Source organism: Pseudarthrobacter sp. W1I19 (assembly GCF_030817835.1).
Taxonomy (GTDB): Bacteria; Actinomycetota; Actinomycetes; order Actinomycetales; family Micrococcaceae; genus Arthrobacter.
Window position 1 is genome coordinate 1,716,040 of sequence record NZ_JAUSZR010000001.1, and the last position, 227,119, is coordinate 1,943,158.

Annotated in this window: 223 protein-coding genes, 5 tRNA genes, 1 pseudogene and 2 riboswitches (1 of these 231 cut by a window edge); of the genes and pseudogenes, 167 read left to right on the forward strand and 62 right to left on the reverse strand. The window is 64.6% G+C overall.

Features of this window, described 5'->3' with window-relative positions:
• The 4 genes from QF038_RS08005 to QF038_RS08020 all read left to right on the forward strand — a co-directional run.
• Positions 1–417: the 3' end of an ROK family protein gene (locus QF038_RS08005; RefSeq protein ID WP_307609654.1), read on the forward strand. 813 nt of this gene lie to the left of the window's left edge; 417 of the gene's 1,230 nt are visible here — the last part of the coding sequence; its start codon lies beyond the left edge, outside the window; the stop codon is at positions 415–417.
• 92 nt (positions 418–509) lie between these two features.
• On the forward strand, positions 510–632 hold the full coding sequence (locus tag QF038_RS08010; RefSeq protein WP_307609655.1) for a hypothetical protein: 123 nt from the start codon (positions 510–512) through the stop codon (positions 630–632).
• Positions 633–1,063: 431 nt separating this feature from the next.
• Positions 1,064–1,306: a type II toxin-antitoxin system HicA family toxin gene (locus QF038_RS08015; RefSeq protein WP_307609656.1), complete on the forward strand. Its 243-nt coding sequence runs from the start codon at positions 1,064–1,066 to the stop codon at positions 1,304–1,306.
• Positions 1,275–1,874 (forward strand): hypothetical protein, encoded by a 600-nt coding sequence (locus QF038_RS08020; protein WP_307609657.1) that lies wholly within the window; start codon positions 1,275–1,277, stop codon positions 1,872–1,874. Before QF038_RS08015 ends, QF038_RS08020 begins: the two co-directional genes overlap by 32 nt.
• 36 nt (positions 1,875–1,910) lie before the next feature.
• Here QF038_RS08020 and QF038_RS08025 read toward each other — a convergent pair whose 3' ends face one another.
• Together QF038_RS08025 and QF038_RS08030 are read right to left on the reverse strand one after the other, a co-directional pair.
• Positions 1,911–2,387, reverse strand: coding sequence for a DUF2617 family protein (locus QF038_RS08025; RefSeq protein WP_307609658.1), 477 nt, complete (start codon positions 2,385–2,387; stop codon positions 1,911–1,913).
• A 6-nt stretch (positions 2,388–2,393) separates the two neighbouring features.
• Complete coding sequence (locus QF038_RS08030; protein ID WP_307609659.1) at positions 2,394–3,410, reverse strand: hypothetical protein; 1,017 nt, start codon at positions 3,408–3,410, stop codon at positions 2,394–2,396.
• A 75-nt stretch (positions 3,411–3,485) separates the two neighbouring features.
• On the opposite strand from QF038_RS08030, the gene QF038_RS08035 reads away from it, so the two are divergent.
• Positions 3,486–4,190 carry a hypothetical protein gene (locus QF038_RS08035; protein WP_307609660.1) on the forward strand — a complete coding sequence of 235 codons (705 nt, stop codon included), beginning with the start codon at positions 3,486–3,488 and terminating at the stop codon, positions 4,188–4,190.
• Between the two features lie 172 nt (positions 4,191–4,362).
• Here QF038_RS08035 and QF038_RS08040 read toward each other — a convergent pair whose 3' ends face one another.
• Positions 4,363–4,578, reverse strand: coding sequence for a helix-turn-helix domain-containing protein (locus tag QF038_RS08040; protein ID WP_307609661.1), 216 nt, complete (start codon positions 4,576–4,578; stop codon positions 4,363–4,365).
• A 100-nt stretch (positions 4,579–4,678) separates the two neighbouring features.
• Between QF038_RS08040 and QF038_RS08045 the strand changes: the two genes are divergently transcribed.
• From QF038_RS08045 to QF038_RS08055, 3 genes are all read left to right on the forward strand, one after another.
• Positions 4,679–5,230 (forward strand): hypothetical protein, encoded by a 552-nt coding sequence (locus QF038_RS08045; RefSeq protein ID WP_307609662.1) that lies wholly within the window; start codon positions 4,679–4,681, stop codon positions 5,228–5,230.
• Positions 5,231–5,301: 71 nt separating this feature from the next.
• A complete protein-coding gene (locus tag QF038_RS08050) occupies positions 5,302–5,580 on the forward strand; it encodes a hypothetical protein (protein WP_307609663.1) in 279 nt (92 codons plus the stop codon).
• A 60-nt stretch (positions 5,581–5,640) separates the two neighbouring features.
• Complete coding sequence (locus QF038_RS08055) at positions 5,641–6,036, forward strand: hypothetical protein (RefSeq protein WP_307609664.1); 396 nt, start codon at positions 5,641–5,643, stop codon at positions 6,034–6,036.
• A 157-nt stretch (positions 6,037–6,193) separates the two neighbouring features.
• Here QF038_RS08055 and QF038_RS08060 read toward each other — a convergent pair whose 3' ends face one another.
• From QF038_RS08060 to QF038_RS08085, 6 genes are all read right to left on the reverse strand, one after another.
• Positions 6,194–7,063 (reverse strand): trypsin-like serine protease, encoded by an 870-nt coding sequence (locus QF038_RS08060; RefSeq protein WP_307609665.1) that lies wholly within the window; start codon positions 7,061–7,063, stop codon positions 6,194–6,196.
• 340 nt (positions 7,064–7,403) lie between these two features.
• Positions 7,404–7,976, reverse strand: coding sequence for a hypothetical protein (locus QF038_RS08065; RefSeq protein WP_307609666.1), 573 nt, complete (start codon positions 7,974–7,976; stop codon positions 7,404–7,406).
• Positions 7,977–8,061: 85 nt separating this feature from the next.
• Positions 8,062–8,781 (reverse strand): hypothetical protein, encoded by a 720-nt coding sequence (locus QF038_RS08070; protein WP_307609667.1) that lies wholly within the window; start codon positions 8,779–8,781, stop codon positions 8,062–8,064.
• The gene (locus QF038_RS08075; RefSeq protein ID WP_307609668.1) at positions 8,768–9,076 is read right to left on the reverse strand and encodes a hypothetical protein; all 309 of its coding nucleotides are present in this window, start codon (positions 9,074–9,076) and stop codon (positions 8,768–8,770) included. Before QF038_RS08075 ends, QF038_RS08070 begins: the two co-directional genes overlap by 14 nt.
• Positions 9,073–9,750, reverse strand: a complete 678-nt coding sequence (locus QF038_RS08080) for a hypothetical protein (protein ID WP_307609669.1) — start codon at positions 9,748–9,750, stop codon at positions 9,073–9,075. The genes QF038_RS08075 and QF038_RS08080 overlap by 4 nt, the downstream gene beginning before the upstream one ends.
• Positions 9,751–9,778: 28 nt before the next feature.
• Positions 9,779–10,366 carry a hypothetical protein gene (locus tag QF038_RS08085; protein ID WP_307609670.1) on the reverse strand — a complete coding sequence of 196 codons (588 nt, stop codon included), beginning with the start codon at positions 10,364–10,366 and terminating at the stop codon, positions 9,779–9,781.
• 349 nt (positions 10,367–10,715) lie between these two features.
• Here QF038_RS08085 and QF038_RS08090 point away from each other — a divergent pair, with 349 nt between their 5' ends.
• Together QF038_RS08090 and QF038_RS08095 are read left to right on the forward strand one after the other, a co-directional pair.
• Entirely contained in the window at positions 10,716–11,003 is a 288-nt protein-coding gene (locus QF038_RS08090) for a tyrosine-type recombinase/integrase (protein WP_307609671.1), read from the forward strand.
• On the forward strand, positions 11,000–11,434 hold the full coding sequence (locus tag QF038_RS08095) for a hypothetical protein (protein WP_307609672.1): 435 nt from the start codon (positions 11,000–11,002) through the stop codon (positions 11,432–11,434). Before QF038_RS08090 ends, QF038_RS08095 begins: the two co-directional genes overlap by 4 nt.
• Before the next feature lie 80 nt (positions 11,435–11,514).
• On the opposite strand, the gene QF038_RS08100 is transcribed toward QF038_RS08095, so the two are convergent.
• Positions 11,515–11,587, reverse strand: a tRNA-Arg gene (locus QF038_RS08100).
• Positions 11,588–11,798: 211 nt separating this feature from the next.
• On the opposite strand from QF038_RS08100, the gene QF038_RS08105 reads away from it, so the two are divergent.
• The 3 genes from QF038_RS08105 to ettA all read left to right on the forward strand — a co-directional run bounded on the left by QF038_RS08105 (position 11,799) and on the right by ettA (position 14,903).
• Complete coding sequence (locus tag QF038_RS08105) at positions 11,799–12,356, forward strand: single-stranded DNA-binding protein (protein WP_307609673.1); 558 nt, start codon at positions 11,799–11,801, stop codon at positions 12,354–12,356.
• Between the two features lie 326 nt (positions 12,357–12,682).
• Positions 12,683–13,168, forward strand: a complete 486-nt coding sequence (locus tag QF038_RS08110; RefSeq protein WP_307609674.1) for a hypothetical protein — start codon at positions 12,683–12,685, stop codon at positions 13,166–13,168.
• Positions 13,169–13,220: 52 nt separating this feature from the next.
• Positions 13,221–14,903 carry an energy-dependent translational throttle protein EttA gene (gene ettA / locus QF038_RS08115; RefSeq protein WP_142064344.1) on the forward strand — a complete coding sequence of 561 codons (1,683 nt, stop codon included), beginning with the start codon at positions 13,221–13,223 and terminating at the stop codon, positions 14,901–14,903.
• A gap of 84 nt (positions 14,904–14,987) precedes the next feature.
• Here ettA and QF038_RS08120 read toward each other — a convergent pair whose 3' ends face one another.
• A complete protein-coding gene (locus QF038_RS08120; RefSeq protein WP_307609675.1) occupies positions 14,988–15,968 on the reverse strand; it encodes an acyl-CoA thioesterase II in 981 nt (326 codons plus the stop codon).
• Between the two features lie 63 nt (positions 15,969–16,031).
• On the opposite strand from QF038_RS08120, the gene QF038_RS08125 reads away from it, so the two are divergent.
• Complete coding sequence (locus QF038_RS08125; RefSeq protein WP_307609676.1) at positions 16,032–16,691, forward strand: hypothetical protein; 660 nt, start codon at positions 16,032–16,034, stop codon at positions 16,689–16,691.
• A 51-nt stretch (positions 16,692–16,742) separates the two neighbouring features.
• On the opposite strand, the gene QF038_RS08130 is transcribed toward QF038_RS08125, so the two are convergent.
• Together QF038_RS08130 and QF038_RS08135 are read right to left on the reverse strand one after the other, a co-directional pair.
• Positions 16,743–17,195: a globin gene (locus QF038_RS08130; protein WP_307609677.1), complete on the reverse strand. Its 453-nt coding sequence runs from the start codon at positions 17,193–17,195 to the stop codon at positions 16,743–16,745.
• 2 nt (positions 17,196–17,197) lie between these two features.
• A complete protein-coding gene (locus tag QF038_RS08135) occupies positions 17,198–17,887 on the reverse strand; it encodes a mechanosensitive ion channel family protein (protein WP_050054786.1) in 690 nt (229 codons plus the stop codon).
• A gap of 119 nt (positions 17,888–18,006) precedes the next feature.
• Here QF038_RS08135 and QF038_RS08140 point away from each other — a divergent pair, with 119 nt between their 5' ends.
• Positions 18,007–18,999 (forward strand): epimerase, encoded by a 993-nt coding sequence (locus QF038_RS08140; RefSeq protein ID WP_307609678.1) that lies wholly within the window; start codon positions 18,007–18,009, stop codon positions 18,997–18,999.
• 33 nt (positions 19,000–19,032) lie between these two features.
• Here QF038_RS08140 and QF038_RS08145 read toward each other — a convergent pair whose 3' ends face one another.
• Entirely contained in the window at positions 19,033–19,506 is a 474-nt protein-coding gene (locus QF038_RS08145; protein ID WP_307609679.1) for an OsmC family protein, read from the reverse strand.
• Positions 19,503–22,091, reverse strand: a complete 2,589-nt coding sequence (pepN, locus tag QF038_RS08150; RefSeq protein ID WP_307609680.1) for an aminopeptidase N — start codon at positions 22,089–22,091, stop codon at positions 19,503–19,505. The genes QF038_RS08145 and pepN overlap by 4 nt, the downstream gene beginning before the upstream one ends.
• 156 nt (positions 22,092–22,247) lie before the next feature.
• Here pepN and QF038_RS08155 point away from each other — a divergent pair, with 156 nt between their 5' ends.
• The 3 genes and pseudogenes from QF038_RS08155 to QF038_RS08165 all read left to right on the forward strand — a co-directional run bounded on the left by QF038_RS08155 (position 22,248) and on the right by QF038_RS08165 (position 24,810).
• Positions 22,248–23,261, forward strand: a complete 1,014-nt coding sequence (locus QF038_RS08155) for a hypothetical protein (protein WP_307609681.1) — start codon at positions 22,248–22,250, stop codon at positions 23,259–23,261.
• Between the two features lie 78 nt (positions 23,262–23,339).
• Positions 23,340–23,834: a ribose-5-phosphate isomerase gene (locus tag QF038_RS08160; RefSeq protein WP_307609682.1), complete on the forward strand. Its 495-nt coding sequence runs from the start codon at positions 23,340–23,342 to the stop codon at positions 23,832–23,834.
• Positions 23,834–24,810: pseudogene (locus QF038_RS08165) on the forward strand (Fpg/Nei family DNA glycosylase). The gene QF038_RS08160 and the pseudogene QF038_RS08165 overlap by 1 nt, the downstream one beginning before the upstream one ends.
• A gap of 65 nt (positions 24,811–24,875) precedes the next feature.
• On the opposite strand, the gene QF038_RS08170 reads toward QF038_RS08165, so the two are convergent.
• Positions 24,876–24,949, reverse strand: a tRNA-Gly gene (locus tag QF038_RS08170).
• Between the two features lie 155 nt (positions 24,950–25,104).
• On the opposite strand from QF038_RS08170, the gene QF038_RS08175 reads away from it, so the two are divergent.
• The 6 genes from QF038_RS08175 to QF038_RS08200 all read left to right on the forward strand — a co-directional run bounded on the left by QF038_RS08175 (position 25,105) and on the right by QF038_RS08200 (position 30,401).
• Positions 25,105–25,179, forward strand: a tRNA-Pro gene (locus tag QF038_RS08175).
• A gap of 81 nt (positions 25,180–25,260) precedes the next feature.
• The gene (tig, locus tag QF038_RS08180) at positions 25,261–26,664 is read left to right on the forward strand and encodes a trigger factor (protein WP_307609683.1); all 1,404 of its coding nucleotides are present in this window, start codon (positions 25,261–25,263) and stop codon (positions 26,662–26,664) included.
• Positions 26,665–26,934: 270 nt separating this feature from the next.
• Positions 26,935–27,564: an ATP-dependent Clp protease proteolytic subunit gene (locus QF038_RS08185; protein ID WP_307613432.1), complete on the forward strand. Its 630-nt coding sequence runs from the start codon at positions 26,935–26,937 to the stop codon at positions 27,562–27,564.
• A gap of 35 nt (positions 27,565–27,599) precedes the next feature.
• Positions 27,600–28,259: an ATP-dependent Clp protease proteolytic subunit gene (locus tag QF038_RS08190; RefSeq protein WP_013601337.1), complete on the forward strand. Its 660-nt coding sequence runs from the start codon at positions 27,600–27,602 to the stop codon at positions 28,257–28,259.
• Between the two features lie 175 nt (positions 28,260–28,434).
• Positions 28,435–29,715: an ATP-dependent Clp protease ATP-binding subunit ClpX gene (gene clpX / locus QF038_RS08195; protein WP_307609684.1), complete on the forward strand. Its 1,281-nt coding sequence runs from the start codon at positions 28,435–28,437 to the stop codon at positions 29,713–29,715.
• Positions 29,716–29,786: 71 nt separating this feature from the next.
• On the forward strand, positions 29,787–30,401 hold the full coding sequence (locus tag QF038_RS08200; RefSeq protein WP_307609685.1) for a DsbA family protein: 615 nt from the start codon (positions 29,787–29,789) through the stop codon (positions 30,399–30,401).
• Positions 30,402–30,790: 389 nt separating this feature from the next.
• On the opposite strand, the gene valS is transcribed toward QF038_RS08200, so the two are convergent.
• The gene (gene valS, locus QF038_RS08205) at positions 30,791–33,412 is read right to left on the reverse strand and encodes a valine--tRNA ligase (protein ID WP_307609686.1); all 2,622 of its coding nucleotides are present in this window, start codon (positions 33,410–33,412) and stop codon (positions 30,791–30,793) included.
• 117 nt (positions 33,413–33,529) lie between these two features.
• Here valS and QF038_RS08210 point away from each other — a divergent pair, with 117 nt between their 5' ends.
• Complete coding sequence (locus tag QF038_RS08210) at positions 33,530–34,288, forward strand: SDR family oxidoreductase (protein WP_307609687.1); 759 nt, start codon at positions 33,530–33,532, stop codon at positions 34,286–34,288.
• A gap of 1 nt (position 34,289) precedes the next feature.
• Here QF038_RS08210 and QF038_RS08215 read toward each other — a convergent pair whose 3' ends face one another.
• On the reverse strand, positions 34,290–35,375 hold the full coding sequence (locus tag QF038_RS08215) for an endonuclease/exonuclease/phosphatase family protein (protein WP_307609688.1): 1,086 nt from the start codon (positions 35,373–35,375) through the stop codon (positions 34,290–34,292).
• Positions 35,376–35,700: 325 nt separating this feature from the next.
• Here QF038_RS08215 and ileS point away from each other — a divergent pair, with 325 nt between their 5' ends.
• The 4 genes from ileS to ndk are packed head-to-tail and all read left to right on the forward strand — an operon-like array spanning position 35,701 to position 41,337.
• Complete coding sequence (ileS, locus tag QF038_RS08220; protein WP_307609689.1) at positions 35,701–39,030, forward strand: isoleucine--tRNA ligase; 3,330 nt, start codon at positions 35,701–35,703, stop codon at positions 39,028–39,030.
• Between the two features lie 3 nt (positions 39,031–39,033).
• A complete protein-coding gene (locus QF038_RS08225) occupies positions 39,034–40,392 on the forward strand; it encodes a folylpolyglutamate synthase/dihydrofolate synthase family protein (RefSeq protein WP_307609690.1) in 1,359 nt (452 codons plus the stop codon).
• 3 nt (positions 40,393–40,395) lie between these two features.
• The gene (locus QF038_RS08230; protein WP_307609691.1) at positions 40,396–40,863 is read left to right on the forward strand and encodes a DUF4233 domain-containing protein; all 468 of its coding nucleotides are present in this window, start codon (positions 40,396–40,398) and stop codon (positions 40,861–40,863) included.
• 54 nt (positions 40,864–40,917) lie between these two features.
• Entirely contained in the window at positions 40,918–41,337 is a 420-nt protein-coding gene (ndk, locus tag QF038_RS08235) for a nucleoside-diphosphate kinase (RefSeq protein ID WP_307609692.1), read from the forward strand.
• 72 nt (positions 41,338–41,409) lie between these two features.
• On the opposite strand, the gene QF038_RS08240 is transcribed toward ndk, so the two are convergent.
• Positions 41,410–42,093, reverse strand: a complete 684-nt coding sequence (locus QF038_RS08240; RefSeq protein ID WP_307609693.1) for a vitamin K epoxide reductase family protein — start codon at positions 42,091–42,093, stop codon at positions 41,410–41,412.
• Between the two features lie 451 nt (positions 42,094–42,544).
• On the opposite strand from QF038_RS08240, the gene QF038_RS08245 reads away from it, so the two are divergent.
• The 13 genes from QF038_RS08245 (at position 42,545) to QF038_RS08305 (ending at position 56,235) form a co-directional block, all read left to right on the forward strand.
• Positions 42,545–45,961 carry an Rne/Rng family ribonuclease gene (locus tag QF038_RS08245; protein ID WP_307609694.1) on the forward strand — a complete coding sequence of 1,139 codons (3,417 nt, stop codon included), beginning with the start codon at positions 42,545–42,547 and terminating at the stop codon, positions 45,959–45,961.
• A gap of 171 nt (positions 45,962–46,132) precedes the next feature.
• Positions 46,133–46,230, forward strand: a riboswitch (TPP riboswitch).
• Positions 46,231–46,237: 7 nt separating this feature from the next.
• Entirely contained in the window at positions 46,238–47,770 is a 1,533-nt protein-coding gene (locus tag QF038_RS08250) for a bifunctional hydroxymethylpyrimidine kinase/phosphomethylpyrimidine kinase (RefSeq protein WP_307609695.1), read from the forward strand.
• A gap of 263 nt (positions 47,771–48,033) precedes the next feature.
• Positions 48,034–48,342, forward strand: a complete 309-nt coding sequence (gene rplU / locus QF038_RS08255; protein WP_091422877.1) for a 50S ribosomal protein L21 — start codon at positions 48,034–48,036, stop codon at positions 48,340–48,342.
• Positions 48,343–48,401: 59 nt separating this feature from the next.
• Complete coding sequence (rpmA, locus tag QF038_RS08260) at positions 48,402–48,665, forward strand: 50S ribosomal protein L27 (RefSeq protein WP_009372867.1); 264 nt, start codon at positions 48,402–48,404, stop codon at positions 48,663–48,665.
• Between the two features lie 116 nt (positions 48,666–48,781).
• Positions 48,782–50,371, forward strand: a complete 1,590-nt coding sequence (obgE, locus tag QF038_RS08265; protein WP_091422879.1) for a GTPase ObgE — start codon at positions 48,782–48,784, stop codon at positions 50,369–50,371.
• Positions 50,361–51,512, forward strand: coding sequence for a glutamate 5-kinase (gene proB / locus QF038_RS08270; protein ID WP_307609696.1), 1,152 nt, complete (start codon positions 50,361–50,363; stop codon positions 51,510–51,512). Before obgE ends, proB begins: the two co-directional genes overlap by 11 nt.
• Positions 51,513–51,538: 26 nt before the next feature.
• Positions 51,539–52,921 carry a glutamate-5-semialdehyde dehydrogenase gene (locus tag QF038_RS08275; protein WP_307609697.1) on the forward strand — a complete coding sequence of 461 codons (1,383 nt, stop codon included), beginning with the start codon at positions 51,539–51,541 and terminating at the stop codon, positions 52,919–52,921.
• A 78-nt stretch (positions 52,922–52,999) separates the two neighbouring features.
• Positions 53,000–53,233 carry a hypothetical protein gene (locus QF038_RS08280; protein ID WP_307609698.1) on the forward strand — a complete coding sequence of 78 codons (234 nt, stop codon included), beginning with the start codon at positions 53,000–53,002 and terminating at the stop codon, positions 53,231–53,233.
• Positions 53,234–53,273: 40 nt separating this feature from the next.
• Positions 53,274–53,900 (forward strand): nicotinate-nucleotide adenylyltransferase, encoded by a 627-nt coding sequence (nadD, locus tag QF038_RS08285; protein WP_285250723.1) that lies wholly within the window; start codon positions 53,274–53,276, stop codon positions 53,898–53,900.
• A gap of 7 nt (positions 53,901–53,907) precedes the next feature.
• Positions 53,908–55,341, forward strand: a complete 1,434-nt coding sequence (locus QF038_RS08290) for a hypothetical protein (protein WP_307609699.1) — start codon at positions 53,908–53,910, stop codon at positions 55,339–55,341.
• A 46-nt stretch (positions 55,342–55,387) separates the two neighbouring features.
• Positions 55,388–55,789 (forward strand): ribosome silencing factor, encoded by a 402-nt coding sequence (gene rsfS, locus QF038_RS08295; protein WP_050054813.1) that lies wholly within the window; start codon positions 55,388–55,390, stop codon positions 55,787–55,789.
• A gap of 117 nt (positions 55,790–55,906) precedes the next feature.
• Positions 55,907–55,982 (forward strand) — tRNA-Ala (locus tag QF038_RS08300).
• Between the two features lie 180 nt (positions 55,983–56,162).
• A tRNA-Ala gene (locus QF038_RS08305) sits at positions 56,163–56,235 on the forward strand.
• A 166-nt stretch (positions 56,236–56,401) separates the two neighbouring features.
• On the opposite strand, the gene QF038_RS08310 is transcribed toward QF038_RS08305, so the two are convergent.
• Positions 56,402–57,730, reverse strand: a complete 1,329-nt coding sequence (locus tag QF038_RS08310) for a class I SAM-dependent methyltransferase (protein ID WP_307609700.1) — start codon at positions 57,728–57,730, stop codon at positions 56,402–56,404.
• Positions 57,731–57,798: 68 nt separating this feature from the next.
• On the opposite strand from QF038_RS08310, the gene QF038_RS08315 reads away from it, so the two are divergent.
• From QF038_RS08315 to QF038_RS08340, 6 genes are all read left to right on the forward strand, one after another.
• Entirely contained in the window at positions 57,799–58,881 is a 1,083-nt protein-coding gene (locus QF038_RS08315; RefSeq protein WP_307609701.1) for an FAD-dependent oxidoreductase, read from the forward strand.
• Positions 58,882–58,933: 52 nt separating this feature from the next.
• Positions 58,934–60,124, forward strand: coding sequence for a methyltransferase (locus QF038_RS08320; RefSeq protein ID WP_307609702.1), 1,191 nt, complete (start codon positions 58,934–58,936; stop codon positions 60,122–60,124).
• 167 nt (positions 60,125–60,291) lie between these two features.
• Positions 60,292–61,494, forward strand: coding sequence for an ROK family transcriptional regulator (locus QF038_RS08325; protein ID WP_307613433.1), 1,203 nt, complete (start codon positions 60,292–60,294; stop codon positions 61,492–61,494).
• A 110-nt stretch (positions 61,495–61,604) separates the two neighbouring features.
• The gene (locus QF038_RS08330; protein WP_373461631.1) at positions 61,605–62,957 is read left to right on the forward strand and encodes an extracellular solute-binding protein; all 1,353 of its coding nucleotides are present in this window, start codon (positions 61,605–61,607) and stop codon (positions 62,955–62,957) included.
• Positions 62,958–62,960: 3 nt separating this feature from the next.
• The gene (locus QF038_RS08335; protein ID WP_307609704.1) at positions 62,961–63,842 is read left to right on the forward strand and encodes a carbohydrate ABC transporter permease; all 882 of its coding nucleotides are present in this window, start codon (positions 62,961–62,963) and stop codon (positions 63,840–63,842) included.
• Positions 63,839–64,720: a carbohydrate ABC transporter permease gene (locus tag QF038_RS08340; protein WP_373461539.1), complete on the forward strand. Its 882-nt coding sequence runs from the start codon at positions 63,839–63,841 to the stop codon at positions 64,718–64,720. The genes QF038_RS08335 and QF038_RS08340 overlap by 4 nt, the downstream gene beginning before the upstream one ends.
• Positions 64,721–64,727: 7 nt before the next feature.
• On the opposite strand, the gene QF038_RS08345 is transcribed toward QF038_RS08340, so the two are convergent.
• Positions 64,728–64,931, reverse strand: coding sequence for a hypothetical protein (locus tag QF038_RS08345; protein WP_307609705.1), 204 nt, complete (start codon positions 64,929–64,931; stop codon positions 64,728–64,730).
• Between the two features lie 141 nt (positions 64,932–65,072).
• Between QF038_RS08345 and QF038_RS08350 the strand changes: the two genes are divergently transcribed.
• The 8 genes from QF038_RS08350 to metE all read left to right on the forward strand — a co-directional run bounded on the left by QF038_RS08350 (position 65,073) and on the right by metE (position 73,929).
• Positions 65,073–66,080 (forward strand): MoxR family ATPase, encoded by a 1,008-nt coding sequence (locus QF038_RS08350; RefSeq protein WP_307609706.1) that lies wholly within the window; start codon positions 65,073–65,075, stop codon positions 66,078–66,080.
• A 7-nt stretch (positions 66,081–66,087) separates the two neighbouring features.
• The gene (locus QF038_RS08355) at positions 66,088–66,960 is read left to right on the forward strand and encodes a DUF58 domain-containing protein (protein ID WP_307609707.1); all 873 of its coding nucleotides are present in this window, start codon (positions 66,088–66,090) and stop codon (positions 66,958–66,960) included.
• Complete coding sequence (locus QF038_RS08360; protein ID WP_307609708.1) at positions 66,950–67,417, forward strand: hypothetical protein; 468 nt, start codon at positions 66,950–66,952, stop codon at positions 67,415–67,417. Before QF038_RS08355 ends, QF038_RS08360 begins: the two co-directional genes overlap by 11 nt.
• Positions 67,408–68,454, forward strand: coding sequence for a hypothetical protein (locus QF038_RS08365; protein ID WP_373461540.1), 1,047 nt, complete (start codon positions 67,408–67,410; stop codon positions 68,452–68,454). The genes QF038_RS08360 and QF038_RS08365 overlap by 10 nt, the downstream gene beginning before the upstream one ends.
• Positions 68,451–69,497 (forward strand): vWA domain-containing protein, encoded by a 1,047-nt coding sequence (locus QF038_RS08370; RefSeq protein ID WP_307609709.1) that lies wholly within the window; start codon positions 68,451–68,453, stop codon positions 69,495–69,497. Before QF038_RS08365 ends, QF038_RS08370 begins: the two co-directional genes overlap by 4 nt.
• Complete coding sequence (locus QF038_RS08375) at positions 69,494–70,198, forward strand: hypothetical protein (RefSeq protein ID WP_307609710.1); 705 nt, start codon at positions 69,494–69,496, stop codon at positions 70,196–70,198. Before QF038_RS08370 ends, QF038_RS08375 begins: the two co-directional genes overlap by 4 nt.
• Before the next feature lie 352 nt (positions 70,199–70,550).
• Entirely contained in the window at positions 70,551–71,516 is a 966-nt protein-coding gene (locus QF038_RS08380; RefSeq protein ID WP_307609711.1) for a methylenetetrahydrofolate reductase, read from the forward strand.
• 82 nt (positions 71,517–71,598) lie between these two features.
• On the forward strand, positions 71,599–73,929 hold the full coding sequence (metE, locus tag QF038_RS08385) for a 5-methyltetrahydropteroyltriglutamate--homocysteine S-methyltransferase (protein WP_307609712.1): 2,331 nt from the start codon (positions 71,599–71,601) through the stop codon (positions 73,927–73,929).
• Positions 73,930–74,026: 97 nt separating this feature from the next.
• On the opposite strand, the gene QF038_RS08390 is transcribed toward metE, so the two are convergent.
• Positions 74,027–74,533, reverse strand: a complete 507-nt coding sequence (locus QF038_RS08390) for a DUF2004 domain-containing protein (protein ID WP_307609713.1) — start codon at positions 74,531–74,533, stop codon at positions 74,027–74,029.
• A 45-nt stretch (positions 74,534–74,578) separates the two neighbouring features.
• Complete coding sequence (locus tag QF038_RS08395; protein WP_307609714.1) at positions 74,579–75,496, reverse strand: LysR family transcriptional regulator; 918 nt, start codon at positions 75,494–75,496, stop codon at positions 74,579–74,581.
• A gap of 125 nt (positions 75,497–75,621) precedes the next feature.
• Between QF038_RS08395 and QF038_RS08400 the strand changes: the two genes are divergently transcribed.
• From QF038_RS08400 to nrdF, 7 genes are all read left to right on the forward strand, one after another.
• Positions 75,622–77,022 (forward strand): NAD(P)/FAD-dependent oxidoreductase, encoded by a 1,401-nt coding sequence (locus QF038_RS08400; protein WP_307609715.1) that lies wholly within the window; start codon positions 75,622–75,624, stop codon positions 77,020–77,022.
• On the forward strand, positions 77,019–77,744 hold the full coding sequence (locus tag QF038_RS08405) for a DUF1365 domain-containing protein (protein ID WP_307609716.1): 726 nt from the start codon (positions 77,019–77,021) through the stop codon (positions 77,742–77,744). Before QF038_RS08400 ends, QF038_RS08405 begins: the two co-directional genes overlap by 4 nt.
• Positions 77,741–79,153 (forward strand): class I SAM-dependent methyltransferase, encoded by a 1,413-nt coding sequence (locus QF038_RS08410; protein ID WP_307609717.1) that lies wholly within the window; start codon positions 77,741–77,743, stop codon positions 79,151–79,153. The genes QF038_RS08405 and QF038_RS08410 overlap by 4 nt, the downstream gene beginning before the upstream one ends.
• A 399-nt stretch (positions 79,154–79,552) precedes the next feature.
• Positions 79,553–79,798 (forward strand): glutaredoxin-like protein NrdH, encoded by a 246-nt coding sequence (gene nrdH, locus QF038_RS08415; protein WP_050054847.1) that lies wholly within the window; start codon positions 79,553–79,555, stop codon positions 79,796–79,798.
• Between the two features lie 51 nt (positions 79,799–79,849).
• Positions 79,850–80,398 (forward strand): class Ib ribonucleoside-diphosphate reductase assembly flavoprotein NrdI, encoded by a 549-nt coding sequence (nrdI, locus tag QF038_RS08420; protein ID WP_307609718.1) that lies wholly within the window; start codon positions 79,850–79,852, stop codon positions 80,396–80,398.
• A gap of 20 nt (positions 80,399–80,418) precedes the next feature.
• Positions 80,419–82,539, forward strand: a complete 2,121-nt coding sequence (gene nrdE / locus QF038_RS08425) for a class 1b ribonucleoside-diphosphate reductase subunit alpha (protein WP_307609719.1) — start codon at positions 80,419–80,421, stop codon at positions 82,537–82,539.
• A 108-nt stretch (positions 82,540–82,647) separates the two neighbouring features.
• Positions 82,648–83,622, forward strand: a complete 975-nt coding sequence (gene nrdF / locus QF038_RS08430; RefSeq protein WP_050054849.1) for a class 1b ribonucleoside-diphosphate reductase subunit beta — start codon at positions 82,648–82,650, stop codon at positions 83,620–83,622.
• A gap of 2,350 nt (positions 83,623–85,972) precedes the next feature.
• Here nrdF and QF038_RS08435 read toward each other — a convergent pair.
• From QF038_RS08435 to QF038_RS08450, 4 genes are all read right to left on the reverse strand, one after another.
• Positions 85,973–86,740, reverse strand: a complete 768-nt coding sequence (locus QF038_RS08435) for an SCO1664 family protein (protein ID WP_307609720.1) — start codon at positions 86,738–86,740, stop codon at positions 85,973–85,975.
• Complete coding sequence (locus QF038_RS08440) at positions 86,740–87,297, reverse strand: DUF3090 domain-containing protein (RefSeq protein ID WP_307609721.1); 558 nt, start codon at positions 87,295–87,297, stop codon at positions 86,740–86,742. The genes QF038_RS08435 and QF038_RS08440 overlap by 1 nt, the downstream gene beginning before the upstream one ends.
• Before the next feature lie 24 nt (positions 87,298–87,321).
• Positions 87,322–88,014, reverse strand: a complete 693-nt coding sequence (locus QF038_RS08445; RefSeq protein ID WP_307609722.1) for an MSMEG_4193 family putative phosphomutase — start codon at positions 88,012–88,014, stop codon at positions 87,322–87,324.
• Positions 88,015–88,080: 66 nt separating this feature from the next.
• Positions 88,081–88,461: a UBP-type zinc finger domain-containing protein gene (locus QF038_RS08450; RefSeq protein WP_307609723.1), complete on the reverse strand. Its 381-nt coding sequence runs from the start codon at positions 88,459–88,461 to the stop codon at positions 88,081–88,083.
• A 227-nt stretch (positions 88,462–88,688) separates the two neighbouring features.
• Here QF038_RS08450 and QF038_RS08455 point away from each other — a divergent pair, with 227 nt between their 5' ends.
• The 3 genes from QF038_RS08455 (at position 88,689) to QF038_RS08465 (ending at position 92,270) form a co-directional block, all read left to right on the forward strand.
• Entirely contained in the window at positions 88,689–90,455 is a 1,767-nt protein-coding gene (locus QF038_RS08455) for an FAD-dependent oxidoreductase (protein ID WP_307609724.1), read from the forward strand.
• Entirely contained in the window at positions 90,439–91,311 is an 873-nt protein-coding gene (locus QF038_RS08460) for a hypothetical protein (protein WP_307609725.1), read from the forward strand. The genes QF038_RS08455 and QF038_RS08460 overlap by 17 nt, the downstream gene beginning before the upstream one ends.
• A 137-nt stretch (positions 91,312–91,448) precedes the next feature.
• Positions 91,449–92,270 (forward strand): nuclease-related domain-containing protein, encoded by an 822-nt coding sequence (locus QF038_RS08465; protein ID WP_307609726.1) that lies wholly within the window; start codon positions 91,449–91,451, stop codon positions 92,268–92,270.
• 63 nt (positions 92,271–92,333) lie between these two features.
• On the opposite strand, the gene QF038_RS08470 is transcribed toward QF038_RS08465, so the two are convergent.
• Positions 92,334–93,854: an HNH endonuclease signature motif containing protein gene (locus tag QF038_RS08470; RefSeq protein WP_307609727.1), complete on the reverse strand. Its 1,521-nt coding sequence runs from the start codon at positions 93,852–93,854 to the stop codon at positions 92,334–92,336.
• Between the two features lie 190 nt (positions 93,855–94,044).
• On the opposite strand from QF038_RS08470, the gene QF038_RS08475 reads away from it, so the two are divergent.
• Positions 94,045–95,310 carry a hypothetical protein gene (locus QF038_RS08475; protein ID WP_307609728.1) on the forward strand — a complete coding sequence of 422 codons (1,266 nt, stop codon included), beginning with the start codon at positions 94,045–94,047 and terminating at the stop codon, positions 95,308–95,310.
• On the opposite strand, the gene QF038_RS08480 is transcribed toward QF038_RS08475, so the two are convergent.
• Complete coding sequence (locus QF038_RS08480; protein WP_307609729.1) at positions 95,307–97,178, reverse strand: substrate-binding domain-containing protein; 1,872 nt, start codon at positions 97,176–97,178, stop codon at positions 95,307–95,309. The two genes, QF038_RS08475 and QF038_RS08480, sit on opposite strands and share 4 nt — an antisense overlap.
• Positions 97,179–97,474: 296 nt before the next feature.
• Between QF038_RS08480 and QF038_RS08485 the strand changes: the two genes are divergently transcribed.
• Positions 97,475–97,747 (forward strand): hypothetical protein, encoded by a 273-nt coding sequence (locus QF038_RS08485; protein ID WP_091419761.1) that lies wholly within the window; start codon positions 97,475–97,477, stop codon positions 97,745–97,747.
• 111 nt (positions 97,748–97,858) lie between these two features.
• Positions 97,859–98,617 carry a PKD domain-containing protein gene (locus QF038_RS08490; RefSeq protein ID WP_307609730.1) on the forward strand — a complete coding sequence of 253 codons (759 nt, stop codon included), beginning with the start codon at positions 97,859–97,861 and terminating at the stop codon, positions 98,615–98,617.
• Positions 98,618–98,683: 66 nt separating this feature from the next.
• On the opposite strand, the gene QF038_RS08495 is transcribed toward QF038_RS08490, so the two are convergent.
• From QF038_RS08495 to QF038_RS08530, 8 genes are all read right to left on the reverse strand, one after another.
• On the reverse strand, positions 98,684–100,231 hold the full coding sequence (locus QF038_RS08495) for a glycoside hydrolase family 32 protein (protein ID WP_307609731.1): 1,548 nt from the start codon (positions 100,229–100,231) through the stop codon (positions 98,684–98,686).
• Between the two features lie 2 nt (positions 100,232–100,233).
• Entirely contained in the window at positions 100,234–101,112 is an 879-nt protein-coding gene (locus QF038_RS08500) for a carbohydrate ABC transporter permease (protein ID WP_307609732.1), read from the reverse strand.
• Between the two features lies 1 nt (position 101,113).
• The gene (locus QF038_RS08505) at positions 101,114–102,082 is read right to left on the reverse strand and encodes a carbohydrate ABC transporter permease (protein ID WP_307609733.1); all 969 of its coding nucleotides are present in this window, start codon (positions 102,080–102,082) and stop codon (positions 101,114–101,116) included.
• A 75-nt stretch (positions 102,083–102,157) separates the two neighbouring features.
• Complete coding sequence (locus QF038_RS08510; protein ID WP_307609734.1) at positions 102,158–103,453, reverse strand: extracellular solute-binding protein; 1,296 nt, start codon at positions 103,451–103,453, stop codon at positions 102,158–102,160.
• 125 nt (positions 103,454–103,578) lie between these two features.
• Positions 103,579–104,601: a LacI family DNA-binding transcriptional regulator gene (locus tag QF038_RS08515; RefSeq protein ID WP_307609735.1), complete on the reverse strand. Its 1,023-nt coding sequence runs from the start codon at positions 104,599–104,601 to the stop codon at positions 103,579–103,581.
• Positions 104,602–104,705: 104 nt separating this feature from the next.
• A complete protein-coding gene (locus QF038_RS08520) occupies positions 104,706–105,254 on the reverse strand; it encodes a DUF2087 domain-containing protein (protein ID WP_307609736.1) in 549 nt (182 codons plus the stop codon).
• 10 nt (positions 105,255–105,264) lie between these two features.
• Complete coding sequence (locus QF038_RS08525) at positions 105,265–106,149, reverse strand: HNH endonuclease (RefSeq protein ID WP_307609737.1); 885 nt, start codon at positions 106,147–106,149, stop codon at positions 105,265–105,267.
• Positions 106,150–106,229: 80 nt separating this feature from the next.
• Positions 106,230–107,093, reverse strand: a complete 864-nt coding sequence (locus tag QF038_RS08530) for a universal stress protein (protein ID WP_307609738.1) — start codon at positions 107,091–107,093, stop codon at positions 106,230–106,232.
• Between the two features lie 254 nt (positions 107,094–107,347).
• On the opposite strand from QF038_RS08530, the gene QF038_RS08535 reads away from it, so the two are divergent.
• The 5 genes from QF038_RS08535 to QF038_RS08555 all read left to right on the forward strand — a co-directional run bounded on the left by QF038_RS08535 (position 107,348) and on the right by QF038_RS08555 (position 110,981).
• A complete protein-coding gene (locus QF038_RS08535; protein ID WP_307609739.1) occupies positions 107,348–107,566 on the forward strand; it encodes a hypothetical protein in 219 nt (72 codons plus the stop codon).
• A gap of 91 nt (positions 107,567–107,657) precedes the next feature.
• A complete protein-coding gene (locus QF038_RS08540) occupies positions 107,658–108,089 on the forward strand; it encodes a hypothetical protein (RefSeq protein ID WP_307609740.1) in 432 nt (143 codons plus the stop codon).
• A gap of 129 nt (positions 108,090–108,218) precedes the next feature.
• Positions 108,219–108,401 carry a hypothetical protein gene (locus QF038_RS08545; protein ID WP_307609741.1) on the forward strand — a complete coding sequence of 61 codons (183 nt, stop codon included), beginning with the start codon at positions 108,219–108,221 and terminating at the stop codon, positions 108,399–108,401.
• A gap of 82 nt (positions 108,402–108,483) precedes the next feature.
• Positions 108,484–109,434: a ribonuclease Z gene (locus QF038_RS08550; RefSeq protein ID WP_307609742.1), complete on the forward strand. Its 951-nt coding sequence runs from the start codon at positions 108,484–108,486 to the stop codon at positions 109,432–109,434.
• Between the two features lie 71 nt (positions 109,435–109,505).
• Positions 109,506–110,981, forward strand: a complete 1,476-nt coding sequence (locus QF038_RS08555) for a YdiU family protein (protein WP_307609743.1) — start codon at positions 109,506–109,508, stop codon at positions 110,979–110,981.
• Positions 110,982–111,061: 80 nt separating this feature from the next.
• Here QF038_RS08555 and QF038_RS08560 read toward each other — a convergent pair whose 3' ends face one another.
• Positions 111,062–111,898, reverse strand: coding sequence for a LysM peptidoglycan-binding domain-containing protein (locus tag QF038_RS08560; protein WP_307609744.1), 837 nt, complete (start codon positions 111,896–111,898; stop codon positions 111,062–111,064).
• A 3-nt stretch (positions 111,899–111,901) separates the two neighbouring features.
• A riboswitch (cyclic di-AMP (ydaO/yuaA leader) is annotated at positions 111,902–112,106 on the reverse strand.
• 480 nt (positions 112,107–112,586) lie between these two features.
• Between QF038_RS08560 and QF038_RS08565 the strand changes: the two genes are divergently transcribed.
• From QF038_RS08565 to QF038_RS08580, 4 genes are read left to right on the forward strand one after another with little or no spacing between them, the layout of a single operon-like run.
• Positions 112,587–113,948 carry a lytic transglycosylase domain-containing protein gene (locus tag QF038_RS08565; protein ID WP_307609745.1) on the forward strand — a complete coding sequence of 454 codons (1,362 nt, stop codon included), beginning with the start codon at positions 112,587–112,589 and terminating at the stop codon, positions 113,946–113,948.
• Positions 113,949–113,969: 21 nt separating this feature from the next.
• Positions 113,970–114,329, forward strand: coding sequence for a TraR/DksA C4-type zinc finger protein (locus QF038_RS08570; RefSeq protein ID WP_307609746.1), 360 nt, complete (start codon positions 113,970–113,972; stop codon positions 114,327–114,329).
• A complete protein-coding gene (locus QF038_RS08575; RefSeq protein WP_307609747.1) occupies positions 114,326–114,892 on the forward strand; it encodes a DNA alkylation repair protein in 567 nt (188 codons plus the stop codon). The genes QF038_RS08570 and QF038_RS08575 overlap by 4 nt, the downstream gene beginning before the upstream one ends.
• Positions 114,876–115,319: a DUF1810 domain-containing protein gene (locus QF038_RS08580; protein ID WP_307609748.1), complete on the forward strand. Its 444-nt coding sequence runs from the start codon at positions 114,876–114,878 to the stop codon at positions 115,317–115,319. The genes QF038_RS08575 and QF038_RS08580 overlap by 17 nt, the downstream gene beginning before the upstream one ends.
• A gap of 66 nt (positions 115,320–115,385) precedes the next feature.
• Here QF038_RS08580 and QF038_RS08585 read toward each other — a convergent pair whose 3' ends face one another.
• Together QF038_RS08585 and QF038_RS08590 are read right to left on the reverse strand one after the other, a co-directional pair.
• On the reverse strand, positions 115,386–116,279 hold the full coding sequence (locus QF038_RS08585; RefSeq protein ID WP_307609749.1) for a glucose 1-dehydrogenase: 894 nt from the start codon (positions 116,277–116,279) through the stop codon (positions 115,386–115,388).
• Between the two features lie 101 nt (positions 116,280–116,380).
• Complete coding sequence (locus QF038_RS08590) at positions 116,381–116,893, reverse strand: metallophosphoesterase (protein WP_307609750.1); 513 nt, start codon at positions 116,891–116,893, stop codon at positions 116,381–116,383.
• Positions 116,894–116,976: 83 nt separating this feature from the next.
• Between QF038_RS08590 and QF038_RS08595 the strand changes: the two genes are divergently transcribed.
• Complete coding sequence (locus tag QF038_RS08595) at positions 116,977–117,168, forward strand: DUF1918 domain-containing protein (protein ID WP_091419798.1); 192 nt, start codon at positions 116,977–116,979, stop codon at positions 117,166–117,168.
• A 50-nt stretch (positions 117,169–117,218) separates the two neighbouring features.
• Positions 117,219–117,728: an NUDIX domain-containing protein gene (locus QF038_RS08600; RefSeq protein ID WP_307609751.1), complete on the forward strand. Its 510-nt coding sequence runs from the start codon at positions 117,219–117,221 to the stop codon at positions 117,726–117,728.
• Positions 117,729–117,778: 50 nt separating this feature from the next.
• Here QF038_RS08600 and QF038_RS08605 read toward each other — a convergent pair whose 3' ends face one another.
• On the reverse strand, positions 117,779–118,456 hold the full coding sequence (locus QF038_RS08605) for an endonuclease/exonuclease/phosphatase family protein (protein WP_307609752.1): 678 nt from the start codon (positions 118,454–118,456) through the stop codon (positions 117,779–117,781).
• Positions 118,457–118,623: 167 nt separating this feature from the next.
• On the opposite strand from QF038_RS08605, the gene QF038_RS08610 reads away from it, so the two are divergent.
• From QF038_RS08610 to QF038_RS08625, 4 genes are all read left to right on the forward strand, one after another.
• Positions 118,624–119,427, forward strand: a complete 804-nt coding sequence (locus QF038_RS08610; protein WP_307609753.1) for a thioesterase family protein — start codon at positions 118,624–118,626, stop codon at positions 119,425–119,427.
• A 71-nt stretch (positions 119,428–119,498) separates the two neighbouring features.
• On the forward strand, positions 119,499–120,035 hold the full coding sequence (locus QF038_RS08615; protein WP_307609754.1) for a PadR family transcriptional regulator: 537 nt from the start codon (positions 119,499–119,501) through the stop codon (positions 120,033–120,035).
• A 5-nt stretch (positions 120,036–120,040) separates the two neighbouring features.
• Positions 120,041–121,753 (forward strand): AarF/ABC1/UbiB kinase family protein, encoded by a 1,713-nt coding sequence (locus QF038_RS08620; RefSeq protein WP_307609755.1) that lies wholly within the window; start codon positions 120,041–120,043, stop codon positions 121,751–121,753.
• 199 nt (positions 121,754–121,952) lie between these two features.
• Positions 121,953–122,699: a lipoate--protein ligase family protein gene (locus QF038_RS08625; protein ID WP_307613436.1), complete on the forward strand. Its 747-nt coding sequence runs from the start codon at positions 121,953–121,955 to the stop codon at positions 122,697–122,699.
• A gap of 96 nt (positions 122,700–122,795) precedes the next feature.
• Here the strand turns inward: QF038_RS08625 and QF038_RS08630 are convergent, their stop codons facing one another.
• The gene (locus tag QF038_RS08630; protein ID WP_307609756.1) at positions 122,796–123,053 is read right to left on the reverse strand and encodes a mycoredoxin; all 258 of its coding nucleotides are present in this window, start codon (positions 123,051–123,053) and stop codon (positions 122,796–122,798) included.
• 137 nt (positions 123,054–123,190) lie between these two features.
• Here QF038_RS08630 and QF038_RS08635 point away from each other — a divergent pair, with 137 nt between their 5' ends.
• Positions 123,191–123,934: an SOS response-associated peptidase gene (locus QF038_RS08635; RefSeq protein ID WP_307609757.1), complete on the forward strand. Its 744-nt coding sequence runs from the start codon at positions 123,191–123,193 to the stop codon at positions 123,932–123,934.
• A gap of 26 nt (positions 123,935–123,960) precedes the next feature.
• Here QF038_RS08635 and QF038_RS08640 read toward each other — a convergent pair whose 3' ends face one another.
• Entirely contained in the window at positions 123,961–124,383 is a 423-nt protein-coding gene (locus QF038_RS08640; RefSeq protein ID WP_307609758.1) for a VOC family protein, read from the reverse strand.
• A 19-nt stretch (positions 124,384–124,402) separates the two neighbouring features.
• Here QF038_RS08640 and QF038_RS08645 point away from each other — a divergent pair, with 19 nt between their 5' ends.
• Entirely contained in the window at positions 124,403–124,723 is a 321-nt protein-coding gene (locus tag QF038_RS08645; protein WP_091419810.1) for a chorismate mutase, read from the forward strand.
• 17 nt (positions 124,724–124,740) lie between these two features.
• Here QF038_RS08645 and QF038_RS08650 read toward each other — a convergent pair whose 3' ends face one another.
• Positions 124,741–125,130: a hypothetical protein gene (locus QF038_RS08650; protein WP_307609759.1), complete on the reverse strand. Its 390-nt coding sequence runs from the start codon at positions 125,128–125,130 to the stop codon at positions 124,741–124,743.
• Positions 125,131–125,339: 209 nt separating this feature from the next.
• Between QF038_RS08650 and QF038_RS08655 the strand changes: the two genes are divergently transcribed.
• The 6 genes from QF038_RS08655 (at position 125,340) to pdxS (ending at position 133,577) form a co-directional block, all read left to right on the forward strand.
• Positions 125,340–125,675, forward strand: coding sequence for a DUF6504 family protein (locus QF038_RS08655; RefSeq protein ID WP_307609760.1), 336 nt, complete (start codon positions 125,340–125,342; stop codon positions 125,673–125,675).
• Positions 125,672–129,160, forward strand: a complete 3,489-nt coding sequence (locus QF038_RS08660) for a DNA polymerase III subunit alpha (protein WP_307609761.1) — start codon at positions 125,672–125,674, stop codon at positions 129,158–129,160. Before QF038_RS08655 ends, QF038_RS08660 begins: the two co-directional genes overlap by 4 nt.
• Positions 129,161–129,276: 116 nt before the next feature.
• Positions 129,277–131,286: a threonine--tRNA ligase gene (thrS, locus tag QF038_RS08665; RefSeq protein ID WP_307609762.1), complete on the forward strand. Its 2,010-nt coding sequence runs from the start codon at positions 129,277–129,279 to the stop codon at positions 131,284–131,286.
• A gap of 17 nt (positions 131,287–131,303) precedes the next feature.
• Positions 131,304–131,891 (forward strand): HIT domain-containing protein, encoded by a 588-nt coding sequence (locus tag QF038_RS08670; protein ID WP_091419818.1) that lies wholly within the window; start codon positions 131,304–131,306, stop codon positions 131,889–131,891.
• Complete coding sequence (gene pgsA, locus QF038_RS08675; protein WP_307609763.1) at positions 131,881–132,504, forward strand: phosphatidylinositol phosphate synthase; 624 nt, start codon at positions 131,881–131,883, stop codon at positions 132,502–132,504. Before QF038_RS08670 ends, pgsA begins: the two co-directional genes overlap by 11 nt.
• A 146-nt stretch (positions 132,505–132,650) precedes the next feature.
• Complete coding sequence (gene pdxS, locus QF038_RS08680) at positions 132,651–133,577, forward strand: pyridoxal 5'-phosphate synthase lyase subunit PdxS (RefSeq protein WP_307609764.1); 927 nt, start codon at positions 132,651–132,653, stop codon at positions 133,575–133,577.
• 240 nt (positions 133,578–133,817) lie between these two features.
• On the opposite strand, the gene QF038_RS08685 is transcribed toward pdxS, so the two are convergent.
• Complete coding sequence (locus QF038_RS08685) at positions 133,818–135,830, reverse strand: M3 family metallopeptidase (RefSeq protein WP_307609765.1); 2,013 nt, start codon at positions 135,828–135,830, stop codon at positions 133,818–133,820.
• A gap of 85 nt (positions 135,831–135,915) precedes the next feature.
• Between QF038_RS08685 and QF038_RS08690 the strand changes: the two genes are divergently transcribed.
• On the forward strand, positions 135,916–137,181 hold the full coding sequence (locus QF038_RS08690) for a CapA family protein (RefSeq protein ID WP_373461542.1): 1,266 nt from the start codon (positions 135,916–135,918) through the stop codon (positions 137,179–137,181).
• A 49-nt stretch (positions 137,182–137,230) separates the two neighbouring features.
• Here QF038_RS08690 and QF038_RS08695 read toward each other — a convergent pair whose 3' ends face one another.
• On the reverse strand, positions 137,231–137,983 hold the full coding sequence (locus QF038_RS08695; protein ID WP_307609767.1) for a type 1 glutamine amidotransferase: 753 nt from the start codon (positions 137,981–137,983) through the stop codon (positions 137,231–137,233).
• Complete coding sequence (locus tag QF038_RS08700) at positions 137,980–139,272, reverse strand: Mur ligase family protein (RefSeq protein WP_307609768.1); 1,293 nt, start codon at positions 139,270–139,272, stop codon at positions 137,980–137,982. The genes QF038_RS08695 and QF038_RS08700 overlap by 4 nt, the downstream gene beginning before the upstream one ends.
• Positions 139,273–139,362: 90 nt before the next feature.
• Here QF038_RS08700 and pdxT point away from each other — a divergent pair, with 90 nt between their 5' ends.
• The 9 genes from pdxT (at position 139,363) to QF038_RS08745 (ending at position 149,291) form a co-directional block, all read left to right on the forward strand.
• The gene (gene pdxT, locus QF038_RS08705; protein WP_307609769.1) at positions 139,363–140,073 is read left to right on the forward strand and encodes a pyridoxal 5'-phosphate synthase glutaminase subunit PdxT; all 711 of its coding nucleotides are present in this window, start codon (positions 139,363–139,365) and stop codon (positions 140,071–140,073) included.
• A gap of 3 nt (positions 140,074–140,076) precedes the next feature.
• A complete protein-coding gene (locus QF038_RS08710; protein WP_307609770.1) occupies positions 140,077–140,832 on the forward strand; it encodes a YebC/PmpR family DNA-binding transcriptional regulator in 756 nt (251 codons plus the stop codon).
• Positions 140,833–140,864: 32 nt separating this feature from the next.
• Entirely contained in the window at positions 140,865–141,443 is a 579-nt protein-coding gene (gene ruvC, locus QF038_RS08715) for a crossover junction endodeoxyribonuclease RuvC (protein ID WP_091419831.1), read from the forward strand.
• Positions 141,444–141,543: 100 nt separating this feature from the next.
• Positions 141,544–142,188 (forward strand): Holliday junction branch migration protein RuvA, encoded by a 645-nt coding sequence (ruvA, locus tag QF038_RS08720; protein WP_307609771.1) that lies wholly within the window; start codon positions 141,544–141,546, stop codon positions 142,186–142,188.
• A complete protein-coding gene (gene ruvB, locus QF038_RS08725) occupies positions 142,181–143,269 on the forward strand; it encodes a Holliday junction branch migration DNA helicase RuvB (protein ID WP_307609772.1) in 1,089 nt (362 codons plus the stop codon). Before ruvA ends, ruvB begins: the two co-directional genes overlap by 8 nt.
• A gap of 209 nt (positions 143,270–143,478) precedes the next feature.
• Positions 143,479–143,889 (forward strand): preprotein translocase subunit YajC, encoded by a 411-nt coding sequence (yajC, locus tag QF038_RS08730; protein WP_091419836.1) that lies wholly within the window; start codon positions 143,479–143,481, stop codon positions 143,887–143,889.
• A gap of 103 nt (positions 143,890–143,992) precedes the next feature.
• Positions 143,993–145,753, forward strand: a complete 1,761-nt coding sequence (secD, locus tag QF038_RS08735) for a protein translocase subunit SecD (RefSeq protein WP_307609773.1) — start codon at positions 143,993–143,995, stop codon at positions 145,751–145,753.
• The gene (secF, locus tag QF038_RS08740) at positions 145,753–146,769 is read left to right on the forward strand and encodes a protein translocase subunit SecF (RefSeq protein WP_307609774.1); all 1,017 of its coding nucleotides are present in this window, start codon (positions 145,753–145,755) and stop codon (positions 146,767–146,769) included. Before secD ends, secF begins: the two co-directional genes overlap by 1 nt.
• A gap of 131 nt (positions 146,770–146,900) precedes the next feature.
• The gene (locus QF038_RS08745; RefSeq protein ID WP_307609775.1) at positions 146,901–149,291 is read left to right on the forward strand and encodes a bifunctional (p)ppGpp synthetase/guanosine-3',5'-bis(diphosphate) 3'-pyrophosphohydrolase; all 2,391 of its coding nucleotides are present in this window, start codon (positions 146,901–146,903) and stop codon (positions 149,289–149,291) included.
• Here the strand turns inward: QF038_RS08745 and QF038_RS08750 are convergent.
• The 3 genes from QF038_RS08750 to QF038_RS08760 form a co-directional block, all read right to left on the reverse strand.
• Positions 149,172–149,909, reverse strand: coding sequence for a type IV toxin-antitoxin system AbiEi family antitoxin (locus QF038_RS08750; protein ID WP_307609776.1), 738 nt, complete (start codon positions 149,907–149,909; stop codon positions 149,172–149,174). The two genes, QF038_RS08745 and QF038_RS08750, sit on opposite strands and share 120 nt — an antisense overlap.
• A gap of 103 nt (positions 149,910–150,012) precedes the next feature.
• Positions 150,013–151,554 (reverse strand): DUF349 domain-containing protein, encoded by a 1,542-nt coding sequence (locus QF038_RS08755; protein ID WP_307609777.1) that lies wholly within the window; start codon positions 151,552–151,554, stop codon positions 150,013–150,015.
• A gap of 67 nt (positions 151,555–151,621) precedes the next feature.
• Positions 151,622–152,428, reverse strand: coding sequence for a peptidylprolyl isomerase (locus tag QF038_RS08760; protein WP_307609778.1), 807 nt, complete (start codon positions 152,426–152,428; stop codon positions 151,622–151,624).
• A 225-nt stretch (positions 152,429–152,653) separates the two neighbouring features.
• Here QF038_RS08760 and hisS point away from each other — a divergent pair, with 225 nt between their 5' ends.
• Entirely contained in the window at positions 152,654–154,024 is a 1,371-nt protein-coding gene (gene hisS, locus QF038_RS08765) for a histidine--tRNA ligase (RefSeq protein WP_307609779.1), read from the forward strand.
• A 27-nt stretch (positions 154,025–154,051) separates the two neighbouring features.
• Here the strand turns inward: hisS and QF038_RS08770 are convergent, their stop codons facing one another.
• Positions 154,052–155,545 carry an HNH endonuclease signature motif containing protein gene (locus tag QF038_RS08770; RefSeq protein WP_307609780.1) on the reverse strand — a complete coding sequence of 498 codons (1,494 nt, stop codon included), beginning with the start codon at positions 155,543–155,545 and terminating at the stop codon, positions 154,052–154,054.
• Positions 155,546–155,795: 250 nt separating this feature from the next.
• Positions 155,796–157,037 carry an APC family permease gene (locus QF038_RS08775; protein ID WP_307609781.1) on the reverse strand — a complete coding sequence of 414 codons (1,242 nt, stop codon included), beginning with the start codon at positions 157,035–157,037 and terminating at the stop codon, positions 155,796–155,798.
• A gap of 109 nt (positions 157,038–157,146) precedes the next feature.
• On the opposite strand from QF038_RS08775, the gene aspS reads away from it, so the two are divergent.
• Together aspS and QF038_RS08785 are read left to right on the forward strand one after the other, a co-directional pair.
• A complete protein-coding gene (gene aspS, locus QF038_RS08780) occupies positions 157,147–158,925 on the forward strand; it encodes an aspartate--tRNA ligase (RefSeq protein ID WP_307609782.1) in 1,779 nt (592 codons plus the stop codon).
• A gap of 71 nt (positions 158,926–158,996) precedes the next feature.
• Complete coding sequence (locus tag QF038_RS08785) at positions 158,997–159,782, forward strand: GNAT family N-acetyltransferase (protein WP_307609783.1); 786 nt, start codon at positions 158,997–158,999, stop codon at positions 159,780–159,782.
• 9 nt (positions 159,783–159,791) lie between these two features.
• Here the strand turns inward: QF038_RS08785 and QF038_RS08790 are convergent, their stop codons facing one another.
• Positions 159,792–160,469, reverse strand: a complete 678-nt coding sequence (locus QF038_RS08790) for an acVLRF1 family peptidyl-tRNA hydrolase (RefSeq protein WP_307609784.1) — start codon at positions 160,467–160,469, stop codon at positions 159,792–159,794.
• Between the two features lie 66 nt (positions 160,470–160,535).
• Between QF038_RS08790 and QF038_RS08795 the strand changes: the two genes are divergently transcribed.
• The 23 genes from QF038_RS08795 to QF038_RS08905 all read left to right on the forward strand — a co-directional run bounded on the left by QF038_RS08795 (position 160,536) and on the right by QF038_RS08905 (position 182,611).
• On the forward strand, positions 160,536–161,957 hold the full coding sequence (locus QF038_RS08795) for a replication-associated recombination protein A (protein ID WP_307609785.1): 1,422 nt from the start codon (positions 160,536–160,538) through the stop codon (positions 161,955–161,957).
• Positions 161,958–162,127: 170 nt separating this feature from the next.
• The gene (gene rpsD / locus QF038_RS08800) at positions 162,128–162,754 is read left to right on the forward strand and encodes a 30S ribosomal protein S4 (protein ID WP_015937210.1); all 627 of its coding nucleotides are present in this window, start codon (positions 162,128–162,130) and stop codon (positions 162,752–162,754) included.
• A 146-nt stretch (positions 162,755–162,900) separates the two neighbouring features.
• Complete coding sequence (locus QF038_RS08805; protein ID WP_307609786.1) at positions 162,901–163,275, forward strand: DUF948 domain-containing protein; 375 nt, start codon at positions 162,901–162,903, stop codon at positions 163,273–163,275.
• A gap of 18 nt (positions 163,276–163,293) precedes the next feature.
• Entirely contained in the window at positions 163,294–163,536 is a 243-nt protein-coding gene (locus tag QF038_RS08810; protein ID WP_307609787.1) for a hypothetical protein, read from the forward strand.
• Positions 163,537–163,672: 136 nt separating this feature from the next.
• The gene (alaS, locus tag QF038_RS08815; protein WP_307609788.1) at positions 163,673–166,351 is read left to right on the forward strand and encodes an alanine--tRNA ligase; all 2,679 of its coding nucleotides are present in this window, start codon (positions 163,673–163,675) and stop codon (positions 166,349–166,351) included.
• Positions 166,352–166,359: 8 nt separating this feature from the next.
• A complete protein-coding gene (ruvX, locus tag QF038_RS08820) occupies positions 166,360–166,959 on the forward strand; it encodes a Holliday junction resolvase RuvX (protein WP_307609789.1) in 600 nt (199 codons plus the stop codon).
• Complete coding sequence (mltG, locus tag QF038_RS08825) at positions 166,956–168,671, forward strand: endolytic transglycosylase MltG (RefSeq protein ID WP_307609790.1); 1,716 nt, start codon at positions 166,956–166,958, stop codon at positions 168,669–168,671. Before ruvX ends, mltG begins: the two co-directional genes overlap by 4 nt.
• Positions 168,668–169,528 (forward strand): shikimate dehydrogenase, encoded by an 861-nt coding sequence (locus QF038_RS08830; protein ID WP_307609791.1) that lies wholly within the window; start codon positions 168,668–168,670, stop codon positions 169,526–169,528. The genes mltG and QF038_RS08830 overlap by 4 nt, the downstream gene beginning before the upstream one ends.
• 26 nt (positions 169,529–169,554) lie before the next feature.
• Positions 169,555–170,754 carry a chorismate synthase gene (gene aroC, locus QF038_RS08835; RefSeq protein WP_307609792.1) on the forward strand — a complete coding sequence of 400 codons (1,200 nt, stop codon included), beginning with the start codon at positions 169,555–169,557 and terminating at the stop codon, positions 170,752–170,754.
• Between the two features lie 57 nt (positions 170,755–170,811).
• Positions 170,812–171,321 (forward strand): shikimate kinase, encoded by a 510-nt coding sequence (locus QF038_RS08840; RefSeq protein WP_373461632.1) that lies wholly within the window; start codon positions 170,812–170,814, stop codon positions 171,319–171,321.
• Positions 171,318–172,409: a 3-dehydroquinate synthase gene (gene aroB, locus QF038_RS08845; RefSeq protein WP_307609794.1), complete on the forward strand. Its 1,092-nt coding sequence runs from the start codon at positions 171,318–171,320 to the stop codon at positions 172,407–172,409. The genes QF038_RS08840 and aroB overlap by 4 nt, the downstream gene beginning before the upstream one ends.
• A complete protein-coding gene (locus QF038_RS08850) occupies positions 172,409–172,927 on the forward strand; it encodes a tetratricopeptide repeat protein (RefSeq protein ID WP_307609795.1) in 519 nt (172 codons plus the stop codon). Before aroB ends, QF038_RS08850 begins: the two co-directional genes overlap by 1 nt.
• Before the next feature lie 182 nt (positions 172,928–173,109).
• Complete coding sequence (gene efp, locus QF038_RS08855; RefSeq protein WP_050054941.1) at positions 173,110–173,673, forward strand: elongation factor P; 564 nt, start codon at positions 173,110–173,112, stop codon at positions 173,671–173,673.
• Entirely contained in the window at positions 173,673–174,083 is a 411-nt protein-coding gene (nusB, locus tag QF038_RS08860) for a transcription antitermination factor NusB (protein WP_050054942.1), read from the forward strand. The genes efp and nusB overlap by 1 nt, the downstream gene beginning before the upstream one ends.
• Positions 174,084–174,199: 116 nt before the next feature.
• A complete protein-coding gene (locus tag QF038_RS08865; RefSeq protein WP_307609796.1) occupies positions 174,200–174,916 on the forward strand; it encodes a GntR family transcriptional regulator in 717 nt (238 codons plus the stop codon).
• Positions 174,917–175,052: 136 nt separating this feature from the next.
• Entirely contained in the window at positions 175,053–176,057 is a 1,005-nt protein-coding gene (locus tag QF038_RS08870) for a sugar phosphate isomerase/epimerase (RefSeq protein ID WP_307609797.1), read from the forward strand.
• A gap of 57 nt (positions 176,058–176,114) precedes the next feature.
• On the forward strand, positions 176,115–177,881 hold the full coding sequence (locus QF038_RS08875; RefSeq protein ID WP_307609798.1) for a dihydroxyacetone kinase family protein: 1,767 nt from the start codon (positions 176,115–176,117) through the stop codon (positions 177,879–177,881).
• Positions 177,878–178,372, forward strand: a complete 495-nt coding sequence (locus QF038_RS08880) for a ribose-5-phosphate isomerase (RefSeq protein WP_307609799.1) — start codon at positions 177,878–177,880, stop codon at positions 178,370–178,372. Before QF038_RS08875 ends, QF038_RS08880 begins: the two co-directional genes overlap by 4 nt.
• Positions 178,373–178,374: 2 nt before the next feature.
• Positions 178,375–179,385 carry a 3-hydroxyacyl-CoA dehydrogenase family protein gene (locus QF038_RS08885; protein ID WP_307609800.1) on the forward strand — a complete coding sequence of 337 codons (1,011 nt, stop codon included), beginning with the start codon at positions 178,375–178,377 and terminating at the stop codon, positions 179,383–179,385.
• A 27-nt stretch (positions 179,386–179,412) separates the two neighbouring features.
• The gene (locus QF038_RS08890) at positions 179,413–180,180 is read left to right on the forward strand and encodes an SDR family NAD(P)-dependent oxidoreductase (protein ID WP_307609801.1); all 768 of its coding nucleotides are present in this window, start codon (positions 179,413–179,415) and stop codon (positions 180,178–180,180) included.
• 12 nt (positions 180,181–180,192) lie between these two features.
• Entirely contained in the window at positions 180,193–180,348 is a 156-nt protein-coding gene (locus QF038_RS08895; RefSeq protein ID WP_307609802.1) for a hypothetical protein, read from the forward strand.
• Between the two features lie 40 nt (positions 180,349–180,388).
• A complete protein-coding gene (locus tag QF038_RS08900; protein ID WP_307609803.1) occupies positions 180,389–181,741 on the forward strand; it encodes an MFS transporter in 1,353 nt (450 codons plus the stop codon).
• A gap of 9 nt (positions 181,742–181,750) precedes the next feature.
• Complete coding sequence (locus tag QF038_RS08905) at positions 181,751–182,611, forward strand: triose-phosphate isomerase family protein (RefSeq protein ID WP_307609804.1); 861 nt, start codon at positions 181,751–181,753, stop codon at positions 182,609–182,611.
• On the opposite strand, the gene QF038_RS08910 is transcribed toward QF038_RS08905, so the two are convergent.
• Complete coding sequence (locus QF038_RS08910) at positions 182,608–183,879, reverse strand: PrsW family intramembrane metalloprotease (RefSeq protein WP_373461545.1); 1,272 nt, start codon at positions 183,877–183,879, stop codon at positions 182,608–182,610. The two genes, QF038_RS08905 and QF038_RS08910, sit on opposite strands and share 4 nt — an antisense overlap.
• 179 nt (positions 183,880–184,058) lie before the next feature.
• On the opposite strand from QF038_RS08910, the gene pyrR reads away from it, so the two are divergent.
• The 13 genes from pyrR to QF038_RS08975 all read left to right on the forward strand — a co-directional run bounded on the left by pyrR (position 184,059) and on the right by QF038_RS08975 (position 199,178).
• Positions 184,059–184,646, forward strand: a complete 588-nt coding sequence (gene pyrR, locus QF038_RS08915; protein ID WP_307609805.1) for a bifunctional pyr operon transcriptional regulator/uracil phosphoribosyltransferase PyrR — start codon at positions 184,059–184,061, stop codon at positions 184,644–184,646.
• Positions 184,643–185,665 (forward strand): aspartate carbamoyltransferase catalytic subunit, encoded by a 1,023-nt coding sequence (locus QF038_RS08920; protein ID WP_307609806.1) that lies wholly within the window; start codon positions 184,643–184,645, stop codon positions 185,663–185,665. The genes pyrR and QF038_RS08920 overlap by 4 nt, the downstream gene beginning before the upstream one ends.
• Positions 185,665–186,999: a dihydroorotase gene (locus QF038_RS08925; RefSeq protein WP_307609807.1), complete on the forward strand. Its 1,335-nt coding sequence runs from the start codon at positions 185,665–185,667 to the stop codon at positions 186,997–186,999. The genes QF038_RS08920 and QF038_RS08925 overlap by 1 nt, the downstream gene beginning before the upstream one ends.
• Positions 186,999–187,520: a hypothetical protein gene (locus QF038_RS08930; RefSeq protein ID WP_307609808.1), complete on the forward strand. Its 522-nt coding sequence runs from the start codon at positions 186,999–187,001 to the stop codon at positions 187,518–187,520. The genes QF038_RS08925 and QF038_RS08930 overlap by 1 nt, the downstream gene beginning before the upstream one ends.
• On the forward strand, positions 187,501–188,805 hold the full coding sequence (carA, locus tag QF038_RS08935; protein ID WP_307609809.1) for a glutamine-hydrolyzing carbamoyl-phosphate synthase small subunit: 1,305 nt from the start codon (positions 187,501–187,503) through the stop codon (positions 188,803–188,805). Before QF038_RS08930 ends, carA begins: the two co-directional genes overlap by 20 nt.
• Positions 188,805–192,119, forward strand: coding sequence for a carbamoyl-phosphate synthase large subunit (carB, locus tag QF038_RS08940; RefSeq protein WP_307609810.1), 3,315 nt, complete (start codon positions 188,805–188,807; stop codon positions 192,117–192,119). The genes carA and carB overlap by 1 nt, the downstream gene beginning before the upstream one ends.
• Positions 192,112–192,975: an orotidine-5'-phosphate decarboxylase gene (gene pyrF, locus QF038_RS08945; RefSeq protein WP_307609811.1), complete on the forward strand. Its 864-nt coding sequence runs from the start codon at positions 192,112–192,114 to the stop codon at positions 192,973–192,975. Before carB ends, pyrF begins: the two co-directional genes overlap by 8 nt.
• Positions 192,976–193,088: 113 nt before the next feature.
• A complete protein-coding gene (mihF, locus tag QF038_RS08950) occupies positions 193,089–193,406 on the forward strand; it encodes an integration host factor, actinobacterial type (protein ID WP_307609812.1) in 318 nt (105 codons plus the stop codon).
• A 45-nt stretch (positions 193,407–193,451) separates the two neighbouring features.
• Positions 193,452–194,048, forward strand: coding sequence for a guanylate kinase (gene gmk, locus QF038_RS08955; protein WP_050054959.1), 597 nt, complete (start codon positions 193,452–193,454; stop codon positions 194,046–194,048).
• 15 nt (positions 194,049–194,063) lie between these two features.
• Positions 194,064–194,324, forward strand: a complete 261-nt coding sequence (gene rpoZ, locus QF038_RS08960) for a DNA-directed RNA polymerase subunit omega (protein WP_003800778.1) — start codon at positions 194,064–194,066, stop codon at positions 194,322–194,324.
• Positions 194,325–194,358: 34 nt separating this feature from the next.
• Entirely contained in the window at positions 194,359–195,600 is a 1,242-nt protein-coding gene (coaBC, locus tag QF038_RS08965; RefSeq protein WP_307609813.1) for a bifunctional phosphopantothenoylcysteine decarboxylase/phosphopantothenate--cysteine ligase CoaBC, read from the forward strand.
• Positions 195,601–195,687: 87 nt separating this feature from the next.
• Positions 195,688–196,923: a methionine adenosyltransferase gene (gene metK / locus QF038_RS08970; RefSeq protein ID WP_050054961.1), complete on the forward strand. Its 1,236-nt coding sequence runs from the start codon at positions 195,688–195,690 to the stop codon at positions 196,921–196,923.
• A gap of 107 nt (positions 196,924–197,030) precedes the next feature.
• Positions 197,031–199,178: a primosomal protein N' gene (locus QF038_RS08975; RefSeq protein ID WP_307609814.1), complete on the forward strand. Its 2,148-nt coding sequence runs from the start codon at positions 197,031–197,033 to the stop codon at positions 199,176–199,178.
• 11 nt (positions 199,179–199,189) lie between these two features.
• Here the strand turns inward: QF038_RS08975 and QF038_RS08980 are convergent, their stop codons facing one another.
• From QF038_RS08980 to QF038_RS08995, 4 genes are read right to left on the reverse strand one after another with little or no spacing between them, the layout of a single operon-like run.
• Positions 199,190–200,293, reverse strand: a complete 1,104-nt coding sequence (locus QF038_RS08980) for a glycosyltransferase family 1 protein (protein WP_307609815.1) — start codon at positions 200,291–200,293, stop codon at positions 199,190–199,192.
• Entirely contained in the window at positions 200,290–201,219 is a 930-nt protein-coding gene (locus QF038_RS08985; RefSeq protein WP_307609816.1) for an alpha/beta fold hydrolase, read from the reverse strand. Before QF038_RS08985 ends, QF038_RS08980 begins: the two co-directional genes overlap by 4 nt.
• 7 nt (positions 201,220–201,226) lie before the next feature.
• Positions 201,227–202,096 carry an aldo/keto reductase gene (locus QF038_RS08990; RefSeq protein ID WP_307609817.1) on the reverse strand — a complete coding sequence of 290 codons (870 nt, stop codon included), beginning with the start codon at positions 202,094–202,096 and terminating at the stop codon, positions 201,227–201,229.
• 10 nt (positions 202,097–202,106) lie between these two features.
• Positions 202,107–203,039 (reverse strand): sugar-binding transcriptional regulator, encoded by a 933-nt coding sequence (locus QF038_RS08995; RefSeq protein ID WP_373461634.1) that lies wholly within the window; start codon positions 203,037–203,039, stop codon positions 202,107–202,109.
• Positions 203,040–203,207: 168 nt separating this feature from the next.
• Between QF038_RS08995 and QF038_RS09000 the strand changes: the two genes are divergently transcribed.
• Both QF038_RS09000 and glpK read left to right on the forward strand, forming a co-directional pair.
• Positions 203,208–205,025 carry a glycerol-3-phosphate dehydrogenase/oxidase gene (locus QF038_RS09000; protein ID WP_307609819.1) on the forward strand — a complete coding sequence of 606 codons (1,818 nt, stop codon included), beginning with the start codon at positions 203,208–203,210 and terminating at the stop codon, positions 205,023–205,025.
• Between the two features lie 97 nt (positions 205,026–205,122).
• Positions 205,123–206,637 carry a glycerol kinase GlpK gene (glpK, locus tag QF038_RS09005; protein WP_307613438.1) on the forward strand — a complete coding sequence of 505 codons (1,515 nt, stop codon included), beginning with the start codon at positions 205,123–205,125 and terminating at the stop codon, positions 206,635–206,637.
• A 28-nt stretch (positions 206,638–206,665) separates the two neighbouring features.
• Here the strand turns inward: glpK and QF038_RS09010 are convergent, their stop codons facing one another.
• The gene (locus QF038_RS09010; protein ID WP_307609820.1) at positions 206,666–208,360 is read right to left on the reverse strand and encodes a PEP-utilizing enzyme; all 1,695 of its coding nucleotides are present in this window, start codon (positions 208,358–208,360) and stop codon (positions 206,666–206,668) included.
• 29 nt (positions 208,361–208,389) lie between these two features.
• A complete protein-coding gene (locus QF038_RS09015) occupies positions 208,390–208,959 on the reverse strand; it encodes a PEP/pyruvate-binding domain-containing protein (protein ID WP_307609821.1) in 570 nt (189 codons plus the stop codon).
• Positions 208,960–209,252: 293 nt separating this feature from the next.
• On the opposite strand from QF038_RS09015, the gene leuS reads away from it, so the two are divergent.
• The 14 genes from leuS (at position 209,253) to QF038_RS09085 (ending at position 219,978) form a co-directional block, all read left to right on the forward strand.
• Complete coding sequence (gene leuS / locus QF038_RS09020; protein WP_307609822.1) at positions 209,253–211,781, forward strand: leucine--tRNA ligase; 2,529 nt, start codon at positions 209,253–209,255, stop codon at positions 211,779–211,781.
• Between the two features lie 55 nt (positions 211,782–211,836).
• Positions 211,837–212,832 (forward strand): DegV family protein, encoded by a 996-nt coding sequence (locus QF038_RS09025; RefSeq protein ID WP_307609823.1) that lies wholly within the window; start codon positions 211,837–211,839, stop codon positions 212,830–212,832.
• 80 nt (positions 212,833–212,912) lie between these two features.
• Positions 212,913–213,755 (forward strand): SLBB domain-containing protein, encoded by an 843-nt coding sequence (locus QF038_RS09030; protein ID WP_307609824.1) that lies wholly within the window; start codon positions 212,913–212,915, stop codon positions 213,753–213,755.
• Positions 213,756–213,995: 240 nt separating this feature from the next.
• Entirely contained in the window at positions 213,996–214,433 is a 438-nt protein-coding gene (locus QF038_RS09035; protein WP_307609825.1) for a hypothetical protein, read from the forward strand.
• A 194-nt stretch (positions 214,434–214,627) separates the two neighbouring features.
• Positions 214,628–214,936 carry a hypothetical protein gene (locus QF038_RS09040; protein WP_307609826.1) on the forward strand — a complete coding sequence of 103 codons (309 nt, stop codon included), beginning with the start codon at positions 214,628–214,630 and terminating at the stop codon, positions 214,934–214,936.
• Positions 214,933–215,118: a hypothetical protein gene (locus tag QF038_RS09045; RefSeq protein ID WP_307609827.1), complete on the forward strand. Its 186-nt coding sequence runs from the start codon at positions 214,933–214,935 to the stop codon at positions 215,116–215,118. The genes QF038_RS09040 and QF038_RS09045 overlap by 4 nt, the downstream gene beginning before the upstream one ends.
• A gap of 91 nt (positions 215,119–215,209) precedes the next feature.
• A complete protein-coding gene (locus QF038_RS09050) occupies positions 215,210–215,611 on the forward strand; it encodes a hypothetical protein (protein ID WP_307609828.1) in 402 nt (133 codons plus the stop codon).
• Positions 215,608–215,775 carry a hypothetical protein gene (locus QF038_RS09055; protein ID WP_307609829.1) on the forward strand — a complete coding sequence of 56 codons (168 nt, stop codon included), beginning with the start codon at positions 215,608–215,610 and terminating at the stop codon, positions 215,773–215,775. Before QF038_RS09050 ends, QF038_RS09055 begins: the two co-directional genes overlap by 4 nt.
• A 289-nt stretch (positions 215,776–216,064) precedes the next feature.
• Positions 216,065–218,239 (forward strand): type IV secretory system conjugative DNA transfer family protein, encoded by a 2,175-nt coding sequence (locus QF038_RS09060; protein ID WP_307609830.1) that lies wholly within the window; start codon positions 216,065–216,067, stop codon positions 218,237–218,239.
• A gap of 393 nt (positions 218,240–218,632) precedes the next feature.
• A complete protein-coding gene (locus tag QF038_RS09065) occupies positions 218,633–219,052 on the forward strand; it encodes a replication-relaxation family protein (RefSeq protein ID WP_307609831.1) in 420 nt (139 codons plus the stop codon).
• Positions 219,036–219,230, forward strand: coding sequence for a hypothetical protein (locus QF038_RS09070; protein WP_307609832.1), 195 nt, complete (start codon positions 219,036–219,038; stop codon positions 219,228–219,230). Before QF038_RS09065 ends, QF038_RS09070 begins: the two co-directional genes overlap by 17 nt.
• Positions 219,227–219,493: a hypothetical protein gene (locus tag QF038_RS09075; protein ID WP_307609833.1), complete on the forward strand. Its 267-nt coding sequence runs from the start codon at positions 219,227–219,229 to the stop codon at positions 219,491–219,493. The genes QF038_RS09070 and QF038_RS09075 overlap by 4 nt, the downstream gene beginning before the upstream one ends.
• A 2-nt stretch (positions 219,494–219,495) precedes the next feature.
• The gene (locus tag QF038_RS09080) at positions 219,496–219,702 is read left to right on the forward strand and encodes a hypothetical protein (protein WP_307609834.1); all 207 of its coding nucleotides are present in this window, start codon (positions 219,496–219,498) and stop codon (positions 219,700–219,702) included.
• 87 nt (positions 219,703–219,789) lie between these two features.
• Positions 219,790–219,978: a hypothetical protein gene (locus QF038_RS09085; RefSeq protein WP_307609835.1), complete on the forward strand. Its 189-nt coding sequence runs from the start codon at positions 219,790–219,792 to the stop codon at positions 219,976–219,978.
• 483 nt (positions 219,979–220,461) lie between these two features.
• On the opposite strand, the gene QF038_RS09090 is transcribed toward QF038_RS09085, so the two are convergent.
• A complete protein-coding gene (locus QF038_RS09090; RefSeq protein ID WP_307609836.1) occupies positions 220,462–220,935 on the reverse strand; it encodes a hypothetical protein in 474 nt (157 codons plus the stop codon).
• Positions 220,936–221,337: 402 nt separating this feature from the next.
• Between QF038_RS09090 and QF038_RS09095 the strand changes: the two genes are divergently transcribed.
• The 9 genes from QF038_RS09095 to QF038_RS09135 all read left to right on the forward strand — a co-directional run bounded on the left by QF038_RS09095 (position 221,338) and on the right by QF038_RS09135 (position 224,921).
• Positions 221,338–221,565 (forward strand): hypothetical protein, encoded by a 228-nt coding sequence (locus QF038_RS09095; protein WP_307609837.1) that lies wholly within the window; start codon positions 221,338–221,340, stop codon positions 221,563–221,565.
• On the forward strand, positions 221,562–222,242 hold the full coding sequence (locus tag QF038_RS09100) for a hypothetical protein (protein WP_307609838.1): 681 nt from the start codon (positions 221,562–221,564) through the stop codon (positions 222,240–222,242). Before QF038_RS09095 ends, QF038_RS09100 begins: the two co-directional genes overlap by 4 nt.
• Positions 222,243–222,247: 5 nt before the next feature.
• Complete coding sequence (locus tag QF038_RS09105) at positions 222,248–222,751, forward strand: hypothetical protein (protein WP_307609839.1); 504 nt, start codon at positions 222,248–222,250, stop codon at positions 222,749–222,751.
• A gap of 79 nt (positions 222,752–222,830) precedes the next feature.
• Positions 222,831–223,025, forward strand: coding sequence for a hypothetical protein (locus tag QF038_RS09110; RefSeq protein WP_307609840.1), 195 nt, complete (start codon positions 222,831–222,833; stop codon positions 223,023–223,025).
• Between the two features lie 92 nt (positions 223,026–223,117).
• On the forward strand, positions 223,118–223,657 hold the full coding sequence (locus tag QF038_RS09115; protein ID WP_307609841.1) for a hypothetical protein: 540 nt from the start codon (positions 223,118–223,120) through the stop codon (positions 223,655–223,657).
• Between the two features lie 8 nt (positions 223,658–223,665).
• On the forward strand, positions 223,666–223,878 hold the full coding sequence (locus QF038_RS09120; protein WP_307609842.1) for a hypothetical protein: 213 nt from the start codon (positions 223,666–223,668) through the stop codon (positions 223,876–223,878).
• Between the two features lie 134 nt (positions 223,879–224,012).
• Positions 224,013–224,249 (forward strand): general stress protein, encoded by a 237-nt coding sequence (locus QF038_RS09125; protein ID WP_307609843.1) that lies wholly within the window; start codon positions 224,013–224,015, stop codon positions 224,247–224,249.
• Entirely contained in the window at positions 224,246–224,557 is a 312-nt protein-coding gene (locus QF038_RS09130; protein WP_307609844.1) for a hypothetical protein, read from the forward strand. Before QF038_RS09125 ends, QF038_RS09130 begins: the two co-directional genes overlap by 4 nt.
• Positions 224,550–224,921: a hypothetical protein gene (locus QF038_RS09135; RefSeq protein WP_307609845.1), complete on the forward strand. Its 372-nt coding sequence runs from the start codon at positions 224,550–224,552 to the stop codon at positions 224,919–224,921. The genes QF038_RS09130 and QF038_RS09135 overlap by 8 nt, the downstream gene beginning before the upstream one ends.
• On the opposite strand, the gene QF038_RS09140 is transcribed toward QF038_RS09135, so the two are convergent.
• Positions 224,918–225,979, reverse strand: coding sequence for a DUF4062 domain-containing protein (locus tag QF038_RS09140; protein WP_307609846.1), 1,062 nt, complete (start codon positions 225,977–225,979; stop codon positions 224,918–224,920). The genes QF038_RS09135 and QF038_RS09140 overlap by 4 nt on opposite strands.
• Before the next feature lie 803 nt (positions 225,980–226,782).
• On the opposite strand from QF038_RS09140, the gene QF038_RS09145 reads away from it, so the two are divergent.
• Positions 226,783–227,037 carry a transglycosylase SLT domain-containing protein gene (locus QF038_RS09145; RefSeq protein ID WP_307609847.1) on the forward strand — a complete coding sequence of 85 codons (255 nt, stop codon included), beginning with the start codon at positions 226,783–226,785 and terminating at the stop codon, positions 227,035–227,037.
• The last annotated feature ends 82 nt before the right edge of the window (positions 227,038–227,119 follow it).

A 227,119-nucleotide genomic window follows, 5' to 3' on the forward strand; every position in this document is an offset into this window, starting at 1 on the left:
GGGGGCACGGGCTGCCTGGAGACCGTTGCGGGGCAGGACGCCATCTTCTCGGCTGCGGGTATCGCCGGCAAAGGGAAGTCGAGGTCGGAGAGCATGTCCGCCCTGGTGGCCGCGCTCGCGGAGGATCAGCCGGGCGCACTGCGGGCCGTTGAACGTGCCGGGACGTCACTGGGGGTGGCGGTGGCATCCACAGCCCGTGTGCTGAACATCGGGGCGGTGGTGCTCGGCGGGCACTTCGCTGTCCTGGAACGGTGGCTGCGCCCTTCCCTGGCCGCAAGCCTGGCACGGTACGCGCCCGGCAAGGTTTTTCCGGAACACATCACCATTGCAGCGGTGGAGGAGGGCGGAGCGCTGCTGGGTGCCGCCGGCAGTGTGGTCCGTTCCCTGGTAGAAGCGCCGCACCGACTGCAGTCGTAGAGCCCGCAACCCGCGGTTGCGCCATCATTTGGGGCTGCTGTGCCGCCGCTTGAAGATCTTGGCTTGTGTCCCTGGCCTTTAGACTTGGCGCCATGTCTGCTGATGACGAGAAGGATCCGCCTGTTCCCGCCGACGTTGAGGGCAAGATCCCGAGAAAGGTCCACGACGACCCAGGCGACGAAGATGAGGACGAACCTGCCACTCAACAGGATTGAGTCCGCCGCCGCATCCGGACATAATTCCGGCGGTACATGGTGAACCGGCTGGGCCGAATGCAAAACAAAGACGGCCCTGATCAGCTTTTAGGCTGGTCAGGGCCGCTCTTCTGTGTGCCCCAGGAGGGAATCGAACCCCCGACCGGCGGATTAGCGGATGTTGGTTATGGACATCTTTGTACGTTCATGATTGTCCGCATGATCTGGCGGTTTCGGGGGACTGCCGAGTGGCATTCTCAGGAACGTTCATGGTTGATAATTGTTGTTTCCGGTGGGTAAGCGGTGGGCGACCTACCATCACATGCACTGCTGAAGTGTCTTGATCCCAACATGTGCCTGATCCGCCGCCTATGATTGTTCTCGTGCCCAGGAGCATGAGGTGAGATCGTGACAGGGGGAAGCGTGGCGTGGGAAGCAGTGACTATCCGTCTATGGACGTAAAAAAGCTTCGGCGCCTCCTTGAGAAGCTTGGTTACTCCGCCACTGGTAACGGCAAGGGCAGCCATGAGACACTGGAACATGAAAAGTACCCGCCCCTGACGTTCTCCGGACATACGTCCAAGGAGATTTCCGGGGGACTGGTGAAGAAAATTCTGCGCAAAGATGTAGGGTTGAGCGACGAGCAGGCAAAGGAGGTTCTCCGTGGCAAATTCCGCCCAGATGATCATCACTAGGTGGGGCGAAGCACAATCTGTTTCTTTGTCGAGTCCTGACTTGCCCGGCATAGTGGCCGCCTTCGATCGGGATCCCAGCCCGTCTGAAATTATGCAAATAGCCATTGCGGCAGGTCTTTCAGAAGACGGTGAATTCCAGGTCCATATTGAGGAGACGCTCACCGTGGAGGACGTGCAGTACTTTGTCCGAGCGCGTCACGACTTCCGGGCTGATTCTCGCCTAGCAGTGGTTGACCGCGTCCTTCATGAAATCAGCACCAATAAAGAATTCCGAGATCATGCCACCAAGGACAACTTGGACGATGTGATCATCATCGCGGCCCTCCCCGCTGACACGATTGCCGCGACTATCCAGAGCGCTAGCCCCAGGCAGCCGGTAAACGTCGCGTCGGTCAGCCCGGTAACAGAACACCTTTCCTGCGTAGCTATCGTCCGAGATGCAGCGGAAGTATCAGGGCCTTCCCTTGATGAACTTGGGCTTGGCCCCGATTCCCCAGTTGAAAAGCTTTTGCAGATGGAGCACGAGATCCGTCTGTCCCACGATCATGAACTGATCCAATACTGCTAGTCACCACTGTTTCAGCTTTCCGGTCTAAACAGCTATTCACCTTTGTATTAGAGCCTGGTCAACCCAGCTCCTAGTGGTGACGATCTGCCCATGCTGGGGGTAGACGTGCCAGGTCATCCACTCCAGGCGGGCTGCTGTCGCTGCAGCAGTCATTGCCGTGAGGGCCAGGTCATCGCCCTTGAACGCCACTGCAAGGCCGTTGGGGTCGTCCTCGACGCGAGCCTTGAGGTCCTGCACGCCGGCCGCGAGCTCGTGCTTCTCATAGGTGTGGACGCTTGAGGCGAACGTGTAGCCGGGCCCGGCGATGGTCGCTGGCAGGTGGCCGGGGCGGCCGGGCAGGCAGGCAACTGTCTCGCTCCAGTCACCTACCCGCACCTGGTGCGACGCGCCCAAGACGTGGAGCTCCATGTCACCAACTTGAAGCGATGCCAGGGCCGGAATCTTGTCTAGCCCGAGCCTGTGCGTCAGGTCTGCGGCGGATGTATCTATGAAAGGCGCGTCAGTGGCGAACAAGATTCCTTACCGGCCAGCCACGCCAACTGCGGCAGCTATGAGGACGACTTCGCCCACGCGCTCGATCGGGAAGGTTATCTGGCCTACCAAGTGCCCTGCCTCCAGAAATATCCAGCCGTGCTTCCTAAGTAGCTCCATAAAGCGCCGTTCCGCATCGTTTTCCACCTTGAACCTGACGACTGCGTTTCGACGCTTGACGGCCTCAGCGCAGGACACGGCCCGTGGGTTCTGTAGTGCATCTTGCAGCACGGTCGGGATCTGGTGCGGCGCCAGCCGTTCAATGGCATCACGGAGGTCCTGGCACGATTCGGTTGTCCGGATGCCGTTTTCCGCCATGATGGACAGCGCTTTGTGCAGAGCCTTGTCGACGGATACCTCGTGGCCGTCCGCCGTGATCAGCATGGCCTGTTCATGGACAGTCCCGTGGTTCTCGCATACGGGGCAGGAGCAGGACGGGCCGATCCCGAAGTTCTGCAGCACGCTCGTCAAGGTCGCCAGGAGTGAGTCAGCGCCTCCCGCCCCCAGCCGCCACGCCTCGGACGTCACATCCACTCTTTCTGCGGGGTCCAGGACGTCGTCCAGGTCGGGGTTGGCCGGGACCGTCAGGGTAGGCCGCGCCTCGCCGCGAAGCCTCCTGATGGTGTACCGGAATGGGGCGAGTTGCAGGCCGGCAGGACGCGCCACAATGTACTCGCGCCAGGAGGGGTCCTCCATGGCGGTCTTCACCTCGTTGTGGATCATCGCTGTAATGCCGGCGCATTCCCGCGGCCTATCCAGGATTACCGGCTTCTGCAGGCCCATCTGCTCGCTGCGGGAGTCGTAGCCCGTGTTCTCTTCGCTGTCGAACATGTGGCATGGCAGCAGCCTGGATTCACGGGTGATGCCTGCCCATATGCGTTCGAAGTTGTCCTTGTCGTACCAGCCTTGCGGCGCTTCGGTGTCTGCGTTCGACTTCCGGAAGGGGCATTCCTTGCACGGTTGCTTAGCGGAGGGTGCGAGGTCTACACGTTGTGTGTTGGTCATGGCAACAGTCTGTTGCCTCGGCGAATTCCGCCCCTTCCTCGTTTCCGCGTCCGGAAATGACCGTAGGATGCAGGGATGTTCTGGGGACTTTCTGAAACTTGGTGGATGCAGTTATGGAGCGGCGTCGTGGGTGCTTCCATCGCGGCCGGCGTTAGCATCTATGTCGCCTTGATCGTCGTCCAGCGCACTAACGCTCACCAGTCTGTGCTGTCAGGCAGGGCTCTGGCGGAGCAGCGCAAACGCGACGCTGAGGCGCTGGAGGAGCAGCGGGCCAGAGATGCTACTGCTTTGGAAGTTCAGCGTGCCGCGCTGAAGGAACAACTGGACGAGCAGCGGGAAGAAACAGCAAGGCTCCGGATGATGGACATCCGCGCCGATGTTGTCGCGGATGCAAACCATATCCTCGACATGGCCTTGCAGAACATGGAAGCAGTGGAGCGGGCAATCCCGCCGCTTTCGCGATCGATCACGCGCTGGCGCATAGAGAGCACTGACAAGGATCTCGTAGATGAACTGATGAACTGGCCGCCGTTTGTAGGCTGGCTGGCACGAGACTACCGAACAAAGACGGACCGGAAAAGCGTGCCACTGACGGAGCAGAACGCTGCCTTCCATCGGCTAAACAACGCCGTAAGCCTCCTAGGTGTCGTGGGAATCCACACGCCGACTGAGGACAACCACCTGATTGCGGGGCTGGATGTGGTCCTGCGGAAGATGCGGGTTGCCATAAATAATGGCGGCACTGGTGATCCCATGCCGAGCTCTGGCGACGAGGACTAAATAGCCCGGGAGACGTCGAGCATCTTGACGATCTCAGGGACGGCAACGCCCTTGGCCGCACGACGGCGGTGTCTGTTTTGCGGGGGTGGCCGGCCGTGGCGGCTGTTCTGCGCGGCGACGGCCAGGCGGGCCTCACTGACCTCTACGAATCTGAGTGGACGGACGTAGAGGGTCAGTTGGCAACCCTCGGCTGCAGCGCCCGGTACCGGTCCACGTCCGCCCACGGGATGCGCAACGGGCTGTTGGTGCGGGCTCGGCCGGTTTTGTAGGCGTTCGGGAAGTCCCCGGATCTCGCCATAATTCGAACGGTTTCCGGGTGCAGGCTCAAGTACTCCGCTACCTGCTGCACTGTGGCATCTCCTACAGGCGTGGCTCGGCTATTAGTCATGGTCAGAACCTATGGCCAGAGACGGCGCCGGAGCACCATTCCCTAACCTTGGCCGTGTCTCAGCAGGTTTCCCCAGCCATGGTTGAATCATTGGATGCCATTGGACGTAATACAGGTCGAGCTAGTCGGAACTGACTGGTGGGAGAAAGCACTCCCAATTCTGGCCATCCTGATTTCAATAGGGACTCTCGCATGGACAATGGTGGCCCGCCAGCGTGACCAGGCGAGGCTCAAGGTAATCGCGACTTCCTTTACCCTCATCGGGGAAGGTCCTTGGGGACCACGGCAGGGCGCCGACGAATGGCACGTGGCCGTCGATGTCACCAACGTTGGAAGGACGGGTTCAACCGTTGTGAGCAGCGTGAAGTTCAAACTGCCCAGCGGCGTACATCTCCAGAGCTTTGAGAGCTACCGATACCCCCAGCCTCTCCCCAAGACCCTCGCGCCGGGGGAGAGCCTGATGTATGTGTTCAACGTCGACGCCATGGCGGAGGAGCTCTCCAAGCACAGCTACAGGCCGGAGCAGCTTGTTCCGCTCGTTGTCTCTGGACATGGGCCGGCGACGGGGAAATGGGCCAAAGCCGGTCTGGACATCCTCAAGCGGCGAGTGGAAGCCAAGAGCGCTGCGGCGTCGGCACACACGTCCCGCTAACAGGACACGTCCTATAGCGTGGGTGACGCCGGTCATCGTCCGGCGCGAGACAAACTACTGGGGAGTGCAACATGAGCAATGACTATTCGACCGCGTGGAACGCCCTGACTGAGGCAATCGGCGCAGCCAGGGGGCAAAGCGCGGGCAGCATCACGGATCAGGAGCATCTGACGGTGGACCAGCGACTCAAGGTTGCAGAAGTCGCCGCTCTCCTGTCCATCGCTCAGGAGCTGTCCGCCCTTAACCCGCAAAACACAAGCTCCCGGGATGACGACGGCAACACCGTCAACGGCTGGGGCGTCGTCACAAAGAAGGCCAAGCCAAAGCCAGGAAAACTCTCGGTGTCGTAACACCCAGGGCGCCCCATGTCCGGGAAGATGGGGCGCCCTGCTCCAACTAGGATCGTAATCGTGACCAGGATGACCAAGCCCCAGAAATTGCTGCTCCTCGCTAACGGCTTCCTAGCCGGCCTGGCTGACCTGGGCGTTCAGGACCTTCCCTCGTCGAATATGGCGTTTGAACTCCCATTCATGCAGGCTTGGCGCCGGTGGTACCACAGCACAAATGCGGTTATGCCGCCCGTGGGGTACGGAACTACCTGCCAACCGCGGGACATCCTCCACCGAGTCAGGCGTTCCACATCTCCGTTCAAGGACTTTGTCAACGAGGGGATCACGGACAGTCCATATGGTCTGACACCGCGGGAGTTCCTCGAGATCCACTGTGACGAGTTACCGGCCGACGCCTGGGTTGATCTGGCCAGCCTCTTCCTAAACGCTCTTAAAGGTGAGGCGCGGATACCGTAAAACAGTGTTGCCTTTGTCGGCCAGAGAGCTGACGAGGGCAACACATGTTGGGGGACTTAACCGAGTCTTTTGTTGCTCGGGGGCGTGATCACAGCAGAAGACCCCGTGTGCGTTGCTGGCACGCGGGGTCTTCCTTAGCGTTCAGGAATTGGAGTGGTTACAGGTATTCGTCTAGCCAGTCCTGCACCACGGGGATGTCCACGCGCTGGTATCCGCCTAGGTAGCGGCAATTCGGCGTAAGGGTGTAGCTCGTGACAGCGACTAGGTATCCGTTGAGGAAGACGGGGCCGCCGGAGTCTCCGAAGCAGGTTCCGCCACCTCCTCGGTTATCGTTGGGGTTGCCTTGAAGCTGCAGGATCTGCGGGGTGAGCTTCTGGCCTGGCGCTGTTGTGTATCGGCGGAAGTTTGGGTAAAGCATGGGTTGCGGCTTCTGAGGTCCGCTTTCCGGCTTGCGCACTACGGTGCCATACCCGACGAGTTCAAAAATGGTGTGATTTAGCACTGACGGCTCGAATTGGTCGAGGTAATTCTCAGGAGCGAGCGTCGCAGGGGTAATGTCGGTGACCGGCTCGTTGAGGACAATAATTCCCACGTCGTTCCAGTTGTCGATGTCGGTGAAGTTGGAGTAGTCCGGGTGGGCTAACGGCGTTCCCCACAGGAAGCCGGCAGCTTCGAGCTCTTCGGGGGTGTAGCCGATGTCGGGATCAGTAGCGTCGGGAATGATGTCGTTGGCGTGATTCTCTGCGATGAAGGATTCAAAGGTGACAAGTACTGCTCCAGTTGTTCCTGTGGCGCAATGCGCCGCCGTGAGCAGAATTGTTGGTGAGATCAGCGTCGCCGAGCAGGAAGCCAGCCCGCCTCCCAATGGGTCGTCGGGCGAAAAGTAGAACGCGATCATGCCGACGTTGGGGTGGCGGTTGCCATCGGGTTCCCCGCCCGTTATCGCTGTGGCTGGCAAGGCGCCGGTGATGGTGAGAGCGAGCATTGCGGCTAGCAGGAGAGCCAGCCTCCGAAGTGGACGTTTCACTGACCATGCCCCTTTCAATCGGTGGTTCGTGCCCGCAACTTTAGTCCTCGCGGTTCCCCTCGCCTCTACCTAATCTTGAGTAGGGTAGGGGCGAGGGGAAAGCCTCCCGCACGGCCTGATTCAGCCTCAGCAGGCATCGCATAACCGGTCGATCTTTCCGTGGGCGCTCGGGCAGCAAGAGACCCCCGCGTCCGTTGACTCGATCCGCAGGGGTCTCTCTATGGCTGCTCCGCACATGGGGGACGTGCATGGTCGCTGCAGCAAAAGTAGTGCACGAGATGCCATATTTCCAAAATCGTTACCGACTACAGTTGGGGAACTCGACCGGTCTTGTGTAGCCCTAAAGCGTCATGCGTCCCAGGGCCTCTTGCATGGTCACGACTTCACAGCCGGACGCTGCGATGGCATCGAGAACCGCGGTTAGCACTGTTGGGGTGATCGCGTTTGCGTCACCACCTGAGGGGACGATGGCGTGAAGCATGACAAAGAGGACGCCCTTGTCGTTGTGGGCTTTCGTGGCCGCTGCTCCGATAGCCGTTGCGCCTTGGGTGATGTTTTCTGCGAGCAGGGAGTACCGGCGGGCGGGGGTGGTTGTCTCATTGAATCCGTGCGAGGACGCCAGGCGGGACGCGCTCCAGTACTTGGCTACGTCCGCTTCGGTGGCCACGTCATGTGTTCCGAGCGGGTAGGCGTGCGAGGGGGAACTAAACCCTAGCGCCTTCTGCCAGGCCTTGACCGCTTCAAATTCCGCGATCCGCTGCTCCGGCGTGAGGTCAGGTAGTCCCTTGGCGTGCGAGGATGCGTCGTAGCAGTGAGCCCCTACTTCCCAGCCGTAGGTGTCGTGCAGTTCGATCACCTGCGCGTCCGTCAGGAAGATATTGGAGTCCGTACCGTGGGCGCCCGGTATCGGCATCAGTGTTGCCCTCCAGCCACGCGCAGACAGTGCTGGGCGGAGCGCGGTGTACTGAGTGACTGGGAATCGTCGGCAGTGATAACCACTAGGCCGTTCGGGTTTTTCCCAAAGGTGTCCCTCTTGACGAAATCCAAGCTGTGCAGTCGGATCTCCGTTGGGTTTCCGGTGGTGTTAGAGATTCCGATGCGGACGAACTGGAGGGCGGACCACGGCGCGTTGCCGCGAACTTGGATTGCGGGATGTCCAGGACGATCCAGCGGTCTTTCTGGAGGGCGTATGACGCTGCTGAGGCGCCGCCTGCGGTGAAGCCGATGGTGGCGGATGATGTCAGGGTTGCGGAGCTGTTGCCTACCACCACCTGGATGGCGGTGAAGTCGTAGTCGGTCACCTTGATAGTGATCCGGACGTTGCAGTCGGTCGCGTCGAATGTGGTGTCCATTGTTCGGGTTGCGTAGACGTGAGCGGCTGTGCCGGTGGTGATAAGCCGGAGGCACCTGTCGCCGAAGTATGCATCGGCGGTGTAGTCGGGGGTGCTTGCCGCGTCCTTGTTCGCTTGGGCCGGGATCGTCCATCCACTGGATGCCCTGTTCGCTGGTGCACGGCGCAGTACGCGGGCCGCTGATTCGCTGCGGGGGATGTAGGTTGTTGCGGCTTCGGACTTGTCGAGCTTCGGTGCAGCCGCCCCCTTGGATTCATAAGTGGCATTTAGTGCCCCTCGAGTCGCGCTGGCGGGGTCCGCGATTTTGTCGGCCGCAGCAGAGTCCAGGCCGTGCAGGGTGAGTGGTTTCGGATCAAGAAAGCCCATTGTGGTTCTCCAAAATATCGGCGGTTACGTGGTCTGCTAAGCCGGTGTTCTGAGGCCGTCCGTCATCGGTCCTTTGGATCTGCGCGGCTTCAGGTGCATCTGCCGGGTCCGCGTCGGTGCTATCCACCGGATACCCACCGCTTTCCGCTGTCTTCTGCCGCAGCAGGGCGTTCTTTGCACCCATCAGGAATGCCCGCTGCTCCGGGGTGGCGTGCAGCTCGCCGGCGTCCATCTTCCGGATGTCTTCCTCGAGGACCAGGCCCGCGGCATGAAGCCCTTCCGCCGTCCCGGTCACTTCCTTGCCCCTGCGAAGTTGAGGCCGGCGTCTCGGGCCGCGTACAGGGACTTGGAGATGTAATCGCCCTGGACCCAGCTCGTCCCGGCGTCGGCGTTGAGTTTGGTGCCCAGCTCGTTGTCGATCAAGGAGAAGTCGTGAGGGATGGTGCCGGTGGCGAGGAAGTAACGGATGGTGGCGGCCCGCGTTTCGTGCCGGTGCGCCTTATGGTCGAGCTGCCATGCTTTGCCTACCTGCTGCCCGGAGGGGCGCCCCGTCAAAACGTCGATACCGGCAGCCCGGTCCCAGCCGCATTCGTCCAGGTCCTCGAGCTGGCACTTCAGGTCAGCTACTTTTCCTGCATGCGAGGTGGATTCCTTGCGGGCGCTCGCCGCCAGCTTGTCCTCTTCCCGGGCCTCCATCTCCAGCGCTTCCCGCTGTGCGTCATGGAGCTTTTTCCGGGCCTCGGCTGCGGCCTGGTCATAGGCGCGGGCTCGGCGCTCGTGCGCCTGAATGTTGAGGGTGATGCGCTCTGCTGCTGATTCGTCCAAGAGGATCGCGGCACCTGACTCTGCGTCGAGGCGGGCGGCTTCTTCGCGGGCGGCAGAGGCTTTGCCTTTCCATTCGGTGACTACGGATTCGGCCTTGGTGACCGCGGCCTGAGCCTGTTCAAGGCCCTTGCTGAAAATTCCCATGCTGGTGTGCTCCTAATGCCGGGGTGGCTTAGCTGTAAGAGATGATGGTGTGGTTGCTATTGGTGGCGCTGCGGCTTTCCCTCTTCTTGAGGGGTTTACCGGAGGGGGCCTGCTGCTCGGCTGCGGCAGCCCGCGGCGCTTTGGATTCTGGGGTGAGGGTGCGGGCGAGTTTTTCTGCCAGCTTGGTTAGGAAGCGTGAGACGGATTCCTGGCGCTTGTCCTCGTAAGGAGTGGTCTTGGCGGCTTCGGTATACGCCTCGACGGCGATCTGGTGGGCTTCCGATTCGGCGAGGTAGATACCCTTGGATCCGTCGGTGCGCATGATCGCTTCAGCGAGTGCCTTGGTTGCGGCATCTGCTGATTCCCGGGCCGCCCAAATGGCTACCGCTTCGAGACCGTCGCCACGACGCTGCAGCGGAACTTCTCCCTCGGTAGCGGCTCGCTGTGGTTCGCGTCCGAAGGCCTTGGCTATCGCGTCCTGATTGGCGCGTTCCTGGGCTGAGGGGCGGCCGTTGAGGGCGTCTGAAACCTCGCGTGCGGACCTGCCCGCCTGTTCGGTAGAACGGCCCTTGAGCGCCGCCAGGATGTCCTGGTCCGTGATGTTCTTGCCTGCCATGTTGGCTCCTCGTACTGAGATTCTGTGTGGTCCGGTGGCGCCCCGATCCGCCTTCCACGAGCGGTCCGGGGCGTTTCCACTAACCCGGCGAGGTTCCCGGAGGAACTTCCAACATCAGTCTCTGTCGGAGTGCGATTTCAGGGCTTCCGCGCTTCCGGAGACGGAAACGCGGGGGAGTAAATGGTGGGTAAGCGGTGGATCGAGCACGCCATGAATGCAGAAAGGCGGGCTGTCCGCCTGCGCTCACGGGATAGTCCTCCTTCGGAACCTGCGATCGGACTGTTAGCGGACCGGCTAAGCGGCGACGTCCTTGGCCAGAACATAGTCCTCCCGCCAGGTGCAGCAGCTCGTGGCTAACCCTTGGGACGTGGTCTTCCCGTCCTCCACCGGCACGCTGCGGGATCCGGGGAACTTTCGGAAGCAGTGGCGCTCCGCCCGGGATGACATCGGCTTCCAGTGGGTCACTCTGCATACGTTCCGGAAGTCCGTGGGGACGCTTCTGGCCAAGTCTGAGGGCATGGCCTCGGCCTCCGCCCAGTTGGGTCACTCCAGCGAGCAGATCACCAGCCGGCACTACGTCCAGAAAACTCACGAGGCTCCGGACATGACTAGCCTGCTGCAGGCGTTCGGGGCATGAACGGTGGGCGCGAGGCGCGGGTGCGTGAGCTGGTGGAAAGATTTCGTGCGGCTGCTCTACACCCAGACATGAGGCGACATGCGGGCTTCTATTCCTTCCCGTGGGGGTCGTGCACGTGGGCCTCGTTCGCGCTGGGTCACCTGCTTGCTGAGGTGGAGCCGGAAGTGGATTGGCACATGGTGAATGCGGCGGGACCGTCAGCAATCCAAGGTCATGACTGGCTGGAGGGCGAGGGGCTGGTAGTGGATGTGACAGCCGACCAGTTCCCTGGCTTCACTGCCTACGTTGGACCTGGTCCCGTTCCGCTTCCGCCGGCATACCAGCGCAAGCAGCGCATCGAACTGACGGAATGGGATCCTCCACATGCCGAGGCTCTGACGACGCTTCGCCAACTCATGGCAGAACTTGGGGAAAAGCAAAGCGGTGGGTAAGCGGTGGATTGTCTGAATCTCAAACGAAAAATGAAGCGGCTCTGATCTACGTTTCCTCAGGTCAGAGCCGCTTTTCGGTGTGCCCCAGGAGGGAATCGAACCCCCGACCGGCGGATTAGAAGGCCGCTGCTCTATCCCCTGAGCTACTGAGGCAGTTCCGGAGGTGAATTCCGGCGCCTCAAAAAGTTTACATTGCCCGCCGTCCCGGCGCCGTCATTGTTGTGCGTGGCAGCACTGCTCCTCCACAGGCAGCCTCCTAGTCGGGGTTTTGCACATAGGCGGGCTCCTGCCTCCCTGGCAGCTTGCGCCTGGCCCATGCTGGTTTTGCCTGCTAGGGCAGAACCAATGGAGACAGGACGTAGAGATGAACGACACCATAACCATCAAGGGCTTCGTTGCCACCGACATCACCAGCGGCACAACACCGGGGGGAGTGGCCACCGCCGAATTCCGGATCGCTTCCAACTCGCGTCGGCGTGATAAGGACGGCCAGTGGGTGGATGGCCACACCAACTGGTTCACGGTCCAGGGTTACCGCCATCTGGCCGGCAACATGGGCTGCAGCATCCGGAAGGGCCAGCCCGTCATCGTGGTGGGCACGCTAAGGATCCGCAGCTGGGAGAGGGACGGCAGGGTTTATTACTCGCACACCATCGATGCTGACGCCGTTGGGCATGACCTCACGTTGGGGACGGCCAACTTCACCCGGTCCTCCAAGAAACCGCTCCTCTCGCTGGTGGAACCGGAGCCACCCCTTGACACCAGCAGCCAGGCCGGGCCGGGAGGCCCTTTCGACGAACCCGAAGACAACGATGACCCCGGTGACGGCGGAGATCCGGCTGCCGCCTATGTCGAGGACGCCAACGGCGACCTGCTGGCCCTCGACCTGGAAACGGGGGAGCTCGCCGACTCCCCAGTTTGAGGATGCCCTTGTCAACGCCTCTCGGCCCTCTTGGTTCCTTGGCGGGCAGGGTCGCAGCACCCCCGGCTGCACCCCTGTCCGCCAAGGTCATGAAGCCCAGGGCGGAAAGCTGGCTCTCGGAGGCGTGGCAGAATGGCACCATGCGGCTTACCCCTGACCACCGGCAGAACACCACAGCCGGTGCAGTATCGGCCGCCCCCGCAGCTTCAGTCCAGGCAGCTTCAGTCCAGGCAGCTCCAGCACCGGCAGCTCCAGCCTACGCAGTTGTCGCACGTACAGCTATCGCTCCCACAGCTGTTTGGCCCCCCGCCGCACGCTGCTTGGTCGTGGCAACCGCCGCCGCCGCGCTGGTGGCGGGTTTATCCGGCTGTGTTGGCGGAACGCCGCAAGTCCAGCCCGGTGCATCGGAGCAGGCTGCCGCGGCAACATCAGCCGGTTCGGCGCGTGCAGCAACGGAAACAGCGGCCCCCGAACCGCTGGCCGGGACCTCCGGGGCGCCGTCGGCCACCGCAGCGGACGCCGTTGCCACCGCAACGGTGACACAGACCGTCACGGATGCGCTGGGACGCCTGGCGGCGGGATCCCCGAAACCGGCCACCGCCCAGGTAACAGATGCACTGACCGGGGCGGGAATCGCGCCGGAAGCATTGCAGGTATCGCAAAGCCGTACCCCCACCGGCCTTGAAGCGGATGCCATCGAAGCGGCAGTGCTGCAAGGAAAGGACTGCGTCATCGGCCAGGTCCGGGACGGTGCAGTCACGGTAACGGTCCTGCCCGTGCTGGCCAGCGGCAAGTGCTTTGTAGGCTCCTGACCTTGCCGTACCGAATGTGAGATATGCCCGCCGACCCATTAGATTTGGAACCATGGCGGAATTTATCTACACAATGACCAAGGCCCGAAAAGCCGTTGGCGAAAAACTCATTCTTGACGACGTAAGCATGTCCTTCTTTCCCGGCGCCAAGATCGGTGTTGTGGGCCCGAACGGTGCCGGTAAGTCCACCATCCTGAAGATCATGGCCGGACTGGACACCCCCTCCAACGGTGAGGCCCGGCTCAGCCCCGGCTACACCGTGGGCATCCTGCTCCAGGAACCACCCCTGAACGAAGAAAAAACTGTCCTGGGCAACGTCCAGGAAGGCGTCGGCGAGATCTACGGCAAGATCCAGCGCTTCAACGAAATCTCGGAGGAGATGGCCAGCCCCGATGCTGACTACGACACCCTCCTTGAGGAGATGGGGCATCTGCAGGAAGCCATCGACGCTGCAGACGCCTGGGACCTGGACTCACAGCTGGAACAGGCCATGGACGCCCTCCGCTGCCCGCCGGCGGACGCCGACGTCACCAACCTCTCCGGAGGTGAGCGCCGCCGCGTAGCCCTGTGCAAGCTGCTCCTGCAGAAGCCGGACCTGCTGCTTCTCGACGAGCCCACCAACCACCTGGACGCTGAAAGCGTGCTGTGGCTCGAACAGCACCTCTCCTCCTACGCCGGCGCCGTCCTGGCCGTCACCCACGACCGGTACTTCCTGGACCACGTGGCTGAATGGATCGCCGAAGTGGACCGCGGCCACCTCTACCCGTACGAGGGCAACTACTCCACGTACCTCGAAAAGAAGCGCGCCCGCCTGGAGATCCAGGGCAAGAAGGACGCCAAGCAGGCCAAGCGTCTTTCCGAGGAACTTGAGTGGGTGCGGTCCAACGCGAAGGGCCGCCAGACCAAGTCAAAGGCCCGCCTGGCCCGCTACGAGGAGATGGCTGCCGAAGCAGACCGGACCCGCAAGCTGGACTTCGAAGAAATCCAGATCCCGCCGGGACCACGTCTGGGCGGCCTGGTCCTCGAAGCCAAGAACCTGCAGAAGGGCTTCGAAGACCGGACCCTGATCGACGGCCTGTCCTTCAGCCTGCCCCGCAACGGCATCGTAGGCGTCATCGGCCCCAACGGTGTCGGCAAGACCACGCTTTTCAAGACCATCGTGGGACTGGAACCGCTCGACGGCGGGGACCTGAAGATCGGCGATTCGGTCAAGATCTCGTACGCTGACCAGAGCCGCGGCGGCATCGACCCCAACAAGACGCTGTGGGAAGTTGTCTCGGACGGCCTGGACTTCATCCAGGTGGGCCACGTCGAAATGCCCTCGCGCGCTTATGTTGCCGCCTTCGGCTTCAAGGGCCCGGACCAGCAGAAGAAGGCCGGCGTGCTCTCCGGCGGTGAGCGCAACCGCCTGAACCTCGCCCTCACCCTTAAGCAGGGCGGAAACCTGCTGCTCCTGGATGAGCCCACCAACGACCTCGACGTCGAAACCCTCAGCAGCCTCGAAAACGCCCTGCTGGAATTCCCGGGCTGCGCCGTGGTGGTCTCGCACGACCGCTGGTTCCTGGACCGGGTGGCCACCCACATCCTCGCGTACGAAGGTGACGAGGAGAACCCCTCCAAGTGGTACTGGTTCGAGGGCAATTTCGAATCCTACGAGGAGAACAAGGTGGAGCGGCTCGGCCCGGATGCGGCCAAACCGCACCGCGTCACGCACCGCCGCCTCACCCGCGACTGATAAGCGGGGCAAAAGCGAAAAACAACAGGCCGGCCCCTCAAGGGTGCCGGCCTGTTGGCGTTTCCGGGTGCGTTGAACCTGCAGCTAGTCCTTGGCTGCCTTGCGGATCTGGTGCTCCATGACTTTGGACTGGAAGGCGCCCACCACTTTGTTCTTCAGGTCGGTGGGCACGCGGACCATCCCTTCCTGGGCCACCGACGCCACGTGCTGGCCCGCCCGGTTGAAGATCTTGCCGGTGGCGAGTCCGCGGGCACCCTGCGCGCTGGGGGATTCCTGCACATAAAGCAGCCATTCGTCCACCCGTGCCGGGCGGTGCCACCACATGGCGTGGTCGAGGCTGGCGACGTTCATCCCCGGGGTGATCCAGCTCAGGCCGTGCCGCCGCAGGATGGACTCCAGCAGGGTGTAGTCGCTCGCGTAGGCCAGTGCCGCACGGTGCAGGTTCGGGTTGTCCGGCATGGGGCCGAAGGTCTTCATCCACACGGCGTTGCGTGCTTCCCGCTCGCCCTTCGCCGACACATACAGCGGCGGATCAACGTGCCGGATGTCGAAGGGCCGTTCATAGGCCCAGTGCCGCGCCACCGGGTGATCAAACTTGCCCAGCAGGTCAGCTGTGCTGGGCAGCGACTCGGGATCGGGAATCCCGCTGGGCATCACGGATTCGTGCTCGATGCCTTCGTCCTCGCCCTGGAAGGAAGCAATCATCGACAGGATGGGCACGCCCTCCTGGTAGGCGTGGACGCGGCGGGCCGAAAAGGACCTGCCGTCCCTGAGGCGCTGCACGCCGAACGTGATCGGCTTGTTCGCATCCCCCGGGCGCAGGAAGTAGCCGTGCATCGAATGCACAAAACGGTCCGGGGCCACGGTCCTGAAGGAAGCGATGAGCGACTGTGCCAGTACCTGACCGCCAAACACCCGATGGTGGGGCTGCTGCTGCGACGGGCCAAGGAAGATGTCCTCATCTGTCCGGGCCCCCTCGAGCTCACCAAGGTCCAGAAGATTGATGAGCGATAAGGTGGGATCTTCGCTGGGGAGCGCCAGGAGTCCGGCGTCGGCTTCAGTCATAGTTTGACTCTAGACGGCACCAAGGCACTGCTCAACAAAGGTCGACCCGGTAGTGTTCTTGGTGTGTCTGATCTCCTCACCTCGTCCTTCCGTTTCGCCGATCCCCGCGACCTCGCTGATTTGAAGACCTTCGCCACGCGGGCAAAAGCAATCGACGACGGCGCCATCCGGCTTCAGGCGGCAGGTTCCGTTCTCGCCGCGTACGTGTGCGTGCTGCGCCCGCGTGTGCTCGGTGAATCGACTCCCACCATCCTGGGTCTGCGCACCATGGCGTTGGCCGAGCCGTCCGGAACGGACGTCACCGTTCCCCTGGCCGCAGTGCTGGACCGCCTTGCCAGGGCGGGGGAGGACGACGTCGAGCTGCCGGTTCCGCCGTCCACCGTCACCGAGTCCTGGACCGGGGTGGGCGCTCCCAGGAGCGGATGGGAGCTGATGGGCCCGCGCAGCGACGCTGCCCTTCGCGAGGCCGCTGAAGCGGGCATTGCGGAAGTGGCAGGCATTGTGCCGGACAAACCGGGCGCGCTGATCGTCAACAACGCCAGGGCCGCCGTCTGGGGCAGGGAACTCGATGAAACCGGACTGCCGGCAGGGGCCGCCTTCGCCGCCCTGGCCCTTGGTTTCCTGGGTGACGGCGACCAGAAGCTCTACCGTACGGGGCGCTGGTTCCGGTTGACTGGACCGCGCGGGCACGTCCTGGCACGCACGGGTAGCGGGCTGCTCTAGGCGCAAGAACCCTGCTCTAAACGCAAAAACCCTGTTTGAGCAGCCGCCGCTTCACTGCCCGGCCGGGCTGTTCACCATCGACAGGGCGGCGCGCTCCATGTAATCCCACAGGGTGCCCTCGTACAGCGGCGGCAGCTCCAGCGCATCCACGGCCTTGCGCATGTGGAACAGCCAGCGGTCCTTGGCTTCCGGCGTCACCTGGAACGGCATGTGGCGCATGCGTAGCCGGGGATGGCCGCGTTCCTCGCCGTATGTGGTGGGACCGCCCCAATACTGTTCCAGGAACATCAGGAACCGGCGCTTGGCCGGTGCCAGGTCCTCTTCCGGGTACATGGGCCGCAGCAGCGGATCCGCGGCCACGCCGTCGTAAAAGACATCGATCAGCTTCACGAACGCTTCGTGGCCGCCCACAGCGTCGTAGAAGTTATCGGTGTAGCCGGGCTGGCTGAAGGGATCGTTCTGCATCAGCTGGCGTGGCCGCTGCGGTTCGATGGGGATGGTCATCGCTAGTCTCCGGCTTTCTGGTCAGTCTTTTTTGTCTCGACGGCGCCGTGGTCGCTGCCTTGGTCCGTGGTCCCGTCCGGTGACTCGTGCAGGGGCACGTAGTTGCCCTGGGACCGGTTGCCGACGCGGAGGATCTCACCGTTGCGGAGGTACCAGATGGCGCCATCGTCCGAGCGTACCCGGGTGATGCGCAGGCCCATGGACTCCACCACACCTACAACCTCACTGGTCTCGATCACGTCGCCGATGCCGTACTGGTCTTCAATGGTAATAAAAATTCCGGCGAGGAAGTCCCGGATCAGCTGCTGGGCACCGAAGCCGATGGCCACACCCAGGATGCCGACGCTGGTGAGCAGCGGGGCGATGTTGATGTCCAGGTTCTGCAGCACGTACATGCCGGTGATGATCACTACCAGCACGCCCACCACGCTGTTCAGCAGCGAGCCGATGGTTTCAGCGCGCTGTACGCGCCGTTCGTGGTCCAAAGCCCGTAGTGCCGGAGCTACCCATTTGAAGGTGGGCTTCTTGAAAAGGCTGCTGCCGGAAGCCACCTGCCGGGTGATGCGGGAAATGACGAAGGTGGCAACCAGCCACACCGTGACGCCCACGCCGAGGCTAATCACGATGCCTGTGATGTTGATACCGTCCGGATCACTGGCGGCGGGGGGAAGGATCGACAACGTGCTGACCATTTGGGGGAAGTACTCCTGGGGGTTCCCCGGCTGCAGCCGGGATGCGGACGCCGTGCACCGGTTAAGCCCGGCGCGGAAGGCTCTGTTCTCCTTCAACCCTAGCGCCGTAGCGTGGCCGCATGCGCATTCTTGTCCTTGGCGGAACCGCCTTCCTGTCCGCAGAAATCGCCCGCCAGGCAGTGGCCACCGGGCATCGCGTCACGTGCCTGGCCCGAGGCTCCGCAGCAGAACCGCCTCAGGGAGCGGCATGGTTGAAAGCCGACCGTTCAGCGGGCGGTCAGGCTTATGCCGGAGCCACAGGCGACTGGGACGCCGTGATCGAGGTCGCCCGGGACCCGGTGCCGGCATCGGAAGCGTTGCGCGTCCTCGCGCACCGGGCAGCGCATTGGACGTTCGTCTCCAGTTGCTCGGTGTACGCCGACGCTTCGATTCCCGGTGCCGGGGAGGATGCCGCCCTGCTTCCTGCGCTTGACCCGGGTACGCCGTCGACGCCGGAAAACTACGGCGAGTCGAAAGTTGCCATCGAGGAGGCAACGCTTCAGGCCGTGGGCGGCAAAGCCCATCTGTGCCGTGCCGGCCTGATCGGCGGTCCGGGGGACGGCTCGGACCGGTATGGCTACTGGCCCGCCCGCTTTGCCCGGGACACAAGGCCCGTTCTGGCGCCGACGATCGACGACGCCCCCACGCAGGTGATCGACGTCCGGGACCTGGCCGCATGGATCCTGCTGGCCGCGGAGCGGGGCATCACCGGCGCAATGAACGCACTGGGAGACCAAGTCCGGTTCGGTAACTACCTCGACGCAGCCGGGAGGGCGGCGGGTCACAGCGGCGCGGTGGTGCCTGCGGCGGAGACCTGGCTTGCGGAGCAGGGTGTGGGCTACTGGGCCGGCCAGGATTCCCTGCCACTCTGGCTCCCGCCCGCGCATGAGGGTTTTATGGCCCGGAGCAACCAGGCGGCGGTCGACGCCGGCCTGCGGCTCCGGCCCTGGCAGGAGACACTGGCGGACGCGTTGGCCGACGAACGCCAACGGGGGCTGGACCGCGCCAGGAAGGCCGGGCTGTCACAGGAAACAGAGGGGCGCCTGCTCGCCGCCCTGCAGGAGACTGCCTAAGCGAGGAGACCGCCTAGCCACCGGACCGTACGGTCAGCCAACCACCGTCTCGGGCTCGTGGTCCACCGGAAAGTTCACGCTCCGGGCGATGAAGCAGACCTGGTTCGCCTCGTGGTGCAGCCGGGCCGCAAGGTCCGCCTGGCCCGCGTCCGCAACCGTCACGCGCGGGTGCAGGGTGACGCTTTCGAACTGGCCGCTGCCGTCCCGGTTCAGGCGCATCAGCCCGCTGGCGTCGTCGCGGTAGCCGGTCACCACCACACCGTGTTTCACCGCTACGTGGAGGTAGGAGAGCATATGGCACTGGGCCAGGGCGGCCAGGAGCAGCTGCTCGGGGTTGTAGCGCTCCCGGTCTCCATGGAAGGTGGGATCCGCCGAGCCCTTAATGACCGGCAGGCCCGGGATGAGCACGTCGTGGTCGCGCGAGTAGCCGCGGTAGGACGACGTCCCCTCGCCCAGGTTGCCGGTCCACTGGACAGTCAGCGCATAGCTGTGTTCGTGCAGGCTCATACCGCGGGAACTGCTTCGCCGGGAAGGACGTCAGCCGCGCGGGCGCGCAAGGCCCGCGCCACGCCGTCGCGGTTTTCCAGCATGAGCCGGCGCAGCGCGGCGCTTTCGGGGGGAAGCGACGCCAGGAAGCCATCCGTCCGGTCCACGATGGCCTGGGTGGTCAGCAGGGAGGGGTAGAGCCCGACGACGATCTGCTGGGCAAGTGCGTGCGTCCGGGTCTCCATGATCCCCGGCACCGCCTCGAAATACTTCTCGGCGTACGGTTCCAGCAGTGACCGGTCCAGGACCCGCATGAAGCCGTTGACCGCCGAGCCCTGAAGGGCGTTGGACAGCTCGCCCTTGACCACGATCGATTCCCAGGCCGCGGCTTTGGCCTCCGGCGCGGGGATGGCGGCCTTGGCCTGGGCCGCGGCATTTTGTCCGCTCGAGGTGTTGTCTCGCTCCAGCTCGGCGTCGATGCCGTCCTGGCCCAGTCGGCCGCCTGCCACGAGGGACGTGACCAGCTCCCACCGCAGGTCATGGTCAACAGCAAGTCCGTCGAGGACGAGCGATCCGTCGAGAAGCCCCGCAACCCGGTCCAGCTGGCTTTCACTGCCTGCCAGCAGGGCAAAGGACTTCACGAACTGCAGCTGGGCGTCCGAGCCGCCCGGCACCTCGGACGCCAGCTCCCACAGCTTGTCCGCGGCCGCCACGGCCGTCGCCTGCCGGTGCTCTTCGGCCACATAGAAGTTCAGCGTGGTGGCCAGCTGGCGGAGCTGGACCAGGATCACCGAGGAATCTGTCTCGGCAGCCACGTTGGCCAGGATCAGTTCCACATAGCGCCGCGCCGGGGTCTCACCGTCGCGCGCAGCGTCCCAGGCAGAATTCCACACGAGTGTCCGCGGCAGGCTTTGAGTGAAGTCCTTCAGGTGCGCGGTGGCGGTGGCCAGGGACTTTTCATCCAGCCGCACTTTGGCGTAGGCGAGGTCATCATCATTAACGAGGATGAGGTCAGGCTGGACCAGGCCGGCCAGCGCGGGCACTTCGGTACGTTCGCCGTCGACGTCCAGCTCCTCGCGGTGAACCCGCTCCAGCTTGCCGGCGTCATTGAGGTTGTAGAACCCCACCGCGAGCCGGTGTGGACGGATGGTGGGCCACTCTTCGACGGCCGACTGCACAATGGCGAACGATGTGAGCTTGCCGTCGCCGTCCACCTCCACCTCGGGCTTGAGGGTGTTGACGCCGGCCGTTTCAAGCCATTGCCGTCCCCACACATCGAGGTCGCGGCCGCTGGCCTTCTCCAGTTCCACCAGGAGGTCCCGCAGCTCCGTGTTCTGCCAGGAATGCTTGGCAAAGTACTCCCGCACGCCGGCCATAAACTGCTCCGGTCCCACCCACGCCACCAGCTGGCGGAGGACGGACGCGCCCTTCGCGTAGGTGATGCCGTCGAAGTTCACCTCGACATCCTGGAGGTCGTTGATCTCGGCGAAGATCGGATGCGTGGTGGGCAGCTGGTCCTGGCGGTAGGCCCAGGACTTCTCCACCGAGGCGAAGGTGGTCCAGGCACTGGTGAACGAGGTGGCCTCAACAGCTGCAAGGTGGGACATGTACTCGGCGAAGGACTCGTTCAGCCACAGGTCGTTCCACCAGCGCATGGTCACGAGGTCGCCGAACCACATGTGGGCGAGCTCGTGGAGCACGGTGATGGCGCGGCGTTCAATCTGGGCGCCGGTGACCTTGCTGCGGAAAACGTAGCCTTCGAGGATGGTCACCGCGCCGGCGTTCTCCATGGCGCCTGCGTTGAACTCCGGCACGAACAGCTGGTCATACTTCTCGAACGGGTAGGGGCAGCCGAACTGCGCCTCAAAAAAGGCGAAGCCCTGCCGGGTCAGCTTAAAAATATTCTCTGCATCCAGGTACTGCATCAGCGACTTCCGGGCAAAAACCCCCAGCGGGATCACCCGCCCGTCCGAGCTGGTGACCTCGCTGCGCACCGACTGGTACGGGCCGGCGATCAGCGCCGTGACATACGAGGACAACCGCGGGGTGGGGGAGAAGGACCAGACGGACCGGGCGCCGCCGTCCTCGCCGGGCGTGGTCTCCACCGGGGCGGGGGTGGGGGAGTTGGAGATGACGTCCCAGTGCGAGGGGGCAGTGACAGTGAAAGTGAAGGTGGCCTTCAGGTCCGGCTGCTCGAACACGGCGAACATCCGCCGTGAGTCCGGAACTTCGAACTGCGTGTACAGGTAGACCTCGTTGTCCACCGGGTCCACGAAACGGTGCAGGCCTTCGCCGGTGTTCATGTACGGCGCGTCCGCCACAACGGTGAGCTCGTTGTGTTCCGCGAGCTCCGGCAACTGGATGCGCACGCCGTCGGACACTGTGGCCGGGTCAAGGCTGCGGCCGTTCAGGGTAACGCTGTGCACGGCCGAGGTAACCGCATCAATAAAGCTGGCTGACCCGGACTTGGCGCTGAATTTCACCGTGGTGGTGCTGCCGAAAACCTTCCCGCCCCGGGTCAGGTCCAGGCTGACGTCGTAGGACTCGACAGAGATCAGTTCGGCACGCCCGCTGGCTTCAGCGCGCGTCAGGTTCAAACCAGGCAAAGTGGGGCCTTTCGAAGGGTGGCGACTGCCCGCTGGCGGTGCCCAGCGGGGCGTTCGTTCATTCTTGCATTCCTTTGCGACGACAAGTAGCACGGCTCACAGTGGGTAGGAGTCAGGTGGGAGGCCAGTTGCCGGCGGCGGGAGTAGCGTTAAATCATGGGCAAGTTCATGGAGTCGGTGGACACCAGAGCCTTGCGATTCGTCGCAGGGTTCCCGGTGATGGTTGCGGCCGCCTTCGTGGTGACCGCCTTCCTGATTCGGGCGGACCTTCCGGAGCCGCTCGCCGTCCGGTGGACGGCCGACGGCGGTGCCTCCTTCGCGCCCTTCGCCGCCTATGTGACGGCTGGCGCCCTGATGATCGTGGCTGCGGGCTGGCTGGTCCTGTCCCAGGCGCTGCCGGTCCGCAGGCCCGTGCTGATGCGGCGGATCATGATGGGAGCAGGACTGTTCCTGACGCTTTTCGTCACCAGCGCCCTTGCGGCGGGGCTGATTGGCCAGGCCGGACTGGCGGATGCCCGGGAATCCCGGGTGGACATGACCGTGCTCGCGCTGGGAAGCGGGGCGGCCGTGTCTTTGGGCGTGACGATCGCCATGGTCTACAAGGCGGACCAGCAATGGTCGCCCGATGACGACCGGGCCCTGCAGTTGGCCATTGCCAGGGAACTGGATCCGGACCTGTCACGGGACAGCATCAGGCTCTGGGTCCATGCCCGCAGCTCGGTCTTTGTGATGATCGGCATTGCCTCGGTGTTTCCTGCCATGCTGATTGCCATCGCCTTGCCCTGGCTCGGGGCTCTGCTCGTGATCCTGGCAGTTATTGGCGCGGCGTTCCTGTGTGCGCGCGTCAAAGCGGACCGGCGCGGCCTCAAAGTGCTGCTGGCCGGAGTTGTGCCGGTCATGGATGTGCCGGCAGGGGCCATTTCGGCGGCCAGTGCGGCAGAGGTCCGCGCCGCCGACTTTGGCGGGTGGGGCTACCGGCACCACAGCGGAACCGCCGCGATGCTCGTCAGCAGCGGACCCGCCGTCGTGGTTAATAAGACCGACGGGCAGCGGCTTGCGGTCAGCGGCGGGAGCCAGGACTCGGCCGCACGGCTGGCCGAGGTCCTGACGAGGGTCGCGGCCAGGGCGCGGGGCGGCGGGGATGCCGCGGCAGGCCAGGCTGACTCCTAGTATCCTTGTCCGTGTTGTCCTGACCCCGGCCTGCACCGTCCGTGCCGGCCGCCAGCGCCCACCGAACGGATTCTGCTCGTGACTTCTTCCCCTGCCTTCCCGCGGGTCCACATCGCCACCGACCATGCAGGCATGGAACTCAGCGCCCACCTCGTCACCCACCTGACGGCCAAGGGGTACGACGTGGTGGACCACGGCCCCAAGGTCTACGACGCCCAGGATGACTACCCGTCGTTTTGCATCAACGCGGCCCTCGCCGTGGTCGCGGACCAGCAGGCCGGCATCCACGCCCTGGGCATCGTGCTGGGCGGGTCCGGCAACGGTGAACAGATTGCCGCCAACAAAGTGAAGGGTGTGCGCGCGGCCCTGGCCTGGAACCACTCCACCGCCACCCTGGCCCGTGAGCACAATGACGCCAACGTTGTGGCCGTGGGCGGCCGCCAGCACACCGTGGAGGAAGCGACGGAGCTGATCGAGGCATTCCTGACTGAACCGTTCAGCAACGATGAGCGGCACGTGCGCCGCATCGGCAAGATCGCCGCCTATGAAACAACCGGCGAGGTCATCGAGTAGTGCCGGAAGGGCATACACTCCGGCGCCTGGCGCGGCAGTTCTCGGACGTTTTCGGCGGCCAGCGGCTGGCAGTCTCCAGCCCGCAGGGCCGGTTTACCGGGGGAGCGGCCCTGCTGGACGGGCATGTCCTGGTTGCGGCGGATGCCCACGGGAAGCACCTGTTCCTGCACTTTGACCACGCTTTGGTGCTGCACGTCCACCTGGGCCTCTACGGAGCATGGAGCTTCGGCGGGGACAGCACCTTCGCGGGGTCCTCCAGCATTGGCGCGCCGCGCCGGGTGGGGGAGCAGGAGAGCTTCGACGACGGCGACGGCGGGCGCCCCTACGCAGGCCCCCCGGAGCCCGTGGGAGCAGTGCGCGTCCGGCTGGTGGGCCCCAACGGGTGGGCGGACCTGCGCGGGGCAACCACCTGCGAAACCATTAGCGCCTCCGAGGCAGAAGCCGTGCTGGACCGGCTCGGCCCTGACCCGCTGCGGAACCGGCGGGGAGACGCCGGCCGGTTTACCACCAACCTGCAAAGCCGCACGGCGCCGCTGGCCGCATTGCTGATGGACCAGAAAATCATCGCCGGCGGGGAAATGTGTACCGCGCCGAAGTCTTGTTCCGGCGGCGGCTGGACCCCTGGCTGCCTGGCACAGACGTTCCGGATACCGAGGCACGCAAGCTGTGGCGCGACGTCGTCTCCGTAATGAACGACGGCGTGGCGGACGGTCGAATCATCACCACCACGCCGCGGTACTGGACTGGCAACGGAAAAGGCGGGAACGGGAAAGCCGCCGCGAGTACCCCGGTGGTCAGCCCGGCTTCGGTGAGTGCCGCCGTTGTCAGGACCGAAACGTACCCGGCCCGCGAGGACGCCCATTTCGTCTACAAACGTCACGGGCTGCCCTGCCGTGTCTGCCGGACCACCGTACTGATGGCAGAACTGGTGGGTCGGAAGCTCTACTGGTGCCCGAACTGCCAGCAGTCAGCCTGAGCCAAACGCCGCCGGCTCCTGTCGCTTAACGCAGGAAGGCCCCTCCGGAGAGGGGCCTTCTGTTGTGGAGGGGACGACGGGAATCGAACCCGCGTAATCAGTTTGGAAGACTGAGGCTTTACCATTAAGCTACGTCCCCGAAGGAAGATCCATCTGTAAGCCTAGTACTGCAGGCCTTCCTGATGGGAACTTCGGGCTGGCTGTTCAAGCCGGATATAACTAAACCTAATCCATGGGCTACGTGTCAAATGTGCAAAGACGGCGCGTATCACCGTAGACTTGCCTGTGCACTTACGGGGTGTAGCTCAGCTTGGCTAGAGCGCCTGCTTTGGGAGCAGGAAGTCGCAGGTTCAAATCCTGTCACCCCGACTCTGCGGCCCGGACCTCTCGGCCTGGACAAAACATTGCGTTTGCAGAAACCCATCCCACAATCCCAGGAGTACTTAGACCGTGAAGAGCGCTGTCGAGAACCTCACCCCCACGCGGGTCAAGCTCAATGTTGAGGTCCCCTTTGAGGAATTGAAGCCCAGCATCGACTCGGCCTACAAGACCGTTGCTTCGCAGATCCAGGTCCCTGGCTTCCGTAAGGGCAAGGTCCCCGCAAAGCTCATCGACCAGCGCGTCGGCCGCGGCTACGTCCTGGAGACGGCCATCAACGAGGGCCTCAACGGCTGGTACCAGGCTGCTGTCCAGGAATCCGGCATCCGCCCGCTGAGCCGTCCCGAGGTTGAGATCACCGAGGTTCCGGACCCCTCCGCCACCGACGGCGGGCTGAAGTTCGCTGCCGAGGTTGACGTCCGCCCCGAGATCGAGCTCCCGGACTACGCCGGCATCCAGGTTGAGGTTGCCGCAGCCCAGTCCTCCGACGAAGACGTGGACAAGGCCCTGGACGAACTGCGCGGCCGCTTCGGCACGCTGAAGCCCGTTGACCGTCCCGCTGCCGATGGTGACTTCCTCACCATCGACATCACGGCCAGCATCGACGGCGAAGAGGTTGACTCCGCTGCCGGCCTGTCCTACCAGGTTGGCGCCGGCACCATGCTCGAAGGCCTCGACGAGGCCGTCACCGGCCTGAGCGCCGACGAAGACGCCATCTTCAACACCACCCTGGTGGGTGGCGACCACGCCGGTGAAGCAGCCCAGGTCAAGGTGGTTGTGAAGGCCGTCAAGGAGCGCGAACTCCCCGAGGCCGACGACGACTTCGCCCAGCTCGCTTCCGAATTCGACACCCTTGCCGAGCTCCGTGAGGACCTCGCCAAGCAGGCCGCCGATTCCAAGGTTGTTGAGCAGGGCGTCGAAGCCCGCGATAAGGTCCTGGACAAGCTCGTTGAACTCGTTGAGGTTCCGGTTCCGGACTCCGTCGTCGAAGAGCAGCTCGAAGCCCACTTCAAGGAGGGCAACGGCCACGGCGAAGGCGAGCACGACACCGAGGAGCACCGCGAAGAGGTGCGCGCCAACACCGCCCGCGCGTTCCAGAACGAAATCATCCTTGACGCCATCGCGGAAAAGGAAGAAGTCAACGTCAGCCAGAACGAGCTGATCGACTACATCGTCAGCACGGCCAGCCAGTACGGCATGGACCCCAACCAGTTCGCCCAGATCATCGATCAGAGCGGACAGGTCCCCATGATGGTGTCCGAGGTACGCCGCCGCAAGGCCCTGGCTGTTGTCCTGGGACAGGCCACGGTGACCGACAGCGAGGGCAACACCGTTGACCTCAGCGACTTCGTCCGCCCCGGCGGCGAAGAGGAAGCTCCCGCCGCAGAGGAAGCTCCCGCCGTGGAGGCCGAAGAAGCAGCAGCTGAAGCACCCGAGGCTGCGGGCGAGGAAGACAAGGCAGAGGCCAAGGCCTAGCCCACGCTGTAAGGCAGGATTGAACGGCCCCCGGATCCCAGGATCCGGGGGCCGTTTGCTTTGCACCGGCAGGCCCAACCGCATGTCCGGACGCAGGCCCAACTGCATCTCCCTGCGGGGCCGGGCGATCGTGCGCCGTCAGCGAACAGCCCACGGCGCGCGAACAAAACGTCAGTGAAACCGGTTAGTGTCCAAGTAGAGATTTTCAGTGATGTCACCGTCACCAGTGAGAGGTAAGTACACATGTCACAGCACGCAGAGGCCCCCCGGATGGCGACTGTCGATCCTGCAGCCCAGGACAACTACATCTACAACCGCCTCCTCAAGGAGCGGATCATCTGGCTGGGCTCAGAGGTGCGTGACGAGAACGCCAACGCCATCTGCTCGCAGCTGCTGCTCCTGTCCGCCGAGAACCCGGAAAAGGACATCTACCTTTACATCAACTCCCCGGGCGGCTCGGTCACCGCAGGCATGGCCATCTATGACACCATGCAGTTCATCCCGAACGATGTGGTCACCGTCGCCACCGGCCTCGCCGCCTCGATGGGGCAGTTCCTGCTCTCCTCCGGCACCAAGGGCAAGCGCTATGCCACCCCCAACGCACGCGTCCTGATGCACCAGCCCTCCGGCGGCATCGGCGGCACAGCCTCGGACATCAAGATCCAGGCCGAGCTCATCCTGCACATGAAGAAGGTTATGGCGGAGCTGACGGCCGAGCAGACCGGCCAGACCGTGGACACCATCCTCAAGGACAACGATCGCGACAAGTGGTTCACGGCCACCGAAGCCCTTGACTACGGGTTCTTCGACAAGATCGCCGCCCACGCCGGCTCGGTTGCCGGCGGCGGCGGAACCTCGAACAGCAACGGCGCCACGGGCGAGACCCCCTCCGCGAACTAACCGGCACAAGAACACTCAGATCAGGAGCAATAAAAATGAACTACAACTTCGGGTGGTCCGCCGGTAATCTTCCGTCCAGCCGCTACGTCCTGCCCCAGTTCGAGGAGCGCACGCCCTACGGCTTCAAGCGCCAGGACCCGTACACCAAGCTCTTCGAGGACCGCATCATCTTCCTCGGCGTCCAGGTGGACGACGCTTCCGCGGACGACATCATGGCGCAGCTGCTGGTGCTGGAATCCACTGACCCGGACCGCGACATCACCCTGTACATCAACTCGCCGGGTGGTTCGTTCACGGCCATGACGGCGATCTACGACACGATGCAGTACATCCGCCCTGAGATCCAGACCGTCTGCCTCGGGCAGGCAGCCAGCGCCGCCGCCGTCCTTTTGGCGGCCGGAACGCCCGGCAAGCGTCTGGCACTGCCGAACGCACGTGTCCTGATCCACCAGCCCGCGCTCTCCGGCGGGCAGGGCGGACAGGCCTCCGACCTGGAGATCCAGGCCGCCGAGGTCATGCGCATGCGGTCCTGGCTCGAGGACACCCTGGCACACCACTCAGGACGGACGTCCGAGCAGGTCAACAACGATATCGAGCGCGACAAGATCCTGACCGCGGAAGAAGCCCAGGTGTACGGCCTGATCGACCAGGTCCTGGATTCGCGCAAGATCAAACCGCAGGCAATTACCAGGTAACGGTAAAGTAAAGCGCCGGTGGCGCCAATCATTTGGCTCCACCGGCCTTTTCCTTCCACCCTGGGAAGCGAATGTGACCTAGAGTGGATGTTGTCACAACCGGCCCACGCAGGCTGGTGGAGATTCCAGCAACGGTGCAAGGCTGCCTGGCAGCAGGATACTAAGGGGTTCACATATGGCTCGGATTGGCGAGAGCACGGATCTGCTGAAGTGCTCTTTCTGCGGAAAGAGCCAGAAGCAGGTGCGCAAGCTCATTGCCGGGCCCGGTGTCTACATCTGTGATGAGTGCATTGAGCTTTGCAACGAAATCATCGAAGAGGAACTCGCCGAAGTTGCCGATCTTGGCAGCTTCGAACTGCCCAAGCCTCGGGAGATCTTCGACTTCCTGCAGGAATACGTCATTGGCCAGGAGCCGGCCAAGCGCTCCCTCGCCGTCGCCGTCTACAACCATTACAAACGGATCCAGGCAGGCCACGCGCCCAAGTCGGGAAGCCTGGCCGAGGGCGGCCACCACGACGACGTCGAAATCGCCAAGTCCAATATCCTCCTGATCGGTCCCACCGGCTGCGGAAAGACCTACCTGGCCCAGACGCTCGCGCGCCGCCTGAATGTTCCGTTCGCGGTGGCCGACGCAACCGCACTGACCGAGGCCGGCTACGTGGGTGAGGATGTGGAGAACATCCTCCTCAAGCTCATCCAGGCCGCGGACTACGACGTCAAAAAAGCCGAGCAGGGCATCATCTACATCGATGAGATCGACAAGATTTCCCGCAAGAGCGAAAACCCCTCCATCACCCGGGACGTCTCAGGCGAAGGCGTCCAGCAGGCGCTCCTGAAAATCCTCGAAGGCACTGTTGCTTCCGTTCCTCCCCAGGGCGGCCGGAAGCACCCGCACCAGGAATTCATCCAGATCGACACCACCAACGTCCTGTTCATCGTGGCCGGTGCGTTCGCCGGACTCGAGGAGATCATCGGTTCCAGGTCCGGCCGGAAGGGGATTGGCTTCGGCGCACCCCTCAACGAGGCCAGCAAAAAGATCGATTCCTATGGCGAAGTAATGCCGGAGGACCTCCTGAAATTCGGTCTGATTCCGGAATTCATTGGCCGGCTCCCCGTGATCACTACGGTGTCCAACCTGGACCGGGACGCCCTGATCCAGATCCTCTCAACACCCAAGAACGCCCTGGTGAAGCAGTACCAGAAGATGTTCCAGATTGACGGCGTAGAGCTCGTGTTTGACGACACCGCCCTGGACGCCATCGCTGAGCAGGCGCTGGAGCGCGGCACGGGTGCCCGCGGCCTGCGGGCCATCATGGAGGAAGTGCTCCTCCCGGTGATGTTCGATCTCCCCAGCCGTGAGGATGTGGCCAGTGTGGTAATCACCGAGGACGTGGTCCTCCGGGGCGCGGAACCCACCATGATCCCGCACGTCACCAAGCGGCGTAAGACTGCCTGAAAACCTTCCGCTAGACACCGTCAGATGCGGCTGCCCCTTGCGCAGCCGCCTGCACCTGAAGGAGTACACCCATGACTGACACTGCACGAAACAAAGCCGATTTCTGGTTTGACCCGCTGTGCCCGTTCGCGTGGATCACCTCGCGCTGGATCGGTGAAGTGGAGGACGTCCGCGACATCGAAACGGTGTGGCACGTGATGAGTCTTGCTGTCCTCAACGAGGGCCGCGACCTGGAGCCCGCCTACCGCGAGTCGATGGACAACGCCTGGGGCATGGTCCGCGTGATCATCGCGGCCCAGCAGGAGCACGGCCAGGAAACGGTCAAGGCCCTTTATGACGCCATGGGCACCCTGATCCATGAGCGCGGCGAGAAGGACAGGGCCCTGGTCATCACCAAGGCCCTCGCTGAATGCGGCCTGCCCGCCTCGCTGGCTGAAGCAGCCACCACAGAAGCCTTCGACGAAAAGCTGCGGGCCAGCCACGAGGAAGGCATCTCGCTTGTAGGCCAGGATGTTGGCACGCCCGTGGTGGCCTTCAATGGAACCGCATTCTTCGGCCCCGTCCTGACCCGGATTCCGCGTGGTGAAGAGGCCGGCAAGCTGTGGGACGCCACCACGGCCCTGGCCTCCTACCCGCACTTCTTCGAGCTGAAGCGCAGCCGCACAGAACGCCCTGAATTCAGCTGAACCAGATCCCGCCGGCCATCGACGGGGACGCAGCAGAGCTCCGGTAGAACTACTCGCTTGTAGTTCTGCCGGGGCTCTTGCGCATCCGGACCGGCAGGACAATGATGGTTCTTACCCTCTTCGAAAGAAGAGAGACGCAGGAACCGAAGATTCAGTGATATGTATTTGACGCAGCCATCGGCAAAGCCGGATACAAGCTACCAGTGACGAGGTAGGAAGACCTGAAATTTCCTAGGATCTTGCCAGACCATCAAAGACGTCACCAGATGGCCGAAAAGTCGAAGCCCCACCAACGGCAAAACGCTGATGGGGCTTCCCCTTTGCCCTGAAACAGGTTGCCCCGAGACGGGTCGCCCTGAACCAGTTTCCCTGGACCAGGGCGCCGTCCGTCAGGCCTGGGCGGGCTCCTCGGTGGCGGCCAGGGCCACGTCACTCACGGTCAGTTCGCCGTCGCCCACCACCAGGGTGATCTCGCGGGCGTTCGACGCAGCCTTCAGGTCGGCAAGCCCAGCCTTCAGTTGCGTGGTCAGGGCCTCGGAGGCCGTGATGGTGGCGGACAGGACCTCTGTGCGCTGCTTCACCTTGGCCTCGGACTTGGCTTTGCGGACGCCGCTGAGCGCAACACCCACGGTGGCCAGCATGGTGGTGTCCCCGCCCGGCACGTCCAGCGGGGCAGGCCACTGGGCGCGGTGGACCGAACCGTTCCGCCACCATCCCCAAACCTCTTCGGTGGCGAAAGGCAGGAAGGGCGCGAACAGGCGCAGCAGGGTGTCCAGGCTGGTGGCCAGGGCCGCGAGGACGGAGGCCTGTTCGGCTTCGCCGGCAGCGCCGTAGGCCCGGTCCTTGATGAGCTCCACGTAGTCGTCCGTGAACTGCCAGAAGAAGCTTTCGGTGATCTGCAGTGCGCGCGCGTAGTCGTAGTTCTCGAACGCTTTCGTGGACTGCGCCACAACATCTGCAAGCTGGGCGAGGACGGCCCGGTCCAGGGGGTTGGACAGCACCGAGAGGTCAGCGGAAAGCACTGATGCTTCGGTGGCGCCGAGGTTCAGCACGAACTTCGAGGCGTTCAGCAGCTTGATGGCCAGGCGCCGGCCGATCTTCATCTGGGCAATCTCGTAGGCGGTATCCGCGCCGAGCTTAGCGGAGGCGGCCCAGTAACGGACAGCATCGGAGCCGTATTCCTCCAGCACATCGGTGGGGACCACCACGTTGCCCTTGGACTTGGACATCTTCTTGCGGTCCGGGTCCAGGATCCAGCCCGAGATGGCGGCGTGCTTCCACGGCGCACTGTTCTCCAGGGCGTCGGCGCGGACCACCGAGGAGAAGAGCCAGGTCCGGATGATGTCGTGGCCCTGCGGGCGGACGTCAAACGGGAATACCTTGGCGAACAGTTCCGCGTCGCGCTTCCAGCCGCCCACAATGTTCGGCGTCAGGGAGGAGGTGGCCCACGTGTCCAGGATGTCGGCGTCGCCGGTGAAACCGTTGGGAACATCGCGCTGTGCCTCGTCGAAGCCCGGGGCGGCATCCGCTGCCGGGTCAACCGGCAGCTGCTCGTCGGACGGAACGATGGGGGAGTCGTAGTCCGGGTTGCCGTCGGCATCCAGCGGGTACCAGACGGGGATGGGCACACCAAAGAAGCGCTGCCGCGATACCAGCCAGTCGCCGTTCAGGCCGGAAATCCAGTTCTCGTAGCGGGAGCGCATAAAGGCGGGGTGGAAGTCGATTTCCTGCCCCCGCGCGATGAGTCGTTCACGGCGGTCCTCGTCCCGTCCACCGTTGCGGATGTACCACTGGCGGGAGGTGACAACCTCAAGGGGCTTGTCGCCCTTTTCGTAGAAGTTCACGGGGTGCATGATCTTCTTCGGCTCGCCGTCCAGCAGTTCGGCGGCGGTGAGGAGCTTCACCACCTCCTCTTTGGCGCTGAACACGGTCTTGCCGGCGATGGCGGCAAAGGCTTCACGGCCGATGTCGGTGGTGATCCACTCAGGGGCCTCGCTGACGATCCGGCCGTCCCTGCCCACGATGGCCCGTGTCGGCAACTGCAGTTCGCGCCACCAGGTGACGTCCGTCAGGTCGCCGAAGGTACACACCATCGCGATGCCTGAGCCTTTGTCCGCCTTGGCCAGCGGGTGGGCCTTCACTTCGACCTCGACGCCGAACACCGGGGACGTGACCTTCTTGCCGAACAGCGGCTGGTACCGTTCGTCGTCGGGATTTGCCACCAGGGCCGCACAGGCGGCCAGCAGTTCGGGACGGGTGGTCTCGATGTAGATCCGCTCGCCGTCCTCAGTGAAGAAGGGGTACCGGTAGTAGGCGCCCGGCACTTCGCGGTCCTCGAGCTCGGCCTGGGCCACGGCAGTGCGGAAGGTGACATCCCAGAGGGTGGGCGCCTCGGCCATGTAGGCGTCGCCGGCCGCAAGGTTGGCCAGGAACGCGCGCTGCGAAACCGCCCTGGAGTTGTCGTCGATGGTGCGGTAGGTCAGTTCCCAGTCCACGGACAGGCCAAGCGTCTGGAAGAGGTTTTCGAAGACCTTCTCGTCCTCAACGGCCAGCTCTTCACACAGCTCGATGAAGTTCCGGCGGGAGACCACGTCAAAATCCCGCTGGTTCTTGGCAGGCTGGGTCGGAGGACGGTAGTCCGCGTTGTACGGGATGGCCGGGTCGCACCGCACCCCGTAGTAGTTCTGCACCCGGCGTTCGGTGGGCAGGCCGTTGTCATCCCAGCCCATCGGGTAGAAGACGTTCTTGCCGATCATTCGCTGGTAGCGGGCCAGCACATCGGTCTGCGTGTAGGAGAACATGTGTCCCACGTGCAGCGATCCGGAAGCGGTGGGCGGGGGAGTATCGATCGAGTAGACCTGCTCCCGGGTGGTGTCCGGGTTGAACTTGTAGGTCCCCTCCGCAAGCCAGCGCTGCGTCAGGGCAGCTTCGAGGCCCTCGAGGGCCGGCTTGTCCGGAACGTTGATGGGGGCGGTGTTGGGCGTGTCTGTACCCTGTTTGTCTTCAGCCATCTGCCAATTGTTTCATGGCCGCGCACGTCCCCCTGCCCGGCGGCGGGCTGCAGGCGCGCGTTCATCCGGGGAAATACGCCGGGGCGGTCTCCGGGCAGGGAAGGTTAGGGTGGTGCCATGACTTCGGACTTCCAGAAAAAAGCAGCTTTGGTGACCGGCGCGAGCAGCGGAATCGGTGAGGCAACCGTCCGCGCCCTGGCGGCGGCAGGCTGGACAGTCTTCGCTGTGGCGCGCCGCGCGGAGCGGCTCGCCGCGCTGGAAGCCGAGACCGGCGCCGTCGGCATTCCTGCCGATATTTCCGCGGACGACGACGTGTCCCGGCTTCTTGCCCTGGTCACCGAAGCGGGAGGCATTGACACGCTGGTCAACATCGCCGGCGGCGCCCGGGGTGCCGACACCGTGGGCCAGGCGAGCACCGAGGACTGGGAATGGATGTACCGGGTCAACGTGCTGGGCACCATGAAGCTCACCCGGGCGTTCCTGCCGATGCTCCGCGCACACGGCGAGGGAACCGTGCTGAACCTGACCTCCACTGCCGCGCTTGCTCCGTACGAAGGCGGAGGCGGCTACAACGCCGCGAAGTCTGCCCAGCAGGCCATGACCGGGGCGCTGCGGCTGGAGGAAGCGGAAAACAACGTCCGCGTCATCGAAGTGGCGCCGGGGCTGGTGTACACGGAGGAGTTCGCACTGAACCGGCTGGGTGACCGGCAGGCCGCCCAAAAGGTATACCAGGGCGTGGAGAAGCCGCTCACCGCCGCCGACGTGGCGGATGTGGTCAGGTATGCCGTCAGTGCCCCGCACCATGTGAACCTGGACCAGATCGTGATCCGGCCGGTGGCGCAGGCCGCCAACCACAAACTGATCCGCAAGGGCTGACTTACGGCAGAGCCTGTTTTTGCTGCAGTACCAGGCGGGCCACCACCGCGGCATGATCGGTTCCGGGCAGGGTGACGACCTCGACCTCCGCGATACCTATTCCCGGGCTGACCAGCACATGATCCAGGGCCGCGAAGGCCGGTACCGGTGAGTTCACCGGCCACGTTGGTACCAGGCCCTTGCCGGCAGTCCGGGCCGCATCAGTGAGTCCTAGGGCCAGGAGGTCACGGAATTCCCGGTGGTCCGCGGTGGCGTTGAAGTCGCCCAGCAGGATGGTGGGCTCCCCTTCCGGTGCGGCCCGCCACAGTTCCCCCAACTGCCGCAGTTCCGCCCGCCACGTGCGCGTATGCCCGGGGAGCGGGGAATCGATGTGGACAGCTGTCAGGTGGACCGGCGCCGCTACGCCGGGGACTACGGCCACTGCCTGGCTTTGGTAGAACACCGAGCCCGGTACCCGTTCAGCCTGCTCCAGCGGAAACCGTGCAAAGAGGGCGTTCCCAGTGCCGGCCCAATCAACGTCCGGCGCCCGGCCGGGCAGCACGGTTGCCAGGCCTGCGATGTCCAGCTCTTCCAGTCCCTGCGGGGCGAGTTCGGGCAGGGCCAACACGTCGACGTTCCGGCTTTTCACCTCCGCCAGCAGGGCCGCGGCGTCGATGCCCCTGGAGCCCACATTCACCGCCATCACCGTGAGCGTCTGTTTACGGGGGAGTGCTTTCGCGGCCGGTTGGCCCGCGGGGAGGGCAGCGGACTGCAGGTTGTCTTCTCCGGCAGCAGGCACGATCCGGCCCAGCACCAGGCTGAACTGGGCCACGAGCACCCCCGCTGCCAGCGCGGCCACCAGTGACCGGGCGGCGCCGGGACGGATACACAGTGCGACGACGGCGGCAGCCAGCCCCGCCGCCGTCGTGATGAGCGCCGCGGGAAAGAAGGACAACAGCTGGATCCACGGGGTCCCGATGTCCCAGGGAACCAGGCGAAGCGCCAGCAGTACGGCACCCGGCGCGGCCAGGACGGCGGCGGACACCGACCACCAGGACACCCTGCGGGGACGCGGTCCCTGACGCAGTCCGGCCCCGTTCTTCTGCATACGCTCCATTATTGGTGGCCCGGCCGTGGAAATAGTAGACTCGGAAGCGGCTACGACCCGGCTATCACCGGCGAGCTTCCGGAAGAACGCACCAACCGCGATACCTGCGGACGGCGTCAGTAGAACCGGACGGGTAAGCCCGTCACAGCAGTCAATGAGCGGCCGGAGCAGGACGGTTCCCCAGGGAGCCGGCAGCGCCGGTAAGTGAGGTGGTACCGCGGTGGGCGTGGAGTCCGGAAGGACAACACGGCAGCCGTCCTCGCATCCTGAACGGAACGAAAGGCGCAAGCCGGCAGTTCGCCAAGCTCAACCCAGGATGTCGAGAATGACGTATTACCCCAAGGCCTCAGCCTCCGCCAATGGCACCTCTTCCAGCCGCAACGCTGGCGTGTCCGCTTCCGTGAAGTTCCCGGAAATCGAAGAGCGCATCCTCAAGTACTGGGACCAGGACGGCACCTTTCAGGCCAGCATCGACCAGCGCAGCGCGGACGCCCCCGGCGGCGAGCCCGGCAGCAACGAATTCGTTTTCTACGACGGCCCGCCGTTCGCCAACGGCCTGCCGCACTATGGCCACCTGCTCACCGGGTACGCCAAGGACCTCGTGGGCCGCTACCAGACCCAGCGCGGCAAGCGCGTGGAGCGCCGCTTCGGCTGGGATACCCATGGCCTGCCGGCAGAGCTCGAAGCCATGAAGCAGCTGGGCATGACGGACAAGACCCAGATCGAAGCCATGGGCATCGACAAGTTCAACGACGCCTGCCGCGCCTCCGTGATGAAGTACGCCGACGAATGGCGCAGTTACGTCACCCGCCAGGCGCGCTGGGTGGACTTCGATAACGACTACAAGACCCTCAACGTCGAGTACATGGAGTCGGTCCTCTGGGCCTTCAAGCAGCTGCACGAAAAGGGATTGACCTACAACGGCTACCGCGTGCTGCCTTACTGCTGGAAGGACGAAACCCCGCTGTCCAACCATGAGCTGCGCATGGACGACGACGTCTACAAGAACCGCCAGGACCAGACCGTCACGGTGACCTTCCCCCTGCTTGCCGGGGAGTCGGAACTGTCCCGGCGGCTCGCCGGTGTCCAGGCCCTCGCCTGGACCACCACCCCCTGGACACTGCCGACGAACGCCGCGCTCGCCGTCGGACCTTCCATCACTTACGCCGTGCTGCCTGCCGGCCCCAACGGCATCAAGGCCGCCTCCGCGGATGCTCCGGTTACCGGCAGCTTCCTGCTGGCCGCCGACCTGCTGGCCAGCTACGCGAAGGACCTCGGATACGAGGACTTCGAGGCAGCGCAGGCCGCCGTTGTCTCCACGCACACGGGTGCTGAGCTGGAAGGCCTCGCCTACCAGCCGCTGTGGCAGGACTTTGCCGACAACGAAAAATACGGCATGGAGAACGCCTGGCGGATCCTGGTGGCCGACTACGTCACCACCACCGACGGCACCGGCATCGTCCACCAGGCTCCCGCCTACGGTGAAGACGACCAGAAGGTCTGCGAGGAAGCCGGCATCCCGGTGATCCTCTCGGTGGACGAGGGCGCGAAATTCCTGCCGCTGTTCAAGCACGGCGACCTCCACGACATCGTGGGCCTGCAGGTCTTCGAGGCCAACAAGCCCATCACCCAGGTGCTGCGCGCCCAGGGCCGCCTGGTCCGCCAGGCCAGCTACGAGCACAGCTACCCGCACTGCTGGCGCTGCCGCAACCCGCTGATCTACCGCGCCGTGTCCTCCTGGTATGTGGAGGTCACCAAGTTCAAGGACCGGATGTCCGAGCTGAACCAGGAAATCAACTGGATCCCGGGCAACGTCAAGGACGGCCAGTTCGGCAAGTGGCTGGAAAACGCCCGTGACTGGTCCATCAGCCGCAACCGCTACTGGGGCAGCCCCATCCCCGTCTGGCAGTCCAGCGACCCCGAATACCCGCGCACGGATGTGTACGGCTCGCTCGCCGAGATCGAGGCGGACTTCGGCAGGCTGCCGCTGAACAAGGACGGCCAGGTGGACCTGCACCGCCCGTTCATCGACGAACTGACCAGGCCCAACCCGGACGATCCCCGTACCCCCGGAGAGGGCCAGTCGGTGATGCGCCGCGTGGAGGACGTCCTGGATGTCTGGTTCGACTCCGGCTCCATGCCGTACGGCCAGGTGCACTACCCGTTCCAGAACGAGGCCTGGTTCGATACCCACAACCCCGCCGACTTCATCGTGGAGTACATCGGCCAGACCCGCGGCTGGTTCTACATGCTGCACATCCTGTCCACGGCGCTGTTCGACCGGCCGGCGTTCCGCAACGTCATCAGCCACGGCATTGTGCTGGGCTCGGACGGGCAGAAAATGTCCAAGAGCCTGCGGAACTACCCGGATGTCTCCGAGGTCCTGGACCGCGACGGCTCGGACGCCATGCGCTGGTTCCTGATGTCCAGCCCCATCCTCCGAGGCGGCAACCTGGTGGTCACCGAACAGGGAATCCGCGACGGCGTCCGGCAAGTCATCCTGCCTCTGTGGAACGTGTACAGCTTCTTCACGCTCTACACCAACGCCGCCAACGGCGGTTCAGGCTATGACGCGAAGCTGCGCTACGACGGCTATGCCGACACGCTGGACCAGTACCTGCTGGCCAACACCGGTGACTTGGTCCGGAACATGACGGAGCAGCTGGACACCTACGACATCTCCGGCGCCTGCGACGAACTGCGCAGCTACCTGGACATGCTCACCAACTGGTACGTCCGCCGGAGCCGGCAGCGCTTCTTCGACGAAGACCAGGACGCGTTCGACGCTCTGTTCACCGCCCTGGAGACGGTCACCCGCGTGGCGGCTTCGCTCCTGCCGCTGGTCTCCGAGGAAATCTGGCGCGGACTCACCGGCGGCCGCTCGGTGCACCTGGCCGACTGGCCGGACGCCAACCTGTTCCCGGCCAACCCGGACCTGGTGCAGGCCATGGACAAAGTCCAGCAGATCTGCTCCACCGGTTCCTCACTCCGGAAGGCAGCAAACCTGCGCGTACGCCTGCCGCTGCAGGAACTGACTGTTGTGGCACCGGGCGCGGATGCGCTGGACGGCTTCGCCGCCGTCGTCGCGGACGAACTCAACCTCCGCTCTGTCCGCCTCCTGGATGCCGCCACGGCCTCCCCGGAGGAATTCGGGATCCAGCAGAAGCTCGTGGTCAACGCACGCGCCGCAGGTCCGCGGCTGGGCAAGAACGTCCAGGCCGCCATCAAGGGCGCCAAGTCCGGCGACTGGTCCGTTTCCGATGCCGGCGTTGTCACGGCCGGGGGCCTGGAACTGGAACCGCAGGAATATACGCTCGAAACCGTAGTGGCAGACAGCGGGTCCGCGGCTGCGTCTTCGGCTGTAGCCGTCCTTCCCGGTGGCGGCTTCGTAGTCCTCAACACCGAGGTGACCCCGGAGCTGGAGGCCGAAGGCCTGGCCCGGGACATGGTCAGGTCCATCCAGCAGGCACGCAAGGACGCCGGACTCAACGTCAGCGACCGGATCCGGACCTCCGTGACTGCCCGGCAGAACGTCGTCGACGCCCTGCTGGCCAACGCTGAACTGGTAAAGGGCGAGACCCTCACCGTGGACCTCACGGCAGAACCATCGGACGCCGCCGAACCGGTAGTCGCCGTCGAAAAAGTAAAGGCCTGATCCATGACTGACGAATTTTCCGTAGAGAGCGTCTACGCCGAGCTGCTGGGCCGGGCGCCGGAAAACAAGATGGAGCCGCGGCTTGCCCCGCTGTTCAGGGCCATGGATGTGCTGGGCGAGCCCAACAAGGCGTACCCGATCATCCACGTGACCGGGACCAACGGCAAGACCTCCACGGCCCGCATGATCGAATCGGTGTTGCGGGCCCACGGCCTGAGCACCGGGCGTTACACCAGCCCGCACCTGTCCAAGGTCACCGAACGGATCAGCATCGACGGCCACCCGGTTTCGGATGAGACCTTCGTCCGGATCTGGGACGAGATCCGGCCCTACCTGCAGATCGTGGACTCGGAACTGGAGGCTGAAGGGCAGCCCCGGCTGACGTATTTCGAATGCCTCACGATCCTCGGCTTCGCCATCTTCGCCGACCAGCCCGTCAACGTGGCGGTCATCGAAGTGGGACTCGGCGGCATCACGGATGCCACCAACGTGGGAGACGGGCAGGTTTCCGTGGTCACGCCCATCTCCCTGGACCACACGGACCTGCTGGGTGAGACCACCGAAGACATCGCCCATGAAAAGGCCGGGATCATCAAGCCCGGCGGCTACCTCATCAGCGCCGCCCAACCCCTGGACGCGGCGCAGGTCCTCCTCGAAAAAGCCAAGGACGTGGGCGTTCCCTTCAAGTTCGAAGGCGTGGAGTTCGGCGTCGAATCCCGGACCGTGGCCGTGGGCGGCCAGATGGTCACCATCCAGGGCATCGCGGGCCGTTACCCCGACCTGCTGGTGCCGCTGCACGGAGCCCACCAGGCACAGAACGCCGCCGTAGCGGTGGCAGCCCTGGAGGCCTTCTTCGGCGGTGAGAAGGAACTCGGCTTCGACGTGCTGCAGGAAGGGTTCGCCGCGGCCACCTCTCCGGGCCGGCTCGAAGTGGTCCGGACGGCGCCCACCATCGTGGTGGACGCCGCCCACAACCCGGATGGCATCAAGGCATCCGCCGCAGCCCTGCAGGAGGCTTTTACGTTCACCCGCCTGGTTCCGGTGGTGGGGGTCCTGAGGGAAAAGGACGCGGAGGAAGTACTCCGCCAGCTTAAGGAATCCCTGGGCGGCCTGGCGGAGGAGTACTGCTTCACCCAGTCGAACTCGCCGCGCGCCGTCCCGGCTGCCGAACTGGCCGAGCTGGCCATAGACCTTGGCTTTGGCGAGGACAACGTCCACATCGCCGAGAAGCTCGACGACGCCCTGGAATGGGCTGTGGAACGCGCCGAAGCCAATGATGACCTTTCCGGCGCAGTGCTGGTGACCGGTTCCATCACGCTGGTGGCCGAAGCCCGGATCCTGCTCGGGAAGACGGAGGCGTAGGGCATGGCCAAACTGACCAAGGCCCAGCGCGAGTGGCGGCCGGGCATGCCCAAGAAGCGGCGTTCCACCAAGGTGATGTTCGCCTCCACCGTTCTGCTCCTGGAAGCATTTGTGATGTTTTTCGCCACCCTGGCGGTGTTTGGCCTGCGCCGGGCGGAATTCCCGCCGGCGCTGATCCTGGGCGTGGGCATCGGACTGAGCGTGGTGATGATCGTGGCATGCGCCTTCCTCAGCAAGGCGTGGGGCGTTGGACTGGGCTGGATCCTGCAGCTCATCCTGATCCTCACCGGCATCTTCGAGCCGGCCATGTTCCTGGTGGGAGCACTCTTCGCCCTTGCCTGGTGGTATGGAATCCGCACGGGCATCCGGCTGGACCGGGAAGCCGGCCAGCGTGCCCGGGAACAGGCTGAGTGGGAAGCAGCCCGTCCGGACCAGGCTGCCGGGCCGGACCAGCAGCCCCAGGCCACCTGACGCCAGTCCCCGTAGACTTGTCCCCGAAACCCATACCAACGCATTGGAGCAGTTGTGACTATTGAGCGCACCCTCGTCCTGATCAAGCCCGACGGCGTCGCCCGCAACCTTACGGGCGCCATCCTGGCCCGGATCGAAGCCAAGGGCTACACCCTGGCTGAACTGAAAAAGGTGGACGCCACCCGCGACCTGCTCGAACAGCACTACGAGGAGCACGTGGGCAAGCCTTTCTACGAGCCCCTGGTGGAATTTATGCTCAGCGGCCCTGTTGTGGCGGCCATCTTCGAAGGCCACCGCGTCATTGAGGGCTTCCGCTCCCTGGCCGGCACCACGGACCCCACCACCGCCGCTCCGGGCACCATCCGCGGCGACTTTGGCCGTGACTGGGGCCTGAAGGTCCAGCAGAACCTGGTGCATGGCTCGGATTCCACCGACTCCGCCGAGCGCGAAATCAAGATCTGGTTCCAGGGCTGACCCCACCGAGATGACAGATAAGGCCAATGTTCTTCGCGAACATTGGCCTTAGCTGTCATCTCGCGGGGTGGTTTAGAATCCGGAGGTTCCTGCGAAGACCTGGATGAACGCGAAGAAGATGGTGGCGATAACGGCAACGTAGAGCAGTACGGTGATGATCCAGCCGGAGTCGCCGATGATGCGGGCTGCGTTCGCAGGCACCGGGATCACACCGGCGGCGATGTTGCGGACCGTGGTCCAGACGAACAATGGAATCATCGCGGCCCACACGATCATGCAGAACGGGCAAAGGACGTGGATGTCGTACAGGGCCTGGGACCACAGCCACACCACGAACGCGAAGCCCAGAGTGACACCTGCCTGCAGCCCCAGCCAGTACCAGCGGGCGAACGCTGCCCCGGCCAGGAGGGCCATGCCTACCGTGATGATGATGGCGAACGCAACGATGCCGATGAACATATTGGGGAAGCCAAAGAGGGAACTCTGCCACGTCTTCATCACCTCGCCGCAGGAGATCCACGGGTTTACATCGCACACGGTGACGTGGTTGGGGTCCTTGAGGACCTCGAGCTTTTCCAGGACCAGGGTCCCGGAGGCGAGCCAGCCGATGGCCCCCGTGATCACCAGCAGCCAGCCGAAGGGCCGGTTCCGCGTCATGGGTGGAACGGCTCCTGCTGTCCGGGCAGCCGGGTCCCTGTCCTGGTTCAGGCTCCGTCCCGGGGCAGGGGAACCGCTGACGGGGGAGATACTGGGCATGGGTATGGCGTCCTTTTCATCCGGTGCTCCTTGCCCTGATTGTAACGCCGGAGGCTGGACGGAACGTCCAGACGCCGGGCTCGGGCCAACGGCGCATGCCCACCTTCCGCGGCGATTTACCCCGGGTATGAGAGAATGAACGTGGCTGGAAGCCGAACCACATTCGGACTCCGGTCCGGTGGCTTGTTCCCAAGACCGCCAATGATGAGCAGGGCAGGCATCGGTTCCACCGGCGCGCTCCCGCGACTCCATTGGGCGGCACCTGGTTGTGGCACGTAGAACAACGGGTTTTTAGAACATCCCGCCGGCCTCCACGGGCTGCCGCACCCCACTGCCGGTGCGAACCTGGAGGTATCCACTTGACTTCTGTCAACGCCTGCGGGTTTTGACAATATGTGCCCCAATGGGTGCCGGATGTGGCGGTACGTCAGGGGCAGGAGTGTTGCCACATATGGATAATGAACAAGCTTCAGCCGTTAACGAAGACGCACCGGCCACGGAGACCGTAGCCGCAGATGCCGACGCCGCACCGAAGAAAGCCACCAGGACCCGGCGGAAAGCGGCCCCCACAGCCGATGACCCCCTGATTCCTGCCCCCGGTGCCGGGGAAGCGGCCGCTCCCGAGGCCAAAGCTCCCGTCCGGCGCTCGCGTTCCCGCAAGAAGGAGGACGTCGCTGAGCCGCTTCCTGCCTTTGCCGGGGAAGCAGCCACTGAGACCGCCCAACTCCCGGCCGATGCCCCGGCCGCGGATGCCGCACAGGCAGCAGCGGGAGCTCCCGAGTTGCCGGAATCTGCAGGGGAAACAACCCCGGAAACCGCGGTGGAGGTTGAGCCCGAGGCCAAGCCTGTCCGGCGCCGCCGCGTGGCCACCCGTAAGACCTCCGCACCGGTTGCCGCAGAAGCTGCCCCCGCCGCCGCAACCGAATCTGCCGCAGAACCCGCAGCAGCGGAAACTGCTGCCGGGCCAGCCGCCGCCGTACCGCCTGCCGATGAGACCGGCAAGGCTGCAGTGGAAGAAGCACCCGCGGAAGAGCCCGCAGAAGAGACTCCCGCCGCGCAGCCGCCTGCACAGGCGTCGGCAGGGGCTTCCACCGAAACAGCCGCTAAGGAGCAGGCATCCGCCGCTCCAGCCAGCCCCTTCGGCTCCCTGTTCCTGGAACCCGCTTCCCCCACCTCTGTGCTGTTCCAGGCCCCGGACCTGAGCACCGTCGTGCGTCCGGCACCTGCCGCCGCCGCGGAAGCCGGCGAGGACGAAGCCGAGGACACTGACACCGATGACGCCAACGGCCGCCGCAGGCGCCGGGGTCGGGGCCGCCGTAACCGCGGCCGTCCGGGCGAGGGTGAAGACGCTGATCTCGAAGGCAGCGAAGAGGCCGACGCCGATGCCTCCGACGACGCCGACGAGGAGTCTGCAGGGCAGGTGGAGGACGGTGTCACCTCCCGCCGTCGTCGCCGCCGCCGCCGCGGTGACCAGGACCTTGAGCTGACGGGCGGCGGGGAAGACGACCCGCCCAACACCGTCACCCGTGTGCGCGCACCGCGCCCCGTCACCGAGGCGCCGGTCAGCAACCGGGTCACCAGTGTCAAGGGTTCCACCCGCCTGGAGGCGAAGAAGCAGCGCCGGCGCGAATCCCGCGATACCGGCCGCCGCCGCACCGTTATCACCGAAGCCGAGTTCCTGGCCCGCCGCGAATCCGTGGACCGGCAAATGATCGTCCGCCAGCGCGACGACAGAATCCAGATCGCCGTCCTCGAAGACGGTGTCCTGGCCGAGCATTTTGTGTCCAAGACGCAGCAGGACTCCCTGATCGGCAACGTCTACCTGGGCAAGGTCCAGAACGTGCTGCCGTCCATGGAAGCTGCCTTCGTGGACATCGGACGTGGCCGCAACGCCGTCCTGTACGCCGGTGAAGTCAACTGGGAAGCCGTTAACCTCGAGGGCAAGCAGCGCCGCATCGAAAACGCCCTGAAGTCCGGCGACACAGTCCTGGTCCAGGTGACCAAGGACCCCGTGGGCCACAAGGGCGCCCGCCTGACCAGCCAGATCTCGCTGCCCGGCCGCTACCTGGTATACGTGCCCGGCGGTTCCATGACCGGCATCTCCCGCAAGCTGCCCGACGTCGAACGAAATCGCCTCAAGCGCATCCTGAAGGATCGCCTTCCCGAGCAGGCCGGCGTCATTGTCCGCACCGCTGCAGAGGGCGCGTCCGAGGAAGAGCTGACGCACGACATCAACCGGCTGCGCGCCCAGTGGGAGGGCATCGAGAGCCAGTCGAAGTCCACCAAGATCCTTGCCCCGGAGCTGCTCTACGGCGAACCGGACCTCACCATCAAGGTGGTCCGCGACGTCTTCAACGAGGACTTCTCCAAGCTCATCGTCTCCGGTGAGGAAGCCTGGGACACCATCGAGGCCTACGTCACGTACGTGGCTCCGGACCTGGTGGGCCGCCTGGAGAAATGGACCAAGGACCAGGACATCTTCGCCGCCTGGCGCATCGACGAGCAGATCCACAAGGCGCTGGAGCGGAAGGTCTTCCTGCCCTCCGGCGGTTCGCTGGTGATCGACCGCACCGAAGCCATGACCGTGGTGGACGTCAACACCGGCAAGTTCACCGGCAGCGGCGGAAACCTCGAAGAGACGGTGACCAAAAACAACCTTGAGGCTGCCGAGGAAGTGGTCCGCCAGCTCCGGCTGCGCGATATCGGCGGCATCATCGTCATCGACTTCATCGACATGGTCCTCGAATCGAACCGCGACCTTGTGCTGCGCCGGCTCGTCGAATGCCTGGGACGCGACCGCACCAAGCACCAGGTGGCTGAGGTCACCTCGCTGGGCCTGGTCCAGATGACCCGCAAGCGGATGGGCACCGGGCTGCTCGAAGTGTTCGGCGAGCAGTGTGAAGCGTGCGCAGGCCGCGGCGTGGTTACCCACGACGACCCCGTGGAGCACCGGCGCGCCAACATCGTGGCCGCCGAGCACCACGTCCAGCGTGCGGACAGCCGACCGGAAGCTCGCAACGAAGGTCACCGCCCTGACAGCCTGCGCCCGGACAACAACCAGCCCGGTGCCCGCCCGGACCGTAAGCGGCGCCGGGGCCGCGGCGGCCAGCAGCCCGAAGCAGCACCGGCTGCTGCCGTGCAGATCCACACCGTGCACCCCGACCCCTCGGACGCCGAACGGCACGCCAAGGCTGAAGCCACCAGGCTGGCCCTGGCCAACATCGCCGCCGCTGCCCACGCAGCGCACCTGCACGACGACGAGGTGGCGGCAGCCAAGCAGGCGGCCGGGGAGCAGCCCGCTCCCGCGCCGGCAGCTGAAAAGCGCGACGCCGATACCCGTCCGGCTGCCGTGCTGACCTTCGGCGGCGAGAAGGTCGTGCTGCCGTTTGTGGAGCACGCGGAGGAACAGCAGCCTCGGCCGGCACTGACCCTGGACCGGCTTGCCGAAGCGTTCGCCCACCTTGGCCAGCCGGCCACGGAACCGGAAGCGCAGCCGGACACGGAAGCGCGGCAGGAGCAGGCCGAACCGGAGCAGGCGCAGGAGCAGAACCCGCGGGCGGAGCAGGCGGCGCCGGCGCAGCAGTCCCAGCCCGCTCCCCAGCGCGCCGAGGCGCCGGAGAAGGACTACAGCGACCACACGCTCGAGCAGACGCGGCAGCGTCGGCCCCGGCGCCACCGGAGCGCCAGCCGTGCCCAGGGTGCTGCGAACGAAACCACCGTGGAGCAGCATGAGAACGTGGCTGCGGGCGGCACAGGCCATTCCCATGAGGCGAAGGCCCCCCAGCCGGCGGGCACCGAAAAGCCGGCCACCAAGGCAGCCGAAGCGCCCATCATCCTCGGCGTAGGGGTTCCGGCCTCGGAGCTCTAAGGAGCAAGCAACGCTGACGATCAGCAGGCAATGCCCGGCCAGCCACACCAGTGGCCGGCCGGGCATTCCTGTGTCTGCGCCCGGACGGTTCCAAGGCCCAGGGCGTAAGGGCCGCGGTGCGGGTCGCAATGTGTCACCTTCTGTCTTCACCGGTCAAAAAAGCTAGGCTGGGGAACCGACACGGGGTGCCGCGCAGAGAGCCGGCTGAGATCCACACCCGTTGAACCTGTCCGGCTAGCACCGGCGAAGGGATGTCTCTTGTCTGCGACTCTTGCAATGCCCACTGCCACCCCATCAACCGCATCGTCAACGTTCCCCGCCCTCACCCCGCCCGGCCGTCCCGTGCCCCGGGTGCTGTCCATTGCCGGTTCTGATCCGTCCGGCGGTGCCGGCATTCAGGCCGACCTCAAAAGCATTGCGGCATTCGGCGGCTACGGAATGGCCGCCATCACGGCCCTTACCGCCCAAAACACCCATGGCGTCCGGGCTGTCCACGTGCCGCCGGCCGATTTCCTGGCCGCGCAGCTGGACGCCGTCAGCGACGACATCGGCATTGATGCGGTCAAGATCGGAATGCTCGGCAGCGCCGAGGTGATCGAAGCGGTGGGGGACTGGCTGCGCAGGGTCCGTCCCGCCGTCGTGGTCCTGGACCCCGTGATGATGGCAACCAGCGGCGACCGGCTCCTGAAGGAGTCCGCCGAAGCCGCGCTGCGCGGACTCCTGCCGCTGGCCCACCTCATCACCCCCAACCTCATTGAGCTCGCCATGCTGGTAGGCGGCGACGTACAGGAGGACTGGGCCGGAGCCCTGGAACAGGGACGCGCCCTCTCCGCAGCTACCGGGGCCACCGTGCTGGTCAAGGGCGGCCACCTGGACGGCAACGAGTGCCCGGATGCCCTGGTCAACACCGCGGGCCTGCTGTCCGGCGAAGTGGTGGTGTTGCCCGGGGAACGGGTGGCAACGCGGAACAGCCACGGCACCGGCTGTTCGCTGTCCTCCGCGATGGCCACTGTCCAGGCGCGGGTGGGGGACTGGGAAGCGTCGCTCCGTGAAGTCAAGCCCTGGCTGGCAGGCGCCCTCGAGGCCTCCGGAACGTTGGAGGTGGGAACCGGCAACGGCCCGGTGCACCACTTCCACCACCTGCCGCCCATTCCCTCCGAGGGCAGCTTCGCTGCCCGGCTCTGGAGCGAGGCCCAGCCGGACCTGGAGGATATCTACGCCCTGGACTTCATCCGCGGCCTGGTCTCCGGCAGCCTTCAGGAGCAGGAGTTCGCGTACTACCTTGCGCAGGACGCCATCTACCTGAACGGCTATTCACGGGTGCTTGCCCGGGCGAGTGCCTTGGCGCCCACCGAGGCCGAACAGCTCTTTTGGGCCGGGTCTGCCAGTCAGTGCCTGGAGGTCGAGTCGGAGCTGCACCGCTCCTGGCTGAGCACCCGCGCCGTCCGGCCGCAACTTGGCCCGGTGACGAAGTCTTACGTTGACCACCTGACGGCCGCGTCGGCGTCGGGCAGTTATGCAGTGCTGGCCGCAGCGGTCCTGCCCTGCTTCTGGCTGTACGCAGAGGTGGGTGCAACCCTGCACGCCCAGTTCCTCGCCGCCGGCGAACCTGCCGGGCACCCGTACGCTGCCTGGCTGCGCACCTACGCTGACGAGGGCTTCGCCGCCGCCACCCGCCAGGCCATTGCCATCGTGGATGAGGCAGGGCGTACGGCCTCGGCGGCGGACAGGGACGCGATGATCACGGCGTTCAAGCAGTCCTGCCGGCTGGAAGTGGACTTCTTTGACGCGCCGCGGCTGCACGCCTGAACAACCGCCGGCGTGCGGGCCGGTACTATGGTGGGGCAGGGTGCGGACGCCGGACCTGGACTGTGGTACCTATCACAGCAACCCGCCGGGAACCAGCCTCATTTGCGGCCGAAGACAAAATTAGCGTAATCTAGATCTTCGGTGCTTACGCCAACACTTGGGTTACGACCCCACGGCGTTGAGGCACAGCGAGAAACCAGGCTTTTGATAGTCGGTTCCGCACGCAAATTTAGTTATAAACGTCGAGAGAAGTGAGTTCCCAAGTGGTGTACGCGATTGTCCGCGCAGGCGGCCGCCAAGAGAAGGTTTCCGTTGGAGACTTCGTTACCCTGAACCGCGTCGCCGGTGGGGCTGGCAGCACCATTCAGCTGCCCGCGCTGCTCCTGGTTGATGGTGACAAGATCACCACTGCCGCTGCTGACCTGGCCAAGGTAACTGTTACAGCTGAGATCCTGAACGACCTCCGTGGTCCGAAGATTGTGATCCAGAAGTTCAAGAACAAGACCGGTTACAAGAAGCGCCAGGGTCACCGCCAGGAACTGACCAAGGTCAAGATCACTGGTATCCAGTAACCTTCGTTACTGTTCAGGTTTTTCAGCAGATCCCCAGAATTTAGAGGCAGGCATTTCAAATGGCACATAAAAAGGGCGCGAGCTCCACTCGCAACGGTCGTGATTCCAACGCTCAGTACCTCGGCGTAAAGCGCTTCGGCGGCCAGGTTGTTTCCGCCGGCGAGATCATCGTCCGCCAGCGCGGCACCCACTTCCACCCGGGCGCCGGCGTTGGCCGTGGCGGCGACGACACCCTGTTCGCCCTGACCCCGGGCGCCGTTGAATTCGGCACCCGCCGCGGTCGTCGCGTCGTCAACATCGTTGCTGCTGCAGCTGCAGAGTAACAACCAGTTCTGAAGCGGTGGAGCGGGCCTGAGGGTCCGCTCCACTGTTCTTTTAACCGCATTACAATCTTCTTGGCGCCCCGCGGCGTCCAGGAAACAGCACTGAGGAGATCCACGTGGCCAGCTTTGTAGACCGGGTAGTACTGCACGTATCCGGCGGTAACGGCGGCAACGGGTGCGTCTCCGTGCACCGCGAGAAGTTCAAGCCGCTCGGCGGTCCCGACGGCGGCGACGGCGGCAACGGCGGCGACGTCATCCTGCGCGTGGACCACCAGACCACCACCCTCCTCGACTACCACCACGCACCGCACCGGCACGCCAGCAACGGCGGACCGGGCATGGGCGACTGGCGCGGCGGAAAGAACGGCGAGACGCTCATCCTCCCCGTCCCGGACGGCACGGTGGTCAAGTCCAAGGACGGCACCGTACTGGCGGACCTCGTGGGCGAAGGTGCCGAGTTTGTGGCGGCAGCAGGCGGCATCGGCGGCCTGGGCAATGCTGCCCTCTCCTCGCAGAAGCGCCGGGCGCCCGGATTCGCGTTGCTCGGCATCGAAGGCGATTCCAGGGACGTTGTCCTTGAGCTGAAGTCCATCGCCGACATCGCCTTGGTGGGCTTCCCGTCCGCAGGAAAGTCCAGCCTGATCGCTGCCATGTCTGCCGCCCGCCCCAAGATCGCTGACTACCCCTTCACCACACTTGTCCCCAACCTGGGCGTTGTGCAGGCCGGTGAAGTCCGTTTCACCATCGCCGACGTTCCCGGCCTGATCGAAGGCGCCAGCGAGGGCAGGGGACTGGGCCACCACTTCCTGCGCCACGTGGAGCGCTGCGCGGCGCTGGTCCACGTCCTGGACTGCGGCACCCTCGAATCGGACCGCGACCCCCTCTCCGACTTGGCCATCATCGAGGCCGAACTGGAAAAGTACGCCGTGGACATGAGCTACGCCGGGCAGGACGGAGAGGTTGTCCCGCTCAACCACCGCCCGCGCCTGGTGGCACTGAACAAGGTGGACCTGCCGGACGGCAAGGACATGGCCGACTTTGTGCGCCCCGAACTTGAATCCCGCGGCTACCAGGTGTTTGAGGTATCGGCCACCAGCCACGAGGGGCTGCGCCAGCTCGGCTTCGCCATGGCCGGGATCGTCAAGGCCGCACGCGATGCTGTGGCTGCTGCTCCGCCCAAGGTCCAGCCCGCCGTGCTGAGGCCGCGCGCTGTCAACGAATCCGGGTTCAAGATCCGCCGCGAGGAAAAAGGCCTCGAGCCGCTGTTCCGCGTCATGGGGGAGAAGCCCGTGCGCTGGGTCAAGCAGACGGACTTCACCAACGAGGAAGCCATCGGCTACCTTGCGGACCGCCTGGCCAAGCTCGGTGTGGAGACGGAACTGTTCAAACAGGGTGCCAAACCGGGCGACACGGTGGTCATCGGCGAGGACGACGGCGTCGTCTTCGACTGGGAGCCCACCATGATGGCGGGTGCAGAGCTCCTCGCGTCGCCACGCGGCACGGACGTCCGGTTTGCGGACATCGGCGACCGACCCACCCGCAGCCAGAAGCGCGATGAGCAGCAGGAGCGCAAGGACGCCAAGGCAGCCGCCCGTGCCGAGCTGGAAGCGGAGCGCAAGGCCGGCATCTGGACCGAGTCTGTCAGCAGCCGCCGGGTTGCCAAGCCCCTCAAGGAGAGTGGACTGGACGCGGACGATGAGTTCTAGGGCGGCAGCCGCGGATCCGCTCACCCGGTCTGTGGACAGGAGCGTGCTCGCGAACGCGGGCAGGATCGTGGTCAAGGTGGGTTCATCCTCCCTGACCAGCATCAAGGGCGGCATCTCCGAGGAGTCGCTGACGGCCCTCGCTGATGCATTGGCCGCCAAGCGCAACACCGGCACGGAGATCATCCTGGTCTCCTCGGGCGCCATTGCCGCCGGCCTGGCCCCGCTGGGCCTGGCCAAGCGCCCGCGCGATCTCGCCACCCAGCAGGCTGCGGCCAGTGTGGGCCAGGGGCTGCTGATGGCCCGCTACACCCAGGCCTTCGGCGCGCACGGCGTGACCGTCAGCCAGGTGCTGCTCACCGCCGAGGACCTGATGCGCCGGAGCCAGCACACCAACGCCTTCCGCGCCCTGGACCGCCTGCTTAACCTCGGCGTGGTCCCGGTGGTCAACGAAAACGACACCGTGGCCACCCATGAAATCCGTTTCGGCGACAACGACCGCCTGGCCGCACTGGTGGCACACCTGGTCCGGGCGGATGCACTGGTGCTGCTGTCCGACGTCGACTCCCTGTATGACGGACCGCCGTCGCTCGGTGCCAAAAGGATCCCCCTCGTTGAGGGCCCGCACGACCTCGAGGGCGTGTCGATCGGTAAAACCGGCAAAGCCGGCGTGGGCACCGGCGGCATGCAGACCAAGGTCGAGGCAGCCACCATGGCCGCCGGCTCCGGCATCCACGCACTGGTCACCTCAACGCCCAACGCGGCCGCCGCCCTGAACGGCGAGGACGTGGGCACCTGGTTCACCGTCAACGGCGCCCGAAAGCCTGTCCGGCTGCTCTGGCTGGCGCATGTGGCGTCGGTTCAGGGCCGCCTTGTCCTGGACGACGGCGCCGTGAAGGCCGTGCGGCATCACCGCACCTCACTGCTGCCGGCCGGCATCTCCGCCGTGCACGGCGACTTTGAAGCGGGCGACGCCGTTGAGATCGCCAGTGCCGACGGCACGGTGGTGGCGCGGGGGCTCGTCAATTACTCGTCAGCTGAATTGCCGCAGATGCTGGGCCGTTCCACCCGGGACCTTGGCGAGGCCCTCGGCAGCGGCTACGACCGTGAAGTTGTTCACGTAGACGACCTGGTGCTGGTCTGAGCCCCAGGCTCGCCTAAACTTGGAACATGACTGAGGCCCTGATCCACACCACTGCTGAAAACTCCGGAGACACCGCTGCCGCTTCCACGGCGCAGCCGGCAGACTCATCGGCAGTAAAGGTCCCGGTGGAGCCTGCACTGTCCGGCAGTGTTGATGTTGAAGCAGCGGTCCACGCCATCGCGGACCGCTCCCGTCATGCCGCACGGCGTCTGGCCATGGCCAACCGTGCTTGGAAAGACCGCGCCCTTCGTGCGGTGGGGGCTGCACTGCGGGAAAACACTGAGGCCATCCTCGCCGCCAACAGCAAGGATGTCGCTGCAGGCAAGGCTAACGGCACCTCCGCAGCCATGCTGGACCGGCTCACGCTGACTGATGCCCGGATCGGCGGGCTGGTCGCTGCCCTGGAAAACCTGGCAAACCTCCCTGACCCCGTGGGCAACGTGGTCCGCGGCCAGACCCTTCCCAACGGGCTGCGCCTGCGGCAGGTCAACGTACCCATGGGTGTGGTGGCCGCCATTTACGAGGCACGGCCCAACGTCACAGTGGACATCGCAGGGCTCGCCCTCAAGAGCGGCAACGCCGTGATCCTGCGCGGCGGAAGCGCAGCACAGGCAACCAACGAAGTCCTGGTCCGCCTACTGCGCGAGGCATTGGAGTCCGTGGGCCTGCCCGCCGATGGCGTGCAGACTGTTGACCAGTACGGGCGCGCCGGTGCCAACGTCCTCATGCGCGCACGCGGCCGGGTGGATGTACTGATTCCCCGCGGCGGGCGCGACCTCATCCAGACAGTGGTCACTAATTCCGCCGTCCCCGTCATCGAGACGGGAGAGGGGAACGTGCACATCTTCATTGACGAGTCCGCCAGCGAGGACATGGCAGTGGAGATCCTCCTGAACGCCAAGACCCAGCGTCCCAGCGTCTGCAACACTGTGGAGACCCTCCTGGTCCACTCCGGCTCCACGGTGCTGCCCGCCGTCGCCACGGCCCTGAGCAAGGCAGGTGTCCGGCTGCACGCTGACGCACGCATCCGGGCTGCCCTTCCCGCTTCAATCGAGTCCGAACCGGCCACCGACGAGGACTGGGGCACCGAATACATGGACCTCGATCTCGCCGTTGCCATGGTGGACAGCCTGGACGAGGCCGTGCAGCACATCCGGACCTGGACCACGGGGCACACCGAGGCGATCCTCACCAACAACCTGGCCAATGCCGAGCGTTTCATCGCCGAGGTGGATTCAGCTGCAGTAATCGTCAACGCCTCCACCCGGTTCACGGACGGCGGGGAGCTGGGCCTGGGTGCCGAGGTGGGCATCTCCACGCAGAAGCTGCACGCGCGCGGTCCCATGGGCCTGACCGAGCTCACCACCACCAAGTGGATCGTGCAGGGCGAGGGCCAGGTCCGCGGGTAGCTACGCGGTAACATAGACCAGAAGTCAGAATCGGCGGAGCTTTCCGCTGCCACAATCCTTTGAGCATTAGGGGAGAACATGCTGTTCCAGCAAATTGCCGCCACCGTCGCCGAGGGCGGAGAACATGAAGAGCTCGCGCCGTTATGGGCTGAGCCGTGGGTCTTCGGCGTCAGCATTTTCGGCATCCTCGTGGTCATGATGTTCATCACCCTCTCGTACACCAACCTGGGCAACCGCCACGCCGCCACGGAGGAGCACGCGGATCCGCACCGCCAGCACCCGAACAAGCACGATCACGGGCAGGGCCACTAACATTTCCCGCGCTCTGCACCGTAACGGTGCCAATGGCAGGCTGCGGCTGGGCGTGATGGGCGGGACGTTTGATCCCATCCATCACGGCCACCTTGTGGCGGCCAGTGAAGTTGCTGCCGAGTTCGACCTGGACGAGGTGGTCTTTGTCCCCACCGGGCAGCCGTGGCAAAAGTCCCACAAACAGGTCAGTGAACCGGAACACCGTTACCTCATGACAGTGATCGCCACAGCCTCCAACCCGCGGTTTACTGTCAGCAGGGTGGACGTTGACCGACCCGGTCCGACGTATACCATCGACACCCTGCGCGACCTCAGGGCCCAGCGACCGGAGGCCGATCTGTTCTTCATCACTGGAGCAGACGCCCTCGCTCAGATCCTGTCCTGGAAGGACATCGACGAGCTGTGGTCGCTGGCGCATTTCGTCGGCGTCACCAGGCCCGGACACGTCCTGGACGGCATGGGCCGCAAGGACGTCAGCCTGCTGGAGGTGCCGGCCATGGCCATTTCCTCCACGGACTGCCGTTCCCGCGTAGCAGCGAACAACCCTGTGTGGTACCTCGTTCCGGACGGGGTGGTCCAGTACATCGCCAAGTACGGCCTTTACCTTGACGCGCCGGCAGGCGTGAATGCCACTTCCGAAGCAAGCGAACCAGCCAGCACTGAATGAGTTCTCAATGAGTCAGGAACAGCCCCCCATCCGCAGCCGCCGGGAACTCCGGAAGGCCAGGGATGCACAACAGGCATCCGTGTCCACAGGCACGGATCAGGTTTCCCCTGCCACAAAACGGCCTCCGGCAGGCCGGCCTGCCCCCAGTGGTGCGGGTACCAGTGCTGCGGGTTCCCCTGCCCCGGGTTCGGCCCTGGCTTCGGGCACGCCAAATAGCCCTGCCCCGGGAGCACCTTCCCAGGCTGCTGAACAGACGCACACCCAGCGTTCCTCCCAAATCCGTGCCCGTGATCGGGCCGCACTGCGCACTATCAAGGAACTGGAAGAAAAAGAGGGCCAGCTGGCCGCCGGCGGTCCGCCCACGCGGCGCCAACTCCGCCTGCAGCAGCTGAAGGAGCAGGCGCTCACCGCTGCCACCCCTATCGTGGCCCCCTCCGGTCCGGCCGCTCCGGGTGCCAATCGGCCCGGAAGCCCAGCCAGCCAGGTACAAGCCGATGCGGCCCAGGACCCCAAGGTTGCCACCACCCCGGCTCCCAAATCACGGTCATCCACGGCTCCCCAGGGGATGACCGTCGAACAGGCGCTGGCGGCAAGGGCACTGCTCGCCGAGCAGGCCAAGAACCAGATCGCCAAGATGGAGCACATTGCCTCCCTTGATCCGGAAGCAGTGGATCCGGAAATCCTGGCGGAGCAGATTGCGCTGGCCGAACGTGCCGCCGTGATCAACCGGCGCGCCATGGCCCGGCAGAAGCTGGCCGAACAGGCGGGCGTTCCGGTAGGTCAAGAGGCCCTACCCGGCCAGGAACCGGAACCTACCCCGGAATCCGCTCCAGGCAAGAAGCCTGTACCCGGCCAGAAACCTGTACCGGGCAGGAAACCCGCGCCGGGCCAGCAGAAGTCGCCGCAGCAGGGATTAAAGGCGCAGCCTGCTGCAGATCAGCGTCCAGCCCCCTCGGCCGCCAGCAACCTGGCCATGGTCACGCCGCTGGAATTCGTCCAGGTGCCCGGAGTGGACCGGCCGGTAATGAAGCCGCCGGCGACATCCCATGTTCCGGTCACTACCCGCCCCGGCACCAAGGTTCCTCCAGCGGCCGGCACCAAGAAGCGTCGCCCGGCAGGGGGCGGGCGGCCAACTCCCTCCGACAGCGTCACCGGCCGGTCGCAGGTTATCGCCCGTGCAGAAGCCGCTGCCAGGGCGGCCTCCCGCCCAAGGCCCCCAGTGGCGCCGCAGGCGGCGGCCAACACCGGCGTCGAAGACGCCTTCGAAGACCTGCCACGCATCCCGGCCCGGTCCGCCCATGGACTCGATCCCCTCGATGCCGCCACAGCAGGCCTCGCCCGCGCCAACCGCAACCGGATACTCCAGTTCTGCGTCCTGGCGTTCGGGATCCTGGCACTCATCGCGGGCATTGTCCTGATCATCAGCGGCATGTCCCACTGACCGGCCCCGGCCGGCACCCACGCTTTTTAAATCAACAAGGAGTCCCGTGACTGCATCAGAATCATCCATCATCACAGCCCGCGCCGCCGCCAAAGCGGCCGCGGACAAGATTGCACAGGACATCGTGGCCCTGGACGTGAGCGAGCGCCTTGCCCTGGCCGACGTTTTCCTCATTGCTTCAGCGCCCAGCGAGCGGCAGGTCAACGCCATCGTTGACGGCATCGAGGAAGAACTCGCCAAGCAGGACCTGCGTCCAGTACGGCGCGAAGGCCGTTCCGGCGGCCGCTGGGTCCTGCTCGATTACTCGGACATCGTCATCCACGTCCAGCACGAGGAAGACCGCGTCTTCTATGCCCTGGAGCGCCTGTGGAAGGACTGCCCGGTAGTCGACCTGCAGCTGGGCGACGACACCTCTGCGAAGGCCGCCGCTGCCTCTGACGCGGAGTAACAACCCGGGAACCACCCGGAATATGCCCGATTTGGAATTTTCGGAATTGCTGTTCTAAGATATTTGAGTTGCTTCGGGGGAACCCGGGAGAAAAAGCTCGTAGAGCAGCAATAATTCGGGGCTGTGGCGCAGCTGGTAGCGCACCTGCATGGCATGCAGGGGGTCAGGGGTTCGAGTCCCCTCAGCTCCACCAACAATCCGCCGGAATCAAAATGATTCCGGCGGATTTTTTGGTTTTCCCCGTTCCAACCGCGACTCCAAGGCAGCAGGGCGATGCTGGAGACGCGCAGAACTGCACCGATTGGCGCGGCGGCCGAAAGTGCATTAAGCTGATCAGGTTGCTTCGGCGGGACACCGCAAAGCAGCAAAGTCCGGGGCTGTGGCGCAGCTGGTAGCGCACCTGCATGGCATGCAGGGGGTCAGGGGTTCGAGTCCCCTCAGCTCCACCGGTAAAAGGAACCATCCCGGCGGATGGTTCCTTTTTCGTTAACCCGGGAAGTCCCTTCCCTCAGGCCGTCCCGGGCTTGTTCGCAAATCCATGCCTCGAAGGTTCGGATCCGCGAACAAGCCTATGAACGCAGGCTGGGGGGTCGGGACGTAGTCCAGCGGTTGTTACAGCCACTGGGTGCGGCGCAGCGGCGGCGGGTTTCCCCCCGGCCGCTGTACAAGGATCTGGTTCACTCCCGTCAGCCCGTTTTCAAAACCCAGCGCACTGGACGCCATGTACAGCCGCCACACCCGCGCGCGGCCCAGGCTGGTCAGCTCCACCGCCTCGTCCCAGTGTTCCTCCAGCCTGCTGACCCATGCCCGGAGGGTAAGAGCGTAGTGCTGGCGCAGCGCCTCAACGTCCAGGATCTCGAACCCGGCAGATTCCAGGGCCAGGGACGTCTCGCCGAGGCTGATCATCTCGCCGTCGGGGAAAACGTAGCGGGGGATAAAGGAATCCGGGTCGGGATCCGTGGGACCGGCATTCCATGAGATGGCGTGGTTCAGCAACCGGCCGCCCGGGCGCAGGAGCTTGAACAATGCCGCCGTGTACCGGGGCATCTCCGCACGGCCCACGTGCTCGGACATGCCGATGGAACTGATCGCGTCGAAGGGCCCGTCATCAACATCCCGGTAATCCTGCACACGGATATCTACGCTTCCCGTGAGGCCGGCGTCCGCTGCGCGCTTGCGTGCCAGGATGGCCTGCTCATTGGACAGCGTCACACCCACTACAGTGGCGCCATACTTGCCGGCCGCATGCAGGGCGAAACTGCCCCAGCCACAGCCAACGTCCAGCACCCGCATGCCTGCTGTCAGCCCGAGTTTGCGGCACACCAAGTCCAGTTTGGCTTCCTGGGCGGCATCCAAACCGTCGGCAAAGCTCGAACCGGCGGATTCCTGTCCTCCCACAGGCAGCGGCGTGGCATCAGGCCAGACAGCGCACGAGTACACCATGGAAGGGCCCAGCACCAGGGAATAGAAGTCGTTGCCCACGTCATAGTGGTGGGAGATGGCGGCTGAATCACGCCGTCGCGAGTGGATCCGCCCCTTCCTTGCCACCCGCGCCTCTTCGGCCGGGGGAGCAGGGTTGGGGCCAAGCGCACCCAGCCTCACCGCTGTACGGAACAGCGTCCACAGTTCACCCGGGGTGAGCGGCTTGAACGGCCCAGGCTCGGCAAACTTGCCCGCCGAACTCAGCGCCGTGAAGGCGGCGAAGATGTCCCCGGGGGAATCAATGTCACCTGACACGTAGGCGCGGCTGAGGCCCAGTTGGTCCGGGGACCACAGGATGCGCCGCAAAGCCCGGCGGGAGCGGAATTCCAGGACCGGCGCCCCTTCCGGTCCAGCCTCCGAGCCGTCCCAAGCGCGGAGCCGGAGCGGAATTTCCCCGGTGCCCAGCACGATGGCCAGGGCTTTAGCGATCCGGTCTGCATTCCCTCTTCTGGTGGTCATGGCTGTCCTCCCTGTGTCGTTGGGCCAACACTAAAGGAGGGACAGCCCGCGCGACTATCATTGGGTGGGTGAATTCTCCCCGCGCCGACGTTGTTGTGATTGGCGCGGGCCAGGCCGGGCTTTCCGCCGCGTTCCATCTCCAGCGCCGGGGGCTGGACTTTGCAGTCCTCGACGCCGAGGAGGGTCCGGGCGGTGCGTGGCGGCATCGTTGGAAGAGCCTGCGGATGGCAACTGTCAACGGCATCAGTGATCTGCCGGGCATCGCCAAGCCGGCAGTCGACCCCCGGGAACCAAGCTCGGAATTCCTTACGCGCTACTTCCGCGACTATGAGCAGGAGCTGGGACTTCAGGTCCAGCGTCCGGTCAAGGTCAGCTCCGTCAGCCGTGAGGACGACGACCCTGCCGGGAGGCTGCTGGTCAGCACATCCCGCGGGGACTGGAGCGCAGCAGCGCTGATCAACGCCACCGGTACCTGGACCCGGCCCTTCTGGCCTATCTATCCCGGGCAGTCAACGTTCCGGGGCAGGCAACTGCACGTGGCTGATTATGTTTCAGCCGAAGAATTCGTGGGCCAGCACGTCATCGTGGTGGGCGGCGGGATTTCCGCCGTCGGCCTCCTGGACGAGATCTCCCTCGTGACCACCACCAGCTGGTTTACTCGGCGAGAGCCCGTGTGGCGGGACGCTGAGTTCGATGCGAAGGCCGGGCATGACGCCGTCGCCCTGGTGGAGGACCGCGTGCGCCAAGGACTGCCGCCGCAAAGCGTGGTGTCAGTGACAGGCCTGATCTGGACGCCGTCCCTTCGGGCGGCTGCCGCACGGGGCGCGCTCAACCGGCAGCCCATGTTCACCTCTATTGAGCCCGACGGCGTCCGGCTGGCGGATGGGGGCTACGTGGCAGCAGACGTGATTTTGTGGGCCACCGGTTTCCGGGCGGAACTTGAACACCTCGCCCCGCTGCACCTCCGCGGGCCAGGCGGCGGGATCGTTATGGACGGGACCCAGGTGGCGGGAGAGCCGCGCGTCCATCTGGTGGGCTACGGCCCGTCGTCGTCCACCATCGGTGCCAACCGGGCCGGACGCGCCGCAGTATCCGCGATCCTGAAGCTGCCGGGGATCCGCCCCCGGGCAGAGACGGTAAATTGGGGCTGACCGTCTGGAAGCCCGGACGGGTATGGCATACAGGAAAGACGGCAGGAACCCGGTGGCAGCAAAGAGTCTTGACGACGTCCTTCCGAAGCTCCGCCGCAGGCCGGACGTGGAAGCACCCAACCTGCAGGCCTGGGATGCGACCGACCGCCTGCTGCTTGACACGGCAGCCGGGCGGATGCGGCCGGGAACCAGCATGGCGGTGATCGGCGACCGCTACGGCGCCCTGACCCTGGGAGCGCTGGCGGTGCTTGATCCCGGAACCGTGAGCGTGCACCAGGACCTCATCACCAGCGAACAGGCGCTGCGCCTGAACGCTGCCAAGGTGTTCGGTGATGCAGAAGCCGGCTTCACCCAGCGGCCTCTTGGCCCCGAACTGCTTCATGGTGCCGGCATTGTCCTGCTGCAGCTGCCCAAGACCCTTGCCGAGCTGGACCAGATCGCCGAGGCAGTGGCACGCTACGCCGCGCCGGACGTAGTGCTCCTGGCCGGCGGCCGGGTGAAGCACATGTCGCTGGGGATGAATTCGGTCCTGGAACGCCACTTCAGTTCTGTCACGCCGCAACTGGCACGGCAGAAATCGCGCGTCATCCTGGCCAGCGGTCCACAGAGGACGGGGGAGCCGGAGCGCTTCCCGGTCGTCGAACACCTCGCCGAAATAGACCTCGACGTCGCCGCCCACGGCGCAGTCTTCGCCGGCCCAAAGCTGGACATCGGCACCAGGTTCCTGCTGACGTTCCTGCCCTCCATGCGGCCCGCGCGGCACGCCATCGACCTTGGCTGCGGCACCGGCATCCTTGCCGCGATGTATGCCCGGCAGCACCCGGGCTCAATCGTGACCGCCACGGACCAGTCAGCCGCAGCCGTGGCGTCCGCGCTGGCCACGGCCAGCGCGAACGGCCTGGCGGAGCAGGTCCGGGTCCTGCAGGATGATGCGATGGCCACACTGGCCGACGCCAGCGCGGATCTGATCATCCTGAATCCGCCGTTCCACGTCGGTGCCGGCGTCCATGCCGGAGCGGGCCTGAAGCTCATCGAAGCAGCTGGCCGTGTACTGGCCCCGGGCGGTGAGCTCTGGACCGTCTACAACCGCCACTTGGCCTACGTTCCCGCACTCGAGCGCCACATCGGACCCACAGTGGTAAAGGGCCGGAACCCCAAATTCACAGTGGCCCTGAGCACCCGTCGGGGCCCCAGCGACCCTGCCGGAGCCATTGCCGCGGCAGCGGAGCGCCCCGCCCCATAGCCGCTGCGCTTTCCCACACAATGTGCCGCGCCGTCGGCCGTTCCTGTGGGTCTGTGCCGGTGCGTAACGTACGATTCAGACATCACTAACTTTGTGCCGAAGACGAAGGGGACGCCGTGACTGAGATCCGCCAATCCTCACCAAGGCGCGGCACGAACCTGCCCCGGATGGGCGACTTCAACCTCACGGTGATCCTTGACGCCATCCGGAGGTCCTCAGGCGGGCTGAGCAGGGTGGAACTCGCCCAGATCGTGGGACTCTCGCCGCAGACCATCTCGAACATCTCCCGCCGCCTCCTGGACCAGAACCTCATTGTCGAAGCCGGCAAGGAAGGCAGCGGCCCCGGAAAACCCCGCACCATCCTCCGCCTCAACCCCCGCGGGATGTACGCTGTGGGCGTTCACCTGGATCCCGCCGTGACCACCTTCGTGGTCCTGGACCTGGTGGGTGCGGTGGTGCAGCACTCCCGCATCAAGACACCCGGCGGCAACGATCCCTCGGCTGTCATTTCGACCATCGCCGCCGAGATCGCCCAGCTGGTGGAAGACTCCGGCGTGGACCAGGAGAGGATCGCAGGCCTCGGCGTGGCGGCACCGGGCCCCATCGACCTGGACAACGGCACAGTGGTCGACCCGCCGCTCCTTCCCGGCTGGGACCGGGTGGAACTGCGCAACGCCCTGTCCCAGGCCACCGGATACTCCGTCCTGATGGACAAGGACGTCACCAGCGCGGCCGTGGCCGAAACCTGGGCCGGCGGCCCCAGCGGAGCGGGCAGCTTCATTTTTATGTACATGGGCACCGGTATCGGCTGTGGAATCGTGCTCAACGACGAGGTGGTGCGGGGCACGTCCGGCAACGCCGGCGAAATCGGCCATATCGTGGTGGACCCGGACGGCCCGCCGTGCGACTGCGGCCTGCGGGGCTGCGTCAAGTCCTCCTGCATCCCGCAGGTCCTGGTGGCCGAGGCCGAGGCCGCCGGCATCCTGGACGGCTCCCGCTCGGGCAACAGCGGCGCCGAAATCCAGCAGAGCTTCTCTGCGCTGTGCGACCTGGCCGACGAGGGAAATGAACAGGCCATCGCCATCATCGACAAGTCCGCCGTGCTGGTGGCACGGGCAGCCTCCGTGGTGACCAACACGCTGGACGTGGAGCGGGTGGTGTTTGGCGGACCATTCTGGAGCCGCCTGGCCGAACGCTACCTTGAGAAGATACCGGCCCTGCTGGATGCCAACAGTGACACCCGGCTGATCCATCCCATCGAGGTGGTGGGCACCGGGGTGGGCGAAGACGTGGGCGCAATCGGTGCGGCCTCCCTGGTTCTGGAACATACACTGGCGCCGAGGGCCCAAAGACTGCTCCTGGAGAGCTGAGGGGGCTGCCCGCCCTTGTCCCGGGCAGGACTCCCATCTAGCATTTGCGTATTGCCGCGGCTGGGGCCCGCTGACAAAGGGGTCCGCAGCCTTCGATCGAATGGAGCATGATGCGTCGCCCGGCCCTGAAGACCCTGTCCCTCATCGCTTCCGCACTGTTCCTCCTCACCGCGTGTACGCCGGCGGCTCCCGACGACGGCTCCAAGACCCTGAAGGTGGTCTACCAGAAAACCGACTCCTTCACCGCACTGGAGACAATGTTCCAGGCCGCCAAGAAGGAGTTCGAGGCGGCCAACCAGGGAGTCACCGTTGAGCTGCAGCCCATCCAGGGCAACGACGACGATTACGGCACCAAGCTGGCCCTTGCCTTGAGATCGCCGTCCACCGCACCGGACGTCTTCTACGAGGACACGTTCAAGGTCCGCTCCGACGTCGACGCCGGCTACCTCCTGAAGCTGGACAGCCACCTTGATGGCTGGGCGGACTGGGAAAAGTTCGACGACGGCGCCAAGGCAGCAGGGCGCGCGGACGACGGCGGTACGTACGCAGTGCCCCTGGGCACCGATACCCGGGCCATCTGGTACAACAAAAAGGTCTTCGAAGCCGCCGGCATCAGCCTTCCGTGGCAGCCGCGCAACTGGCAGGACATCCTGGATACGGCACGGAAGATCAAAGCGGATGACCCCTCGGTGGTCCCGTTCAACATGTACGCCGGGAAAGGCACCGGCGAAGGCACCGTCATGCAGGGGTTTTATGAACTGCTCTACGGCACCGGCTCCACCCTCTACGACGAGGAGTCCAAAAAATGGGTGGTGGGATCCGCCGGCTTCAAGGATTCGCTGGGCTTCCTCAAGACCCTCTATGACGAAGGGCTCGCAGTGACGCCGGCCGAAGCCCTCGACGCGAACGTCTGGAAAAAGGTGTTCGGCGAATGGTTCCCGGACGGAAAACTGGGCGCCACTGTGGAAGGCTCCTACGCGCCGTCGTTCTGGCAGGACGGCGGCAGCTACGAATGGCCCGGCTACGCACAGGACATGGCGGTTGCCCCGTTCCCCACACAGGACGGCCGCGAGCCGGGTGCCGTGAGCATGTCCGGGGGTTGGACGCTGGCCATCGGAGCAGGGACCAAAGAAGCCGACCTCGCCTTCAAATTCCTGAGCACGGCACTCAACCGGGACAACTCCCTGAAATTCACCCTGGACAGTTCCCAGATCGCGGTCAGGAGCGACGTTGCGGAGGACTCCGGCTACCAGGGGGCCAATCCGTTCGTGAAGGATGTGTCCGGGCTCGTCTCGGTCACCCGCTACCGCCCGGCCACGTCCGACTACCCCCGCATCTCCGCGGCGGTCCAGGAGGCAACGGAGGTTGTGATCACCGGAGCCAAGTCGCCCGACCAGGCGGCGGCAGAGTACGACGCGGCCGTGGCGGACATCGTGGGCGGCGACAAGACCGTCTGGAAGTAGCCGGTGCCGGCCCGAATCGGGGGACGCGGGCTGCTGCGCTACCTGCCCGTCCTGCCTGCCCTGCTGCTTTTGCTGGTGTTCCTGGCCGGTCCGGTGTTCTGGGCTTTCCAGGCGTCCTTTACCAATACCGGGCTGACGGGCAGGAATGCGCGGAACCCCGGCTGGGTGGGGCTGGAGAACTACCAGCGGCTGCTGCTGGACCCCGTGTTTCCCCTCTCGCTGTGGCTGACAGTCCTGTTCGTCGGGGCTTCTGCTGTCCTGGGCCAGAACCTGCTGGGGCTGGCCCTCGCGGTGCTGATGCGGCATGCACGCCGGGCCGTGTCCGCAGCCGTGGGCACTGCGGTAGTAGCTGCGTGGGTGCTGCCCGAGATCGTGGCGGCCTTCGCCGCCTACGCCTACTTCAGCCGGGACGGCACATTGAACCAGTTGCTGGGCGGACTGGGGATGGGACAGCCGGACTGGCTCTATTCATGGCCGATGGCGGCCGTGGTGCTGGCGAATATCTGGCGTGGCACGGCCTTTTCCATGCTGGTGTACCGGGCGGCCCTGAACGACATTCCCACGGAAGTGGCCGAGGCCGCCCAGATGGACGGCGCCGGCGGCTGGAAGCGGCTGGCTTTCATCACGCTGCCCATGATCCGGGGCAGTATCGCCACCAACCTGATGCTGGTCACCTTGCAGACGCTTGCCGTGTTCACCCTGATCTGGGTGATGACCGCCGGTGGGCCGGCCAACGCCAGCACCACCCTCCCGGTCCTGGCCTACCAGGAAGCCTTCAAGTTCGGTGACATCGGGTACGGGACTGCCGTGGCTTCGGTGCTGCTTCTTATCGGTGCGGTGTTCGGTGTCGGCTATATCCGGCTGCTGAGGGAGGGGAAGCGTTGACCGCACCGGCACGGGCGTCCGGAACTGCCCTCGTCGAAAAGGCCCCCCGCCCGCGCAGGCCCGGGAACAGCCGTGTCAGTCCCGCAGATGTGGCCCTGCTGGTCCTCGGCGCCTGTTTTGTGCTGCCGCTGCTGTGGCTGGTCCTGGCTTCCTTCGACGCGGACGCAGGCCACGAGACAAGAGTACCTGCCGCCCTCACCCTGGAGAATTTCGCCGCGGTGATAACGCCGGGGCTGCTGTTGCAGCCGTTGTGGAACAGCCTGCTCCTTTCCGCCGGGACGGCCACGGCCACGCTGGCGGCCGCCGTACTGGCCGCGTATCCACTGTCCCGCTATCGGTCCCGGTTCAACACGCCGTTCATGTACGCGGTGCTGCTCGGGACCTGCCTTCCCATCACGGCCATCATGGTGCCGGTCTACGGACTTTTCGTCCAGCTGGAGCTGCTGGATTCAATGCCGGCCACCATGCTGTTTATGGCCGCCACCGCCCTGCCGATGGCCATCTGGATGACCCGGAACTTCATGGACGCCGTGCCGGTGTCCCTCGAGGAGGCGGCATGGGTGGACGGCGCATCCAGGATGACGGCGCTGCGCACCATTGTCCTGCCGCTGATGCGGCAAGGACTCGCCGTGGTGTTCATTTTTGTGTTCATCCAGGCCTGGGGAAACTTCTTCGTCCCGTTTGTGCTGCTCCTGTCCGAGGCGAAGCAGCCCGCGGCGGTATCCATCTTCAGCTTCTTCGGACAGCACGGGGCAGTTGCCTACGGCCAGCTCGCCGCCTTCTCCATCCTGTACTCGCTGCCGGTGCTGGCCTTGTACGTCGTTGTGGCCAGGGGTGCCGGGAGCTCATTTGCCTTGTCCGGCGCGGTGCGGGGTTAGCCGCCTGCTAGTCGATGTCCTCGACAACCACGCCAAAGGGGATGCTGTCGTCAAGGTGTGCCTGATGGCCGGTTGAGCCTGGGTTGTAGACAACCCGGACTCCGTGGAGCTTGTCCGCGGCTGACTGCTGCAGGACAGGCTTGACAGTGTTGATGAACATCTCGCTTTTGTCGGCGAGAAACTCCTTGTAACTGGCTGGAAGCTCGCTCATGTCAAAAGAATAGACCTGGGGAGCTCCGGTGGGGAGGGGTCCCCATTGCCCGAACCCGCGGATGCGTCTTGGATAGGATGGCGGCGGAGTGCGGTCAGGCCGTGCCGCACGCCCAACACACAGCCATCAGGGGGAATCGCAGTGCTTCAAACCAGCTCTTCGGCAAGAATCGAACCGGCAGAGCTGGCACGGGCGCAACAGGTTGCAGCCAGCATTTCCAGGAGCTTCGACGCCAAGATGGTGGGGCAGTCCCGGCTGCGGGAATCGCTGCTGGTGGGCCTGCTCACCGGCGGCCACATCCTGCTGGAAAGCGTTCCGGGCCTGGCCAAAACCACCGCTGCCCAGACCGTCGCCGAAGCCATCAGCGCGGAGTTCCGGCGGATCCAGTGCACCCCGGACCTGCTGCCCAGTGACATTGTGGGGACCCAGATCTACGACGCCGCCAAGGGCACCTTCGTTACGCAGCTGGGCCCGGTCCACGCCAACATCGTGCTGCTGGACGAGATCAACCGCTCCAGCGCCAAGACCCAAAGCGCCATGCTGGAGGCCATGCAGGAACGCCAGACGTCCATCGGCGGCCAAGAGTACCGGCTGCCGTCCCCGTTCCTGGTCCTGGCCACCCAGAACCCGATAGAGCAGGAAGGCACCTACCAGCTTCCGGAAGCCCAGATGGACCGCTTTATGCTCAAGGACGTCCTGGACTATCCCTCACCGGCGGAGGAAACAGAGATCATCCGCCGCCTCGACGCCGGAGTGTTTACCGATGAGCAGAAGCCGGCGGCCGCGGCGTCCCTTGAGGCAGTGGCGCGGGTCCAGGACGTGGTGAAAAAGATCTATGTTGATCCTGCAGTTGTCAACTACATCGTGGGGTTGGTCTACGTCACCCGGAACGCGCAGCAGTACATTGACCCGCGGCTTGCCGGCTTTATTGAGTTCGGTGCCAGTCCGCGCGCCAGCATCGCCTTCAGCCAGGCGGCCCGCGCCGTGGCGCTCCTCCAGGGCCGCGACCATGTGATCCCGGAAGATGTGAAATCGCTCGCCCACCGCGTCCTGCGGCACCGCCTCATCCTGAATTTTGAGGCAGTGGCTGAGCAGGTGCCGGTGGAAACGGTCATCGACGCCGTGGTCGCCGCCGTCCAGACGCCCTGAGGTCACCATGACCAGCCTCCTTCACCAGGTGAAGTCGAAGATGGCCATCTTTGCGCACCGCAAGGCCCGCGGCATGCTCGACGGCGAATACGGTTCAGTTTTCCGCGGCCGCAGCCTGGACTTCGATGACCTCCGCGCCTATGTCCCGGGAGACGAGGTGCGCGATATCGACTGGAAGGCAACAGCCCGCCACGGCTCCCCACTGATCAGGAGGTACGTGGCCGTCCGGCGGCAGACAGTCCTGCTCATCACCGATACCGGGCGCAACATGGCAGCCGAAGCAGCGGGCGGGGAAACCAAGAAGGACATCGCCATCATGGCGCTGGGGGTTATCGGGTACCTGGCCCACCGTCACGGCGACGTGGTGGGCCTGGTGTGCGGCGACGCCCAGAAGACAACATCCCTGCCGGCCAAAAGCGGCGAGGCGCACCTCGAAAGGCTCCTGCGCCATGTCCAAGCCAACGCCACCATGGATTCTGCTGCCAGCCGGCTTGAGGACCAGCTGGAGCATGTGGCCCGCACCGTCAAGGGCCGGTTCCTGTTGTTCGTTGTGGCGGACGAAATAGCGGGCACCCCGTCGCTGTCAGGGCTGCTCCGCCGGCTCCGGGCGCAGCATGAGATCCTGTGGCTCACGGTCCGTGATGCGGACCTGTCGGCGGAAGCGCCGTGGTACAGCGTGCACAATTCCTCGCCACTGATGGGCCACCTGGCCCGGTCCCCGGTAGTGGCCGCAGCATATGCCCAGGCTGTGACGGACAGGGATTCCGGACGGGCGGACATGCTGCGCCAGGCAGGGATCGCCGGGGGCTCGGTCAGCGGTAGCCCGGAGGTCATCACTGAGCTGTTCGCACTTCTGGAGAGGCACCGCCGTGCAGGCTGATCCTGAATTCCTCGGCCCGCTGCCGTACAGTCCGCTGTGGACGTGGACAGGGCTGGCCCTGCTGCTCCTGCTGGCCGCCTGGTACACCTTTGTTTTCGCCAGTACCCGGCGTCCTGGGCCCAGGACCCGCGCGGGGTCGGGATCGCTCACCGACCTGCCGGCACTCCAATCGGCGTACCTGCAGCGGATTACTGACGTGGAGCGGGAGTCAGCCGCAGGAAACATCAGTGCCCGCGCTGCCCACCAGCAGATCAGCCTCCTGCTGCGCCGCTTCGTCCGCGACGCCACCGGCGTGGACGCGCCGAGAATGACGCACGCCGACCTCGCGAGCCACCCGCTGCCCACGGCCGCGAAGGCCGTCGGCGCGCTGTACCCGGGCGAGTTCGGGCCCGAGCCGCTGCCCGCCGTCGCAAGCTCCGCCGCGACGGCACGCGAGGCGGTGCGCTCGTGGAGCTGATGTTCTGGTGGGTGGTTCCCCTGGGTGCGGCCGTGGCAGGCCTCGCGGCCTGGGCGGCGTGGCGCCCGGGCAGGAACACCAATGCACGACGGCGGCCGGCAGCTCATGCGGACAGGCTCACCCGGCTGCCCGAATACCAGGCCGCGCTACGGCTGCACCGCCGCCGGCTCGTAGCCGCGGCATCTGCCGGCGGCGTCCTGCTGGCGTCAACCCTGCTGGCGGCCGCCCGTCCTGCGAATGTGGACAACGTCCGGCCGGAGCAGCACAACCGCGACATCGTCCTGTGCCTGGACGCTTCCGGATCCATGAGCAGCGCAGACGCGGAGGTGGTGGACGTGTTTGCCCGGCTGGCAGAGGACTTCAAGGGCGAAAGGATAGGCCTCACCATCTTCGACAGCACAGCCATCCAGGTCTTTCCGCTCACCGATGACTATGAGTACGCCAGGGAACAGCTGGCACTGGCCCGTGATGCCTTCAACGGGAAACCCGGCACGTCCGGCTTCCTCGACGGGACCTGGAGCGGCCGCGGTTCATCCCTGATCGGGGATGGCCTCGCCTCATGCATCACCAGCTTTCCATCCTCCCGGGAGCCGGAAGACAGCAGCCAGCAGAACGATGGCCGGCAGAACAACGGTGAGCAGGACGGCCTGCAACCGCGCTCGCGGTCTGTGGTCCTGGCCACGGACAACTTTGTTTCGGGGGATCCCATCATGACGCTCCAGGAAGCTGCCGGAATGGCGAAGGAACGGGACGTGCGTGTATATGCGCTGAACCCGGGGGACTTTGACTACGGTGCCGACGCGGACCAGCCCGGGGCGCAATTGCGTGCGGCCGCCGAGTCCAGTGGGGGAGCCTACTACGCCCTGGACAGTCCGGAAGCAGTGCCCGGCATTGTGCGGGCCGTGCAGGAAACGGAGAAATCCACCCTTCAGGGCGCGCCGCGGGCCGTGGTCACCGACGTGCCCAACCTTCCGTTGGCCGTTGCGCTCCTGGCCGGCCTCGTCCTCGCTGTTGCCTCCTGGCGGCTGCGGCCATGACACTGCAGCCGATCCTGCCGTGGTGGTTCCTGCTGCCCCTCACCGTCGCCGCACTGGTCTTCCTGGGCTGGCGGATTCACGTCGAACGGAGGTACCCCGGCGGCCCTGGACGAATCCGGCGGGCCCTGCTGGTGCTGTTCGTGCTGGCAGCAGCTCTCCGGCCGGGCATCCCTGGCGGCTCCGCCCAGGCCGCTGCAGCGGACCTGAACGTCTTTTTCGCAGTGGACACCACCAGCAGCATGGTGGCCGAGGATTACGGCAAAGCCGCACCGCGCCTCGATGGCGTCCGCCAGGACATCATGGCCATCGCCGGGGAACTGCCGGGTGCCCGTTTTTCCGTCATCACCTTCGACACCGAAGCCCATGTCCGGATGCCCCTGACCACCGACACGTCGGCGCTGGAAACCATTACCGCCATCCTCGAGCCGCAGGTCACGGCCTATGCCAAGGGCAGCAGCATCACGGCGGCACGTGAGGTGCTGGCTGAACGCCTGTCCGCTGCCAGGGACAGCCACTCCGAGCGGCCCCGGCTTGTCTTCTACCTGGGTGACGGCGAGCAAACCAGCGGGAAGGAACCGGAGCCCTTGACCCTGGATGGGGGACTGGTGGCCGGGGGAGCGGTGTTGGGTTACGGGACTTCCGGCGGCGGACGCATGAAGGAGAACACCGGGCTGGAGTCCGACGACGATGCCCCCTATATCCGGGACCATACCGGGGGTGCCGCCAGGGACGCCGTGTCCGTCATTGATGAGGACAGGCTCCGGGAGGTCGCGGCGCGGCTGGGCGTGCCCTATGTGCACCGGTCGGCCGGGGACCCGGTCTCGGCCATGCTGCAGGAGGCGCGCGCCGGCGCCTTGGAACGAACGGAACAAGACGACAGCCCTGGGGGCCGGATTGAGTTCTACTGGCTTTTCGCTGCGAGTGCCTTCGTTGTGGGTTTGGCCGAGCTGGTGGGCATTATCCGGCAACTGCGCGAAGTGCGGCCTGCGGCCAGGCCCCTTCGTGCCGCACACGGCGGCCAGCCAAAGGAGGCGGCACGGTGAGGCGCCGCCTGCTGGTGTGGTCAGCCCTTCCCGCTCTGCTGGTGCTGTTCGTCGCGGCGAAACTTCTCAGCCTCGACCCCCTTGCGGGGCACGCCGCGAAGGCCTTCGAAGCCAAGGACGCGCCCGCCGTCGGAATGGCTGCGGAGGCGCTTGAGGCAGCAAACATCGTGGAGCCGCACAAAGCACTCTTCGCAGCCGGGGACGCCCAGGCGCTCGCCGGAAACTTTGGAGCTGCCCGGCTGCGCTTCGAGGAAGCCCTGGAGCTTGCCCCGGAGGGCTCGCGTGATGCCTGCGTGGTGCGGCTCAACCTTGTCCTCGCCATCGAGCGGCTCGGTGACGAGAAGCTGCGTTTGGAGGATTCTGCGTCCGCCGCAACCCTGTTTACCGAGGCATTGGAAGCCGTCGGCGAGGCCCCGGAGGGCTGCTTCGACGCGGGACCCGCCGCTGATGCCGGCGAGAAACTAAGGGAGGCAGAAGGGCGCCTGAACGGAAAACTCGAGACGGCCAAGGGGTCCGCCGAGGATCAGGAAGGTGGGGCGGAGGAGGGTGGCCCGGACGAGCCGAAGGCCGAGTCACCTGGCCAGGACCAGCTGCAGCAGTTGCAGGAAAGCGCCCGGGAGTCACAACGGGAACGCAACAACGGACAGGAACGGTCGGACTACCTGGAGGACACCGGTCCCGGCGTGGATCGGCCCTGGTGACCGGCGGGGTCTGGTCTATGCAAAAGGGCAGCGGAGCGAAGATTATTCTGTTGCCGGACGAAACAAGGCGTAAGACTGCGTCTTAATTCGGACCCCGACTTGAAAGCTCCTCCGGCCGCCCATAGAGTTCTATACAAGTTACCGCGGTAACGTGTCAGCGATCCTCCATTGCGGAGGGTGTGGGTGCCCCCATGTGGGCCTGACATTTGCTCACGGACAACTTCATTCCAGGCGTAACAGTCGCGGCTGCGTCCTTGTGGAGTTCTTTCGTGTTCCCCAAACTCAAATTCATTGCCGGTCCCAGTCCAAATTCTGACAGGGAACCTCCAATGGCCCAAAGCCAAGGATGCAAATGTCGCCACCAAGCCTTATAGACACACACCCGAATCTCTCCGACGCCGCCCCGGTGGCGCTTTCCTACGAGCTGTTCCCGCCCCGTTCGCCGGCAGCCGCGGAAACGCTCTGGACCACCATCCGGGAACTGGAAACCACCGAGCCTGACTACGTCTCCGTCACGTATGGTGCCAGTGGCTCCAACCGGGACACCGCCGTCGAACTTATCAACCGGCTCCTGCTCGAAACCACCCTCCGGCCGCTGGCCCACCTGACCTGCGTTGGCAACACGCCGCAGGAACTGGCGGGCATCATCGGCGAACTGCTGGACACCGGGGTACGCGGCATCCTGGCGCTGCGCGGCGATCTTCCCAAGGACGGCGGCGAACCTGTCGACGGAGCCCTGCGGTACGCCCAGGACCTGATCGAACTCATCCGCCGCGTAGAGCAGCGCCGTTCGGCACTGCTGTGCGCCGGGAAGATTGCGGTTGGCGTGGCGGCATACCCCACCAGGCACCCGGAATCACCGAGTGAGGAGCACGACGTCGAGGTGCTGCTCGCCAAGCAGCGTTCCGGCGCGGACTTCGCCATCACCCAGGTGTTCTTCCATGCAGAGCAGTACGCCGACCTCCTCACCCGGGCACGCCGTGCCGGGGTCACCATCCCCATCATTCCCGGCGTGATGCCGCTGACCAGCCTCCGCCGCCTCAAGCGGCTGGGTGAACTGGCGGGAGTGGAGCCCGCAGCGGAACTGATGGAACGCCTGGCCGCCGCGGACAACGACATCGAACGCCTCCATATCGGCGTCGATGCCACCGTGGACCTGGCCAACGCTGCCCTGGATGCAGGTGCGCCCGGCATCCACCTCTACACCTTCAATGAGCACCAGAGCGCACTGGAAGTGCTGGACAAGCTGGCACTTCCCCGGCATTCCCGTTCCGGGATCCGGCGGGATGCCCTCGCCCGGCGCCAGCTCGCCAGCTGACAGCTTCCGCGAACCACCCTGCGCTATAGACCCGGCTTCAAAGCCTAAACTTTCAAACCCAGTTCCTACCTGAGGATTTGCCATGCCTGAAAACAACACGCCTTTCCCTTCCGCCTCACTCCTCGGCTACCCCCGCATCGGCCGCCGCCGCGAGCTCAAGAAGGCCGTCGAGGCCTACTGGGCCGGAAAAATCGACGCCGCTGCCCTGGACGCCGCAGCCAAGGACATCCAGCTGGCCATCGCCAAGCGCCTGCAGGAGCTCGGCCTGACCGAAGCCGCCGCCGTCCCCGGAACCTTCTCCTACTACGACCAGGTCCTGGACACCACCGCGCACCTCGGCGCCGTGCCGGCCCGCTTCGGCAACCTCCTCAACGCTGAGGGACAGCTGGACATCGACGGCTACTTCTCCCTGGCCCGCGGCAACAAGGAACAGCAGCCGCTGGAAATGACCAAGTGGTTCGACACCAACTACCACTACCTGGTGCCGGAAATCGGCCCGGAGACCAAGTTCACCCTCGCCTCCACCGCCAAGGTCGACGAGTTCGCTTTCGCCCTGGCCAACGGCATCGAAACCCGCCCCTACATCGTTGGCCCGGTCACCTACCTGCTGCTCTCCAAGGCCTCCGACGATGCCCCCGCCGGCTTCGCCCCGCTGTCCCGCCTCGAGGACATCCTGCCCGTCTACGTCCAGCTGCTCGAGAAGCTCGCAGCAGCCGGCGCCGGCTGGGTCCAGCTTGACGAGCCCGCCCTGGTGGTTGACCAGGACACCCCGGCCGCCGAAATCGAAGCCGCCGTGGGCCGCGCCTACGAGGTCCTCACCGCTGCGGCCAACCGCCCCCAGATCCTCGTGTCCTCCCCCTACGGCTCCCTCGACGGCCAGCTGGACACGCTCGCCGCCACCAACATCGACGCACTGCACATCGACGTCTTCAAGGGCGCAGTCCCCTCCGCCTCCACCCTGGCGGGCCTGGGCAACAAAACCCTGGTTGCCGGCGTCGTGGACGGCCACAACATCTGGCGCAACGACCTCGCCGCATCCGCCGCGAAGCTGGACGCACTGAAGGAAGCCGCCGGTAAGCTGGCCGTCTCCACCTCCACCTCCACCCAGCACGTCCCGCACGACGTTGCCGAGGAAACACAACTGTCCGAGCAGCTCCGCAGCTGGCTCGCCTTCTCCGACCAGAAAGCCGTTGAGGTGAAGACCCTCGCTGCTTACCTGGCCGATCCCGCATCCGCCAAGGCAGCCATCGACGAGGCAACCGCAGTGATCGCCTCCCGCGCCACCGCCGAAGGCGTCCGCCGTTCAGACGTCCGGGCACGCACCGAGGCCCTGACCGCCGCGGACTTCGCCCGCTCCGAGTACGCGGTCCGCGAAGCCGCCCAGGAAGAGGCGCTGCACCTTCCGCCGCTGCCCACCACCACCATCGGTTCCTTCCCGCAGACCTCGGAGATCCGTTCGGCCCGCGCCCGCAACAACAAGGGCGATCTTACTGACGAGCAGTACGAGAAGCTCATGAAGGACGAGATCAAGCGCGTTGTGGACCTGCAGGAAGAGCTGGGCTACGACGTCCTGGTGCATGGCGAGCCCGAGCGCAACGACATGGTGCAGTACTTCGCCGAGAACCTCGAAGGCTTCGACGTCACCGTCCACGGCTGGGTCCAGTCCTACGGTTCGCGCTGCACCCGTCCGTCCATCCTGTGGGGCGACGTGACCCGCAGCGCCCCCATCACGGTGAAGTGGGCCGAGTACGCGCAGTCCCTGACCAGCAAGCCGATGAAGGGCATGCTCACCGGTCCGGTCACCATCCTGGCCTGGTCCTTCGTCCGCGACGACCAGCCGCTGGGCGAGACCGCCAACCAGGTCGGGCTGGCCCTGCGCGACGAGATCGCGGACCTCGAAGCCGCCGGCATCAAGGTCATCCAAGTGGACGAGCCCGCCCTGCGCGAACTCCTCCCGCTGCGCAAGGCAGACCACGCCGACTACCTGAAGTGGTCCGTGGACTCCTTCCGCCTGGCCACCGCCGGTGCGGCCGATGCCACCCAGATCCACACCCACCTCTGCTACTCGGAGTTCGGCGTGATCATCGACGCGATCGACGGCTTGGACGCGGACGTCACGTCAATCGAGGCGGCCCGGTCCCGCATGGAGGTTGTGCACGACCTCGAGTCCCACGGCTTCGGCCGCGGCGTTGGTCCGGGTGTCTATGACATCCACTCGCCGCGCGTTCCGGGCACCGAGGAAGTGACTGAGTTGCTCAGCACCGCCGTGAAGCACGTTCCGTCCCGCCAGCTCTGGGTCAATCCGGACTGCGGCCTGAAGACCCGCGGCTACGTTGAGACCGAGGAGTCCCTTCGGAACCTGGTCGAGGCGACCAGGACGGTCCGCGCCGGGCTGCTGGAAGCGGCGAAGTAAAACAACAGTAAGGGTTTCCACAGGTTCAACCACTGGTGGTTGAACCTGTCGAAACCAAGAACGGTGGTTGAGTGTCTGCTCAACCACCGTTTGCCATTCAGGACTCCCAGACGATCTCGTCGTCCACTACGCCGTCCTCGTCGGCCGAGGCCACCAGCACTTCATCGGTGAAGTGCTCGCCCAGGGTGAAGTCCATCACGAAGTAGCGTTCAGGCTGGCCCGGGTAGATTCCGACGTGGCCGAGCTTCAGTGCTTTGAGGAACACTTCCTTGGTGAGTTGGCTCCGGTGCTGAACACCAAAAACCTTGTGCAGGTGCTCGTCCTTGAGCGCATTGCAGTGGAAGTGAAGATATTCCTGCGGGCTGGTGCCTTCCTGGTCCAGCTCCTCCGCGATCATGTCCCGTACCTCGTCCACCAGTTCGGGCAGGAAACGCAGGCGGTAATCCACCTTGCGCAGCGCCGCCTCGTCGAAGTGGTCGTGCGCGGTGATGTTCAGGTCGATCTCCAGCGGATGGCCCCGCAGCTCATGTTTGGCAGCGATGTTGTGATCGCTGCCGTGATTGAGCTCGATCTCGCCAAAGTGCTGGCTCGCTACCTTGTTCATAGTTTCAACATAGACCCGAACAGCGGTGCATTCCAGCGTTCGGGCCTAATTCACCGCCTTGGGCATCCCGGCGAAGGTCTCGGCCAGTAAGTCGACAAACAGCTGTACCCTGGCGGTTTTCCTGTCGTTGATAAGCAGCGCGAAAACGTTGCGGGCAAGCCGGATCTCCGGGACGTCCAGCACCACTACGCCGGCAGGTTTGTTCCGCAGCGCGAGCTCGGGGACCAAGGCCGCTCCCAGTCCGGCGGCGGCCATCTCCAGGCTGGCGTGGAAGTCATCACTGTGGGCCACCACCCTGGGGTGCAGGTTGCAGCCGGCGAAGAGCCGTTCGATCACCATGGCGTCGGCTGTGCCGGGGTGGTGCATGATCCAGGGCATCTCGGACAGGTGGTCCGCCGCCACTTTCGCATCGGCGCGGAAGCCCCAACCGGCGGGCAGCACCACCCGGAAGTCATCGTCGCCGATCCATTGCCTGTTAATGGTGTTGGGCCAGGCGAAGCCGGTCTGGCCCACCTGGAAAACCACTGCCAGGTCCAGGTCGCCGCCGGTGCGCAGCCCCTGGATGGTCTGGCCGGGCTCAGCGACGGAGACCTTGAGGTCGATGCCCAGGTTCTTCCACGTTGGATTCTTCAGGATCCGTGGCAGGACAAAGGTAGCCAGGCTGGGAAAGATTCCGAGGCGCAGTTCCTGGTGCGCCGAATCCTGGGTTTTGGAGGCGGCGGCCATCAGGGCCTCGATGTCCGTGAGCACCTTGGCGGCGTGCCGGGTCATCACGACGGCGGCTTCCGTGGGCACCACGCTGCGTGCCGAGCGCTGGAAAAGGACCACGCCGGTGTCCCGTTCCAGCGCGGACATCTGCTGTGAAACCGCGGAGGCGGTGTAGCCAAGCGTTGACGCGGCGGCCGCGAACGAGCCCAGCCGCGTGACCTCCAGGAGGGTCTTCAGGTGTACCGGATTTACCACCAGCCCACAGTACTCTGCCGCCTCCTGCTGAAGAAGCTGAAGCACACACCCATCCGGCGGCCCGGGCGCTGCGAATTTCCCTCTGTATACCCATCACTGGCAAATGTTCAGCAGAGGAGCATCAATTGTCACCCGATCCAGCAGCAAGCGGAGGCGGACGACGGCGGGTGGCCGTCATCGGCAGCGGCGTTGCCGGCCTCACTGCCGCTTATGTCCTGAAGCGCGAGGACGACGTGACCCTGTTCGAGGCTGATTCGCGGCTGGGCGGGCACGCCCACACCCACGACATGCCCCAACCGGATGGCTCGGTTCTCGGTGTGGACACCGGATTCATCGTCCACAATGAGCGGACGTACCCCACGCTGCTGCGGCTTTTTGCCGAGCTGGGGGTGGAAACCCAGGACTCCGAAATGAGCATGTCCATCCGCTGCGACGGCTGCGGGCTGGAATACGCCGGTGCCCGTGGCGGTGCCAGGGGAATCATCGCCCGCCCGTCCAGCCTGCTGCGGGGCCGCTACCTGCTGATGCTGCTGGAGGTCACCCGCTTCTACCGCAAGGCCAGGGCGCTGCTGAACACGGCCCCGGTCTCCGCAGTCAGCCCGGACGACGCAGTTCCCGAGCTGACCCTGGGTGAGTTCCTCGAGCGTGAAAACTTCAGCCCCTACTTCGCCTCCCACTTCATGACCCCGGTGGTCAGCGCCGTCTGGTCCTGCGACCCCACCACTGCTTTGGCTTACCCGGCCCGCTACCTCTTCACGTTCCTTGGGCACCACGGGCTGCTGGGCGTTAAGGGCTCACCCCAGTGGCGCACGGTCACCGGCGGCTCAGCGCGGTACGTGGAGAAGCTGGCGGCCACCCTCCCGGACGTCCGGCTCAACACGCCAATCACCGCCGTGCGGCGGCATGCGCTAGGCATCGAACTGGTGACGGAAGCCGGAGTGGAGGATTTCGAGGCCGTGGTTATTGCCACCCACCCGGCGCAGGCGCTCGGGTTCCTGGCGGACGCCACCCCGGATGAAAAAGAAGCGTTGGGCGGGATGCCGTATTCGGTGAACCACACCGTGTTCCACCGGGATCCTGCTGTCCTGCCGTCCGCCGACAACGCCAGGGCATCCTGGAACTACCGGCTGCCGTCCTGCGAAGCCCGGCCGGACAAGGTCCTGGTCAGCTACGACCTGACCCGTCTGCAGCGGTTAAGCCCGTTGGACGGCAAGCGGTACCTGGTGAGCCTGGGGGAGTCCGAACTCATCGCCGAGGATGCAGTACTGGAGCGGATGGTCTACGAGCACCCGCAGTACACTCCGGAATCGGTGCAGGCACAGCAGGCAATCGCGGCACTCAGCGACAGCCGCATTGCCTATGCCGGCGCGTACCTCGGCTGGGGCTTCCATGAGGACGGCGCATTGTCCGGCGTCCGGGCCGCCGAATCGCTGGGACGCAGCTGGCCCATTGCCCTGCCTGCTGATCCGTTTGAATCCTTGGACGGCGGGGAGCGGGAGCTTCTTCCCGCAGCGGAACCCGCATGAGCTCCGCGATCTACCGCACCTCCATTTCGCACGTGCGGCATACCCCCTTGAAAAACTCGTTCACGTACCGCAGCTACAGCTGGTTCGTGGACGTTGACAGGCTTCCGCGGCTTCCGCTGCTGATGCGGCCTTTGGCCGTGTTCCGGTCCGGCGACCATCTGGGCGATCCGGACGCAACCATCCGCAGCAACGTGGAGCGGTACCTGCGTACTCAGGGGATAGAGCCCGACGGCGGCCCTATCCACATGCTGACCAGCGCCAGGGTCTTCGGCTATGTTTTCAACCCGCTGACGCTCTTCTGGTGCTACCGCTCCAACGGAGAGCTTGAGTGCGTGGTTGCCGAAGTCCACAACACGTACGGTGAGCGGCATTGCTACCTGCTCCGGACGGACCCCTTCGGGCGTGCCTCGGTGCCGAAGGCGTTCTACGTTTCACCGTTCAATGACGTGGACGGGCAGTACCGGATGAAGCTGCCTGTACCGGGGGAGCGGCTGGCTCTGTCCATCGTGCTCGAGCGCGAAGGCCATCAGCCGTTCATTGCGGCCATGGACGGCAGCAGCCGGCCCGCTACGGTGCGGAACATCCTGGCAGCAGCCTTCACGGTTCCGGCCGCGCCGCTGCTGGTATCCGCCCTCATCCGGCTACAGGGCATCAAACTCTGGGCGCAACGCCTGCCCGTTGTCGCCAAGCCACACCACCCCTCACAGGAGGCAGTCCAATGACACTGATTGACGACAACGAAACGGCTCCGGCTCCGCTCAGGGAGAAAATAAGGGCCAACGCTGAAGGCTACGCCGTAAGCCCGGCGCCCGGTGAAGATGCCCCGCACCTGGCCGCAGCCTGGAACCCAACGGGAGTGCCGGCGTCGCCCGCCACCATCGATGCGGACTTGTGGCCGGGAGTGGCCCAACCGCCGTCGGGAGCCAAGGCAGCCATCGCCGGAAAAGCCGCCGGGTTCCTCTTCAAGGGGGCAGTGAAGCGCCTGCCCCTGCGGGTGGAATACCCGGACGGCAGTGTTCTGGGGACCGGCGGTCCGGATGTGCCGGTGATGGTGATGGTACGGCCGGAGGCGTTTGAAGCCCGCATCGGGGACAACGGCCTGATCGGGCTGGGGGAGTCCTTTATGGCCGGCGACTGGGAAGCCAACGATCTGGCCGGCGTCCTCGAGGTGTTCGCCGCATCAGTGGGCACGCTGATTCCTACGCCCCTGCAGAAACTCCAAACCCTTTATCTGCCGCGTACCCCCCGGCAGGAGCGTAACGCTGAACAGAACACACGGAGCAACATCTCCCGGCACTACGACCTCTCCAATGACCTGTTCTCCAACTTCCTCGATTCCACCATGAGCTACTCCTCGGCCCTGTTCCCGCCTGGCGCCGGACCGCTGGGCTCCGTGGGGTGGGAGGCCCTGGCGGAAGCGCAGCGGGCCAAGATCGACAGGCTGCTGGACAAAGCGGGCGTGGGCGAGGGCACCCGGCTGCTGGAAATCGGCACCGGCTGGGGCGAACTGGCACTCCGGGCAGCGGTTCGGGGCGCCACTGTCTACAGTGTCACCCTCTCCAGTGAGCAGCAGGCGCTCGCACAGGAGCGCATCGCCGCGGCCGGTTACGCGGACCGGGTGACGGTGGCCCTGCAGGACTACCGTGCTGTGGAAGGCGAGTATGACGCCGTGGTCTCAGTGGAGATGATCGAGGCCGTGGGCTACGAATACTGGCCCAACTACTTCCAGACGATCGACCGGGTTCTGGCGCCGGGCGGAAAGGTTGCTATCCAGGCGATCACCATGCCGCACGGCCGGATGCTGGCCACGCGGGACGCCTACACCTGGGTCCACAAGTACATCTTCCCCGGCGGCTTCCTGCCGTCCGTCCGGGCCATCGAGAGTGTGACCCAGCAGCACACCACCCTGCGCGTGCGCGAGCGGATGGGCTTGGGGGACCACTACGCGGCCACCCTGCGGTTGTGGGAGGAGCGGTTCCTGGAGCGGTCCCACGAGGTGGCGGAGCTGGGTTTCGATGCGGTGTTCCAACGGATGTGGCTGTTCTACCTGTGCTACTCCCGGGCCGGCTTCCAGTCCGGCTACCTGGATGTACAACAGGTTGTGCTGGACCGCCGGGAGGTCCAGCTCTAGCAGCCGCTGCCGACGGCGCGGTCCGGCACCTGCCGGCTGCAGGCGTCGTGCGTTTGGTCACTTGAAGGGGTTCCGAAGGTCACTTCGGAGCCCCTTTTTGGTGCCGTCGCCACTCCGCCTGTACTCCGCGCGGCAGGTGCGACACGCCGTCTTTTCCACGACACGCTGGGCCTTAATTGTGGCTAAGTACTCCACAGGATGTGGATTCCGTCCGCAAAAACAGCGGGATTCCGGACATTTTGAAGGCCTCTGCCTGTGGATTAAAAGTGCATTAAATGACATACTTGTAATACATCATCTTGGGGTTCCAAAGAGGCGTCTGCACTAGATGTAGTATCTAGGTACAGCTTGGGCGGGAACACCGGACGAGCAAGTTTTCCAGAAAAGGGGACAGGAATCATGACCGTAACGGTTTACACAAAGCCTGCTTGTGTTCAGTGCAACGCCACCTACCGGGCTCTCGACAAAAAGGGCATCGCCTACCAGAGCGTTGACATCTCCCAGGACGCCGAAGCCCTCGAGCGCCTGAAGGCACTGGGTTACATGCAGGCCCCCGTTGTGGTCACGGACCAGGACCACTGGTCAGGCTTCCGCCCGGACAAGATCGAGGAACTGGCGCTCTCTGCAGTTTCCTCCGTGGCCTAAGGGGCCGCACTTTTTCCTGCCGGCAACCGTCAACCAGCTGAGGTGACTCCCATGGCAGCACCAGCAGCACAGGAATCCTACACGGTGCAGGAGTCCTATACATCGCAGGGAAACCCAGGAACGCAGCAAGTCCACGCGGCTCAGCGCGTGGATGCTGCGGAGCCGGTTTCCGCGGTTGTCACCGGCAGCCAGCTAATCTACTTTTCTTCGGCATCCGAGAACACCAGCCGCTTCGTCTCGAAGCTTGGCCGTGAGGTGGCCCGGATTCCGCTGCTCGCGAAGGACGCACCCCTCCTTGCCACCCGGCCGTATGTGCTGGTGGTGCCGACATATGGCGGCACCGGGGGAGAGGGTTCCGTCCCAAAGCAGGTCATCCGGTTCCTGAACAACCCGCAGAACAGGCAGCTGATCCGCGGGGTGATCGGGGCCGGCAACACAAACTTCGGGGACAACTACTGCATGGCGGGGGACATCATTGCCGCCAAGTGCGGAGTACCGCACCTTTACCGCTTCGAATTAATGGGCACGCCAGACGACGTGACCCGTGTAAACAATGGATTGGACACGTTTTGGACACGACTGTCGCAGACACAGAAGTAACCAGGGCCCAGAAGCCTGAGATGCCTGCCGCCTACAAGGGCCTGGGCTATCACGAGCTGAACGCGATGCTGAACCTGTATGGTCCCAGCGGCGAGATCCAGTTCGACGCGGACCGCGAGGCCGCCCACCAGTACTTCCTGCAGCACGTGAACAACAACACCGTGTTCTTCCACGACCTGGAAGAGAAGCTCGAATACCTGGTCAAGAACGACTACTACGAGCGCGAAACCCTCGACCAGTACACGATGAACTTCATCCGTGACCTGTTCAACCGCGCCTACAAAAAGAAGTTCCGCTTCGAGACCTTCCTGGGCGCGTTCAAGTTCTACACGTCCTACACGCTGAAGACGTTTGACGGCAAGCGGTTCCTGGAGCGCTACGAGGACCGCGTGTGCATGGTTGCCCTGCACCTGGCCCGCGGCAACGAGCAGCTTGCTCTGCAGATGGTGGATGAGATCATCGAGGGCCGCTTCCAGCCGGCCACGCCCACGTTCCTGAACGCCGGCAAGAAGCAGCGCGGCGAGCTGGTTTCCTGCTTCCTGCTCCGCATCGAAGACAACATGGAGTCGATCGGCCGCTCCATCAACTCCGCGCTGCAGCTGTCCAAGCGCGGCGGCGGCGTGGCGTTTGCGCTGACCAACATCCGCGAAGTGGGCGCGCCCATCAAGCAGATCGAGAACCAGTCCTCCGGCGTCATCCCCGTGATGAAGCTCCTCGAAGACAGCTTCTCCTACGCCAACCAGCTCGGTGCCCGCCAGGGTGCCGGTGCCGTGTACCTGCACGCGCACCACCCGGACATCTACCGGTTCCTGGACACCAAGCGGGAGAACGCGGACGAAAAGATCCGCATCAAGACCCTCTCCCTTGGCGTGGTCATCCCGGACATCACGTTCGAGCTGGCCAAGAAGGACGAGGACATGTACCTGTTCTCGCCCTACGACGTCGAGCGCGTCTACGGCATGCCGTTCTCCGACGTCTCGGTCACCGAGAAGTACTACGAGATGGTGGACGATTCCCGGATCAAGAAGACCAAGATCAAGGCGCGCGAGTTCTTCCAGACCCTTGCCGAGATCCAGTTCGAATCCGGCTACCCGTACATCATGTTCGAGGACACGGTGAACCGGGCGAACCCGATCGACGGCAAGATCATCATGTCCAACTTGTGCTCGGAGATCCTCCAGGTTTCCCAGCCCACCACGTACAACGATGACCTGTCCTACGCTGACACGGGCAAGGACATCTCCTGCAACCTGGGTTCGCTGAACATCGCCAAGACCATGGACTCGCCGGACTTCGGCCTGACCATCGAGACGGCCATCCGCTCGCTCTCGGCGGTCTCGGACATGTCCAACATCACCTCGGTGCCGTCCATCGCCAAGGGCAACGACCAGAGCCATGCCATCGGCCTGGGCCAGATGAACCTGCACGGCTACCTGGCCCGCGAGCGGGTGCACTACGGTTCCGAAGAGGGCCTGGACTTCACCAACATCTACTTCTACTCGGTGGTGTACCACGCCGTCCGCGCCTCCAACCTGCTGTCCATCGAGACCGGCCAGACCTTCGGCGGCTTCGAGAAGTCCAAGTACGCCTCGGGCGAGTTCTTCGACAAGTACACGGAGCAGGAGTGGGTGCCGCAGACTGAGAAGGTCCGCGAGCTGTTCAAGAACGTGCACATCCCCACGCAGGCTGACTGGCTGGCGCTGAAGGCTTCGGTCATGGAGCACGGCATCTACAACCAGAACCTGCAGGCCGTGCCGCCCACCGGCTCGATCTCCTACATCAACAACTCCACCTCCTCGATCCACCCGGTGGCGTCCAAGATTGAGATCCGCAAGGAAGGCAAGATCGGCCGCGTCTACTACCCGGCGCCGTACCTCACCAACGACAACCTGGAGTACTACCAGGACGCGTACGAGATCGGCTACGAGAAGGTCATCGACACCTACGCCGCAGCCACCCAGCACGTGGACCAGGGCCTGTCCCTGACGCTGTTCTTCAAGGACACCGCCACCACGCGCGATATCAACAAGGCCCAGATCTACGCCTGGAAGAAGGGCATCAAGACCATCTACTACATCCGTCTCCGCCAGCTCGCGCTGGAAGGGACGGAGGTGGAGGGCTGCGTCAGCTGCATGCTGTAGCCCCGGTGGTCGAGCCTGTCGAGACCCCAGCTTGAGTACGACGGCGGGCGCCCGACCGCCGTCGTACGCTTTAACTTAGAGAAACCCACCCAACGTTTAGGGGATGACATGACCGAGAAGGTCAAGCTGCTGAGCCACGTCGAGGCCATTAACTGGAACCGCATCCAGGACGACAAGGACGTGGAGGTCTGGAACCGGCTCGTCAACAACTTCTGGCTGCCGGAGAAGGTGCCGCTGTCCAACGACGTCCAGTCATGGAACACCCTCACGCCCGCTGAGCAGCAGCTCACCATGCGTGTGTTCACCGGCCTGACCCTGCTGGACACCATCCAGGGCACGGTCGGCGCTGTCTCCCTGATCCCGGATGCGCTCACTCCGCATGAAGAAGCCGTGTACACCAACATTGCCTTCATGGAGTCCGTCCACGCCAAGAGCTACTCCTCCATCTTCTCCACACTGGCTTCCACCAAGGAGATCGACGAGGCATTCCGCTGGTCCACTGAGAACTCGAACCTTCAGAAGAAGGCCCAGATCGTCATGGACTACTACCAGGGCGACGATCCCCTGAAGCGTAAGGTGGCATCCACCCTTCTGGAGAGCTTCCTGTTCTACTCGGGCTTCTACCTGCCCATGTACTGGTCCTCCCGCGCCAAGCTCACGAACACCGCAGACCTGATCCGCCTGATCATCCGCGATGAGGCCGTGCACGGCTACTACATCGGCTACAAGTTCCAGAAGGGCCTGGAAGGCCTGTCCGAGGAGCGCAAGCAGGAGATCAAGGACTACACCTTCGAGCTGCTCTTCGAGCTGTACGAAAACGAAGTCCAGTACACGCACGACCTCTACGACGGCGTCGGCCTCGCGGAGGACGTCAAGAAGTTCCTGCACTACAACGCCAACAAGGCGCTCATGAACTTGGGCTACGAGGCCATGTTCCCGTCCTCCGTTACCGACGTGAACCCGGCCATCCTGTCGGCGCTGTCCCCGAACGCTGACGAGAACCACGACTTCTTCTCGGGCTCGGGTTCGTCCTACGTGATCGGCAAGGCAGTCAACACCGAAGACGAGGACTGGGACTTCTAGTTTCTTCTTTGCCTTGTTGAGAAGTGTCCCGACGTGAGCCACGTCGGGACACTTTCTTTTTACGTTATCCGCTTCGCCGGGGTGACCAGCGCTGCGTGGTGTTCACCAGGAGGCGTGGATTGGCCTGGGCGTCAACCTGGAGGTGGCATGGGACAGTGCTGGCGGGTGCGTCCACCAGCTGGGCAATCCCGGCACCGGTCATTCCCTTCCGGTGACTTCAAGGCGGCGGCTTCAAAATATCCCTTCAGCTGTGAACCTTTCTGATTCTCAGCCGGTGCCGACGTCTCGGGATCTTGCCCGTTGCGGCGCCAACGTCGTGCCACGGCCTGTAGGAGAGGCTGCTGACAGGTCCAGCCGTAGGTGGAGCGGAAGCTACCAGCGATGATCCACGCCGGCGGCGGCGCAACCGTAAGAGCACGAATACCGTCAAGCCGATCCACGCGGTGGCAACAGAGAAAATCAGGATCAACGCTGCGGTCGTGCTCATGGCTCAGTGTAGGTGTGGGACGAGGGGTCTGATCCTCTCTTTGAGCAAGGGTTACGGACCCGTGATTGCGGCGAGACGGCCGTTACCGGTTCATGATCTTCCGCCCACTGGTAACGCTCCGGCCGCGGGATTGACCACGCCCTGGGCTGCCCGGTACTGGCACCCGCCTGTGCCCACATAAGCTCCGAAGATGGGGTAGGGCGGTCTGACGCCAATGCGCGGGCCGGGGCGTAGGTGGGGGAGTACGGAAGCCTCCGCTTAGCGGGTTGCCCCAAATTACTGGACTGGCTGGAAGCCCTCCCACCCAACGCCGCCATTGCGTCCTTAGACAGGCGCCTCGCTTCAGGTGGTTCCTCCCGCTGGGCTTCGACCAGAACAATCAGCATCGTCAGGATGGTGACCGTCCACGCGGTCGCGGCGAGGAACACCAAGCCGATCGCCACTAAGGGTTGCATGCCGAAGGCCTAGGACTTTAGGGCCGTGAATCCCGGACGCAACTCCGCAGCATCACGGTTACTGGCGACCGCAGGCAAGCAGGCCGGCCTGGCCCTTGGGCGAGATGGTGGCTACAGGCCGGAGGCCCGATGCGCCACAGTCTTGACGTCTCTCGCAGCGCGGCGCGCTTCTGCGGGCTTGTTGAAGCAGCCGGCGGAATAGGCCATGAAGTAGTCCACGGGCTGCACTGCCCTCCAGCCCCAGCCACCAGCCGGGTGAGGGTAGATTTGATACTCGGCCCGCAGCGCTGCTGACTGGAATGCAGCCGCTTCATTCCGGGCAAAGGCCAGAGAAACGTAATACCTGCCAGCCCAGGCCAGTAGCTCGTCATTGACTCCGCAAAGCCACCACGACGGTTGCCCGCCCTGACCGAGTGTTACTCGGAACGCGACCATATCCGCTCCATCCTCGTCACAGGTGGGATTCGCCCTACCCGAGCCCGGCCCGGGGTGACCGGCACGTTGAGGCAATGATGGGGGACAAGGTGCAAAAGCGGGACACGAAAGTCCCCAAGAGTTGATCAAGAAGTCACGACGGGGTGCCATGCGCCCACGAAAAAGGTGCGCCCCGTTCGCTGAGCGCACCCTTTTCGATTACCCCTCGCAGTCAAATCCCCATCCGACTGCAATCATGATAAGCATACTTAGGATTATGTGCGCAAGCCGTTGGGTACTGGTGACAGACCCGGGAGAAACCCTTAAGGCCTCTTCACACCTCGATGTGCTGCAGCCAACCTCCAAGCTGTACCCAGGTTCGTGCCGGAGACAAAGGATCCAATCCAGGCGATCCCCGCGGACCCGACCGTGTCAGCAGCTGTAAACAGCACCACGCAAACCACCAGCGCCCCGAATAGACACAGCTTCGACACCCACTCGTGGTGCGAGCCGAACCGAAAGAGCCAGACTCCCATCGCGGCCCCGGCACCCAGGGCGGCGAAAGCCTGCCATGGCGCCGCAAGTCGTCCGAAGACGACGAAGGCAATCGTCGCGCAGAGGACGACGAGGCCAAAAACAAGGTAACTCGTCCCCGACTCGCGCTTCGAGGAGCGTCTCTTTCCCGCGTGTATCGTTCCTGATCGCACTTACCGACCCAACCCCCTTGACTCTATCGCCGCGCCTGCCGAGAGCTACGCGGTTCGACCCCTGGATCATAATCGTATGGGACCTGCTTGAAGGTGAGGGCTCGTTCCGAATCGGGGGACTGGAGCCAGGGAAAAGCGGCCCCCACGTCAGGTTGACATCGTGATCGAGGCAATCCCTCCCACACACTTCCATTTAACGTCAGCCCCAAGGCATGAGTCCCGCCTTCGCGGCCCCAAGGCTGCCGGTTTGGCTGGCCTAACGCTGCGAAGCCTGTGCCCTGGTGTCCTCAGAACAGCGGCCAGGGCACCGCGGGCATGTCACCGCTCGGAGCCGGAAACCGCCCTGTTGAGCGCAATCGGGCGCAGCGCGCGGCGAGTGAGGCAATCTCCTCGGCGCTCAGCAAGTTCGCCAGGTTTCGCCCCAGCTCACCGTGCAGTCCTTCGATGACATGATCGACGCCGTCGCGTTCCTGGTCAGTCAACGTGTCTCCCAGCCACCCCCACAGCACCGTGCGCAGCTTGTGGTCATAGTGAAACGTGAGCCCGTGGTCCACGCCGTGCCGGTGTCCGTCTGGCATGGCAAGGATATGATCGCCTTTGCGGTCGGCGTTGTTGACGACGACGTCGAACACCGCCATGCGTCTGAGCTCTGGCGTGTCCTCGTGTATGAGGGCGACCATCCGCCCCGTCTCATCCTGACCCTCAAGTACCTGTTTCCACCCGGTCTCCGGAACGTCGTCCGCCGCAACGAGATCCACCGCGTTCTGGTCGGCGTCAGTCTCCTGCCACAGCTGCACCATTCCCTTGCCTAAAGGACCATCACGGAGCCAGGTGCGGGGAACCACGTTCCAGCCGAGGACCTCAGAAACCAGATAGGCGGCGACCTCCCGGTGGGCGAGGAAGCCGTCGGGGAAATCCCACAGTGGTTTCTCTCCGGCTATCGGCTTATAAACGACTGTGGTGTCGGCGATGGTGCCCACAAAGGTGGCATTCGACGCCGTCGTGATCCGCCCGGTGAGCGTCAGCTCGGCAGTCAGCAGCTCGGGTGCTGGCATCAGACCTCGGGCAGGGTGCAGACGTGCCCGTCGGGGTCCACGGGAAAACCGCAGAGCGGGCACGCGGGACGCCCGGCGCCCACCACCTCCCGGGTCCGCTTGGCGAACGCGCGCGCAGTCCCTACCGGCATCCGCACCAGCAGCATTTCGGGCGCTTCGACGCCGTGCCCATCGAGCGATTCGTCGTCATCATCATCGTCATCGACATCGGTGATCGGGTATGCCTCTATGACCACCTGCGCCGTCGTCGGATCCCAACCTAAGGTCATGGCCCCGGTTCGGAACTGCTCCTCGACCGTCTCAAGTTGGTCATTGTCGACGAGTTCGATGGGAGTACCCGTGGGAACGCTGAAGGGGTTGCCCTCGAGGGTGATGAGCTGATCGAGGATTTCGTCAACCTTCTCGGCAAGCTGCGCCGACTGCTGCTTCTCCAGGGCGATGCTCACAATTTGCTTACCTGTTCGTACCTGCAGGTAGAACGTGCGCGCCCCTGGAACGCCGACGGTACCGATGACGACCCGGTCAGGCCAGGCAAACTCGTGAACACGTGTGGGCATGTCAGTATTTTAGGCACATGGGGTCTACTGCACCGTCTGTCCCGCGCCACCGCCCACGGGTGCGTCGCCGGAGTTGATGCCTTTGGACAGCCATGACAGATCGCCTGCATCGGTGTTTGTCGCATAGACGCTCGGCCGAACAGCGCCATAGTGCACGATCGATACGGAGGCAGGGCCCACGTTGATGCGCTGGAACAGGTCGAGGTGCATTCCGAGCGCGTCGGCGAGGATTGATTTGATGATGTCACCGTGACTCACTGCCACCCACACTGCTCCTGGCCCATACTCGGCTTCGAAAGCTGCATCGTGGCGTCGGATTGCTGCTACCGACCGGGCCTGCATCGCCGCCATGGATTCACCGCCGGGAAAAACGACGGCGGACGGCTGGGACTGCACAGCAGCCCACAGGTCTTCGGTCGCGAGATCACTGAGCATGCGGCCCTGCCACTGGCCGTAATCGCACTCGGTGAGATCGGGATCGGACGGCGAATAAGGAGTACCAGCCTGGCGATCGAGGATGAGCCGGGCGGTCTGCTGGCAACGTTCGAGGGGGCTCGATACCACCCCGGCTAAGGGCACCACCGCGAGCCGGTCTCCGGTCACAGCTGCCTGCTCGAGCCCGATCTGGTCCAAACTGACTCCGGCTGCCCGACCAGCCAGCAGTCCAGCAGCGTTGGCAGTGGTGCGGCCGTGCCGCACGAGGATTACTGTCGCCATTCCTACAGCCTAACCAGCCTTCCTCGCTGTATCCCGGCGTCGAGGTTGTTGGTTCGGAACATGCGGTTACCGGTGCAGGCGTTCCCGCCAGTCCGCCGGTACTTTGTCGGCGGGGGCAGGCGCCGGTTGATCCAGGGGCCTGGACTGGGGATCCGGAAGCCGCGGGCCGTGGAAGAACTTTTTGGTGGTGTGCTCGTAGAACCAGTTCTCGCCAGGTTCAAATGACCTCATGACGGCGTGGCCGACGTTACGCGCGTGGGCACTGGCATGCTGTGACGGTGACGAATCGCAGCATCCGATATGGCCGCATTGGGCGCAGCGGCGAAGATGAAGCCACCAACCTGGGCCGTCACCGTCAAGGCACTCCAGGCAACCTTTTCCACTGGGTATGGCAGTGAGGCTGATTCCCGGAATAGGGCGATCCTCCATGGGGTCCTCCACTTTCATCGCTGCCGTTTTGCCAGGTCATCCAGCTTGCCCGCCCAAGGAGCCATTCTGGCAGAATCGTCGCGCCCTTGGAATGGCGAATTCGGGGTGACGAGGCGGCCCCAATACAACTCCAACTACGGCCGGCAAAAGACGTTCCGCAGGCACCGGGCATCTCTTGTCCCCATCGTCCAATCGCGAGTATCGTGAGCGCCACCGAACCATTTTGATCCGGAAAGACGGCGGCCATGGACCACTCGGTTCCGATCATGTTGCTTGCCACCACAGACCCGAACTCCCGGCGGATTCTTGAAGATGAGTTACGTCGACGGTACGGTGCCGACTACGAGGTGGTGGCCTGCGCCGACTACGCCCACGGGCGGGCGGTACTGGAGGGGCTCCGGCGGTGGAATCGCCCGGTCGCCCTCATACTCGGTTGCTATGGACCTGCTGACCGTGGAGGACTCGATTTCCTGCGGCGTGCCTATGGCTTTCACCCTGCCGCCAAGCGCGGTGTTGTGGTGACATGGGGTGACTTCGCCAGCGCGCCCACTGTCTTCCGGGCTATCGCCCAGGGGTACGCCGAATTGGTGATCATACGTCCCGAGCGATCGCGTGACGAAGAGTTCCACGGGGCAATTACTGACGCCCTCGACGACTGGCACCTGGCCCAGGGTGTCGGCTTCGAGGCAGTCCGGCTGATCGGGGAGGTAGGCGACCAAAGGACTCACATGTTGCGCGACTCCTTGAGCCGAAACCACATCCCGGCGGTCTTCCACCCTGTGGGGTCTGAGACCGCGCAACGGACGTTGGAGAGCCTGGGCCTGCGCAACCCCGTGCTGCCGGTTATGGTGCTGGAGTTCACCGCTCCACCCATTGTGCTCGAGAATCCCAGTAACGAGGAGATCGCCGAAGCGATGGGGGTGACGCGACCGCCACCGGCGGGCAAGATCTTCGATGTGGTGATCGTGGGAGCCGGTCCCTCCGGTCTCGCGACTGCTGTTTACGCCTCCTCCGAGGGCCTCTCCACCATGGTGGTGGAGGGAGAGGCTGTGGGAGGCCAGGCTGGCACCAGTTCATTGATCCGCAACTACCCTGGCTTCTCCCGCGGTGTGAGCGGCGCCCACCTGGCCTACCGCTCATTCCATCAGGCCTGGACTTTGGGGACGGACTTCCTGTTCCTGCGGAAGGTGGAGGGGCTCCGCGTGGACGGGGCACTCTACGCTGTGTCAATTTCCGATGGCAGCGTGGTGCGATGCCGCACTGTGGTGGTGGCCACCGGTGTGGACTACCGTCGCCTCGGCATACTTCAGCTCGAGGATCTGGTCGGCAGAGGCGTCTTCTACGGGGCCACAGTTTCCGAGGCGCCGTCCATGGCCGGAAAGCCCGTCTGCGTGGTGGGTGGCGGCAACTCGGCCGGACAGGCCGTTCTGCACCTTGCGAAGTACGCGAAGAAGGTGACGCTGCTGGTGCGCGGACCCACCCTGTCGGTCAGCATGTCGGAATACCTCATCTCCCAGCTTGAGGCCACCCGGAACGTTGCGATCCGCTATCGCACCGCGCTCGTTGGGGCCCGCCATCAGGACGGATTCCTTACCGCCGTCAAGGTCGCCGCATCCGAAGCCTCCGATGCAACCGCAGGCGAGGAGATTGAAGCGGCAGGTTTGTTTGTGCTGATCGGTTCGGTGCCGCGGACCTCTTGGCTGCCGGCCACTGTGGAGCGGGACCCGGCCGGTTTTCTGCGCACGGGCGTCAGCCGGGATGTCAGTGACACCGGGTCCGTCCGGCCCGCCAGGCCCCCATTGGCGCTGGAAACCAGCTTGCCCGGCGTTTTCGCTATCGGCGACGTGAGGTCCGGTTCGATCAAAAGAGTTGCCACGGCAGTCGGGGACGGCGCCACCGTGGTCTCGATGCTTCACGCCTACCTGGCCGAGAACCCCCTGCCCGCCTCGCCTCATGCTCCTGGTGGGGAAACCGCACCCGAGGAGCGGCCAGGTGATGTCCGCGTCAACTGAAGTCACACCGTTGATTCCGCCCATGCGGTGGCTGCTCTACGTCGCTGCATTCCTGGTATTCCTTGCCGGGCTTGTGCTGTTCGTGTTTCCGCTCCAGACCAATGAATTCTTTGCGTGGACAGTCAATCCGCCCATGACTGCCGTCTTCCTCGGGGCTGCTTACTGGGCGAGTGCAGGCCTGGAGATGACCGGCGCCCGTTCGGAGAGTTGGCATTCAGCGAGGCTGGCGGTCTGGCCTGTGTTCATTTTCACGACATTGACCTTGGGAGTCACCCTGGTCCATATCGATCGCTTCCACCTTTCACCAGGCACGGCCCCCACTGCCCAAATAGCCACCTGGGCATGGCTGGCAATCTATGCCCTGGTGCCGGTGGCGATGCTCGTCATCAGCAGGATGCAGCTCAGGTCCCAGCATCCTGCCCCAGTATTCAGAACAGCGGGACGACCAGTGTTGCCGCCTGTCCTCCGGCTGCTCCTGGCGGGAATCGCGGGGGTGCTGCTGTTGTATGGCGTGGCGCTGCTGGCAGTACCGGTTCTTGCCGCGGCGTGGTGGCCTTGGCCGTTGTCCGAGCTCACAGGGAGGGCGATCGGAGCGTGGCTGGTCGGCCTGGGGTGGGCGGCCGCGCAGGGTCAGTTCAGCCGCGACCTCCGCACAGTCCGCCCCGTGGCCCTGACCTCCGTTGCCTTCGTCATTCTGCAGGCGATCGCCCTGCTGCGGTACGGCGGCGTCTTGACATGGCCGAGCGCACCGGCGATCGGCTTCGTAACCGTACTGCTTGCCATTGGAGTGGCCGGCGGGTGGGCGCTCTCGCTATCCCGTTCAGGGGTAACCCGGGCAGGCACCGTGGGACTGTAAATCCGCTCTTAACCGCAGGCATGGCGCACCATAGCGCAAGGATTCCGGCAAGATTCGGGCACTGCCCCCCACAACAGGCATCAGCCGGGGAGGGAGCGCCCTAAGCTCTGGTTTATGCGACTTTCGAGCAGCCGGCCATGACCGCCGAACACGGCCCTATCCTCCTCGGACAGCGGGTGCCGGGGCAAGCCGTCATGGAGGAGTTGATGGCGGTCCAGAGCGTGGTGCGGCCCCGTACGTGGCTCCAGCGGGTCTTCGGCACCAGTCCACTCAGCCCGGAGGCCCAGCCTTGGTACAAGGGGGCCCTCGGGGAGATCGCCGTCGGACGCATCCTTGAGCAACTGGGCCCCGACTGGCTGGTGCTGCATGCCATTCCTGTGGGGCGGGGTTCATCGGACATCGACCACCTGCTCGTGGGTCCGGCAGGCGTCTTCACGGTCAACACGAAGAACCACTCGGGCCAACCCGTATGGGTAGCGAACCGGACGCTTATGGTGGCGGGCAAGAAGACCCGGCACCTTTACAACGCCGACTTCGAAGCGTCGCGGGCGTCCAAGCTGCTCACTGCCGCCGTGGGTGGCGCGGTCGATGTTACTGCGATGGTGGTGGTTGTTGATCCCAAGAGTATGACGATCAAGTCCCGGCCCGACCGTGTTGTGGTGCTCAGGGACGGGCAGCTCCTGGGGTGGCTAAGGCATCGCAAATCCGAGCTGGGGCCGGCCGACGTGGGCAGGATAGCCTCTGCTGCTGTGCTGGCGCAGACCTGGCACCGAAAGCCGGGCCCAGCGGGGGATCCAGAGGGGCTGCAACAAAGCTTCATTGCGCTCCGGCTGCTGGTGCATCAGGCCCTACGGCGGCGGGCAGCCTGGGCGCTGGGCGTTCCGGTGGCCGGATTGCTGATGTTGGCCAACGCGGGCCACCTGGCGGCGGCGATACTGCAATCGTTGGGTGGACGGTGACATGCGTTTAGGGGCCTGCACATGAACATGCAGGACCCGCCGGTCGCCCCGATTACTGGTTCGCTAGGAGCTGCCGTGGAGGAACCGCTCCAGGTAGTCCTCTCCGGGGGAGCATCCGGTGTAGATGAAGTCCGGTGGATCGCAGGGTGATGATCGTAAACGCAGTCCGCCTTGCCACGGCGGTGCCAGTTGTTGGGGCCAGTGTTGTGGTTCCCAGTCGTGGTGTTGATGGTGTTTCGGGCAGAGCTGGGCCAGGTTGCTGATCCCGGTGGTACCGCCGTCTTGCCAGGCTTGAAGGTGGTCGGTCTCGTTGTCCAGGGATGGGTTGTTGCAGCCGGGGAAGGTGCACTTACCGTCCCGGAGTTGCAGGGCTTTTTTCATGGCTTTGGTGAGCCGGTAGCTGGTGCGTCCGATTTCCAGCGGCGCCCCGTCCCGCGGATCCACCAGCACCCGGTAGAACGAGGTGGCACCGTTGGCGATGAGTCTGCGGGCCATCGACGCAGGGATCGGACCATACCCGTCCAGGTTTGCCGGTTCGTCCGTGATGCCGAACAGGGCGAGTACCGGCACGGTGACGAGAACGTCCACCCTGGGTGCCGGGACGGTGCCCAAGGCGGCACCTGCGTACGTTTCACCCGGCTTGCCTGCAGCCGCGATGCTTTCTCCCGTGCTGCTTTGTTCTGTGCTGGCCTGTCCCGCGCTGCTTTGTCCTGTGCTGGCCTGTCCCGCGCTGCTTTCTTGTGTGCTGGTTTCCGGGCCGGGGTGAAGTGCGGTTCCGGCGCCGAGCAGGAGGCTGGCGGCGATGTCGGGGCGGAGTTGGGTGATGGTCCGGGGTTCGTCGGGGCCCTGGAGGCCGCGGGCGAGGGCGGTGGTGCGGTTCCAGATGGCTGAGGCCTGGTCCGCGGGAACATACAGGGAAACCCGGGCCATGCCGTCGCGGTCCGGGGTATATTCCATCCGCCGGTCCGCGGCGCATCTGGCGTGGCGCTTCTCCAAGCTCTCCGGGTGGTGGCGCTCCCGCCACTTCCTGGCCTTGGCACGGAACCTGTACGCCGGCAACTCCCCGATCGGGGCCGCCGCGGCCGGCCGGGGCACGTCCGGGTCCAGGAAGTGGGCCTCAAGCGCGGCGGCACATGCGGGGTCAAGGCCGGCCGTTTCCTCCACCACCGCCAGGGCGTGCGGCCACGTGATCGTCCCTGCCTGCAACGCCGAGAACGTCAGCGGCCGTTCCTTCGTTATGGCGTGGGAGGCGGCCAGGAACGCACCGGCGGCCCGGGAGCCGAGGGCCAGGAGCGCGCCGATTTCCGCGGCGACAGCCATTTCCAGCGCCTGCACCGGCACGTGTGGCCCCGCAATCGCCCGCGCAGTGTCCGCATACGTCACGGCAGCCTGCGCCTTCACAGCGGCGATCCCGGCCTCCGCCACCCGCGTTCCGGCAAGAATGTCCAGGCACCCATCTCCCAGCCCGGCCAACGGATCAGCATCCGAGAACGGCTCCGAACCGCAGCCCTCCGCCTCCGCGTTGAGCACGGCAAGGGCGGCATTGATGTCCTCAAACGCCTTCACCACCGCCGCTTTCCCCATGCATTAATCATCGCAAGGGGGTACGACATTTTCCCTCGGCCGGACGCCCAACTGGTGGTCGTCCTGGAATGGAGCGCAGGGAAGGTGCCTGCATCTTGAACAGCCTCACACACAACAATCAAAAGTGGCATGCCGCCGTCGAAATCAGTAGCGTCGTTCGAGCAACATTTCTCCAGCAGTTAGGTACCCCTTGGGCAAGAACAGTAAGAACCGGCGCGCAAACAAAACTTCGGCGCAGAAACGACGCCAAGCGCCGGTCTCCCTCAGTTCTTTCCGTGCCAGCCGGGCACTTGATGCCTTGGCGCCGGCTTATGTCCAGTGGTTCGACGACGGTACACCCGGGGCAGGCGCTGCAGCCCTGCAATACCTGAAGCTGATGGAACCCACCATCAGCCGCTACGTGGAGATGACGGCTGCACCGGACATGACGAGCCTCGACCCGGCAACCCTGGCCAACGCGGTCGCGGAGGAAGTCTCGGCAGCCGCGGGTGCACAGGCGCCCGAGGTCGTGGACGCGGAACAGGTTGCCCTTATCGTCGACTCGGTCCACAGCTACGTCGAGTTCCTCTCGGAAACCGGCCGGTGGACGGGGACGGAGGAGCTACTGGCCGAGGTGCTGGAGTTTTTCGACAGCCTTGCCGACGGTGTTGATGGGCAGGAGACCATTGAGATTCCGGACATTCCCGAGGACCAGGCACTGTCAGCTTTCACAGAAATGCCGCTGATCCAGAAGGCAACAGCGTTGCTGGAATGGATCGGAGAAGGGAAGCCCGTGACTGGAACGGGCGCCCTCCGCCTGCGGGACATTGAGGAGGCGGCCGCCTGCGTGGGAGTGCAGACCAAGGGCGGTTCCAAGAAGGATTCGGCCGGCGACGTCCTCACCGTGCGCAGCATGTACGAGGTACCCCTGCTTGCCGAAATTTGGGCCGCGCTCCAGGCCGCCGAGCTGATCAGGGTCAAGCCGACGAAGGTGGTGCCGTTCGAGGATCACGCACACTTCCTGGACGGCAGCGTTGCCGAGCAGGTGGACGAGTTCACCATGTTCACCTCGCTCTTCCTGGAGCAGGCCGTGCTCCGGCTCGATCCTGAAGAGCCGTGGGAGCGCACCATCGCCGCAATACAGGTTTCCGTCCTGCTGGCGGCGGCCACCGCCGAACCGCTGCTGGTGGAACGCGTCCTGGCGGCACCCGATCACGCTCCCGAAGAAGAAAAGAAGGCCGCCGAATTGCTCACCAAGGTGGCCATGGGGCGCTTGGAGGAGCTTGCGGAACTTGGGCTGCTGACCATCGACACCCATTTCCGGGTGCCCCCGGCGCTTATCCGCTGTGTTGCCGATGCATTCGACGATCCATCGCTGCTGGCAGAGCTGGGCCTGGGCGAATCGCCGCTCGAAGAAGCGTTCGACGACGAGGAAGCGGAGGCGCCCGAGGTTGTGACCGCGGGCAACCCTTCCTAGAAGCTGGTCACCAATTCGCCGAGCACCTCACCAAGCCTGGCCGGATCGGTGGCGTCGTAGTAGTGCGCGCCGCTGGCCCTGGCGATTTCCCGGAGGGTGGGGACATCGGCGTCGGGTCCGTAGGCGAGGGTAAAGACGAGCACCGGCGTCGAGTGGTACTGATGACTCAACTGTTCTGAGAGCCCGCCCAAGTCTCCCGGGTGGCGGGTATCGTTCTTGCCGTCGCTCAAAAGCACGATGGTGTTGATGAAGGTGTCCTTGTACTCCTTGGCCTGATCGCCCGCGAAACGGCTGACCGCTTCGAACAGAGGCGTAGCTTCCACGGCCTGGAGTTCATTGAGCTTGGCGGCGATGTCGCCCTTATTGGTTTTGAAAGGGGCCACCGGGCTGACGATGCCCGGCTGTAGCGGACCGTCGCCCTCATGGGAGAACGCGGCCAGTCCAACTTCGTCCTCACCCGTGAAATGGTCCACTGCCTTCAGCACGGCGTCCTTGGCCCGCTGCAGCTTGGTCAACCCGGGTTCCTGCACCATGGAGTCCGAGACATCCAGCAGGAACAAAGCCCTGGCCCGTTTGCGGACCTCGGGGAAGCTGTCCTGCATGGCAACCAGGGCTTCTGCCTTGGGCAGCGGCAGCGGCTGGAGAGTCTCGGCATAGCGGCCGGTTTTCGCCACCCCGGAATCCAGTTTGCCCTGGACGCTCCGGTATCCTGACGCCTCAACAACGCGTTGGCCCTGTTCCGTCACGGCGAACGCGAGGAAATCCTGCGCCGCCAGGCGCTGCTGGTTCCCCACCCAATCGCCGCCAAGGACTACTGCAGGGTTGTCCGCCACGTGCACTCCGTCCACGGGGTAAATGGCCCGAAGGGGCTCCTTGGGCGCGGGGCCGGATTTCTTCGTTGTTCCGTCCTCGCTGACCACGCCCCGGTTGTAGTCCCACACAGATTTTTCATCCACGATTACGGCGGAGAGGAATTCCGAAACGTTCCCCGCGTTGTCAGCCTCCCTGGCGTGCCACAGGAAATGCTCCGGGGTGGCCATGTAATGGCTGGTTCCCAATTCCACGGCGCGCACCTTCTCCACCAGGGACGCAGCGTCCAGGTCCATGCCGTCCAGGCCGCCCACGCTGCCGCCGGCTGCGCCGTAAGACGCAGCAAGGGCCATAAGGCCCGAGGTCGAGACGAGCGGACTGGCCTTGCCGAACTTGAATTTTCCCCAGTCGCCATGGCCGAGGCGCTCCCAGACGTCCTGCTCCCCGGCCATCTTGAACACCTCAGACCACGACGGCGGTTGCCGGTCCCAGCCGAGGGCAGTCACCATGGTCTCCGGCATCGCCACAACGATGGCGCTCCGGGCCACGCTGGTTCCCTCCCGGGGAACACTACGGTTCCCGCCGGTACCTTCCCCAGCGATGCGTAACCACGCGGAGGAGTCGGGCAGCCAGACGGTGGGCCTCTCCCCAGCCGGAACGCCGGGAAACTGTGCCGCGGCCTTGCCGGCGGCGGCTCCTGATCTTTCCTGGGAGACGGCCGGTGCCACGCATTTGCCGTCAACGTTGCGGGGCTTGGCCGTGTACTCGGCTGCAAGGGCCCGGACCATCTCCGCGTTTTCCAGCGACGTGAGGATATTCAGGGGGATACAGGGCGAGGCACCGGCGACGGCGGCAGGAGCGTCCTGCACCAAGGGTTCCCCTGCTGGGGGTGGGGTGCCATTTCTTGCGGCAGGTCCGCCGTCACCTGAATCGGCAGGAAAGATCAGCGTCCGGAGCACCAGTGCGCCGCCCACAATAAGAAGCGCCACGGTAGCCGCCGCGGCGATCCAGATCCAGCGTGGATAGATCGGGTCAGTTGCTGCGCGACGACGGCCCATGTTCGTTTCCTTTGAAATCCGCCCGGGTTTCCCTGTGTGAATGCAAATGATGAAACTGGCCCGCGGCTGTCACACCGCGGGTGCGCCTAGCCCCCCGCCCGGATGCCCCCGCAACTGGATACGCATTTTGAGGATAACCCGGGTGGGCCCGATGTGAGTGTGGTGATGCAGATCTTTTTCGCACCCGGAATGCAGTCCCTGGCAGCAGCTGGCTCTGGATGAAGCGGCGCACCAGGTCTAGATTGGGTCTTGGCTTATGCAGCGGGCCCACTCACACCAAACCCAGGAGGGGGACCATGAGCCCCACACCGAAACAACCGATCACCGACGACAGCATCCAGGTCCGGCAGGTCAACCATTACCAATTCAGTTGGGTGGCCGGAGACGCTGGAAAGCCGGGCACCTGGACTCTGCAACTGGTCCTGGACCAAGGGGCCTGGGAAGAAGTGCTCACGCTGGATGCTGAGGACGCAGAGGTTCTCCAAGGCCTCCTGAAACGTTCGGCCACCGTCTTCTACGATGTCCGGCGGCGGACCCTGATGTTCGGGACCACGCCCGCGGGGCAGTAGTTCGGGCAGCCAGCCAGAGTTTCTTTCCGGAATCTTGCGTCTGCCCCAGTATCGGAAACCTCACGTATCTGCGCATGCTGATGCGTGAAGGCAACGATTGAGGGGGAGATCATGACAAGGAGCGCGGCAAAACTGGCCAGCACATGCTTGGTACTCGTGGTGGCTGGCGGATGCGCCGAAGTGACGGGCAGTCCGTCCGCTCCCGCGAACCCAGGGGTTCCTTCTCCACTGGCCACCATCCATCAACCCGGCCCCACACCCTCAGGCCAGCAGACCGGATCGCCAGTCCAGGCCAGCATCATCCCGCTGGGCAGGAACAACGGCGTTGAGGCCAGGCTGCCGATCAACGGCTATTTCGCTGCGCCCGGCATGGAGATCCGATTCGATGCTTCGTCGTCCATCGGTGCAGTGAACCAGTACGAATGGGACCTCGACGGCGACGGCGAGTACGATGTGACCTCCAGCGAACCCGTCCTGAAGCACACGTATGCGCATGAGTTCGAGGGGGAAATGATCCTGCGGGTGTCGAACATGGTTGGAAGCAGCCATGTCCTGAAGACCCCGGTCCATGTCAGCACCGTCCCGATGCCTCAGCCGTTGGCGGCACCACGGAATGTCCAGGTGGAGGTCCTGTCCACGGTGGACGGAGTCAGCGAGATCCGGGTGACGTGGGAATCGGAGGATCCTGCTGCTTATTCCTGGGCTGTGGCCATCAACGGGTTCCCGGCGGGCCGTGTTGAAAGGTCCGCCCGATCGGTCAACGTCACCGACATCCGGCGTGAAGCGGACGTCCTGGTGGAGATTCTTGGACTTACGCAGGACATGGCCCTCGGGCTGCGTGCCGGGACCACGCTGCCGGCGGCGAAATAGCCTGTCAAAAGGACGCTGAAGAGCCCTGCACGGACCGCCGTGCAGGGCTCTTACTGAGTCAGCCCATCAGCACCCGACGACGGCGAGCGCCGCCAGGTGCGCACCCTCACCTTCGGCGAAGACCGCCAGAGCCGTGCTCCCTTCCGAGGGGAACACCAGATCCGTGAGGGTGGCGAGCCCGTCCTGGGCGAAGAGCTCCACGGAGCACCGGTCAAGGTAGATCCGGAGCCGGAGGCGGCCTTCCTGCAGCGGTACGGCAACGGCTTCGACGGAGGGAAAGGCCTCATGGAAATCCACATGCCCGGACTCCCGACGGTCCAGGTTAAGCATTCCCTCCGGTACGTCATAGCTGACGACTGTGCGTTCAGCGTCGCCGGCCCTGAGCACAAGCCCCACCCTGCTTGCCGTACCAGGCTGAAAGTCAACGTCGATCCGTGTGACTGCGGCGGTGACGGGGAGGTCCAGAACCCCGGATGCCAAAGCCTGGGAGCCCAGCCGGAACTGCGCGGACTCCGGGCCGGCAAAAGGATCGATAGCCTCTTGCCGGAGCACCACGCGTCCGTCCACGCGGGTCAGCGATACTTCCCGCGGCAGGGACATGGCACTCCGCCAGCTGCCGGTGCGCGTGGATGCGGCATAGTCCCAGTTGTTCATCCAGCCGATCATGATCCGCCGGCCGCCCGGTACATTGCTGAACGAGACAGCCGCGTAGTAATCGCGTCCCCAGTCCAGCCAGCCGTAGTCCCGGATCCGGCTGTCGTCCTGCTGGAGGCCATCGCTGACGGTCGTTTCGGACCGGAACGTCACGCCGTCGAACCCGCCCAGGAAGTACTGCCCGGCTGAGCCGCCGGCCACCCCTCCGGGGTTGAGGTTCACGATGAGGACCCACTTCGTGTCCTGCGGATTGCCGTCCACGGGTAATTCGAAAAGATCCGGGCACTCCCACACTCCGCCGGTGGCATTGGCGGGCCCGAAAGTGCTCAGGTGCTCCCACGCCAAAAGGTCCGCGGACTTGTACAGCACCACCTGGCGCTGCACCGCTTCCACGGCGACCATCACCCAGTAGCTGCCGGCTCCGGCGTCGTACCAAAAAACCTTGGGATCGCGGAAGTCCGCGGACGCCCGGTCCAGGACCGGATTGCCCTGGTACTTCGTCCACGTCATTCCCTCGTCCAGGCTGTACGCCAGGGACTGGGCCTGCCGGCCCGCCAGCGGTGAGGCTGCGCTGTACGCGCTGGTGTAGATGGCCACCAGCGGGGGAGTGTCCGCCGTGCCCAATCCGCTGGTGTTGTGCTCATCAAATACTGCCGAGCCAGAGAAAATCGCCTCGGACCCGTCGCAGGGGATGGCCACGGGCTGCTCCTCCCAGTGGAGCAGGTCCCGGGAGGTGGCGTGGCCCCAGGACATGTTGCCCCAGTCCGGGCCGAACGGGTTGTGCTGGTAGAAGAGATGGTAGGTGCCGTTGAGGTACACCAAGCCGTTGGGATCGTTGAGCCAGTTGCGTTCGGAAGTGTAGTGCCACTCCGGGCGGAACGGGTCCGTTACGGGAACGGCCACGGCGTCGGGCGCCGGAACCGCGGCGGTCGCGGCAGCCGTCGTCGTCAGGAAAGTCATGGTCAGCCTTTCACGCCGCTGGAGGCGATGCTGTTGATGAAGGACTTCTGGAAGGCAATGAAGAGAATCACCACGGGAACGGTGATCAGTGAGGCGTAGGCCATCACCTCGCCCCAGGATACGTTCAGCTGGAAGAAGTACTGGATGCCGATCATCACGGGCCGCAGCTCCTCGGACTGGACCACCATGAGCGGCCAGAGGTAGGAGTTCCAGGCGGGGAGGAAGGTGAGGATGGCTACTGTTGCCGTGGCCGGGCCTGCCAAGGGCATGACCACCTGCCGGTAGATCTTGAACCAACCTGCACCGTCGATCCGGGCCGCTTCATCCAGTTCCTTGGGGATGGACTCAAAATACTGGTGGTACAGGTAGATGGAGAATGCGTTGGCAATGAACGGAATGATCTGGACCTGGTAGGTGTCCAGCCAGCCCTTTGAGAACTCCAGGCTGAAGCCGTTGAGCTCAAAGTAGGGCAGCTGGTTGACCCACCAGACCAGCGGCAGGGCCAGGGTCTGGAACGGGACAATCAGCGTGGCCAGGATGGCGGCGAAGACGATCCGCTTGCCGCGGACCTCCATGCGGGAGAGCGCGAACGCGCACAGGCTGTTGATGAAGATGCCCAGCACCACCGTCACGGCGGAGATCCCGATGGAGTTGATCATGAACCGGGCGGCGGGGACGCGGTCGAACACTGCGGCGTAGTTATCGAGTGAGATGTTCCCGATGGGCAGGAAGGCCGCCACGGACGACATGTCGCCGAAGATCTGCTGGTCCGGCTTCAATGAGGACACCAGCATAAAGACGATGGGGAAGGCGGCCACGACGGCGAAGAGGATGCGCACCAGCATTGTGCCGGCGCTCCTCAGGAGCAGTTGGTTGTTCATGTCAGTCTTTCTCCCGGGTGAGGTAGCGCTGCACCGCGGAGACGAGCAGTACGAGGACGAAGAATACGAGCGATATGGCCGAGGCGTAGGAGGTTTCCTGCTGCTTGAATCCGGACCGGACTGCCTCGTAGATGATGGTGGTGGTGGAATCGAGGGGGCCGCCCTGGGTCATGACGCTGACCTGGTCAAAGAGTCCCAGCGCCTGGATGGTGATGGTGACCAGCACCAGGCTGCGGGTGTGCTTCAGGCCGGGCCATGTGACATAGCGGAACTGGTGCCAGCGGCTGGCGCCGTCCAGCTGCGCGGCTTCGTACAGTTCACCGGAAATGCTCTGCAGCCCGGCCAGCCAGATGATCATGTGGAACCCCGCTGCCTGCCAGATGGACAGGGCGATGATGGCCGGCATGGCGGTGGCGGGGTCATTGAGCCAGTCAGCACCCTGGATGAGCCCGAAGCTGAACGTGGAGAGGAGTTCGTTGATCAGGCCTTCGCGGCGGTACATAAACATCCAGAGCAGTGACACCACCACCATGGATGTGACCACGGGCAGGAAGTAGATGGTGCGGAAGAAGTTGACGCCGCGGAACTTCTTGTTGATGAGCAGGGCCATGGCCAGGGCAAGGGCGGACTGTACCGGCACTACGACCACCGCAAAGTACGTTACGTTCAGCAGGGCCCGCCAGAACGTGGGATCGGTGAAGAGCCGGGCAAAGTTGTCCGTCCCCACAAACTCCACAGGCCGCGGAGAGACCAGGCGGGCGTTGGTGAAGGCCAGGCCGAAGCCCAGGATCGCCGGCAGGAACACAAACAACAGCAGCAGAACGGCGGCCGGGGTGATCATGCCCCAACCGCTGAGCTGTTCGCGGATGAAACCGGGGCGGGGGCGGCGGCGCCGGGCGGGACCGGTGTTTTGCTTTGCTGCAGCCGCAACGGCCTCTGGTGGACGGGTGGGAAGCGGGCTGAGGGTCATGGGAGTCTCCTTGACAGGACCTGGGGTACGACGACGGCGGCACTTGCCGGCCGTCGTCGTACCCCGGATCTCTGGCTATTTCTGGTAGCCGCCGTTGGATTTGATGTTGGCGTCAATCGCCTTGGTTGCCTTGTCCAGCGCACCCTGCGGGTCCGCTCCGGCAAGGATGTCCTGGGTGGCCTTGCCGAATTCGGTGGCAATGAAGGGGTAAGCGGGGGTCTCCGGCCGCATCACGGCGTAGTTGCGGGAGAACTCCATGAAGACCCGGTTTGCGCCACCTTCGGCGAAAGCGGGAATCAAGGCGGCGGCTTCGTCAGTGGCAGGGATGCCTCCCGTTGCCTTGATGACGGAAGCCACGTTTTCCGGCTTCAGCGAATAGGACAGGTAGTCCATCGCGGCATCCGTATTGTTGCAGCCGCTGGTGACGCCCCACTGCCAGGAAGCTCCGCCGATCTTGGGACCCTTGCCCAGGTCCACCGTGGGCATGACCGCCAGGTCATCTCCCAGGGCCTCCCGGGTTTTGTCCCCTGCCCAGGAACCGGTGTAGAGGAGGCCGCTCTTGTTGTTCAGGAAGTCCTGGGTGGAATCTTTCCCGCTCTTAGTCGCCATAAAGCCCTGATCCGCCAGACCGCGGAACCACTTGGCCCATTCCACAGCCTTGTCACCATTAAGGGATCCGTCAGCCGACTGGTAATCCTTGCGGTCGATCAGGTCTCCGCCGAAGGACTGCAGGAACGGCGAGTACGCATAGGGCAGCCACTCGCCCGTTCCGGCAGTACCCATATCCAGCGGGTAATCCCATTTACCCAGCGCCTTGAGTTTGGTCAGCGCATCCTGGAACTCGTCCTTCGTCCATGGCTTTTCAATGGTCGCGACGCGGACCCCCGCCGCAGCGAGATCAGATTTACGGGCAAACATGGACAAAGCGACGTCGCCGTATCCAACCGCATAGGTCTCTCCCTGCCACTTGGCAACGGTGCTGGGGAGGTTCTTGGAAAGGTCCGCAGACAGTTTCAGGGGCGTGAGGTACTGCGCCCACGCCCAGTTGGGAACGTTGGGCCCGTCTATGTCCACGATGCAAGGGAGGTTTCCGGCCGACGCGGCCCCAACAACGGAATCGTTGTAGGACTCCTGCGGGAAAGCCTGCACCTTGATCTGCGCCTTCGCACCGCTGCTCTTGTTATAAGAGTCCACGATCGACTGCGTGGCCGCCAGTTCCGCCGGGTTTCCGGCGGCATGGGTCCACATGGTGATCTCTTTCGGGCCTTCGGTTGTGGACGAGGAACTGCCCTTGCCGCAGCCGGCGAGGGTGGCAGTGAGGGCGGCTGCGGCTATGCTGGTCGCCAGGATCTTCGTGAACTTCGTGCTCATGGGTCAGTCTTTCTGTTCGGACAGGGTGATTGATGGGGTCCTGCTGGGAACGTGGCCGCTGCAACGGCTGCGTTCCCGTTTTTTGGGAAAAGTCAGGGCTGTGCCCGGTGCGGTACAGCTCTGGCTCAGTTTTTGGGTGGAGCGACCGAATCCCGCTCAACAAGCGGGCAGGCCACCTTTTCGTGCACGCGGGGTGCGTGGGGGTTCTCGAGCTCGTCGAGGAGTTTCAGGACAGCCCACCGGCCCATCTCATAGTGGGGGAGTGCCATGGTGGACAGGCCGGGCCAGAGGCCGTCTGCGATGAGTTCGAGGTTGTCTACGCCCACAATTGAGACATCGGACGGAATCTTCAAGCCAAGGTGGCCGGCCGCCTGGTAGGCGCCCATGGCCATTTGGTCGCTGAAGCAGAACAGGGCGGTGGGCTTTTCTGCACCGGACAGCAGCTTCAGTGCCGCTTCCCGCCCGCCGGCGGTGCTGGGCCGGCTGGTCACCAGGGAATCCACCGGCAACTGCATGCCGTGGCGGGCCAGCCCGGCGCGGAAACCATCGAGGCGTTCGTGGGCGGCCGGGATGTCATCCTCGTTGTTGATCATGGCGATCCGGCGGTGGCCGGCCGTGACCAGGAGTTCGGCGGCGGATTCGCCGGCACCGAACTCATCGGGCACCACTGAGGACAGCCCGGCGTTGTCCGAGGTGGCGTCCAGCACGATGGTGGGCATTCCCTCCAGCTCCGCGGGAACGGATACCCGCTGGTTGTACATGCGGGCGTAGATGACGCCGTCCACCTGGTGCTGCTGCAGTGCACGGATTTCCTGGCGCTCGAGTTCGTTGTCGAGGCCGGAGTTGACCACCATCAGCAGATGACCGTGCTCGGAGGCGGCGTCCTGTGCGCCCTGGATCATGGCGCCGGCAAAAGGGGTGGTCGTGATCTCGTCGCTGACCAGGCCCAGGATCTGGGAGCGCTGGTTGCGCAGCCCGCTTGCCAGCCGGTTTGGTGCGTAGCCGAGGTTCCCGGCTACCGCTTTGATATGCTCCACGGTACGGGCGTTGACCCGGGAGTTGTGTGTTTCGCTAAGTGCATGCGACACAGTGGTCACAGAGACGCCTGCTGCTTTCGCTACGTCCCGGATGTTCACCTTCGTCGCCATCGACTTCGCTTCCTTTGCAAAACGTTTTGTATGTTGCCTGCATCACTATATGCAAAACGTTTTGCAACCGTCAAGGGGTAGCGGTCCATGAGCAGTTGCACCTGTCAGGCGCGGCCGTTCTGGCCAGCAGGTGTTTCCTCGGGCCGGAAATAGCCGGAGCCTGACGGTGTACGTTGCACAAAGCCGAAATCCACCAGGTAGCGGCGCAGCAAGACAACGTCGTCGGTATAACTGAGGAGTCGTTCGTTGACCTGTTTTTCCGTCAGGTTTTCGCCGGGACGGATGGCCTCGCCGGCAATCCAGGCCAGGAGCTCCCGCCGCTCGGCCACGTTCGCCGGATAGCGCTCGATCCTCCCGAGCCGCAGGAAGCGGTCCACTCCGGTTTTCGCCTGCCGCCGGGGTTGTTGGGCAAGAAGGTCGCGGTAAATCGCTTCCGGTGCCACCAGTTCGCCGGAGGCTGTTCGTTGCACGAGCCCCGACTCGATCAGCATGGCCAGGGCCCGGTCCCGCCGGTGATCCTTCAACCCGGAAAGAACCGCCGGCAACTCTGCGCCGAGGACTATTTGCGCATAGGCGGTCCGGGCGTCGCTGTTGGCGAGGGCAGCCAGCACCCTCCGCCAGTGTGGACCGCCATATCCCCTTCCCCTGGTCATGCCGAACGCCTCAGCCCGAACCTTTTATGTCGTGGGGCCCCTCAAGGATCCGCCGGGCATCATCCTGGGCCTGGAGGGCATGCTCACTGACCACTTGGCCCCGCAGGTGCCCGGCGGCGGCGATGATGGTCCGCAATTCCGAAACCGTCCGGGGCGTGGCCACGCCGAGATGCGCCATCGCGTGGCAGTTGGGGCAGAGGGGAACAAGGTCAGCCACCGGGTCCAGTTTGTATCCGCCCTCCAGCATCGCCGGCGGTACTACGTGGTGCACCTCGATAAAGCCTGTGCCGGCCTCGCCATAGAAAGCCTCGAAGGAGAAGCCGCAGGCAGCACAGGAGGTCCCGTGGAATGCCAGGCAGACCCTGCTTGCGTCAGCATCCCGCTCGTAGCGGTTCACGTCGATCGTCGCGACAGCCTTCGGCGGGAAGGTTCCGGGAACCAGTTCGGCGTGGCTGGCAGCCACTGGCCCCTGCTCCCGCCAGAGCCTGCGGAGTTCAGGCTCCGCAGCCTGCGGGACAGGAACTGGGCCCGCGATGGCCTCCCACCACATCGGGCCCGAAAATCCTGTCTTGAGGGCGTCGGGACGTATCTGTTCTCCGATGGGGAGCAGCGCGTCGAACTCAATGCCGGCGTACCCGTCCCCGGCGTCGCCTTCCTCACGTCCAACGGGTTCAGCGGGGGCTGACACAGCCATCCCGTGGCCGATCAGGCCGCGACCTGCATCACTGTTGCCCTGCAGCAGCAACCAGACCTCTGTCCCTGGCAGGATGTTCCGGCAGCCGCCCACGTTCCATCGGGCGAGGACGCGCCCGGACTCCGTCACCTGTTCGACGGCGGCGCGGTAGTCCCAGCGGTTCACTCCCTTTGGGTTCCATCCCAGAATTACTGCAGCCACCGCTCACCCTGTCCAGCCCATGCTCTGTATTAGTTCAGCCTACGTTTCGGGGATCCGAGGGTGCCATACCGGCAGCAACCTCATCTGCCGTTGTTGGAGCCATGGCGCGAAACCAGAACGGGCCCGCGTGCATGGTGAAGGACGGCGTGGGCGGTTGAACCGATCGTTTCCTTGACCAGGCCACGGCCCTTGCTGCCCAATACCACCATCGCAGCATCCCCGGAAACGTCGAGAATGCCGTGGGCAATCGAAGAATCGGTCAGGAGAGTTCCTTCCACCCGGATCCCAGGGGCGTGAATGCGGGCAGAATTGAGGGCGGTCCGCAGGACGTCCTCAGCAGCGGCGAGCGCCTCCGGGTTGTCACGGAAGCGGCGGTATCCGGCAGGTGTGTGCCGGACATGGACCACCGTGAGGTCCGCACGGGATGCCGACGCCAGCGTGCATGCATCCTTCAGCGCAGTTGGTGAGCCAGATTCATCGACTCCCACCACCACAGGACCATCCGGATGAAGATCAGAACGGATGACGGCTACGGGACAGGACGCGGTGGCCGCCAGTTCCAGGCTGACGGAGCCCACCACCAGGCCCAGGAATCCGCCCAGCCCCCGGCCCCCGACAACAAGCATCTCCTGCCGGGCCGATATTCCAGCGAGGTGCTGGGCGGGGAGTCCGTGCAGCAAGGTTGATTCAACATCCGCTCCTGGCGCCGCAGCCTTCGCGTGGGCAAGTCCCTCTTCAAGGATTGACTCGGCGGACCTCTCCAATCCGCTGTCCGAGACACCCGGGACAGGGCCAAGGTGCCTGGTCAGCAGCGGCCAGATGGAACAATGCACCACATGCACGGCCAGGCCGCGACGGTATGCATGCTGCGCCGCCCAGCGGACGGCTTCCGCAGCTTCAGCCGAGCCGTCGTAGCCGGCAACTATGGACCTTGGCTCCTGCATGGCTTCATCGTGCTCCTGGACAGATCGGCATTCAGCCCAATAGTGGCTCCCCGCGCCGGCATTGTCCACGCTGTCCTCGACCCCGACCGGTACATGTATCTGGCCGGTAGTCCACGTTCCACCATAGCCGTGGAATGGTGCAGCTTCTTCCGGCCGAAGGGGCGGGGGAGTAGGCTTAAGCAACCGTTAGGAAGTAGGCGGCCACGTATTCAGCCTGGGTGTTGACCTCCCCGGCGATCCCGAAGGGATGCACAGTGGCATTGGACGCTTCGGCGGTTCTGGCGCTTCTTGGCGGCTACATCGCAACCGCAGTTGGAGTCTTTCTCCTTTATTCACCAGTCATTGTCCTGATCATCAGCCTGTTGTTGACGGCGGGCCTGTTGCAGTTGCTGGCCTGGCCCTTTATTGTCCTGATCCGCAAACTGCGCCGGAAGCCCAAACATCCTGATGACAGCTCGTGGCTCCTGCACTGATCCGCATAGGCGGGTGCCGGGTTCCACAGCACCCCATTCGTCAGTATGCTTACTATTGCTGGCAAAGCCGGTCACGAGAAAGGGCATCATCATGACGGAACAGAACTTGCCTGACGACGAGCTTGAGGTTGTTGAGGAAAACGACGTGCTCCTGGACGAAACCCCCGGTGCGGCCTCTTCCCTGGAGCTTGATCCGGTCACCGGCGGGGAGCCGGACAGCTATCCCGGTGCGGCGGAGAATAACCCGGACCGCTGGCAGGAGGATCCGCTGCTCCAGGACGAAGTCTCCGGCGAGGAGGAGGATTTCCTTAGCGATCAAACGCTCCGCGATGACATGGCGGCAACCCGCGATGGCGCCGGCAACGAACAGGTGCCGGCGGCAACTCCCACCCTCGGCGAAGCGGTGGCTGATGTGGACTTCGGGGAAGATCCCACCGGCCGGGAAGCGGACGCCAGCGACGACCAGGAAAACTTCGGCGGGTCCCCACTCAGTGAGTTTGAGCCCGACGACCTCGAACGCTGAGGGGGCCGGTATACCCCCAACCTGATGAATAGGGGCTCCAGCCTCTGGCCCAGGGATAAAACGGGGTTAAACTAATAAGCCCACTGATGAATATCAGTTTCGGCAGGATCAAGACTGAAGGAGTTTCGTATGAACTTGGGAAGCAGGATCAGGAACGCCGCTGAACGATTCGCAGGCAGGACCGGCACGGGCGGGACGGTACGGGGCCGCGGGATGAACACCACGGGCCGGACGCCCAACTCCACCGGTGCCATGGGCTCCAGGTCCGGCGGCATGGCCCACCGCATTATGGGAATGTTCAGGCGGCACTGAGCCACCAGCATGAACAGCACCAGCATGAACCAAAAGCAGGTCCCGGGCCTTCCCGGAACCTGCTTTTGGTTCGTCAAACGCCATGCGTGAACTCGTTGTCTTAGGCACTGCATCCCAGGTTCCCACCCGTACCCGCAACCATAACGGTTACCTGCTGCGCTGGGACGGTGACGGGCTGCTCTTCGATCCCGGCGAGGGAACACAGCGCCAGATGATTCATGCCGGCGTCTCAGCCACTTCCATTACGCGTATCTGCCTCACCCATGTCCACGGCGACCACTGCTACGGGCTGCCCGGCGTGCTGTCCCGCATGGCACTGGACGGCGTGGCGCACCCAGTCCATCTCCACTATCCCGCGTCCGGCGAGGACGTGGTCCGCGCCCTGGTGTCCATCAGCTCGCCCGGCATCGACCTGCGGCTCCACCCCCATGGCGGAAGCGCAACCGTGGCCGACGGACTGGAGGTCCGGCCCCTGAAGCACCGCATCGAAACCTACGGCTACCGGCTCACAGAGCCCGACGGCCGCTCCCTGCTGCCGGACCGCTTGGCCGCGGTCGGCATCCGGGGGCCGGACGTGGGCCGGCTGCAGCGCGAAGGCAGCCTGGCCGGCGTCCAGCTCAACGATGTGAGCATTCCCCGCCGCGGCCAGCGCTTTGCCTTCGTGATGGACACAGCACCCTGTGAGGGTGCAGAAGACCTGGCGGACGGCGTGGACCTCCTCGTCGCGGAGTCAACCTTCAGCGACGACGACGCCGCGCTCGCCGGACAGTACCGACACCTCACCGCGGGGCAGGCCGGGGAACTGGCCGGCCGCGCCGGGGCCGGCACCCTGGTGCTGACCCACTTTTCGTCGAGGTACGACGACGTCACCCTGCTGGCCGCCCAGGCAAGCGCATGTGCCACGCAGGTGAGGGTGGTGGCTGCTCACGACCTGCAGCGGGTGGCTCTTCCCGAACGACGGCGCTGGCCTGCCCCGGCGCCACGGACGCGGGAAGGGCCCGGGAGCTCATTGCCAAACAAAACCATGGGGTAGAAAGTGGATTATCGGGTGTTCTTCATGGGACTGACGCCGCGGAAAACACACCACGAGGGAAGGCTTGAAGAATGACAGCTGCTGCCGAATCAACGGTCACTTTTGACGGGCAGTTTGCCCGGGAATTGTCGGAACTGGCTGTTCCCTGGCAGGCAGAGGAAGCGCCTGACCCCAAACTCCTTGTCCTTAACGAGCAATTGGCCGCTGAACTTGGGCTGGATCCGGAATACCTCCGGTCGGCGGAGGGCGTCCGGCTCCTCCTGGGAAACCACATCCCGGACGGGGCGACCCCGGTGGCACAGGCCTACGCCGGCCACCAGTTTGGCGGTTACTCACCCCTGCTGGGCGACGGCCGGGCGCTCCTGCTCGGCGAGGTGGCTGATGTGCACGGCCGGCTGCGCGATATCCACCTGAAAGGTTCCGGCCGTACGCCCTTCGCCCGGGCAGGCGACGGACGTGCCGTCGTCGGGCCCATGCTGCGGGAGTACCTGGTGAGCGAGGCGATGCACGCCCTGGGCATCCCCACCACGCGGTCCCTTGCCGTCACGGCCACCGGCCGCCCGGTCCGCCGGGACACCATGCTTCCCGGAGCAGTCCTGGCCAGGGTTGCCAGCAGCCATCTACGGGTGGGGAGCTTCCAGTACGCGCGGGCCACCGACAATATGGACCTTTTGCGCCGCCTCGCCGATCATGCCATCAGCCGCCATCACCCCGCCGCGGCCCGGGCCGACAACCCCTACCTCGCCCTCTTCGAAGGAGTGGTGGCTGCGCAGGCCTCACTGCTGGCCCAATGGATGCTGGTGGGCTTCGTCCATGGCGTGATGAATACAGACAATATGACCATTTCCGGGGAAACCATCGACTACGGGCCGTGCGCGTTTATGGATGCCTTCAATCCGGCCGCGGTCTACAGTTCCATTGACGTTGGCGGCCGTTACGCCTACGCCAACCAGCCGGTCATGGCTGAATGGAACCTCGCCCGCCTCGCCGAGGCAATGCTGCCGCTCATCAATGAAGACCAGGAACAGGCCGTAGCCCCCGCAGTGGAGGCACTGGGCCGGTTCCGCCGCCAGTACAGCGACTCCTGGTTCGCGGGTATGAAAATAAAGCTGGGAATTGAGGAAAGCGCTGCGGGGAGCCCTAAGGCGGAAGAAGCCTCGGAACTGGTGGACGGGGTGATCGCCATCCTGAAGGACGGGCCGGTGGACTACACACGGTTCTTCCGGAACCTCGGGCACGCGGCCCGGGGAAACTCCCGGCCCGCCCGAAGCATGGTCCTGGACCTCGCGGCTTTCGATGCCTGGGCAGAACGGTGGCTGGCCCTGCAGCCCGACGCCGAACTTATGGACCGGGTCAATCCTGCCTACATTCCGCGCAACCACCTTGTCGAGGAAGCGCTCGCCGCCGCAACGGACGGCGATGTTGGTCCCTTCAACCGGCTCGTGGAAGTGGTCCGTGACCCGTACCGGGAACGGGCGGGACTGGAGCGCTACGCCGAAGGAGCGCCGGAGGACTTCGGCAGCTACCAGACGTTCTGCGGCACCTGAGAACGGCGGGAACCGGCAAAAACGAAACAGGGGCGGCAGGCGGGAAACCCCGCCTGCCGCCCCTGTCCGGGTGGTGTTGCTTAGGCTACGCGGACGAAGGAAGCGCCCGGGAGCCAGCTGATGGAGTGGACCTCGGTCTTGAAACCGTCCACGCCGCCGCTCACGACCTGGCCGTTGCCGGCATACACGCCGACGTGGCCGGCGGTGATCACCAGGTCACCGGCAGCGGGGGTACCCACCACGGAACCGTACTGGTAGAACTGGCCGGGGGCCAGGTCGCCAACAGACTTGCCCACGCTGCGCAGGGCCTTCTCCACCATGGCGGTGCAGTCCTGCTGGACGCCAACCTGGCCGTAGGCCGATGCCAGGATCGAAGCGCCGGCGCCCGAACCCGTGGCAGCCGGAGCTGACGCGTAGGAAACGTTCACCCCGGTGTTGGCCGGAGCCGCGGCAACAGCTGTCTGGGCGGGAGCAGGAGCAGCGGCCGCCTGGACGGGGGCCGGAGCAGCTGCAACATAGCCGGCGCCCGGAATCTGGATCTGGTCGCCGGGGTAGATGATCGTGGAGATGGCCAGGCCGTTGGCGGCCAGGACATCGTTAAGGCTGACGCCGTAGGCAGCGGAGATGCCGCCCAGGGTGTCGCCGGCAACCACGGTGTGCACGTTGGCGGCAGCTGCTGCAGGTGCAGCCACGGCAGCGGCGGGTGCCACAGACGCCTGGGTGTTAGTGGTCCCGGTGGTGTCCGGTCCGGTTACGCCTGCGTGGGCTGGGGCCCCCACACCGAAGGCAATGCCGGAAGCTGCTGCTACGGCCAGAGCCGGGCGGCCAAGCGACTTGGCTGATACAGCCAAGCCCTGGAGCGCGATTGAGCGAGCCGGAGTCGCGCGGTGACGGGCGGTGCTGGAATTTTTTGACACGTTTGATCGCCTCTCCCATGCCTGCGGGGTGAGCTGTCGGGTTCGGGTTGGAGATACCCGGCCGGTAGCGGCTCCGGACGGAACGGAAAGGCGCTATCGACTTAACCCCAAGGCCTCGCATGAGGCCGCGGAAAGGTGGTTCCCCCGTCCCTGCCAGCTGGAAACGATTGAATCCCGGATCAGCGGCAGGGCTCGGCATGCTGAGGGGAATGTCCCGTCTGGGAGGGACACCTGAAGACCATAACCTGCCAGCCTGCCGATTGTCACATTTGGATAACATACGAGCGGCTTCTCTCGTATTCCGCAAATGACTGGATGTTCTATGCATAACGGGCTGACCACGGAAGATAGGCGCGCCGACGTGTGCCTCGTGGGCTTCGTCACAAAGTAATAAAAGGGGGTGCAGGCGCCAGTGAAAATCTTTGCTCATGGCTGGCAAGTGGGGCAGGATATTGCGCACCCGGAGGAGGTCCCTTTGACGCAACTTGGCAAGTATGAGATAGGTAAAACGAAGCCCAGGCCACCGCTGCCTGGAACGACACGCTTGGGTGGTTCGGCCAGCATCTCTGAGCTTCCGCCCACCTCCTGGCTTTTCACCCCGCCTCCGGGCAAGGGTGGCATCTCCGCTGCATAACGATGTCAGCACGCCAGCCTTCAACTGCAGGTTGAAGGCGTATGCTTCCGAACTATGTCTCGGTTCGTTATCAAAGCCCGCCTGCCCCTGCCTGCGGCGCTGCTGGCTCTTGCCCTGACGGGTACTGTTTGGCTCGGCCCGGCCGGCGCTGCGGACCAGGATCCTTCGGGTGATTACCCCTCGTGGGAGGATGTCCAGCAGGCAAAGCTGACGGAGTCCGGCACCGCAGAGGAAATCGACAGGATAAATGGCCTGCTGGGTGGCCTGCAGGCCCAGTCCGAGTCTCTGGGTGCAGTGGCCGTCCAGTCAGCGGCCGAGTATGCCGTCACAGACTCAGCGCTTCAGGCGGCCAGCGCAAAAGTGGGGGCCCTCACGGCCCAGGTTTCGCAGTCGAACGCGGAGCTGTCCCGGCACCGGAAGGAACTGGGTGCCCTCGCCGCCCAGTCCTATAAGACCGGCGGCACCACCATGGGATTCTTCGTTGCCCTGGATGCGATCCAGACCAACAGTGTCCAGGGGCTCAATGTGGTGCAGATCGTGGGTGACAAAACGGCAGGGTTGGTGGCCAGGGCCGCGTCGGCCGGACGGATCGCCTCCTCGCTGGCTGCCCAGGAAAGTGCCGCCAAAGCCGAACGTGAGCGGTTGTCCCTTGAAGCCAAAGCGAAACTGGATGCCGCCCGGTCCGCGCAGGATGCGATGGCACGGCAGGTAGCGGAAAGCCAGCAGCGCAGCGAGGAGCTGACGGCGCAGCTGGCTTCTCTCAAGGGCACGACGGCGGCAGTTGAGGGCGCGTACCGGCAGGGCCAGGCGGCGCAGGCCGCCTATGAGGCAGCGCAGGCCGCGAAGCGCGCTGCAGCTGCTGAGCAGACCCGTCAGCAGGCAGAAGCTGCAGCCAGGGCGGCCGCCGCGGCTGCAGTCCGCCCGCAGGCTCCGGCCGCCCCTGCACCGGCCAATCCAGCACCCGCGAACCCCGCACCTGCCAATCCAGCACCCGCGAACCCCGCACCCGCCAACCCGGCGCCGGCGAATCCTGCCCCCGCACCCGCGCTGCCGGTGGCACCCGTCCCGCCGCCCGTCGTCGTGCCGTCCGTTCCAGGCGGTGCCGTCAACGACCCGGCAGGGGCCAAGAGCTACGCCTCGGGGCGGCTGGGTGCATACGGCTGGGGCCAGGACCAGTTCCTGTGCCTCGCCCAGCTCTGGACCAAGGAATCGAACTGGCTGACAACGGCCACCAACCCCTACTCCGGCGCCTATGGAATAGCCCAGGCGCTGCCACCCGGCAAATACTCCAGCGCCGGCAGCGACTGGCTCACCAGTTACCGCACCCAGGTCGATTGGGGCCTGGGCTACATCCGCGGCCGGTACGGCTCGCCGTGCGGGGCCTGGAACCACTCGGTTGCCAACAACTGGTACTGACCGGCGCGCTAGGCTTTTCGCATGCCCGATTTCGAACGGTTCCGGATCCTGCTCGAGGAGGAGCGGGCCCGGAAGCTGGCCTTGCTACCGGCCCTCCGTGCGGACATCACCGCTGCGAACTCCGCCCGCCAGGATTCCAACGTAGACGACGAACATGATCCTGAAGGCTCCACCATTGCTTTCGAACTGTCCCAGGCGTCGGCACTGCTGAAGCAAAGCAGTGCCGGCCTGGAGCAGGTCGACGCCGCCTTGGCCAGGATCGCCGACGGCACCTACGGGTCCTGCGCCGTCTGCGGCGAAACCATCGCCGAAGGAAGGCTGGAGGCGCGCCCCTGGACGCCGTTCTGCATCAGGCACGCGTCGGCAGGCCGCACCCGATGAGTGCGGGGGATCTGGTGGCTGCTGCTGCCGGGTTTGTTGACCGCACCCTGCAGAATGAGGGTGCCTGGTACCGGGCGGACGACGTCGAGGGCAGGCTGGGCGGGGAGCTCACCTCCTACGGGTCCTCGGTGGGCGCCGTCCGCGGAACCGTCCGCGATATGCTGCGGAAGTACAAGGACCTCGATCACGACGCCGTGGTGCAGTTGGCGTCCGCGCTCTGGGGACAACCGCGGCCCGGTGCGCGCGCCGTCTACGAGCGCCGGCTCGCCGCCGTCGTGCTGCTGCAAACCAAAGCTGCGCTGCTGCGCCATTCAGACTTGACCCGGATCGAGGGCTTCCTGAGGTCTGCCGGAACCGGGGAACTGGTTGACCCGCTGCTGGCGGACGTGCTGGCCCCTTTCCTGGCCCGGCTCCATGGCCGGGACCGCCAACGGGCCGCCGTTGTCCTTGCCCGGTGGCGGACTGACCCGGATCCGCAGTTACGCCACGCGGCCGCTTTCCTCGAGCAACCGTCCGCACCCCAAGCCCCACCACAAGGAGACACCCGTGAACCATCGTTTTGACCTGGAACGCTTTGTTGCCGCACAGAACAGCGGCGGAACCTACGACCAGGCGCTGGCCGAGCTGCAGGTGGGCAACAAGTCCGGACACTGGATGTGGTTCGTTTTTCCCCAGCTGGCGGGGCTGGGGTACAGCGAGACATCCCGCCGCTACGCCATCAACTCCCTCGAGGAAGCCCGGGAGTACCTGGACCACCCCGTATTGGGCCCGCGGCTGCTCGAATGCGCCCAGGTGCTCAGCAACCATAAAGACCGCACTGCCGAGGAGATTCTTGGCAGCGTGGACGCCCGGAAGCTGCGCTCGTCCATGACGCTGTTCCTGCGCGCAGCTCCCGGGGAAACCGTCTTCAAAACCGTCCTGGCGCAGTTTTTCGACGGCCAGCCGGACCCCGCGACCGACGATCTGCTCGCGGGCCGCGACGAAGATTAATGCCGGCGGCGGTGCCGCGTGCGTCCTGCGCGGGGCACCGCCGTCGGGAGGTACTTTGACCGGGCGCTACGGTGTGGGGCTTCCGCCGTTAACGTTCAGGGTTTCACCCAGGACGTAACTGGACTCCGGCGAAGCCAGGAAAACGTAGGCCGGGGCGAGTTCGGCCGGCTGGCCCGCCCGGCCAAGGGGCGTGGACTGGCCGAACTCCGGCAGCTCCTCCTTCGGCTGGCCGCTGCTGACCTGCAGCGGGGTCCAGATGGGCCCGGGCGCCACCGCGTTCACGCGGATGCCCTTGGGTGCAAGCTGCTGCGCGAGGCCCTTGGTGAAGTTGTTGATGCTCGCCTTGGTGGTGGCGTAGTCCAGCAGCGTCGGGGAGGGGTTGTACGCCTGGATGGACGTGGTGTTGATGATGGTGGACCCGGCCGGCATGTGCGGAACAGCCGCCTTGGTAACCCGGAACATCGCATAGACGTTGGTCTTTTGGGTGTGATCGAACTGTTCGTCCGTGATCTGGGTGATGTCCTCCTGCGCCACCTGTTTTCCGGCGTTGTTGACCAGGATGTCCACGCCGCCCAGAACGGCCACTGCAGTATCGACCAGTTCTTCGCAGGCGGCCGGGTCCTTCAGGTCCCCGGGCACCTTGACGGCCTTCCGTCCTGCGGCTTCGATGATGCCGGCAATGCGGGCTGCGTCCTCTTCTTCCTCCGGCAGGTAGGAAAGCACAACATCGGCCCCCTCGCGGGCAAAAGCGATGGCCGTGGCCGCACCGATTCCCGAATCGGCTCCCGTCACGATCGCCTTCCGGCCCTCCAGCCGTCCGGTGCCGCGATAGGTGTCCTCGCCAAGATCCGCCTTCGGCGCCAGTTCCGCATCCAGGCCGGGCTCGGGCTGGTCCTGCTTCGGCGGAGAGATCTTTTCGTAGGCGGTAACGGGGTTGCGGAAGGTGTACTGGTCGGTCATGGTGGTCCTCCTGTGCTTAGGGGTGGAACACTAAAAGCTAAGTATGCTTACCGTTCAAGCCTAGGCAATGAGGCGGGCCGCTGCCAAGCCGCATTTCGCCCTCACATCCTGTCCCGGCGGACTTCCACCAGACGGACATCCTTAAGGGCGCCGGCGTCCACCACAGCAGTCATGTAGGTGCAGGCGGGCTGTCGGCGCCGGTCGGTGGGGGAGCCGGGGTTGACCAACCGCAGCCCGCCTTCCGCGGTGGTGTCCCAGGGGATGTGGCTGTGCCCGAAAACCAGCACGTCGGCATCAGGGAAGAGCGCCTCGCACCGCGCTTCCCGGCCTTTCGCCGGCCCGGTCTCGTGCACCATGGCAAACCGGACACCGTCCAGCGTGACTGCGGCCGTTTCGGGCAGCCGGGACCGCAGGTCGGGGCCGTCGTTGTTTCCGTAGACCCCCACCAGGGAGCGGCTTCGCTGCTCAAGCTCGTCGAGCAGTTCCACCGCCACCCAGTCGCCGGCGTGGAAGACCACGTCGGCGCTTTCGACGGCGGCCCATACCTGCGCAGGGAGCGCGCGGGCACGCTTGGGCACATGGGTATCGGCGAGCAGGAGGAGGTTCAGCGGCATACCGAAATCCTGCCACGTCCACTTTGTGCCGGCCCTTTCCGCTCCCCGCCCGGAGTCGTAGTCTGGGGCTGGAGGTGATTGCCATGGAGGCAACTCAGGGCGACCGGATCATTGTCCACGGCAGGACGGTGGGGTCTACGGACCGGCATGGAGTGATTCTCGAGGTCCGCGGCCAAGGCGGAACTCCGCCCTACCTGGTCCGCTTTGATGACGGACACGAAACGATCATGTATCCCGGCGGTGATTTCGCCGTCGAGCGCGGCAACGGTCACTAGTACCGGCAGGGCGGGTGCGCCCGTCCCCGGGCACCTGTCAGACTGGAGCGATGGATCACTCTTTGGCGTCCGCCGCGTCCTCCACCCCGCCTGTCCGCACTGGTCCCCGTGATCCCGGTGATGCCTGGGTCGAGGGTAGCCGCGGCCGCTTTTGGGGCAGGTTTGGTGCCGCCGGCGTCCTCGCCTACGATCCCGCCAAGGGTGTGCTCCTGCAGCATCGGGCCGTCTGGAGCCACAACGGCGGAACGTGGGGCCTCCCGGGAGGAGCGCTGCACGAGGGCGAGGATGCCGTGGCGGGAGCCTTGCGCGAAGCCTGGGAGGAGGCCGCCATGCCCGCCGGGGATGTCGAGGTGCTTTTTACGTCCGTGCTGGACCTGGGCTACTGGTCCTACACCACAGTGGTGGTGCAGGTGAGGGAACCGTTCGACCCCGTCATCAGCGACCCCGAAAGCATCGAGTTGTTGTGGATACCGCTGGCTGAGGTGGACGGCAAGGAACTGCACCCCGGCTTTGCCGCTGCCTGGCCGGACCTGCGGGAACGGATTGACGCCTCGGCATAGGTTCCTCCCTGCCGGATCGCGCTCCAGTCCTGCTCAGTAGACGTGCCTGCTCAATAATCCCGGCCGTATTCGGCGTGGACCAGGATGGGCAGGTGGTCTGAGTTTCCGCGGGGCAGCGTCTCAACGCTCTCGATGTCCAGTCCCAGTGACGTGGCGAAGTCGAAGTGGCCCTTGAAGACCTTGTAGCGGGTGTAGGTCCGCCGGTTGCTGAGCGAGAGCGCGTAGCCCGAGTTCTTCATGTGGATGTGGAGGTTCTTGGTGAAGAACGGGTAGTTGAAGTCGCCCACCATCAGCGTCATGAGTCCCTGGCCCATGCTGAGCAGTTCGGCGTGGGCGGCGTGGATCTGCTTGCGGCGCAGGGAATTCGAGGCCGTGAGGGGCGCCGCGTGGAAGGAGCCGATCACCAGTTCATGCTGGGTCTCGTTGTCCACCACCCTGGTTCCGATGAGCCGCTCGTGGGCCGGGGCCAGGACCCTGTCGTGAACTGACTTCTTCAGGGCGAAGGACTGGGTGTCCAGCGCCGTGAAGCGGCTGGTGCGGTAGTAGATGGCCAGCCCGAGCCGGTTTCCCTTCGTGGCGTCAGCGAGGTGCAGCGGGCCCAGGGTCTCGGGGAGGTCGCTGGCGTCCACCTCCTGGAGGCAGAGTGCATCGACGTCATGGTTCCGTGCCAGGGCGAGGAGTTCGCCGCTTGCTTTGTGCTTGCGGAGGTTGTAGCTGATAACGCGCATGGAACACCTCTTCCGAGGGTTGCTGACAGGACCGATCAAGAGTCTAGTCCGCTGACCGCCGTCAGGGTCCAACATTTCACCGAGTCCTTTGACAACCTATGCCGGTTGCCTGCCGCCGCAACGATAGAGTTAGTCAGAATTCACTGAAATCTCCGGGAGGGCCACCGTTGACCACCGATCTGCCTGAACTGGCCGAGGGAAACTACTACTACCAGTCACTGGGCGGGGGACGCTTCCGCTCCACGATCCACGCGCAGGGTGCCTGGAATGTCCACGAGCAGCACATGGCCCCCGCATCAGGCCTCATGGCGGACTCCCTGGAGCGGCACCAGCCGCGGGAGGGGTTGCGGATGGCCCGGCTCAGCTACGAAATCCTGGGTCTGATTCCAGGCGGCGGGTTCCACATCGAGACCACCACCCTCCGGCCGGGAAAAACCATCGAACTGCTGCAGGCCGAATTGATTGCGGGCGGCCGCACCGCCATCCGGGCCACGGCCTGGCGGATGGTCACCAGCGATACTTCCGCCGTGGCGGCCGTGGAGGACACCGCCATTCCCGGCCCGGACGAATGCAAGCCCTACGACGGCGCATCAGTGTGGCCCGGCGGCTACATCCGCTCCCTTGAAATGCGCGTGGCGGAAGGCCATCGCCCCGGAGCCGGCAAGGTATGGCTGCGCACGGACCATCCCCTGACGGACAAGGCAGACAGTGGCGACCTCGCCCGCCTGATGGGGCTGGTGGACACCGCCAACGGCATCGCCGCAAGGGTGCCGCCGGGCAAGGACAGCTACGCCTTCCCCAACGTTGACCTCCAGATCCACATGTACCGGCGCCCCGAAGGGGAGTGGCTGGGCCTGGACAACGCCGTCTCCTTTGGACGGGACGGGATTGGCCTCACCTCAACAGTCCTGCACGATCTGCAGGGGCCTTTCGGGCGCGCGGAGCAGATTTTGACCCTCCGCAAAAGCTGACCCGCCCGCGCCGGGCGGATGTATCGTTAAGTGTCGTTGTATATCGCTGGCGATTTTACAGAGGAGACCCAGTGCGCGATTCGTACCCGGCAGGCGGCTTTGGCGGACACAGCGTCGACGGCATCTGGCAGGCTGTTGAGGAGTTCCGTTCGCGGTTCGAACGGCGTGGAGGTACCCGCGCAGGCAAGGGCGAGGTGCGGGCAGCCGTGCTTGCCCTGCTCGCGGAGCGCCCCATGCATGGCTACCAGATCATCCGTGAGATCGAGGAGCGCAGCGGCGGCAGTTGGAAACCAAGCGCCGGTTCTGTCTACCCCACCCTTCAACTGCTGGCCGATGAAGGTGTCATCAGCGTCGAGGAATCCAACGGCCGCAAGATCTACTCGTTGACCGAAGCCGGCCGTGAGGAGGCGGCAGGCGTGCACGAGTCAGCGCCGTGGGGTGCAGCAGGCCCGGCCGCCGGTTTTGGTTCCCTGCCCAAGGCTGGAATTGAGCTGGCGCAAGCCGCGGCGCAAGTTGGCCGCACGGGCACGCCAGACCAGGTGCAGCAGGCCGTGGCCGTGCTCGAAGAGGCCCGCCGCCGGATGTATTCCATCCTCGCCCAAGGCTGACCCGGGTGGCTTCGGTCCGCCGCAACCGGGCAGATCCGGTGCAGGTTCCCGGTGCCGGAAATATCCGGGCCCGGTACCGCCGCATACTCCGCTTCGCGGCCTGGAACCTGGCAGTGACCTGGTGGTTTGAGCTGCTGCTCCCGCGGATCGGGCTTGGGCTGGTGGCTGAGCGGACGCGGCCGGCCCGGATGCAGCGCTTCGCCCGGCGTTTCCACATGCTCGCGGTGGACCTCGGCGGCCTGATGATCAAGGTGGGCCAGTTCCTCTCGTCCAGGCTTGACGTGCTTCCCCCGGAAATCACCACCGAACTCGCGGGCCTGCAGGACGAGGTGCCCCCGGTCCCGTTTCCAGCCATCCGGGCCTTGGCCGAGAAGGAACTGGGAGTCCCGCTCGAGCAGGCCTTCGCCTGGATTGAGGAGGCCACCATCGCCGCCGCCTCATTGGGGCAGGCGCACCGCGCACGCCTTCTTCCTGCTGATGTCGCCGAGACCGGGCTGAAGGATGTGGTGATCAAGGTGCAGCGCCCGGGCATTGACGCAATTGTCGACGTCGACCTGGCGGCATTGCGCAAGGTGGGTGGATGGCTGAGCCGCTTCCGTGTGGTTTCCAGCCGCGCCGACGTTCCGGCCCTGGTAACGGAATTCGCCCAGACCAGCTTCGAAGAAATCGACTACCTCCATGAAGCCGCCAATTCCGAGCGTTTCGGGGTGGACTTTGCCAACGACACCAGAGTGGCGGTGCCACGCGTCGCCTGGGAGCGGTGCACCCGCCGCGTGCTGACTCTTGAGGACGTCACGGCCATCAAGATTACGGATGTCGCGGCGCTCAAGGCGGCAGGCATCGATCCCGCCCAGGTGGCGCCGGTGTTCGCGTCCGTGATGTTCGACCAGCTGTTCACCAACGGGTTTTTCCATGCGGACCCGCACCCCGGCAATATTTTCGTCACCCCGGCTCCTGCCGGCGCCGGCGGGCTCCCGTGGAAGCTGACGTTCATCGACTTCGGCATGATGGGTGAGGTTCCGGCCTCGACCCGCAGCGGCCTGCGCAAGCTCCTGTTCGCTGCCGCCGCGCGGGACGGCAAAGGCCTGGTGGCTGCCATCGGCGATGTAGGCGTCCTGATGCCGGCAGCTGACGTGGTGGGGCTGGAACGGGCCATGACGCAGTTGTTCGGCAGGTTCGGCGGAATGGGTTTCGCCGAGCTGCGCGAGGTGGATCCGCGGGAGTTCCGTGACTTCGCGATGGAATTCGGCGACGTGGTGCGCTCCCTGCCGTTCCAGCTGCCCGAGAACTTCCTGCTCATCATCCGAGCGATGTCGCTGACATCGGGAGTGTGCAGTTCCCTGGACCCCCGGTTCAACCTGTGGGACTCGGTGGAGCCCTACGCCGCGCAGCTGCTCCGGGACGAGCGCGGCAACCTCGTGCAGGACGCGGCCCAGCAGGCATTTGACGCCGCAGGACTCGCGCTTCGCCTGCCCAGGCGCCTCGACGCACTCATTGCCAGGATCGAGGAAGGCAACCTTACCGGCGCCAACCCCCGCCTGGAGCGGCAGGCCGCCAGGCTGGACCGGACGGTGCGGCGCGCGGCGTCGGCCCTGGTATTCGGCGCCGTGTTGATTGCAGGGGCTGTGGTCCGTGCCAACGATCCCGGTCTCGGCAGCGCTCTGATGGTTGCGTCCGCCCTCCCGCTGCTGCACGGCCTCTGGGTGGGGCGGCGCTGACCGAACCCAGGGCTGTGAGCCAGCTGCCGCCGTCGAACGCCGGACGGAGGGCAAAAACACAATGCCGGCGCTATAAATGACCTCGAAGGTCACGGCGTAACCTAGGTTTGGCCTGTCCGGCCAGCAAATCGCGTCAATCACTGCGAACGCGGCCGCAACAGCAAGGAACTGCACGATGACCACAGGGGAGCTTAGCAACATGCACCATGCCGATCCGGGAACCCGCACACTGACAGTGGTGCGCCAGGAGGTTTCGCTGGGCGCCGGGCGGGACCTGGAATTTGGCCTGGAGCTCCTGGCCAGGGCGAGGACCGGGGAAATAGGCCCCATGCTGCGGCTGTACCGGCCGGCACCCACGGTGGCGTTCGGCCAGCGGGATACCCGGCTGCCGGGTTTCCAAGCAGCGGAGCAGGCCTGCCGCGACAACGGTTTTGAGCCGCTGGTCCGCCGCGCCGGGGGCCGGGCGGCGGCCTACCACCAGGGGACGCTGGTGGTGGACCACATTGAACCCGACGCGGACGCGATCGCGGGATCCAAAAGCCGGTTCGGGTACTTCGGTGAGCTGTTCGCGGATGCCCTGCGCAGCCTTGGGGTGCACGCAGCGGTGGGTGAGATTCCCGGCGAGTACTGCCCCGGGGAATTCAGTGTGCACGGCAGCGCACCTGGTACTCCCCGCCAGGTGAAGCTGGTAGGTACCGCCCAGCGCGTGGTGGCCGGCGGCTGGCTGTTCAGCTCCGTCATCGTGGTGGAAAACTCCGCGCCCATCCGCAAGGTCCTCACCGATACCTACACCGCCCTGGGCCTGGACTGGGATCCTGCCACTGCCGGGGCAGTGGATGATCTTGTTCCCGGCGTGGACGTCGCAGCGGTGGAGGAGGCACTGCTGGCAACCTATGCCGGACACACCGCCCTTGAAACGGCACCCTTCAGCGACCTGGGGGCATAAGACTGCAACAAAAACGGGACCAACCTGCGGTTGGTCCCGTTTCGCCTGTCCGGGGTGCCTGTGAGGCTGCCCTGGTCCTTGGGGCTGTCCTGCCGCTTAGGCTGCGAGGCGGGTCTTGACCTCGGCAGCGGACGGGTTGGTGGCAGCGGTGCCGTCCGGGAAGAGGACGGTGGGCACTGTGCGGTTGCCGCCGTTGAGCTGCTCCACGAGTTCAGCGGTACCTTCCACTTCCTCAATGTTGATCTCCTTGTAGCCGATGCCCTGCGCGTCCAGCTGCTTCTTTAGCCGGTTGCAGTAGCCGCACCAGGTGGTGGAGAACATGGTGATGGTGCCGGATTCGGGAGTGAAGTCCATAAGTTTCTCCTATGCGTGGTTGATTGTTTCCTTCCTTTCAACGGTAGCGTGCAGGCCCATATTCCCCAGTTCCCGGCGCTTCACATGACAGCTCAGATGGCCGGTGGCATGCTGGAGCCATGTGTGGACGTTATGTGATGGCACGTGCTGTGGGGGACCTCCTGGCTGAGTTCGACGCCGGGCTTGAGGAGGAGGTGCACATCCCGCCGTCGTGGAATGTTGCGCCAACCGATGCCGTGCCCATCGTCCTGGAGCGGTTGATTGAGGAGGGGCCTGCGCCGAGGCAGGTGCGCCAGCTCCACGTGGCGCGGTGGGGCCTTGTGCCGTCCTGGGCCAAGGACCCTGGCATCGGTTCGCGGATGATCAACGCCCGGAGCGAATCCGTGCTGGAAAAACCGGCCTTCCGCAAAGCCGTGCAGTCACGCCGGTGCGCGGTGCCGGCGGACGGTTACTACGAGTGGAAGCAGGGGCCCGGGAAGTCGAAGCAGCCCTACTACGTGCATCCGGGAGAGGGCCGCGGCCTGGTTTTCGCGGGGCTTTACGAGTGGTGGAAGGATCCGGCGTGGCCGGCGGGGGAGCCGGGCGGGTGGGTGTTATCCACGTCCATCCTCACCACTGACACGCCGCCGCCCGGAAGCGAGGACACGGTGTTCGGCAAGCTGACGGCACTGCACGACCGGGTTCCGCTGCCGATGGACAAATCCACCATGGAAGCGTGGCTGGACCCCCAGGCCGACGACGCGGCCGGGCTCGTGGACCTGGTACGGTCCGGGGTCAAAGATGTGGCGTCGGACTGGCACGTCGATTCCGTGGGCAAGGACGTGGGGAACGTGCGCAACAACGGGCCGGAGCTGATCCGGCCCGTGGAGGCCCTCTTCTAGAAGCCCATGCCCGGGCGGGATGCGGCCTAAACAGTGACCGTGCCGGCGTCGTCCACTGTCCACGTGGGGTTGTACGCCACCTCCCAGCGGAAGCCGTCAGGGTCTGCGAAGTAGCCGCTGTACCCGCCCCACGGCTGGGTGATGGGCTCGGCAATGATTTGGGCGCCTGCCGCGGCGGCTTCTGCCATGACCCGGTCCACGTCCTCGGTGCCCGGCAGGTTGTGGCTGAGGGTGATGCAGGGAACGGGGCCGGGAGCACTGACGCCGGCATCGGCCTGCATCTGGCGGACGTCCCAGAGCGACAGCACCAGGCCGTGGTTCACCTGGATGAACACCACTTCTCCCGGAGCCTCACGGTGGACCGGCCAGCCCAGGCCGTCAACATAGAACGCGCGGGACACCGGAACGCTGCGGACGCCCAGTGAAATGAAGTCGACTCTTGGCTGCATGGTTCGATACTGTCAGAGGATGGCGACAATTCAAGGGAACGATAGAGATGCTTTGGCCGACAAGGAACAGCTCGCTGCCGTCCGGATTGCCGTGGACGAGGTGGATGAGCAGATTGTCACCCTGATCGCCCGCCGCGAGCGCCTGATCCGGATCGCCGGAACGCTCAAGGGTGACGACGCAGAGGTGCGCGCTCCGGGGCGGGTGGAACGGATCATTGAACACGTCCGGTCCGCAGCCGAAAAGAAGGACATCGACCCGGACATCGTAGAGTCCACCTACCGGGCCATGATCTCCGGCTTCATCGAACTCGAACTCCGGGTCCACAAAGAAAACAGCTGAGCCGCCCGGCCCAGCTGTTACAGGTTCTCCTCCACGGGAACACCGGACTGGAATTCCCGTCCGTCAGCCTCGCTGAAGCCGGTCATCACGTGCCCTTCGCCGAGGCCGTTGATCGCTGCCATGGGGAAGTGGCCGGTGATGGTGCTGTCCGAGTGGCTGACGCCTGAAAGATCGTAGTTTTCCTCACTACTCTGGTCATGGTTGAACGAGAAAAAGGAAATCGGCTTCCCGTTCATGAATTCAATACCCAGGCGCCGCTGGGACGAGTAGTCCGGACTGGCAGCCACAAGCCCCACCACATAGGCACCGGAACCGGGGATACTGCCGTCCAGATCGAAAGTTGCCACAAGGGTGGAGTCCTGGGCCTTGAGACTGACCTGCTTGAGGAGTGCGTCATGGGTGCTCATGGCACAATCCTGCTCCCTGCCGTTCGGTCCGTCCACCCCTGAAGGCTGACGGAAATGTAAGCCGAAGACGCTTCCCGGCATTTCCCCTTCCCGCTGAACCCGCTCCCGGTCCTTTGTCTATGCGGCGTCTTCCGGGAGGCGTAGACTGGTTCTGTTCGAATATATATTCGAACGGTTTCTGTTCGAACTTTCTGCATCCGGGAGGCGCCATGGGCATGTTCAGCGAATCCGTTGACGTCTCCTGCACCCCTGAGGGCAATCCAGTTGGTGTTATCTGGGCCGGACGTTCCTATTCGGTCTGCGCCGAACCGGTGCGCTGGTACGAGCGCCGCCAATGGTGGGCCGAAGAAACCCGTGCACCGCTGGGCAGCGGCCCCGGCCTGGTGGACCATGAAATCTGGCGGGTCCAGGTGCTGCCTTCAGCTCCGGGCTCCGGCTTGGCTGAACAGGGAGAGCCGCTCACCCTTGACCTGACCCGCCATATCCGCAGCGGCCGCTGGCGGATCCTGCGGATCCATGACGCACTTCGACCCAGAACAGCATGAGCTTCACGCACCTCCACGTCTCCACCGCATTCAGCGCCCACTATGGAGTGTCATGGCCCGAGGAACTGGCGCAGGCGGCTGCTGCTGACGGCGCCAGCGCGCTCGCCTGCACGGACAGGGACGGCCTGTACGGGACCATCAAGCACCTCAAGGCGTGCATGGACACCGGCATTGACCCCATCGTCGGGGTGGACCTTGCCGTTTATGACGACGACGGCGATCACCGCACCCAGCTGGCGGGCCGCGTGGTGGTGCTTGCCCGCGGCAACAACAACGGTGCCGGCTACCGCGCGCTGTGCCGGCTTGTGTCAGACGCCCATGCCCGCACCTCGGGAAAGTCCGGGGGAGTTGTGCCGGTGGCCGTAACCCGTGCGGAACTTGCCTCCCGCACCCTGGATCCCCAAACCCTTAAACCTGTGCTGATGGTGCTGATAGGCCCGGATTCCGACGTCGGTCGGGCCATGGGCGGGCGGCGTTACCTGCGCCCGCGCACCCTTTTCAAGCAGTGGCTGGACGCCATGCCCGCGGGAACTGTGGTGGCCGAGATCGTGTCCCAGCTCAGCGCCCCGGGATCTCCCTTGAGTACAGCACACGCCGTCCGGATGCTTAAACTCGCCGAAGAACACAGCATCCCGGCAATCCTCACCAACGCGGTCCGGTATTGCGCAGAGGACGGGGCGGCAACCGCAGACGTCCTGGATTCAGCCCGGACCCTGAAATCCCTTCCGGAACTGGCCCAGGAACCGCTGCTGCAACCAAACGGCCAGGCCTGGCTGAAATCCTCCCGTCAGATGCTCCAGCTGGGGAGGGAAATCATCTCCGCTGCCGGCTATGGGGCAGAAGACCTCAACAGGCTCATGGCACAAACAGAGGCGCTCGCCGATGTGTGCAGGATTGATCCCGTCACGGACATGGGGTGGAAGCAGCCGGTAGTGCCCGAAGCCGCGGTCATCGGGATCAGCCAGGATCCGCATGTGGAACTGGTGCAGCGCTGCCAGGCGGGGATTGGCAGGAGGTTCCCCGGGATTGCCGGCACCAGCGAAAAGGAAATGCTCCACCGGCTTGAGCATGAGCTGGGGATCATCCAGAACCTGGGGTTCTCCTCCTACTTCCTCACCGTGGCGGAGGTTTCAAGGATGATCCAGGACATGGGGGTGCGGGCAGCCGCCCGGGGCTCCGGGGCCTCCAGCCTGGTCAATTACCTCATTGACGTCAGCCAGGTAAATCCGCTGCAGCACGACCTCATCTTCGAACGGTTCCTCTCCCAGGACCGGGCCACCTTGCCGGATATTGATATCGACGTCGAGAGCGCCGAACGGCACAACGTGTACCACCGGATTTTCGAGCGCTTTGGCAAAGAACGCGTCACGCTCATGAGCATGCAGAACGGTTACCGGGCACGCGGTGCTGTGCGGGACGCCGGCCTTGCCCTGGGGATGGATGAGGGGGACGTGGGGGACATCGCCAAGCAATTGTGGCGGTTTTCAGCTTCGAAGTTCCGCGAGGCGCTGCAGGAGAAGCCCGAATTGAGGGAATTTGCCGGCCGGGTGGAACAGCGGGATTCCCATGGCAACCAGCAGCTTGACCTGCTGGTGGACTTGACCGAGCGCCTGGACCGGTTGCCCCGGCACATCTCCATGCATCCTTGCGGGGTGATCCTGGGGGATGCCACCCTGCTGGACCGCACCCCTGTCCAGCCCAGCGGGCTTGGACTGCCCATGAGCCAGTTCGACAAGCACGACATGGACCCCATGGGCATGCTCAAGCTCGACGTCCTGGGCGTCAGGATGCAGAGCGCCATGGCATTTGCCGTTCGGGAAATCATCCGCATCCATCCCTCCAAAGAGGAAGTGGTGGCTGCCGGTGGCCATGCAACCGGAACTGGCGGGACCGGGCCTGATTTCATTGCAGAGAACGGGCACATCGACCTGAACGCCATTCCCCTGGATGATGAGCCCACCTTTGAACTTATCCGGAGCACCCACACCCTGGGCTGCTTCCAGATCGAGTCACCTGGGCAGCGTGAGCTCATTGGCAAGATGGCGCCGCGGGAATTCAATGACCTCATCATCGATATTTCCCTGTTCCGTCCCGGGCCCATGAAATCGGACATGGTGCGGCCCTTCCTGGAGCACCGGCACGGGTTTGCTCCCGAGGTTTATCCGCACCCCCTCCTGAAGCCGGTACTCCAGGAGACCCACGGCGTGACGGTGTTCCACGAACAAATCCTCCGGACTCTCGATGTCATGACCGGGTGCGGGCTTGCGAAGGCCGATGAATTCCGCCGCGCCCTCAGCAGCGAGTCTGGGGAATTCCGGGTGGAGGAGTACTTCCGGAAGCATGCCAAGGCAAAGAACTTCTCACCCGACGTCGTAGACAAGGTCTGGCAGACCCTGAAGTCCTTTGCCAGCTTCGGTTTCTGCAAAGCCCACGGGGCGGCCTTCGCCGTGCCCACGTACCAGTCAGCATGGCTGAAGGCGCACCACCCGGAAGCGTTCCTGGCAGGCCTGTGGGAGCACGACCCCGGCATGTACCCAAAACGGCTTCTCGTGGCGGAGGCAAGAAGGCTTGGCATCCCCATCCTTCCCCTGGACATCAACCGCAGCAAAGGGGAGTACCGGGTGGAGCGGATCCTGCACGGACCTGATGCCGGGAAGCTCGGAATCCGGCTGAGCCTGAACGGGATCTACGGGTTGTCCGCCACCGAATTGAAAAGGATAGTTGCCGGCCAGCCCTACGACTCCCTCGCAGACCTCCGCGCGCGCTCGCGGCTGAGCAAGCCAAGCATCAAACGGCTGGCCCAGCTGGGTGCGTTTGATTCCCTCCATCGGGAGGCAGGCGGAATGGCCAACCGGGCTGACCTGGTCCAGCACCTGCAACGGCTGCAAAATGCAGGCACCGGGCGGAAGGGCGTCGAACTGGTCGAGGGGCAGCTGTCCCTTCCCTTGGGCGATGTGGAGCTGCGGAACGTTAAACCGGGGCTGCCCGCACCCACCCTCGTAGAGAATGTCCGGGCGGAACTGGACCTGATGGCCGTTGATGTCAGCAGCCACCTGATGGAAAGCCACCGCCCCATCCTGGAACGGCTGGGCGTCACAACAGCGGACAAGCTCCTTGGCCTGCGTAACGGGACTGAAGTGCTGGTGGCCGGAGTGCGCGTGGCCACCCAGACACCTCCTATGCGGGGCGGCAGGAGGGTGGTTTTCATCAGCATTGACGACGGCACCGGCTGCGTCGATTCGGTCTTCTTCCACGAAGCCCAGGAAAACGCAGGGCTGCTCCTGTTCGGAACCAGGTTGCTGCTCATCCGCGGCACTACCAGGAGGACAGGGCCGAGGGGCATCAGCATCAGTGCCAGCATGGCCTGGGACCTCAGCCGCACGGAGACTTTGCCCTTCCCAACGCCTGCAGACCAGCCTGGCGATGTCCCGCATCCCCTGGACGGGATCAGCAGGACCCTGGCAATTACCGGTTTTAGCGGGTGAGGCTGCCGTGTGCCGCTTTGGTCGGCCCTTCGCCGAACCGATAGCATTGACGGTGGCTGGCTGTGGTCCCCGTATGCCACAAGCTATGAAGCCTTAACTTTGAATAGGAGACACCCGTGTCAGATGCCCAGCAGATCACCCTTCTCGTCGATGGCGAAGAGACCAAGGTGACTACCGGGACAACCGGTGCGGAACTCTTCTTTGAGCGCCGTGATGTTGTTGTGGCCCGCGTCAATGGCGAGCTGAAGGACCTGGACCAGGAACTGCCCGAAGGCGCCGAGGTTGAGGGTGTCACCATCGATTCCCCGGACGGGCTTAACGTACTCCGCCACTCCACCGCCCACGTGATGGCACAGGCTGTCCAGCAGCTGCGCCCCGATGCCAAGCTGGGCATTGGCCCGTACATTACCGACGGCTTCTACTTCGACTTCGATGTCGCCGAGCCCTTTACCCCCGAGGACCTCAAAACCCTCGAGAAGATGATGCTCAAGATCGTCAACCAGAACCAGAAGTTCGTCCGCCGCGTCGTTTCCGAGGAGGAGGCCCGCGAGGCGATGAAGAACGAGCCCTACAAGCTCGAACTCCTGGGCAAGAAAAACGAGGCCGCCGAAGCCGGTGAGGGCGTCAATGTAGAGGTCGGCGCCGGCGACATCACCATCTACGACAACGTTGAGCGCAAGGAAGGGACCACCGTCTGGTGCGACCTCTGCCGCGGCCCGCACTTGCCCAACACCAAGATGATCTCCAACGCCTTCGCCCTCACCCGGTCGTCGTCGGCCTACTGGCTGGGAAACCAGAAAAACCAGCAGCTGCAGCGCATTTACGGCACGGCCTGGCCCACCAAGGACGCCCTCAAGGCCTACCAGGAACGCCTTGCCGAGGCCGAGCGCCGCGACCACCGCAAGCTCGGCTCCGAACTGGACCTGTTCTCCTTCCCTGACGAACTCGGCTCCGGCCTGCCCGTCTTCCACCCCAAGGGCGGCATCATCCGCAAGGAGATGGAGGACTACTCACGGCAGCGCCACGTCGAAGCGGGCTACGAGTTCGTCTACACGCCGCACATCACCAAAGGCCACCTCTACGAAGTGTCCGGCCACCTCGACTGGTACAAGGACGGCATGTTCCCCGCCATGCGGGTGGATGAGGAACTCAACGAAGACGGCAGCATCCGCAAGCCGGCGCAGGACTACTACCTGAAGCCGATGAACTGCCCCATGCACAACCTCATCTTCCGGTCCCGCGGGCGCTCGTACCGGGAGCTGCCGCTGCGCCTGTTCGAATTCGGGTCGGTCTACCGCTATGAGAAGTCCGGCGTGGTGCACGGCCTCACCCGCGTGCGCGGCATGACACAGGACGACGCCCACATCTACTGCACCCGCGAACAGATGAAGGACGAACTCACCAAGACGCTGACCTTCGTCCTGGACCTGCTCAAGGACTACGGACTCAACGACTTCTACCTGGAACTGTCCACCAAGGACCCGGAAAAGTACGTCGGCGAGGACGCCGCCTGGGAGGAAGCCACCAGGACCCTGGCCGAGGTCGCGCAGGAATCCGGGCTGGAACTCGTGCCGGACCCGGGCGGAGCAGCCTTCTACGGCCCCAAGATCTCCGTCCAGGCCAAGGACGCGCTGGGCCGCACCTGGCAGATGTCCACCATCCAGCTGGACTTCAACCTGCCTGAACGCTTTGAGCTGGAATTCCAGGCCGCCGACGGCACCCGCCAGCGCCCCGTGATGATCCACCGTGCGCTTTTCGGTTCAGTGGAGCGGTTCATGGGTGTGCTGACCGAGCACTATGCCGGCGCCTTCCCGGCGTGGCTCGCACCCGTCCAGGTGGTGGGCATTCCTGTAGCGGAGACGTTCAACGAGTACATGTTCGACGTCGTTGATCAGCTTAAGGCGGCAGGGATCCGTGCCGAGGTGGACACCTCCTCGGACCGGTTCCCCAAGAAGATCCGCACCGCCAGCAAGGACAAGATCCCGTTTGTGCTCATCGCCGGCGGTGATGACGCCGAGGCAGGCGCTGTCTCCTTCCGCTTCCGCGATGGAAGCCAGGACAACGGCGTGCCCGTGGCCGAGGCAGTCAAGCGGATCACTGAAGCCGTCCGGAACCGGACCAGCTAGCGAAACGGAACAGTACGGTGCAGGAGAACACAGGCGCAGGATATCCGGGGGATGCCGGCGTTACCGACGACTTTGACCTCGCCGGTGTCCCGGACGCTTTCCAGCGCCTGTGGACTCCGCACCGGATGGCCTACATCAAGGGCGGCCAGCACCAGTTCAAGAACGAAAACGACTGCCCGTTCTGCGTCGGACCCGCCCGTACCGATGAGGAAGCACTCATCGTCTACCGGGGAAAGACGTGCTACGTGGTGCTGAACCTGTTTCCCTATAACCCCGGGCATCTCCTGGTCTGCCCGTACCGCCACGTCCCGGATTACACGGATCTGACGGTGGAGGAGACGGCAGAGTTCGCCGAGCTGACCCAGACCGCCATGCGGGTCCTGCGGAAGGTGTCGAATCCCGGCGGTTTCAACCTGGGGATGAACCAAGGCGTGGTGGGCGGGGCCGGCATCGCCGCGCACCTGCACCAGCACATCGTTCCCCGGTGGGGCGGCGACGGGAACTTCTTCCCCATCATCGCCCAGACCAAGGCGATCACGCAGACCCTAGATGAGGTCCGCCAGCAGGTCGCCGACGCCTGGCCCGGGGAGACGGATGCTGAATAAGCACGCGCGCGGGTTCTTCACAGCCCTGTTCACCCCGATTGCCCGCTGGCTCCTGCGCATAGGCGTTTCACCAGACGCCGTCACGATCATCGGCACGGCCGGCGTGGTGGTGGGGGCCCTCGTCTTCTACCCCCTGGGCCAGCTCTGGTGGGGAACCCTGTTTATCACAGCGTTTATCTTCTCCGACGTCCTCGACGGCATCATGGCCAGGATGCAGGCGGTGGGCGGCCGCTGGGGCAACTTCCTCGACTCCACGCTGGACCGGATCGCCGACGGTGCCCTGTTCGCGGGGCTCGCCGTATGGTTCTTCACGGGCGGCGCCAATGTTCCCATCGCGATGATGGCCACCGTCTGCCTTGTCTTGGGCATGGTGGTTTCCTACGCCAGGGCCAAAGCCGAGTCCTTGGGCTTCACCGCCAACGTGGGCATCGCCGAACGCGCGGAGCGCCTGGTTTCGGTTCTGGTGGTCACCGGATTTACCGGTCTGGGGCTTCCCAGCGTGGTGTTGCTGGTGACGCTGTCGTTGCTCGCCCTCGCCAGCTTCGTCACCGTGGTCCAGCGTGTGGTTTCGGTCCGCCGGCAGGCTCTTGCGGAACCGTCCCCGGCTGATTAACACGAATTGAGCCGGGCGGCCGGGGTGAGACTAGTATTAGGACTGCCCGGTCAATGGATCCGGCAACCCGGTGTGTGTAAACACGGCATCTGACGTGCCGCCCTGCACTCCCGGCGAAGGTCATCTATCTACCCATAGGGGTTTTTGTGTCTACACCTGATGTAAGCAACGAGGCCGGTTCGTCCGCGAACAGCGTCACGGGCAGCAACCGCGTGAAGCGGGGCATGGCTGAGATGCTCAAGGGCGGCGTCATCATGGACGTCGTCAACGTCGAACAGGCCCGCATCGCCGAAGATGCCGGTGCTGTTGCTGTGATGGCGCTGGAACGTGTTCCGGCCGATATCCGTGCCCAGGGCGGCGTGTCCCGCATGTCCGATCCGGACATGATCGACCAGATCATCGACGCCGTGTCCATTCCGGTCATGGCCAAGGCCCGGATCGGCCATTTCGTCGAGGCCCAGATTCTGCAGTCCCTCGGCGTGGACTACATCGACGAGTCCGAGGTCCTGACCCCGGCCGACTACGTCAACCACATCGACAAGTGGAACTTCAAGGTTCCCTTCGTCTGCGGTGCCACCAACCTCGGTGAGGCGCTGCGCCGCATCAACGAGGGCGCGGCGATGATCCGCTCCAAGGGCGAGGCCGGCACCGGCGATGTCTCCAACGCCACCGGGCACATGCGCCAGATCCGCTCCGAGATCGCCAAGCTCGCCGCCCTGCCCGAGGACGAGCTCTACGTTGCGGCCAAGGAACTGCAGGCCCCGTACGAACTGGTCAAGGAAGTTGCCGCTGCCGGCAAGCTTCCGGTGGTGCTGTTCACCGCCGGCGGTATTGCCACCCCGGCTGACGCCGCCATGATGATGCAGCTCGGTGCTGACGGCGTGTTCGTTGGCTCGGGCATCTTCAAGTCCGGCAACCCGGCTCAGCGCGCCGCTGCCGTCGTGAAGGCCACCACCTTCTACGATGACCCCGACGTCATCGCCAAGGCCTCCCGCGGCCTGGGTGAAGCCATGGTGGGCATCAACGTCGACGAGATCCCCCAGCCGCACCGCCTCGCCGAGCGCGGCTGGTAAGTCGCTTCTCTGGCGCCTTTTGGGGCGCCGGGCGGCGTCATCCTCTGCGTGCTATTCCCCGCGCCCTCCTGGCAGCTTTTGTAGCTGGCTGGCGCGCGGGGGCCCTTTTACGCACGCTGCCGGATAACGCCGTCCGTCGCTAAGCGGGTCGCCTTGCGTCTTTATTTACGACGCCGGTTCCTCACCTTTCTTTGGTGGGGGACCGGCGTCGTACTTCTTTAATCGGGGTGGACGGGGGCTTTACTCCAGGCCGCGGCGCTTCAGGAGGGGCTCGAGTTTTGCCTCGCGGCCGCGGAGGGTGCGGAAGGACTCGAGGGGGTCCCTGCTGTTTCCGCGGGACAGGAGCTCCTGCCGGAAGCGTTCGCCATTGGCCCGGGACAAGCCGCCGTTCTCGGTAAACCAGTCCACTGTTTCGGCGTCCAGCACTTCGCTCCAGATGTACGAGTAGTATCCGGCGGCGTACCCGGCACCGGCGAAGACGTGCTGGAAGTACCCCGTGCGGTAGCGCGGCGGGATCAGGGCGTGGGCGATGCCGGCGGCCGCGAGTGCCTTGTCCTCGAAAGCCACTGCGTCCTCCGGCACATCGGCGGCTCCCAGGACGTGCCAGGCCAGGTCCAGCAGGGCCGCGCCCAGGTACTCAGTCGTGGCAAAGCCCTCGCCCCACAGCTGTGATTCCTGGAGTTTGTCCACAATGTCCCGGGGGAGCGGCTCCCCGGTTTTGTAGTGTTTGGCGTAGTTCGCCAGCACCTCCGGCCACATGATCCACATCTCGTTGACCTGCGACGGGTATTCGACAAAATCGCGGGGGACAGCGGTGCCGGAAAACCTCGGGTACGCCACGTCCGAGAACAACCCGTGGAGTGCATGGCCGAATTCGTGGAACATGGTCCGCAGCTCGTCGAGGGTCAGCAGCGTGGGTTCGCCCGCCGGCGGCTTGGAGATGTTCAGGTTGTTGATGACAACTGGTCTTGTTCCCAGCAGCTCCGATTGGTCCACCAGCGAACTCATCCAGGCACCCCCGCGCTTGGACTCCCGCGTGTAGTAGTCGCCCAGGAACAGGCCCAATGCAGTGCCGTCCTCGTTCCGGACCTCCCAGACACGGACATCCGGGTGGTACCCGGCCAGGTCCGTCCGCTCCTGGAAGGTGATGCCGTAAAGGGATGTTGCGGCGAAAAAGACGCCCTCAGTAAGGACCCGCTCCAGCTCGAAGAATGGACGAAGTGCCTGCTCGTCCACCTCGTATTTCTCCCGCCGGACCTTGGCGGAGTAGAAGGCCCAGTCCCAGGCCTCCAGGGGGTGTCCGGCTGACTCGGCAAGGGCAGCGGCTTCAAGGTCTGCGTTGCGGACGGCCGCCGGTGCCATGCGGTTCAGCATCGACTGGACCGACTCAAAATCAGGCGCGGTCTGGCGGTCCACCACCAGTTCTGCGTAGTTCGCGAAGCCCAGCAAGGCGGCCTTTTCGGCACGGAGTCCCGCCATGGACCGGGCCAAATCCAGGACGTCGAGGTTCCCGCCGCTGCTCCCGCGGGCCACCGAGGCCTCAAAGAGCCGACGACGGATGTCCCGGCTCTCAAGGACGGCGAGGGCGGGCTGGTTGGTGGGCTGGATCAGCGCCAGGAGGAACTTCCCATGGTGCCCCGCAGCACGGGCAGCTTCCGCGGCCCGTGCCACGTCGTCGGCAGGCATCCCCGCCAGATCCGCGGCGTCATCAAGCAGGAGGGCCGCCGACTTCATACCTTCCTTGACCCGCTGGCCGAACTCTGTGCCCAACCGGGAGAGTTCCGCGTTGAGCTCCCTGAGCCGCTCCTGCCCGGCCGCGTCCAGCTGGATGCCGGACTGCCGGAATTCCTTCACATACTCGTCCACCAGGCGCCCGGACTCGGCATCGAGGCTGGAAGTATCGAGGGCAGCGAAGCGCTCGTACAGCGCCCGGTTCAGGAAAACCTCATCCTGGTGGGCGGAAAAGCGCGGCGAGAGTGCTGTTTCAAGATCCCGGATGTCATCCGTTGCATCGGCGGACACCAGGGTGAAGAAGGCGGCAGAAGCCCTTTGCAGCAACTGCCCGGACAGCTCCATCGCCACCGCCGTGTTCTGGAAGGTGGCCGGTTCAGGGTTCTCCGCAATGGCCCGGATGTCCGCCAGGTGGCCGGCGAACCCGGCCTCTGCTGCCTCCGCATAATGCGAGGCCTGGAGGTCAGCAAAGGGAGGCAGGCCGAACGGAAGCGGGCTGGGATGAAGCAGGGGGTTTGTCATGACGTAAATCTTCCACACGGGCCACACCTTCTCAACGACCTCCAAATGCTCGTGGCGGCGGGCCGCAATACCTACAATGACGGCTATGGGGATTAGTTGGGGTGGTGCCGCCGCGCGCGCCGGCGCCACCGTCTGCGCATTGTTCGCAGCTGCTGCACTGGCCGGCTGCGGGTTGGTGGCTGAGCAGAACGGGCAGACGCCGCGGCCGGCAGTTTCCAGTTCCGAAGTCCCCGGTTCCGGGACACCAGCCTCAGCTCCGGCCCCCAGTCCCACCCCGACCCCTGCTCCCACGCCCGGCAAGGGCCCGGCCTGCCCGGTGCTGCGGTGCACATCGGTGCTGGTCACCGGCGACATGCTGGTCCACACCCAGCTCTGGCAGCAGGCGCAGCAGGATGCGGCCGCAGCGGGGAAGCCCGGCTACGATTTTGGGCCGCTGCTGGAAGGGCAACGCCGGTACATCAACGGCAGTGACCTTGCAATCTGCCACCAGGAAACACCTGTGGCCGGTCCGGAAGGTCCGTTCTCGGCGTACCCGTCCTTTAACGTCCCGCCGCAGATCATCACAGCATCCAAGAATGTGGGGTACCAGGCATGCACCACCGCCAGCAACCACACCATCGACCGTGGCACCGACGGACTGCTGCGCACCCTAGATGCCCTCGATGCCGCCGGCCTTAAACACACGGGTTCCTACCGGACCGAAAATGAGTCCCAGGGGATCCTCATCCTGCAGACACCGGCCGCGATGGTCGCGGTCATCGAGGCCGCCTACGGGCTCAACGGGCTGGTCCCGGACTACCCGTGGCAAGTGGACATGCTGGACGCCCCGGCCATGATTGCCAAGGCCGTGAAGGCGAGGGAACTCGGGGCCGACATCGTCCTGGGCGCGATGCATGCCGGTGAGGAGTATGCCAGCGAACCGAACGCACAACAGCAGGAGGTCGCGCATGCGCTGGTGGACAGCGGGCAGTTCAACCTGGTCTACGGGCACCACACCCACTCGGTGCTGCCCATCGAAAACTACAAGGGCACCTGGATTGTGTATGGCCTCGGCAACGGCATCACCGAACTGTCACCCTGGTACGTGGTCAACAATGAGGGCCTGCTGGTCAGGGTGCAGTTTGGCCAGGACGCCACCGGGAAGTGGTCAGCCACCGATATGGCCTGGGCTCCATCGGTTATGGTCCGCGATCCCTACCGCTGGTGCCCGGTAGCGGCCGACGCGCCGCAGGGGCCATGCGCCGGCCCGGAAGCGGATGCCGCCACCAGGCAGCGGACCGCCACCGTGGTGGAATCCCGTGGAGCCGCAGCGGCGGGCGCCCACGAACTCCTGATTACCCGCGAGCCGTAAGACGGGGCCAACGAAAGTGCCGCCGTCGGCCGTGGTAGCAAAAACGGAATCAGCGCGGGCGGCGCGCCGCGTGCTCCCTGGCCAGTTCGGCGAACCGGTCGTCGGGGTGGCCCGGCTCGAACGTCCCGAATTTCCGCTCGGCGGCCGTCCGGATCAGGAAATCGGCAATCGCAGGGTTCTTCGGCAACAGCGAGCCGTGCAGGTAACTCGCCACAACATTGCGGTACCGGGCGCCCTCATGGCCGTCGCTGCTGTTGTTCCCGGTGCCCTTGGCAACGGAGCCGAGGGGCCGCACCCCGCTGCCGAGCCTGGTCTGGCCGCTGTGGTTCTCGTAACCCAGGACTTCGCCGAACTCGGGCGTGGCCACCTTGACGTTCCCGATCAGGCGCTCGTCCGTGCCATGGGTTTCCACGTCCAGGACACCGATGCCGGGGATGACGGCTCCGGTGCGTGTTTTGAAGAAATGACCGAAAAGTTGGTACAGCCCGCAGATGACCAGCATCGGGGCGCCGTCCTCGGCAAGGTCCTTCAACGTCCCGGCCCGCGCCTGCAGGTCGTCCTGGATGACCAGCTGTCCGCTGTCCTGGCCGCCGCCGCCCAGAATAATGTCCACGTCCCCGGGGAACGGATCACCCACGTTGTATTCGAGCAGTTCGGGAGTGTAGCCGTGCCAGCGGAGCCGCTGCTGCAGGACCAGGGCGTTACCCCAGTCGCCGTAGATGTTCATGTCCCGCGGATACAGCTGCACCACCCGTATGGTGCCCTTGCTTCCGTTGACGGGATCCGCGCCTGCCTGGCTCATGAGACAACCTCCACGGTGGTGATTTTGGACAGCTCGCGGCGGATCGCCAGCATGGCGGTGTAGGTGCAGAATACGCGCTTGGGCTTGCCCTGCGCCTCCCTGATGAAGGCCGCGAGGGCGGGGGCGATCTCGGTGTCCACAGCGCCGATCCGGACGTCGTCGTACTGCAGGCGCAGGGCCATGTCGTAGGCGCGGGACCCTGTCACCTGGTCCACTCCGCCCTCGCGCAGGGAATCGAATTCCACATCCCACAGCCAGGACATGTCCCGGCCGTCGGCGTAGTTGTCATTGATGGCGATCATCGTGGCGTAGCCGCCGGCGGGAAAGGACTTCAGCCCCAGCCGGAAGCCGCTCGGGTTCTTCACGAGGACGAGATCCAACGGCTGCCCGTCCACGGTAAGGCTCTCACCTCGGCCAAACGCCGGCTCCACCTTGGACAGAGCTTCCAGCAAGGTGGCATGGTTCGCGGTGGCTGCGCCGCCGCCACAAATACTGCGCGCAAGCGTCAGCGCCGCCGCCGCATTAAAGATGTTGTACACCCCGCGCAGCTTCATGCCCGTGGTGACAGTGCCGCCGTCGTACTCAAATTCAGCACTGTCCGCGCCTACTTTGCGGAGTACGACGTCGGCTGCGGGCTTCTCCGGCAGGGCCGCCGGGGCGGGACTTCCGGGAGCCGCGCGCAGGTCGTCGTCGTTGGGGAAAGTTCCCAGCAGCGAGTCATCCAGGCCGAAGTACTTGACCTCCTGCCCCGTCAGCGTTGCAGCGATCCGGGCAACGCGGGGATCCTCGCGGTTCAGTACTACAGTCCCCGTGGTTTTTGCGGCGATGTGCTGGAGCAGCTGGGCTGTTTTATCGATCTCGCCGAACCGGTCCAGCTGGTCGCGCAGGACGTTCAGGAGGAGGCAGTAGCGCGGGGGCACGCTGTTGACGAAATGAACGGCGTGGGCCTCGTCCAGTTCCAGGACCGCGACGTCGGCGTCGAGCCGGCCGCGCCAGTCTACTTCGCCGAGCAGGGCCGCGGCCACGCCGCGGGTGAAGTTGCTGCCGGTGCGGTTGGTGAAAACCTTCAGCCCCTGGCTCTCCAGCAGTTCCACCACCATCTTGGTGGTGGTGGTTTTGCCGTTGGTGCCGCTGACGACGGCTACGCCGTGCGGGAGGGTGGTGAGTGTCCGCCGCATAAAGCCGGGATCGATTTTTTCGACCACCAGCCCCGGAAAGGCAGACCCGCCACCCCGGAGCCGGGAGGCGCGACGGACCAGCTTGCCGAGCGGAACACTGAAGGAGAACATAGTTCGAATATATCCCAGCAACGGCATACAGCTGCCGCCGGGGATGGCCTTGCGGACTGGGTGAAAGCGACTGCGCCGTATGCTGGATGGATGACAAATTCCCTTTCAGCCGCTTCCGCACGCGTTGGATCCGGTCTGCGGATCGGCGTGCTGGCGCTCCAAGGTGACTTCCGCGAACACCTCCGGGCCATCGAAGCGACCGGCGCGGAGGCGGTGGGAATCCGCCGCCCCAAGGAACTGGACGGCCTGCACGGCCTGGTTATTCCAGGGGGCGAATCCACCGCCATCGATAAGCTTGCCCGCGCCTTCGACCTGGCCGGGCCGCTCAAGGAACGCATCGCCGACGGCCTGCCGGTGTACGGGTCCTGCGCCGGCATGATCCTGCTGGCCTCTGACATCGCCGATCCGGCCACCGACCTTTCCGGAGCCCCGCAGCAGACGTTCGGCGGACTGGACATCACCGTGCGCCGCAACGCGTTCGGCCGGCAGCGCGAGTCATTCGAGACGGACCTTGATTTCAAAGGGCTGGACTTCAGCGCCACGGAGTCCGGGGTTCCGCCCGTCCACGCCGTCTTTATCCGCGGACCGTGGGTGGAGCGTGTGGGACCGGACGTTGAAATCCTGGCCCAGGTGGAGCCGGCCGATCCTGAGCACGCGTCCCACGCGGTCCCGCTGCCCGGGACGGCTAGAATTGTTGCAGTGCGTTCAGGCCGGCTGCTGGCCACCTCCTTCCACCCGGAAGTGACGGGGGAGAAACGCGTACACGAACTTTTTATCCGCATGATCAGAGGAGAAGCGTAAAGCATGTCAGGCCACTCCAAATGGGCGACGACCAAGCACAAGAAGGCGATCATTGACAGCCGCCGCGCAAAGTCGTTCGCCAAGCTGATCAAGAACATCGAAGTTGCCGCACGCATGGGCGGCCCGGACCTCGCCGGCAACCCCGGCCTGGAACTGGCCGTGACCAAGGCGAAGAAGACCTCGGTTCCCAACGACAACATCGACCGTGCCATCAAGCGCGGCGCCGGCCTCACCGGTGAAGTGGTGGACTACACCGAAATCATGTACGAAGCCCGCGGCCCCCAGGGCTCCGCGCTGCTGATCGAGTGCCTCACGGACAACAAGAACCGTGCTGCTTCCGAGGTGCGCCTGGCCATTTCGCGCAACGGCGGCACCATCGCTGATCCCGGTTCCGTGAGCTACCTCTTCGCCCGCAAGGGTGTTGTTACGCTGCCGAAGAACGGCCTCAGCGAGGACGACGTCCTGATGGCCGTGCTGGACGCCGGCGCCGAGGAAGTCAAGGACAACGGCGAGACCTTCGAGATCCACTCCGAACCCGCTGACCTGCAGGCCATCCGCGACGCCCTCAAGGAAGCCGGCATCGAGTACGACACCGACGAGGTGGAGTTCGTCCCCTCCATGCAGGTGGAGCTCGACGTCGACGGCGCCCGTAAGTTCCTCAAGCTTGCCGATGCACTCGAGGACCTCGACGACGTCCAGAACGTTTACAGCAACGCCGACCTCAGCGACGAAGTCCAGGCTGCCCTGGAATCAGAGTGACGTCCCGCGGTGCCTGCTGACCCCTCGCGCCCGTGACGCTGCGTGTACTCGGCGTAGACCCGGGACTGACCCGCTGCGGCATCGGCGTGGTGGACGTTGAGCGGAACAGGCGGGCAACCATGGTGGCCGTGGGCGTGGTGGGCACTTCGCCCGAGGAGACGCTGGACCAGCGCCTCCTGGTGATCGCCCTGGCCATCGACGAATGGCTGGACCGCTACGAGCCCCAGGTGCTCGCCGTCGAACGCGTCTTTTCCCAGCTCAACGTCAGCACGGTGATGGGGGTCGCCCAGGCGTCCGGCGTGGTGATCGCCGCCGCCGCGCGCCGCGGAATTCCGGTGGCGCTGCATACGCCGTCGGAAGTAAAAGCGGCCGTGACCGGCAGCGGCTCCTCCAATAAGGACGCGGTGACCAAGCTCGTCACCAAGATCCTCCGGCTCGATGCCCCGCCGCGCCCGGCTGACGCAGCAGACGCCCTGGCCCTGGCCATCACCCATGCGTGGCGTGCCGGCAGCGGTGCGGCGATTGCCACTACCGGCCCCGGCAGTTCTTCGCTGACTCCGGCCCAACGGGCATGGGCCGAAGCGGAGGCGAAAGTGCGGCGTGCCCGCTGATTGTCCTGGCTGCTTGCTAGGGTATTCGTAGATATGTTCGGATAGCCGGTACCTGCCCTCTTACCAAGTGGCGGCCCGGCGGTACACCAGGAGCCCGGCCTTGATCAGTTTCCTTCGCGGAACCGTAGCGCACGTAGGCCTGTCCACGGCCGTGATCGATCTCAACGGTGCGGGCATGAGCGTTAACGCCACGCCGCAGACCCTCAGTAAGCTCCGCACGGGGGAGGAGGGCCAGCTGTTCACGTCCCTGATCGTGCGTGAGGATTCGCTCACGCTTTTTGGCTTCGCGTCCGACGACGAGCGGGAAGTTTTCGACATCCTGCTCAGTGTCAGCGGGGTGGGCCCCCGGCTGGCGCTGGCAGTTCTTGCTGTCCATGATCCGGAGGCGATCCGGGTGGCGGCACACACCGGTGACAGCAAAACCTTCACCAAAGTGCCCGGCATCGGTCCCAAGGTGGCCGGCAGGATCGTTTTGGAGCTCGCCGGAAAGCTGGTGCCGCACGGCACTGCCGCTGCAGCGGGTGCACCTACCGCTGCGGAGGCCGCCTGGAAACCCCAGGTGGTTGCTGCGCTGACGAGCCTCGGCTGGTCCGAAAAGGACGCCTCCGCCAGCATCGACAAGGCACTGGCGGACGATCCCGAGGTGTCCTTCCGCGGCAACGTGCCGGAAATCCTGCGGACTACGCTCCGCTGGCTGGGTCAGGACGGAGCGCGTGCCGGCAACCGCGTAGGCAGCCGTGGCTGAACCGTCACTGGTGGCCGCGGGGGAGGAACCGGAAGAGCGTGCCATCGAGGCCGCCCTCCGGCCCAAAAACCTCGATGACTTTGTGGGCCAGCACCGGGTGCGGAAACAGTTGTCGCTGGTGCTGCAGGCCTCACGCATGCGCGGCCGGAGCGCGGACCACGTGCTTTTTTCGGGCCCGCCCGGGCTCGGTAAAACCACACTGGCCATGATTGTGGCATCGGAGATGAACGCACCGCTGCGGATCAGCAGCGGGCCCGCCATCCAGCACGCCGGAGACCTGGCCGCCATCCTGTCCTCCCTGTCCGAGGGTGAGGTCCTGTTCCTGGACGAAATCCACCGGATGTCCCGGCCGGCCGAAGAAATGCTCTACATGGCCATGGAGGACTTCCGGGTGGACATCGTGGTGGGCAAGGGCGCCGGCGCCACTGCCATTCCGCTCGAACTGCCGCCGTTCACCCTCGTCGGTGCCACCACCCGTGCGGGCCTCCTGCCGGGGCCGCTGCGTGACCGGTTCGGCTTCACCGGGCACCTGGAGTTCTATTCCGTTGCCGAACTTGAGCTTGTCCTGCGGCGCTCCGCCGGGCTGTTGGACCTGAAGGTCAACTCTGCCGGATTCAGCGAGATCGCCGGCCGCTCCCGCGGCACGCCGCGTATTGCCAACAGGCTGCTGCGCCGGGTCCGTGACTGGGCTTTGGTGCACGGCATCGAACAGATTGATGCGCGGGCGGCCTCCGCGGCCCTGGATATGTATGAAGTGGATAAGAAGGGGCTCGACCGGCTGGACCGGGCGGTCCTGGAAGCGCTGATTACCAAGTTCGGCGGCGGCCCCGTGGGCCTGTCCACCCTGGCCATCGCCGTCGGCGAAGAAACGGAGACCGTGGAGACGGTGGCCGAGCCCTTCCTGGTGCGCGAGGGGCTGCTGGGCCGCACGCCGCGGGGAAGGATCGCAATGGCCCCCGCCTGGACCCACCTCGGCTATGCGATCCCGTCCGGCGTTTTCGGGCAGGAGCCGCTGGACCTTTTCGATACTGCCCAAGATGAGTCCGAGGGCACTGACAACTGGGCGCCGCAAAGCCAGTAGCAGGCTCCCTTCAGCTTTTCCCTTTAGACTGGTATGACGCTCGGCACGTTCGGGTCTTTGTTTCGCGGGCTGCACATGCTGCCTGCGTCGCTGGGGAAGGAACCCGTCAGGCCTCTGCCTGCCTGACAGTTCTGCCCCGGCCGGAGCGAAGCCGATGTTGCTGGAAAATCAGCTAGGCAAATAAAAGGACGGAATTCCCCTTGGATCCAATGTCAATTCTCCTGTTCGTCATGCTCGGCGTGTTCATCTTTATGATGTTCCGCCGCAACAAGAAGACGCAGCAGCAGCAGGCGGAGCTCCAGTCGAAGTTCGGCCCGGGCGTCGACGTGATGACCAGCTTTGGCCTCTACGGCCGGATCGTGGACATCGACGAGGCCGAGAACAAGGTCACCCTTGAACTTTCCCCCGGCAATCTCGCCACCGTACACCGCCAGGCCGTCACCAAGATTGTTGAGCCCGCTGCTGTGCCCGAGGCCGCTGCGCCGGCCGTCCCGGATGATGCCTCCTCCATCACCGGGCAGGAAATCCCCGCAGCGGAGACCGGAACCCCGGCCCAGCCGGCCGAGACTCCCGACGAGACCCTGAAGCGCCTCAATGATGAGGGCAAGAAGGACAACTAGTCCCTGTTAGCGCTTTTCAACACCTCTACGGCTGCGGAATACCGCCGGTGCCGGCCAAACCAGGCACCGGCGGTTCCTGACGTGAATAAGAGAAAGATCAACAATGGCACGAACTGGCCCTAAGAAACCAGGCCTCAGGGTCCTGGTCTGGCTCGGCGTCATCATCGTCGCGCTGACTGCTGTCCTGGCGGGCGGCACCCTGGCCGGGAAGGCGAGCTGGGCGCCCAAGCTGGCCCTGGACCTCGAAGGCGGCACCCAGATGATCCTGGCGCCCAAGGTTGAGGGCGGTTCGGACATCAACGAAGAACAGCTCAACCAGGCTGTGGCGATCATCCGCCAGCGGGTGGACGGCTCCGGCGTTGCCGAAGCCGAGATCAGCACCCAGTCCGGGCGCAATGTGGTGGTCAGCCTTCCAGGCACCCCTTCAAGCCAGACACGCGACCTCATCCAGGCCTCCGCGGACATGAACTTCCGTCCTGTCCTGCTTAACGGGGCAGGCGCGGCCGTGCCTGAGGAGTCGCGGGCACCGGAAGACCAGCTGCCGAAGCCGACGGCGGAACCCGCCAACAGCAGCGACACGAACTGGATCACGCCGGAAATCTACCGCCAGTTCGAAGCCCTTGACTGCGACAACCCGTCCCAGGACGAGCAGGAACGCTCGGACCCGGCCAAGCCGCTGGTCACCTGTGAGCCTGCATCCGGGAACAACCCGGCGATCAAGTACATCCTGGGTCCGGTGGAGGTTAAAGGCAGCAACATCGTCACCTCCTCCTTCCAGCTCCAGCAGGGTGCACAGGGTGCCGTCACGAATGAGTGGGCAGTCAACATCCAGTTCGACGGCGAAGGCACCGCTAAGTTCAAAGAGGTCACGGAACGCCTGAACCAGTTCTACGTGGCTGCCGGCGGGGAATCGGGCAACGACCCCAAGGCACAGTTCGCCATTGTGCTCGATGACCAGGTCATTTCCGCTCCGCGTTCGCTGGCCGTGATCACCGACGGCAGGCCGCAGATCACCGGCGGCTTCACGGAACAAACCGCCAAGGCATTGTCTGACCAGCTCCGGTTCGGTGCCCTGCCCATCAGCTTCGAGATCCAAAGCGAGCAGCAGATTTCCGCCACCCTGGGCGGCGAGCAGCTGCGTATGGGCCTCCTCGCCGGCTTGATCGGCCTGCTCCTGGTGGTGGTCTACTCGCTGTTCCAGTACCGGGCCCTTGGCTTCGTGACCATCGCCTCGCTGGTGGTCGCCGGCATCCTGACCTACCTGGCTATCGCCATCCTGGGCTGGACGGAAAACTACCGGCTGTCCCTGGCAGGCGTAGCGGGCATCATCGTTGCCATCGGCCAGACGGCTGACTCGTTCATCGTCTACTTCGAACGCATCCGCGATGAGCTCCGTGAAGGACGCGGGCTGGTGTCCGCCGTCGAAAACGGCTGGAAGCGCGCCAAGCGGACCGTCCTCGCCTCGAAGGCTGTCAACCTGCTGGCGGCACTGGTCCTGTACTTCGTGGCCGTCGGCAACGTCCGCGGCTTCGCCTTCACCCTGGGCCTGACCGCGATCGCCGACCTCATCGTGGTGTTTATGTTCACCCACCCCACGCTGCAACTGCTGGCCCGCACCCGGTTCTTTGGTGAAGGACACAGGTTCTCCGGCCTCGACCCCAAGCGCCTCGGCGCAGTTCCGCTGTACCGCGGCGCGGGCCGCGTCCGCACACCCGAAGACCGGCCCGCCGTCGCAGTCCGAGCCAAGAATGCAGGCGCCACGGCCGAGGCCGAACGCCGCATGACCATTGCCGAACGCCGCCTGGCGCAGAAGCAGGCGGAGCTGGCCGGCTCCTCGAAGTCTGCAGCGAAGGAGAACAAGTAATGCCAAGCTTCGCAACTTTCGGTAATGAGCTCTACACCGGCAAGCGCTCCTACAACTTCGTAGGGGCCAAGAAGATCTGGTTCATCGCCGCGGCCGTGGCCGTTGCCCTGTCCATCCTCATTCCGGTGGCCAAGGGCGGCTTCAACCTCGGTATTGAATTCCGGGGCGGGTCCGAGTTCACGGTCTCGAACGTCAAGACCACGGACGCCACGGTGGGCGAGGAGGCCGTCACCGACGTGGTGGCCGGCAGCGTGCCACGTGTCGCCAACGTGGCCGGGACCACCATGCGGATCCAGACCGACAAACTCACCGACGATGAAACCCTTCGCATCAAGGAAGGCCTGACCACGGCCTACGGAGTCACGGACAACGAGGTGACCTCAACCTTTGTGGGACCCACCTGGGGTGCTGACGTCACTAAGCAGGCGCTGATCGGCCTGGTGATTTTTGTGCTCCTCGCCGCGGTGCTGATGGCGTTGTACTTCCGCACCTGGAAGATGTCGCTCTCAGCCATTGCGGGCATGGTGGTCACCATGTTCGTGACAGCCGGGGTGTACGCGCTCAGCGACTTCGAAGTGACCCCGTCGGCCATCATCGGGTTCCTCACAGTCCTGAGCTACTCGCTCTATGACACGGTGGTGGTGTTCGACAAGATCCGCGAGAATACGGCTGAGCTTGACGCATCAACACGCCGCACTTTCGCGGAGGAAGTCAACCTGGCCGTGAACCAGACCCTGGTCCGCTCGATCAACACCATGATGGTGGCCATCCTGCCCGTCGGCGCCATCCTGTTCATCGGTGCCGGACTCCTTGGCGCGGGAACGCTGCGGGACCTCTCGCTTGCCCTGTTCGTTGGCATCCTGATCGGGACTGCGGCCACCATTTTCGTTGCGGCTCCGATGTATGCCTGGTTGCGCCAGAACGAGCCGGACCTCGTCAGGCAGGCCAAGCGCGTAGAGCAGCGCCGCGCCGCCGCTGAGCGTTCCGCGGCTCCCGCGGAGCCCGCCCAGGCCTAGGGTTTTCGCAGGGGCCGGACCGCGTCAGAAACCTGATGCCGTCCGGCCCTGGCTGTTTTAAGGGCCGGTTATAAAACTCCTTCGGGTGAGGAATAGACTGGGGTAATTAAACGGTCATGAGGGGTGCTTCATTGGAAGAACGTTCTGCGTCGCTGCCGACGGCACAAGGAGATCAGGGTCCGGCCGGTGTGCAGACCGGCCAGGCTGCTTCCGCGCGCGCAGGTTCATTGGTCCCCGTGGATAACTCAGGTTCACGCCCCACTTTTCCCGGCCGGCGGGAACGCACCAGGTCCAGGCTTGCCCGGCTGACAGGCCGGAGTGCCGCAAATTATTCGCCCATCCTGGAACCACTGCTGAGGACGGTCCGGGCCAACAATCCCAAAGAGGATTTTGACCTCATCCAGCGCGCCTTCGACGTGGCGGAACGGAGCCATCGCGGGCAGAAGCGCAAGAGCGGTGACCCGTACATCACCCACCCGGTAGCGGTGGCGACCATCCTCGCCGAACTGGGACTCAGTGGAACCACCCTGGCAGCGGCTCTCCTGCACGACACTGTCGAGGACACGCCCTACACACTCGCCGACCTGAAGCGTGACTTCGGTCCGGAAGTGGCGATGCTCGTTGACGGGGTCACCAAGCTGGACAAAGTCAGCTTCGGCGAAGCGGCACAGTCCGAGACGGTCCGCAAGATGGTTGTGGCCATGGCCAAGGACATCAGGGTTCTGATGATCAAACTCGCCGACCGGCTCCACAACGCCCGCACCTGGCGTTTCGTTTCGGCCGAATCGTCGGCCCGCAAGGCGCGCGAAACCCTGGAAATCTTTGCCCCGCTGGCGCACCGCCTGGGCATGAACACCATCAAATGGGAACTGGAGGACCTGTCCTTCGCGGCACTGTACCCCAAGGTGTACGAAGAGATCGTCCGCATGGTGGGGGACCGGACTCCGGAGCGCGAGAAGAGCCTGAGCGTCATCCGGGACCAGATTACTGAAGATCTCCGCACGGCCAAGATCAAGGCAACCATTACCGGCCGCCCCAAGCACTACTACTCGATTTACCAGAAGATGATTGTCCGCGACAAGGACTTCGACGACATCAATGACCTCATGGGTGTCCGTGTCCTGGTGGACTCCGTCCGGGACTGTTATGCCGCCCTCGGCACCATGCACTCGCGCTGGAACCCGCTGCCCGGCAGGTTCAAGGACTACATCGCGATGCCCAAGTTCAACATGTACCAGTCGCTGCACACTACGGTGATCGGTCCCGGCGGCAAGCCGGTGGAAATCCAGATCCGGACGCATGAGATGCACCGGCGCGCCGAGTACGGTGTCGCCGCGCACTGGAAGTACAAGGACCAGCCCAACCGCACCGCTGTTGGCCCCGGGAGCCCGCGCGACGGCGACATGGGCTGGCTGCGCTCACTGGTGGACTGGCAGCAGGAAACGTCGGACCCGGGGGAGTTCCTCGATTCCCTGCGGTTCGAGATCAACGCGCGGGAAGTTTTCGTCTTCACCCCAAAGGGCGAAGTCATGGCCCTGCCGGCTGGATCCACCCCCGTGGACTTTGCCTACGCTGTCCACACCGAGGTGGGTCATCGGACCATCGGCGCCCGTGTCAATGGAAAGCTCGTTCCGCTCAACAGCGAGTTGAACCACGGCGACTGGGTGGAGATCTTCACCTCCAAGGCTGAAGGAGCAGGGCCCAGCCAGGACTGGCAGCATTTCGTCAAGAGTGCCCGGGCCCGCAACAAGATCCGCCAGTGGTTCAGCAAGGAACGCCGTGAAGAGGCGATCGACCGCGGCAAGGAACTCCTGACCCGTGCCATGCGGAAGCAGAACCTGCCCCTGCAGCGCCTGATGACGCATGAGGCGCTGGCCGCGGTGGCGGAGGACTTCAAGTACGTCGACATCTCCGGGCTGTACGCCGGGGTGGGGGACGGGCATACCTCCGCCCAGGCGGTCATGGAGAAGCTCGTCGAGAGCCTCGGCGGAAACGAAAGCACCGACGACGACATCACCGAAGTCAGCATTCCCACCCAGGTCACGAAAGCACGGTTCTCCGATTCCGGCGTAGTGGTCCGTGGCGTGGGTGACGTGTGGGTGAAGCTGGCCAGGTGCTGTACCCCGGTTCCACCGGATCCGATCCTCGGGTTCGTGACCAGGGGCTCGGGCGTTTCCGTGCACCGGACGGACTGCACCAACATCTCCGACCTGAAGGATCAGCCGGACCGGATCGTTGATGTGGACTGGGCGCCCACGCAGTCCAGCGTGTTCCTTGTGGAGATCCAGGTTGAGGCGCTGGACCGCAAATCGCTGCTCTCCGACGTCACGCGCGTGCTTTCCGAGAACCACGTCAACATCCTGGCAGCCAGCGTCCACACGTCCAGCGACCGCGTTGCCATTTCAAAGTTCGCCTTCGAGATGGGTGACCCCAAGTACCTGCACCACGTCCTGAGTGCTGTCCGCCGGATTGACGGTGTTTTCGACGTCTACCGCACCACGGGGAACAAGCGCCGGAACTAGCTGCGCCAGCTTTTCCAGTGCCGCCCTCTTGTGGGGGACCCGGGGGCTGGCCTCGATGGCCAGGATCAGCAAGCGCAGGCGCACATCGTTCTGCGGGCGCGCCAGCAAACTTTCCAGGGTGGGGATGGCCCGCTCCGCCTCTACGTGCAGGGCTACGTCAAGGGCAGTGCGCAGCGGACTGGAGACCATCAAACCGCCCAGGCTGACAACATCGAACGGCCCGAGCTTCACTTCGTGCAGGCTACAGCCCCGGGTGTTGCGCAGGCTCGAAACACGGCGCTTGGCATCAACCAGCAGCGCCAACCGGTCCGGCTCAGCCGCGCAGCCATAGATCCAGGCCGCCGTCATCCTCCCGGCCACTACCCGTTGGCGCACGGCTGCCGGAACCGCTCCGGCCGCTGCCCGTGCCCGGAGTTGCGGGGTGGCCGTGCTACCGGGCAGCGCGTAACCGTGCTGATGGAACCGGGTCAGCAGGCCGTCCGAGGCCAGCGACTGAAGCTCCGGGAAGGCAAACGGCATGCCCGGAGCATAAAGCTCGGGGAAGCGCGGCAGTGGTTCCGGGGTGGAGGAGGAATCCGCGCCGTGCGCGGCGGCGGGAGGTGCCGTGGATGTCGCCATCCACCCATCCTGCCCCGATGGCGTTAACCGGCACAGGCCCGGTTCCCGTTATGTGGATAACCGGAACCGGGCCTGCATTGACGACAGCCGGGGGCGAAAAGGGCTAGGTCAGTTCGCTGGCTGACCGCTGGATCTGGTCCAGCCAGGCCTGGCGTGCTTCCAAGGCTTCCTGGGCAGCCTTGATCCGGCGCTGGTCGCCGGTCTTTTCAGCCGTGGCGAGGTCTTCCTGGAGCCCCGCGATGGCGGATTCCAGCTGTGACAGGGCGCTGTTGGTGCGTGCCTTCCGCTCCGGGTTGGACCGCTGCCACTGCTCTTCCTCGGCGTGGCGGACGGCGTCTTCCACCTTCCGCAGCCCCGCCTCAACGCGTCCCATGTCCGCGCGCGGGACCTTGCCGGCCTCTTCCCAGCGGTCCCGGACCGACTGCAGGGCCTTCTTGGCAGCAGGCAGGTCCTTCACCGGGAGAATGGCGTTGGCTTCGATCAGGAGCGCTTCCTTGACCGTGAGGTTGGAGGCATATTCCTGGTCGATCTCATCATTTGCCGCCTGGCGTGCCGTGAAGAAGGCATCCTGGGCGGCGCGGAACCGGGCCCAGAGGGCGTCGTCGTCCTTGCGGCTGGCCCGCGGCGAGGCCTTCCACTGATCCATCAGGCGGCGGTACTCGCCGGCAGCGAATCCCCAGTCGGTGGAGGTGGACAAAGCTTCCGCCTCTGCGATCAGCTTTTCCTTGGCGGACTTGGCAGCAGAGTTGTTGCTGTCCAGCTGGGAGAAGTAGGCGCGGCGGTGACGGTCGAAGACGGTGCGGGCGGCACGGAACCGCTTCCACAGGGCGTCCTCGTTGCTTCGGCCAAGGCGGACCCCGCTCTTCTGGGCAGCCTTCCAGCTCTCGAACAGCTCGTTCATCCGGGCGCTGGAGGTTTTCCACTGGGTCTGGGTGGGATCCTGGCCGGAAATTTCCTCGGCTTCGGCAACGATCGCCTCGCGGGCAGCGAGCTCGGAGGCGCGAACGGCGTCGTGCTCGGCCTTCTCTGCCTTTTCGAGTTCAGCGATCTGCGTTGACAACGCATCCAGCCGCGCCTCTGCAGACCGGAGGTCTCCCACCATGTTGCGCTCGGCGAGCTGCTCACGCAGGTGCGTGACGGTCTTTTGCATGTCGGTGCTGGGGGCTTTTGAGCTGACGCGCTGTTCCAGCAGCACGATCTGGGCAACCACATCGTCATATTTCCGCGCGAAGTAAGCCAGTGCCTCGTCGTCACTGACCCCCGGGTACTGGCCCACGGGGTGTTCCGCGCCGTCGATGGTCAAAAAGACGTGTCCATCGCCCTCCACGCGGCCCCACTTCGACGCTTCTGCCAGCGACGTTGCCGGCGCTGCGGGGACCGGCGCTGCAGCAGGTGCAGCGGCAGGCTTGGGGCGGGACGCGAAGGCGGCCGGAGAAGGTGCCGGGCGGGGTGCCGGTGCCGGTGAAGTGCTTGACGGGGCATCGCCTTCCACAGCTGGGCTCTCACTGGCGCCGCTTTCCGGAGCATTCTCCACGGGAGCTTCCGCTGCCGGGGTGGTGGCTGCAGCTGCAACTTCCTCGGCGGCCGGTGCCGCTGTCCCGGTCAGGTCTGTTGCTGTTTCGTCGGATTTCTGACTGTCTGTCACCGCTAAAAGTCTTTCGCTTGGAGGAAAATACTCAGGTCCTGCACCGCAGCCCCAGGGGCCGGGCTTCCTACTTCAGAGAAAACGAGTCTATCGTGACTGGTTCCACAGGTGTGCCGTCTGTGTCGCTGCTGCCCGGCGTAATCCCGGCTGCCGCTATGTCCGACACCACATCGAGCCCGGACGTCACTCTTCCCACCATGGTGTAGCCCCCGGCGCTGTCCGCCGGGATGACCGTGTCCTTGTACACGACGAAGAACTGTTTCCCGTTTCCGAAAGCGTTGTTCCCGGTGCGGGCCACGGCGATGGTTCCGGCCGGATATGTATTGTCGGCGGGCGTGTTTTCGAGGGGACCCCACGTGTAGGTTGGATCACCCTCCCCGTTGGGTCCGGAAGCGCCGCATTGGAGCAGCCCGAACGTCTCGCCGGTGGTGAGGCGGTGGCAGGATTTGGTATTGAAGTAGCCTTCGTCGCTGAGTGACTTGAATACAGCGGCGGCCTGCGGCGCCTTTGTCCCGTCCAGCTCCACCGTCAGCGGGCTGCCGTTCAGCACCAGATCGCCGGTAAAAGTCTTGCCTGAGGCCGTTTCCGCAGCAGGAATGTTGGGCCCGTTGCTCGCCTGCGCGGATGGGCTTGCAGAGGCGGAGGGGCTGGACAGCCCGGCCTCCAGGGCGGCGAACTCCTCCTCGGTTGGATTACCGGCGAAGGCGGTCAGTTGAAGGACGACGGCGAGCACCACGGCGGCGGTTCCGGCGCCGGCGGCGATCATGTTGTCGCGCTTGCGCCGCTTCTCTTGTTCCCGGCGCAGCTCGCGCTTGGCTTCCATCTGCTGAATGCGCCGCCTTGCTTCGCGGGCACTGCGTGAACTGGCCGCCAAGGGTCCTCCTTTTAGTCGGGCTGCTGCGCGCCGCGGCACGGGCCTCGGGCGCAGGTGTCTGACGGCCAAGCCCTGACGCGTCCGCTGCATTAGAGATGCTGGCGGATGACGCATAAACTGACTGCCGCACATAGTTTATGCATGACTGGCTGGACTGCCGCCGTTCCAGGCCCGTTTCGGGCCGCGCAAGTCCCAGGCACCCTTATCAAGAGGAGAAAATCCACCATGGCACGCACCGCCTCCCTGTCCGGATTCCCCGAGTGGCTTCCCGAGGAGCGGCTGGTGGAGCTGCATGTGTTGGATACCCTGCGCCGGGTTTTCGAGCTGCACGGGTTCGCTTCCATCGAGACGCGGGCGGTCGAAACCGTGGGGCAGTTGCTGCGCAAGGGTGAAATCGATAAGGAAGTGTACGGTCTCAGCCGGCTTCAGGAGGACGAGAGCGAGAATCCCGTTAAGGGCGGCAAAGCCGATCCGCACGCGCTTGCACTCCACTTTGACCTGACTGTTCCCTTCGCCCGTTACGTGGTGGAGAATGCCGGTTACCTCGCCTTCCCGTTCCGCCGTTACCAGATCCAGAAAGTCTGGCGCGGTGAGCGCCCGCAGGAGGGCCGGGCGCGCGAGTTCACGCAGGCGGACATCGACGTGGTGGGGGACGGCGACCTGCCGTTCCGCTACGACGTCGAAATCGCGCTGGTCATTGCAGAGGCCCTCAGCGCGCTTCCCATCCCTGACTTCCGGCTTAGGGTTAACAACCGCAAACTCGCGGAGGGCTTCTACCGCGGCATCGGCCTGGACGATACGGCCGGCGTGCTGCGCAGCATCGATAAACTCGAGAAGGTCGGTCCCGCGAAGGTCGCCGAGCTGCTGAAGGCTGAACTGGGTGCAACCGACGAGCAGGCACAGAAGGCCCTGGAGCTGGCGGGAATCCGTACCGAGGACACGTCCTTCGTGGAACAGGTGCGCGCCTTGGGCGTGAGCAATGAGCTGCTCGAGGAGGGCCTGTACGAGTTGGAACAGGTCATCGAGGCCGCTGTCCAGCGGGCTCCCGGCAAGGTGCTGGCCGACCTCAGTATCGCCCGCGGCCTGGACTACTACACCGGCACGGTAGTGGAAACGGTGCTGGTGGGCCATGAACAGCTCGGCTCCATCTGCTCGGGCGGACGCTACGACGCACTGGCCTCCAAGGGCAACCGGAAGTTCCCCGGGGTGGGCCTTTCCATCGGCGTCACCCGGCTGGTATCGCGCATCCTGAGCCAGGACCTGGCCAAGGCTTCGCGTTCAGTTCCCACCGCTGTGCTTGTCTCCCTGACCAATGATGAGAGCTGGAGTGCCGCGCAGGACGTTGCGGCGCAGCTCCGCAGCCGGGGAATTGCCACGGAAGTGGCAGCCAAGGCGGAGAAATTCGGCAAGCAGATCAAATTCGCCGACCGCCGCGGCATCCCCTTCGTCTGGTTCACCGACGACGACGGCACCCACCAGGTCAAGGACATCCGCACCGGTGACCAGGTAGTGGCATTCCCCGAAACCTGGACCCCGCCGGCCGAGGATTTGGCGGTCCAGGTCGCGTCAACAGCCCCGATGGCTTCCGCAGTCTAGGGCTGCTCCCGGATGCGCTGCCGGTACTTACGGCAGCGCTTCCTGGAAGTGGGCGCGTTTGAGGGCTTGGCGTTGCCTGGCTTCAGCGCGACGTGGCCTTGGCCGCATTACGGCTGTGGCAGGCAGGCCAGCCGCAACGGGTCTAAGTAGGGGACTGTTGGCTACCGGCGTTGCGGGAAGCGGCGGTGCCGTTGACCTGTAGGTGTGGCCCGTTGGCGTCCGGGATTCGACTGAATGCCTTTGGCCTGGCCGGGTAACTGTCTTGGCGGTCCAGCCTGGTGTTTCTTTGGTGTGGTTGCAGGCCTGGCAGAGGCCTTGGCCGTTGGTGCTGGTGGTTGGACCCTCTGTGCGCCACGGGATGATGTGGTCCAGGTGGCGGATGGGCGCGTCGCAGTAGGGGGTCCTGCAGGTGTCGTCCCTTACCTGGATGAATCGGCGGAGCCCGGGCGGGAAGAGCCGGGCTTTGGAGTCCATCGCGACCAGCTCACCGCTGCCGGGCGTGGTGTAGAGCCGGCGAAGCCAGACATTCAGCTCTCTACCTTCCGGGGTGCCGACTGAAGGCAGCCTGCCTGAGCGGCCAAAACCGACGTCTCCTATGCCCGCGTTTACACCGCCATCTGGTCCCTGCCCAGCTGGTGCTGGGCGATCCAGCGTGGCCCCCGCAAATCCTGAGCCGGCTGCTTCGCCGCCGCTGGATCCCGCATCTGTCATCAGCTCGCCCTTGATGGCCTTTCGAGCCCATTCGCCGGGGACGATGCCGTAGCCGGTGAGGCGGGCGGGTTCGCTGTCGCCTTGGAAGAGGGTGCGGTCGGTCACCACGAGCTGGATCTCGACACCCGCGATCCCGCCCGGGGTGCCGGTGACGCATTCCACGAGCTGATCGGCCATGATTGCGCCCTGGGAACGCTCATCCCCGGAGGACTTCAGGACGTCGGCGTGGCGGGTCAGCGCCGCGTACGCGGCCACGCCTTGGGCGGCCGGGAGGAAGGCGGTCAGGCGGGTCATGGTGTCCGGTGCCGGCCGGAGGGTGACCGTTCGTTCACTGACGGCATGAGAAGCGCGCTTGGCGACTGAGTGTGGGTCCCGCCGGTACGCCGCAGCCCGGACGGCGGCGATGACGGCCCGGTCACCACAGCCGGCCAAGGTCCCGGTATCGGCGGCGATCTCCTGATCCACAGCGGCCCGGTCCTCAACCGACAGGCAGGCCGTTTCCTTCACCACCAGGGTGGCCCGCCACTCGTTCAACTGGCCCGATTCCAGCGCCGCGAACGTGCGGGGCATCTCAGCCAGGGCTTTCCCCAACCCCAGCAGCCTGCTTCCGCGGGACGGCGACTCCCCACGCGCCAAAGCGATTTCCGCGCCCACCCCGGCACCAAGTTCATCCGCAGGCATACCCGCGGCAGCCTGTTCCCGCCGCACATCAAGGTTGTAGGCCACGGCGATCCGCGCCTGCTTAGCCGCAGCCGCGGACTTCACGTCCTCCAGCTCCCGCAGCTGGTCAATCTTTCCCGGCCCGTCCATAGCGACTGGGACAGCAGCCAGCAATTCAAGGACATCAGCAACAGAAGGAACAGCACGGTTCCCGGCCGTGACTTCCCTTTGCCAACCCGTGAATGGCTTCCATAACCAAAGTCTTCCAGCGGGCCCCGCCAACGGCACGGACCCATCGGCCCTATGTGGATAACCAAGGACAGCCGCACCAGGGACTCAGGAAGGCGCCCGAACCGCTATAAGCGGCAAGGCCGCCGTCGGACGCTATGCGGGCGGTGCGCTAACGCCGGAAGCGCAGCACCAGCCAGCGGCCGGCCACACCTAAGGCCAGGACAGCTGCCATGGTCAGGACGGAGGCGGCAGGCAGGGTGAAGGCCAGCAGCAGGCAGCCCAGGAAGCCGGCGGCGTTCAACCACTTTGGCGCGTACACCGGATGGTCCCGCAGGGTGAAGGCGGAGGCGTTGGCCACCGCGTAGTACAGCAGCACGCCGAAACTGGAAAAGCCCACCACCGTCATGACGTCGGTGGTCAGCTGGAGCAGGATTACGACGGCGGCCACTGTCAGTTCTGCAACGTACGGCACCGTGTGCTTGCCGCCGATCCTGGCCAGCGGGCGGGGGAGGTCGCGCTCCCGCGCCATCGCCAGGGTGGTGCGCCCCACGCCGGTGATGAGGGCAAGGAGCGCACCCAGGCAGGCTGCCGCCGCTCCTGCCTGCACTGCCGGGGCGCCCGCCGCGAACTGGGACTGCAGCACAGCCTCCAGCAGCGGCGTCTTCGTGGCCGCCAGCCGCCCGCCGGGCAGATGGTTGAGGAGCAGCAGCGCCAGGGCCAGGTAGATGGCGAAGGCGGAAGCAAGGGCGCCAAGGATGGCCCGGGGGATTGAGCGGGCAGGGTCCTTCACTTCCTCGCCCAACGTGGCGATCCTGGCGTACCCGGCGAAGGCGAAAAACAGCAGGCCGGCGGCAGGCAGCACGCCGCCGGACGCGCCCGGGGCAGCCGTGCCCGGCGCCGCCACAGGATGCGGCCCGGCCAGCGCGGCTACCGCAACGAACACCAGGGTGGCCAGCACAACGCACAGCAGGATTCGGGTCAGCAGCGCGGTCCGGGTGATTCCCAGCAGGTTCACCACGGTCAGCGCCACCACCGCCGCCACGGCCACCGGTACGGCATAGCTCCCGGCCACATAACTGCCGAATGTGAGCGCCATGGCAGCACAGGAGGCGGTTTTTCCGGTAACAAATCCCCAGCCGGCGAGGAATCCCGGCCACTCGCCAAGCTGCTTCCTGCCATAGACGTACGTGCCGCCGCTGGTGGGATATTTTGATGCCAGTGCTGCGGACGCCACCGCATTGCAGTACGCCACAGCCCCCGCGATGATCACCGATACCACCAGCAGGTTTCCGGCCAGCGCAGCGGCTGGCGCGAACACCACAAACACCCCTGCGCCCAGCATGGAGCCCAGGCCGATGGTAGTGGCGTCAAAGGTGCCAAGCTTGCGTTGCAACTGCTGGTGTTCACTCATGCGGCGGTAGTCCCTGGGTTGCGGGTAAACTCGAACGGGATCGTTCCCGGATCGATCCTATTTAACTTCGCTGTTATCTTCCCGCTGTTACCCCGCAGAAAGGCGTGCTGTGCTGCGCACACATGACCTCGGATCCCTTCGTTCCGAGCACATTGGACAGACCGTAACCCTCGCTGGCTGGGTGGGCCGCCGTCGTGATCACGGTGGCGTGGCCTTCGTTGACCTCCGCGATGCGTCCGGCGTGGCCCAGGTGGTGGTCCGCGAGGAAGAAGTCTTCCACGGCCTGCGCAACGAGTACGTCCTGCAGATCACCGGCACTGTTTCCAAGCGGCCCGAGGGCAACGAGAACCCTGCCCTGGCCACCGGCGAGATTGAGGTCATGGCGGACAAGGTGGTCATCCTCAATACCTCCGAGCCGCTCCCGTTCCAGATCGACGAGCACGTTGAAGTGGGCGAGGAAGCACGCCTGAAGCACCGCTACCTGGACCTTCGCCGCCCGGGCCCCGCCCGCAACCTCCGGCTGCGTTCCGAAGCCAACCGGGTGGCCCGCGAACTGCTCCACCAGGACGGCTTCGTCGAGGTGGAAACCCCCACACTGACTCGTTCGACGCCGGAAGGCGCCCGCGACTTCGTGGTCCCGGCCCGCCTGGCCCCCGGTTCCTGGTACGCCCTGCCGCAGTCCCCGCAGCTGTTCAAGCAGCTCCTGCAGGTGGGCGGCTTCGAGAAGTACTACCAGATCGCACGCTGCTACCGCGATGAGGACTTCCGCGCCGACCGCCAGCCGGAGTTCACCCAGCTGGACATCGAAGCCAGCTTCGTGGACCAGGACGACATCATTGCCCTCGGTGAAAACATCGTCAGGGCACTGTGGAAGGTGATCGACGTCGAGATCCCCACACCGATCCAGCGCATCACCTACGCGGACGCCATGGCCCGCTACGGCTCCGACAAACCCGACCTGCGCTTCGGCGTGGAGCTCACCGAATTGACGGAATTCTTCAAGGACACCAACTTCGGTGTGTTCAAGGCGCCCTATGTGGGCGCCGTGGTGATGCCCGGCGGTGCTTCCCAGCCGCGCCGTACCCTTGACGGCTGGCAGGAATTCGCCAAGCAGCGCGGCCACAAGGGCCTCGCCTACGTCCTGTTCAAGGAAGACGGAGAGCTCGCCGGCCCCGTCGCAAAGAACCTGACGGACGCTGAACGCGCCGGCCTGGCTGATGCCGTTGGCGCCAAGCCCGGCGACTGCATCTTCTTCGCTGCCGGTGAGAAGACGGCGGCCCGTGCCCTGCTGGGTGCTGCCCGCGTTGAAATCGGCCACCGTACCGGCCTCATCGACCCCAACGCCTGGGCCTTCTGCTGGGTGGTGGACGCCCCGATGTTCGAGCCTGCAGCAGCGGCCGTTGCCTCAGGTGACGTGGCCGTGGGTGCCGGCAAGTGGACCGCTGTCCACCACGCTTTCACCTCGCCCAAGCCCGAGTTCCTGGACACGTTCGATCAGGATCCGGAATCAGCGTTGTCATACGCCTACGACATCGTCTGCAACGGCAACGAAATCGGCGGTGGGTCCATCCGTATCCACGAACGCGACGTCCAGGAACGCGTCTTTGAACTGATGGGCCTCGACCGGGAAGACGCCCAGACCAAGTTCGGCTTCCTGCTGGAAGGCTTCAAGTACGGCGCACCTCCACACGGCGGTATCGCCTTCGGCTGGGACCGTGTGGTGGCACTGCTGGCTGGCGTGGAGTCCATCCGCGACGTTATTGCCTTCCCCAAGACCGGTAACGGTTACGACCCCCTGACTGCGGCCCCTGCCCCCATCACACCGCAGCAGCGCAAGGAGGCCGGTGTTGACTTCAAGCCGGAAGCCAAGCCAACTGACGGCAAGTAGAGCATCAACCCGTTGACCTGAAGGCCCTCCCGCAAAGGAGGGCCTTCAGGCTTACCGCACAGGAGCCCCCCATGGTCCACGGCCTCCCGGGTCTGCAGGCGCGTGAAGTTGAAACGCTCATGGATGCTGCCTGGCCTTCCGTGGAGCGGCACGATACGGGGGAGTGGGTCCTTCGCGCCTCGGAAGGTGTCACCCAACGGGCCAATTCTGTGTGGCCGCGGAACAGTGCCGAAGCGCCCGGCGATGCTTTGCGCGAAGCGACGCAATGGTACCGGGAGCGGCGGCTTCCCCTGATCTTTCAGATCACGGACAAGCCGGGCAATGCGGAGCTGAATGCCGTCCTCGACCGGCAAGGCTTCACGCGTCAGTCGGAGACACTCATCATGGCCAGGACCTCTGCGGCAGCATGCGTACCTTCGCGGGCGGCTGCTCGGGTGCAGATGAGTGACCAGCCCGACGACGACTGGCTGGCTCTGTGGTGGAGGGTGGACGGCCGCGGGGGTGCGGCAGAATGGGCGACGACGCGCGCCATCCTGACCGGATGCCCTTCACTGTACGCAATGGTCCGGGACGACGACGGCGTCCCGGCGGCGGTTGGGCGACTCGCCATGGTGGAGGGAACCGGCGGAATCTACTGCATGGCCACCTCGCCGTCCCACCGCCGCCGCGGATACGCTTCCGAGGTACTGCAGGCACTCCTGTCCGAAGGTAACGCACGCGGGTTGAACAATTTCTGGTTGCTCGTCACTGCAGCCAACGAAGCTGCACAGCAGTTGTACACCCAGGCAGGATTTAAGGAGTCGGGCCGTTACCTTTACCGCCAGCAACGGCCACGCAGGGCGCTGACGGGCTGCTGACTCCCGGCTTCAGCCGACTGGGGCGTCGGAAACCTGGACACGCACAGCACAGGCGTCTGCGGCAGCCTTCCGCAACACTGCTGCTTTGGGATCCGGGACATCCAGGTAGGCCAGCCGGGGCAGCGTGGCATAGTCCTTCAGGGCCGGGTGCTGGAGCACAAGCCCCGCCAAGGCCCGGTCACCGCCAGGCACCACGTATTCGAAAGCCTCGCTGCCAAACACCCGCAACGCCTGTTCAGCAACAGTCTGAACCAGCGCGTCCGCCTGGTTGGACCGGCGCCGTGCGAACCGCTGCTGGGACTGGCCGCCTGCCGCAGTGCGGGACTGCACATACGTCGAACCCACCTTCGAAGCCAAAGGTGTCCCCTCACTCACTACCGCCACACCATAGCCACCCCGGCGCGCCAGCAACAGTCCAAGACGGCGCGGCTGCGATGCCAGGGAGGCGAGCCTTTCGAGTTCGTCCGCGCCGCGCCCTGGACGGCCATCCGCGGGCCAGGGAGCCTGCAGGAGCGCTTCGGCGCCGTCGGACGCCAGCAGGTGCAGCCCGTCGTCGTCATCCATCACCCGGAACCCGCCGTGCGCCGCCCCGAACCTCTCCGCCCAGCCAGCCAGCCGGCTGCCGGCGATAAAGGCAGTGCGGACGGAGTGCCCGCGCTGTCCTCCTGCGGTGGTACGTGCGGGCATGAGGGCATCCTTGGCTGGGCGGCGGCTTCGGCAGGAAAGCCGAAGGACTGGAAGTAGCCTATCTATGTGGATGATCTCTTCGGGCACGGGCCAGGCAATGATGACGACGACGACGGTCCCGTTCCCGCCGTCGGCCGAACTGCCGGGGGAGGAGGCAATGCCTCCCCGCGCGGTCCGCTCGCCGTCCGGATGCGTCCCCGCACCCTTGACGAGGTGGTGGGGCAGCAGCATCTTCTCGGCCAGGGGTCGCCTTTGCGCCAGCTGGCGGCCGGTGCCGGAGCGGACACATCCGGCCCCGCGGGACCCACTTCGCTGATCCTCTGGGGCCCGCCGGGGACCGGCAAAACAACCCTGGCACACGTGATCGCCCGCGGACCGGGCCGGAAGTTCGTGGAACTTTCCGCCATCACTGCCGGCGTCAAGGACGTGCGGCGCGTCATGGATGACGCCCTCACCGCCCGCGACCTGTACAAAACAACCACAGTCCTGTTCCTGGACGAGATCCACCGCTTCAACAAGGCCCAGCAGGATGCCTTGTTGCCGGGCGTTGAAAACCGGTGGGTGGTGCTGGTTGCCGCCACCACAGAGAACCCTTCGTTCTCAGTGGTCTCACCGCTGCTGTCCCGCTCACTCCTGCTCACGCTCCGCCCCCTGACAGATGCGGATATTGAAGGACTGCTGCAGCGCGCCGTTGACGATCCCCGCGGCCTGAACGGGAAAGTAAACCTCACCGCAGAAGCACTCGACCACCTGGTCAGGCTTTCGGGCGGTGACGCGCGCCGTGCCCTGACCGCCCTGGAAGCAGCCGCCGGCGTGGCGTTCGGGGACGCAGATGACGCCCAAGACGGAGAGGTCACCGTCGACCTGAAACACACCGAACGCGCCCTGGACGTCGCCGCCGTGCGCTACGACCGGGCAGGAGACCAGCACTACGACGTCATCAGTGCCTTCATCAAGTCCATCCGCGGGTCCGATGTTGACGCAGCCCTCCACTACCTGGCCCGGATGCTCGAAGCGGGGGAGGACCCGCGCTTCGTGGCCCGCAGGATCATGATTTCGGCCGCCGAGGATGTGGGGATGGCTGATCCCACCGCACTTCAGACTGCTGTGGCGGCGGCGCAGGCGGTGCAGCTGATCGGGATGCCGGAGGGGCGGATCATCCTGGCCGAGGCCGTGGTGCACCTGGCCACAGCGCCGAAATCCAACGCCGCGTACATGGGCATCAACAAGGCCACCGCCGACGTCCGGGCAGGCTTGGGGATCGGTATTCCCGCGCACCTGAGGGACGCACACTATCCGGGCTCCAAGCAGCTGGGCCACGGCGTCGGGTACAAATACGCCCACGATGCCCCGCATGGGGTGGCCACCCAGCAGTACCCGCCGGACGACATAGTGGGGAAGGACTACTACCAGCCCACCGCCAACGGCGCGGAACGGGACATCGCAGTACGGCTGGAGCGGCTGCGGAAGATTGTCCGGGGCAAGTAGCCGCCATGGTAGGATGGATGTTTGTCTGGCAAGGCGCGGACGCACAATCTCCCCAATTTTACGTTGAGAAGGTTATGCCTGCGCCCAGTAGCAAAAGGCAGCGGTTGGCCGATGCTCTCCATCGTGGAGGCCAGTAACACTGACACACCGCAGATATTGGAAGGACACAAGTGGCTAACAACACTCGTGCTCGCCGTCAGGCCCGCCTCTCGCGGTCCCTCGGCATCGCTCTGACCCCCAAGGCCGCCAAGTACATGGAGCGCCGCCCGTACGGCCCCGGTGAGCATGGCCGTGCCCGCAAGAAGCAGGACTCCGACTACGCCGTACGTCTGCGCGAAAAGCAGCGCCTGCGCGCCCAGTACGGCATCCGCGAAGCACAGATGACCCGTGCCTTCGAAGAGGCCCGCCGCACCAAGGGCCTGACCGGTGAAAACCTCATCGAACTGCTCGAAATGCGCCTTGACGCCCTGGTCCTGCGTGCCGGCTTCGCCCGCACCATCGCCCAGGCCCGCCAGCTGGTTGTGCACCGCCACATCCTGGTTGACGGCATCCGCGTTGACCGCCCGTCGTTCCGCGTCGGCGAAGGCCAGCTGGTCCACGTCCACAGCCGCAGCGAAACCATGGTTCCGCTCCAGGTCGCAGCAGCAGGCGCCCACCGCGACGTCCTGCCCGCCGTTCCCGCTTACCTGGACGTCAAGCTGGAAGCCCTCCAGGCACGCCTGGTCCGCCGCCCCAAGCGCTCCGAGATCCCGGTGACCTGCGAAGAGCAGCTCGTCGTCGAATTCTACGCACGCTAAATCCCAGCAGCGTATCCAAAGAAGCCCGTGGCAAGCGCCGCGGGCTTCTTTGTATGTAAGGTACTTGGGGGACATCTGCGGAAGTGCGCTTTGCGAAGCATCCGCCGATGGCATGAACCACAGAATTTCGAGGAGATGAAACGTCTATGTCTGGTGGCGATATTGCCGGCCTGATCGCTGCCGGAGTGTTCGCGCTCCTGGTGCTGCTGCTGGCAGTGCCCATCCTGAAGCTGGGCAAAGTCCTGGACGAGGTGCGCACGTCCATCAGGTCACTGAGCGACGGCGCCACGCCTTTGATGGACGAGGTCACCGCTACCGTGTCCACCACCAACCAGCAGCTGAAGAAGGTGGATGGCATTTCGTCCAACGTCTCGGACGCCTCGGCCAACCTTTCCGCCTTGACCTCCCTGGTTGCCGCCACCGTCGGCTCGCCGCTCATCAAGGTGGCGGCGTTCAGCTACGGCGTCCGTACCGCCGTGGCCAACCGCAAGAAACCTGCTGCCGGCCGCCGCAGCCGCTGATCTCCCGGAGGACCTGAAATGAAACGACTTGTCTGGATGGGAATCGGCGTGGCCATCGGCGTCATCGCGTTCCGCAAAGTGACTGAGGCGCAGGCCAGCATGCAGTCCACCCTCGGCCCGCAGGGCCTGAACCGGGCAGTGGGCCGGCTCGCGGACGGCATTTACGATTTTGCCGACGCCCTCCGCGACGGCATGCGCGAACGGGAAACCGACCTCCGCGCCGCCCTTGGAGTGGACTCGGACGAACTGGTCCGCCGCTGACCCGGCAACCGCCCCAGGCAGCGGCCCGGCCGCAGCACTTTTAGAACCAACCGGCAGCAACCGTGCCAACGGAACTGCCACGTGAACGAATTTCCGCGCAGCCGCGCGCGGACCAAGAAGGGTAAGTAAACAGCTCATGAAGTCGCAGGAGATCACAAAGCGCTGGGTGGACTTTTTTGTCAGCAAGGGCCACACCGCGGTTCCCTCCGCATCGCTGGTCTCCAGCGACCCCTCGCTGCTGTTCACGGTTGCCGGCATGGTTCCGTTCATTCCCTACCTCACGGCCCGCGAGGTGCCGCCCTACTCCCGCGCCACCAGCGTGCAGAAATGCATCCGCACCGGCGACATCGAGGAAGTGGGCAAGACCGCCCGGCACGGCACTTTCTTCCAGATGTGCGGCAACTTCTCCTTCGGGGACTACTTCAAGGAAGACGCCATCAAGTTCGCCTGGGAACTGCTCACCACGAGCGTTGCCGACGGCGGCTACGGCCTTGCGCCCGAACTGCTGTGGGTGACCGTCTACGAAGAGGACGACGAAGCCAAGGACCTGTGGCTGAAGAACACCGGTGTCCCGGCCGAGCGCATCCAGAAGATGGGCAAGTCGGACAACTACTGGCACACGGGCCAGCCCGGTCCCGCCGGCCCCTGCTCCGAGATCTACTATGACCGCGGCCCCGCCTATGGTGTGGAAGGTGGTCCGCTGGCGGACGAGACCCGCTACATCGAGATCTGGAACCTCGTGTTTATGCAGTACCAGATCGAAAACGTCCGTTCCAAGGAAGACTTCGATGTGGTGGGCGAACTGCCCAAGCGCAACATCGACACCGGCCTGGGCATGGAACGCCTGGCCATGATCCTGCAGGGCGTCGAGAACATGTACGAGACCGACCAGGTCCGTCCCGTCATCGACAAGGCAGCAGAGCTGTCCGGCAGGGAATACACGTCCGCCGAAACCCCGGACGATCCCCACCACACGGACGACGTCCGCATGCGTGTGGTGGCCGACCACATCCGTTCGGCCCTGATGCTGATTTCCGACGGCGTCACCCCCTCCAACGAAGGCCGCGGCTACGTCCTGCGCCGCCTCATCCGCCGTGCCGTGCGCTCCATGCGGCTCCTCGGCGTCGAGCAGGCCTGCCTGCCCGAACTTCTCCCCGCCTCCCGGGACGCCATGAAGGGCGTCTACCCGGTGGTGGACACAGACTTTGCCCGGATCAGCCGGATTGCCTACGCGGAAGAGAAGGCCTTCCTGCGCACCATCGCCTCCGGCACTGCCCGCCTTGAGGACGCCGTCAAGGAATCCAAAGCCGCCAATAAGCCGCTCTCCGGCGCCGACGCTTTCGCCCTGCACGACACTTACGGGTTCCCGATCGACCTCACGCTCGAAATGGCTGAGGAAGCGGGGCTCAAGGTGGATGAAGCAGCCTTCCGCAGCCTTATGCAGGAGCAGCGCCAGCGCGCCCAGGCCGACGCCAAGGGCAAAAAGGGCGGCCACGCCGACCTCACCGTGTTCCAGGAACTGCTCGGCCAGGGCGAGACCGTCTTCACCGGATACACGGAACTCGACGGCGAATCACGCGTCCGCGGCATCCTTACGGGAGGGCGGCCGGTACAGCAGGCCTCCACGGGTGACGAAATCGAGCTGGTCCTCGCCGAAACCCCGTTCTATGCCGAAGCCGGCGGCCAGGCCGCCGATACCGGCCTCATCACCGGCGACGGCTTCGTCGTCGAGGTCCTCGATGTGCAGCGCCCGCTGAAGGGCCTGAGCGTGCACAAGGCGATTGTCCGCGAAGGCGAGATCGGCGCCGACTCACTGGTCCGGGCCGCCGTCGACCGCGAACGCCGGCACGCCGCCGAACAGGCGCACACGGGCACGCACATCGTGCACGCCGCGCTGCACCAGATCCTCGGGCCGGAAGCCACCCAGCGCGGGTCCTTCAACAAGGCGGGGTACCTGCGCTTCGACTTCGCCTGGGGCGAAGGGCTGAGCACCGCCACCCGCTCCGAAATCGAAGAAGTTTCCAACCTTGCCATCCGCAACAACTACTCGGTGGAAACCAAGGTGATGGGACTCGCCGAAGCCAAGGCCCTGGGCGCCATGGCCCTCTTCGGTGAGAACTACGGCAGCGAAGTGCGGGTTGTGGAGATCGACGGCGCGTGGTCCCGCGAGCTCTGCGGCGGAACGCACGTGTCCAACACGTCATTGATCGGCAGCCTTTCGTTGCTGGGTGAACAGTCCGTCGGGTCGGGAAACCGCCGCGTGGAGGCGTTTGTGGGCATGGACGCTTTCCGCCACCTTGCCGCCGAACGCGCCCTCGTGACGGAACTGACGGACATGCTCAAGGTCCCGTCCGGCCAGCTGGCCGACAGGATCGCCGCCACCCTCGCCAAGCTCAAGGCCACGGAGAAGGAGCTGGACCGGCTCCGCAAGGAGCAGCTGGCAGCCTCAGCCGCCCAGCTGGTCAGCAGCGCCAAGGATGCCTCAGGCGTCAGCGTCATTGCGCATGACGCCGGCCAGGTCAGCGGCGCGGACGACCTCCGCGGACTCGCACTGGATCTCCGGAACCGCCTGGGCTCGGCTGCTGCAACCGTGGCCGTGGCCGGTGTTGCCAATGACCGTCCAATGATCCTGGTCGCCACCAATGAGGAAGCGCGCGGGGCCGGGGTCAAGGCAGGTGCCCTGGTCCGCGTTGCCGCAGGCATCCTCGGCGGCGGCGGCGGCGGCAAGGACGATGTTGCCCAGGGCGGCGGAACGGACGCAGCCAAGGTAGCTCCCGCCCTGGCGGCCGTTGTGGACGCCATCGCGCGGCGATAAAAGCACCCATGACCAATCCAACAGCGGCCGGCGAAAGTCCCCAGGGCGTCAAACTGGGGATCGACGTCGGCACCGTCCGGGTCGGTGTGGCCATCTGCGATCGGGACTCGATCCTGGCCACGCCGTACAAGACCCTGGACCGGAATCCGAAGAAAAACTCCGATATCCGGGTCATCGCCAACCTGGTGCAGGAACTCGGCGCGGTACAGGTCATTGTGGGCCTGCCCCGCACCATGAAGGGTGAAGAGCACGCCTCTGCGAGGATGGCCACGGAGTATGCCGGGCTGCTGGCAGCAGAGCTGGCAGCGCGGGATCTGGCCGTCCCGGTGAACCTGGTGGATGAGCGGCTGAGCAGCGTGACTGCGCACCGGAACCTGCATGAAGCTGGCATGGGCAGCAGGGATCACCGTAAAGTAGTTGATCAGGTCGCGGCGGCAGGCATCCTTCAGCACGCCATCGACATGCAGAAAGCCAGGGGAGCGGATGTGGGCCGACGCGTAACCGCGCCCTCCCCTTCCGTGGACCCGGGGGTCAACGAGGCGGATGAGTCTGTCCGCATCGCCCCGGAAGCCACGGACCGTACTTCAGATAATGGAAGGCAACAGTGAGCCCTGCCAACATTGACGACGCTTCCGGCCCCTTGGGCGCCGGGGGAGCGAGGCCGCTGACCCGCAAGGAACTCCGGGCACGTGAGAAGACCACCACCGCGCTCCAGGGCACCGTGCCGGAGCAGGCCTACGAAACAGGACACGAGGTGCCGCCAGTGCCTGCCGATCCACCGGCCGTGGCGGCGCCCGCTGCTGCAGACCAACCCGTTCCGGCAGAGCAGCCCGTTCCGGCCGCTCCGGCAGGACCTCCTTCCATCCAGGACGTCCATCAGGAGGAGCCACTCCACCACGCGGTTCCCGAGACGCAAGCCCCGGCCCGGCCGGTGGTGGCAGACGTCCACGACGGCACCGCCCATCGGCCGGATGCACCGGCCACGGAACTTCACGACGTGGTGCACCAGGACGTCCACGCTCCATATGAGCCGGCCCTGGCCGGCCATCAGCACGCGGTGGACGGACATTACGACGGCGACGTCCATTATGCGGAGGGGCGCGACTACCACGACGGCGTGCACCGTGACGCGACGCTCCCTCACGAGGGGCACTACGACCAGGGGCTCTACGACGATGCGCACTACGATGACCCGCACCACGACGACGGGCATCACGACTTCCTGCCCGGCCCTGCGGCCGCAACGGTAGTGGCGAAGCCGTCCAAAAAAGTCCGGCGCCGCCGCCGGCTGCTGGCACTGTTTCTTACGCTTGCCGTTTTTGTGACCGCGGTGGCGGTGGGCGCGCAGTTCCTGAAGCCCCTCCTGGGCAACGACAAGCCCAGCGACTTCCCCGGCCCGGGAACGGGTGAGGTAGTGGTTACCGTCGAGAACGGCGAAGGCACGCGTTCAGTGGCCAGCACCCTGGAAAGCCAGCGGGTGGTGGCGAACGCTGATACCTTCCTTCAGGCCTTCACCGCGTCCGGGGGAACCCTGGCCCCGGGCGATTACACCTTCAAGACGGAGATGAAAAACACAGACGCTGTGAACGTGCTGCTCGGCAAGGACAAAACCAAGGTCATCTACTTTGCCCTGAGTGCCGGCCTGCGCATTGGCGAATCCTTGCAGGCCATTTCTGAAGGATCCGGTATTTCAATCCAGGACCTGAAGGCCCTCAGCGACCAGCCGGCCCAGTTTGGACTGCCCGCCAGTGCCAAGAACCTGGAAGGCTTCCTGGCGCCCGGGGAGCACCGCTACCCGCTCGGGACCTCCGCGAAGGACATCCTTCAGTCGCTGGTGAAAACTACTGTTGATGAACTTGTGTCGCAGGGCATCACCGATCCGGCCAAGCAGTACGAAGCCGTCATCGTCGCCAGCATCGTCCAGGCAGAGGGCGGCCAGGCAGACTACGGCGATGTGGCCGGTGCCATTTACAACCGGCTCAAGCCCAACGACCAGACCGGCGGGTTCCTGCAGGTGGACTCCGCCGTGACCTACGGGCTGGGCACCAGGAGCTTCAACTTCACGGACGAACAGCGCCAGGATAAGTCGAACCCGTACAACACCTATGCGAATCCAGGCCTTCCGCCGGGTCCCATTGGTTCCCCGGGCGAGACGGCCATTGACGCTGCCGCCAAGCCAAAGGCCAACGATTACCTGTACTGGGTGACCATCAACCTTGACACCAAGGAGACGAAGTTCTCGCGTACCCTGGCGGAGCACAACGGCTACGTTGAGCAGTACAACGCCTGGTGCACGGCAAACGCGGGCCGCTGCACATGAGCCTTCGGGCAGCCGTCCTGGGCCACCCGATCAGCCACTCCAAATCGCCGGCGCTGCACCACGCGGCGTACAGCAGCCTGGGCATCGGCATCAGTTACACGGCCATTGACGTCACTGAGGAACTGTTGCCCTCGTTGATGCGCCAGGTCCGCGACCAGCCGGGCTGGTGCGGCCTGTCCGTCACCATGCCCCTGAAGGCGGCGATGGTGGCCGAGGTGGATGAGGTCCGCGGCGTGGCCCGGACCCTGGGCGTGGTGAACACGGTGTCCTTTGAGGAGCATGGGAACCGCTTCCGGACCATCGGCTCCAACACGGACGTGGCGGGAATCGTGAACGCGGTCCGGCACGCAGGCGCCCGGACGCCGTCGTCGCCCGTTGTCCTCGGGGGAGGAGGCACGGCGGCGGCCGCCATTGCGGCACTGAAGGAACTCGGAGCCGGTTCGGCCCGCATCTTCGTGCGTGACCCTGCACGCACCAGCGACGTCCGTAACGCGGCGGACAGTCTTGGCTTCGCCCTGGACGTCCAGTCCCTGGCGGAGGCTGCGGCACCCACGGCCGCTGCCGACGTCGTAATATCCACCCTGCCGCCGCGGGCGGCGGACGGACTGGCGGCCCAAATCGCCGCCCTGAAAACCCCCACACCCGGCGTTTTGCTCGATGTGGCCTACGATCCCTGGCCCAGCCTGATCGCGTCGGTGTGGCAGGCAGGCGGCGGCGCCGTAGTGCCCGGCCTTGAAATGTTGCTGTACCAGGCCGTGGAACAGGTGCGCCTGTTCAGCCGGCTTGAAGAGGAAGTTAACGCATCCGTCATAGATGTGATGTGTGACGCAGTCGGCCTTCCCCGACGGGCGTTGTAACCGCCATACGTGGCAGGATGGAAAATATGTTGCGTTGGTTGACTGCCGGTGAATCCCATGGTCCGGCTCTAATGGGAATTATTGAAGGCGTCCCCGCCGGTGTTGAAATCACCAGCGGGCACATCGCCGATTCACTGGCCCGCCGCCGCCTGGGCTACGGGCGCGGCGCGCGCATGAAGTTTGAACAGGACGCCGTGACCATCCTGGGCGGCGTCCGGCACGGAATCACCCAGGGCGGTCCCGTGGCCATCCAGGTGGGCAACACCGAATGGCCCAAATGGGAGCAGATCATGGCTTCCGATCCCGTTGACCCTGAGCTCCTCGCGGACCAGGCGCGCAACGCGCCCCTCACGCGCCCCCGCCCCGGCCATGCTGACTTCACCGGGATGCAGAAATACGGCTTCGACGAGGCCCGCCCCGTCCTGGAGCGCGCCAGCGCCCGTGAAACCGCCACCCGCGTGGCGCTGGGCACCGTCGCGGCACAGTTCCTGAAGCACCTCGGAATCGAACTCGTCAGCCACACTGTATCCATCGCCACTGTCACGGTCCCGGAGGGGCGCCCGCTGCCTGTCCCCACCGATGTGCTGGCCCTGGACGCTGACCCACTGCGCTGCTTCGACCGCGAAACCTCCGACGCAATGGTCGCGGAGGTGGACGCTGCCCACAAGGAAGGCGAAACCCTGGGTGGCGTTGTTGAAGTCCTCGCCTACGGGCTCCCGCCGGGACTGGGCAGCTATGTCCACTGGGACCGCCGGCTTGATGGACGGCTTGCTGCTGCCCTGATGGGCATCCAGGCAATCAAGGGAGTGGAAGTGGGCGATGGATTCCTCACCGCCGCGCGCCGCGGCTCAGCCGCCCACGACGAAATCGTCAAGGACGCCGACGGCCGGATTATCCGCGCCAGCAACCGGGCCGGCGGCATTGAGGGCGGCATGAGCATCGGTGACGTGCTCCGGGTCCGCGCGGCCATGAAGCCCATCGCAACGGTGCCCCGGGCCCTGAAGACCATCGACGTCAGCACCGGCGAAGCGGCCAAGGCCCACCACCAGCGCTCCGACGTCTGTGCCGTACCGGCGGCCGGTGTTGTTGCTGAAGCGATGGTGGCGCTGGTCCTGGCCGAAGCCGTCACCGAAAAGTTCGGCGGCGACTCCGTGGCGGAAACCGCACGGAACATCAAGGGCTACCTGGACAGCATTCCGGCGTCCCTGGACTCGATCGGCCAGTAAGTGCCCCACCGCAACAAATCCGAGTCCGCGGGCCGTCCGGTGGTCCTCATCGGGCCCATGGCAGTCGGCAAATCCGCCATCGGCCACCAGCTTGCCCAGCAGCTTGGTGCCCCGTTCGTGGACACCGACGCCGTCATCGTGGCGGCCCACGGATCCATCGCAGAAATCTTCGCCGGGCGTGGCGAGCATGCTTTCCGGGAGATTGAGGCGCGGACAGTGGCCGACGTCGTCGAAGCGGCAGAAGGCACCACCACCGTCATTTCGCTTGGCGGCGGTGCGGTGCTTGATTCCGGAACGCAGCAGCTGATCGGCCGCTGCATCGTTGTTTACCTCGAGTGCGACGCTGACACCGTTGCCGCCCGCATCGCCCGGAATTCGGGGCGGCCCCTGCTCGCAGGGGATGCGATGGGCCGCTGGACAGCCATGTTCGCCACCCGCAAACCGGTCTACGAGCGGCTGGCAGATATCACCCTGGACGTGCGCCACGGCTCGGTTTCCGAGCTGGGACGCCGACTGGAAGCAGCACTGCGGGACTACGCAGCTGCCAAACAGGAAGTTGAAAAGTGAGCGCCGAATCAACAGTCATCAAGGTCACCGGCGAATCCGCCGCCAACAACTACGACGTGGTGGTGGGCCGGGGACTGCTCGGAGACCTTCCCGGCCTGCTCGGTGAGCGGGTCCGGCGGGTCCTGGTCATTCATCCCCGTGCCCTCCGCCTCACCGGTGATACAGTCCGTGACGAGCTCGCAGCGGCCGGTTTCACCTCGCTGACGGCGGAGATTCCCGACGCCGAAGAGGGCAAGCACATCCAGGTGGCCGCCTTCTGCTGGCAGGTCCTGGGGCAAAACGACTTCACACGCTCCGACGCGATTGTCGCCGTCGGGGGAGGGGCCGTCACGGACCTTGCAGGCTTCGTAGCTGCCACTTGGCTGCGCGGCGTCAAGGTCATTCACATGCCCACCAGCCTGCTGGGCATGGTGGACGCCTCCGTGGGCGGAAAAACCGGCATCAACACCGCCGAGGGCAAGAACCTGGTGGGGGCGTTCCATCCGCCCGCCGCCGTGCTGGCGGACCTCGATACGCTGAACACGCTGCCCAAAAACGAGATCATCTCCGGCATGGCGGAAGTCATCAAGTGCGGCTTCATCGCCGACCCCGCCATCCTTGACCTCGTCGAGAAGGACACTGACGCTGTGGTCGACCCGCAGTCGGATGCCCTCCGCGAGCTCATCGAGAGGGCCATCGCCGTAAAGGCGAAGGTGGTTTCGGAGGACCTCAAGGAGTCCGGGCTGCGCGAGATCCTGAACTACGGCCACACCCTGGGCCACGCCATCGAACTGGTGGAGCGGTACTCCTGGCGCCACGGTGCCGCCGTCTCCGTGGGCATGATGTTCGCCGCAGAGCTCGCCCGCAGCGTGGGCCGGCTCAGCGATACCGACGCCGACCGGCACCGCAGCATCCTGGACGGACTGGGGCTTCCGGTCACCTACCGGAAGGACCGCTGGCAGGGCCTGCTCGACGGCATGCGGCGGGACAAGAAGTCCCGAGGCGACCTGCTGCGGTTCGTGGTCCTGGACGGTGTGGCCAAGCCGGGGATCCTCGATGTCCCGGACACGTCGCTGCTGTTCGCCGCCTACCAGGAAATTGCTTCCTGATGCAGGGCGACATGGAAGGCACAACAGACTGGCCGGAAGCCGGGTTCCCTGGCATCCGCATCAACCCCGAGACCCTGCTGCCGGAAATCGTGAACGAGGACGCCTGCCGGGAAGCCCTGGCCGTCTCCACCGACCCGGCTGACCACATCTTTGTGCTGCTGGTGGAAGGCCATGCCGCCGAGGCTGCCGAACTGCTGGCCGAGGCCCGGTTCAAGGATCCGGAATCCTTCCGGCTGCGGGCCTTCGAAGCCGAAGTGCTCCGGGTATCCAACCGCATGGACCGGGCCGTGGAGCTGTTCCGGCAGCTGCTCGCCGAAGTACAGGGGACCCCCCGTGAAGCGCTGGTCCTGCAGTTCCTGGGCAAAACCCAGTACACGGCGGGCCAGACCTCGGCAGCAGTCGAATCCTTCGCCCGCGCCCTGGATCTGCGGGTGGCCGAGTCGGCTGATGCCGCCCTGATTTACTCCTCCACCGTGGCGCTCCAGCGCGCCCGGGACGTGCTGGACCTGGCCTGCTGACGCCGGACAGCGCACCCCGCCCGGACGCCGTACCGGGGGCACCCCCGATTTACCGGTAGAATGGTATTTGAATTTTTTCGAACCCCGATTTTTGACAAATACGAGCTGGCACGCCGCCTGGCCTGCCTGCCCGGCATACAGCGTCTGACAACGCGACCAGACAAAGAAACCAGAGGATACCAGTGGCAACCACTAACGACATCAAGAACGGAACGGTCCTGAAGCTTGAGGGCCAGCTCTGGAACATTATCGAATTCCAGCACGTCAAGCCGGGCAAGGGCGGCGCCTTCGTACGGACCAAGATGCGCAACGTGATGTCCGGCAAGGTCGTGGACAAGACGTTCAACGCCGGACTCAAGATCGAAACCGCTACCGTGGACCGCCGCGACTACCAGTACCTGTACCAGGACGGCGCGGACTTCGTGTTTATGGACACCTCCGACTACGACCAGATCACGGTCTCCGGTGCCACTGTTGGCGACGCCACCAACTTCATGCTCGAGAACCAGATGGTCAACATCGCCATCCACGAAGGCACCCCGCTGTACATCGAACTGCCGCCGAGCGTCGTCCTCGAAATCACCTACACCGAGCCGGGCCTGCAGGGCGACCGCTCCTCCGCCGGCACCAAGCCCGCAACCCTGGAAACCGGCTACGAGATCCAGGTCCCGCTGTTCATCGAGAACAACACCAAGGTGAAGGTGGACACCCGCGACGGCAGCTACCTTGGCCGGGTCACCGAGTAGTGAGCGCCCGCGGTAAAGCCCGTAACAGGGCCCTGGATGTACTTTTCGAAGCCGAGCAGCGCTCGGTCTCGGCTTTCGACGTGCTCCGGGCACGCCGGGAGAAGACCGACCAGATCATCAATCCCTACACCCTTGAGATCGTCGAAGGCGTGCTGTCCCAGCAGACGGCCATCGACGAATTCCTCGAAACCTATTCGCAGGGCTGGAGCCTTGAGCGTATGCCGTCTGTTGACCGCATCATCCTCCGCATCGGCACCTGGGAGCTCCTCTACAACGACGACGTCCCGGACGGCGTAGCGGTAAGTGAAGCGGTGGCGCTGGCCAAGACGCTCTCCACCGACGAGTCGCCACAGTTCATCAACGGCCTCCTCGGCCGCCTGCAGCAGCTGAAGCCGTCCCTGCTGGCATAACCGCAGGACGTTGGACACCAAGAGCCCCAGCCAGGTCACCCTGGCCGGGGCTCTTTTGCGTCACCCGTTTGTGACGCCGCCGGGCCGGGGCCGATGCAACCCTATAGGATTTATGTATGCAGAATGCCTTGGACAGCACCGATGCGGTGCCTCCTGCCCGCCGTTCCGGACGCGCAGTCAGCCGCCAGGTGCTTGCCGACCACGTCTACACCGAACTCCTGACGTCCCTCATGGACGGCCGGCTGGCCCCGGGATCTGCAGTGAGCATCGACGGAACGGCCCGGGATCTTGATGTTTCCCCCACTCCGGTCCGCGAAGCGCTTGCCCGGCTGGAGCACACCGGGATGGTGCGCCGGGTTGCCCTGAAGGGCTACCGGGTGGCCCCGGTCTTCACGCAAGAGGATTTTGCCGAGTTGATGGAAGCCCGGCTGGCCATCGAATCCGTCAACGCGAGGCTCGCGTGTAAACGCATGGACCAGAGGGGCCTGGCGGAGTTGAAGCAGGCGGTGGAGGACCTGAAGTCCGCTCCCCGCGGTCCTTCCTTCGCCGAGTTCAAGGAGTATCTTGAGGCCGACGAGCGGTTTCACCAGCTGATCGCGCGGCAGACCGGTAACCAGTTCATGGAGGCCGCCTACTCGGCGCTCGGCGGCCAGATCCAGCGGTTCCGGCTTTTTGGGGGAGTAGGCATCACCGACGCGGAGTGCGCCATCGCTGAACACCAGGCTGTCCTGGACGCTTTTTCGACGGGTGAGCCCGGGAAAGCGGAGGCAGCCATGGCTGCCCACATCCAGCAGGTCCGGTCAAGGGCGATTGCCGCCGCCCCGGAAAGCTAGTCCCGCCCTGGGCGCGAACGGCTGAAGCCGCTGTAACCTCCTCAGGCTCCCACACCTTTCCTCGAAAGTGATCTTGACAACATCTTTCTCGATAGTAAATCCTATAGGAAACACGATCTAGGAAAGCGAGACCTGCGTGGCTTACACCGCAGACAATTGGCCCATCACGGCAGCACTGCTGCAGTTTCCTGCCGCCGATGCCTCAGGCGTCCACATCAACGACGCTGACGCTTCGGCGTGGGCAGGAGTCCTGACAGAGGTGAAAGAGGCAGGCTTCGTGAACGCCGACCTCACCGACAGCTGGGTGCGCCCCGGTGACCTCGGCACAACGCGGCTTGCCGAGTTCAAGCAGACAGCGGAAGAGGTGGGTATCGGGATCCCGGTCATCTCCGCCATCCGCCGCAGCGTCATCGAGGAAGGCAACTGGGAAGCCAACCTCGCCTACAGCCACCGCACCATAGACGCCGCCGCTGAACTCGGCTGTGAGGTTGTGTCCTTCGGGCTTCACCAGGCCATCACTCCCGAACAGCAGAAGCAGCTGTGGTTCTGGACGGTGGAAGGCTACAAGGATCCCGCGGGGGACAAGGAAGCCTGGAACAACGCGGTGACCCGCCTCCGCGAACTTGGCCGGCACGCAGCCGAGGTGGGCGTACTGCTCTCGCTCGAAATGTACGAGGACACCTACCTTGGCACTGCCGATTCCTCCGTCCGGCTGGTCCAGGACATCGGCCTGGCCAATGTCGGCCTGAACCCCGATCTCGGGAACCTGATCCGGCTCCACCGGCCCATCGAGGACTGGCGGGAGATGGTGGCCAAAACCCTGCCCTACTCCAACTACTGGCACATGAAGAACTACATTCGCGACGAGGACCGTGCCCGCGACATGTACGTCACCATGCCGGCACCGATGGAAAGCGGCCTGATCAACTACCGCGAGGCTTTCAAAGTGGCACTCTCCGTGGGTTTCCAGGGCATCCTGTGCACCGAGCACTATGGCGGCGACGGGCTGAGTGTGACGGCCAGCAACCAGGAATACCTCCGCCGCCACATCCTCCCCAAGACCGACGGATACACGCTCGGCAGCAGCCAGGTGGCGCAGGGGCGGCAGCAGCCCACCGCGGCTGAACTCACCAGCGTGTAAGTGCTGCCGGGGTTCGAACCGGATACGAAATTATCACCAAGGATTCAACGAGGAACCATGACCCTGATTTTTGACAACCCCGCAGACTTTGCGGATGAAGCATTGGACGGCTTTGTGGCAGCCAACCGGGGGTACGTGGCCCGGGTCGACGGCGGCGTTGTCCGCTCCACGGAGGTTCCCGCCGGCCAGGTGGCCCTTGTGGTGGGCGGCGGCTCCGGCCACTACCCGGCTTTCGCCGGCCTGGTGGGACCGGGCCTGGCCGCCGGCTCCGCCTGCGGCAACATGTTTGCGTCCCCTTCGGCTGGCCAGGTGTACCGGGTGGCCAAGGCGGCCAACGCCGGCGGCGGTGTGCTGTTGAGCTACGGCAACTACGCCGGCGACGTTCTCCACTTCGGCCAGGCTCAGCTGCGGCTTAACGCAGAAGGCATTGACACAAGGACCGTCCTGGTCACCGATGACATCGCCAGTGCGCCCATCGACCAGATCGGGAAACGCCGCGGCATCGCGGGCGATCTGACCGTCTTCAAGATTGCCGGTGCCGCCGCCGAGGCGGGACTGGACCTGGACGCCGTTGAGCAGCTTGCCCGCCGGGCAAACTACCGCACCCGTTCCCTGGGCGTGGCCTTTGACGGGTGCACTCTGCCGGGAGCCGGGGAGCCGCTGTTCCACGTGCCGGCCGGCCAGATGTCGCTGGGACTGGGAATCCACGGCGAACCGGGCATCTCCGAACATCCGCTGCCCACGGCCTCAGAACTTGCAGAGCTCCTGGTTTCCAGACTCCTCGAAGACAAGCCCCATGATGCCGGGCACCGCGTGGTGGCCATCGTCAACGGCCTGGGGACGGTCAAATACGACGAGTTGTTCCTGCTCTTCGGCAAGGTCGAGAAGCTCCTCACCGCCGCCGGCCTCACTGTTGTGGAACCCGAGTGCGGCGAGCTGGTCACCAGCCTGGACATGTCCGGACTCTCCCTGACCTTGCTGTGGCTCGACGACGAACTGGAACGTTACTGGGCAGCTCCGGCCGACACCCCTGCTTTCCGCAAGGGCAGCCTGGCCCCGCGGGCCCGCCGGGAACTGGCCGGGCCGGCAGAGGCGGCGGCGAGCGAAGACGAAGAGACGACGGCGGCAGCGGCTGCCTTGGGCCGGCTGGCAGCCGACCTGCTCGCCCAGGTCCAGGACGCCGTCGTCGAACATGAAGCGGAGCTGGGCAGGCTGGATGCGATTGCAGGCGACGGCGACCACGGCATCGGCATGCGGCGCGGCGTGGATGCCGCAGCGGCAGCAGCCAATGACGAAGCGGAGTCGGGAGCTTCCGTGCAGCGGGTGCTGATGGCGGCAGGGGAGGCCTGGAGTGAACGCGCCGGCGGCACCTCCGGGGCGCTCTGGGGCTCCGCTGTGCTGGCTGCCGGAATGAGCCTTGGCAACAAGGTCTCTTACGGGAGCCAGGACGCGGCCTCCGCGGTGACCGCGTTCGTGGACGCCATCACGGCCCTCGGACAGGCAGAACCGGGCGACAAGACCATGGTGGACGCCCTGCTTCCTTTCCGAGACGCGTTCCTGGCCCCGTCCAGCGGCGGCGCCAGCGCAGCGGGTGCCCTGGCAGCCGGGGCAGCCGCCGCCAAGGAAGCTGCCGACCAAACAGCATCCCTGCGGCCCCTGAAGGGGAGGGCGCGTCCGCTGGCCGAAAAGAGCCTCGGCCATCCGGACCCGGGTGCAGTTTCCTTCGCGCTGATCGCGGCCCGCATCTCCGACTACTTCACCACTGAACTGACTGACTACTCACTGCTGGCCGAATCAACGGCCGGAAATGGAGCACAAGCATGAGCGCACACCAAGGTGCGGCAGCAGGATGGCGCATCGTCATCGGAAATGATGAAGCCGGCGTCGAATACAAGGACGCACTGAAGGCGCTGCTGGAAGCGGACAGCCGCGTGGCATCTGTTCTGGACGTAGGCGTGGCCGCCGACGACGCCACGGCTTACCCGCACGTCGCCGTTGACGCCGCCCGCAAAGTGGCCGACGGCGAAGCGGACCGCGCCCTGCTGATCTGCGGCACCGGCCTGGGCGTCGCCATCGCAGCCAACAAGGTACCAGGCATCCGCGCCGTGACCGCCCACGACGGCTATTCCGTGGAGCGGTCGGTCCTGAGCAACAACGCCCAGGTCCTCACCATGGGCCAGCGCGTCATCGGCCTGGAACTGGCCAAGAAACTCGTGGGCGAATGGCTCGACTACCGCTTCGACGAGACCTCGCCCTCCGCCGCGAAGGTGGACGCCATCTGCTCCTACGAACCCGATTACACGAAGGCAGTCTGATCATGACCGAAACAGCAAGCACCGCACCAAACCCGGAAAACCCTGCACCCCTTAACGCGAACAGCGGCCGGAAGGTCGCCGTCGTCGGTTCCGGCTACATGGGCGGGGGGATCGCCCAGGTCCTGGCCCTTGGCGGCGCCACTGTGGCACTCGCGGACGTTTCCGCGGAGGTGGCGCAAAGCAATTACGAACGCCTCCTGGCGGAATCGGACCAGTTTGTGGCCGACGGCCTGTTCCCGGAGGGATCGACCGAAATACTGAAGCAGAACCTGTGGGCGGCCAGGGATATCGAGGAGGCCGTGGCAGACGCCGGCTTCATCGAGGAAGCCGTTCCCGAAGTCATCGGGATCAAGCACCAGACGTTGGCACGCATCAGCGCCGCCGCAAGGCCGGATGCCATCATCGGCTCCAACACCTCCACCATCTCCATCGCCGAGCTGTCCGGTCCCGTGGCCAACCCCGAGCGCTTCCTGGGTGTGCACTTTTCCAACCCGTCGCCCTTCATCCCGGGCGTGGAAATCATCCCGCACGCCGGCACCGCTGCGGCTACAGTGGGGGCTGTCCGCGAGCTGGTGCACGCGGCCGGCAAGCAGACCGCAGTAGTCAAGGACGTCACCGGATTCGTGCTCAACCGGCTCCAGTACGCGCTGTTCCACGAAGCCGCGCAGCTGGTGGAGCAGGGCATTGCGACGGCGGACGATGTGGACACCCTCGTCCGCACCACCTTCGGTTTCCGGCTGCCGTTCTTCGGACCTTTCGCCATAGCGGATATGGCCGGTCTGGACGTCTACAACTTCTGCTACAAGTCCCTGCAAACCGATTTCCCGGAGCGTTTCGCCACCCCGAAAATCCTGAGTGACCTGGTGGACGCCGGAAAGCTGGGCACCAAGACCGGTGCCGGGTTCCTCAACGTCCCGGCCGAGCGCACGCCCGAGCTGATCGCTTACCGCAACAAAGCCTATGTGGCCATGCAGAAGTTGCTCGAAGACCTCGGCCCCGCACCCATCAGCTGATCCAGTCCGCCTTACCCAGGAGCAACCATGAGCAGTTTTCCCGCTGAACGCACAGCCATAATCACCGGAGCGGTCTCGGAGCGCGGCATTGGCCGGGCCACCGCCAACTACCTTGCCGCCCAGGGCTGGAACATCGGCATCATCGACCTTGACGACGCCCTGTGCAAAGCCACGGCCAAGGAACTTGCCTCCCAGTACGCCATCCGCGCCCATGGTGCAGGCGCCAACGTGGCAGACGAAGCATCCGTCCGCGCCGCCATTGACTCCATCGAGGCGGAACTGCCGCAAATCGTGGCCCTTGCCAACGTAGCCGGCGTCAGTTCCCCCATTCCTTACCTCGAGTTGAACGCGGGCGAATGGGACCGTGTCCTTAATATCAACCTGAATGGCGTCCACTACGCCACGCGCCGGGTGGCCGAGTCCATGGTGAAAAACCGGATCGGACGGATTGTGAACATTTCTTCCGTTTCGGCCCAGCGCGGGGGCGGCACTTACTCCAAGACGCCGTACTCCGTCGCGAAGGCCGGCGTCATCGGACTGACGCGCTCCACCGCAAGGGAATTGGGGGAGTATGACATCACGGTCAACGCCATTTCCCCGGGTCCGATCGACACGGACATCATGGGCGGCACCCTGAGCCAGGAACGCAAGGACGAACTCACCAAGGACCTGGTAGTCAACCGGGTCGGGTCCACGCGGGACATCGCAGCCGCCATCGCCTTCCTCATCAGCGAAGAGGCCGGATACATCTCCGGCCAGACGCTGAATGTGGACGGCGGGCTCTACATGCATTAAGGAAGGCCGGTAATGGCGCAGAAAAACAAAGCCACGGTACGGCCAACACCCGCAGCAGCACCCCGAGCCGCCGGGCTAGGCCCCTGGACCAGGGCGCGCACCATCTACCTGGCCGCGGGCATCCTCGCCTGCATCACAGGGGTCGTAATGATCGTGGTCTCCCGCTAGGACCCCGGCGCATCTTCAAAGTACTCAACGAGGAGTTTTGATGTCTTTAGCAGCAACATCCACCAGGGAGCTCCTGGACTCGCCGGTCCTGAAATCGGCGATCTCCAAGGCCTCCCGACGGCTTATGCCGATGCTCGTCATCCTGTACATCGTGGCATTCCTTGACCGTACCAACGTCGGCTTTTCCGAAGCCGCGCTGGGTGTGGACAAAGGCATTAGTGCCGGAGCTTTCGCCCTCGGAGCCGGCATCTTCTTTATCGGCTACGCCCTGTTCGAGATCCCCAGCAACCTGCTTCTGACCAGGTTCGGGGCAAAAGTCTGGCTGGCCCGCATCGCCATCACCTGGGGCATCGTGTCCGCATGCTTCGCGTTCGTCCAGGGCGAAGCGTCCTTTATCATCCTGCGTTTCCTGCTCGGCGTCACCGAAGCCGGCCTGTTCCCGGGCGTCATCATGTTCCTGGCGGCCTGGTTCCCCAACAAAGTCCGGGTGAAGATGTTCGCCATCTTCTACCTGGCCCAGCCGTTCTCGCAAATGATGGGCGCACCGCTGTCCGGCTGGTTGATCAACATCGGCGACCAGGTGCCCGGAGTCCAGGGCTGGCAGGTTATGTTCTTCGTCGAAGGCATGCTGGCAGTCGTCGCCGGCATCGCAGCCTACTTCTTCCTGATCAACAGCCCGCAGAACGCCAAGTTCCTGAACAAGGAGGAAAAGGGCGCGCTCCTGGACGTTATGTCACTGGAGGACACGGTCAAGGAAGAGACCGGCCCGCGGGGAGTCCTGGCCGCCATGAAGAACCGCAAGGTCTGGTACTTCACGGTCATCTACTTCTGCCTCCAGATCGCCGTTTACGGGGTCACCTTCTACCTGCCCCAACAGGTGGCCCAGCTCACCGGCCAAAAGGTGGGTCTCGCCGTCGGCCTGATGGCAGCCATCCCGTGGTTCTTTGGGGTCTTCGCCTGCTACCTCATCGGTAAGGCCGCCAACACCCTGGTCCGCCGCCGGGTCTGGGGGACAGGGCTGTTCATCTCTACCGGCCTGTGCATCTTCGGCTCCGCGTGGGCCGGCACAAACCACCTCCCGGCGCTTGGCATCGTCTTCATCACCCTGGCCGTGTGCAGCTTCCTCGCCATTGGCCCCATCGCCTGGTCCTACCCCACGGCGTTCCTAACCGGGACGGCCGCGGCCGCAGGAATCGGCCTGATCAACTCGCTTGGAAACCTCGGCGGCTTTGTTGCGCCCATCCTGCGCACCAGCGTTAACGGGATGGCGGCGGACTCCACCGGTTCCGCAGGAGTCCTGGCCCTGGGCGTGCTTCCGTTCCTGGCAGCCGTCATGATGTACGCCACCAAGCGGTTCCGCAACAAGGCGGATGACCTGCTCGAGACCAAGTGATCGGTTGCCATGCCTGATACCAGCACCGGAACGGATCCGGACGTGGCCGGCACCGTGTACGTCGGGGTCAGCACCAAGATGTACCTGGGTTACCGCGATTCCCTGGTATGGCTGAAGCAAGTACGCAATGAAGTGGACTCCCGTCCGGCCCTGGCGGCCGGGCGGGTAGTCCCGTTTGTGGTTCCCGCCTTCCCGATGCTTCCGGCCGCCGCCTCAATCCTGGCCGGATCACCGGTCCGCCTCGGTGCCCAAAACTGTGGATGGGCCGATGGGCCCTGGACAGGCGAGATTTCACCCTCCCTCCTTGCGGAGCTCGACGTCAGCCTCGTGGAGATTGGGCACGCCGAACGACGCCGGTATTTCGGCGAAGACAGCGTGCAGATCGCACGCAAGGTCGAAGCAGCAGATGCTGCCGGCATCACCCCGCTGCTGTGCGTGGGTGAGGAAACCTGCGATTCCGGAACTGAGGCCGGCGCCGCAGCCGCCGCTGAGTGCGTCTTCCTGCAAATCGCCGACGCGGTGAACGGCGAATGGGCGCTGGCCTCCCGGCTTGTCATTGCCTACGAGCCTGTCTGGGCGATCGGGGCAGCAGAACCGGCCGGCGCCGCCTACGTTTCGGCTGTAGTCCATGCGTTGCGGGCCTTGCTCGACGTCCATAACGCGGAGGCCGGCGCAGCGCTGGGAAACCTGCCGGTCATCTACGGCGGCTCGGCAAAGCCGGGGCTCCTGCCCACGCTCGACGGCGTGTCCGGGCTTTTCCTCGGCAGGTTTGCCCACGACGCCGCGAACCTCGGGAAGGTGCTGGATGAAGCACTCGCGCTGGCACATGCCGGTCTTCCGGCAACCCCGCATCCGGGGCAGCGGGCCTAACCGGCGACGGCGGCGCGCAGTGCCAGGATGCGCTGCAGCTGCTGCCGCTCCTCGGCCTGGTGGAGCTGGACATCGCGGCCGCTGAGGATCCGCTGGCGGGTGTTGGCCAGTTGGGTGGCGGCTTTCATGAATTCCTTCATGTGCCGCTTCCGGCCGTAGCTGCCGGCCCAGTTCAACGCGGTCCGGCGGCCTCCGAATGTGGCAAGGAGCTCCACTTCGGCCGGAGTAAACCAGCCAGCGGCGGAGTATTCCAGCAGGCGCTGGCGGGTCAGCCGTTTCTCGGCAACCCGCAGGAGGATGATGCCGCCCACGGCAAGGAAAAAGATTGGAACCTGGACCACAATGTAGTCCAGCAGGAAGCCCTGCCCCATGCTGTTCCAGCGGTTGTGCAGGAACATGGCCGGCAGCAGCCCCAGGACGAATGCTGCCACCGCGACGCCGGTGCCTCCGCGGCGGGCAGCGAACCCCATCACCAGCCCGGTTGTGCCGGTGAAGATTGCATGGGCGAAGGGTGACATCACGCCGCGCAGGAAAAACACCTGGGCGAAGTCGCTGGCGGGGTTGGCCGATTCCGCGATGGCCCTGCCGAAGTACAGGATGTTCTCGGTGAAGGCGAAGCCGCCTGCAATGGTGAATGCGAAAACCACTCCGTCAACCGGCCCGTCGAAGTGCCTTCTGGCCAGTACCAGCAGGAGCAGCAGTCCCAGGGATTTGGCGAATTCCTCCACGATGGGTGCCTGGACTGTGGCCATAAACGTCTGCAGGTCCGCTTCATCAGAAAATTGGAACCCCAGCACAAAAAAGGGTTGGATCAGCAGGGTGACCGCGATGGATACTGCCGCGCCCCACGTAAAGGCAAAGTACAGGAGCCACTTTGGCTCGGGTTCCCATTTGTCGATGACATAGACCGCCAGGAGGACTGCAGACAGGGGGATCAGGGAGGCCAGGAAACCAATCAGGAATCCCGCCGCACCCGTATTCGATAACAGGAACGGCACCACCAGGAAGAGGCTGAGGAAGGCGAGGGCGCTGCCGCCGATGGACAGCGCGATGAGGCTCCCGCCCCTGGCCCGGCCCGCCCGCATCACCGACTCCTGCGGCGGGACCAGGCCCTGCACCGGACGGCCCTGATGCCCCGGTGCCGATTGATAGTTTCCGGGCTGTACCTGGCCCATCCACGTGGGATTCGCTTCGCGGGGGAGCGGCGTGCCGCCGCTGAAGGGATCTTCGGGCGGTCCGGACGCCGGGAAGCGGGGATGCATCGACATATCCGAAAGCCTAGGTGCCTGCCGCCGCACCGCCAAGAATGCAGCCAGGGAGCGGCGGGGAGTGTGACCAGCACCGCCTCTGTCCGGGGCGGGCCCCGGCAGGCCCGTGTGGTAATTTTGAGACGCACATGATCCTTTTTTAATTCCGTCCTGTGAGGCGGGGAAAGGGGAGACGAGCGTTGACTTCTGTCACCAGCGCACCGGTTCCAGCCAGGGTTGTCCTCAGCCAGGCTGACATTGACCGGGCCCTCACTCGTATCGCCCATGAGATCCTCGAGGCCAACAAGGGTTCGCAGGACCTGGTCCTGCTCGGCATTCCACGCCGCGGTTACCCGCTGGCCGCCCGGCTTGCCCAAAAGATCGCCGCAGCCGATCCCACCGTGGACGCCGCAGCCATCACCGGCCAGCTGGATGTCACCATGTTTCGCGACGACCTGTCACACCAGGGCACGCGCCCGCCGTACCCCACCAAGCTGCCCCGCACGGGCATCGACAACAAAGTGGTAGTCCTCATAGACGACGTCCTCTACTCGGGCCGCACTATCCGCGCCGCCCTGGACGCCCTCGTGGACCTGGGCCGGCCCCGCATCGTGCGGCTCGCCGTGCTCATTGACCGCGGCCACCGCGAGCTGCCCATCAGGGCAGACCATGTAGGCAAAAACCTGCCCACCTCCTCGGCGGAGAAAGTCCGCGTCCGGCTGGAGGAAACGGACACCGCCCCCGGCGGCACCCCCGTCAACGAAGTAGTGATCGAGGGCCGCTCGTGAAGCATCTTCTCTCCACCGAGGACCTCAGCCTCGCCAACGCCATCCGGATCCTCGACACCGCCGAGGAAATGGCAGCAGTGGGCGACCGCGAAGTTAAGAAGCTCCCCGCCCTGCGCGGACGCACTGTGGTAAACCTCTTCTTCGAGGACTCCACCCGCACGCGCATCTCCTTCGAAGCCGCAGCAAAGCGACTGTCGGCGGACGTCATCAACTTCGCCGCGAAGGGCTCCTCAGTCTCCAAGGGGGAGTCCCTCAAGGACACAGCCCAGACGCTGTCCGCGATGGGGGCGGACGCCGTCGTCATCCGGCACTGGGCCTCAGGGGCACCGCACCGGCTGGCAGCAACCGACTGGATCGATGCCGCCGTCATCAATGCCGGCGACGGCACCCACGAACACCCCACCCAGGCGCTGCTTGATGCGTTCACCATGCGCCGCCACTGGGCACGCCTGGCCGGCACCGGTTCCGAAGGCGCAGACCTCAAGGGAATGCGGGTGGCCATCGCCGGTGACGTCCTGCACTCCCGGGTGGCCCGCTCCAACGTCTGGCTCCTGCGTACCCTCGGCGCCGAGGTCACCTTGGTGGCGCCACCCACCCTGCTGCCCATCGGCGTTGAAAAGTGGCCTTGCAAAGTCAGTTACAACATGGACGAAACACTCGAGCAGGGCGTCGACGCCGTGATGATGCTGCGCGTGCAGGGCGAACGCATGAACGCCTCCTTCTTCCCCAGCACCCGGGAATACTCGCGCCGGTGGGGCTTCGACGACAACCGGCTTCACGCGCTGGACGCCCTGGGCATGAAAGACACCATCATCATGCACCCCGGGCCCATGAACCGCGGCCTGGAAATCTCGGCGGCCGCCGCCGATTCCCCCCGCTCCACCGTCCTGGCCCAGGTCCGCAACGGCGTGTCCGTGCGGATGGCCGCCCTTTACCTGCTGCTCTCCGGGGACACCCGCGAACCAGCCGCCCCCGCCCTGGCCTATGCCGGCACCCATTCCACCAAGGAGAGCAACTGATGCCAGCCAACACCGGAACCTATCTGATCCGCAGCGCCTCGCTCCTGGGCGGCGAGCCGGCAGACCTGCTGATCCGCGACGGCGTGATCGCAGAAACGGGAACCGGCCTCTCCGATGACGGGGCCACCGTCATCGACGCCGCCGGCCTGGTGGCACTGCCCGGCATGGTGGACGTGCACACGCACCTCCGCGAGCCCGGCCGCGAGGACGCCGAGACCGTTGAAACCGGCACCCGGGCCGCCGCCCTCGGCGGATACACCGCCGTCCACGCCATGGCCAACAGCACTCCGGTGGCGGACACCGCCGGCGTGGTGGAGCAGGTCTACAGCCTCGGCCAGGCAGCCGGCTGGGTGGATGTCCGCCCCGTGGGCGCTGTAACGGTGGGCCTGGCGGGCGAGCAGCTCGCCGAACTCGGAGCCATGGCCGATTCCCGCGCAAGGGTCCGGATGTTCTCCGACGACGGCATCTGCGTCCACGATCCCGTGCTCATGCGCCGTGCCCTGGAGTACGTCAAGGCGTTCGACGGCGTGGTGGCCCAGCACGCCCAGGAACCGCGCCTGACTGCCGGTGCCCAGATGAACGAAGGCGAAGTCTCCGCCGTCCTGGGACTCACCGGCTGGCCTGCCGTGGCCGAGGAAAGCATCATCGCCCGCGACGTGCTCCTGGCCCAGCACGTCGGCTCCCGGCTCCACGTCTGCCACGTCTCCACCGCCGGCTCGGTGGAAATCATCCGCTGGGCCAAGCAGCGCGGCATCAATGTCACGGCCGAGGTCACTCCGCACCACCTGCTGCTGACCGATGATCTGGTCCGCAGCTACGACCCCGTGTATAAGGTCAACCCGCCGCTGCGCACCGACGCCGACGTCCAGGCCCTGCGCGCCGGCCTCGCAGACGGAACCATCGACGTCGTCGGCACCGACCACGCGCCGCACCCCAGCGAGCACAAGGAATGCGAGTGGGCCCAGGCCGCCATGGGCATGACCGGCCTGGAAACGGCACTGTCCGTGGTGCAGCAGACCATGATCGAGACCGGCCTGATCAGCTGGGCGGACTTCGCCCGGGTCACCTCGGCGGCTGCCGCCAGGATCGGCCGGCTCGAAGACCAGGGCCGGCCGCTGGAAACGGGGGAGCCCGCCAACATCATCCTGGTGGATCCCGCCGCGCGCTGGACGGTGGAGCCCGCGAAGATGGCCACCATGGGACGCAACTCCCCGTTCAAGGGCATGGAGCTGCCGGGCAAGGTAGTAGCCACGTTCTTCAAGGGCCACCCCACCGTGCTGGACGGCAAGCTCAACACCCCGTACCCGCACGCGGCGTCCGTGGGTGCCGCCTGATGGACACCCAGCTGCTCTCGCTGGTCATCACGCTGGCCCTCATCGCCGCAGCCTTCGCCCTCATCGGCCTGGGCTGGCGGAACCGCCTAAGGCGCCAGGCCGACGTCGAACAGTTGCCCTTGGTGCCGGAGGCGCCGGGGGAGCCGCTCGTCAGTGCCGAAGGGCAGTACGTCGCATCCACCACCGGCGGTGACTGGCTGGACCGTATCGCAGTGCACGGGCTCGGCATCCGGACCAACGCCACGCTGGATGTCTACCCGCACGGCGTCATCTTTGACCGGGCAGGGGCGCCGGCGCTGTACATTCCCGCGGCATCCCTCACCGGGGTACGGCTGGACAGCGGCATGGCCGGCAAGTTCGTGGAGAAGGACGGCCTCCTGGTTCTGGCGTGGAGGCACGGCAGCCACGAGCTGGACACCGGCTTCCGGACCCGCCGCGCAGAGGACAGGAACGTGCTTTTCGCAGCACTTCAGGAATTGATTTCTTCGGCCCCCGCGGCTGATGCCAATAGTGGAAAGTAAGCAAGTGACAACAAATACCGCAGTATCCGCCCCAGTTTCCGCTCCTGTATCAGCTCCCGCTGCGCTCGTCCTCGAAGACGGCCGCATTTTCCGCGGAAGCAGCTACGGCCGCACCGGAACCGCCCTGGGCGAGGCAGTCTTCGCCACCGGCATGACCGGCTACCAGGAAACCATCACGGACCCCTCCTACGCCCGGCAGCTGGTGGTGCAGACCGCACCGCACATCGGCAACACCGGCGTGAACAATGACGACGCCGAGTCCCGCCGCATCTGGGTGGCCGGCTACATCGTCCGCGACGCCGCCCGCCGCCCGTCCAACTGGCGCTCCGAACGCTCCCTGGACGAAGAACTCGTGGCCCAGGGCATCGTGGGCATCCAGGGCGTGGACACGCGCGCCATCACCCGCCACCTGCGCGAGCACAAGACCATGCGTGCCGGCATCTTTTCCGGCGAAGCCGCCCAGGCCACGGACAAGGAGCTGCTCGACGCCGTGCTGGCCAGCGCCCCGATGGAGGGCTCCCGCCTGGCCGAGGAAGTCAGCGTGGACGAGGCGTACGTGGTGGAACCGAAGGACCACGGCTGGGACGGCGAACCCCGGTTCAGCATCGCCGCCGTCGACCTCGGCATCAAAGCCATGACGCCGGTCCGGTTCGCCGAGCGCGGCGTTCGCGTCCACGTGCTCCCAGCCACCGCCACCCTCGAGGACGTCAAGGCCGTCAACCCGGACGGTTTCTTTATGTCCAACGGCCCCGGCGACCCCGCCACCGCCGACACCCAGGTCAAGCTCCTCCGCTCCGTCCTGGACGAAAAGCTGCCGTACTTCGGCATCTGCTTCGGCAACCAGATCCTGGGCCGCGCCCTGGGCTTTGGCACCTACAAGCTGCGCTACGGCCACCGCGGCATCAACCAGCCCGTGATGGACCGCCGCACCGGCAAGGTGGAGATCACCTCGCAGAACCACGGCTTCGCCGTGGATGCACCGCTCGACGGCGCCACCCAGGCTCCCGAGGCACGCTACGGACGCGTCGAGGTCAGCCACGTCAGCCTGAACGACGACGTCGTGGAAGGCCTCGCCTGCCTGGACATCCCCGCCTTCTCCGTGCAGTACCACCCCGAGGCAGCCGCCGGACCGCACGACGCCGCCTACCTCTTCGACCGCTTCATCGACCTGATGGAGGGCACCCGGGACGGCAGGACCGCCAACCTGTCCAAGGACCCCGTGGACTCTGCACACTCTGCCGGCGCTGAACACAAAAACGACAACAAGACTGAGGACAAGAAGTAATGCCGAAACGTACAGATCTCAAGAGCGTCCTCGTCATTGGTTCCGGCCCGATCGTCATCGGCCAGGCCGCCGAATTTGACTACTCCGGCACGCAGGCGCTGCGCGTCCTCAAGGAGGAAGGCCTGCGGGTCATCCTGGTCAACTCCAACCCGGCCACCATCATGACCGACCCGGAGTTCGCCGACGCCACCTACGTTGAGCCCATCACGCCCGAGGTGGTGGAGAAGATCATCGCCAAGGAGCGCCCGGATGCCGTGCTGCCCACCCTGGGCGGCCAGACGGCCCTGAACACGGCCATCGCGCTGGACAAGAACGGTGTGCTCGAGAAGTACAACGTGGAGCTGATCGGCGCCAACATCGCCGCCATCGAACTTGGCGAGGACCGCGAAAAGTTCAAGGGCGTGGTGGAACGCTGCGGCGCCGAGTCCGCCCGCAGCCACATCATCCACACCATGGACGAGGCCCTCAAGGCCGCCGACGACCTCGGCTACCCCATGGTGGTCCGCCCCTCCTTCACCATGGGCGGCCTCGGCTCCGGCCTTGCCTACAACGAGGACGACCTCCGCCGCATCGTGGGCCAGGGCCTGCAGTACAGCCCCACGTCCGAGGTGCTGCTCGAAGAGAGCATCCTGGGCTGGAAAGAGTACGAGCTCGAGATGATGCGCGACAAGAACGACAACGTCGTGGTGGTCTGCTCCATCGAGAACTTCGATCCCGTTGGCGTCCACACCGGCGACTCCATCACCGTGGCGCCGGCCCTGACCCTCACCGACCGCGAATACCAGCGGCTGCGCGACATCTCCATCGCCGTGATCCGTGAAGTGGGCGTGGACACCGGCGGCTGCAACATCCAGTTCGCCATCGACCCCGCCACTGGCCGCGTGGTGGTCATCGAGATGAACCCCCGCGTGTCCCGTTCCTCGGCGCTGGCGTCCAAGGCCACCGGTTTTGCCATTGCCAAGATCGCCACCAAGCTTTCCCTGGGTTACACGCTGGACGAGATCCCCAACGACATCACCCAGAAGACCCCCGCGTCCTTCGAACCCACCCTCGACTACGTGGTGGTCAAGGTGCCGCGCTTCGCGTTCGAGAAGTTCCCGGCAGCGGACAACACCCTCACCACCACCATGAAGTCGGTGGGCGAGGCCATGGCCATGGGCCGCAACTTCACCGAAGCACTGCAGAAGGCGCTCCGGTCGCTGGAGCAGAAGGGTTCGCAGCTGGACTTCAGCTCTGTCCCTGAATGGGAAGTCGCCGAGCTGATCGAAAAGGCAAAGCGTCCCACCACCGAGCGCCTGCACCAGGTCCAGCGCGCCCTCCTGGGCGGCGCCACCGTGGAGCAGCTTTTCGAGGCCACCAAGATCGACCCGTGGTTCCTGGACCAGCTCCAGCTCCTCAACGAGATCTCCCGTGAAATCCGCCAGGCCGGTGCCTTGACCGCTGAGATGCTGAAGCGCGCCAAGCGGCACGGCTTCTCGGATGAGCAGATCGGCGCCCTCACGCACAACTCCGAGGCCGTAGTCCGCGGCGTCCGCCAGGCACTGGGCATCCGCCCTGTCTACAAGACTGTGGACACCTGCGCAGCCGAATTTGCCGCCTACACCCCGTACCACTACTCGGCCTACGACGAGGAGGACGAGGTTGCGCTGCATTCCAAGCCCTCGATCCTGATCCTCGGCTCCGGCCCCAACCGCATCGGCCAGGGCATCGAGTTCGACTACTCCTGCGTCCACGCCTCCATGGCCCTGCGGAAGGCCGGCTACGAGACGGTCATGGTCAACTGCAACCCCGAGACCGTGTCCACCGACTACGACGTCTCCACCCGCCTGTACTTCGAGCCGCTGACGCTCGAGGACGTGCTGGAGGTCATCGCGGCCGAGGAACGCACCGGCGGCGTGATGGGCGTCTTCGTCCAGCTCGGCGGCCAGACCCCGCTCAAGCTCGCACAGCAGCTTGCCGACGCCGGGGTGCCCATCCTGGGCACGTCGCCGGAAGCCATTGACCTCGCCGAGCACCGCGGCATGTTCTCCCGTGTCCTGGACAAAGCCGGCCTGATCTCCCCGAAGAACGGCACCGCCGTCTCCTTCGAGGACGCCAAGAAGATCGCGGACGAGATCGGCTACCCGGTCCTGGTCCGCCCCTCCTACGTCCTGGGCGGCCGCGGCATGGAGATCGTCTACGACGAGCCCAACCTGTCCCGCTACATCGCCAACGCCACGGAAATCACCCCGGACCACCCGGTGCTGATCGACCGCTTCCTGGAGGACGCCGTCGAGATCGACGTCGACGCCCTCTTCGACGGCACCGACATGTACCTGGGCGGCATCATGGAGCACATCGAGGAAGCGGGCATCCACTCCGGCGACTCCGCCTGCGTCCTGCCGCCCATCACCCTGGGCACCAACGTCCTGGAGCGCGTCCGCACTGCAACCCGGGCCATCGCCGAAGGCGTGGGGGTCCGCGGCCTGATCAACATCCAGTTCGCCCTGGCCTCGGACGTGCTCTACGTCCTCGAAGCCAACCCGCGTGCGTCGCGGACCGTGCCGTTCGTCTCAAAGGCCACCGGCGTCCAGATGGCCAAGGCCGCGGCCCTGATCGGCACCGGCGTGACCATCGGCCAGCTCCGCAGCGCCTACAAGATGCTGCCCGAGGTGGGCGACGGCTCCACCCTGCCCCTGGACGCTCCCGTGTCCGTCAAGGAGGCAGTCCTGCCGTTCAGCCGCTTCCGCACGCTCGAAGGCAAGGTGGTGGACTCGCTGCTCGGCCCCGAGATGCGCTCCACCGGTGAGGTCATGGGCATCGACAAGCACTTCGACACCGCCTTTGCCAAGAGCCAGGCTGCGGCCAACAACGCGCTGCCCACCGAAGGCAAGATCTTTGTCTCCGTGGCTAACCGCGACAAGCGCTCGGTGATCATGGGCGTCAAGCGGCTCTCGGACCTCGGCTTCGAGATCGTTTCCACGGGGGGCACCGCAGACGTGCTGCGCCGCAACGGCATCCAGGCAACCCCGGTGCGCAAGGTGGCAGAAGGCAGCAGCGCCGAAGGCGAAGGCACCATCGCCGACCTCGTGATTGCCGGCGAGATCGACATGGTCTTCAACACCCCCTCCGGCGGCGAAGCCCGCAGCGACGGCTACGAACTGCGTGCTGCCGCCACATCCATCGGCATCCCCTGCATCACCACGGTGGCCGAGTTCAACGCCGCCGTCCAGGCGATCGAGGCGATGCGCACCTACGAGTGGTCCGTCACCAGCCTGCAGGAGCATGCTGCAGCCCTGGCGGAGTCCCAGAAGGCAGCCCTGCAGCATGCCTGAGCAGTTATCAGCCGCCGCAGGCCGGGAGTCTTTCGGCTCCCGGCTCGGTGCCGCCATGGCGGCCCGCGGCCCGCTCTGCGTTGGCATTGATCCGCACCCGTCCCTGCTGTCCGCGTGGGGCCTGAAGGACGACGTCGACGGCCTCCGTGCGTTTTCGCTGACGGTGCTGGACGCGGTGGCTTCCCTCGCTGCCGCGGTCAAGCCGCAGGTGGCACTTTACGAGCGCCACGGATCCGCCGGAATGGCCGTCCTGGAGGAAGTCCTTGCCATTGCGCGGGATGAGTCCGTGCTGACCATTGCCGACGCAAAGCGGGGCGACATCGGATCCACCATGGCTGCCTACGCTGACGCGTGGCTGCGGGACGGTTCCCCGCTGGCCGCCGACTCGGTGACCTTGAGCCCCTACCTGGGGTTCGAATCACTGCGTCCGGCCCTGGACCTCGCGGCGGAAACAGGCCGCGGCGTATTTGTCCTGGCTCTGACCTCCAACCCCGAAGGGCCGTCGGTCCAGCACGTAGGGGGAGCGGACTCGGTGGCCCGCCGGATCGCCCTCGCTGCGGGCGCTGAAAACCGCCGCTACCCCGGCGACATGGGGTCTGTGGGACTCGTGGTGGGTGCCACGGTAGGCTCCGCCCTGGCGGACCTCGACGTCGACCTCGCCGCCATGCGCGGACCCGTCCTGGCGCCCGGCCTCGGCGCACAGGGGGCCACGCCGGCCCACCTGCGCGCCACCTTCGGCAACGCCTATGGCCAGGTCCTTGGAACGTCAAGCCGCGAGATCCTCTCGGCCGGCCCCAAACGGCAGGAACTGCGGGACGCCGCCCAGCGGACCCTCGACGGATTGCGCGGCGAATAGGGGGAGCCGTTTCCCCGGATCCATTGATTCGAGCAGCACCAAAGGGTAGTTTCAGGACAAGTCCAAGGGCGGCCGCCCCTGGACGTATCCGCCGAGATCCGGGGGTGCCACCCATGGTGCTTCGACCCTTATCCGCATCCGAGCGTACAGACGCCCTGAACAAGGCGGCGGCGGCCAGGGCCACCCGCGCGGCGGCCAAGGAAAGCCTGAAGAACCGCGAGCGGTCCGCGGCCGAGATCATCAACTCGGCCCTGGAAGATGAAGCCATGGCGCGGATGAAGGTCTCGGAGTTGCTGGAGGCTTTGCCGGGCATCGGCAAAGTCCGGGCCGCGGCCATCATGAAGCAACTGGGTATTGCGGCTTCCCGCAGGCTCCGCGGCCTCGGCATCCACCAGCGCCGGGCGCTGGTAGATTTTATAGACGAGAACTAGGGCTGGCTCCGGCCGCCTTCCCCGAAATCCGGCATAAAGGAATACGTGAGCAAAAAACCTGGACTGACAGTCCTCGCAGGTCCGACGGCTGTTGGCAAAGGCACCGTGTCCACCTTCATCCGGGACAACTACCCGGAGGTCTGGTTGTCCGTATCAGCCACCACCCGGGCCCCCCGGCCCGGAGAAATCGACGGTGTGCACTACTTCTTCAAGTCCAAGGAGGAGTTCGAGCGGCTCGTGGCGGACGGCGAGCTCCTGGAGTGGGCAGTGGTCCACGGCCAGAACACGTACGGCACCCTGAAAAGCACCGTGAACCAGGCTATCGCCGAGGGACGCTCAGTGTTGCTGGAGATCGACCTGCAGGGCGCCCGCCAGGTCAAAGCCGCCGTTCCGGACGCCCAGTTCGTTTTCCTCGCGCCCCCCAGCTGGGACGAAATGGTCCGCCGGCTGGTGGGCCGCGGCACTGAAACGCCCGAGGAACAGCAGCGCCGCCTGGAAACCGCTAAACTGGAGCTTGCTGCTGAACCGGAGTTCGACCATACCGTTATCAATGACGACGTTCGCCGGGCGGCGGACGAGCTTGTTTCACTCATGGGGCTGACCCCGCATCCGCATGGAGCGCGGGAAGCGTCAGCCCGCTAGGAATTTGGAGAATTCGTGTCCACGAACCTTGAAGGCATCATCAACCCGCCGATCGATTCGCTGCTTGAGGCAGCTGATTCCAAGTACGGCCTGGTGATCTTCGGTGCCAAGCGTGCTCGTCAGATCAACGCCTACTACGCCCAGCTGCACGAGGGCCTCTTCGAGTACGTCGGCCCGCTGGTTGACACCAAGCTGAACGAAAAGTCGCTGTCGATCGCCCTGCGTGAGATCAACGAAGGCAAGCTGGTTTCCACGCCGATCGAAGCAGCGGAGTAATTCTGCCGCCTGAGGTGCTGTTGACGGAGGTCACGTGCGCATAGTCCTCGGAGTCGGGGGAGGGATTGCCGCCTACAAGGTGGCATCACTCCTCCGGCTTTTTACTGAAGCCGGGCATCACGTCACAGTGATTCCCACGGAGGCGGCCACGCGTTTCGTTGGCACCGCCACCTGGGAGGCATTGTCCGGAAACCCGGTCAGCAACAGCGTTTTCGACGACGTCCACCAGGTCAACCACGTCCGCCTGGGCCATGAAGCCGACCTCGTGGTGATCGCCCCGGCCACTGCCGACCTCCTGGCCAAAGCAGCCACCGGTCAGGCGGGTGACCTCCTGACCAACACCCTGCTGATGGCGCACGGGCCGGTGCTGTTCGCCCCGGCCATGCACACCGAGATGTGGCAGCACGCGGCCACCCGCGCCAATGTTGAAACACTGCGCAGCCGCGGCGTTGCGGTCCTCGAACCGGCTATCGGCCGGCTGACAGGATCCGACTCCGGTCCGGGCAGGCTTCCCGAGCCCGAAGTGATTTTCGACGCAGCGATGGCCCTGGTCGAAGGCCAGTCGGACTACCAGCTGCCGCTGGCCGGCCGGACCGTCACCATCAGCGCAGGCGGAACCCGCGAACCCCTGGACCCCGTCCGGTTCCTCGGCAACCGTTCTTCAGGCAAGCAGGGTGTGGCGCTGGCCGTCGCCGCACGGAACGCCGGGGCAACAGTCCGGCTGATCGCGGCCCACATGGAAGTCCTGCCGCCGCCCGGGGTGGACGTAATCAAGGTGGAGACTGCTTTGCAGCTTCGCGAGGCCGCGCTGGCCGCCGCTGCCGATTCCGACGTCGTGATTATGTCCGCGGCGGTAGCCGACTTCCGCCCGGCAGAGGTCTCCAGCACCAAAATCAAGAAGCGCGACGACACTGCCGATCCCGTGATCACGCTGGTCCGTAACCCTGACATCCTGCACGAGCTCGTGGAGCGCCGGAACAGCTCCGGATCCGCGGAAGGCGAGCAGCTGATCGTAGGATTTGCCGCGGAAACCGGGGACAGCCACGGCGATGTGCTGGCGTACGCGGAAGCCAAGCTGCAGCGCAAAGGCTGCGACCTGCTGGTGGTCAACCACGTCGGCGCGGACAAAGTATTCGGCCAGGACACCAACTCCGTGGTCATCCTGGCCCGCTCGGGCTCCGAACCACAGGAGGCCTCCGGAACCAAGACCCAGGTTTCGGCCGCCATCATCAGCCGGATCGGCTTCGAACTGAACCACGTATCGCCCCGCACCTGAGTGTTCGGCGGACACGTCCGCTGAACAGAGTGACATCGCATGACGTCCCGTCGGGGCAGTCCGGATTCCAACAAGTAAGGTAATTGAGTGACTTTACCGCTGCACCTTCCCCAGTCCCATGGGGCCACGCCCTCCGCGCTCCGGCTCTTCACCTCCGAGTCCGTCACCGAGGGCCACCCGGACAAGATCTGCGACCAGATCAGCGACGCCATCCTGGACGCACTGCTTGCAGCGGACCCCGAATCGCGGGTAGCGGTGGAGACCATGGCCACCACCGGCCTGGTCCACGTGGCCGGCGAAGTCACCACCGACGCCTACGTCGAAATCCCGCAGATTGTCCGCGAAACCATCCTGGGCATCGGCTACGACTCCTCGGCCAACGGGTTCGACGGCGCCCGCTGCGGTGTTTCAGTATCCATTGGCCAGCAGTCAAACGACATCGCCGGGGGAGTCTTCAACTCCCTGGAAGCCCGCGAAGGACGCCAGGAAGACGACTACGACCTCCAGGGCGCCGGCGACCAGGGCTTGATGTTCGGCTATGCCAGCGACGAGACCCCGTCCTACATGCCCACCCCCATCTGGCTGGCACACCGGCTGTCGGAGCGGCTCACCGAAGTCCGCAAGTCAGGCCAGCTGCCCTACCTCCGCCCGGACGGCAAGACCCAGGTGACCGTAGGCTACGACAAGGACCTGCCCGTCTCTGTCGAAACCGTGGTCATCTCCAGCCAGCATGCCGAGGGCGCAAGCCTGGCGCAGCTCCGCGCGGACCTCGCCTCCATCGTCATCGAGCCCGTCCTCGCCGGCGCTAACCTGGACATCTCCCGGGCAGCGAACATCCTGAACCCGGCCGGCGAATTCGTCATCGGCGGACCTGTCGGCGATGCCGGTCTCACCGGCCGGAAGATCATCGTTGACACCTACGGCGGTATGGCCCGTCACGGCGGCGGCGCCTTCTCCGGCAAGGACCCCTCCAAGGTGGACCGCTCGGCTGCCTACGCCATGCGCTGGGTCGCCAAGAACGTGGTGGCAGCAGGACTGGCCAAGCGTGCCGAGATCCAGATTGCCTACGCCATCGGCCAGGCCCGCCCCGTGGGAACCTACGTTGAAACCTTCGGAACGGAAACGGTTGATCCGGCCCGCATCAGCGCCGCCATCGCGGAAATCTTCGACCTTCGTCCCCGCGCCATCATCGACGCCCTGGACCTGAAGCGGCCCATCTACGCCAAGACTGCCGCGCACGGACACTTCGGCCGCGACGATCCGGACTTCACGTGGGAGCGCCTGGACCGCGTGGATGACCTGAAGGCGTTCTTCAACGCCTAGCAGAACCTGTATGCCGTGCCGGCGGCAATGCCGATGCGCCGGAATGTCTGTGCCCGGTGGTTTGCTGGCTCTGTCCACATGGGTGATGCTGAACGGAGGTGGCCGCAGTGGTTGCTGATGACGCGGCGCAACCGTTACTGGACCTGCCGGCGGCCGTGCAGCCGTCCTTGCTGCAGGGGTTCCCGGACCGGAAACAGCAGGCCGGGCCGAAGTTCGCAGGCCACCTGCCGGTGGCCCGCGTCCTGGTGGAGTCCTCCCTGCCCCATCTGGACCGGCCGTTCGATTACGGTGTCCCGGCAACCCTCGACAATGAGGCGCAGCCCGGGGTTCGGGTCAAGGTCAAGTTCAACGGCCAGGACCTTAGCGGCTTCATCATCGAGCGGGTGGCGGAGTCCGACGCCGGCCACAGCCTCCTGCCGCTGGCCAAGGTGGTTTCCCCGGTTCCCGTCCTCACGCCGGACATACGGGACCTCGCCACCGCTGTTGCTGCGCGTTATGCCGGAACGGTATCTGATGTCCTGCGTGTCGCAGTCCCGCCCCGGGTTGCCCGGCTGGAGAAGACCTTTCCTGCCGTTAACGAATCCGGCGGCACCCAGGAACCAGCGGCTGAGGCGGCCGTGCGCCAGCCAGGTAATACCGGTGCTGACGCTGCCGGTCACTCCGCCTGGGCTGACTACCGCAACGGCCCGGCATTCCTGCGCCACCTGGGTGAAGGCGGCGCCCCCCGGGCTGTACTGAACCCGCTCCGGGGCTTCGGCCCCTCGGGCTGGCCCCGGTTGCTGGCCCAGGCAGTAGCCGCAGCCTTTGAATCCGGCCGGGGCGCCCTGGTGGTGGTACCGGACAACCGCGACCTTGACCTTCTGGAGGACGCGGTGAAGGGCCTGCTGCCCGAAGATGCCGTAGCACGCCTGACGGCAGAGGACGGCCCTACTCCCCGCTACCAGAATTTCCTGGATCTCCTTGCCGGGACGGCCCGTGTGGCCATTGGCACCAGGTCGGCTGCCTACGCACCGGTAAAGGACCTGGGCCTCGTTGTCTGTTGGGATGATGGCGACGACCTCCACATCGAGCAACGCGCACCCTATGCCCATGCCCGTGAGGTCCTGCTCCTGCGCGCCGAGCAGGCAGGTGCCGCGTGCCTCCTGGCCGGCCACACGCGGAGCACTGAAGTCCAGCGGCTTGTGGAATCGGGCTGGGTGCTTCCCGTCGAGGCTGATCGGACAGTTGTCCGCCGGACGGTCCCGAGGGTTGTGAACACCGCTGACAGCTTCGAACAGGAACGGGACCCGCTGGCCAGGGTTGCCCGGCTGCCAGGCGCTGCGTGGCGTGCTGCCAAAGAAGGACTCGAACGCGGGCCTGTCCTGGTGCAGGTGGCCCGCGCAGGCTACGTGCCCTCGCTCGCGTGCGAAACCTGCCGGGAGCCCGCCCGTTGCGGAACCTGCCAGGGGCCCCTGGCGCTTGCCGGCGGCGGTTCCGCCGTGCCGCAGTGCCTGTGGTGCTCCACCCCGGCACTTGACTGGGGCTGCTCCCACTGCGGCGGCCGGAGGCTCCGCAAGGGTGCTACCGGTGTAATGCGGACGGCCGAGGAACTGGGCCGCGGTTTCCCTGGAAAAACGGTGATCACGTCCTCCGGGGACCACGTCAAAGCAAGCGTAGGCCCGGCTAAGTCCCTGGTAGTGGCTACCGTGGGCGCCGAGCCGGTGGCCGAGGGCGGCTACGCGGCGGCTCTGCTCCTGGACGGCGATTCGCTGCTGCGGCGGGAAAACCTGCGCGCCGGTGAGGACACGGTGCGCCGCTGGTTCAATGCCGCCGCCCTGGTGCGGCCGGCGTCCGATCACGGGCTCGTTGTCATCACGGCCTCGGAGACGTCCGCTGTGGGTGCCCTGCTCCGGTGGGATCCTCCAGGTTACGCCCGCCGGGAACTGTCCCTTCGCGTGGAACTGCAACTGCCGCCCGCGGTACGGATCGCCTCGGTCACCGGCCCCCGGGCCGCCGTCGACCACTTCACCGCTGCAGCGGCGGCGCAGCTGCAACCTGCGGGGATCAGCTTGCGCACCGCCGGGCCTGCCCCTGTGCTCCTTAGCGGTCCCCCCTCGTCACGCCGGGTGGGGGAGGACGTCCGCACCCTGCTGTTTTTCCCGTACGCCCAGGCAGCAGCCGTAACGCGCGTCCTGCGTGCAACGAGGGCAGCGACGGCCGCAAAGCGGAGCGCGGAACCCGTCCAGCTTCGGCTCGACGGCGTGGACGTGCTTTAGCAGCGGCTCTGCTACTTCCCGCCGCCGCGCTGTTGCGTTTTGCCGCGGCGCAGGGCGACGATGTCGTGGGCTACGTCCACCAGCTGGCGCGCAGACGCGTCCCACGTGAACTCTCCCGCACGGGCCAGGGAGTGCCGCGACGCTTCTTCCCACCGTTCCCGGTCCTGCAGTCCCATAACCGCTGCCGCGAACTGCTCCGGCGAGGCCGGATCAACATAGCTCGCTGCGTCACCGCCCACTTCCCGGAAGATGGGGATGTCACTGGCGATGACGGGTGTGCCCAGGGCCATGGCTTCTACCAGCGGCAGTCCGTACCCCTCAGCCCGGGAGAGGCTCACCAGCGCCGTGGCAGTGGACAGGAACTTCGCGTATTGCTCGTCCGTCACACCGTTGTGGAACACCACGTGTGCTCCGGCCGGAACGAGCTTTTCCAACTCGACGCGGCGTTGCGGGGTGATCCGGCTCAGAAGGTGAAGCGTGTAGCCGGGAAGGGCAGCCATCCCGGCCACCATGGTCTCCACATTTTTGTAGGGCATAAAGGACCCCATGTAGACGATCGACGGTTCCGCGCCCGCTTCCGGTGCGCGTGGTTCCGCGGCCGGCTGGGGTGCGTTGCCGATGATCCTGACCGGACGCCGGGTCAGTCGGTACTTGGCCATCAGGGCTTCGGTGGTCCGGCTGACAGTGGCCACGGCATCGGCCCGGTTGAGGAGGAGCCGCTGCGGCCAGAAGGCCTTGTGGTACAGCCGCCACAGCACCCGGACCGGGGCGGGCAGGAAACCCGGCGGTGCAGGATGCTCATAGTAGATGAGGTCATGCAGCGTCAGGACCAGCCCATATTTCCGGCCCCAGGTGCCCATTGTCTGCATCGGGCAGACCACCACGTCCGCGCCCAGCGGGTTCACCTTGCGGGCCACAAACAGTTCGGCGGGGGAGAGGGGACTGTTGATCAGCGTGTAGGGAACATCCGGCAGGAGGGCCAGCTGCCGGAGGTCAGAGATCAGCATGGAAACATCTGCGATTTTGGCGGTTGCCTCAATCAGGCTGGCGCCGTAACGGCTGATGCCGTCGTGGTGGTCGGTCCTGGTGAAACGTGCATCAATGAGTATCTTCACGCGGGATGGTCCTTCAGGAAGCTACGGATGTACCGGGCGGCGGGCTCCGGCGTTTCGTAGTGGATCAGGTGACCGACGCCCGGAATGACCTTAAGTTTGCCGCTGGGCAGCAGCTCAAGAAGCCGGTGCTGGTCAGGAAGCGTTGCAATTTCGTCCTTTTCACCGGCGATGAGAAGCACGGGAAGCTGCAAGCGGGGCGCTACCTCGGCCACATGGCTGCTGACCGAGGCCGTGAAGGACTCCAGGAGGCTGTCCCGGCTGGCGAACGCGCTGAAGTACGCATGGTGCTGGCCGTGGATAAACCGCCGCAGTTCCGGGTCCCTCGTCTTGGCCATGGCCTCACTCATCGCCCGGACAATTAGCGGACTGCGCAGCAGGGCCTGCCCCAACGGGCGGGGAAGCCGGGCGGCCAGCTTGTAGTACAGCACCGCCAGCCTGGTCATGATGCCTTTTGGACCCTCAAGGGCCGGCGCCGCAATTGGATTGATGAGGATCAGGGGATGCACAGCATCGGGATGGGCTGCCACGAAGTGGGCTGTGATGATGGATCCGAAAGAGTGGCCCAGGAGCACGGTGTCCGGTCCCAGGCCCAGGGCGGCCATGAATTCCTTGATGAACGCCCCATAGCCGGCTACCGTGTGGCCGCCCGGCCCGAAGGCCTCCGAGCTGCCGAAACCCGGCAGGTCCGGCATGATGACGCGCATGTCGGGAAGCAGGTCGGCCACTCGCAGGAGTCCGTGGTGGTCACCGCGGAACCCGTGGATCACCAGGATGGTCCGGGTGTCCGGCAGCTCCTGTACGGGTTCATACGTCCAGAAAGCCACCTTGCCGCCGGCGAGCTGCACGGACGAGGCACGGGTGCGTCCGGCCAGATGCGGGCTGAAGTAGGCGGGCGCGGCGGACTGCCCTGAGTGTGTTGTTTTCATGCAGGTCCTAGTTGACGTTGTCCGGGTGGGAGCCGGTGCGGTGTCCCCGGTCGAGCCCGGCGAGCGCTTCCATGTCCCGATCCGAAAGTTCAAAGCGGAAGATGTCCAGGTTCTCGCGGATGCGCGCCTCTGAACTGGCTTTGGGGATCGCGATGTTGCCCAGCTGGATGTGCCAGCGGAGGATCACCTGGGCGGCTGTCCGGCCATGTTCAGCGGCGCAGGCCTGGACCACGGGGTCGGCAAGCACGTGACCGCGCCCCAAGGGGCTCCACGCTTCGGTCCGGATGCCCAGGTCGTCGTGGATTTTCCGGAGTTCGTGCTGTTGAAGCCAGGGGTGAAGCTCGATCTGATTAACTGCAGGCGTTACTTCCGCCGCCTGCATCAGCCGGTCAAGGTGGGATGGCTGGAAATTGCTAACGCCGATGGCCCGGACCTTTCCTTCCCGGTAGAGCGTCTCCAGAGCCCGGTAGGTTTCCGGAAACAGTCCGCGCCTGGGGCAGGGCCAGTGGATGAGGTACATGTCCACGTAGTCCAGGCCCAGGTTGACCATTGAGTCATCGAAGGCCCGGAGGGTCGAATCGTAGCCGTGGTGGTCGTTCCACACCTTGGTGGTGACAAAGAGGTCTTCCCTGGCGGGGGCGGGAAAAAGCTCCCCGGAGCCGCCGCTGCCCCCCGACGCACCCAACAGGGAGCTGATACCGCGGGCCACACCGGATTCGTTGCCGTACATGGCGGCGGTGTCGAAATGCCTGTAGCCGGCATCGAGGGCCGTCGCTACGAGTCCCGCGGCGTCTGACGGCGGCACCTTATACAAGCCAAAGCCCAACTGGTCGATCAGCACGCCGTTGTTCAGGCTGATCCGCGGTGAGGTCCTCATAACCTTGACTCTACCTACTCGAGGTCGCCATGCCCTCCAGGTCCACGAGGCGGCGCGCGGTTGCCTCGTCGAGGATCAGGTCCGTCGCGAGGCCGGCTGCGAGGGCGCCTTTGAGGCCGTTGATTTTGGAGACCCCTGAAACCACGCAGATCCTGCGCCGGACCTGCCGGAGTTCGGAAAGGGCAGGGCCGGTGGACCGCTCATTCAGGACAATGCCGTCTGATGAACCGTCGCTGCGGAAGAAGACGGTGGCCACGTCGCCCACCACATCCGAACCGGCCAGGATCTTAAGGTCGTTCTCGTCCAGGTAGCCGCCTGCGTAGACGTGGCTCGGGTAGTCCGCGTCAACCGAGCCGACGCCGAAGATCGCGATGCTCATCTTGGCCTGGAGTGCGAGGATGCGCTGCACGCTGCGTTCATTCCACATCGCGGTTTTGGTGGCCGCGTGGTCAAAGAAGGCTGGAACCGGAAACTGTTCCACGCGGGCTCCGTAGGCGCTGCCGAACCGGCGCATGATATCGCTGGCATACGTGATGCCCGTCGTGTGCATGTTGCCTGCGCCGTTCAGCTGCACAATCACGCTGTCGTGCGTGATCTTCCTGGTCAGGTGCCGGCTCACGGCGCTGAGCGTGGCGCCCCAGGCCACACCGATAATCGCGTTGGAATCCACCAGGGGCCCGAACGTCCGCGCGGCCTGCATCGCCACGCGGTCCAGGGTTTCGGCTTCGTTGAGGGTTTCCACCACCGGGACAACGTGCACGTCAACCCCGTACCTTCGGCGGATCAAGCTTTCCAGTTCCGGCGCAGTGTCCAGCGGATTGCGGATCTGGACCTGGACCAGGCCCGAATCCCGGGCAGAGGACAACAGCCGGGAAACAGTGGATCGCGAGGTCCGCAGTTCCCGGGCGATGGCGTCCATCGTGAGGTCCTGCAGGTAATACATTTGTGCAGCCCGCAAAGCGTCCGCATGCCGGGAAGGATTCACACCGAACTCCATCCTGCACGTTTGTGCATAGTGCTTGACTCCATTTTCCATTACTCCAAACAATAGACGAGAACGGCGGCGCACCCGAGGGGTGGCCGCGCCACACAAAGCCCAAAGGGAGTCGTTTTGGGACCCAAGGATTCACCTGTCCATCCCTCCGCGCCGAAGCCTGGCCGCGAACGCGCGTCGGTTCACAACTTGAGGCGGCGGCCCCACGCGAAAGTGCTGGTGGTCGGCGGCGGGATCAACGGCGTCGGAACTTTCCGGGATCTCGCCCTGCAGGGCGTGGACGTGGCACTCGTGGAGCGTGGGGACTACTGCCAGGGGGCCAGTGGGGCGTCCTCACACATGATCCATGGCGGCATCCGCTACCTGGAAAACGGCGAATTCCGGCTGGTGCGGGAATCTGTAGTGGAACGCAACCGTCTGCTTCGGATCGCCCCCCACTACGTCAAGCCGCTGCAGACCACCATCCCCATCCTCAGCACCTTCTCCGGCATCCTCGCGGCCCCGCTGCGGTTCCTGACCCATAAGCAGCAAGGCAAACCCAAGGAACGCGGTGCATTCCTGATCAAGGTTGGCCTCAGCCTCTATGACTCCTTCTCCCGCGACGGCGGTTCCGTGCCGCGGCACCAGTTCCGGGGCCGCAAACGCGCCCTGGCTGAACTGCCCGCCCTGCGCCCGGACATTAAATACGCGGCCACATACTTTGATGCCTCAGTACACAACCCGGAGCGGCTCACCCTCGACGTCCTGCAGGACGGCGAGAGAGCGGGGCAGGTCTCCGGCGCCGGCACTACGCAGGGCAGTACCGCCCGCGCCAGCAATTACCTGTCGCTGAAATCCCTGACGGGCGAACCCAACCGCGGCACCGGCACCGGCAGCACGGCCCGGCTGCATGATGAGCTGACAGGTGAGGAGTTCGACTTCACCGCTGATGTCATTGTCAATACCACGGGAGCGTGGGTGGACCTGACAAACGAGGCCATGGGAACCGCCTCTGCCTTTATGGGCGGCACGAAGGGATCACACATTGTCCTGGACCATCCAGTACTGCTCGACGCCTGCCGTGGACGCGAAATCTTCTTCGAACACACCGATGGCCGGATCGTCCTCATCTACCCGATGGGGGACCGCGTCCTGGTCGGAACCACCGACGTGGATGCGGACATGCGCCAGGCCGCCGTCTGCACCGATGAAGAGATCGATTACTTCTTCGAACTGATCGGCCACGTGTTTCCGGACATTCCCGTCAGCCATGAACAGATCGTCTACACCTTCTCAGGTGTGCGGCCCCTGCCCCGGCACGATGCGACCCAGCCCGGGTTCGTTTCCCGGGACTACCGGATTGAGCGCCGCGGCCCGGCCGGGCCGGAATCCGGTGCGGGCGCCGTCGTGCTCAGCCTCGTGGGGGGAAAATGGACCACCTTCCGCGCCCTCGCGGAGCATCTGACCAACGATGTCCTCGCGGAGCTCGGCATGCAGCGCAAGGTGTCGACGGCGCAACTGGCCATCGGCGGCGGCGCAGGCTTCCCCGCTGACGACGCCCGCGTGCAGAAATGGATCAAGCAGCACATGGTTCCCGGCCGGGACGCTGACCGCACCGCCGGCCTGCTGACCCGCTATGGAACGCGGGCTGAGACCGTGATTGACTACCTCGATGCCGCGCCCGACCACCTGCTCCACTCCACCCGGGAACTGAGCGTCCGGGAACTGGAATTCATGGCAGCCCATGAGCAACTGGGACACCTTGCCGACGTCCTGATCCGCCGGACGTCGCTGGCTTTCCGTGGCCTCGTCACAGGCGAACTGCTGAACGAGGTGGCAGAGGTGCTGGCCGTTCCGCTCGGCTGGGACGCCACAGCCCGCGCCGCCGAGATCCGGCACGCGCAGGACGTGCTGCAGCGGTTCCATCGCGTGGAAATCAACAGCCTGGTCGCCTAGGGGCCCAACGCGCCGGGGCCCCTCTGCAGGGTCCCGGATGCGATCATTGCAGGGACGGGCGCTGCTCAACAGCCGCCACCAAGACAAGGACGTCACATTGAACGAGTACGTACTGGCCCTCGACCAGGGAACCACCAGCACCCGCGCCATCATTTTCAACCACAGCGGCGCCATCGTCTCCTCCGGACAGATGGAGCACGAACAGATCTTCCCAAAGGCCGGGTGGGTGGAGCACAACCCGGCCGAAATCTGGAATAACACCCGTGAGGTCATCGCCTCCGCCCTCTCCAAGGCGAACCTGACACGGCACGATATTGCCGCCGTCGGAATCACCAACCAGCGTGAAACCGCCGTGGTGTGGGACAAAACCACGGGCGAGGCTGTTTACAACGCCATCGTGTGGCAGGACACGCGGACCCAGGACATCGTGGACGAGCTGGCCAGGGACGGCGGCGCGGACCGCTTCAAGCAGAAAGTGGGCCTGCCGCTGGCAACCTACTTCTCGGGAACCAAGATCAAGTGGATCCTGGACAACGTGGACGGCGCCAGGGAGAAAGCCGAAGCCGGGAACCTGGTGTTCGGCAACACCGACGCCTGGGTCCTTTGGAACCTTACCGGCGGCGTGGACGGCGGCGTCCACGTCACCGATGTGACCAATGCCTCCCGCACCCTGTTTATGGACCTGGAGACCCTGCAGTGGGATGACGAGATACTGGGGATCTTCGGCGTTCCGCGGTCCCTGATGCCGGACATCAGGTCTTCCTCGGAGGTCTACGGCACGGTCCACACCTCGCAGCTGCTGCGCGAGGTCCCCGTGGCCGGCATCCTCGGCGACCAGCAGGCAGCAACCTTCGGGCAGGCAGCGTTCCAAACCGGCGAAGCGAAGAACACCTACGGGACAGGCTGCTTCCTGATCTTCAACACCGGCGAGGAAATTGTCCACTCCAAGAACGGGCTCCTGACCACCGTCGGCTACAAACTGGGAGATGCCGCACCGCACTACGCCCTGGAAGGCTCCATCGCCGTCACCGGCTCGCTGATCCAGTGGCTGCGCGACAACCTGGGCATGATCAGCAGCGCGCCCGAAGTCGAAACCCTCGCCGCATCCGTGAAGGACAACGGCGGCGTGTATATCGTCCCGGCCTTCTCCGGACTCTTCGCGCCGTACTGGCGTCCGGATGCCCGCGGTGCAATCGTGGGCCTCACCCGGTTCGTCAACAAGAACCACATCGCCCGCGCTGCGCTCGAAGCCACCGCCTTCCAGACCCGCGAGGTGCTTGACGCCGTCAACGCGGACTCCGGTGTTCCGCTCTCCGAATTGAAGGTCGACGGCGGCATGGTGGCCAACGATGCGCTCATGCAGTTCCAGGCGGACATCCTTGGCGTGCCGGTGATCCGGCCGAAGGTGGTCGAGACCACGGCCCTCGGAGCCGCCTACGCTGCCGGCCTTGCCGTGGACTTCTGGAAGGACCTCGGCGAGCTGTCAGCCAACTGGTCCGAGGACAAGCGCTGGGAGCCACAGATGGACCAGGCGGAGCAGGACCGCCAGATGCGGCTCTGGAAGAAGGCAGTCACCAAGTCCATGGACTGGGTGGACGAGGACGTGCACTAGCCTCTTTGCGGTTTTGGCGCCCGTCGCGTCAGTCCTCATCCGGTTCTATGGTGCCGGCGTTTCCGTCGACTGTTACCAGTTGGCCGGTGCGGAGCATGCGGGTGGCGTTGCCGGTGCCCACTACTGCGGGGATGCCGTACTCGCGGGCTACGAGGGAGGCGTGGGCGGCGAGGTTGCCTGTATCCGTGACCACCGCCGCCGCTGATGCGAACAGCGGGGTCCACGCCGGAGCCGTTGCCCTGGCTACGAGTACTTCGCCCTGCTGGAAGCTGGAAAAGTCGGCAGGACTGTCCACGATGCGGACCCGGCCTCGTGCCCTTCCCGGGCTTGCCGGGTGGCCGAGCAGCGCCCCCGGCGGCGCCTTGCGTGTACTGCGTGCAGCGTCGGCCAGGCGCTCAAAGGCATTGCCCAGGATGGGAAGAGTGCCGAGAATGAGCGGCGCATCGAGCTTGCGCTGCCGCAGCCAGTCGGCCCGGCGCCGGGACACTGCATCCTGTTGGGGTGGCGCGTCGGTCCGCACGTCCGCCCTGGTCAGGAAGTAGACGTCGTCCTGTCTGTCGATAACGCCCGCCAGCGTCAATTCTGCCCCGATCTGCGCGGCGCACCGGCGCAGCAGGGGCCAGCCGAGCGTGAAGTCGCGCGCCTGCTCCTCCCGCAGCAGGGCATAGTGCTGTGCGACGGCCAGGAGGGTGTCGAACCGGCCCAGGCGTCGGGTGCCCTGCAGGAGACGGCGGCAGGCGGCCTCCGCTGCCTGGCGCCGTTCCACGGCCGTTGCTGCGGCAGCCGGTGCCGCATTCCGGCCATCCGCCTCGACTCCATCGCCGCGGCTCTGCTGTTCTTCGCCCGCCGTCGGTTGGTACCAGTCCAGGCTGTAGACCGCATGCGGTAGCCGGGGCGGGGGCTTTGGCATCAGGCCGCCGAGCAGGACCTGGTAGCCCCCGGCGTCCGGTGTTTCCTGCTGCCGTTCCTTCAGCCCTGGCGCCAGGTGCTTGCGCCAGAAGCGTGCCAGCACCGCTTCCATCTTCCAGGCGGCGCCGCCTGCAGCGGAGAAGTACCAGAGGTATTCGCCCGCCGCGCGGGCTATCTGCTCAACCAGGGAGATGAGCTCCGGCAGGTTGGCTGTTCCCGCGCCGGTCAGCCGTGTCGCGGCGAGGCTGCGGTAGCGAGGGAGGAAAACGTTCCGCCATTCTTGCTCGAGTCCGCCAAGCACTGCCCGGTCGGCTCCGGCAGGATCCACCATGGGACGGAGCACAGAGTTGAAGATGTAGGGCAGCGGGCGCAGGGAGCCGCTGAACAGCATGTGGGGGAGTGTCGTCGGGCTCGGCGGCGCCACGAAGTACCACCCGTTGACTGCAGCGTGTCCCATCGGGATGCTGATGCCTGAAGAGCGGAAGACCGCCTCGTTGTAGCCCTTGTCAATAAGGGGGACCAGCCAGTCCATGAACAGCGGGGTTACGGGCTCGGGCAGCCATTCACCCATCCGGAAGTTCCGGAGCCAGACGCCTTTGCCCGGCGGCTTCCAGCTGACCGGTTCCGGAACAGCAGTCATGGGCCGCGCCTGAAGGATGTGTATCCGGCCGTTCCGGTCCAGGGCCCACTCAACGTCCTGGGGAGTACCAAAATGCCGGGCGACGTTCCGGACATCGGCCGCCACCGCCGTCGCGCTTTCCGCGGTGAGGACGCCGCCGGCTCCGCCCGTTCTACGGACCTGCCCACGCCGCACCACCCAGTCCTCGCCGGCCTCTGTCCCGGCTACAAGGCTCTCCCCAGCCCTGGTACGGCCGCAATGACTGTTTCGTCCCGGGCGCCGGTCAGGGGATTGGCCGTGAACGCCACGCCCGCTGCTGCGGCATCCACCATCTGCTGGACCAGAACGGCCATCCCGCCGCTGCCCGGCATCCTCCCGGCGTCGAAATTTTCGTGGGCCTCCTGGTAGGCCCGTACCCGGCCGGCTTCGGCGGATTCGAAGCAGCGGGCCACTGCCAAAACCAGACCTGCCGCATCCACCCCCAGATAGTTCTCGTACATCCCGGCATAGGAAGCGCCCGGAAGGTCCTCGGCAGCTGCGGAGGAGCGCACAGCGTATGGCCCCGGACCGGCGTTCCGCGCGGCCGCCTGCAGGCGCAACGCCCAGTCCTCCCGGCCGGAACCCTCCAGCATTGCTGCGCGGGTAACAACGAATCCCGGCGGGACGGAGAAACCCGCAGCGCGGAGCGCTGACAGTGCCGCCGCCTTGCCGCCCGCTTGCTCCCGGCGCAGGGCGGGGGACGCGCCGAGCGGAGGCAGCTCAAGGACTGCGTCGTCACCCGTATCGTCGCCCATGGAGTCACCTGCCGGATCAGGGGCCGCGCGGCCCGGCCCAAGTCTAGTTACGCCGGGAAGGCCCGGTACAGGCCGGGAGCTCAGCCGGGCCCGCACAGGTGCGCTAAAGTAGTTCCATGCGTGCGATCCTTCTGCTTAGTTAGCCGCCCGGCGTCCGAAACAACGGATAACCGTGCGGCAGCCCCTCCCTGGCGAGGGGCTTTTGTGTGTCCGGGCGTGTTTCCGGGCCGGCAGCAGGAGGATCAGGCCGTTATGGCAGCACAGATGCCGTAACAGAACAGAAGAGGGCAGCAGTGGGCGTTCAGCCGGAGACAGAGACCGGAACAGCAGCAACAGTGCAGGCGGAGGTGCCCGAGGAGGGCACGTACAGCTTTGCCGCCATGGAGGCCAAATGGCCCCAGGTATGGGAAGACCTCAAGGTCTTCACCCCCCTGGATGATGGGTCCCGGGAGCGCCGCTACGTGCTGGACATGTTTCCGTACCCGTCCGGCGACCTGCACATGGGCCACGCCGAAGCGTTCGCCATGGGCGACGTGGTGGCACGCTACCTGCGCCAGAAGGGGTACGACGTCCTGCACCCCATCGGTTGGGACTCCTTTGGCCTGCCCGCGGAAAACGCCGCCATCAAGCGCAACGCCCACCCCAGCGAGTGGACCTACGCCAACATCGACACCCAGGCAGCGTCCTTCAAGCGGTACGCCATTTCCGCTGACTGGTCGCGCCGCCTGCACACCTCGGACCCCGAGTACTACCGCTGGACCCAGTGGCTGTTCAAGCGCTTCTATGAGCGCGGCCTGGCCTACCGGAAGAACTCCCCGGTCAACTGGTGCCCCAAGGACCAGACTGTTCTGGCGAACGAGCAGGTAGTCAACGGCGCCTGCGAGCGCTGCGGCACCACCGTCACCAAGAAGTCCCTCAACCAGTGGTACTTCAAGATCACCGAATACGCCGACCGGCTGCTGGACGACATGGAGCAGCTGCGCGGCCACTGGCCCGAGCGTGTCCTGGCGATGCAGAAGAACTGGATCGGCCGGTCCGAGGGTGCGCACGTCAACTTCGTGATCGAGGCCGACGGCGGCAAGCCCGCCAAAGAGGTCACCGTCTTCACCACACGCCCCGACACCCTGTACGGCGCAACGTTCTTTGTGGTGGCAGCGGACGCGCCGCTCGCCGTCGAGCTCGTCACGGAGGAGCACTCCGCTGCCCTGGACGAATACCGCGAGCAGGTCAAGGCACTCTCGGAAATCGAACGGCAGTCCACGGAGCGTGAAAAGACCGGCGTCTTCACCGGCCGGTACGCGATCAACCCGCTGAACGGGGAAAAGTTGCCGGTCTGGGCCGCGGACTACGTCCTGGCCGATTACGGCACGGGCGCGATCATGGCCGTCCCCGCCCACGACCAGCGGGACCTGGATTTTGCCCGCACGTTCGACCTTCCCGTCCGGGCTGTCCTGGACACGGGTGAGGAAGACCCTGCAGTGTCCGGCACCGCTACTGCGGGGGAGGGGACGCTGATCAACTCCGGTGACCTGGATGGACTGCCCAAGGCCGAAGCCATCCCGGCAGCGATCGCCATCCTGGAACGCCAGGGCACCGGGGAGAAGTACGTGAACTTCCGCCTGCGTGACTGGCTGCTCAGCCGCCAGCGCTTCTGGGGCACTCCCATCCCGATCATCCACTGCCCGTCCTGTGGTGAGGTTCCCGTCCCTGACGAGCAGCTGCCCGTCACGCTGCCCTCCGACCTGCGCGGCGAGGACCTCTCGCCGAAGGGCACCTCACCCCTGGCTGCGGCCGAAGCCTGGGTCAACGTCGAATGCCCGTCCTGCCACGGGCCGGCCAAGCGGGACACGGACACCATGGACACCTTCGTGGACTCGTCCTGGTACTTCCTGCGGTTCGTCTCGCCGCAGTACACCGAAGGCCCGTTCGACCCCGAAAAGATCAACGACTGGATGCCGGTGGGCCAGTACGTGGGCGGCGTTGAGCACGCCATCCTGCACTTGCTGTACGCCCGGTTCTTCACCAAGGTCATCAATGACCTCGGAATGATCGAGGCCAACGAGCCCTTCAGCGCGCTCCTGAACCAGGGCCAGGTGCTCAACGGCGGCAAGGCCATGAGCAAGTCGCTGGGCAATGGCGTGGACCTCGGCGAGCAGCTGGACAAGTACGGGGTTGACGCCGTCCGGCTGACCATGATCTTCGCCTCCCCGCCCGAGGACGACGTCGACTGGGCCGACGTTTCGCCCTCCGGCTCAGCGAAGTTCCTGGCCCGCGCCTGGCGCCTCGCCCAGGACGTATCCAGTGCGCCGGGCGTCGACGTCACCACCGGTGACCGCGCCCTGCGGTCAGTCACGCACCGGACCATCGCTGACGCGGCTGAACTGCTGGACGCCAACAAGTTCAACGTGGTGGTGGCCAAGCTGATGGAGCTGGTGAACGCCACCCGGAAGGCCATCGACTCCGGTGCCGGCGGTGCCGACCCGGCAGTCCGGGAAGCCGCAGAAGCTGTTGCCGTCATCCTGAGCCTCTTTGCTCCCTACACGGCCGAGGATATGTGGAACGTCCTGGGGCACCCGGCCTCGGTGGCCAACGCCGGCTGGCCGGCCCACGACGCTTCACTCCTTGTGCAGGACACCGTCACCGCCGTTGTGCAGGTCCAGGGCAAGGTGCGGGACCGGCTTGAGGTCTCCCCGGATGTTTCCGAGGACCAGTTGCGGGAACTGGCGCTGGCCTCGGACAACGTCCAGCGCGCCCTCGACGGCCGGGGCATCCGCACGGTCATCGTCCGCGCCCCTAAACTGGTCAACATCGTCCCGGCTTAGGCTGGACCGGGCCGCCGGAAACCTCCGGCGGCCTGCTTGACCCCAGGAGGCCCCCTTGCCCCACCGCGACGCCGCCGCCTGGCCCTGGTTCCGGGCGCGCGTAGCCGCCATGCGCGCCAAGCAGGACGACGCCCGGCGGGGCAGCGCCGCAACCCGGCCGGACGCCGTCGTACGGACTGCCGTGGTGACCGATTCCGCGTCTGCTTTGCCCGCTGACTGGTCGGCGGATCTCACTGGTGACGGGCGCCTGACGATCATCCCCATGCCCGTGATGGTGGGCGAGGAGATCTACGGCGAGGGTGAGGACGATATTTCGGAGACCATCGCGCTGGCACTGGCCAGCGGCACCTCCGTAAAAACCTCCCGGCCCTCGCCCGGACAGTTCGAACAGGCGTACCTGGGCGCGCAGCGCCGCGGCTATGAGGCAGTAGTCTCCGTGCATATTTCCGGAGGCCTGTCCGGGACGGCGGACGCGGCGCGCCTGGCGGCGGCCCGCGTGGGCATTCCCGTGGAAGTGGTCGATTCAGCAACAGTAGGCATGGCGCTCGGCATGGCAGTGCAGGCGAGTGTCCGCGCGGCGGCGGAAGGCGCAGAAGCCGGGACGGTGGCCGCTGCGGCGGCGGACCAGGCAGCCCGAACCAGGGTCTATTTCTACGTTCCCAGCCTGGAGCAGCTCCGCCGCGGCGGTCGGATTGGAGCGGCAGCTTCGCTCTGGGGCACCATGCTGGCCATCAAACCCATTCTGGCAGTCGAGGACGGCAGGATCGTACCGCTGGAAAAGGTCCGGTCCGCTGCCAAGGCGGTCGCGCGCCTCGAGGAAATTGTCGCTGCCGACGCCGCCGCACGGCCGGACGGGGTGCGGTTGGCCGTCCATCACTTCGGAAACCCGGCAGAGGCCCAGAGCCTCGCGGCACGGCTGGAAGCGGCGTTGCCGCAGTGCCCCCCTGCCCAGATCAGTTCCCTTCCCGCCGTACTCGCGGCTCATGCGGGCCTTGGTGTCCTGGCCGTGATTGTGGGCAGCGGCAGCAGCGTGGTTGAGGGTAGAGCTTAAGGCTCCGGATAGGGACACCCTTTCCACATAGCAGGGCCTTGCCCTGTCGTGGGGTGCGGCGTGTCCCTAGCGTGGGGTGCATGTCACGCCGGGATGCTGGAGCCGCAGGTCAGCAGGCGCGCCATGCCAGGAACCGGCTGGAGGCCACGCTGGGCGCCAGTGCCCGCGGGCTCCTCGTTGAGGAGGACGGGCCTGCCTTCGAATACCGGGGCACGCCTGGTCCCGATGCTGGCGCTGACACCGTCGGCGGTGGAAGTCATACCCAAGCCCGCGACGCCGGCCTGGCCATCCGGTGGCGCCTTGGCCTGCGGCTTGCCGTGCTCCTGGGCATCCTTGCCGTGGCGGGGGGTGCCTGGTTCTGGTGGCAGGCGGCGTCCGGGCGGCCCGAGATCCTTCCCCTGAGTGGCGTCGGCCCGGAGACCACAGCCAAAACTGGTGAGGACGGCACATCCGCTGAGGATGGCGGGGGCGGGAGCCGGGCCGGTCCCTCGCCCGGAGCGCCCGCCGAGGCGCTGCCGGGAACGCAGGAAAGCGCGCCGGCCGGCACGGCAGTGGTGCATGTTGCCGGGGCCGTGGTGCGGCCGGGGGTGGTGCAGTTGCCGGCAGGGAGCCGTGTGCACGATGCCGTCGCGGCGGCAGGAGGAGGAAGTCCCGGCGCCGACCTGGACCGCCTGAACCTTGCTGCAATGGTGGAGGACGGACAAAAGATTCATGTCCCGCGGCAGGGCGAAGTGGTGGTGCCCGGCAGTGCCGGGGAAGCCGGAGCCCCGGACGCAGGAGACTCCGCGGACGGACGCGCGGTGCCGGGTTCAAAGGTGAACCTGAATACGGCCGGAGTGGAGGAACTGGACGGTCTGCCGAAGGTCGGCCCCGTGCTGGCACAGCGCATCGTGGACTGGACGATTATCTTCAGAAGTAGCTGAAACAGCAGCTACATAGGCACCACTACTTGCACCGCACCACGCCAGTAACGCCGTCGGCCGAGGGTACAGCGCAAATAAATACTATTTAAAGAAAATTCCGCGATTCTCCTGATTAATCTGGCGGCTTCGTTGTTGTACATAAGACCACTCGCAGAGAGAAAGGAGGTCAGCTTGATAGCCCGCATCCTCAAGCCCCCGACCTGAGCCCAGCCCACTCAAGTGAGAGCGAAGAACCCCTCCATGAAAAACAGCCACTGTAAAGCAAACGCCTTAGCCGAAGAGTTCGAAAGCATCGCCCGCAAACGGGGCATAATCACGCTAAGTCTGTACCCGATACTCAGCCAGGTACTAGCGTCCCCTTGCGACTGCGGAGACGGATGTGCCGTCTCCAATTTGAAGAAGCTCATCGCTGGATTCAATCAGCGAGTGAGGTTCGTTGACGGATTCACCATCACACCGGAACAGGGCCGCGAAGCCTTGGAACACTTCCTGTTCGATGGTGGCTCTGTAGTCAATCGCCGCAATTACATCATCGCGGTGATCTTTGAGATTGACCCGGACAGCCGACGGGGCTGGGACCAGGGAACATTTAAGCGTGAGAACCAGCGGCGGCTGCTTTTCGCTCTTGCCGAGCATCTACTGGACGACGAGACCGCGGACGATGAGGAGGCCGCGTAGTTAACAACCGACGAAAGCGCCCCCTTTTCTAGAGAGGGGGCGCTTTCGTGTTTTAGCCAATAAATGAATCCATTTTTACCAAAACTTCGCCTTTTTACCCTGTTTAGTTTGACTCGGCTATTCGGGCTCTTAGCTTGAGACTTGATGTATCAATACCGGCGGAAACGGTCGGTATAAACACCAAGGAGGCAGAGATGGCTGAAGAAATTGCGAGAGGCCCCAGACGGGTTTATCGCGGGGCAGATGTCCGGCGCGGCGCAGCAGTGGTTCTCCGCGAAATTCGGCGGGCAGAGATACAACGGGCTTGGGTAGCCGATTACCGCATCCATGGAGGCAAGGCACTCGCGGCCGACGCCGGCGAGAACTACGTGGGCCTTCGCGCTGAGTTCAGCAACCACATCCAGGAAGACCCAGGTGCGGAAGCTGGCTTGGCCCTCTTCGAGGGCATGTACGTCGCCGGGGCTGCCGACATCATCGGTGACTACATGGATGGTGAGAAGTGAGCGCCGACCAACGCCAAGCGGCCGCCCGTGAACTCCGCAAGGTGAAGAAAATTATGAAGCGGCTGAGTCGACTTTACCCGGAGCTTTCCACCACCCTCAGCATCCAGGAGCGGCGATTTATCCGTTCCGTCGCCGCCGCCATCATGGTGGCCGAATCAGCAGGAGAGCGTGATGGGACGTGACGCAGGAATATCTTTCCATGGCCTAGAGCGGAATCGGCATGGCATCTTTTGTGACTGCCCCGCCTGCGAGGCTCAGAGAGAACTCAAGCGGATGGAGTTCAAGAAAATCGCTGTTAGAGCCGAGGCAGCCGAACTCCACAAGAGAAACGAAGCACAAGCCGCCTTTATCGCAGGGCTCGCGGGCCTGTGTTTGTTGGCTGGCATTTTCTACTGGGGAGCGCTTTGGATTTACAATACGCCGACCTTGGCCTATTCGGCGCCTAACGAAACCGGGCTAGATCCTATCCTTTTCCTCCAGGCTTTGGGAATGGACCCCTGGGCAATCGCAGTGCCTTGCGGCGGTACCCCTCTGCTACTCGCGGTTGCGGGTTACGTCGCTTCCGACCTCCGTTTCGAAAAGTGCTGGAAGGCGCGGGCACGGCGAAAGCTCCGTGTTCTCAGAAAAGACACCTTGGCTGATGCGAAGCAGCTGATGAAGGAGCGGCGGCGGTGAAGTACCTCAAGGAAATCCGCACGATGCTTCTGACCGCCGTGCTGGTGGTCGTGATGATGAACATCCTCATGGCAATCATTCAGCCCTGGCTCCCGGTAATTTTGGTCTGCCTCGTGGTGGTCACTGCTGGATGGTTCTTCTACAGCCGGGCCACCAAACTTTGACGAGCTGGTAGGGGGCTAGTTCTCGGCCATGTACCCCTACGGGTAGACGCTGATGAACGGCTTCAGCCAAAGTCTGTCGCCCTAACCCCTTATAAGCCAATCAAATTGTGAACTAAAAGAGAGAGGCGAGGATTTGCCGAGAATCATTACCGGCCGAAGCCTTAGTCGTACTCGTATAGTCACCTCGCAACGTCTTTTGCCATAAAGGCCGCAAAGCAGACCTCACCTAACGTCCCTTACCTTTTTGGATACTCTCTCTTTCAAAGCGCAATAAGTTCATAATGCGCTTATGGAAGTTATTTATCCAGTCCAAATTACTTTTACCGATATAGCCATTCCCTTTACCCAAGTCGCAGTCACAGGGCTTGGTTTAGTCGGAGGTATCGCCCTCATCATGAACGCCGCTCAAAGGCTGGCCGACCGCCAGCGAAGAACCTTCGAGATTTTCTTTCCCTCCACCATGGGCCATGACCAGGTGCTCGCCTTCATCCGTGCCCTGTCCGGACTTCCTAAACCTAAGTTCATGCAGCCCATCTACGCCGTGAGCTTCGAGCGCTACGCCGACCAGAACGGCGAGCGTTATTTCATGCATACTCCTGGGCGCATTGCCGCCCGGCTTGATGAGCTCTTCTATGAGATTGTCGACGGCTCCATGGAGAAAGTGGAGCTGGAGGACGACCCGATCGCCACAACGAAGTGGCAGGCGGCCACGGAGCTGGCTATGCCGGGCATGAGCATTTTGAGGTCTCTCCGCATCATGGATGTGCAGGGAACATCCCACAGCATGAACGCCCAATTCAAAAGCCTGAACCCTGGTGAAGCGACAGTGCTTCAGTGGTGCCTCTTCCCACAGCGTCCTAGAACCTCTGAGAGCGCCGATAAGGACAAACTGGCCGACCATACCTTTTCAGCCATTGCGAGGCTTGGAGCGACCGGAGAATACGCGCAGGGCATGGTCAAAGACCTGTCGTCCGTCTTCAAGTCCGTGGAGGCTCCACAGGCCCGCTTCCAGCGCCGCCTCATGCCGAACGTGGGGGAGCGTATCAACCTACGGGCCAGTACGGCCGGCTTCCCCATCCTCATAAACGCCAAAGAGTTCTCCGCCTTGATGGGCTGGCCGCTGAACGGCAGCGGAGCCCGGCGGGCCAAGCGCATCGCGCCTACCGTGATGCATGACAGTGACGGCATCGTCATCGGCACGAGCAACACCCCGAAGATGCAGAACCGGCGCGTGGCCATACCGGAGGCCGCTTTGACTGTCCATACCTGGGTATGTGCGCCCTCCGGCCAAGGCAAATCAGTGCTGCTTCACAATATGGCAGCGCAGATTATGGATAGGAATATGGGGCTTGTCCTCCTAGATCCGAAAACCGATTTAGCCACTGCCGTCTTAAGTTCCGTTCCGCTTCATCGGGAGCGTGATGTCATATGGTTCAACCCGTTAGATACGGATAGACCCATCGGCCTGAATGTGCTTTCAGGCAGCGACCCGGAGCGCACCACTTCACATGTGGTCGGTATGTTCAAAGCCCTTAGCGGAGATACTTGGTCGGCACAATTGCAACGTGTTTTGAGAAATGCCGTTATGACGGCTGCGCTAAATGGTTTGTCCCTCTATGACGTCAAGCAATTATTGGTAAATAAGGAATATCGCACCGCCCAAGTCCGCCGGCTGAACCGCAACATCCACCCGGACATCATCCAAGAGTGGCGGTGGCTGGACGACAAAGCCGATATGACCGTGGACAGTGCCGTGAACCGCCTTGACGCCTTCCTGGGCTCCCGCATGATCCGCAACATCGTCAGCCAGAAGGATGGTCTGGACTTCGATGAGATAGTCCGCAAGCGGAAGATACTCCTGGTTCCCTTGAGCGAAGCCCACATGGGCTCCACCAACGCCTCGGCCCTGGGACAGCTCATCTTCGACCTGGTCTGGGATGCGACCTTGCGTAGACCCCCGGAACACCGGGAGCCCAACGTCATGATGGTCGATGAGTTCCAGATGTTCTGCGAAATGATGAACACGACGAAGGCCGACCCCTTCGCCCTGGCCCGCTCCTATGGCCTGGGGCTGATGGTCGCCAACCAATACGCCGACCAGCTCCCGAAGGCCGTCCAGCAAACCCTGAGCAAGAACGCCCAGTCCCAAATCGTCTTCCGGCTCGCCAGCGACGACGCCAAGTCCATGCAACAGACCTTCGCCCCGTTGACCCACGACGACCTAGCCAACCTCCCGCGGTACACCGTGGCCGCCAAGCTCATGAGCAGCAGCGGAAATGCTCCCGTAGTGACCTTGAAGACTCCACCACCACCGAAAGCTACTGGTGCGGCCCAGGAAGTGGTGCAGTACTCCAGAGAGAAATATGGCCGGCCAGTTATGGAAGTGGAAGCTGATTTGCTGACTAGACACAAGGCACCGGAACAGAAGACTCGGCCCCACATCGGAAGCATCCCAAATGAGTAAATTCAGTGTTCACAGTCGAACTTGCAGGGCGTTGATTGTCCAGTTGAACCAGGTATTGATTCGGCTCACAGAATATCCCCCTACTTCCCCCGTAAACGCGCGGATGTCACGGCGGGCGGTACTTTCTAAATGAATAGTTTTTCTGCTCTATCTTCTACTCAACGGTCCGTCCTCCAGACCGTCACCCAATTCCGGCAGCTCACCACCTCCCAACTCCGGCGTATCCACTATCGGTCTGGCACCCCTGACGGCCAACGTGTGCGCTCCTGTAGGCACTTGAAGCGTCTTACCCAACTTGGGCACCTGAAGCGTATGTGGGGGGCTTACAACGGCTCTGCGGAGTACGTCTACCAACTCGCCTCTACTAAAGCCCGGACTCCCGAGCCTCACACCTTGGACATAGCGGAAACCTTCGTCCGCCTCCTGGAGGCCGGCGCACGGGACATGACCTTCCGCACGGAGCCCTGGTGCCATACCCGCGTCGGCCACGTCTTACTAAAACCAGATTTCTATCTGGAGGTCGGGGGAGCCTGCTACTTCGGTGAGGCAGATCGAGGCGTGGAGTGGGAGGCCCAGCTGACCGCCAAGATGCGGCGCTACATCCAGGCAATTGATTCCGGAGCCTGGCCTGACGATAGGGCGTTCCCGTTGGTGCTGTGGCTGGTGCCGGATGAGGCCCGCCGGAAGTACATCGAAGACATCATTCACAAGCTGAATGAGAAAGAACTGTTCAGGGTGGTCCTGTTCAGTGAAGCGGCAGAAAGGATATGCCATGCAGTACTGCCAGAAGTGCGAGATGGAATACGAAGCTGAGGACGGTTGCCTGTGTGCCGTGTACCGGGTGCTGATGAAGCAGGGTCATTACAGATCGGTGCCGCCGCAATGGATCACGGACTGGTATGAGGACAAGCTCTACTGCGATAGCTGCCGCACGAGTTACTGGGCGGGGACGGCCTGCGCCTGCTACTCCGGATCGGTGGTGCTGGCTTGAGCAAGCAACTAGAAGAGCTGACTGAGCAGTTGGCCTACGTGCAACATCGAATCCGTTGGATTGAAGGGGAACTTCGAGGCGATGAAATACCTCTTGGAATACCGGAGAAGGTACTGAAGGACGACCTGCGCAATCTGCAGGATGAGGAGCGGCGACTAGTCACGCTAATAACTGCCGTCGAAGACTGCGAGCACAGCGAAGTAGAAGACACCGGCGGCCCGGACGGCTCGCAAATCTGTCTTGAGTGCGGCAAAGTGCGCTGACCATGCCAGAGTTCGAATACATAGTTGGATTTACACCGCAAGGCAGCCGCAAGAAGCTTTACGTCAGGGGAATCGTGTATGTCCGCAGCAACAGCGAGCTCCTGGCCAGGGAGCGGGCTATCCAGAAAGTCAGCGAACGCTACGGCTTCAACCTGAAGGATGAGTACACCTGCGTGGTGGTGCCGGTACCGGAATCCGAGGAAGCGTAATCGAATGGAACGCTAAGAAGACGGACTATTCAGACTGCTCTCGGCCCAGTAAGGTTTCCGCTACCTATCCCCAGCTAGGAGTATGCAATGACAGCACGGATTTCAACCGTTTCCGCAGAATCAGCCAAGTACCTCTGCGAACAAGTGAACCGTATTATCCGCGGCTACGAGACCAGCCATGTCAGCATCCAGGTCGTCACCACCGTGGTGCCCGACAACCGCAGTCAGACTGGTTCCAAAATCATTTACGAGGCGTTTATAGTTCATCCGGCATAGCCTGCTACTGCCGCTCTTCAATTATTCTTATCTCCGTCAGGCGCCCAGCTCCACTACGTTCCCAGGTCACCCCAGAGCTGTCGGTGAACATGGCATGAGGCTGCGCCTCTTTATTGCTCGAATAAAAGCTTTCCTCTTCGCCAGGCGGTAGAACGTCGCGCTGAGCTGGCGGCCTCGGACCCCTCGGTATATGTGAGGGTATCGCCCCAAAGAGAACCACGTTGTAAATCGGCAGTGGGCTGGCATTCCGGATAAAGAAACGTCTTCGCGACTCGCCGTTGCGAAGGGGCTGCTTATCCTCGTGGTGGCCCACTATCACAGCGCTGGCTTGTTCCCGGCGCTTGTCATCCACCTGACGGCGGAGGGTTATCGCCCCCACCCAGAGTGCTCCCACTGTTCCCACGGCGGCGGCGACGTTAGCGCCAGCGCTGATCCAGTCGGTTACTTCAGACATCACTTCCGTTCATTTCTAGGTCACGAGGGTTAGGGAACCCGTGAACCGTGCCCATCATTACTCAGAAAAACGTTCCAACTTGTGCCGCCGGTTTTGATTGAGGAGCAGACAAACTGCATAGGGATCGTGTTTCCAGCAGGGGCGTCAGTGTAACCGCCGGTGGTGTCGAAGCTGCCGTCTGAAGCTTTGAAGGTGGACTTAGTCTTACCCGCCTGAACCGTGGCCGTTGGGTGCTTCTGAATCAGCCGCTTCTCGCAGACCGTGTTGGCTTCTTTCGCATCCGCGGCGCGCTGGTCGTCAATGACCTTCTGAGCGGCGTCCAATGCCGCCGACATAGCGGAGGCGCTAGCGACTGCGCTGGCCTTGGCATCGGCTTCCTGACCCGCCCTGATGGCTTGAGAGCCAACGGCAATGGCGATGATCGCCAGGAGCACCACGACCGCCGCACCAATGATGATGAGCAGTTTGTTGCGGTTGGCAGGGGCGGGCTGAGGAGTGGTCATTAGTGTGCCTTCGAGTGCGGAGCGGACCTGGTCGTAAGGGCCGGCTGTGTTCCCCCAGCACTGCACCTTCGGATGCAGAATACCTCACGGAGCCACTTTTCCCCCTACTTATGCACATGGGGACAAATAAAAAGCTCCCGGATGGCGCCGGAGAGCTGAGTCGTTTTCGGATGCCTAATCGTGTATTAGGCCGCTTTGATTTCCCCGGATTGTAAGGACTGGTACTCCGACGCCATATTCGGCTATTGCATTATACCGCTTAAGTCTCATAATCATAAACATTAGCAATAAACGAAGAGCGCGGGAATGACGCCGCGCTCTCCAACCTGACTAGGAACCATCTAGCCATTACTCTCAAGGTAGAGCGGATTAGCCTCCTGGTCAATGAAAAGGAGGTTTTGTTTGATAGTAAAACGCACTAAGAGTTCCGCCAATGTCCCCAAGGAATTACTGCTCAACGATCAGATCGGCTTGGGCGCCAAGGGCCTCTACGCTTACCTGATGCTGATGGAAGACCCGGAGTTTGTGACCATCGCCGGTATCTGTATCCAGCTCAAGGAAAACGAGAAGGAAGTCAGGACGATGCTCTGGCAACTCGAAGCCTTTGGCTACGTGGCGGACGTCCGGTGAGCATCATCCGCAGCGTCAAGAGCGCCAAATACACCACCGTTTCGAACGTGGCGGCTAACGATAAGAGGCTGTCGCTCAAGGCCCTCGGGCTGTTCTACTTCCTGATGACTAAGCCGGATAACTGGAACATCAGCGAGCGGGGAGTGGTGGCGCAACGCCCCGAAGGCCGCGACGCAGTCTCCTCCGCCTTGAAGGAGCTCGAGGCGGCCGGCTATCTGCGGCGGGGACAGGGCCGCAACGTCAATGGAAAGTTCGTTGCCGGAGACTGCGATTTGTTGGAAGAACCGTGGCCGGAAAACCCGAGCATGGATAACCCCCCACAAGTAATTACTAATAAAGTAATAACTAAAGAAGATGGTTCTACGAACCATGGACTTGCGCCCCTTCCCGACAAACCTGATAACCGAGATCCACAGGTAAACGAAGTCGTCGAGCAATTCGAAGCCGCCTTTGAGCTACGCCTACCCCGCATGCTGTACCAACGCCGGGCGGCAAAGACGCTTATAAGCCGGCACCAGCTTGAGGGGACGCTCAAGCTCATCAAGGCAGCGGCTGCTGCACGGGGGCAGCGCTTCGCGCCGAACATCCTCAGCCTCGAAGACCTGCGCGACAAGACCAACAACCTGGTCGAGTTCTATAAGCGCGAGAACGAATCAAATAACGTACCGGAGATTTAAGAACCATGCCCAGCTTTACCCGCATCACCCTCATGAACGGCGACACGTATGTGCTGACCAAGGAGGAGTCCGACAGTGTGGCCCGTGCCAAGAACAAAGGTATTGGCGTCATCGACATCGTCCGTCTGGCCCTGCGCCTCGTCCCTAACCAGATCATCGACTTCAGCCCTACCAGCCACGGCGACAACAATCTGCCCGCTCTGGAAGCTCCTGCCTACAAGCGCCCGACCGGCCACAAGCACTGCATCGACGAACACAACAAGGTGCGCTGCACCTGCGGCCGGCGAGTGTCCACCGTACTCGTGAACCGCCAGATGGACCGCAAGGAGTGGACGCGCCTTTCCGGCTCGCCTGGCTACAACTTCGTTTACGAGGACGGCGGTATGGTCACCGTGGCTACGACTCGTTACGTATGTTCCCTGGAGCAGATACCCGAAGGCATGACCCATTGTACGGACGCGGAATATACGCGTTTTCGTCCTGTTACTGCCTGGCTTCAACGAGCATAAAGAAGCCAAATAATTTGGCTATTGACAAGCCGAATTAAAAAGCCGAATATGAGAAACATAAACAGGATGACAATAACAAATGGCTCAGCCCACTAAAGTCCCCGTTCATTACAGCTCCGCATATCGGCTGTACGGCAAGAAGTATTACCAGAACCGCGATACCGGCCTCATCGAAGCCGGTAAGGGCCACCGGTTCCTGCGAGCACTAGCCGCTTTTGCCCTGATATTCGTCATGGCGTTTGCCGTCATCACGGCCGCGCTCTTTACGAATTAATGATGGAGCACGTGGAGTGCCCCTGCGAGATCTGCAATAGCTAAATAACCGCCGACCCCGCAATGACGCCGGGCGGCAAGGACCACCACTAAATGAACAGCAATATCGACGCCTATAAGAAATACGTTGCCCCGAGCGCCCCTAGCCGCTACTTCAAGCTGGACGACGGCAAGACTGCCAAGATCCGCGTCTGCTCAGAGGCCTTCGTCTACACGGACGAATACAAGGGCAAGGTTTCCACGCGGTACGCCTGGGTGATATGGAACTTCACTGAGGAAATGGCACAGGTGTGGCAAGCGTCCGTCACGAGCTTCAAGGCTGTCCAAGCGTTAGCCGTAAACGAAGAGTGGGGCGATCCCACGCAGTACAACATCAACATCACGCGTGAAGGCACCGGTAAGGAGACCACCTACGCGATCACGCCAAGCCCGAATCGCAATCCCTTAACGGTGGAACAGTCCGACGCGGCGGCCAATCTGGATCTCTTTGAAGTGGTTGAGAACGCCATACCGCTGTCACAGCTGGTGGACGAAGGGACTGAACTGCCGGTGCCGGCGAAGCGCACCGAGCGCGACAATATCCCCACCGACGACCAGGTCACCAAGATCAACATTGACGACATCCCGTTCTAATGACGCCCATGGTCTCGCACTTCTCGAAGAAGGACTTCGATCTCATTGGCGACTACGCCAAGCTCAAGGGCTGGCGGTTCGGGCTGGCCGACAGCGTCATGAGGATCGCGTACTTCTACGACAAAAACGAGAAGTGCATTCGCAAGACATTCAGCGAGATGGAGGCCGAGCTAAACCACGGAGGAGACGCCAAAGATGGGCAACACAGCAGACGGCGCTAAACGGGCCGCCGAGACCGCCAAGGAGCGCTACGGTGCCTCATGGCACTCAGAGAACGGTCGCAAAGGTGGCCAGTTAGGAAAAGGAATTAACAAGCGACGCCGCCCGCTCAAACCGGCGAGAAAGAAATAGACAGATGGCAGGAACGATTATGGGCGGCCGCAAGGCAGCCGCTACGAACAAGGAGCGCTACGGTGACGGGCTCGACGGCCGGCCGAACTTTTACAGGGTGATCGGGAGCAAGGGCGGCAAAATCTCTCGGGGTGGCGGCTTCGCCATGAACCGGGACCTGGCCGTAGAAGCCGGCCGTAAAGGCGGCTCCGCCAGTCGGCGGAAGAAGGCTGAGAAACGCGCGGCGGGAGGTGCAGCGTGAGCGACATCAACGAGCGCGGCAAAGACGTCGCCAAGCTCTGGGATCATCCAGCAGTTAAACAACTTCCCCTCACCGCCAGGGCCTCGATCGAAGTGGCCCTACACTCCGAATTCGGCCGCGGCATGGACGCCGGCTTCAAGCAGGGACGCATTAGCGGTCTGCGTAAAGCACGGAACCTGCCACGATTCACCTTCAGGGCCTTGGGCAAACACATCATGGGCTACGTCAGCGTGGCTGCGATTGACGCTGAGTTGGGGAAGCTGGGAGTGGGTCTGCCGCTGCCGGAAGAGGGGGTGATAAATGGATAAGTTCGTCACCACCCTCGAAACAGCTAAGAAGCTCAAGGCGGCAGGATTCCCGCAAAACTCTGTCAGCGTATGGGAATGGACAGCGGGTATTCCGGCGGGTGAACCCTACTTGGTGCAGCCTGAACTGATGCGCAGATATGGCTTATGGGGTAGCCAGGATGTGAAAGACTATGCCGCCGCCCCCACCGCCCAAGAGATAGCCGACCAGTTGCGAGAACACCTGTATCTTGGCTTACATATGCAGGCTAGAGATAACGGCCTCGAAATGATGCTGGAACGAGCTGATGGCAACTTTTCAACTGACCCCCTGCCAATGGCCGAAGCCTTCGCCCTGCTTTGGCTGAAATTGCAAAACGACTGCTAGCGGGCAGCGTCGTCGCCCTTACGGATTGCCCTCAGTTTCATGAGCGTGTCCTGGCCCAGGCCGGTCAGTGCCCAATAGGTGCTCTTATCGGTCGTCGATCGCTTTTTCACGCCGTGCGTAATAATCCCCAGGGCGAACAATTGCACCACGATGTCGTCGAAGCACTCTAGTAGAACTCGGGCTTCTACTGATTTGCCGTAGTCTTTCGGTAGCTCTACTTCGGGTGAATTGAATATAGTACTGAGCGCAAAGTTATTTAGGACCTCAATGAGGCCTTCTCGGGTGGCCTCATTTATGAGGAGCGGGCCTACGTCATAAATGATTTCATTCCAGGTTACCTGCAATTGATAAGACTGTCGCGCTTTAGGTGCAGTGCGCCATGTCTTACCCGCCTCGACGGCAGCTTCGGTGAAATAGAACAAGCTAGCGTGCAGCGTATATGGATCGGTGCCAGATGCTAGGTCTTCAGGAACTGCGGCTTGCGATGAAGCCTTGACCTCAAGTCGGAGCTCGCTCACGAGCGCACGGAGCTCAGCCATCTCGGCCTGGGTTTCTGGCGTCATCGCGTACTGACCACGGACCCAGCCTTCTGCGGGGTATTTCTTCATCGTCATTATGAGGCTGCGGGAGACGGCCGAGCCCAGTTCTGCGGGCGAACTATACATTTTCACGAGCCTGGATTTCACCTTGGCCGCGAAAGCATCAAGTTCCTTCTGGGCCGTCGGCTGACTCTTGTCGAGTGGTATCTGCCCAGGATTGGCATGTACAAATCCTAGGACTGGCTTTCCCGTGGAGACGGCGTAGTCATACTCTTTCTCGGTGTAGCTGATGCCGTCCGGCGCCACGCTCCCGTAGCGGCCGCCCACGATTACGACGTAGTAGTCGCTTTCGTCGATGACCTGCTGTATTAGCGTCCACTGGTCATCGTTCGCTGCGGGGAACATCTCCATGCCGGCAGGAAGGCAGTCCATTTCCAGTAACGCCTGAATGACCTCCCGGCGTTCCTCGACGAGGTCCATGTAGGTTGAGCTGATGAAGACTTGGTAGCGGCGATCCATGGATCATGTTTAGCACATAGCTATGACATTGCTTGACCATCAACACTGCCGGGTGTCAAACAGTACTTTTCGGGAAAAATACGCCCTGCTTAAAGACCGCGCTGAGAAACCATGTTACGCCACATTTTGTGTAACTTGTGTGATATTCGGGCGTGGCGTCGCACAATATATGGTGGGCGACGCCGATTGCGACACTGCGAAAGCGGTAGCTGTGGATAAAGGGGTTTACAAATGTATACCCATCATTCATATTAGGGATATGGCCAACGGCCGCACTTTCAAACAAAAACAATTCATAGGTTGATAAGGGGGAGGGGCTACGGCGCACGCTAGTTTGAATGGCGCCGCGGTGGGGCTTAGGACATAGCGGCAAACCCCCACTTCCCGATCCCCCTTACCAGCCTGTGAACCGTCTGATGGCTGATACAGGGTGGTGGGTATGCACCCTCCTACTTGTCGCCCTATACCAGCCATCAGACTAGTTTGCCGAGTGTAAGCAGTAGTAGGCGCTTACAACCTACTGCTGCTTAGGCTCTATAAGCCTGGAAACATAAACGGAGAACCTGCTCAATGCAGAAGTTCAAGTCCGCTTTGCTCGTCGGACTAGCCATCGCCTCATTCGGCACGGCAGCCCGCGCGGAGGCCCCTGGCCCAAAACATTAGCTCCGGTCACAGAATCGACTGCGTCCGAGCAGCTGGAGCAAACTCCAAGTCCCGTCCCGACCGTTGAGCCCACATCGGCTCCGATCCCCGCACCTGTACAGACTCCGACTCCCCTCCCAGCCGGCACTCACACCGACTGGATGACTGCAGCCGGGATAGACCCCGCCAACTTCGGCTATGTCGAATTTATCGTCCAGCACGAGAGCGGTTGGAACCCCAACGCCGTGAACCCCAGCAGCGGAGCCTGTGGTCTCGGGCAGCAGCTGCCCTGCGGCAAGTGGGCCGGAGCCTGGAACGATCCCATCGCCGCCCTGGTCGCGATGAACAGCTACGTCAGCCGATATGGGGGATGGGCGGGAGCCCACGCCTACTGGCTGGCACACGGAAATTACTAAACAAGGAACAAAATAATGAGCAAAGCATTGAGAAACTTCCCCAAGGAGCAGCAACTGGCCGTAGCGAGACGCAGAGCTGCCG

What these genes read in the sequence shown, in the direction of transcription:
- ileS (WP_307609689.1), top strand. Translation starts at nt 35,701, where the DNA reads ATGACGTATTACCCCAAGGCCTCAGCCTCCGCCAATGGCACCTCTTCC.
- QF038_RS08710 (WP_307609770.1), top strand. Translation starts at nt 140,077, where the DNA reads ATGTCAGGCCACTCCAAATGGGCGACGACCAAGCACAAGAAGGCGATC.
- QF038_RS09120 (WP_307609842.1), top strand. Translation starts at nt 223,666, where the DNA reads ATGGTCTCGCACTTCTCGAAGAAGGACTTCGATCTCATTGGCGACTAC.
- QF038_RS08585 (WP_307609749.1), bottom strand. Translation starts at nt 116,279, where the DNA reads ATGACCGACCAGTACACCTTCCGCAACCCCGTTACCGCCTACGAAAAG.
- QF038_RS08330 (WP_373461631.1), top strand. Translation starts at nt 61,605, where the DNA reads ATGCGTCGCCCGGCCCTGAAGACCCTGTCCCTCATCGCTTCCGCACTG.
- QF038_RS08470 (WP_307609727.1), bottom strand. Translation starts at nt 93,854, where the DNA reads ATGGGGAAAGCGGCGGTGGTGAAGGCGTTTGAGGACATCAATGCCGCC.
- aroC (WP_307609792.1), top strand. Translation starts at nt 169,555, where the DNA reads ATGTTGCGTTGGTTGACTGCCGGTGAATCCCATGGTCCGGCTCTAATG.
- QF038_RS08390 (WP_307609713.1), bottom strand. Translation starts at nt 74,533, where the DNA reads ATGAACAAGGTAGCGAGCCAGCACTTTGGCGAGATCGAGCTCAATCAC.
- QF038_RS08120 (WP_307609675.1), bottom strand. Translation starts at nt 15,968, where the DNA reads ATGACTGAAGCCGACGCCGGACTCCTGGCGCTCCCCAGCGAAGATCCC.
- QF038_RS09030 (WP_307609824.1), top strand. Translation starts at nt 212,913, where the DNA reads ATGTCACGCCGGGATGCTGGAGCCGCAGGTCAGCAGGCGCGCCATGCC.
- nrdI (WP_307609718.1), top strand. Translation starts at nt 79,850, where the DNA reads ATGGCAGCACCAGCAGCACAGGAATCCTACACGGTGCAGGAGTCCTAT.
- nrdE (WP_307609719.1), top strand. Translation starts at nt 80,419, where the DNA reads ATGCCTGCCGCCTACAAGGGCCTGGGCTATCACGAGCTGAACGCGATG.
- ettA (WP_142064344.1), top strand. Translation starts at nt 13,221, where the DNA reads ATGGCGGAATTTATCTACACAATGACCAAGGCCCGAAAAGCCGTTGGC.
- QF038_RS08880 (WP_307609799.1), top strand. Translation starts at nt 177,878, where the DNA reads ATGAGCGCACACCAAGGTGCGGCAGCAGGATGGCGCATCGTCATCGGA.
- QF038_RS08750 (WP_307609776.1), bottom strand. Translation starts at nt 149,909, where the DNA reads ATGGCGACATCCACGGCACCTCCCGCCGCCGCGCACGGCGCGGATTCC.
- QF038_RS08445 (WP_307609722.1), bottom strand. Translation starts at nt 88,014, where the DNA reads ATGGCGACAGTAATCCTCGTGCGGCACGGCCGCACCACTGCCAACGCT.
- QF038_RS08775 (WP_307609781.1), bottom strand. Translation starts at nt 157,037, where the DNA reads ATGAGTGAACACCAGCAGTTGCAACGCAAGCTTGGCACCTTTGACGCC.
- QF038_RS09140 (WP_307609846.1), bottom strand. Translation starts at nt 225,979, where the DNA reads ATGGATCGCCGCTACCAAGTCTTCATCAGCTCAACCTACATGGACCTC.
- QF038_RS08135 (WP_050054786.1), bottom strand. Translation starts at nt 17,887, where the DNA reads ATGGTCAGCACGTTGTCGATCCTTCCCCCCGCCGCCAGTGATCCGGAC.
- QF038_RS08910 (WP_373461545.1), bottom strand. Translation starts at nt 183,879, where the DNA reads ATGTCGATGCATCCCCGCTTCCCGGCGTCCGGACCGCCCGAAGATCCC.
- pyrF (WP_307609811.1), top strand. Translation starts at nt 192,112, where the DNA reads ATGCCTGAGCAGTTATCAGCCGCCGCAGGCCGGGAGTCTTTCGGCTCC.
- QF038_RS08010 (WP_307609655.1), top strand. Translation starts at nt 510, where the DNA reads ATGTCTGCTGATGACGAGAAGGATCCGCCTGTTCCCGCCGACGTTGAG.
- QF038_RS08015 (WP_307609656.1), top strand. Translation starts at nt 1,064, where the DNA reads ATGGACGTAAAAAAGCTTCGGCGCCTCCTTGAGAAGCTTGGTTACTCC.
- QF038_RS08540 (WP_307609740.1), top strand. Translation starts at nt 107,658, where the DNA reads ATGACGGAACAGAACTTGCCTGACGACGAGCTTGAGGTTGTTGAGGAA.
- QF038_RS08210 (WP_307609687.1), top strand. Translation starts at nt 33,530, where the DNA reads ATGACTTCGGACTTCCAGAAAAAAGCAGCTTTGGTGACCGGCGCGAGC.
- QF038_RS08695 (WP_307609767.1), bottom strand. Translation starts at nt 137,983, where the DNA reads ATGAGCCAGGCAGGCGCGGATCCCGTCAACGGAAGCAAGGGCACCATA.
- QF038_RS08590 (WP_307609750.1), bottom strand. Translation starts at nt 116,893, where the DNA reads ATGCCGCTGAACCTCCTCCTGCTCGCCGATACCCATGTGCCCAAGCGT.
- QF038_RS08345 (WP_307609705.1), bottom strand. Translation starts at nt 64,931, where the DNA reads ATGAGCGAGCTTCCAGCCAGTTACAAGGAGTTTCTCGCCGACAAAAGC.
- carB (WP_307609810.1), top strand. Translation starts at nt 188,805, where the DNA reads ATGCCGAAACGTACAGATCTCAAGAGCGTCCTCGTCATTGGTTCCGGC.
- QF038_RS09080 (WP_307609834.1), top strand. Translation starts at nt 219,496, where the DNA reads ATGCCAGAGTTCGAATACATAGTTGGATTTACACCGCAAGGCAGCCGC.
- QF038_RS08240 (WP_307609693.1), bottom strand. Translation starts at nt 42,093, where the DNA reads ATGCCCAGTATCTCCCCCGTCAGCGGTTCCCCTGCCCCGGGACGGAGC.
- QF038_RS08660 (WP_307609761.1), top strand. Translation starts at nt 125,672, where the DNA reads ATGAGCTTCACGCACCTCCACGTCTCCACCGCATTCAGCGCCCACTAT.
- QF038_RS08040 (WP_307609661.1), bottom strand. Translation starts at nt 4,578, where the DNA reads ATGACTAATAGCCGAGCCACGCCTGTAGGAGATGCCACAGTGCAGCAG.
- QF038_RS08555 (WP_307609743.1), top strand. Translation starts at nt 109,506, where the DNA reads ATGACAGCTGCTGCCGAATCAACGGTCACTTTTGACGGGCAGTTTGCC.
- QF038_RS08275 (WP_307609697.1), top strand. Translation starts at nt 51,539, where the DNA reads ATGACTGAGGCCCTGATCCACACCACTGCTGAAAACTCCGGAGACACC.
- QF038_RS08575 (WP_307609747.1), top strand. Translation starts at nt 114,326, where the DNA reads ATGAGTGCGGGGGATCTGGTGGCTGCTGCTGCCGGGTTTGTTGACCGC.
- QF038_RS08030 (WP_307609659.1), bottom strand. Translation starts at nt 3,410, where the DNA reads ATGACCAACACACAACGTGTAGACCTCGCACCCTCCGCTAAGCAACCG.
- QF038_RS08510 (WP_307609734.1), bottom strand. Translation starts at nt 103,453, where the DNA reads ATGAGCACGAAGTTCACGAAGATCCTGGCGACCAGCATAGCCGCAGCC.
- QF038_RS08550 (WP_307609742.1), top strand. Translation starts at nt 108,484, where the DNA reads ATGCGTGAACTCGTTGTCTTAGGCACTGCATCCCAGGTTCCCACCCGT.
- QF038_RS08530 (WP_307609738.1), bottom strand. Translation starts at nt 107,093, where the DNA reads ATGCAGGAGCCAAGGTCCATAGTTGCCGGCTACGACGGCTCGGCTGAA.
- QF038_RS08850 (WP_307609795.1), top strand. Translation starts at nt 172,409, where the DNA reads ATGCAGGGCGACATGGAAGGCACAACAGACTGGCCGGAAGCCGGGTTC.
- pdxT (WP_307609769.1), top strand. Translation starts at nt 139,363, where the DNA reads ATGACAAATTCCCTTTCAGCCGCTTCCGCACGCGTTGGATCCGGTCTG.
- QF038_RS08790 (WP_307609784.1), bottom strand. Translation starts at nt 160,469, where the DNA reads ATGCCCGCACGTACCACCGCAGGAGGACAGCGCGGGCACTCCGTCCGC.
- nrdF (WP_050054849.1), top strand. Translation starts at nt 82,648, where the DNA reads ATGACCGAGAAGGTCAAGCTGCTGAGCCACGTCGAGGCCATTAACTGG.
- QF038_RS09105 (WP_307609839.1), top strand. Translation starts at nt 222,248, where the DNA reads ATGCCCAGCTTTACCCGCATCACCCTCATGAACGGCGACACGTATGTG.
- QF038_RS08500 (WP_307609732.1), bottom strand. Translation starts at nt 101,112, where the DNA reads ATGAACAACCAACTGCTCCTGAGGAGCGCCGGCACAATGCTGGTGCGC.
- QF038_RS08480 (WP_307609729.1), bottom strand. Translation starts at nt 97,178, where the DNA reads ATGGGCCGTCGTCGCGCAGCAACTGACCCGATCTATCCACGCTGGATC.
- QF038_RS08830 (WP_307609791.1), top strand. Translation starts at nt 168,668, where the DNA reads ATGAGCCTTCGGGCAGCCGTCCTGGGCCACCCGATCAGCCACTCCAAA.
- QF038_RS08380 (WP_307609711.1), top strand. Translation starts at nt 70,551, where the DNA reads ATGTCGCCACCAAGCCTTATAGACACACACCCGAATCTCTCCGACGCC.
- QF038_RS08355 (WP_307609707.1), top strand. Translation starts at nt 66,088, where the DNA reads ATGACCAGCCTCCTTCACCAGGTGAAGTCGAAGATGGCCATCTTTGCG.
- QF038_RS08230 (WP_307609691.1), top strand. Translation starts at nt 40,396, where the DNA reads ATGGCCAAACTGACCAAGGCCCAGCGCGAGTGGCGGCCGGGCATGCCC.
- QF038_RS08495 (WP_307609731.1), bottom strand. Translation starts at nt 100,231, where the DNA reads ATGACTTTCCTGACGACGACGGCTGCCGCGACCGCCGCGGTTCCGGCG.
- QF038_RS08190 (WP_013601337.1), top strand. Translation starts at nt 27,600, where the DNA reads ATGAACTACAACTTCGGGTGGTCCGCCGGTAATCTTCCGTCCAGCCGC.
- alaS (WP_307609788.1), top strand. Translation starts at nt 163,673, where the DNA reads ATGAAGTCGCAGGAGATCACAAAGCGCTGGGTGGACTTTTTTGTCAGC.
- QF038_RS08310 (WP_307609700.1), bottom strand. Translation starts at nt 57,730, where the DNA reads ATGACCACCAGAAGAGGGAATGCAGACCGGATCGCTAAAGCCCTGGCC.
- mihF (WP_307609812.1), top strand. Translation starts at nt 193,089, where the DNA reads ATGGTGCTTCGACCCTTATCCGCATCCGAGCGTACAGACGCCCTGAAC.
- QF038_RS09135 (WP_307609845.1), top strand. Translation starts at nt 224,550, where the DNA reads ATGGATAAGTTCGTCACCACCCTCGAAACAGCTAAGAAGCTCAAGGCG.
- QF038_RS09015 (WP_307609821.1), bottom strand. Translation starts at nt 208,959, where the DNA reads ATGGGCGACGATACGGGTGACGACGCAGTCCTTGAGCTGCCTCCGCTC.
- QF038_RS09090 (WP_307609836.1), bottom strand. Translation starts at nt 220,935, where the DNA reads ATGACCACTCCTCAGCCCGCCCCTGCCAACCGCAACAAACTGCTCATC.
- QF038_RS09115 (WP_307609841.1), top strand. Translation starts at nt 223,118, where the DNA reads ATGAACAGCAATATCGACGCCTATAAGAAATACGTTGCCCCGAGCGCC.
- QF038_RS09040 (WP_307609826.1), top strand. Translation starts at nt 214,628, where the DNA reads ATGGCTGAAGAAATTGCGAGAGGCCCCAGACGGGTTTATCGCGGGGCA.
- QF038_RS08225 (WP_307609690.1), top strand. Translation starts at nt 39,034, where the DNA reads ATGACTGACGAATTTTCCGTAGAGAGCGTCTACGCCGAGCTGCTGGGC.
- metE (WP_307609712.1), top strand. Translation starts at nt 71,599, where the DNA reads ATGCCTGAAAACAACACGCCTTTCCCTTCCGCCTCACTCCTCGGCTAC.
- QF038_RS08605 (WP_307609752.1), bottom strand. Translation starts at nt 118,456, where the DNA reads ATGCGCGTTATCAGCTACAACCTCCGCAAGCACAAAGCAAGCGGCGAA.
- QF038_RS08930 (WP_307609808.1), top strand. Translation starts at nt 186,999, where the DNA reads ATGGACACCCAGCTGCTCTCGCTGGTCATCACGCTGGCCCTCATCGCC.
- QF038_RS09060 (WP_307609830.1), top strand. Translation starts at nt 216,065, where the DNA reads ATGGAAGTTATTTATCCAGTCCAAATTACTTTTACCGATATAGCCATT.
- QF038_RS08450 (WP_307609723.1), bottom strand. Translation starts at nt 88,461, where the DNA reads ATGAAAGTGGAGGACCCCATGGAGGATCGCCCTATTCCGGGAATCAGC.
- QF038_RS08925 (WP_307609807.1), top strand. Translation starts at nt 185,665, where the DNA reads ATGCCAGCCAACACCGGAACCTATCTGATCCGCAGCGCCTCGCTCCTG.
- QF038_RS08035 (WP_307609660.1), top strand. Translation starts at nt 3,486, where the DNA reads ATGTTCTGGGGACTTTCTGAAACTTGGTGGATGCAGTTATGGAGCGGC.
- secD (WP_307609773.1), top strand. Translation starts at nt 143,993, where the DNA reads ATGGCACGAACTGGCCCTAAGAAACCAGGCCTCAGGGTCCTGGTCTGG.
- QF038_RS08565 (WP_307609745.1), top strand. Translation starts at nt 112,587, where the DNA reads ATGTCTCGGTTCGTTATCAAAGCCCGCCTGCCCCTGCCTGCGGCGCTG.
- hisS (WP_307609779.1), top strand. Translation starts at nt 152,654, where the DNA reads ATGGCACGCACCGCCTCCCTGTCCGGATTCCCCGAGTGGCTTCCCGAG.
- QF038_RS08405 (WP_307609716.1), top strand. Translation starts at nt 77,019, where the DNA reads ATGAGCTCCGCGATCTACCGCACCTCCATTTCGCACGTGCGGCATACC.
- QF038_RS08995 (WP_373461634.1), bottom strand. Translation starts at nt 203,039, where the DNA reads ATGTATTACCTGCAGGACCTCACGATGGACGCCATCGCCCGGGAACTG.
- QF038_RS08595 (WP_091419798.1), top strand. Translation starts at nt 116,977, where the DNA reads ATGGAGGCAACTCAGGGCGACCGGATCATTGTCCACGGCAGGACGGTG.
- secF (WP_307609774.1), top strand. Translation starts at nt 145,753, where the DNA reads ATGCCAAGCTTCGCAACTTTCGGTAATGAGCTCTACACCGGCAAGCGC.
- QF038_RS09035 (WP_307609825.1), top strand. Translation starts at nt 213,996, where the DNA reads ATGAAAAACAGCCACTGTAAAGCAAACGCCTTAGCCGAAGAGTTCGAA.
- valS (WP_307609686.1), bottom strand. Translation starts at nt 33,412, where the DNA reads ATGGCTGAAGACAAACAGGGTACAGACACGCCCAACACCGCCCCCATC.
- QF038_RS08520 (WP_307609736.1), bottom strand. Translation starts at nt 105,254, where the DNA reads ATGACCAGGGGAAGGGGATATGGCGGTCCACACTGGCGGAGGGTGCTG.
- rpmA (WP_009372867.1), top strand. Translation starts at nt 48,402, where the DNA reads ATGGCACATAAAAAGGGCGCGAGCTCCACTCGCAACGGTCGTGATTCC.
- QF038_RS08515 (WP_307609735.1), bottom strand. Translation starts at nt 104,601, where the DNA reads ATGGCGACGAAGGTGAACATCCGGGACGTAGCGAAAGCAGCAGGCGTC.
- QF038_RS08185 (WP_307613432.1), top strand. Translation starts at nt 26,935, where the DNA reads ATGGCGACTGTCGATCCTGCAGCCCAGGACAACTACATCTACAACCGC.
- QF038_RS08890 (WP_307609801.1), top strand. Translation starts at nt 179,413, where the DNA reads ATGAGCAGTTTTCCCGCTGAACGCACAGCCATAATCACCGGAGCGGTC.
- QF038_RS08080 (WP_307609669.1), bottom strand. Translation starts at nt 9,750, where the DNA reads ATGGGAATTTTCAGCAAGGGCCTTGAACAGGCTCAGGCCGCGGTCACC.
- QF038_RS08130 (WP_307609677.1), bottom strand. Translation starts at nt 17,195, where the DNA reads ATGACCATCCCCATCGAACCGCAGCGGCCACGCCAGCTGATGCAGAAC.
- nrdH (WP_050054847.1), top strand. Translation starts at nt 79,553, where the DNA reads ATGACCGTAACGGTTTACACAAAGCCTGCTTGTGTTCAGTGCAACGCC.
- QF038_RS08990 (WP_307609817.1), bottom strand. Translation starts at nt 202,096, where the DNA reads ATGAGGACCTCACCGCGGATCAGCCTGAACAACGGCGTGCTGATCGAC.
- QF038_RS08140 (WP_307609678.1), top strand. Translation starts at nt 18,007, where the DNA reads ATGCGCATTCTTGTCCTTGGCGGAACCGCCTTCCTGTCCGCAGAAATC.
- pgsA (WP_307609763.1), top strand. Translation starts at nt 131,881, where the DNA reads ATGCTGAATAAGCACGCGCGCGGGTTCTTCACAGCCCTGTTCACCCCG.
- QF038_RS08050 (WP_307609663.1), top strand. Translation starts at nt 5,302, where the DNA reads ATGAGCAATGACTATTCGACCGCGTGGAACGCCCTGACTGAGGCAATC.
- QF038_RS08325 (WP_307613433.1), top strand. Translation starts at nt 60,292, where the DNA reads ATGGGCGACTTCAACCTCACGGTGATCCTTGACGCCATCCGGAGGTCC.
- QF038_RS08600 (WP_307609751.1), top strand. Translation starts at nt 117,219, where the DNA reads ATGGATCACTCTTTGGCGTCCGCCGCGTCCTCCACCCCGCCTGTCCGC.
- QF038_RS08245 (WP_307609694.1), top strand. Translation starts at nt 42,545, where the DNA reads ATGGATAATGAACAAGCTTCAGCCGTTAACGAAGACGCACCGGCCACG.
- QF038_RS08690 (WP_373461542.1), top strand. Translation starts at nt 135,916, where the DNA reads ATGGGGATTAGTTGGGGTGGTGCCGCCGCGCGCGCCGGCGCCACCGTC.
- QF038_RS08145 (WP_307609679.1), bottom strand. Translation starts at nt 19,506, where the DNA reads ATGAGCCTGCACGAACACAGCTATGCGCTGACTGTCCAGTGGACCGGC.
- QF038_RS08865 (WP_307609796.1), top strand. Translation starts at nt 174,200, where the DNA reads ATGCAGAATGCCTTGGACAGCACCGATGCGGTGCCTCCTGCCCGCCGT.
- QF038_RS08885 (WP_307609800.1), top strand. Translation starts at nt 178,375, where the DNA reads ATGACCGAAACAGCAAGCACCGCACCAAACCCGGAAAACCCTGCACCC.
- ruvX (WP_307609789.1), top strand. Translation starts at nt 166,360, where the DNA reads ATGACCAATCCAACAGCGGCCGGCGAAAGTCCCCAGGGCGTCAAACTG.
- QF038_RS08070 (WP_307609667.1), bottom strand. Translation starts at nt 8,781, where the DNA reads ATGGGCTTTCTTGATCCGAAACCACTCACCCTGCACGGCCTGGACTCT.
- QF038_RS09050 (WP_307609828.1), top strand. Translation starts at nt 215,210, where the DNA reads ATGGAGTTCAAGAAAATCGCTGTTAGAGCCGAGGCAGCCGAACTCCAC.
- QF038_RS08485 (WP_091419761.1), top strand. Translation starts at nt 97,475, where the DNA reads ATGAGCCCCACACCGAAACAACCGATCACCGACGACAGCATCCAGGTC.
- QF038_RS08655 (WP_307609760.1), top strand. Translation starts at nt 125,340, where the DNA reads ATGGGCATGTTCAGCGAATCCGTTGACGTCTCCTGCACCCCTGAGGGC.
- QF038_RS08625 (WP_307613436.1), top strand. Translation starts at nt 121,953, where the DNA reads ATGCACCATGCCGATCCGGGAACCCGCACACTGACAGTGGTGCGCCAG.
- QF038_RS08465 (WP_307609726.1), top strand. Translation starts at nt 91,449, where the DNA reads ATGACCGCCGAACACGGCCCTATCCTCCTCGGACAGCGGGTGCCGGGG.
- QF038_RS08985 (WP_307609816.1), bottom strand. Translation starts at nt 201,219, where the DNA reads ATGAAAACAACACACTCAGGGCAGTCCGCCGCGCCCGCCTACTTCAGC.
- QF038_RS08905 (WP_307609804.1), top strand. Translation starts at nt 181,751, where the DNA reads ATGCCTGATACCAGCACCGGAACGGATCCGGACGTGGCCGGCACCGTG.
- QF038_RS08105 (WP_307609673.1), top strand. Translation starts at nt 11,799, where the DNA reads ATGAACGACACCATAACCATCAAGGGCTTCGTTGCCACCGACATCACC.
- QF038_RS08290 (WP_307609699.1), top strand. Translation starts at nt 53,908, where the DNA reads ATGAGTCAGGAACAGCCCCCCATCCGCAGCCGCCGGGAACTCCGGAAG.
- QF038_RS08895 (WP_307609802.1), top strand. Translation starts at nt 180,193, where the DNA reads ATGGCGCAGAAAAACAAAGCCACGGTACGGCCAACACCCGCAGCAGCA.
- QF038_RS08770 (WP_307609780.1), bottom strand. Translation starts at nt 155,545, where the DNA reads ATGGACGGGCCGGGAAAGATTGACCAGCTGCGGGAGCTGGAGGACGTG.
- QF038_RS08435 (WP_307609720.1), bottom strand. Translation starts at nt 86,740, where the DNA reads ATGCCAGCACCCGAGCTGCTGACTGCCGAGCTGACGCTCACCGGGCGG.
- QF038_RS08065 (WP_307609666.1), bottom strand. Translation starts at nt 7,976, where the DNA reads ATGCCGATACCGGGCGCCCACGGTACGGACTCCAATATCTTCCTGACG.
- QF038_RS08250 (WP_307609695.1), top strand. Translation starts at nt 46,238, where the DNA reads ATGCCCACTGCCACCCCATCAACCGCATCGTCAACGTTCCCCGCCCTC.
- QF038_RS09145 (WP_307609847.1), top strand. Translation starts at nt 226,783, where the DNA reads ATGACTGCAGCCGGGATAGACCCCGCCAACTTCGGCTATGTCGAATTT.
- QF038_RS08215 (WP_307609688.1), bottom strand. Translation starts at nt 35,375, where the DNA reads ATGCAGAAGAACGGGGCCGGACTGCGTCAGGGACCGCGTCCCCGCAGG.
- QF038_RS08785 (WP_307609783.1), top strand. Translation starts at nt 158,997, where the DNA reads ATGGTCCACGGCCTCCCGGGTCTGCAGGCGCGTGAAGTTGAAACGCTC.
- QF038_RS08700 (WP_307609768.1), bottom strand. Translation starts at nt 139,272, where the DNA reads ATGTTCTCCTTCAGTGTTCCGCTCGGCAAGCTGGTCCGTCGCGCCTCC.
- QF038_RS08085 (WP_307609670.1), bottom strand. Translation starts at nt 10,366, where the DNA reads ATGGCAGGCAAGAACATCACGGACCAGGACATCCTGGCGGCGCTCAAG.
- QF038_RS08545 (WP_307609741.1), top strand. Translation starts at nt 108,219, where the DNA reads ATGAACTTGGGAAGCAGGATCAGGAACGCCGCTGAACGATTCGCAGGC.
- QF038_RS08460 (WP_307609725.1), top strand. Translation starts at nt 90,439, where the DNA reads ATGTCCGCGTCAACTGAAGTCACACCGTTGATTCCGCCCATGCGGTGG.
- QF038_RS08280 (WP_307609698.1), top strand. Translation starts at nt 53,000, where the DNA reads ATGCTGTTCCAGCAAATTGCCGCCACCGTCGCCGAGGGCGGAGAACAT.
- QF038_RS08640 (WP_307609758.1), bottom strand. Translation starts at nt 124,383, where the DNA reads ATGCAGCCAAGAGTCGACTTCATTTCACTGGGCGTCCGCAGCGTTCCG.
- QF038_RS08370 (WP_307609709.1), top strand. Translation starts at nt 68,451, where the DNA reads ATGACACTGCAGCCGATCCTGCCGTGGTGGTTCCTGCTGCCCCTCACC.
- QF038_RS08570 (WP_307609746.1), top strand. Translation starts at nt 113,970, where the DNA reads ATGCCCGATTTCGAACGGTTCCGGATCCTGCTCGAGGAGGAGCGGGCC.
- QF038_RS08635 (WP_307609757.1), top strand. Translation starts at nt 123,191, where the DNA reads ATGGCACGTGCTGTGGGGGACCTCCTGGCTGAGTTCGACGCCGGGCTT.
- QF038_RS08875 (WP_307609798.1), top strand. Translation starts at nt 176,115, where the DNA reads ATGACCCTGATTTTTGACAACCCCGCAGACTTTGCGGATGAAGCATTG.
- QF038_RS08900 (WP_307609803.1), top strand. Translation starts at nt 180,389, where the DNA reads ATGTCTTTAGCAGCAACATCCACCAGGGAGCTCCTGGACTCGCCGGTC.
- QF038_RS09110 (WP_307609840.1), top strand. Translation starts at nt 222,831, where the DNA reads ATGGCTCAGCCCACTAAAGTCCCCGTTCATTACAGCTCCGCATATCGG.
- QF038_RS08810 (WP_307609787.1), top strand. Translation starts at nt 163,294, where the DNA reads ATGAAACGACTTGTCTGGATGGGAATCGGCGTGGCCATCGGCGTCATC.
- QF038_RS08630 (WP_307609756.1), bottom strand. Translation starts at nt 123,053, where the DNA reads ATGGACTTCACTCCCGAATCCGGCACCATCACCATGTTCTCCACCACC.
- QF038_RS08155 (WP_307609681.1), top strand. Translation starts at nt 22,248, where the DNA reads ATGGGCAAGTTCATGGAGTCGGTGGACACCAGAGCCTTGCGATTCGTC.
- QF038_RS08805 (WP_307609786.1), top strand. Translation starts at nt 162,901, where the DNA reads ATGTCTGGTGGCGATATTGCCGGCCTGATCGCTGCCGGAGTGTTCGCG.
- QF038_RS08840 (WP_373461632.1), top strand. Translation starts at nt 170,812, where the DNA reads ATGGCAGTCGGCAAATCCGCCATCGGCCACCAGCTTGCCCAGCAGCTT.
- QF038_RS08200 (WP_307609685.1), top strand. Translation starts at nt 29,787, where the DNA reads ATGACTGACACTGCACGAAACAAAGCCGATTTCTGGTTTGACCCGCTG.
- QF038_RS08410 (WP_307609717.1), top strand. Translation starts at nt 77,741, where the DNA reads ATGACACTGATTGACGACAACGAAACGGCTCCGGCTCCGCTCAGGGAG.
- proB (WP_307609696.1), top strand. Translation starts at nt 50,361, where the DNA reads ATGAGTTCTAGGGCGGCAGCCGCGGATCCGCTCACCCGGTCTGTGGAC.
- QF038_RS09070 (WP_307609832.1), top strand. Translation starts at nt 219,036, where the DNA reads ATGGAATACGAAGCTGAGGACGGTTGCCTGTGTGCCGTGTACCGGGTG.
- QF038_RS08645 (WP_091419810.1), top strand. Translation starts at nt 124,403, where the DNA reads ATGGCGACAATTCAAGGGAACGATAGAGATGCTTTGGCCGACAAGGAA.
- QF038_RS08505 (WP_307609733.1), bottom strand. Translation starts at nt 102,082, where the DNA reads ATGACCCTCAGCCCGCTTCCCACCCGTCCACCAGAGGCCGTTGCGGCT.
- QF038_RS08095 (WP_307609672.1), top strand. Translation starts at nt 11,000, where the DNA reads ATGAACGGTGGGCGCGAGGCGCGGGTGCGTGAGCTGGTGGAAAGATTT.
- QF038_RS08490 (WP_307609730.1), top strand. Translation starts at nt 97,859, where the DNA reads ATGACAAGGAGCGCGGCAAAACTGGCCAGCACATGCTTGGTACTCGTG.
- QF038_RS09125 (WP_307609843.1), top strand. Translation starts at nt 224,013, where the DNA reads ATGGCAGGAACGATTATGGGCGGCCGCAAGGCAGCCGCTACGAACAAG.
- clpX (WP_307609684.1), top strand. Translation starts at nt 28,435, where the DNA reads ATGGCTCGGATTGGCGAGAGCACGGATCTGCTGAAGTGCTCTTTCTGC.
- QF038_RS08440 (WP_307609721.1), bottom strand. Translation starts at nt 87,297, where the DNA reads ATGCCCACACGTGTTCACGAGTTTGCCTGGCCTGACCGGGTCGTCATC.
- QF038_RS09085 (WP_307609835.1), top strand. Translation starts at nt 219,790, where the DNA reads ATGACAGCACGGATTTCAACCGTTTCCGCAGAATCAGCCAAGTACCTC.
- QF038_RS08455 (WP_307609724.1), top strand. Translation starts at nt 88,689, where the DNA reads ATGGACCACTCGGTTCCGATCATGTTGCTTGCCACCACAGACCCGAAC.
- yajC (WP_091419836.1), top strand. Translation starts at nt 143,479, where the DNA reads ATGTCAATTCTCCTGTTCGTCATGCTCGGCGTGTTCATCTTTATGATG.
- QF038_RS08650 (WP_307609759.1), bottom strand. Translation starts at nt 125,130, where the DNA reads ATGAGCACCCATGACGCACTCCTCAAGCAGGTCAGTCTCAAGGCCCAG.
- carA (WP_307609809.1), top strand. Translation starts at nt 187,501, where the DNA reads ATGCCAATAGTGGAAAGTAAGCAAGTGACAACAAATACCGCAGTATCC.
- QF038_RS08685 (WP_307609765.1), bottom strand. Translation starts at nt 135,830, where the DNA reads ATGACAAACCCCCTGCTTCATCCCAGCCCGCTTCCGTTCGGCCTGCCT.